At 71.7% G+C, this 227669-nt stretch carries 214 protein-coding genes, 6 tRNA genes, 1 other RNA gene and 3 riboswitches (2 of these 224 cut by a window edge); of the genes, 92 read left to right on the forward strand and 129 right to left on the reverse strand.

Annotation, left to right across the window (positions count from 1 at the left end; genetic code table 11):
• On the reverse strand, positions 1–57 hold the 5' end (the start) of the coding sequence (locus O9K63_RS06600; protein ID WP_277241672.1) for an ion channel. It extends 648 nt beyond the left edge of the window; 57 of the gene's 705 nt are visible here — the first part of the coding sequence; the start codon lies at positions 55–57; the stop codon falls past the left edge of the window.
• Positions 58–149: 92 nt separating this feature from the next.
• Positions 150–2942, reverse strand: coding sequence for a DNA translocase FtsK (locus O9K63_RS06605; RefSeq protein ID WP_277241675.1), 2793 nt, complete (start codon positions 2940–2942; stop codon positions 150–152).
• A 70-nt stretch (positions 2943–3012) separates the two neighbouring features.
• Here O9K63_RS06605 and O9K63_RS06610 point away from each other — a divergent pair, with 70 nt between their 5' ends.
• The gene (locus O9K63_RS06610) at positions 3013–3660 is read left to right on the forward strand and encodes a prepilin peptidase (protein ID WP_277241677.1); all 648 of its coding nucleotides are present in this window, start codon (positions 3013–3015) and stop codon (positions 3658–3660) included.
• Between the two features lie 73 nt (positions 3661–3733).
• A riboswitch (SAM riboswitch) is annotated at positions 3734–3849 on the forward strand.
• 41 nt (positions 3850–3890) lie between these two features.
• The gene (locus O9K63_RS06615) at positions 3891–5108 is read left to right on the forward strand and encodes an aminotransferase class V-fold PLP-dependent enzyme (protein WP_277241679.1); all 1218 of its coding nucleotides are present in this window, start codon (positions 3891–3893) and stop codon (positions 5106–5108) included.
• A 24-nt stretch (positions 5109–5132) separates the two neighbouring features.
• Here the strand turns inward: O9K63_RS06615 and O9K63_RS06620 are convergent, their stop codons facing one another.
• Positions 5133–6818 carry a ribonuclease J gene (locus O9K63_RS06620; protein ID WP_277241681.1) on the reverse strand — a complete coding sequence of 562 codons (1686 nt, stop codon included), beginning with the start codon at positions 6816–6818 and terminating at the stop codon, positions 5133–5135.
• Entirely contained in the window at positions 6815–7711 is an 897-nt protein-coding gene (gene dapA / locus O9K63_RS06625; RefSeq protein WP_277241683.1) for a 4-hydroxy-tetrahydrodipicolinate synthase, read from the reverse strand. Before dapA ends, O9K63_RS06620 begins: the two co-directional genes overlap by 4 nt.
• A gap of 42 nt (positions 7712–7753) precedes the next feature.
• Between dapA and O9K63_RS06630 the strand changes: the two genes are divergently transcribed.
• The 4 genes from O9K63_RS06630 to O9K63_RS06645 are packed head-to-tail and all read left to right on the forward strand — an operon-like array spanning position 7754 to position 11027.
• Positions 7754–8563 carry a thymidylate synthase gene (locus tag O9K63_RS06630; RefSeq protein ID WP_277241685.1) on the forward strand — a complete coding sequence of 270 codons (810 nt, stop codon included), beginning with the start codon at positions 7754–7756 and terminating at the stop codon, positions 8561–8563.
• Positions 8560–9564 (forward strand): dihydrofolate reductase, encoded by a 1005-nt coding sequence (locus O9K63_RS06635; protein ID WP_277241687.1) that lies wholly within the window; start codon positions 8560–8562, stop codon positions 9562–9564. The genes O9K63_RS06630 and O9K63_RS06635 overlap by 4 nt, the downstream gene beginning before the upstream one ends.
• 15 nt (positions 9565–9579) lie before the next feature.
• The gene (locus tag O9K63_RS06640; RefSeq protein WP_277241690.1) at positions 9580–10209 is read left to right on the forward strand and encodes a SatD family protein; all 630 of its coding nucleotides are present in this window, start codon (positions 9580–9582) and stop codon (positions 10207–10209) included.
• On the forward strand, positions 10206–11027 hold the full coding sequence (locus O9K63_RS06645) for a hypothetical protein (RefSeq protein WP_277241692.1): 822 nt from the start codon (positions 10206–10208) through the stop codon (positions 11025–11027). Before O9K63_RS06640 ends, O9K63_RS06645 begins: the two co-directional genes overlap by 4 nt.
• Positions 11028–11038: 11 nt before the next feature.
• Here the strand turns inward: O9K63_RS06645 and O9K63_RS06650 are convergent, their stop codons facing one another.
• Positions 11039–12016, reverse strand: coding sequence for an SMP-30/gluconolactonase/LRE family protein (locus O9K63_RS06650; protein ID WP_277241693.1), 978 nt, complete (start codon positions 12014–12016; stop codon positions 11039–11041).
• A 77-nt stretch (positions 12017–12093) separates the two neighbouring features.
• On the opposite strand from O9K63_RS06650, the gene O9K63_RS06655 reads away from it, so the two are divergent.
• Genes O9K63_RS06655 through O9K63_RS06670 form a run of 4 tightly spaced genes read left to right on the forward strand, consistent with a single transcriptional unit; the run spans position 12094 to position 14400 of the window.
• Positions 12094–12816, forward strand: a complete 723-nt coding sequence (locus tag O9K63_RS06655) for an enoyl-CoA hydratase-related protein (RefSeq protein WP_277241695.1) — start codon at positions 12094–12096, stop codon at positions 12814–12816.
• Positions 12816–13364 carry a GNAT family N-acetyltransferase gene (locus tag O9K63_RS06660; RefSeq protein ID WP_277241697.1) on the forward strand — a complete coding sequence of 183 codons (549 nt, stop codon included), beginning with the start codon at positions 12816–12818 and terminating at the stop codon, positions 13362–13364. The genes O9K63_RS06655 and O9K63_RS06660 overlap by 1 nt, the downstream gene beginning before the upstream one ends.
• The gene (locus O9K63_RS06665; RefSeq protein WP_277241699.1) at positions 13361–14083 is read left to right on the forward strand and encodes an AzlC family ABC transporter permease; all 723 of its coding nucleotides are present in this window, start codon (positions 13361–13363) and stop codon (positions 14081–14083) included. The genes O9K63_RS06660 and O9K63_RS06665 overlap by 4 nt, the downstream gene beginning before the upstream one ends.
• Positions 14080–14400 carry an AzlD domain-containing protein gene (locus tag O9K63_RS06670; protein ID WP_277241701.1) on the forward strand — a complete coding sequence of 107 codons (321 nt, stop codon included), beginning with the start codon at positions 14080–14082 and terminating at the stop codon, positions 14398–14400. Before O9K63_RS06665 ends, O9K63_RS06670 begins: the two co-directional genes overlap by 4 nt.
• Positions 14401–14406: 6 nt before the next feature.
• Here O9K63_RS06670 and O9K63_RS06675 read toward each other — a convergent pair whose 3' ends face one another.
• Together O9K63_RS06675 and dapB are read right to left on the reverse strand one after the other, a co-directional pair.
• Positions 14407–15021, reverse strand: coding sequence for a DUF411 domain-containing protein (locus O9K63_RS06675; protein WP_277241703.1), 615 nt, complete (start codon positions 15019–15021; stop codon positions 14407–14409).
• Between the two features lie 43 nt (positions 15022–15064).
• Positions 15065–15805 carry a 4-hydroxy-tetrahydrodipicolinate reductase gene (dapB, locus tag O9K63_RS06680; RefSeq protein WP_277241704.1) on the reverse strand — a complete coding sequence of 247 codons (741 nt, stop codon included), beginning with the start codon at positions 15803–15805 and terminating at the stop codon, positions 15065–15067.
• Positions 15806–15939: 134 nt separating this feature from the next.
• Between dapB and O9K63_RS06685 the strand changes: the two genes are divergently transcribed.
• Positions 15940–16128 carry a hypothetical protein gene (locus tag O9K63_RS06685; protein ID WP_277241706.1) on the forward strand — a complete coding sequence of 63 codons (189 nt, stop codon included), beginning with the start codon at positions 15940–15942 and terminating at the stop codon, positions 16126–16128.
• 74 nt (positions 16129–16202) lie between these two features.
• Here the strand turns inward: O9K63_RS06685 and O9K63_RS06690 are convergent, their stop codons facing one another.
• On the reverse strand, positions 16203–18050 hold the full coding sequence (locus tag O9K63_RS06690; protein ID WP_277241708.1) for an AMP-binding protein: 1848 nt from the start codon (positions 18048–18050) through the stop codon (positions 16203–16205).
• The gene (locus O9K63_RS06695; RefSeq protein WP_277241710.1) at positions 18043–18813 is read right to left on the reverse strand and encodes an IclR family transcriptional regulator; all 771 of its coding nucleotides are present in this window, start codon (positions 18811–18813) and stop codon (positions 18043–18045) included. The genes O9K63_RS06690 and O9K63_RS06695 overlap by 8 nt, the downstream gene beginning before the upstream one ends.
• A gap of 149 nt (positions 18814–18962) precedes the next feature.
• On the opposite strand from O9K63_RS06695, the gene O9K63_RS06700 reads away from it, so the two are divergent.
• Genes O9K63_RS06700 through O9K63_RS06730 form a run of 7 tightly spaced genes read left to right on the forward strand, consistent with a single transcriptional unit; the run spans position 18963 to position 27104 of the window.
• Complete coding sequence (locus tag O9K63_RS06700; protein ID WP_277241712.1) at positions 18963–19844, forward strand: ABC transporter ATP-binding protein; 882 nt, start codon at positions 18963–18965, stop codon at positions 19842–19844.
• Complete coding sequence (locus tag O9K63_RS06705) at positions 19837–21822, forward strand: AMP-binding protein (RefSeq protein ID WP_277241714.1); 1986 nt, start codon at positions 19837–19839, stop codon at positions 21820–21822. Before O9K63_RS06700 ends, O9K63_RS06705 begins: the two co-directional genes overlap by 8 nt.
• On the forward strand, positions 21819–22691 hold the full coding sequence (locus O9K63_RS06710; protein ID WP_277241716.1) for a branched-chain amino acid ABC transporter permease: 873 nt from the start codon (positions 21819–21821) through the stop codon (positions 22689–22691). The genes O9K63_RS06705 and O9K63_RS06710 overlap by 4 nt, the downstream gene beginning before the upstream one ends.
• 7 nt (positions 22692–22698) lie before the next feature.
• Complete coding sequence (locus tag O9K63_RS06715; protein WP_277241718.1) at positions 22699–23763, forward strand: branched-chain amino acid ABC transporter permease; 1065 nt, start codon at positions 22699–22701, stop codon at positions 23761–23763.
• 47 nt (positions 23764–23810) lie between these two features.
• The gene (locus tag O9K63_RS06720) at positions 23811–25013 is read left to right on the forward strand and encodes an ABC transporter substrate-binding protein (RefSeq protein ID WP_277241720.1); all 1203 of its coding nucleotides are present in this window, start codon (positions 23811–23813) and stop codon (positions 25011–25013) included.
• Entirely contained in the window at positions 25010–25852 is an 843-nt protein-coding gene (locus O9K63_RS06725) for an ABC transporter ATP-binding protein (protein ID WP_277241722.1), read from the forward strand. The genes O9K63_RS06720 and O9K63_RS06725 overlap by 4 nt, the downstream gene beginning before the upstream one ends.
• 37 nt (positions 25853–25889) lie before the next feature.
• Entirely contained in the window at positions 25890–27104 is a 1215-nt protein-coding gene (locus O9K63_RS06730; protein ID WP_277241725.1) for a phenylacetate--CoA ligase family protein, read from the forward strand.
• Positions 27105–27188: 84 nt separating this feature from the next.
• Here O9K63_RS06730 and O9K63_RS06735 read toward each other — a convergent pair whose 3' ends face one another.
• The 4 genes from O9K63_RS06735 to O9K63_RS06750 form a co-directional block, all read right to left on the reverse strand.
• Positions 27189–29567: a polyribonucleotide nucleotidyltransferase gene (locus O9K63_RS06735; protein ID WP_277241727.1), complete on the reverse strand. Its 2379-nt coding sequence runs from the start codon at positions 29565–29567 to the stop codon at positions 27189–27191.
• Positions 29568–29730: 163 nt separating this feature from the next.
• On the reverse strand, positions 29731–30000 hold the full coding sequence (gene rpsO / locus O9K63_RS06740; protein WP_277241729.1) for a 30S ribosomal protein S15: 270 nt from the start codon (positions 29998–30000) through the stop codon (positions 29731–29733).
• 193 nt (positions 30001–30193) lie between these two features.
• Positions 30194–31612: an FAD-binding oxidoreductase gene (locus tag O9K63_RS06745; protein WP_277241731.1), complete on the reverse strand. Its 1419-nt coding sequence runs from the start codon at positions 31610–31612 to the stop codon at positions 30194–30196.
• Between the two features lie 118 nt (positions 31613–31730).
• Complete coding sequence (locus O9K63_RS06750; protein WP_277241732.1) at positions 31731–34808, reverse strand: ATP-binding protein; 3078 nt, start codon at positions 34806–34808, stop codon at positions 31731–31733.
• Between the two features lie 144 nt (positions 34809–34952).
• On the opposite strand from O9K63_RS06750, the gene O9K63_RS06755 reads away from it, so the two are divergent.
• On the forward strand, positions 34953–36362 hold the full coding sequence (locus O9K63_RS06755) for a sugar porter family MFS transporter (protein ID WP_277241734.1): 1410 nt from the start codon (positions 34953–34955) through the stop codon (positions 36360–36362).
• A 66-nt stretch (positions 36363–36428) separates the two neighbouring features.
• Here the strand turns inward: O9K63_RS06755 and O9K63_RS06760 are convergent, their stop codons facing one another.
• The 14 genes from O9K63_RS06760 to O9K63_RS06825 all read right to left on the reverse strand — a co-directional run bounded on the left by O9K63_RS06760 (position 36429) and on the right by O9K63_RS06825 (position 51216).
• Positions 36429–36704 (reverse strand): hypothetical protein, encoded by a 276-nt coding sequence (locus tag O9K63_RS06760; protein ID WP_277241736.1) that lies wholly within the window; start codon positions 36702–36704, stop codon positions 36429–36431.
• Between the two features lie 30 nt (positions 36705–36734).
• Entirely contained in the window at positions 36735–37649 is a 915-nt protein-coding gene (locus tag O9K63_RS06765; RefSeq protein WP_277241738.1) for an ATP-grasp domain-containing protein, read from the reverse strand.
• Positions 37646–38488, reverse strand: coding sequence for a hypothetical protein (locus O9K63_RS06770; RefSeq protein ID WP_277241740.1), 843 nt, complete (start codon positions 38486–38488; stop codon positions 37646–37648). Before O9K63_RS06770 ends, O9K63_RS06765 begins: the two co-directional genes overlap by 4 nt.
• A gap of 8 nt (positions 38489–38496) precedes the next feature.
• Entirely contained in the window at positions 38497–40446 is a 1950-nt protein-coding gene (locus tag O9K63_RS06775) for a M6 family metalloprotease domain-containing protein (protein ID WP_277241742.1), read from the reverse strand.
• Positions 40447–40674: 228 nt separating this feature from the next.
• The gene (lpdA, locus tag O9K63_RS06780; RefSeq protein WP_277241744.1) at positions 40675–42069 is read right to left on the reverse strand and encodes a dihydrolipoyl dehydrogenase; all 1395 of its coding nucleotides are present in this window, start codon (positions 42067–42069) and stop codon (positions 40675–40677) included.
• A 67-nt stretch (positions 42070–42136) separates the two neighbouring features.
• Complete coding sequence (locus O9K63_RS06785) at positions 42137–44134, reverse strand: penicillin-binding transpeptidase domain-containing protein (protein ID WP_277241745.1); 1998 nt, start codon at positions 44132–44134, stop codon at positions 42137–42139.
• A complete protein-coding gene (gene mreD / locus O9K63_RS06790; RefSeq protein WP_277241747.1) occupies positions 44131–44619 on the reverse strand; it encodes a rod shape-determining protein MreD in 489 nt (162 codons plus the stop codon). The genes O9K63_RS06785 and mreD overlap by 4 nt, the downstream gene beginning before the upstream one ends.
• Positions 44616–45380, reverse strand: coding sequence for a rod shape-determining protein MreC (gene mreC / locus O9K63_RS06795; RefSeq protein WP_277241749.1), 765 nt, complete (start codon positions 45378–45380; stop codon positions 44616–44618). Before mreC ends, mreD begins: the two co-directional genes overlap by 4 nt.
• Positions 45380–46387 carry a rod shape-determining protein gene (locus O9K63_RS06800; protein ID WP_277241751.1) on the reverse strand — a complete coding sequence of 336 codons (1008 nt, stop codon included), beginning with the start codon at positions 46385–46387 and terminating at the stop codon, positions 45380–45382. Before O9K63_RS06800 ends, mreC begins: the two co-directional genes overlap by 1 nt.
• A gap of 40 nt (positions 46388–46427) precedes the next feature.
• Positions 46428–46850: a nucleoside-diphosphate kinase gene (gene ndk / locus O9K63_RS06805; RefSeq protein WP_277242279.1), complete on the reverse strand. Its 423-nt coding sequence runs from the start codon at positions 46848–46850 to the stop codon at positions 46428–46430.
• 26 nt (positions 46851–46876) lie between these two features.
• Entirely contained in the window at positions 46877–47707 is an 831-nt protein-coding gene (locus tag O9K63_RS06810) for an undecaprenyl-diphosphate phosphatase (protein WP_277241753.1), read from the reverse strand.
• Positions 47707–48117 carry a DUF4233 domain-containing protein gene (locus O9K63_RS06815; protein WP_277241755.1) on the reverse strand — a complete coding sequence of 137 codons (411 nt, stop codon included), beginning with the start codon at positions 48115–48117 and terminating at the stop codon, positions 47707–47709. The genes O9K63_RS06810 and O9K63_RS06815 overlap by 1 nt, the downstream gene beginning before the upstream one ends.
• Before the next feature lie 41 nt (positions 48118–48158).
• On the reverse strand, positions 48159–49604 hold the full coding sequence (locus O9K63_RS06820) for a bifunctional folylpolyglutamate synthase/dihydrofolate synthase (RefSeq protein ID WP_277241757.1): 1446 nt from the start codon (positions 49602–49604) through the stop codon (positions 48159–48161).
• Between the two features lie 19 nt (positions 49605–49623).
• The gene (locus tag O9K63_RS06825) at positions 49624–51216 is read right to left on the reverse strand and encodes a bifunctional NAD(P)/FAD-dependent oxidoreductase/class I SAM-dependent methyltransferase (protein ID WP_277241759.1); all 1593 of its coding nucleotides are present in this window, start codon (positions 51214–51216) and stop codon (positions 49624–49626) included.
• A gap of 77 nt (positions 51217–51293) precedes the next feature.
• On the opposite strand from O9K63_RS06825, the gene O9K63_RS06830 reads away from it, so the two are divergent.
• The 3 genes from O9K63_RS06830 to O9K63_RS06840 all read left to right on the forward strand — a co-directional run bounded on the left by O9K63_RS06830 (position 51294) and on the right by O9K63_RS06840 (position 52850).
• The gene (locus O9K63_RS06830; RefSeq protein ID WP_277241761.1) at positions 51294–51842 is read left to right on the forward strand and encodes a helix-turn-helix domain-containing protein; all 549 of its coding nucleotides are present in this window, start codon (positions 51294–51296) and stop codon (positions 51840–51842) included.
• A gap of 160 nt (positions 51843–52002) precedes the next feature.
• Positions 52003–52335: an ArsR/SmtB family transcription factor gene (locus O9K63_RS06835; protein ID WP_277241763.1), complete on the forward strand. Its 333-nt coding sequence runs from the start codon at positions 52003–52005 to the stop codon at positions 52333–52335.
• Positions 52332–52850: an SRPBCC domain-containing protein gene (locus O9K63_RS06840; protein WP_277241765.1), complete on the forward strand. Its 519-nt coding sequence runs from the start codon at positions 52332–52334 to the stop codon at positions 52848–52850. Before O9K63_RS06835 ends, O9K63_RS06840 begins: the two co-directional genes overlap by 4 nt.
• 57 nt (positions 52851–52907) lie before the next feature.
• Here O9K63_RS06840 and O9K63_RS06845 read toward each other — a convergent pair whose 3' ends face one another.
• Positions 52908–53300, reverse strand: a complete 393-nt coding sequence (locus O9K63_RS06845; RefSeq protein ID WP_277241767.1) for a hypothetical protein — start codon at positions 53298–53300, stop codon at positions 52908–52910.
• 105 nt (positions 53301–53405) lie between these two features.
• Here O9K63_RS06845 and O9K63_RS06850 point away from each other — a divergent pair, with 105 nt between their 5' ends.
• Positions 53406–55484 carry a hypothetical protein gene (locus O9K63_RS06850; RefSeq protein ID WP_277241769.1) on the forward strand — a complete coding sequence of 693 codons (2079 nt, stop codon included), beginning with the start codon at positions 53406–53408 and terminating at the stop codon, positions 55482–55484.
• On the opposite strand, the gene O9K63_RS06855 is transcribed toward O9K63_RS06850, so the two are convergent.
• From O9K63_RS06855 to ileS, 3 genes are read right to left on the reverse strand one after another with little or no spacing between them, the layout of a single operon-like run.
• Positions 55468–56172, reverse strand: a complete 705-nt coding sequence (locus tag O9K63_RS06855; protein WP_277241771.1) for an LrgB family protein — start codon at positions 56170–56172, stop codon at positions 55468–55470. The genes O9K63_RS06850 and O9K63_RS06855 overlap by 17 nt on opposite strands.
• Positions 56169–56534 carry a CidA/LrgA family protein gene (locus tag O9K63_RS06860; RefSeq protein ID WP_277241773.1) on the reverse strand — a complete coding sequence of 122 codons (366 nt, stop codon included), beginning with the start codon at positions 56532–56534 and terminating at the stop codon, positions 56169–56171. The genes O9K63_RS06855 and O9K63_RS06860 overlap by 4 nt, the downstream gene beginning before the upstream one ends.
• A gap of 31 nt (positions 56535–56565) precedes the next feature.
• Entirely contained in the window at positions 56566–59889 is a 3324-nt protein-coding gene (ileS, locus tag O9K63_RS06865) for an isoleucine--tRNA ligase (RefSeq protein ID WP_277241774.1), read from the reverse strand.
• 322 nt (positions 59890–60211) lie between these two features.
• Positions 60212–60323: riboswitch (cobalamin riboswitch) on the forward strand.
• An 86-nt stretch (positions 60324–60409) separates the two neighbouring features.
• On the opposite strand from ileS, the gene O9K63_RS06870 reads away from it, so the two are divergent.
• The 6 genes from O9K63_RS06870 to O9K63_RS06895 are packed head-to-tail and all read left to right on the forward strand — an operon-like array spanning position 60410 to position 66822.
• Positions 60410–61759, forward strand: a complete 1350-nt coding sequence (locus O9K63_RS06870) for a prenyltransferase/squalene oxidase repeat-containing protein (protein WP_277241776.1) — start codon at positions 60410–60412, stop codon at positions 61757–61759.
• Positions 61759–62697, forward strand: coding sequence for a hypothetical protein (locus tag O9K63_RS06875; RefSeq protein ID WP_277241778.1), 939 nt, complete (start codon positions 61759–61761; stop codon positions 62695–62697). The genes O9K63_RS06870 and O9K63_RS06875 overlap by 1 nt, the downstream gene beginning before the upstream one ends.
• 9 nt (positions 62698–62706) lie before the next feature.
• Positions 62707–63855, forward strand: coding sequence for an energy-coupling factor transporter transmembrane component T (locus tag O9K63_RS06880; RefSeq protein ID WP_277241780.1), 1149 nt, complete (start codon positions 62707–62709; stop codon positions 63853–63855).
• Positions 63852–65486 (forward strand): ABC transporter ATP-binding protein, encoded by a 1635-nt coding sequence (locus O9K63_RS06885; RefSeq protein WP_277241782.1) that lies wholly within the window; start codon positions 63852–63854, stop codon positions 65484–65486. The genes O9K63_RS06880 and O9K63_RS06885 overlap by 4 nt, the downstream gene beginning before the upstream one ends.
• Positions 65483–66259 carry an ECF transporter S component gene (locus O9K63_RS06890; protein WP_277241784.1) on the forward strand — a complete coding sequence of 259 codons (777 nt, stop codon included), beginning with the start codon at positions 65483–65485 and terminating at the stop codon, positions 66257–66259. Before O9K63_RS06885 ends, O9K63_RS06890 begins: the two co-directional genes overlap by 4 nt.
• A 23-nt stretch (positions 66260–66282) precedes the next feature.
• Positions 66283–66822 carry an NUDIX hydrolase family protein gene (locus O9K63_RS06895; RefSeq protein WP_277241785.1) on the forward strand — a complete coding sequence of 180 codons (540 nt, stop codon included), beginning with the start codon at positions 66283–66285 and terminating at the stop codon, positions 66820–66822.
• Between the two features lie 9 nt (positions 66823–66831).
• On the opposite strand, the gene O9K63_RS06900 is transcribed toward O9K63_RS06895, so the two are convergent.
• On the reverse strand, positions 66832–67593 hold the full coding sequence (locus O9K63_RS06900) for a lysophospholipid acyltransferase family protein (protein ID WP_277241787.1): 762 nt from the start codon (positions 67591–67593) through the stop codon (positions 66832–66834).
• 79 nt (positions 67594–67672) lie between these two features.
• On the opposite strand from O9K63_RS06900, the gene valS reads away from it, so the two are divergent.
• On the forward strand, positions 67673–70294 hold the full coding sequence (gene valS / locus O9K63_RS06905; RefSeq protein ID WP_277241789.1) for a valine--tRNA ligase: 2622 nt from the start codon (positions 67673–67675) through the stop codon (positions 70292–70294).
• On the opposite strand, the gene O9K63_RS06910 is transcribed toward valS, so the two are convergent.
• The 11 genes from O9K63_RS06910 to O9K63_RS06960 all read right to left on the reverse strand — a co-directional run bounded on the left by O9K63_RS06910 (position 70275) and on the right by O9K63_RS06960 (position 81920).
• Entirely contained in the window at positions 70275–71024 is a 750-nt protein-coding gene (locus tag O9K63_RS06910) for a hypothetical protein (RefSeq protein ID WP_277241792.1), read from the reverse strand. The two genes, valS and O9K63_RS06910, sit on opposite strands and share 20 nt — an antisense overlap.
• Before the next feature lie 21 nt (positions 71025–71045).
• Positions 71046–72323 carry an ATP-dependent Clp protease ATP-binding subunit ClpX gene (gene clpX / locus O9K63_RS06915; RefSeq protein ID WP_277241794.1) on the reverse strand — a complete coding sequence of 426 codons (1278 nt, stop codon included), beginning with the start codon at positions 72321–72323 and terminating at the stop codon, positions 71046–71048.
• A gap of 200 nt (positions 72324–72523) precedes the next feature.
• On the reverse strand, positions 72524–73198 hold the full coding sequence (locus O9K63_RS06920; protein ID WP_277241796.1) for an ATP-dependent Clp protease proteolytic subunit: 675 nt from the start codon (positions 73196–73198) through the stop codon (positions 72524–72526).
• Positions 73199–73230: 32 nt separating this feature from the next.
• Positions 73231–73812 (reverse strand): ATP-dependent Clp protease proteolytic subunit, encoded by a 582-nt coding sequence (locus O9K63_RS06925; protein ID WP_277242280.1) that lies wholly within the window; start codon positions 73810–73812, stop codon positions 73231–73233.
• Between the two features lie 217 nt (positions 73813–74029).
• Complete coding sequence (locus O9K63_RS06930; protein ID WP_277241798.1) at positions 74030–74155, reverse strand: hypothetical protein; 126 nt, start codon at positions 74153–74155, stop codon at positions 74030–74032.
• Positions 74152–76422: a maltose alpha-D-glucosyltransferase gene (gene treS, locus O9K63_RS06935; RefSeq protein ID WP_277241800.1), complete on the reverse strand. Its 2271-nt coding sequence runs from the start codon at positions 76420–76422 to the stop codon at positions 74152–74154. Before treS ends, O9K63_RS06930 begins: the two co-directional genes overlap by 4 nt.
• A gap of 9 nt (positions 76423–76431) precedes the next feature.
• Complete coding sequence (locus tag O9K63_RS06940; protein ID WP_277241802.1) at positions 76432–77148, reverse strand: PaaI family thioesterase; 717 nt, start codon at positions 77146–77148, stop codon at positions 76432–76434.
• Positions 77149–77212: 64 nt separating this feature from the next.
• The gene (locus tag O9K63_RS06945; RefSeq protein ID WP_277241805.1) at positions 77213–78388 is read right to left on the reverse strand and encodes an MFS transporter; all 1176 of its coding nucleotides are present in this window, start codon (positions 78386–78388) and stop codon (positions 77213–77215) included.
• A 35-nt stretch (positions 78389–78423) separates the two neighbouring features.
• Complete coding sequence (gene tig / locus O9K63_RS06950) at positions 78424–79812, reverse strand: trigger factor (RefSeq protein ID WP_277241807.1); 1389 nt, start codon at positions 79810–79812, stop codon at positions 78424–78426.
• Positions 79813–79968: 156 nt separating this feature from the next.
• Positions 79969–81792 (reverse strand): cation:proton antiporter, encoded by a 1824-nt coding sequence (locus O9K63_RS06955; protein WP_277241809.1) that lies wholly within the window; start codon positions 81790–81792, stop codon positions 79969–79971.
• 51 nt (positions 81793–81843) lie between these two features.
• Positions 81844–81920, reverse strand: a tRNA-Pro gene (locus tag O9K63_RS06960).
• A 90-nt stretch (positions 81921–82010) separates the two neighbouring features.
• On the opposite strand from O9K63_RS06960, the gene O9K63_RS06965 reads away from it, so the two are divergent.
• Positions 82011–82081, forward strand: a tRNA-Gly gene (locus tag O9K63_RS06965).
• Between the two features lie 174 nt (positions 82082–82255).
• Positions 82256–82822 (forward strand): AMIN-like domain-containing (lipo)protein, encoded by a 567-nt coding sequence (locus O9K63_RS06970; protein ID WP_277241811.1) that lies wholly within the window; start codon positions 82256–82258, stop codon positions 82820–82822.
• Between the two features lie 84 nt (positions 82823–82906).
• Here O9K63_RS06970 and trmB read toward each other — a convergent pair whose 3' ends face one another.
• The 4 genes from trmB to O9K63_RS06990 all read right to left on the reverse strand — a co-directional run bounded on the left by trmB (position 82907) and on the right by O9K63_RS06990 (position 86002).
• Positions 82907–83644 (reverse strand): tRNA (guanosine(46)-N7)-methyltransferase TrmB, encoded by a 738-nt coding sequence (gene trmB / locus O9K63_RS06975; protein WP_277241813.1) that lies wholly within the window; start codon positions 83642–83644, stop codon positions 82907–82909.
• 22 nt (positions 83645–83666) lie between these two features.
• Entirely contained in the window at positions 83667–84752 is a 1086-nt protein-coding gene (locus O9K63_RS06980) for a PP2C family protein-serine/threonine phosphatase (RefSeq protein WP_277241815.1), read from the reverse strand.
• Between the two features lie 139 nt (positions 84753–84891).
• Positions 84892–85359 (reverse strand): ribose-5-phosphate isomerase, encoded by a 468-nt coding sequence (locus tag O9K63_RS06985; RefSeq protein WP_277241817.1) that lies wholly within the window; start codon positions 85357–85359, stop codon positions 84892–84894.
• A 37-nt stretch (positions 85360–85396) separates the two neighbouring features.
• Positions 85397–86002, reverse strand: coding sequence for a DsbA family protein (locus tag O9K63_RS06990; protein ID WP_277241819.1), 606 nt, complete (start codon positions 86000–86002; stop codon positions 85397–85399).
• A 92-nt stretch (positions 86003–86094) separates the two neighbouring features.
• On the opposite strand from O9K63_RS06990, the gene pepN reads away from it, so the two are divergent.
• From pepN to O9K63_RS07020, 6 genes are read left to right on the forward strand one after another with little or no spacing between them, the layout of a single operon-like run.
• Positions 86095–88644 carry an aminopeptidase N gene (pepN, locus tag O9K63_RS06995; protein WP_277241820.1) on the forward strand — a complete coding sequence of 850 codons (2550 nt, stop codon included), beginning with the start codon at positions 86095–86097 and terminating at the stop codon, positions 88642–88644.
• Positions 88641–89585, forward strand: a complete 945-nt coding sequence (locus tag O9K63_RS07000) for a mechanosensitive ion channel family protein (protein WP_277241822.1) — start codon at positions 88641–88643, stop codon at positions 89583–89585. The genes pepN and O9K63_RS07000 overlap by 4 nt, the downstream gene beginning before the upstream one ends.
• Positions 89586–89598: 13 nt before the next feature.
• A complete protein-coding gene (locus tag O9K63_RS07005) occupies positions 89599–90003 on the forward strand; it encodes a globin (RefSeq protein ID WP_277241824.1) in 405 nt (134 codons plus the stop codon).
• Entirely contained in the window at positions 90000–91703 is a 1704-nt protein-coding gene (locus O9K63_RS07010; protein WP_277241826.1) for a glycoside hydrolase family 13 protein, read from the forward strand. The genes O9K63_RS07005 and O9K63_RS07010 overlap by 4 nt, the downstream gene beginning before the upstream one ends.
• A 17-nt stretch (positions 91704–91720) precedes the next feature.
• Positions 91721–92287, forward strand: coding sequence for a dienelactone hydrolase family protein (locus O9K63_RS07015; protein ID WP_277241828.1), 567 nt, complete (start codon positions 91721–91723; stop codon positions 92285–92287).
• Positions 92284–93087 (forward strand): glycerophosphodiester phosphodiesterase, encoded by an 804-nt coding sequence (locus tag O9K63_RS07020; protein WP_277241830.1) that lies wholly within the window; start codon positions 92284–92286, stop codon positions 93085–93087. The genes O9K63_RS07015 and O9K63_RS07020 overlap by 4 nt, the downstream gene beginning before the upstream one ends.
• Positions 93088–93089: 2 nt before the next feature.
• On the opposite strand, the gene O9K63_RS07025 is transcribed toward O9K63_RS07020, so the two are convergent.
• From O9K63_RS07025 to O9K63_RS07035, 3 genes are read right to left on the reverse strand one after another with little or no spacing between them, the layout of a single operon-like run.
• Positions 93090–93881 carry an inositol monophosphatase family protein gene (locus O9K63_RS07025; RefSeq protein WP_277241832.1) on the reverse strand — a complete coding sequence of 264 codons (792 nt, stop codon included), beginning with the start codon at positions 93879–93881 and terminating at the stop codon, positions 93090–93092.
• A 20-nt stretch (positions 93882–93901) separates the two neighbouring features.
• Complete coding sequence (locus O9K63_RS07030; RefSeq protein WP_277241834.1) at positions 93902–94528, reverse strand: hypothetical protein; 627 nt, start codon at positions 94526–94528, stop codon at positions 93902–93904.
• Entirely contained in the window at positions 94525–94992 is a 468-nt protein-coding gene (locus O9K63_RS07035) for an acyl-CoA thioesterase (RefSeq protein WP_277241836.1), read from the reverse strand. The genes O9K63_RS07030 and O9K63_RS07035 overlap by 4 nt, the downstream gene beginning before the upstream one ends.
• Before the next feature lie 86 nt (positions 94993–95078).
• Between O9K63_RS07035 and O9K63_RS07040 the strand changes: the two genes are divergently transcribed.
• The 13 genes from O9K63_RS07040 to O9K63_RS07100 all read left to right on the forward strand — a co-directional run bounded on the left by O9K63_RS07040 (position 95079) and on the right by O9K63_RS07100 (position 110169).
• Positions 95079–97199 carry a RecQ family ATP-dependent DNA helicase gene (locus O9K63_RS07040; protein WP_277241838.1) on the forward strand — a complete coding sequence of 707 codons (2121 nt, stop codon included), beginning with the start codon at positions 95079–95081 and terminating at the stop codon, positions 97197–97199.
• 107 nt (positions 97200–97306) lie between these two features.
• Positions 97307–98257 carry an acyl-CoA thioesterase gene (locus O9K63_RS07045; RefSeq protein WP_277241840.1) on the forward strand — a complete coding sequence of 317 codons (951 nt, stop codon included), beginning with the start codon at positions 97307–97309 and terminating at the stop codon, positions 98255–98257.
• A 204-nt stretch (positions 98258–98461) separates the two neighbouring features.
• Positions 98462–99229, forward strand: a complete 768-nt coding sequence (locus O9K63_RS07050) for a helix-turn-helix transcriptional regulator (RefSeq protein WP_277241842.1) — start codon at positions 98462–98464, stop codon at positions 99227–99229.
• Positions 99226–102954, forward strand: a complete 3729-nt coding sequence (locus tag O9K63_RS07055) for a nitrate reductase subunit alpha (protein WP_277241844.1) — start codon at positions 99226–99228, stop codon at positions 102952–102954. The genes O9K63_RS07050 and O9K63_RS07055 overlap by 4 nt, the downstream gene beginning before the upstream one ends.
• A 25-nt stretch (positions 102955–102979) precedes the next feature.
• Complete coding sequence (gene narH, locus O9K63_RS07060; RefSeq protein WP_277241846.1) at positions 102980–104659, forward strand: nitrate reductase subunit beta; 1680 nt, start codon at positions 102980–102982, stop codon at positions 104657–104659.
• Positions 104656–105405, forward strand: a complete 750-nt coding sequence (gene narJ / locus O9K63_RS07065; protein ID WP_277241848.1) for a nitrate reductase molybdenum cofactor assembly chaperone — start codon at positions 104656–104658, stop codon at positions 105403–105405. The genes narH and narJ overlap by 4 nt, the downstream gene beginning before the upstream one ends.
• Positions 105402–106154 carry a respiratory nitrate reductase subunit gamma gene (narI, locus tag O9K63_RS07070; protein ID WP_277241850.1) on the forward strand — a complete coding sequence of 251 codons (753 nt, stop codon included), beginning with the start codon at positions 105402–105404 and terminating at the stop codon, positions 106152–106154. Before narJ ends, narI begins: the two co-directional genes overlap by 4 nt.
• A 14-nt stretch (positions 106155–106168) precedes the next feature.
• Positions 106169–107338 carry a ThiF family adenylyltransferase gene (locus O9K63_RS07075; RefSeq protein WP_277241852.1) on the forward strand — a complete coding sequence of 390 codons (1170 nt, stop codon included), beginning with the start codon at positions 106169–106171 and terminating at the stop codon, positions 107336–107338.
• A complete protein-coding gene (locus O9K63_RS07080) occupies positions 107335–108561 on the forward strand; it encodes a molybdopterin molybdotransferase MoeA (protein ID WP_277241854.1) in 1227 nt (408 codons plus the stop codon). The genes O9K63_RS07075 and O9K63_RS07080 overlap by 4 nt, the downstream gene beginning before the upstream one ends.
• The gene (gene moaC, locus O9K63_RS07085) at positions 108562–109041 is read left to right on the forward strand and encodes a cyclic pyranopterin monophosphate synthase MoaC (protein WP_277241856.1); all 480 of its coding nucleotides are present in this window, start codon (positions 108562–108564) and stop codon (positions 109039–109041) included.
• Positions 109038–109652 carry a molybdenum cofactor guanylyltransferase gene (mobA, locus tag O9K63_RS07090; protein WP_277241858.1) on the forward strand — a complete coding sequence of 205 codons (615 nt, stop codon included), beginning with the start codon at positions 109038–109040 and terminating at the stop codon, positions 109650–109652. Before moaC ends, mobA begins: the two co-directional genes overlap by 4 nt.
• Positions 109649–109930, forward strand: coding sequence for a DUF6457 domain-containing protein (locus tag O9K63_RS07095; RefSeq protein WP_277241860.1), 282 nt, complete (start codon positions 109649–109651; stop codon positions 109928–109930). The genes mobA and O9K63_RS07095 overlap by 4 nt, the downstream gene beginning before the upstream one ends.
• The gene (locus O9K63_RS07100; protein ID WP_277241862.1) at positions 109930–110169 is read left to right on the forward strand and encodes a MoaD/ThiS family protein; all 240 of its coding nucleotides are present in this window, start codon (positions 109930–109932) and stop codon (positions 110167–110169) included. The genes O9K63_RS07095 and O9K63_RS07100 overlap by 1 nt, the downstream gene beginning before the upstream one ends.
• Before the next feature lie 23 nt (positions 110170–110192).
• Here the strand turns inward: O9K63_RS07100 and moaA are convergent, their stop codons facing one another.
• The 4 genes from moaA to O9K63_RS07120 all read right to left on the reverse strand — a co-directional run bounded on the left by moaA (position 110193) and on the right by O9K63_RS07120 (position 113426).
• On the reverse strand, positions 110193–111191 hold the full coding sequence (gene moaA, locus O9K63_RS07105) for a GTP 3',8-cyclase MoaA (protein WP_277241864.1): 999 nt from the start codon (positions 111189–111191) through the stop codon (positions 110193–110195).
• A complete protein-coding gene (locus tag O9K63_RS07110; RefSeq protein ID WP_277241866.1) occupies positions 111191–111625 on the reverse strand; it encodes a molybdenum cofactor biosynthesis protein MoaE in 435 nt (144 codons plus the stop codon). Before O9K63_RS07110 ends, moaA begins: the two co-directional genes overlap by 1 nt.
• Positions 111625–112116, reverse strand: coding sequence for a MogA/MoaB family molybdenum cofactor biosynthesis protein (locus tag O9K63_RS07115; RefSeq protein WP_277241868.1), 492 nt, complete (start codon positions 112114–112116; stop codon positions 111625–111627). Before O9K63_RS07115 ends, O9K63_RS07110 begins: the two co-directional genes overlap by 1 nt.
• Positions 112117–112271: 155 nt before the next feature.
• Complete coding sequence (locus O9K63_RS07120; protein WP_277241870.1) at positions 112272–113426, reverse strand: acyl-CoA dehydrogenase family protein; 1155 nt, start codon at positions 113424–113426, stop codon at positions 112272–112274.
• A gap of 116 nt (positions 113427–113542) precedes the next feature.
• On the opposite strand from O9K63_RS07120, the gene O9K63_RS07125 reads away from it, so the two are divergent.
• On the forward strand, positions 113543–114145 hold the full coding sequence (locus O9K63_RS07125; RefSeq protein ID WP_277241871.1) for a TetR/AcrR family transcriptional regulator: 603 nt from the start codon (positions 113543–113545) through the stop codon (positions 114143–114145).
• 34 nt (positions 114146–114179) lie between these two features.
• On the opposite strand, the gene O9K63_RS07130 is transcribed toward O9K63_RS07125, so the two are convergent.
• The 6 genes from O9K63_RS07130 to O9K63_RS07155 all read right to left on the reverse strand — a co-directional run bounded on the left by O9K63_RS07130 (position 114180) and on the right by O9K63_RS07155 (position 120754).
• Complete coding sequence (locus tag O9K63_RS07130; RefSeq protein ID WP_277241873.1) at positions 114180–114785, reverse strand: pentapeptide repeat-containing protein; 606 nt, start codon at positions 114783–114785, stop codon at positions 114180–114182.
• A 17-nt stretch (positions 114786–114802) separates the two neighbouring features.
• Entirely contained in the window at positions 114803–116485 is a 1683-nt protein-coding gene (gene ettA / locus O9K63_RS07135) for an energy-dependent translational throttle protein EttA (RefSeq protein ID WP_277241875.1), read from the reverse strand.
• Between the two features lie 50 nt (positions 116486–116535).
• A complete protein-coding gene (locus O9K63_RS07140) occupies positions 116536–117093 on the reverse strand; it encodes a single-stranded DNA-binding protein (RefSeq protein ID WP_277241877.1) in 558 nt (185 codons plus the stop codon).
• Positions 117094–117225: 132 nt separating this feature from the next.
• The gene (locus O9K63_RS07145; protein ID WP_277241878.1) at positions 117226–118884 is read right to left on the reverse strand and encodes a GTPase family protein; all 1659 of its coding nucleotides are present in this window, start codon (positions 118882–118884) and stop codon (positions 117226–117228) included.
• On the reverse strand, positions 118881–120599 hold the full coding sequence (locus O9K63_RS07150) for an ABC transporter (RefSeq protein ID WP_277241881.1): 1719 nt from the start codon (positions 120597–120599) through the stop codon (positions 118881–118883). The genes O9K63_RS07145 and O9K63_RS07150 overlap by 4 nt, the downstream gene beginning before the upstream one ends.
• Before the next feature lie 78 nt (positions 120600–120677).
• Positions 120678–120754: transfer RNA gene (locus O9K63_RS07155), tRNA-Arg, on the reverse strand.
• A 75-nt stretch (positions 120755–120829) separates the two neighbouring features.
• Between O9K63_RS07155 and O9K63_RS07160 the strand changes: the two genes are divergently transcribed.
• Positions 120830–121507, forward strand: a complete 678-nt coding sequence (locus O9K63_RS07160) for a 4'-phosphopantetheinyl transferase family protein (protein ID WP_277241882.1) — start codon at positions 120830–120832, stop codon at positions 121505–121507.
• Here O9K63_RS07160 and O9K63_RS07165 read toward each other — a convergent pair whose 3' ends face one another.
• A complete protein-coding gene (locus O9K63_RS07165) occupies positions 121508–122731 on the reverse strand; it encodes a PrsW family intramembrane metalloprotease (protein WP_277241884.1) in 1224 nt (407 codons plus the stop codon).
• Positions 122732–122875: 144 nt separating this feature from the next.
• Here O9K63_RS07165 and orn point away from each other — a divergent pair, with 144 nt between their 5' ends.
• Positions 122876–123439, forward strand: a complete 564-nt coding sequence (orn, locus tag O9K63_RS07170) for an oligoribonuclease (RefSeq protein WP_277242281.1) — start codon at positions 122876–122878, stop codon at positions 123437–123439.
• Positions 123440–123489: 50 nt separating this feature from the next.
• Here orn and O9K63_RS07175 read toward each other — a convergent pair.
• Positions 123490–123565: transfer RNA gene (locus O9K63_RS07175), tRNA-His, on the reverse strand.
• A 131-nt stretch (positions 123566–123696) separates the two neighbouring features.
• Here O9K63_RS07175 and O9K63_RS07180 point away from each other — a divergent pair.
• Positions 123697–124464 (forward strand): copper resistance CopC family protein, encoded by a 768-nt coding sequence (locus O9K63_RS07180; protein WP_277241886.1) that lies wholly within the window; start codon positions 123697–123699, stop codon positions 124462–124464.
• Positions 124465–124515: 51 nt separating this feature from the next.
• Here the strand turns inward: O9K63_RS07180 and O9K63_RS07185 are convergent.
• The 3 genes from O9K63_RS07185 to bcp form a co-directional block, all read right to left on the reverse strand.
• Positions 124516–124591 (reverse strand) — tRNA-Lys (locus O9K63_RS07185).
• A gap of 124 nt (positions 124592–124715) precedes the next feature.
• Positions 124716–125018, reverse strand: a complete 303-nt coding sequence (locus O9K63_RS07190; protein ID WP_277241888.1) for a DUF3618 domain-containing protein — start codon at positions 125016–125018, stop codon at positions 124716–124718.
• 14 nt (positions 125019–125032) lie between these two features.
• A complete protein-coding gene (gene bcp / locus O9K63_RS07195; protein ID WP_277241890.1) occupies positions 125033–125503 on the reverse strand; it encodes a thioredoxin-dependent thiol peroxidase in 471 nt (156 codons plus the stop codon).
• Between the two features lie 155 nt (positions 125504–125658).
• Between bcp and O9K63_RS07200 the strand changes: the two genes are divergently transcribed.
• From O9K63_RS07200 to O9K63_RS07215, 4 genes are read left to right on the forward strand one after another with little or no spacing between them, the layout of a single operon-like run.
• The gene (locus O9K63_RS07200) at positions 125659–126348 is read left to right on the forward strand and encodes an energy-coupling factor ABC transporter permease (protein WP_277241892.1); all 690 of its coding nucleotides are present in this window, start codon (positions 125659–125661) and stop codon (positions 126346–126348) included.
• Positions 126345–126665: a PDGLE domain-containing protein gene (locus O9K63_RS07205; RefSeq protein ID WP_277241894.1), complete on the forward strand. Its 321-nt coding sequence runs from the start codon at positions 126345–126347 to the stop codon at positions 126663–126665. The genes O9K63_RS07200 and O9K63_RS07205 overlap by 4 nt, the downstream gene beginning before the upstream one ends.
• Entirely contained in the window at positions 126666–127439 is a 774-nt protein-coding gene (gene cbiQ / locus O9K63_RS07210) for a cobalt ECF transporter T component CbiQ (RefSeq protein WP_277241896.1), read from the forward strand.
• On the forward strand, positions 127436–128200 hold the full coding sequence (locus O9K63_RS07215; protein ID WP_277241898.1) for an energy-coupling factor ABC transporter ATP-binding protein: 765 nt from the start codon (positions 127436–127438) through the stop codon (positions 128198–128200). The genes cbiQ and O9K63_RS07215 overlap by 4 nt, the downstream gene beginning before the upstream one ends.
• Positions 128201–128230: 30 nt before the next feature.
• Here the strand turns inward: O9K63_RS07215 and O9K63_RS07220 are convergent, their stop codons facing one another.
• Together O9K63_RS07220 and O9K63_RS07225 are read right to left on the reverse strand one after the other, a co-directional pair.
• Positions 128231–129865 (reverse strand): HNH endonuclease signature motif containing protein, encoded by a 1635-nt coding sequence (locus O9K63_RS07220; RefSeq protein ID WP_277241900.1) that lies wholly within the window; start codon positions 129863–129865, stop codon positions 128231–128233.
• A gap of 88 nt (positions 129866–129953) precedes the next feature.
• Complete coding sequence (locus tag O9K63_RS07225) at positions 129954–130412, reverse strand: OsmC family protein (protein ID WP_277241902.1); 459 nt, start codon at positions 130410–130412, stop codon at positions 129954–129956.
• A 22-nt stretch (positions 130413–130434) separates the two neighbouring features.
• On the opposite strand from O9K63_RS07225, the gene O9K63_RS07230 reads away from it, so the two are divergent.
• Positions 130435–130517 (forward strand) — tRNA-Leu (locus tag O9K63_RS07230).
• Positions 130518–130584: 67 nt separating this feature from the next.
• Here O9K63_RS07230 and rdgB read toward each other — a convergent pair.
• Together rdgB and rph are read right to left on the reverse strand one after the other, a co-directional pair.
• Positions 130585–131232: an RdgB/HAM1 family non-canonical purine NTP pyrophosphatase gene (gene rdgB / locus O9K63_RS07235; protein WP_277241904.1), complete on the reverse strand. Its 648-nt coding sequence runs from the start codon at positions 131230–131232 to the stop codon at positions 130585–130587.
• Entirely contained in the window at positions 131229–131987 is a 759-nt protein-coding gene (gene rph, locus O9K63_RS07240) for a ribonuclease PH (protein ID WP_277241906.1), read from the reverse strand. Before rph ends, rdgB begins: the two co-directional genes overlap by 4 nt.
• 41 nt (positions 131988–132028) lie before the next feature.
• On the opposite strand from rph, the gene O9K63_RS07245 reads away from it, so the two are divergent.
• Positions 132029–132889 carry an alpha/beta fold hydrolase gene (locus O9K63_RS07245; RefSeq protein ID WP_277241908.1) on the forward strand — a complete coding sequence of 287 codons (861 nt, stop codon included), beginning with the start codon at positions 132029–132031 and terminating at the stop codon, positions 132887–132889.
• On the opposite strand, the gene O9K63_RS07250 is transcribed toward O9K63_RS07245, so the two are convergent.
• Complete coding sequence (locus O9K63_RS07250) at positions 132867–133895, reverse strand: S66 family peptidase (protein WP_277241910.1); 1029 nt, start codon at positions 133893–133895, stop codon at positions 132867–132869. The two genes, O9K63_RS07245 and O9K63_RS07250, sit on opposite strands and share 23 nt — an antisense overlap.
• Before the next feature lie 152 nt (positions 133896–134047).
• Here O9K63_RS07250 and O9K63_RS07255 point away from each other — a divergent pair, with 152 nt between their 5' ends.
• Genes O9K63_RS07255 through O9K63_RS07270 form a run of 4 tightly spaced genes read left to right on the forward strand, consistent with a single transcriptional unit; the run spans position 134048 to position 137887 of the window.
• Positions 134048–135028 carry an ABC transporter substrate-binding protein gene (locus tag O9K63_RS07255; protein ID WP_277241911.1) on the forward strand — a complete coding sequence of 327 codons (981 nt, stop codon included), beginning with the start codon at positions 134048–134050 and terminating at the stop codon, positions 135026–135028.
• Between the two features lie 2 nt (positions 135029–135030).
• Complete coding sequence (locus O9K63_RS07260) at positions 135031–136071, forward strand: FecCD family ABC transporter permease (RefSeq protein ID WP_277241913.1); 1041 nt, start codon at positions 135031–135033, stop codon at positions 136069–136071.
• Positions 136068–137078 (forward strand): FecCD family ABC transporter permease, encoded by a 1011-nt coding sequence (locus O9K63_RS07265; protein ID WP_277241915.1) that lies wholly within the window; start codon positions 136068–136070, stop codon positions 137076–137078. Before O9K63_RS07260 ends, O9K63_RS07265 begins: the two co-directional genes overlap by 4 nt.
• The gene (locus O9K63_RS07270; protein ID WP_277241917.1) at positions 137078–137887 is read left to right on the forward strand and encodes an ABC transporter ATP-binding protein; all 810 of its coding nucleotides are present in this window, start codon (positions 137078–137080) and stop codon (positions 137885–137887) included. Before O9K63_RS07265 ends, O9K63_RS07270 begins: the two co-directional genes overlap by 1 nt.
• Positions 137888–137907: 20 nt before the next feature.
• Here the strand turns inward: O9K63_RS07270 and O9K63_RS07275 are convergent, their stop codons facing one another.
• The 4 genes from O9K63_RS07275 to clpS are packed head-to-tail and all read right to left on the reverse strand — an operon-like array spanning position 137908 to position 140457.
• Positions 137908–138675, reverse strand: a complete 768-nt coding sequence (locus tag O9K63_RS07275; protein WP_277241918.1) for an MBL fold metallo-hydrolase — start codon at positions 138673–138675, stop codon at positions 137908–137910.
• Positions 138672–139499 carry a glutamate racemase gene (murI, locus tag O9K63_RS07280; RefSeq protein WP_431190369.1) on the reverse strand — a complete coding sequence of 276 codons (828 nt, stop codon included), beginning with the start codon at positions 139497–139499 and terminating at the stop codon, positions 138672–138674. The genes O9K63_RS07275 and murI overlap by 4 nt, the downstream gene beginning before the upstream one ends.
• On the reverse strand, positions 139496–140167 hold the full coding sequence (locus O9K63_RS07285) for a DUF2017 domain-containing protein (protein WP_277241922.1): 672 nt from the start codon (positions 140165–140167) through the stop codon (positions 139496–139498). Before O9K63_RS07285 ends, murI begins: the two co-directional genes overlap by 4 nt.
• Positions 140167–140457: an ATP-dependent Clp protease adapter ClpS gene (gene clpS, locus O9K63_RS07290; protein WP_277241924.1), complete on the reverse strand. Its 291-nt coding sequence runs from the start codon at positions 140455–140457 to the stop codon at positions 140167–140169. Before clpS ends, O9K63_RS07285 begins: the two co-directional genes overlap by 1 nt.
• Positions 140458–140472: 15 nt before the next feature.
• Here clpS and O9K63_RS07295 point away from each other — a divergent pair, with 15 nt between their 5' ends.
• From O9K63_RS07295 to O9K63_RS07345, 11 genes are all read left to right on the forward strand, one after another.
• Entirely contained in the window at positions 140473–141795 is a 1323-nt protein-coding gene (locus O9K63_RS07295) for a nicotinate phosphoribosyltransferase (RefSeq protein ID WP_431190370.1), read from the forward strand.
• 98 nt (positions 141796–141893) lie between these two features.
• A complete protein-coding gene (locus O9K63_RS07300; protein ID WP_277241926.1) occupies positions 141894–143258 on the forward strand; it encodes an MFS transporter in 1365 nt (454 codons plus the stop codon).
• The gene (locus O9K63_RS07305; protein ID WP_431190371.1) at positions 143258–145411 is read left to right on the forward strand and encodes a molybdopterin oxidoreductase family protein; all 2154 of its coding nucleotides are present in this window, start codon (positions 143258–143260) and stop codon (positions 145409–145411) included. The genes O9K63_RS07300 and O9K63_RS07305 overlap by 1 nt, the downstream gene beginning before the upstream one ends.
• Positions 145408–146931: an FAD-dependent oxidoreductase gene (locus O9K63_RS07310; RefSeq protein WP_277241930.1), complete on the forward strand. Its 1524-nt coding sequence runs from the start codon at positions 145408–145410 to the stop codon at positions 146929–146931. Before O9K63_RS07305 ends, O9K63_RS07310 begins: the two co-directional genes overlap by 4 nt.
• A gap of 10 nt (positions 146932–146941) precedes the next feature.
• On the forward strand, positions 146942–149533 hold the full coding sequence (gene nirB, locus O9K63_RS07315) for a nitrite reductase large subunit NirB (protein WP_277241932.1): 2592 nt from the start codon (positions 146942–146944) through the stop codon (positions 149531–149533).
• The gene (gene nirD / locus O9K63_RS07320) at positions 149530–149919 is read left to right on the forward strand and encodes a nitrite reductase small subunit NirD (RefSeq protein ID WP_277241934.1); all 390 of its coding nucleotides are present in this window, start codon (positions 149530–149532) and stop codon (positions 149917–149919) included. The genes nirB and nirD overlap by 4 nt, the downstream gene beginning before the upstream one ends.
• Position 149920: 1 nt before the next feature.
• Positions 149921–151030, forward strand: a complete 1110-nt coding sequence (locus tag O9K63_RS07325) for a uroporphyrinogen-III synthase (RefSeq protein ID WP_277241936.1) — start codon at positions 149921–149923, stop codon at positions 151028–151030.
• A 109-nt stretch (positions 151031–151139) separates the two neighbouring features.
• Positions 151140–152237 (forward strand): serine hydrolase domain-containing protein, encoded by a 1098-nt coding sequence (locus O9K63_RS07330; RefSeq protein WP_277241938.1) that lies wholly within the window; start codon positions 151140–151142, stop codon positions 152235–152237.
• 19 nt (positions 152238–152256) lie between these two features.
• Positions 152257–152862: an isochorismatase family protein gene (locus O9K63_RS07335; protein ID WP_277241941.1), complete on the forward strand. Its 606-nt coding sequence runs from the start codon at positions 152257–152259 to the stop codon at positions 152860–152862.
• Complete coding sequence (locus O9K63_RS07340) at positions 152859–153692, forward strand: uroporphyrinogen-III synthase (protein WP_277241943.1); 834 nt, start codon at positions 152859–152861, stop codon at positions 153690–153692. The genes O9K63_RS07335 and O9K63_RS07340 overlap by 4 nt, the downstream gene beginning before the upstream one ends.
• A 10-nt stretch (positions 153693–153702) precedes the next feature.
• Complete coding sequence (locus O9K63_RS07345; protein WP_277241944.1) at positions 153703–154569, forward strand: hypothetical protein; 867 nt, start codon at positions 153703–153705, stop codon at positions 154567–154569.
• A 3-nt stretch (positions 154570–154572) separates the two neighbouring features.
• Here the strand turns inward: O9K63_RS07345 and O9K63_RS07350 are convergent, their stop codons facing one another.
• The 3 genes from O9K63_RS07350 to hppD form a co-directional block, all read right to left on the reverse strand.
• A complete protein-coding gene (locus O9K63_RS07350) occupies positions 154573–155412 on the reverse strand; it encodes an RDD family protein (protein ID WP_277241947.1) in 840 nt (279 codons plus the stop codon).
• Between the two features lie 4 nt (positions 155413–155416).
• Positions 155417–155944: a DedA family protein gene (locus O9K63_RS07355; RefSeq protein WP_277241949.1), complete on the reverse strand. Its 528-nt coding sequence runs from the start codon at positions 155942–155944 to the stop codon at positions 155417–155419.
• Positions 155945–156089: 145 nt separating this feature from the next.
• Positions 156090–157310, reverse strand: coding sequence for a 4-hydroxyphenylpyruvate dioxygenase (gene hppD, locus O9K63_RS07360; RefSeq protein WP_277241951.1), 1221 nt, complete (start codon positions 157308–157310; stop codon positions 156090–156092).
• Positions 157311–157417: 107 nt separating this feature from the next.
• Here hppD and O9K63_RS07365 point away from each other — a divergent pair, with 107 nt between their 5' ends.
• On the forward strand, positions 157418–157924 hold the full coding sequence (locus O9K63_RS07365; RefSeq protein WP_277241953.1) for an Lrp/AsnC family transcriptional regulator: 507 nt from the start codon (positions 157418–157420) through the stop codon (positions 157922–157924).
• 35 nt (positions 157925–157959) lie between these two features.
• Here O9K63_RS07365 and O9K63_RS07370 read toward each other — a convergent pair whose 3' ends face one another.
• The 7 genes from O9K63_RS07370 to O9K63_RS07400 all read right to left on the reverse strand — a co-directional run bounded on the left by O9K63_RS07370 (position 157960) and on the right by O9K63_RS07400 (position 164239).
• Entirely contained in the window at positions 157960–158367 is a 408-nt protein-coding gene (locus O9K63_RS07370; RefSeq protein WP_277241955.1) for a hypothetical protein, read from the reverse strand.
• 55 nt (positions 158368–158422) lie between these two features.
• Positions 158423–160183, reverse strand: coding sequence for a DEAD/DEAH box helicase (locus tag O9K63_RS07375; protein WP_277241957.1), 1761 nt, complete (start codon positions 160181–160183; stop codon positions 158423–158425).
• A gap of 59 nt (positions 160184–160242) precedes the next feature.
• Positions 160243–161040: a thioesterase family protein gene (locus O9K63_RS07380; protein ID WP_277241959.1), complete on the reverse strand. Its 798-nt coding sequence runs from the start codon at positions 161038–161040 to the stop codon at positions 160243–160245.
• Positions 161041–161047: 7 nt separating this feature from the next.
• Positions 161048–161350 carry a DUF3039 domain-containing protein gene (locus tag O9K63_RS07385; RefSeq protein WP_277241961.1) on the reverse strand — a complete coding sequence of 101 codons (303 nt, stop codon included), beginning with the start codon at positions 161348–161350 and terminating at the stop codon, positions 161048–161050.
• A 23-nt stretch (positions 161351–161373) separates the two neighbouring features.
• Positions 161374–161931, reverse strand: a complete 558-nt coding sequence (locus O9K63_RS07390) for a YqgE/AlgH family protein (RefSeq protein WP_277241963.1) — start codon at positions 161929–161931, stop codon at positions 161374–161376.
• A 9-nt stretch (positions 161932–161940) separates the two neighbouring features.
• A complete protein-coding gene (locus O9K63_RS07395) occupies positions 161941–163779 on the reverse strand; it encodes a DEAD/DEAH box helicase (protein ID WP_277241965.1) in 1839 nt (612 codons plus the stop codon).
• Positions 163780–163867: 88 nt separating this feature from the next.
• Positions 163868–164239: a VanZ family protein gene (locus tag O9K63_RS07400; protein ID WP_277241967.1), complete on the reverse strand. Its 372-nt coding sequence runs from the start codon at positions 164237–164239 to the stop codon at positions 163868–163870.
• A gap of 62 nt (positions 164240–164301) precedes the next feature.
• Between O9K63_RS07400 and trxA the strand changes: the two genes are divergently transcribed.
• On the forward strand, positions 164302–164676 hold the full coding sequence (trxA, locus tag O9K63_RS07405; protein ID WP_277241969.1) for a thioredoxin: 375 nt from the start codon (positions 164302–164304) through the stop codon (positions 164674–164676).
• Between the two features lie 72 nt (positions 164677–164748).
• Positions 164749–164922, forward strand: a complete 174-nt coding sequence (locus O9K63_RS07410; RefSeq protein ID WP_277241971.1) for a CsbD family protein — start codon at positions 164749–164751, stop codon at positions 164920–164922.
• A 73-nt stretch (positions 164923–164995) separates the two neighbouring features.
• On the opposite strand, the gene ssrA is transcribed toward O9K63_RS07410, so the two are convergent.
• The 15 genes from ssrA to O9K63_RS07485 form a co-directional block, all read right to left on the reverse strand.
• Positions 164996–165361, reverse strand: a transfer-messenger RNA (tmRNA) gene (gene ssrA, locus O9K63_RS07415).
• 118 nt (positions 165362–165479) lie between these two features.
• On the reverse strand, positions 165480–165965 hold the full coding sequence (smpB, locus tag O9K63_RS07420) for an SsrA-binding protein SmpB (protein WP_277241973.1): 486 nt from the start codon (positions 165963–165965) through the stop codon (positions 165480–165482).
• Positions 165966–166056: 91 nt separating this feature from the next.
• On the reverse strand, positions 166057–167448 hold the full coding sequence (locus O9K63_RS07425) for a peptidoglycan DD-metalloendopeptidase family protein (RefSeq protein ID WP_277241975.1): 1392 nt from the start codon (positions 167446–167448) through the stop codon (positions 166057–166059).
• Between the two features lie 112 nt (positions 167449–167560).
• Positions 167561–168466: a permease-like cell division protein FtsX gene (gene ftsX, locus O9K63_RS07430; RefSeq protein ID WP_277241977.1), complete on the reverse strand. Its 906-nt coding sequence runs from the start codon at positions 168464–168466 to the stop codon at positions 167561–167563.
• A complete protein-coding gene (ftsE, locus tag O9K63_RS07435) occupies positions 168463–169293 on the reverse strand; it encodes a cell division ATP-binding protein FtsE (protein WP_277241979.1) in 831 nt (276 codons plus the stop codon). The genes ftsX and ftsE overlap by 4 nt, the downstream gene beginning before the upstream one ends.
• A gap of 164 nt (positions 169294–169457) precedes the next feature.
• The gene (gene prfB, locus O9K63_RS07440) at positions 169458–170579 is read right to left on the reverse strand and encodes a peptide chain release factor 2 (protein WP_277241981.1); all 1122 of its coding nucleotides are present in this window, start codon (positions 170577–170579) and stop codon (positions 169458–169460) included.
• Between the two features lie 32 nt (positions 170580–170611).
• On the reverse strand, positions 170612–171850 hold the full coding sequence (locus tag O9K63_RS07445) for an AI-2E family transporter (protein ID WP_277241983.1): 1239 nt from the start codon (positions 171848–171850) through the stop codon (positions 170612–170614).
• Positions 171851–171926: 76 nt separating this feature from the next.
• A complete protein-coding gene (locus O9K63_RS07450) occupies positions 171927–173270 on the reverse strand; it encodes a lamin tail domain-containing protein (RefSeq protein ID WP_277241985.1) in 1344 nt (447 codons plus the stop codon).
• A gap of 130 nt (positions 173271–173400) precedes the next feature.
• On the reverse strand, positions 173401–173910 hold the full coding sequence (locus O9K63_RS07455; protein WP_277241987.1) for a pilus assembly protein TadG-related protein: 510 nt from the start codon (positions 173908–173910) through the stop codon (positions 173401–173403).
• Positions 173907–174350 carry a pilus assembly protein gene (locus O9K63_RS07460; RefSeq protein WP_277241989.1) on the reverse strand — a complete coding sequence of 148 codons (444 nt, stop codon included), beginning with the start codon at positions 174348–174350 and terminating at the stop codon, positions 173907–173909. Before O9K63_RS07460 ends, O9K63_RS07455 begins: the two co-directional genes overlap by 4 nt.
• Positions 174347–174700 (reverse strand): TadE family protein, encoded by a 354-nt coding sequence (locus tag O9K63_RS07465; RefSeq protein ID WP_346771042.1) that lies wholly within the window; start codon positions 174698–174700, stop codon positions 174347–174349. Before O9K63_RS07465 ends, O9K63_RS07460 begins: the two co-directional genes overlap by 4 nt.
• A 38-nt stretch (positions 174701–174738) precedes the next feature.
• Entirely contained in the window at positions 174739–174951 is a 213-nt protein-coding gene (locus O9K63_RS07470; RefSeq protein WP_277241990.1) for a hypothetical protein, read from the reverse strand.
• 36 nt (positions 174952–174987) lie between these two features.
• On the reverse strand, positions 174988–175941 hold the full coding sequence (locus tag O9K63_RS07475) for a type II secretion system F family protein (RefSeq protein ID WP_277241992.1): 954 nt from the start codon (positions 175939–175941) through the stop codon (positions 174988–174990).
• On the reverse strand, positions 175938–176807 hold the full coding sequence (locus O9K63_RS07480) for a type II secretion system F family protein (RefSeq protein WP_277241994.1): 870 nt from the start codon (positions 176805–176807) through the stop codon (positions 175938–175940). Before O9K63_RS07480 ends, O9K63_RS07475 begins: the two co-directional genes overlap by 4 nt.
• A complete protein-coding gene (locus O9K63_RS07485) occupies positions 176804–178033 on the reverse strand; it encodes a CpaF family protein (protein ID WP_277241996.1) in 1230 nt (409 codons plus the stop codon). The genes O9K63_RS07480 and O9K63_RS07485 overlap by 4 nt, the downstream gene beginning before the upstream one ends.
• Before the next feature lie 180 nt (positions 178034–178213).
• On the opposite strand from O9K63_RS07485, the gene O9K63_RS07490 reads away from it, so the two are divergent.
• Positions 178214–182383 (forward strand): FtsK/SpoIIIE domain-containing protein, encoded by a 4170-nt coding sequence (locus O9K63_RS07490; protein ID WP_277241998.1) that lies wholly within the window; start codon positions 178214–178216, stop codon positions 182381–182383.
• A 210-nt stretch (positions 182384–182593) separates the two neighbouring features.
• Here the strand turns inward: O9K63_RS07490 and O9K63_RS07495 are convergent, their stop codons facing one another.
• Positions 182594–184300: an amidase gene (locus O9K63_RS07495; RefSeq protein WP_277242000.1), complete on the reverse strand. Its 1707-nt coding sequence runs from the start codon at positions 184298–184300 to the stop codon at positions 182594–182596.
• On the reverse strand, positions 184300–184698 hold the full coding sequence (locus O9K63_RS07500) for a hypothetical protein (RefSeq protein ID WP_277242002.1): 399 nt from the start codon (positions 184696–184698) through the stop codon (positions 184300–184302). Before O9K63_RS07500 ends, O9K63_RS07495 begins: the two co-directional genes overlap by 1 nt.
• A 196-nt stretch (positions 184699–184894) precedes the next feature.
• Here O9K63_RS07500 and O9K63_RS07505 point away from each other — a divergent pair, with 196 nt between their 5' ends.
• The gene (locus O9K63_RS07505) at positions 184895–185143 is read left to right on the forward strand and encodes a WhiB family transcriptional regulator (protein ID WP_277242004.1); all 249 of its coding nucleotides are present in this window, start codon (positions 184895–184897) and stop codon (positions 185141–185143) included.
• Between the two features lie 67 nt (positions 185144–185210).
• Here the strand turns inward: O9K63_RS07505 and O9K63_RS07510 are convergent, their stop codons facing one another.
• Complete coding sequence (locus tag O9K63_RS07510) at positions 185211–186674, reverse strand: sensor histidine kinase (protein WP_277242006.1); 1464 nt, start codon at positions 186672–186674, stop codon at positions 185211–185213.
• 29 nt (positions 186675–186703) lie between these two features.
• Positions 186704–191524 (reverse strand): NAD-glutamate dehydrogenase, encoded by a 4821-nt coding sequence (locus O9K63_RS07515; protein ID WP_277242007.1) that lies wholly within the window; start codon positions 191522–191524, stop codon positions 186704–186706.
• 179 nt (positions 191525–191703) lie between these two features.
• Here O9K63_RS07515 and O9K63_RS07520 point away from each other — a divergent pair, with 179 nt between their 5' ends.
• The 3 genes from O9K63_RS07520 to O9K63_RS07530 are packed head-to-tail and all read left to right on the forward strand — an operon-like array spanning position 191704 to position 193029.
• On the forward strand, positions 191704–191988 hold the full coding sequence (locus O9K63_RS07520) for a hypothetical protein (RefSeq protein ID WP_277242009.1): 285 nt from the start codon (positions 191704–191706) through the stop codon (positions 191986–191988).
• The gene (locus tag O9K63_RS07525; RefSeq protein WP_277242010.1) at positions 191985–192506 is read left to right on the forward strand and encodes a WXG100 family type VII secretion target; all 522 of its coding nucleotides are present in this window, start codon (positions 191985–191987) and stop codon (positions 192504–192506) included. Before O9K63_RS07520 ends, O9K63_RS07525 begins: the two co-directional genes overlap by 4 nt.
• A gap of 34 nt (positions 192507–192540) precedes the next feature.
• A complete protein-coding gene (locus tag O9K63_RS07530; protein ID WP_277242012.1) occupies positions 192541–193029 on the forward strand; it encodes a DUF2505 domain-containing protein in 489 nt (162 codons plus the stop codon).
• Here the strand turns inward: O9K63_RS07530 and O9K63_RS07535 are convergent.
• The 4 genes from O9K63_RS07535 to O9K63_RS07550 are packed head-to-tail and all read right to left on the reverse strand — an operon-like array spanning position 193010 to position 196880.
• Positions 193010–193405 (reverse strand): DUF6912 family protein, encoded by a 396-nt coding sequence (locus O9K63_RS07535; RefSeq protein WP_277242014.1) that lies wholly within the window; start codon positions 193403–193405, stop codon positions 193010–193012. The genes O9K63_RS07530 and O9K63_RS07535 overlap by 20 nt on opposite strands.
• Complete coding sequence (locus O9K63_RS07540; protein ID WP_277242017.1) at positions 193405–194835, reverse strand: WS/DGAT/MGAT family O-acyltransferase; 1431 nt, start codon at positions 194833–194835, stop codon at positions 193405–193407. Before O9K63_RS07540 ends, O9K63_RS07535 begins: the two co-directional genes overlap by 1 nt.
• A 27-nt stretch (positions 194836–194862) precedes the next feature.
• Positions 194863–196215: an AAA family ATPase gene (locus tag O9K63_RS07545; protein WP_277242019.1), complete on the reverse strand. Its 1353-nt coding sequence runs from the start codon at positions 196213–196215 to the stop codon at positions 194863–194865.
• Complete coding sequence (locus O9K63_RS07550; protein ID WP_277242021.1) at positions 196212–196880, reverse strand: hypothetical protein; 669 nt, start codon at positions 196878–196880, stop codon at positions 196212–196214. Before O9K63_RS07550 ends, O9K63_RS07545 begins: the two co-directional genes overlap by 4 nt.
• Before the next feature lie 127 nt (positions 196881–197007).
• Here O9K63_RS07550 and O9K63_RS07555 point away from each other — a divergent pair, with 127 nt between their 5' ends.
• The gene (locus O9K63_RS07555; RefSeq protein ID WP_277242022.1) at positions 197008–197223 is read left to right on the forward strand and encodes a helix-turn-helix domain-containing protein; all 216 of its coding nucleotides are present in this window, start codon (positions 197008–197010) and stop codon (positions 197221–197223) included.
• A 9-nt stretch (positions 197224–197232) separates the two neighbouring features.
• Here the strand turns inward: O9K63_RS07555 and O9K63_RS07560 are convergent, their stop codons facing one another.
• The gene (locus O9K63_RS07560; protein ID WP_277242024.1) at positions 197233–197772 is read right to left on the reverse strand and encodes a hypothetical protein; all 540 of its coding nucleotides are present in this window, start codon (positions 197770–197772) and stop codon (positions 197233–197235) included.
• 128 nt (positions 197773–197900) lie between these two features.
• Here O9K63_RS07560 and O9K63_RS07565 point away from each other — a divergent pair, with 128 nt between their 5' ends.
• Both O9K63_RS07565 and O9K63_RS07570 read left to right on the forward strand, forming a co-directional pair.
• Positions 197901–198737: a LysM peptidoglycan-binding domain-containing protein gene (locus O9K63_RS07565; RefSeq protein ID WP_277242026.1), complete on the forward strand. Its 837-nt coding sequence runs from the start codon at positions 197901–197903 to the stop codon at positions 198735–198737.
• Between the two features lie 33 nt (positions 198738–198770).
• Complete coding sequence (locus O9K63_RS07570) at positions 198771–199316, forward strand: Rv3235 family protein (protein ID WP_277242028.1); 546 nt, start codon at positions 198771–198773, stop codon at positions 199314–199316.
• An 8-nt stretch (positions 199317–199324) separates the two neighbouring features.
• Here O9K63_RS07570 and secA read toward each other — a convergent pair whose 3' ends face one another.
• The 7 genes from secA to mtrA form a co-directional block, all read right to left on the reverse strand.
• A complete protein-coding gene (secA, locus tag O9K63_RS07575; RefSeq protein ID WP_277242030.1) occupies positions 199325–202108 on the reverse strand; it encodes a preprotein translocase subunit SecA in 2784 nt (927 codons plus the stop codon).
• A gap of 222 nt (positions 202109–202330) precedes the next feature.
• Complete coding sequence (locus O9K63_RS07580; RefSeq protein ID WP_277242032.1) at positions 202331–203539, reverse strand: winged helix-turn-helix domain-containing protein; 1209 nt, start codon at positions 203537–203539, stop codon at positions 202331–202333.
• A 159-nt stretch (positions 203540–203698) separates the two neighbouring features.
• Positions 203699–204382 (reverse strand): ribosome hibernation-promoting factor, HPF/YfiA family, encoded by a 684-nt coding sequence (gene hpf, locus O9K63_RS07585; RefSeq protein WP_277242034.1) that lies wholly within the window; start codon positions 204380–204382, stop codon positions 203699–203701.
• A gap of 179 nt (positions 204383–204561) precedes the next feature.
• Entirely contained in the window at positions 204562–205296 is a 735-nt protein-coding gene (locus O9K63_RS07590; protein ID WP_277242036.1) for a ComF family protein, read from the reverse strand.
• 92 nt (positions 205297–205388) lie between these two features.
• Complete coding sequence (locus O9K63_RS07595) at positions 205389–207158, reverse strand: GerMN domain-containing protein (protein ID WP_277242038.1); 1770 nt, start codon at positions 207156–207158, stop codon at positions 205389–205391.
• Positions 207155–208879 carry an MtrAB system histidine kinase MtrB gene (mtrB, locus tag O9K63_RS07600; protein ID WP_277242040.1) on the reverse strand — a complete coding sequence of 575 codons (1725 nt, stop codon included), beginning with the start codon at positions 208877–208879 and terminating at the stop codon, positions 207155–207157. The genes O9K63_RS07595 and mtrB overlap by 4 nt, the downstream gene beginning before the upstream one ends.
• A 2-nt stretch (positions 208880–208881) precedes the next feature.
• Positions 208882–209559, reverse strand: coding sequence for an MtrAB system response regulator MtrA (gene mtrA / locus O9K63_RS07605; protein WP_277242042.1), 678 nt, complete (start codon positions 209557–209559; stop codon positions 208882–208884).
• A gap of 89 nt (positions 209560–209648) precedes the next feature.
• A riboswitch (guanidine-III (ykkC-III) riboswitch) is annotated at positions 209649–209715 on the forward strand.
• Between the two features lie 10 nt (positions 209716–209725).
• Here mtrA and O9K63_RS07610 point away from each other — a divergent pair.
• Both O9K63_RS07610 and O9K63_RS07615 read left to right on the forward strand, forming a co-directional pair.
• The gene (locus O9K63_RS07610) at positions 209726–210040 is read left to right on the forward strand and encodes a DMT family transporter (protein WP_277242044.1); all 315 of its coding nucleotides are present in this window, start codon (positions 209726–209728) and stop codon (positions 210038–210040) included.
• A complete protein-coding gene (locus O9K63_RS07615) occupies positions 210040–210369 on the forward strand; it encodes a DMT family transporter (RefSeq protein WP_277242046.1) in 330 nt (109 codons plus the stop codon). The genes O9K63_RS07610 and O9K63_RS07615 overlap by 1 nt, the downstream gene beginning before the upstream one ends.
• A 54-nt stretch (positions 210370–210423) precedes the next feature.
• Here O9K63_RS07615 and ahcY read toward each other — a convergent pair whose 3' ends face one another.
• The 7 genes from ahcY to O9K63_RS07650 form a co-directional block, all read right to left on the reverse strand.
• Positions 210424–211875 carry an adenosylhomocysteinase gene (gene ahcY, locus O9K63_RS07620; protein WP_277242048.1) on the reverse strand — a complete coding sequence of 484 codons (1452 nt, stop codon included), beginning with the start codon at positions 211873–211875 and terminating at the stop codon, positions 210424–210426.
• 163 nt (positions 211876–212038) lie between these two features.
• Positions 212039–213022: a DUF808 domain-containing protein gene (locus tag O9K63_RS07625; protein WP_277242050.1), complete on the reverse strand. Its 984-nt coding sequence runs from the start codon at positions 213020–213022 to the stop codon at positions 212039–212041.
• A 112-nt stretch (positions 213023–213134) separates the two neighbouring features.
• Entirely contained in the window at positions 213135–214562 is a 1428-nt protein-coding gene (locus O9K63_RS07630) for a mycothione reductase (protein ID WP_277242052.1), read from the reverse strand.
• Positions 214559–215737 (reverse strand): SIS domain-containing protein, encoded by a 1179-nt coding sequence (locus O9K63_RS07635; protein WP_277242054.1) that lies wholly within the window; start codon positions 215735–215737, stop codon positions 214559–214561. The genes O9K63_RS07630 and O9K63_RS07635 overlap by 4 nt, the downstream gene beginning before the upstream one ends.
• An 8-nt stretch (positions 215738–215745) precedes the next feature.
• The gene (locus O9K63_RS07640; protein ID WP_277242056.1) at positions 215746–215937 is read right to left on the reverse strand and encodes a Trm112 family protein; all 192 of its coding nucleotides are present in this window, start codon (positions 215935–215937) and stop codon (positions 215746–215748) included.
• Positions 215934–217361, reverse strand: coding sequence for a phosphomannomutase/phosphoglucomutase (locus O9K63_RS07645; protein ID WP_277242058.1), 1428 nt, complete (start codon positions 217359–217361; stop codon positions 215934–215936). The genes O9K63_RS07640 and O9K63_RS07645 overlap by 4 nt, the downstream gene beginning before the upstream one ends.
• Before the next feature lie 74 nt (positions 217362–217435).
• The gene (locus tag O9K63_RS07650; RefSeq protein ID WP_277242060.1) at positions 217436–217819 is read right to left on the reverse strand and encodes a DUF3499 domain-containing protein; all 384 of its coding nucleotides are present in this window, start codon (positions 217817–217819) and stop codon (positions 217436–217438) included.
• Positions 217820–217890: 71 nt separating this feature from the next.
• On the opposite strand from O9K63_RS07650, the gene O9K63_RS07655 reads away from it, so the two are divergent.
• Positions 217891–218289, forward strand: a complete 399-nt coding sequence (locus O9K63_RS07655; RefSeq protein ID WP_277242062.1) for a metallopeptidase family protein — start codon at positions 217891–217893, stop codon at positions 218287–218289.
• Positions 218290–218354: 65 nt separating this feature from the next.
• Here O9K63_RS07655 and O9K63_RS07660 read toward each other — a convergent pair whose 3' ends face one another.
• The 5 genes from O9K63_RS07660 to O9K63_RS07680 all read right to left on the reverse strand — a co-directional run bounded on the left by O9K63_RS07660 (position 218355) and on the right by O9K63_RS07680 (position 224724).
• Positions 218355–218684, reverse strand: coding sequence for a winged helix-turn-helix domain-containing protein (locus O9K63_RS07660; RefSeq protein WP_277242064.1), 330 nt, complete (start codon positions 218682–218684; stop codon positions 218355–218357).
• A gap of 25 nt (positions 218685–218709) precedes the next feature.
• Positions 218710–219753, reverse strand: a complete 1044-nt coding sequence (locus O9K63_RS07665) for a TerC family protein (protein ID WP_277242066.1) — start codon at positions 219751–219753, stop codon at positions 218710–218712.
• A 161-nt stretch (positions 219754–219914) separates the two neighbouring features.
• Positions 219915–221366 carry a DUF5719 family protein gene (locus O9K63_RS07670; protein ID WP_277242068.1) on the reverse strand — a complete coding sequence of 484 codons (1452 nt, stop codon included), beginning with the start codon at positions 221364–221366 and terminating at the stop codon, positions 219915–219917.
• The gene (locus O9K63_RS07675; RefSeq protein ID WP_277242070.1) at positions 221363–224434 is read right to left on the reverse strand and encodes a glycosyltransferase; all 3072 of its coding nucleotides are present in this window, start codon (positions 224432–224434) and stop codon (positions 221363–221365) included. The genes O9K63_RS07670 and O9K63_RS07675 overlap by 4 nt, the downstream gene beginning before the upstream one ends.
• A gap of 14 nt (positions 224435–224448) precedes the next feature.
• Complete coding sequence (locus O9K63_RS07680) at positions 224449–224724, reverse strand: WhiB family transcriptional regulator (RefSeq protein WP_277242072.1); 276 nt, start codon at positions 224722–224724, stop codon at positions 224449–224451.
• 177 nt (positions 224725–224901) lie between these two features.
• Here O9K63_RS07680 and O9K63_RS07685 point away from each other — a divergent pair, with 177 nt between their 5' ends.
• Entirely contained in the window at positions 224902–225843 is a 942-nt protein-coding gene (locus O9K63_RS07685) for a 2-phospho-L-lactate transferase CofD family protein (protein WP_277242074.1), read from the forward strand.
• Between the two features lie 9 nt (positions 225844–225852).
• On the opposite strand, the gene O9K63_RS07690 is transcribed toward O9K63_RS07685, so the two are convergent.
• Positions 225853–226758, reverse strand: a complete 906-nt coding sequence (locus tag O9K63_RS07690) for a DNA-3-methyladenine glycosylase family protein (RefSeq protein WP_277242076.1) — start codon at positions 226756–226758, stop codon at positions 225853–225855.
• 29 nt (positions 226759–226787) lie between these two features.
• Between O9K63_RS07690 and O9K63_RS07695 the strand changes: the two genes are divergently transcribed.
• Positions 226788–227603, forward strand: a complete 816-nt coding sequence (locus O9K63_RS07695) for an aminoglycoside phosphotransferase (protein ID WP_277242078.1) — start codon at positions 226788–226790, stop codon at positions 227601–227603.
• 5 nt (positions 227604–227608) lie between these two features.
• On the opposite strand, the gene O9K63_RS07700 is transcribed toward O9K63_RS07695, so the two are convergent.
• Positions 227609–227669, reverse strand: the end of a protein-coding gene (locus tag O9K63_RS07700; RefSeq protein ID WP_277242080.1) for a lysylphosphatidylglycerol synthase domain-containing protein. 950 nt of this gene lie beyond the right edge of the window; 61 of the gene's 1011 nt are visible here — the last part of the coding sequence; the start codon falls outside the window, past its right edge — the gene reads right to left on this strand; it ends in the stop codon at positions 227609–227611.

The following is a 227669-nucleotide window of genomic DNA, read 5'->3' on the forward strand; positions in this document are numbered from 1 at the left end:
CGCCCAGTAGTTGATCCCCGTCGGACGACTGTCGAGCTCGTACCAGGCCTTCGTCATGCGCCCAACTGTAGGTCGCCCGCAGGGCTCCGGACTCCCGGACGCGCTCACCGCCCCCTCCTGCTCGGGGCCGGGTCATCGACCCCGTGTGGTCACCGATGGTGGTCGGTGAGTGACCAGGCGTCCTCGTCGTCGTCCTCGGTCCACTCCTGCGCGGGCGGGTCCGTCCCGATCGGGTCGTCCGCGTAGCGGTCGCTGCGGGCGGGCACGGCCGCGGTGTCGACCATCTCGCCCTGCTCGACCTCGTCGGCGGAGTCCTGGTCGAAGGCCTCCTCGCCCGCCCCGCCCTCGGGCTCCGGCGGGTCCTCGCCCTTCATCAGGGCCAACGTGGTCGACAGCTCCTCCGGGGTGATGAGCACGTCGCGGGCCTTCGACCCCTCGGAGGGGCCGACGACGCCGCGGGACTCGAGGAGGTCCATCAGGCGACCGGCCTTGGCGAAGCCGACCCGCAGCTTGCGCTGGAGCATCGACGTCGAGCCGAACTGGGTGTTGACGACCAGCTCGGTCGCCTGCAGCAGGACGTCGAGGTCGTCGCCGATGTCCTCGTCGATCTGCTTCTTCGGTGCCTCCGGGGGGGCCACGTCCTCGCGGTAGGTCGGCTTGAGCTGACCGGTGACGTGCTGGACGACGTCGTCGATCTCGGACTCGGTCACCCACGCGCCCTGGACGCGCATCGGCTTCGACTTGCCCATCGGCAGGAAGAGCGCGTCACCCTGGCCGAGGAGCTTCTCCGCGCCCGGTTGGTCGAGCACGACCCGGGAGTCGGACAGCGACGAGGTCGCGAAGGCCATCCGAGAGGGGACGTTGGCCTTGATCAGGCCGGTCACGACGTCGACGGAGGGACGCTGCGTCGCCAGCACGAGGTGGATGCCCGCCGCCCGCGCCAGCTGGGTGATGCGCACGATCGAGTCCTCGACGTCGCGCGGGGCGACCATCATCAGGTCCGCGAGCTCGTCGACGATGACCAGGAGGTAGGGGTAGGGCTGCAGGACGCGCTCGCTGCCGGGGATCGCCTCGACCTTGCCGGCCTTGACCGCCTTGTTGAAGTCGTCGACGTGCTTGTAGCCGTAGGTGGCGAGGTCGTCGTAGCGCATGTCCATCTCGCGCACGACCCACTGGAGGGCCTCGGCGGCCTTCTTGGCGTTCGTGATGATCGGGGTGATCAGGTGCGGGATGCCCTCGTAGGCGGTCAGCTCCACGCGCTTCGGGTCGACGAGCACCATCCGCACCTCGTCGGGGGTGGCCCGCATGAGCACCGAGGTGATCATCGAGTTGATGAAGGAGGACTTACCGGAGCCGGTCGCACCGGCGACGAGGATGTGCGGCATCTTCGCGAGGTTGGCGATGACGTAGCCACCCTCGACGTCCTTGCCGACGCCCATGACCATCGGGTGCTCGTTGTTGCGCGCGACGTCGGAGCGCAGCACGTCCCCGAGGCAGACCATCTCCTTGTCGGCGTTCGGGATCTCGATCCCGATCGCCGACTTGCCGGGGATCGGGCTGAGGATGCGCACATCGGCGGAGGCGACCGCGTACGCGATGTTCTTCGACAGGGCGGTGACGCGCTCGACCTTGACACCGGGGCCGAGCTCGACGACGTACCGGGTGACGGTCGGTCCGCGGTGGAAGCCGGTGACCTGCGCGTCGATGTTGAACTCGTCGAGCGTGCTCGTCAGGGCCTCGACGACCTGGTCGTTGGCCGCCGAGCGCTCCTTGTGCGGCGGGCCGGGCTTGAGGAAGGTGCTCTCCGGGAGCGTGTAGGTGACGTCACCGGCCAGGGCGAGCTGCTCCACCCGCTGGGGCAGCGGGGTGGTGGGCGGTGCCTCGAGCACGGTCTTGTTCTCGACCTTGGCGGGCGCCACGACGGGGTTCGCGGTCGGGCGCTTCTCCCCCGGGCGGGGCCCATCGGCCGGCGGCGGCTCGACCGGGTCCGTCGGCGCGGGGGCGGCGGAGGCCGCAGCCCCCTTCTTCTTGCGGCCCTTGCCGTCGACGGGCTGCACCACGGCGGCCTGGTCGTAGGCGGTGTCCCCGTCACGCTGGCCGGAGAGTGCGTCGTCCTCCGCCGAGCGACGGCGGCGGCGCGCCCGGTTGACCGCGGTCCCGGGCGCGTCGGTCGCGGCCCGCTGATCGCCCACGTGCGCCGGCACCTCCCCGGTGAAGGCGGCACGGATGTAGGCCAGCCGCTGCGGGACCTCGTGCAGCGGGGTCCCCGTGAGCAGCAGGAGGCTGAACAGGCCGAGCAGGGCCAGCAGGATGATCGCGGGCCACTCGGTCACCGCCGTCACGAGCGGGTCGGAGGCGAGAAAACCGACGATGCCGCCCGCGTCGCGCATGGGGTCCGCGCCCTCCGGGGGCTGCGGGATGTCCTTGGCGATGTGGGTCAGTCCGGAGGCGGCGAAGAGGGCCATGACGGTGCCGAAGCCGAGGCGGGCATCCGCCGCCTCGTTGCTCGGGGTGCGCAGCAGGCGCACGCCGAGGACCAGCAGGACGATGGGCAACGCGTAGGCGACCCGGCCGAAGGTGCCCGCGGCGACCGCGTGCACGATGTCGCCGAAGCCGCCGGTCAGGCCCCACCACTCGCGGACGGCGACGACGAGGGCGAGCGCGAGGAAGAGGAAGCCGAGCCCGTCACGACGGTGCTCCGGCTCGATCTGGCTGGCCCCGTGGCCCATCCGGCGCACGCTCGATCCGGTGGCGCTCGCGACGCCCATCCAGGTGCGCTGGACGGCGGCGAGCGGCAGCGGGAGCCCACCCCCGGAGGCGCCCTTCTTCCGCGCCGCCGGGGTCTTGCCCTTGGCGGCCGGCTTCCGCCCCGAGGGCCGCGTGCTTCCGCGGGGTCGCGAGGCGGCGCTCTTGCGAGCGGTGGTCGACGGGCGAGTGGCCATGATCGCAGGGTAGGGGAAAGACACGTCCGGCACACGCGTCACACGCGCACCAGGGCGGTAGCCTCCCCCGGTGGACTCCCGCCTGGTGCTCGTCGCCGTCGTGACGGGCGCACTCGGGATCGGCGCCCTGCTCCGACTGCGCACCGGGCGCTACCGCCGTCCCGACGAGACCGGCCCCCTTCCCCGCCATCTGTGGGTGGCGCCGGTCGCCCCCTTCGCCGGGGTGCTCGTGGCGGGGGCTCTCGCCGACCACCCGTGGCCGGTCCTCCTGCCCTACCTCGTCCTCGTGCCCGCCGGGCTCGCCCTCGCTGCGATCGACGCGGACGTGCACCGCCTGCCCAATGCGATCACGCTGCCGTTGGTGCCGGTCGAGCTCGCCCTGCTCGCCGTGGCGAGCGCCGCGACCGGCGACTGGACCTCCCTTCGCCGGGCGGGTCTGGCGGCACTCGTCGTCGGTGGTGGCTTCCTGCTGCTGGCCCTCGTGCTCCACGGACGCTCGATCGGGATGGGCGACGCCAAGCTCGTCGTCTCGCTCGCAGCAGCCCTCGGCTGGCTCTCCTGGGGTCACGTCCTCCTCGGGCTGTGGCTCGGCTTCGTCCTCGGTGGGGTGGTCGCGCTGGGGCTGTTGCTCGCCCGCAGGGCAGGACGGGGCACTCACCTGGCCTTCGGCCCGTACCTCGTGGCCGGCACGCTGCTCGCCCTCCTCCTCCTCGGCTGACGTCCCACGATCCGAGACGGGTGGCACCCGACCGCACACGCCGGGGAGTGCGTCCGCTACCGTCTCGACCCAAGGTCACGAGTACCAGCGACAAGCCCCGGCTAGCTGGTCGGCAACCCTCCTTCCGCGGTGGGGTGCTCCGGGTGACGACCTGGCCGGCGGCGCGGTGTCGCCCGGCAAGCGCGGACTCACGGTCGACGCCTGGGTCCATGACCCGATGGAGTCCTTCCATGACCGTCTCTGACCTGCGTCCCACCACCACGGCCCTGCCCTCGCTCGTGTCGGCCGGACTGACCTACCGCGACTGCGACGGCACCACCGTCGAGTACGCCCACCTCGACCACGGTGCGACCACCCCCGCCCTCGTCGCCGTCACGGAGGCGGTCACGGCCGCCTCCGTCACCTACTCCTCCGTCCACCGCGGCGCGGGCTTCGCCTCCCGGGTGACCAGCTCCCGCTACGAGGCGGCCCGAGAGGCGGTCGCCGCCTTCGTCGGGGCACGCGAGGACGACCAGGTCGTCTTCACCCGCAACACGACCGACTCCTTCAACCTCCTCGCCCGGGCACTGCCGGCGGGCACGACGGTCTTCGTCTTCGCCTCCGAGCACCACGCCGCGCTGCTGCCCTGGGCCGACGCGGTGCGCCTGCCCATCCCGCACAGCCACGCCGAAGCCGTCACGCTGCTCGACGAGGCGCTGCGCACCCACCCGGGCGAGCACCGGCTCGTCGTCGCGACCGGCGCCTCCAACGTCACGGGCGAGCACTGGCCGATCGAGCGGCTCGCCGACCTGGCGCACGCGCACGGGGCCCGCTTCGCGCTCGACGCCGCCCAGGTCGTCCCGCACCGCCGGGTCGACATCGCGGCCCTGGGCATCGACTGGGTCGCCTTCTCCGGACACAAGGTCTACGCGCCCTTCGGCGCCGGAGCACTCGTGGGCCGTCGGGACTGGCTCGACGCCGCCGACCCCTACCTCGCCGGGGGCGGGGCCACCACCCGCGTCGGTGACGGGGCCGTCGAGTGGACCACCGGTCCGGCCCGGCACGAGGCAGGCAGCCCCAACGTCCTCGGTGCGGTCGCGCTCGCCACCGCCTGCGAGGTCATCGGCGAGCACGAGGAGGCGATCATCGCCCACGAGCACGCCCTGCGCACCCGGCTGCTCAGCGGCCTCGCCACCATCGACGGCGTGCACGTGCACACCCTCTTCGGCAGTCGCACCGGCGCGCCCGTCGCGACGATCACGGTCGACGGGCACGACAGCAGCGAGGTCGCCCGCGTCCTGGGCGACGAGCACGGGATCGGCGTGCGCGACGGGAGGTTCTGCGCGCACCCGCTCGTCGACCACCTGCTCGCCGACCGGCCGCAATCCACGGCCGTGCGGATCAGTGCCGGGCTCGGGACGACCAGCGAGCACGTGGACCGGCTGCTCGCCGCCCTTCGCTCGCTCTGATCCGACGGTGGGGGTCGACCCCGCTCAGGCCTCGACGACCACCGGGATGATCATCGGGCGGCGACGGATCTTGCCGCCGACCCAGCCGCCGACCGCGCGACGGACGACCTGCTGCAGCTGGTGCGGGTCGGTCGTGCCCTTGCGGGTGGCCTCGTCGAGGGCGGCGATGATCTTCGGCCGCACCTGGGTGAAGATCTCCTCGTCCTCGGCGAAGCCACGGGCGGTGATCTCCGGGCCCGCGACGACCTTGCCGGTCGAGGCGTCGACGACGACCATGACCGAGATGAAGCCCTCGTCGCGCAGGATGCGGCGGTCCTTGAGCAGCTCCTCCGTCGCGGCACCGACGCTCGAGCCGTCGACGTAGATGTAGCCGCAGGGCACCGCCCCGACGATGCGCGCCCGGCCGTCGACGAGGTCGACGACGACCCCGTCCTCGGCCAGGACGACGTGGTCCGCGTCCACCCCCGTGGCGATGGCCAGCTCGGCGTTGGCCACGAGGTGGCGCCACTCGCCGTGGACCGGCATCACGTTGCGCGGCTTGACGATGTTGTAGCAGTAGAGCAGCTCACCGGCGCTGGCGTGCCCGGAGACGTGCACCTTGGCATTGCCCTTGTGCACGACGTCGGCGCCCAGGCGCATCAGGCCGTTGATGATCCGGTAGACGGCGTTCTCGTTGCCGGGGATCAGGCTCGAGGCGAGCAGGACGGTGTCGCCGTCGCCCACGTCGATGCGGTGGTCCCGGTTGGCCATGCGCGACAGGGCCGCCATCGGCTCGCCCTGGCTGCCGGTGCACACGAGGACGACCTCGTCGTCGGGCAGCTGGTCGAGCTTCTTGACGTCGACGAGCACGTTGTCGGGCACGTGGAGGTAACCCAGGTCGGCCGCGATGCCCATGTTGCGCACCATCGAGCGACCGACCATCGCCACCTTGCGCCCGGAGCGCTCGGCCGCGTCGAGCACCTGCTGGACGCGGTGCACGTGGCTGGAGAAGCACGCGACGATGACGCGTCGCCGCGCCTTGCGGAAGACGTCGTCGATCGACCCGGCGATGTCACGCTCGGGCGTGGTGAAGCCCGGGACCTCGGCATTGGTGGAGTCGGTGAGGAAGAGGTCGACCCCCTCCTCCCCCGCCCGGGCGAAGGCGCGCAGGTCGGTCAGGCGCCGGTCGAGCGGCAGCTGGTCCATCTTGAAGTCACCCGTGTGCAGCAGGGTGCCGCCGGGGGTGCGCACGAAGACGGCCAGCGCGTCGGGGATGGAGTGGTTGACGGCGATGAACTCGCAGTCGAAGACGCCGAGCTTCTCGCGGTTGCCCTCCCTGACCCCGAGCGTGTACGGCTTGATCCGGTGCTCCTTCAGCTTCGCCTCGATGAGCGCGAGGGTGAGCGTGGAGCCGACGAGCGGGATGTCCGGCTTGAGCTTGAGCAGGTACGGGACGGCGCCGATGTGGTCCTCGTGACCGTGCGTGAGGACGATGGCCTGGATGTCGTCGAGACGGTCGGCGATCGCTTCGAAGTCCGGCAGGATCAGGTCGACGCCGGGCTGGTGGTCCTCGGGGAAGAGGACACCGCAGTCGACGACCAGCAGCTGCCCGTCGTGCTCGATGACGGTCATGTTGCGACCGACCTCACCGAGGCCGCCGAGGGCGGTGACGCGCAGTGCGCCCTTCGCCAGCGACGCCGGCAGCGGGAGGTCGGGGTGGGGGTGACTCATGCAGTGGCTCCGATTCCGGATGCGTCGAGCCCGGCGCGCAGGATCCCGAGGTGCTCCTCGGGGCCCTCCACGTAGGGCAGGCGGACAGTTGCGTTGTCGATGACCCCGAGCTCGACGAGGGCGGCCTTGGCCATGATGGCGCCCTGCGAGGTGCCCATGAGCGCGTTGACCACGGGGATGAGGCGGTGGTGGACGGCGCGGGCCGTCGTCAGGTCGCCCGCGTCGACGGCGTCGACCATCTCGCGGTAGTGGCGCCCGGCCACGTGGCCGACGACGGAGACGACGCCGTGGGCGCCCTGGGCGAGGAGGGCGAGGTTCATCTCGTCGGCACCGGAGTACCAGAGCAGGTCGGTCGCGGCCATGACCTGGGAGGCGGCCCACAGGTCCCCCTTCGCGTCCTTGACCGCAAGGATGCGCGGGTGCTGGGCCAACGCGATCAGCGTCTCCGGGGCGAAGGGGGTGGCCGTGCGCCCCGGGATGTCGTACAGCATGATCGGCAGCACCGCGGCGTCGGCGATCGCGCGGGTGTGGGCGAGCAGACCGGGTTGGGTCGGCTTGTTGTAGTAGGGCGAGACGACGAGCAGGCCGTCGGCGCCGGCCTCGGTCGCCTCGGCGGCCATCTGGATGGCGTGGGCGGTGTTGTTGGACCCGACGCCGGCGGTGACCCTGAGCCGGTCACCCGCGGCGGCCTTGACCTCGCGGACCGTCGTGATGCTCTCGCCGGCGGTCAGCGTCGGGGACTCCCCCGTCGTGCCGTTGACCACGACGCCGTCGTGCCCGGTCTCGACAAGATGCTCGACGAGGGCGGCGATGCCCTTCGTGTCCAGGGCACCATCAGGAGTCATGGGGGTGACCATCGCGGTGATCACCCGGCCGAACGGGGAAGTCGTCATGCGCTCAGGGTAACCGTCGGTGCTGCCGTCTATCGTGGCGCCATGCGCCAGTACCTCGACCTGCTTGCCCACGTCCGCGACCACGGTGTCGCGAAGGATGACAGGACCGGCACGGGCACTCGGAGCGTCTTCGGGTACCAGATGCGTTTCGACCTCGCCGAGGGTTTTCCGGTGCTCACGACCAAGAAGCTGCACCTGCGCTCCATCATCGGCGAGCTGCTGTGGTTCCTGCGCGGCGAGACCAATGTGCGGTGGCTGCAGGAGCGCGGCATCTCCATCTGGGACGAGTGGGCGGACGAGGACGGCGACCTCGGACCGGTCTACGGGCACCAGTGGCGCTCCTGGCCGACCCCGGACGGCGGCAGCATCGACCAGATCGCGCAGCTGGTCGAGGGCCTGCGCACCAACCCGGACAGCCGGCGGCACATCGTCTCTGCGTGGAACGTCGCGGAGGTCGGCGAGATGGCACTGCCGCCGTGCCACACGATGTTCCAGTTCTACGTCACGCCGGCCGTCGACGGCGCCCGACCGCGGCTGTCCTGCCAGCTCTACCAGCGCAGCGCCGACATCTTCCTCGGCGTGCCCTTCAACATCGCCTCCTACGCACTGCTGACGATGATGGTCGCCGCGCAGGTGGACATGGAGCCGGGCGAGTTCGTGCACACCCTCGGCGACGCGCACCTCTACCTCAACCACCTCGAGCAGGCCGACCTGCAGCTGACCCGCGAGCCCGGGCCGCTGCCGACCATGGAGATCGCCGAGCGCGACTCGATCGACGCCTACGAGATCGAGGACTTCACGCTCGTCGGCTACCACGCCGCCCCGACGATCAAGGCACCGATCGCCGTATGAGCCTGCCCCGCCCCCTTCCCCCGTCGCTGCGCGGTCGCATCGCCCTGACCGCTGCCGCCTACGCCGTGATCACCCGTGCGGGCGAGCGCGGCCGGGAGGTCCTGCTGCAGCTGCGCCGCGGCACCGGCTACATGGACGGGTGGTGGGCCTGCGGCGCCGCCGGTCACCTCGAGGACGCCGAGTCCCCGAGTGAGGCGCTGGCGCAGGAGGCGCAGGAGGAGCTGGGCATCACGATCGAGGCCGCCGAGCCGTTGACGACGGTCCAGCGCTCCAACCCCCTGGGGCCGCTCGAGCAGCGCGCCGATTTCTTCTTCCACGTCACGCGGTGGTCGGGCGAGCCGACCCTGCTCGAGCCGGACAAGGCCGCCGAGCTGCGCTGGTTCCCGCTGGACGCCCTGCCCGAGCAGGTCGTGCCGCACGAGCGCCTGGTCCTGGAGGCGCTGCGGGAGGGGCACGTCCCTCCCTTCGTCGAGCGGGGCCACGACCAGCGGCTGACCCTCGTCGCGGCCCGCGGCTCCAACGGCGCCATCGGGGTCCACGGGGGCATGCCGTGGCACCTGCCGGAGGACCTGGCCCACTTCAAGGCCGTGACGATGGGCGGGGTGATGATCATGGGCCGGCGCACCTGGGACTCCATCGGTCGTGCGCTGCCGGGGCGCACGACGATCGTGGTCACCTCCGACCGCGAGTGGTCCGCTCCGGGCGCACTCGTCGTCCACGACCTGCACGAGGCGATCTCGGTGGCCGGCCCCGGGGAGGTCTTCGTCGCCGGTGGCGGCGAGATCTACCGGCAGACGATCGCCCTGGCCTCCCGCCTGGAGCTGACCGAGGTGGACGCCGCACCCGAGGCCGAGGTCTTCTTCCCCCCGGTCGACCCGGGCACGTGGCGCGAGGTCGCCCGCACTCCGCGGGAGGGTTTCGCCTTCGTCACCTACGAGCGGCAACCGCAGACGTTCACCGAATCAGATATAAACCAATATGGTTCATATCTGACCAAATGAAGCTATGGTGTTCACATGACAGTGGTCGTCACGCTCATCGGTGACGTCGTCTCCTCGCGCAGCGCGCCGGACCGGCAGGAGCTGCACGCCCTCCTGCAGGAGACGCTCACCGCGGTCACCGCCGCGACGGACCCGATCCACCCCCTGCGCATCACCGTCGGTGACGAGTTCCAGGGCGCCTGGGAGCGACGCGGCCAGGCGCTGCACGCCGCCTTCCTCCTGCGCCTGAGCCTCCTCCCCCGGGTCGAGACCCGCTACGGCCTCGGCCGGGGGGAGGTGACCACGCTCGAGCAGGACGGCACGGTGCAGGACGGGCCCGGGTGGTGGAGTGCCCGCGAGGCGATCACCGCGGCGAAGGGGGCGGAGGCCGACGTCCGCTCCGACGGCCTCGTCGTGCGCACCCGCTGGCAGGAGGACGGCCCCACCGGCCCGGCGCTCGACGCGGCGGTCCGCCACCGCGACCTCCTCGTCGCCGGCCTCGACGACCGCTCGCTGCGACTGCTGCGCGGCCTGCTCCAGCACCGGACCCAGCGCGCCCTGGCCGAGGAGGAGGGGATCAGCCCCACCGCGGTCTCCCGGCGGGTCCACCGCGACGGGCTCGAGCAGCTGGTCGCCATCGACGCCGACCTGTCGGTGCTGCCATGAGCGTCTTCGCCCTCCTGCTCGTCGCCGTCGGCGTCGCCGACCTCGCCCGCAGCATCGTCGAGCAGCGCGGGGCCCACGACGACGCCGCCACCCGCTGGCGCGTCCACCGCATCGGCACCGAGGTGGGCATCGTCTCGCTCTGGCTGGGCGCCGCCCTAGCCGGCCTGCTGACCACCACGTCCGGGTGGCTCCTCGTGGCACTGGCGACCGTCTCGCTCGCCGCGTGGCTGCTCGTCTCCGGGTGGGCCCTGACGCGCGACCGCGGTCATGTGCTCGCCCTGGCCACGCTGGCCGGCGGGCTCGTGGCCCAGCTCGCCCTCGCCGGATGGGCACCGCAGGCCGGCGGTGCGTTGGCACGGTGGATCGCCTGGGCGGACCTGCCGTGGACCCCCGAGCCGGGGCGTGCGCTGCTCATCGCCGGGCTCGCGCTGGTGCAGCTGAGCACCGGCAACCTCATCGTGCGACTCGTCCTGATCAGCACCGGGGCCATGGTCCCCGCGCCGGCGACCGACCGGACGCCGGCCGCCGATCCCGCGCCGGAGGCGGACCAGCCGTCCGACACCCTCAAGGGCGGTCGGCTCCTCGGTCCGCTGGAGCGGCTCTTCATCCTCGGCCTCGGCCTCGCCGGCCAGGTGACCGCGGCCGGGATCGTCATCGCCGCCAAGGGCCTGATCCGCTGGCCGGAGCTGCGCTCGCACGCCCGGCCGAGCTCCGCGGGTGGACGGCACTCGGACATCGACACCGTCACGGAGTACTTCCTCGTCGGCAGCTTCGTCAGCTGGCTCGTGGCCCTCGGCGCACTCGTCCTCGCCGTCTGACGGTCAGCACCTCAGCCCGGCACGTCCACGTACGCCAGCGCCGGCTCGACCAGGCTGCCGAGCCACACCCGCCCGTCGTGCTCCCGCACACCGGTGGCCATGTGCCAGTCGGCAGCATCCGCGGACAGGTCGTGCACGAGCGAGCCGTCGGCGTCGTGGGCGGTGACCCGCACGGTGCGCTTCGGCGCCGGCTTGAGGGCGTCGGGCAGCCGCAGGGCGAGGTCGCGCACCCGCTGCGGGGCCCGCTGGAGCATCCCCAGGACGGGGTCGGGCGGCGAGGCGACGGCCGACCAGACCAGCCCGTCCGAGCCGCACGAGATGTTGTCCGGGTAGCCGGGCAGGTCGGCGACGAAGAGCTGCTCCGCGGACGGCTCGACGGCACTCCCCTCGCTGCCGACGACGTGGCCGGCCACGGGCAGACCACCGCTGAGCCCGACCCGGCGGATGCGACCGAGCGCGCACTCCGCGACGAGGACGGCGCTCTCGTCCGGCAGCAGGGCGACGCCGTTGGCGAAGGCCAGCCCGTCCAGGACCGTCGTGACGCTCCCGTCGACCGCACGCCGCAGGAGCCGCCCGCTGCGGGTGTGCTCGATGAGGTCGGACTTCCACACCTCGACACCCCAGTGCCGGGAGGAGTCGCTGAACCAGATCGTCCCGTCGGCGGCCACCGCCGCGTTGTTGGTGAAGACCATCGCGGCCCCGTCGACCTCGGTGACCAGCTCCTCGATCATCCCGGTCCCGTCCACGTCGACGGCGAGGAGACCACGCCGCGCGTCGCACACGAGCAGCCGACCGTCCGGCAGCCACTCCAGCCCGAGGGGCCGCCCACCCGTATGCACCACCCGCTCGCTGCGACGCCCGTCCGGGGTGACGGCGATGACGGCGCCGTCCGCGGTCCCGGTCCACACCCGTCCGTCGCGCCCCACGAGCACGTCCTCGGCCCCGGGGCCGGGGACCGGCACGACCGTCAGCGGCAGCATCGTCTCCATCGCCCCACCGTAGGGCTCCGGTGGGGACGAAGGGAGGGTTGCGTCGCCCCCTTCGCCCGCTCCGTATGCTGGCGGGCGTGCCGATCCTCAGCGAGACCACCGATGCCGTCACGACCCTGACCATCGAGCGGACCCACCGACGCAATGCCCTCGACCTGCCGACGCTCGAGGAGCTGGACGCCGCCGTCACCACCGCCGTCGAGGACGGCGCCCGGGCGCTCGTCCTCACCGGCGCCGCCGGTCACTTCTGCGCCGGGGCCGACCTCACCGAGCTCGAGGACGTCTCCTTCACCGAGCGTCTCGCCGAGGTCCTCGTGCACCTCGCCGGCGTCCCGATCACGACGGTCGCCGCGATCTCCGGCTCGTGCATGGGGCTGGGGATGCAGCTCGCCCTCGCCTGCGACCTGCGGGTCGTCGAGGACGGCGCCCGGTTCGCCGTCCCCGTGGCCAAGCTCGGCCTCATGGTCGACAAGTGGACACTCGAGCGCGCCGCCCGCTTCTGGGGCGAGGGAGCCGCTCGGCACATGGTGCTCACCGCCGGGGTGCTGGACCACGAGGACGCTTGGCGCCTCGGCTTCGCCCAGCGCCGGGGTGGCCTCGACGTCGCGCTCGACCTGGCCCGGGACGCCGTCCCGCTCGCGCCGCTCTCGCAGCTGGGGTCGAAGCTCGGGATGGACTCCCCCACCGGTCCCGACCCGACCTACGACGAGGCCTTCGCACGGGCGTGGGCCAGCAGCGACCTCACCGAGGGCCAACGGGCCTTCACCGAGCGCCGCTCCCCCGTCTTCGAGGGTCGCTGATGCCCACCGCCGACGCGAGCGTGCGCGCCGCCGGCCCCAACGACGCCCCGGCCGTCGGGCAGGTCCAGGCCCTCGTCTGGCAGGAGGCCTACGACGGGGTCGTCCCGCCGCAGGTGCACGCCGCCTTCGACCCCCAGTCCTTCACCGCGGCCTGGCGCGACTCGCTACGCACCCCGCCCGAAGGGGTGCACCGCCTCCTCGTCGCCTGCGCCGGCGAGCAGGTGGTCGGCTTCGTCGCCATCGGGCCCAGCCAGGACCCCGACACCGGCCAGACGACCGGCGAGGTCACCGCCCTGGGCGTGCACCCGATGCACCGCCGGCAGGGACACGGCTCGCGGCTGCTCAATGCCGCCGTTGACCTCCTGCGCGACGCCGGCGCCGAGCACGTCGCCGCCTGGTGCCTCGTGCAGCACGAGGACGTGCGGGCCTTCCTCACCGGCTCGGGCCTGTCGCCCGACGGTGCCTACCGGGACCGCGTGATCTCCCCCGACGGCGAGACCGCAAGGGAGGTCCGTCTGGTCGCGCTGCTGGCCCAGGACGCGCAGTGACGCCGGACCCGCTCGCACCCGAGCACGCCGCTGCACGACGCCAGGGCCTGTCGGTCGGGCTGGCCACCGGGATCTACGGGGTCAGCTTCGGCGCACTCGGCGTCGCAGCGGGTCTCGACGTCTGGCAGACCGTGGCGCTGTCCCTGCTGCTCTTCACCGGGGGGTCGCAGTTCGCCTTCATCGGCATCATCGGAGCGGGCGGCAACCCGATCACCGCTGTCGCCACCTCCACCCTGCTCGGCATCCGCAACGGCCTCTACGGCCTGCAGCTGGCCCGGGTCCTGCGGCTGACCGGGTGGCGCAGGGCGGCCGCCGCCCACCTGACCATCGACGAGTCCACCGCCGTCGCACTGGCGCAGACCGAGCCACCGGTCCAACGCACCGGCTTCTGGGCGGGCGGCCTCGGTGTCTTCACCTTCTGGAACGTCTCGACGCTCGTCGGGGCAGTCGTCGGCAATGCCATCGGCGACCCACGCGTCTGGGGGCTCGACGCCGCCGCGGCCGCCGCCTTCGTGGGCCTCATCTGGCCGCGGCTGCGGGACCGCACCGGGCGCGTCACCGCTGCGCTGGCCGCAGCCATCGCCCTCATCGCCTTCGCGCCGACACCCGCCGGGGTGCCCGTGCTCCTCGCGGCCGTCGCGGCGGTCGTCGTCGGGCTCGTCGACGCGGCACCGAGTCGGGCACGTGACATCGAGCAGCCGGAGGGGGACCTCCTGTGAGCACCACCGTCCTGTGGGTCAGCGTCCTGGCCGCCTGTGCCCTGGGGTTCGTGACGAAGTACCTCGGTCACCTCGTGCCCGAGTCCCTCGTCGACGGACGCCGTCGCTCGCGGATCATCGGACTGCTGCCCGTCGCCCTGCTCGCCGGCCTCGTCGTGACGCAGACCGTGGGCGGGGACGAGCGCATCGTCCTCGATGCACGACTTGCCGCCGTCGTGCTCGCGGTCGTGCTGCTGTGGCTGCGCGCCAACTTCGTCGTCGTGGTCGTCGCGGCGGCCGCGCTGGCCGCCGGCCTGCGGGCGCTCGGCTGGGGCTGACCGCCCCTAGGCCCCCAGCTGCTGCTGGGAGGCCTCCGTCACCGTCGCGAAGACGCGGGACCCGCCCTCGGTGAGCAGCAGCACGTCGTAGGCGTCGAGCTGGTCCCCCTGCTCCATGCCGGGCGTGCCCACCGGCATGGCGGGCACACTCAGACCGCGTGCGCCCTGCGGACGGTCGGCGAGGTACTCGAGGACGAACCGTGCCGCGACGTGACCGACGAAGACGTCCCCATCGGGGTTCACCGCCAGGTGGCAGGACTGGAGGTCCCGGGAGATGTCGTGACGGGACCACACGTCCTCGAGGGAGTCCTGGTGCTCGACCGTGATCGAGAAGCCGTGGTCCTCCGCGTGCTCGACCCAGCCGTCGCAGCATCCGCACGTGGGGTCCTTGTGGACGGTGAAGGCCAGCCGCGCGGGGTCGACCTCACCGCCGGCTCCCTCGGGAGGGGCGCTCGCGCCCTCGGGGCGGTCGCCCCCTCCACCGGGGCGGTCGTCCCCTCCACACGCGGCAAGCAGGGACATCGACCCCAGGCCGGTCAGGAGCAGCAGGCCGCGACGGCTGACCCACCGGGCCGCGGGGCGATCGGGCCGAATGGTGACAGCACGTGCGGTGGAGACCATGCCGAGATCGTATCCGGTACCCCTCGGGGGCATGTGGCCGACCTCAGAGACCGAGCACGTGCTCCAACCCCACCGTGACACCCGGGTGCTTGCCGATCTCGCGCACACCGGCGAGGACGCCGGGCATGAAGGAGACCCGATCGAAGGAGTCGTGGCGCAGGGTGAGCATCTCGCCCTCGTTGCCCAGGAGGACCTCCTGGTGGGCCACGAGCCCGCGCAACCGGACCGCGTGCACCGGGACCCCCTCGACCTGCGTGCCCCGGGCGCCACCCGGGTCATCAGTCGTCGCGTCGGGGACCGGCCCCAGCCCGGCCTCCTCGCGTGCGGCGCCGATGAGCTCGGCGGTGCGCGTCGCGGTGCCGCTGGGGGCATCGACCTTGCGCGGGTGGTGCAGCTCGATCACCTCGACCGACTCGTAGAAGCGGGCGGCCTGCTTGGCGAACTGCATCATCAGCACGGCACCGATGGCGAAGTTCGGGGCAATGAGCACGCCGACGCCGTCCGCCGCCTCGACGTCGCCGCGCAGCTCCTCGGCCTTGGCGTCGGTCCAGCCCGAGGTGCCGACGACGACGTGGACGCCATGCGCGACGCAGTGGCGCACATTGCCCTCGCTGGCGGACAGCACCGTGAAGTCGATGGCGACCTCGGCACCGCCGAGGTCGCCGAGGTCGTCCCCGTCGTCATAGCGGCCGACGAGCTCGAGGTCCTCGGCCGCCTCCACCGCGTCGCATGCCGTGGAACCCATGCGCCCTGCCGCGCCGATCACTGCCACCTTCGTCGTCATGGCCCCAGCCTACGAGTGGGCCCGGATCGCGGCCGCCCCCGACGCGCGACATGCTGCAGACGATTGCCGTTCACTTTCTGTTCACTTGGTGCTACGGTCCAAAGTGAACAAACGATGAACACGAGGTGTCCGAGATGACCGTTACCGCACTGACGAAGAAGACCGGGGCTCGTCCGGCAGCACGCCTGACCTGCACCTGGGTCCCCGTCCGAGGGCAGGACGGCCGCACCCACATGGAGATGCGCTGGGTCGAGCAGACCGCCGCGCGACCCGTCGAGCAGACCGCCGCGCGGCCCCACCACTCCACCCGACCGGCCGCCTAGCCGACTGCCCACGCCGATTCGAGGAGGCCCCGGACCGCACCAGCGGTCGGGGCCTCCTCGCGTCCCGGGGGGTGTCACTGGCCGGCAGCAGCCACCATCTGCTCCCAGGTGACGCGACGCGGGGCGCCTGCCCGATCGGGTGTGGCGAGCAGGGCCACGGCACGTGCGAGCTCCAGCTCCCCCAGCCCCCCGCCGAAGTGGTCGAGGACGAGGACGGCCCGTGGGCGGGCGAGCCCACCCATGACCTCGCGGACGGTGTCCATCAGCTCGACGGCGACCCCGTCCAGGTCCGGGTCCGGCCCGACCTCGGCGCTGAGGCTGACGGCGGCGACGAGCGAGCGCCCGAGGTCAGGGTCCTTGCGCGAGGCCACCGCGGCGACCTCGACGAAGGGATGGTCCGCCAGCACCTCACGGACCTCGGGGAGGGAGACCAGCTGCCCGGAGATGGAGACCACGTCGTCGGTGCGCCCCAGGAAGTCCATGCGCCCGTCCGCCCGGCGCACGGCGAGGTCGCCCGTGGCATAGCTCCCCGGGTGACGGGTCCAGTGCGCCTCCGCGATCGCCGCCTGCGGCCCCTCGATCCCGACCATCGTGCCCGCCCACGGCAGTCTCAGGACCACCTCACCGGCCGCCCCCTCGGCGACCGGCGTCCCCTCGGCGTCGACGATGTCGACGCCGCAGTCGGGCACGGCGTCCACGTCGTCCCCGCCGCCTCCGGCCACCTGGACGATACCGCCGAGCTCGAGCTGGCCCCAGGCGTCGACGACGTCGACCTCGCGCGAGGCGAAGGCCTGCCCCAACCAGGACCGCAGCTCGTCGTCGACCGGCTCGCCGGCCGTGGTGACCCGACGCAGCGAGGGCAGCCCGGAGACCTCCGGGAGCTCACGGGCCCAGCCCCGCACCGTCCGCACGACGGACGGGGTCGTGACCATGCTCTCGACCCCGTAGCGCGCGACGATGTCCCACGCCCGGGTCTGCGAGGGCTGGTCGAGCGTCCCCTCGTACATGACGACCGTGTCGCCGTGCGCCAAGGGGCCGTAGATGCCGTGGAACTGGGTGACCGTCCACGCGATGTCACCGGCGCACCAGAAGACACCACCGGTGCGCAGGCGACGATGGACGGCCACGGCCCCGGCCAGCATCGTCGCGGTGCCGTGCAGGATGGAGACCGTCCGGCCACCGCGGTGCGCCAGGGGGATGGCCGCGATGGGATGGTCGGACGGCAGGGACGCAGCGGCGGAGGGGTCGCCCACCGGCGAGGTCGCGACACCGGGTCGTGCCGGGGCCACGAGGTCGTGGTACCAGCGGTCCCCCTCGAACCAGGCGACGTCCATCCCGGTGCGACGCACGACGATGGTGTGCTGGACCGAGCCGCCGGCGAGGAGTGCGTCGTCGGCGCGCGACTTCAGCGGCAGGACGGTCCCGTGCCGCCAGGCGCCGTCCTGGGTGAAGAGGACCTTCAGGTCGAGCAGCTCCAGTCGGTCACCGAGCGGCTCCACCGGAAGTGGGGTCGGCAGGACCGTGTGGACCGCGCCGATGCGGGCGCAGGCGAGCATGATGACGACCGTCTCGGGGAGCCACCCCAGGTGGAGGCCGACCCGGTCACCGCGACCGACCCCCATCCCCCGGAGGGCGGCGGTGAGGGCGAGGACCTGCTCGTGCAGCTGGGCGTAGGTCAGCGTGCGCCGGTCACCCGGCTCCCCCTCCCAGTGGACGGCCGGCCGGTCGGGCCGGTCGACGAGGTGGCGGTCGACGCAGTTGACCGAGAGGTTGAGCTCGCCACCGACGAACCAGCGTCCCGACCGCTCTCCGGGCAGCCACAGGTCGGCGAAGGGGGCGTCGAAGGAGATCAGGTCGGCGACCTCCTCCCACGAGGACGGTGGGGCGACCTGCCAGATGCCTGCGGGGTGCGGCTCAGGCATGGCCGAGCGTCCTTCCTGCCGCACGCGCGGCTCGACCGAGCTGACCCGCCACGGCCCTGACGCGGGGCTCGTCGCCGGGATCGTCGATGTTCGCCGCCAGGACGGCGACCGTGGCACCCTGCCCGTCGACCACCGGCACCGCCACCTCCGGGGGCAGCGTCGGATCCTGCGGTGTCAGGGCGAGGTGGTCGGCCACGGCCCAGCAGGCCCGGGCCTCGTCGGTGGCCGCCTCCCGGTCGTGCGTCTCCGCCCGGTCCACGGAGCGTTGCCACACCTCGTCGTCGGCCGCGCGTGCAGCGAGCAGCCGCCCACCCGCGCACGACAGCGCCGGCACCACCCGGTGGGCGTCCCGGTAGGGGCCCCGCTCGGTGCCGTCGACGCGGTCGACGTAGATGACCTCACCGTGGACGAGGATCTCCACGTGGATCGTGCGCTCGAGCTGGTCACGCAGCTGCGACAGGTAGGGGCTGAGCGCCCCGAGGAGGGGCAGCCGGGAGAGGTAGTGGCTCGACAACCGGGCCAGCTCCGGACCCAACCCGTAGCGGGAGGAGCGCGGGTCCTGGACGACGAGGTCGGCGAGGACGAGTGATCGCAGCAAGCGGTGCACCGTCGGGACCGACATGCCCGACCGCTCGGCGAGGTCGGTCAGCTGCTGGTAGGCGGGCCCCTCGCCGAGGAGCTCGAGCAGCCGCACGGCGTTGCGCACCGTCCCGAGGCCACCCCGGCCGGCCGTCCCGGCCTCGGACGCGTGGGATGCGGTCACGGGACCCCCTTCCGACTCGTTGGATGAACATCATCGAGTCAACCACGTCCGGAGATACATTTCTGAACGAGACCCTTGATTTTCACATAATGAAAACCTAGTGTCACTTTCACGCAGTTTCATCGTCGAAACATGAAATGGGAGGGTCAGTGCTGACCAGGGCCTACCAGCACTCGTTACGCGGGAGCCACCTGCCCGCCGGCGAGACGCTCCTCGACGTCGAGGACGTCACACTCCGCTTCGGCGGTGTCACCGCCCTGCGCGGTGTCTCGTTCTCCGTGACCGAGGGGCACATCCACTCGATCATCGGCCCCAACGGCGCCGGGAAGTCCTCCCTGCTGAACTGCATCAGCGGCCTCTACCGTCCGCAGGAGGGCCAGATCCGTCTGCAGACAGCGGCCGCTCCCGCCGCCGACGGCACCGCGGGGAAGACCACCACCCACCAGATGACCAAGCTCGCACCACATCGCATCGCGCGGCTGGGGGTGGCCCGTTCCTTCCAGAACATCGAGCTCTTCCACGCGATGAGTGTGCTGGAGAACCTCATGCTCGGCCGGCACATCCACATGGACCACAGCGTGCTGAAGTCCATGCTCTGGTTCGGGCCCGCGCGCCGTCAGGAGATCCGCCACCGCCAGCTCGTCGAGGAGGTCATCGACCTGCTCAACCTGCAGGCGGTGCGCAACCACCCGGTCGGCTCCCTCGCCTACGGCATCCAGAAGCGCGTCGAGCTCGGACGCGCCCTGTGCCTGCAGCCCTCCCTGCTCCTGCTCGACGAGCCCATGGCCGGGATGAACGCGGAGGAGAAGGAGGACATGGCCCGCTTCGTCCTCGACGTCCACGAGCTGGCCGACGTCTCCGTCGTCCTCATCGAGCACGACATGAACGTCGTCATGGACATCTCCCACCGGATCAGCGTCCTCGACTTCGGGGCCCTGATCGCCGACGGGACCCCCGCAGAGGTCATGGCGAACCCTGCGGTCATCGAGGCCTACCTCGGGGCCGAGGACGAGGAGGACTCGCATGTCTGACCTGCCCGAGGACACCTTCCCCCGGTTGCTCGTCGGACTCGCGGCGACCCGTGGCGACGCCGTCGCCATGCAGGAGAAGCAGTACGGCATCTGGCAGCCACTCACGTGGAGCGAGTACGAGCGACGGGTCCACGACACCGCGCACGGACTCGCCGCCCTGGGCGTCTCCCGCGGCGAGATCATCGCCGTGCTCGGGGACAACCGGCCCGAGTGGCTCGTCGCCGAGCTCGCCGCCCAGAGCATGGGCGTCGCGGTGGTCGGGATCTACCCGACCTCGATCGGTGAGGAGCTGCGGCACATCCTGAGCACCTCCCGCGCGCGGGTCGTGGTCGCCGAGGACCAGGAGCAGGTCGACAAGCTGCTGCGCCTGCTCGAGGAGGAGGCACCGGACGGCGCCGAGCCGCTGGGCATCGAGCAGATCGTCTACTACGACCCGCACGGCCTCGAGCAGTACACGGACGAGATCCTGATGGAGTTCACCGGGCTCGAGGAGCTCGGCCGCGAGCGGGCCGCGCAGCACCCCGACTGGTTCACCGAGCAGGTCGCCGCCGGTTCCGCCGAGGACATCGCGGTCATCTGCACCACGTCCGGGACGACCTCGCGACCCAAGCTGGCCGAGCTCTCCCACCGCAACCTGCTCGCCATGGCCGAGCACCTCACGAGCATCGACCCGATCGACTCGAAGGACCGTTACGTCTCCTTCCTCCCCTTCGCCTGGATCGGCGAGCAGATGCTCGCCGTCGCCTGCGGCCTCTCCCGCGGCCTGACGATCTCCTTCCCCGAGGACTCCTCGACCCAGCGCAGCGACCTGCGCGAGATCGGCCCGGACGTGATGTTCTCGCCGCCGCGGATCTGGGAGTCGATGCTCTCCGAGGTGCAGGTCCGCATCGACGAGGCCGGGTGGCTCAAGCGGCGCGTCTTCGGCTGGGGTTACGGCGTCGGCGACAAGGTCGCAGAGATGCGGGTCAGCGGCAGGAAGCCCGGCGCCCTGCTGCGGGCCACCCACGTGCTGGCCGACGCCGTGTCCACCCGTCCGGTGCGCGATCAGCTCGGGCTGACTCGGATCGCCCGCTGCTACACCGGCGGCGCGCCCCTCGGCCCGGACGTCTTCCGCTTCTTCCACGCCATCGGCGTCAACCTCAAGCAGATCTACGGCCAGACCGAGATCTGTGGCATCGCCGTCGTGCACCGGGACGACGACGTGCCCTTCAACACCGTGGGCACCCCCATCCCCGGGACCGACATGCGCATCAGCGACGACGGCGAGGTCCTGCTCCGCTCGGACTCGGTCTTCCGCGGCTACCACCGGCAGCCGGAGGAGACCGCGAAGATCGTCGACGCCGAGGGGTGGCTGCACACCGGGGACGCGGGCTACCTCGACGACAACGACCACCTCGTGATCATCGACCGGGCCAAGGACGTGCTCACCGCGTCCGACGGAACCCGCTACTCCAGCGCCTTCATCGAGAACAAGCTGAAGTTCTCCCCCTACGTCGAGGAGGCGGTCGTCTTCCCGCCCGGGGACGGCGCCGACGGCATGACGGCGATGGTCATCATCGACCCCGCCACGGTCGGGTCCTGGGCGGAGAACGAGCGGCTCAGCTACACGACCTACACCGACCTCGCCGGCAAGCCGGAGGTCCAGGAGCTCATCGCCGAGGAGGCGAGCCGGGCCAACGAGGACCTGCAGGAGGGCATCCGGGTGCGTCGATTCGTCCTGCTGCACAAGCAGCTCGACCCCGATGACGACGAGATCACCCGTACCCGCAAGGTCCGTCGCAACGTCATCGCCGACCGGTACGGCGACATCATCGCGGCCCTCTCGCGTGGTGACGACACGGTCGAGGTGCGCAGCCGCATCACCTACCAGGACGGCTCGAGCACCGAGCGGGTCCTGCAGCTGGACATCTTCGACCTGACCACCTACTCGGTCCCCGAAGGCAGGGGCCGCCGACCCGTCTGGAGTGGGCGACGTTGAGCACCTTCATCAACCAGCTGGCCTACGGGCTGGCCGACGGGTCGATCCTGGCGCTGGCCGCCCTCGGATTCGTCCTGATCTACAAGGCGACGGGCGTCATCAACTTCGCCCAGGGCGAGTTCCTGCTCGTGGGTGCCTACATGTTCTACACGGCCTTCGTCGTCATGGACCTCCCCCTCGTGGTGGCCGTGCTCTTCGGTGTGGTCGTGGCGACCCTCATCGGTGTGCTCGTCGAGCGCCTGATCCTGCGGCCGATGGTCGGGGAGAACCCGATCAGCATCATCATGGTGACCATCGGACTGTCCTCGCTGCTCAAGGCACTGGTCCAGGCCTTCTACGGCACCTCGCCCAGGAGCCAGCCGAACCTCCTCCCACGCGGGTCGGTGGACATCCTCGGTGCCTCGGTACCGATCAATCGACTGGCCGCGATCGTCATCGCCGCGATCGTCCTCACCGCGTTCACGGTGTTCTTCCGCAAGTCGCGTCACGGCATCGCCATGCGCGCGGTCGCCGATGACCAGCAGGCCGCCATGACGATGGGAATCTCGGTGCGACGGATCTTCGCCCTGGCCTGGGCGCTCGCCGCGGTGAGCGCGCTCATCGCCGGCGTCCTCGTCGGTGACATCTCCGCCGTGGACAACAACATCGCCGCCTTCGGCCTCCTCGTCTTCCCGGTCGTCATCCTCGGCGGTCTCGACTCCGTCCCCGGGACGATCATCGGTGGCCTCACCATCGGCCTGCTCAAGCAGTTCACCGCCGGCTACCTCGACCCCGGCCTGGCCACCGTCATCCCGTACATCGTTCTCGTCCTCATCCTGCTCGTACGTCCGTACGGCATCTTCGGCGAGACCCGCATCGAGAGGGTGTGACCTGACGATGGCCGCCACGGCAACCGGAATCCACCACCGCAGCTACACCTCCGAGCTACGGCTGCGGGCCACGCGGGCCGAGTACGTCCGGCTCGGTCTGATGACCGTCCTGCTGCTCGTCCTGCCCTTCGTCCTCGACAACTTCTGGCTCTCCCAGGCCAACCTCATCCTCATCGCCGTCATCGGCGCCGTGGGGCTGAACATCCTCGTGGGGTACACGGGCCAGATCTCCCTCGGGCAAGGAGGATTCCTGGCGGTCGGTGCGTACAGCTCCGCGATCCTCTCCGACCGGATCGGGTTGCCCACGCCACTGGCGATCCTCGTCGCGGTGCTGCTCACCGCCGCGGTCGGCACCTTCTTCGGTCTGCCCGGCCTGCGGCTGAAGGGCCTCTACCTCGCCATCGCCACGCTCGCCAGCCAGATGATCATCGAGTTCGTCATCCGTCGGTGGGACTGGCTGACCCTGGACCAGGGTTACCTCAACGTCGAGCGGCTGAGTTTCTTCGGGTTCGAGATCGGGGGGCGGGAGGTCTTCGAGCAGCAGTGGTACTGGGTCCTCCTCGTCCTCGCCGGCCTGGCGGTGCTCACCGCACGCAACCTCTTCCGTACCGGCCTCGGCCGTTCGTTCATGGCCGTGCGTGACCAGGACATCGCGGCCGAGGCGATCGGGGTGAACATCCCGCGGGCCAAGCTGACGGCCTTCGCCGTCTCCTCCGCATTCGTCGGGCTGGCCGGTGCCCTGACCGCCCACTACAGCGAGGTCGTCTCCTGGGAGAAGTTCACCCTCGACGTCTCGATCCTCTACCTGGCGATGATCATCGTCGGCGGGCTCGGCAGCATCGCCGGCGCCGTCTACGGGGCGATCTTCATGACGCTGCTGCCCGAGCTGATCCGACAGCTCTCGCTCGGTGTCGACGACACCCTCCCCTTCCTCGCCGACCAGCTGCCGGCCGTGCGCAACGCCGTCTTCGGCCTCGTGATCATCCTCTTCCTCATCCTCGAGCCACGCGGCCTGGACCGGATCTGGCAACGGATCAAGGACTACTTCCGCTTCTGGCCATTCCGCTACTGACCACCACCCCCGTTCCACCGCTGGGACACCCACAGAAGGAGACAACGATGTCTGCACGAAGCCGTTCACTCGCGGTGGCCATGGCCGCTGCATCCGCCCTCGCCCTCTCCGCCTGCGGAGGCGGCGGCGGAGGTGGTGGCGCCGACTCCGACGAGCCCATCCCGATCGGCATCATCGCCGACCTGACCGGCGCCACCGGCGACGTCGGCAAGCCCTACAACGATGGGCAGCTCGCCTACATCGACTGGCGCAACAGCGATGGCGGCATCGAGGGACGCCAGATCGAGGCCAAGTCCAACGACTACGCCTACGAGGTGCCCCAGGCCGAGCAGCTGTACAAGCAGTACGTCAACGAGGGCGTCGTCGCGATCCAGGGGTGGGGCACAGGTGACACCGAGGCCCTCTCCCAGAGTGTGGCCAGGGACGAGCTGCCCTTCATCTCCGGGTCCTTCGCCGAGCCGCTGACCGACCCGGAGGAGGCGCCGTACAACTTCGTCATCGCGCCCACCTACTCCGACCAGATGCGCATCGCGCTCAACTGGATCTCCGAGGACAGCGGCGGCAAGAGCGAGGTCGCCGTCTTCCACAACGACAGCCCCTTCGGCGAGGCACCGGTCGATGACGGCAAGACGTGGATCGCGGACGAGGACCTGGGGCTGGGCTACGAGGCCTACCCGATGCCGAGTGGTTCGCAGAACTACGTCGGTCTGCTCTCCCAGGCGAAGAAGCAGGGAGCGAAGTACATCGTCATCCAGAACGTCGCCTCCCCCGCGGCGCTCGTCGCCAAGGACATCGCGGCCCAGAACCTCGACATGAAGATCGTCTGCCTCAACTGGTGCGCCAACGAGCTGTTCATCGACTCCGCCGGGGCCAAGGCGGCCGAGGGGCACCTGCTCGTCCAGCCCTTCGCCCCGATCGCGGCGGACAAGGAGGGCCACCAGCCCCTCAAGGAGTACGCCGAGGCGAACGGCATGGACCCCGCTGACATCGGGACCTCCTGGGTGCAGGGCTGGTATGCCATGCACGTCATGGCCGAGGGCATCGAGGCGGCACTGAAGAACGGCGACGACCTCACCGGCCCCGCGATCCGCGAGGCCCTGGAGACCATGGGCCCGATCGAGACCGGTGGCGTCGTGGGCAACGGGACCGTCGAGTTCAGCGGTGACAGCCACCGCGGCTCGAGCGCCACGGGCATCTACGAGGCCAAGGACGGGAAGATGGTCGAGATGGAAGCCGGCGCCTCGCTGTGAGCCGGTCCACCGACACCGGATCCGCGGGGGCGACGGCAGTCGCCCCCGCCGGGGGCCTCCTCGCCCTGAACAACGTGGAGGTCATCTACGACGACGTCATCCTCGTGCTGCGTGGGCTCTCCCTGGCCGTCCCGGAGGGCGAGATCGTCGCCCTCCTCGGCTCCAACGGAGCGGGCAAGTCGACGACCCTGAAGGCCGTCTCGGGCCTGCTGCCCAGTGAGCGAGGCGAGGTCACCGACGGGTCGGTGACCTTCGCGGGCACGGACATCACCACGATGGACGCACCCGACCGGGTGCGAGAGGGGATGAGCCTGTGCATGGAGGGGCGACACGTCTTCCAGCACCTCACCATCGCGGAGAACCTCACCGCCGGTGCCTACACGCAGAAGAACACCTCCGACGACCTCGACCTGGTCTACGAGTTCTTCCCCAAGCTGGCCGACATGCGCAGCCGGGTCGCGGGATACCTCTCCGGTGGCGAGCAGCAGATGCTCGCGATCGGGCGAGCCCTGATGGCGCGTCCGAAGCTGCTCATGCTCGACGAGCCGTCCCTGGGCCTCGCGCCCCTGCTCGTGCAGGAGATCTTCGGCTACATCAAGCGGCTGAACCAGGAGCAGGGCCTGACCGTGCTCGTCGTGGAGCAGAACGCCCGCCGCGCTCTCGAGGTGGCCGACCGCGGCTACATCATGGAGCAGGGACGCATCGTGCTCGAGGGCTCGGCCGCCGAGCTGCAGGAGAACCCGGACGTCAAGGAGTTCTACCTGGGGCTCGGCGACGAGGGCGGACGCAAGAGCTACCGCGACGTCAAGCACTACCGGCGTCGCAAGCGCTGGCTCTGAGCCCATCCCGTCCCGCCACCACTCACGAGGAGCTGGTATGTCAATCAAGGCTGCCCTGCACGCTCATCTCGCGGACCACGACCTCGACGCTCGTGTCGCGACCCTGATCGCGCAGGCCGCCCGCGTCCCCGGCCTGGCCGACAGGCTCACCCGGGCCGGGGTCGACCCGCACGAGGTCCGCGGTGTCGCCGACCTCGCGGCCCTCCCGGTCCTGCCCAAGGACGCGGTGATCGCCCAGCAGGCGGAGGCGCCCCCCTTCGGCGGTCTGCTGGCTCCCGACGCCCGGGTGGCGCGGGTCTTCCAGTCCCCCGGTCCGCTGTACGAGCCCCAGCTCGTCGGTGAGGACTACTGGCGCTGGGGGCAGGTCTTCACCGACCTGGGTGTCGGTCCCGGCGACACCGTCCTCAACTGCTTCGGCTACCACCTCTCCCCCGCCGGGGCGATGATGGAGGCCGGCGCCCGCGCGACCGGGGCGACCGTGCTGCCCGGTGGCATCGGCAACCAGGACCTGCAGGCGCGTGCGATCGCCGACCTCGGCGTCAGCGCCTACTGCGGTCTGCCCAGCTACCTCAAGGTGCTCGTCGAGCGCTTCGACGAGCTGGCCCTGCCGCGGGAGCGGTGGCGGCTGGAGAAGGCCATGGTCACGGCCGAACCCCTCCCCGACTCACTGCGCGAGCTGCTCACCGAACGGGTGCCCACGGTGCGCATGGCGTACGGCACCGGGGAGACGGGTCTGCTGGCGTACGAGACGGGTGACGGGCACGGGCTGGCCCTCGCGGACGGGGTCCTCGTCCAGGTGTGCGACCCCTCCGGCGCGCCGCTCGAGGACGAGACCGAGGGCGAGGTGGTCGTCACCGTCCTGCGGCCGGAGTACCCGCTCGTGCGCTTCGGCACGGGGGACCGCTCCGGGTGGATGACGGCCCCCGACGGGTCCCTGCGTCTGCGTGGGGTCCTGGGCCGGACCGGCGCCGCGGTGAAGGTCAAGGGCATGTTCCTCCACCCCAGCCAGGCCGTCGCCGTCATGACCGGCATCGACGGGGTGGAGGGCTACCGCTTCGTCATCGGCCGCGAGGACCACGTGGACACCCTGCGCTGCGAGGTCGTGCCCGCCACGGGCGGTGACCCCACCTCCCTGACCGAGCAGGTCGCACAGCGGGTGCGCGACGGGCTGCGCTTCCGCGCCGAGGTCGTCGCCGTCACCCACCTCACCGCCGGCGAGGGCCCCCTGCTGGACCTGCGCGACTGGGACTGAGCCGCAGGCACCACTCCCACCCCATGACGAAGGGGGCGGACCCTCCCCTCGGGAAGGTCCGCCCCCGTCGTGCGGGTGCTGGCGTCAGTCGACCCGGACGGCCTCCGGGGCGTCGGCGGTCTCGCCACCGTCACCGTTGTCGCGGCGACGACGGCGGCGACCGCCGCCCTCGCGACCACCCTCGCGGCGACCGCCACGGCCACCCTCGTCGTCACCCGTCGAGCCGGAGGAGAGCTCCTCCTCCTGCTCGGCGGTGAGGACGGCGGCGAGGCTGAGCTTGCCGCGCGGGTCGATCTCCTTCAGCTCGACCTGGACCTTCTGGCCCACACCGAGGATGTCCTCGACCGCGTCGATCCGCTTGCCGCCGACGAGCTTGCGCACCTCGGAGATGTGCAGCAGGCCGTCCTTGCCGGGCAGCAGGGAGACGAACGCGCCGAAGGTCGTCGTCTTCACGACGGTCCCGAGGAAACGCTCGCCGACCTCCGGCATCTGCGGGTTGGCGATCGCATTGATCGCGTTGCGCGCGGCGTCGGCGGACGGGCCGTCGACCGCACCGATGAAGACGGTGCCGTCGTCCTCGATGCTGATGTCGGCGCCGGTGTCGTCCTGGATCTGGTTGATCATCTTGCCCTTCGGGCCGATGACCTCACCGATCTTGTCGACCGGAACGTTGACCGTGATGATCCGCGGCGCGGTCGCCGCCATCTCGTCGGGCGCGTCGATGGCCTCGTTCATGACGTCGAGGATGTGCGTGCGGGCGTCACGGGCCTGGGTCAGCGCGCCACCGAGCACCGAGGCGGGGATGCCGTCGAGCTTGGTGTCGAGCTGGATGGCCGTGATGAACTCACGCGTGCCGGCGACCTTGAAGTCCATGTCGCCGAAGGCGTCCTCGGCACCGAGGATGTCGGTCAGGGCCGCGTAGCGAGTTTCGGGGCCGTCCCCTGTGTCGACAACGTCGGAGACCAGACCCATGGCGATGCCGGCCACGGCGGCGCGCAGCGGCACACCGGCGTTGAGCAGCGACATCGTCGAGGCACAGACCGAGCCCATGGAGGTCGAGCCGTTGGACCCGAGGGCCTCGGAGACCTGACGGATCGCGTACGGGAACTCCTCGCGCGTCGGCAGCACCGGCAGGAGCGCACGCTCGGCGAGCGCTCCGTGGCCGATCTCGCGGCGCTTCGGGCTGCCCACCCGACCGGTCTCCCCGGTCGAGTACGGCGGGAAGTTGTAGTTGTGCATGTAGCGCTTCTTGTTGACCGGGCTCAGGGAGTCGATCGTCTGCTCGAGCTTGAGCATGTTGAGCGTGGTGACACCCATGATCTGGGTCTCGCCGCGCTCGAAGAGCGCCGAGCCGTGCACGCGCGGCAGGACCTCGACCTCCGCGCCGAGGGCGCGGATGTCGGCCAGACCACGACCATCGATACGGACCTTGTCGCGCAGGATGCGCTGGCGCACCTGTGCCTTCTGCACCGAGCGGTACGCGGCGGACAGCTCCTTCTCCCGACCGGCGAACCGCCCGGGGGCGTCCTCGGTGCCGCCGAGGGAGGCCTTCATGGCGTCCTTGATCTCGTCGAGGCGGTCCTCACGCTCGGCCTTGCCCGCGATCTGCAGGGCGGACGCGAGGTCGGCGGAGGTGGCCTCCTCGACCGCGGCGTAGGCGTCGTCCTCGTAGTCGAGGAAGATCGGGAAGTCCTCGACGGGCTTGGCGGCGCGCGTGGCCATGTCGGCCTGGGCGTCGCACAGGACCTTGATGAACTTCTTGGAGGCCTCGAGGCCCTCGGCGACGACCTCTTCGGTCGGGGCCTGCTTGCCCTGGTTCTTCACGAGGTCCCAAGTGGCGGTCGTGGACTCGGCCTCGACCATCATGACCGCGACGTCGCCGCCCTCGACCACACGACCGGCGACGACCATGTCGAAGGTCGAGCGCTCGCTGTCGCTGAAGTTCGGGAAGGCGACCCACTGGCCGTCGATGAGCGAGACGCGGACCGCACCGATCGGGCCCGAGAAGGGCAGACCGGAGATCTGGGTCGAGGCGGACGCGGCGTTGATCGCGAGGACGTCGTACTGGTGGTCCGGGTGGACCGACAGGACGGAGATGACGACCTGGACCTCGTTGCGCAGACCCTTGGTGAAGGTCGGGCGCAGCGGGCGGTCGATGAGGCGGCAGGTGAGGATGGCGTCCGTGCTGGGACGACCCTCACGGCGGAAGAAGCTCCCGGGGATGCGGCCGGCGGCGTACATCCGCTCCTCGACGTCCACCGTCAGGGGGAAGAAGTCGAGGTGCTCCTTCGGGTTCTTGCTCGCGGTCGTGGTCGACAGGAGCATCGTCTCGCCGTCCAGGTAGGCGCTGACGGCGCCACCGGCCTGCTGGGCGAGGCGCCCGGTCTCGAACCGGACGGTGCGGGTGCCGAAGGCGCCATTGTCGATGGTCGCCTCGGAGGCAGTGATCTCAGGACCCTCCATCGGGTCCTCCTTTTCTCTCTACGTACCGGGCGCATCGTCGTTGTGCCCCGGTCATGTCTTCTGCTGAGCTCTTCAGTTGTGTGTCTTCAGTTGTCCCGGGAGACATACCCCCGGATACGCGAAGAAGCGGCTCCCATGGGCGGGAACCGCTCGACGCGTTGTCCTATCGGCGCAGGCCGAGGCGCTTGATCAGCGCACGGTAACGCTCGATGTCCGTGCTCTCCAGGTAACGCAGGAGGCGGCGGCGCTTACCCACGAGCAGCAGCAGACCGCGGCGGCTGTGGTGGTCGTGCTTGTGGTCCCTCGAGTGCTCGGTGAGGTCGGTGATGCGCTGCGTGAGCATCGCGACCTGCACCTCCGGGGAGCCGGTGTCGCCCTCGGTGGTGGCGAAGTCGGCCATGATCTGCTTCTTGACGTCAGCGGTCAGCGGCATGCTGCGACACTGCTCCTTCTCTGGGTCGTTGCGCGGCGCGCCCGGGCTGGTTCACCGGGGCTCTGTGGATCCGCGGCCGATCTAACGGCAACCCCTGAAGATTACCAGCGCGCCGTGGGGCCGCCCTAATCGAGGCTGACCCCATCACGGACGGGTCCACGTCTCGGCCCGTCCGTGATGGGTCAACGGCAGGTCATTCCGCAGGGGTGATGTTCTGGTTGATCCGAAAGACGTTGTCCGGGTCGTAGTGCGCCTTGACCCTGCTCAGCCGGTCGTAGTTGTCGCCGTACGCGGCGCGGACGCGCTCATTGCCCTCGTCACGCATCAGGAAATTCACATACGCACCGCCGACCGAGTGCGGGTGCAGTTCCTCCCAGTAGGTGCGAGCCCATGACGAGAGGGTCTCTGCTCGAGCGGGGTCAGGATCGACACCCACGATGACTCCGTTCCAGCCGCCATCACGGTGGGCGAAGGCGGTGGCCTCCTGCGGAACGCGAGCGGCAGCTCCGTCGATCGGGTAGAGGTGCATCGTGGAGTGCCCTGAGGGGGTTCGTTCGAAGTTGCGGCAGTGCACCTCGATCGCCTCGTCGGAGATCTCGTGGAAGACGTCCGCCTTCCAGTACCACTGCAGCCCGGGCGGGTAGAGCCCGTCGAAGGCACCCTGGAGGGCCGTGTAGGGCATCGGCCCCAGTCCGTTGAGCACCGGGGAGCCGAAGGAGCGAATCGGCTCGAGGACCTCGTCGGCCCCCTCGTGTCGTCCCGTGTACGACCACATGATGCCGCAGCACTTGCGCCCCCACAGCTCCTCGGGGAACGGCGGTGCGGGGGGAACGGTCAGCAGGCCGAACCACCCGTAGAGGTTCTCCGGCAGCGCCGGTTGCAGTTCCCGGTACCAGCGCATCACCTCACGCGTGTCCGCGAAGTCGTAGAGAACCGGCCCACCGATGATCGTGCCGTTCTCACCGATCGGGTGCAGGTCGAACGTGAACGAGGTCACCACCCCGAAGTTGCCTCCCCCTCCGCGCAGTGCCCAGAACAGGTCGGGGTGGGAGGACTCGCTGGTCCTGACCATGGACCCGTCGGCGAGCACGACGTCGGCTGCGCGCAGGTTGTCCACCGTCAGACCGAACTGCCGGGTCAGGTACCCGGTGCCACCCCCCAGGCTCAGGCCACCCACGCCGGTCGTGGAGAGGATCCCCGAGGGTGTTGCCATGCCGAAGCCGATGGTGGCGTGGTCGACATCCGCCCAGGTGCAGCCACCATCGACCCTGGCCGTGCGTTCTTCGGGATCAACGGTGACGCTGTGCATCTCCGACAGATCGATGACCAGAGCGTCGTCGGCCACCCCGAGACCGCCGGCATTGTGGCCACCACCGCGGATCGCGATGGGGAGACCGTGTGCGCGGCCGAAGCGCACGCACGCGCGAACGTCGGTGACGTCCCGGCAGTAGGCGATCACGGCAGGTCGACGGTCGATCATGGCGTTGTACACGGCGCGACCGCGGTCGAAGTCCGGGTCACCGGGCTGCACCACGTGACCGTGCAGCTCTGCGGAGAGTTCAGGCAAGGGCACGGCGTGCGCCGTACTCACGGGCTGGGTCTCGGTGGTCATGGTGAGGTCCTCTCCAAGGGTCCCCGCACGGGGAACTGGTCGTACCGGCGACCCTAGGCAGCCAAGCGTTCGTGGATCGTTCGCCCGCTGAGCGGCCGCCGATCGTGGAGCGAACGCCTCAGGACGAGGAGGCGCGGGCAGCCAGACTCCTCCGGCACCGCTCGACCAGAGCGAGGCTTCCCTGTCGTCGGGCCAGCGCACGGGCGGCCTCGAGGCGGGCGACCGCTTGGTCGGGAGAGTCGTGGGCAGCTCGTTGTCGCATCAGTTCGGGCACCCACCACATGTCCTGCCGAGCTCGTCCGTCGACGACGGCGGCGTCCAGTGTCGAGCATGCGGCCTCCACCTGACCTCCCCGTGTCAGCAGATCGGCGACGAGGCCGTGCCAGTACGGCATCCGGATCAGTTCCTGCCGAGCCCGGAGCCGGTCGATACCCCGACGTGCGGTCGACAGGCCCTCGGCGTCGCCACGTTGCCATCCGCCCAGGATCTCTCCCCATTCCCGGTAGTAGACGAATCCGTAGCGCTCACACAGCTCAGCGAGGCGCGCGACGGCACCCCGCGACTCATCTGCGGCTCCGCACATCTGGAACGTGATGGCGCCGTAGGCCAGGGAGATCGTCAGACTGTAGGGATGGCTCAGGCCCTCCGCGCGCGTGATGGCGTCACGACCGGCCGCCAGCGCCCCGGCCGGCTTCCCGCTCAACCACAGGGCGTGGGCGGACCAGGCCAGCGCATGGACCTCCGGAAGGGAGCCGACGATGAGTGACGGAGCACCTCGGGAGCCCTCCCAGGCAAGGTCGAAATGCTGCAGTGACTCCTCGATGCGGCCCAGGGCCTGGGCCGACCCGGCGTAGGCAAAGTGGACCTGCCCGGCCATCTCGCTGCCCGTGGTGACCCTGTCGAGGACGCGCGTGATGATCCGATGACTGTCGGCGACCTCGCCCCGGACGAACGTCGATGCCCACAAGGCGATCGCGCTGTCCATGGCCTCGTCCGCGCGCCCGAGGCTCTCGGCCAGATCCAGGCACCGTTCGGCTGCTTCCCTCAGCTGCGGTGAGGAGTAGCCGTGCGCCGCGTTGATGGACGGGATCGCGTCCCGCAGGATCCCGAGCTCCAGGGCGTCCCGGTTGCGACCGCCGGGAAGGGAGCTGACGAGCGACCTGGCCTTGCGGTAGAACCGGATCGACTCCGAGTGCGCGAACGTCGCCACGGCCATCTCCGCAGCACGGCGGTAGTAGTGCAGGGCACGCTCGGGGACATCACCCTGCTCGTACTGCTCGGCCATCTGGGCGGCGACGTCGTCGAGGTGGTTGGCGTGGACCAGCTCCAACGCCTGGGCCAGTCGCCGATGCATCAACCACTGCTGCGGCCGACCAACCTGGGTGTACGCGCTGTCGCGCATCAGGTCGTGGGAGAAGTCGTAGCCCCCCGGCAGCTCGCGCACGATCCGGTGTCGCCACAGCTCGTCGACCGCACGGACAACGGCATCAGGGGCGAGATCGCTGGCTGCGGTGAGCACTTCGAGGGAGAAGTCCCGTCCCACCGCCGCGGCCAGCGCAGCGACTTCGCGCGACTGGGGACCGACCTGTGCCAGGCGGTTGCGCAGCACCGTGTCGAGGTCGGCCGCCGGCCCGCCGTTGGCGAAGGTGTCGGTGCGCGAGGCCTCGACCACGTAGAGCGGGAAGCCGCCGGTGACGGCGTGCAGGAGCGACTCATCCAGGTCAAGGGCGCGGTGACCACACAACTGCCTGGCGAGACTGGTGGTGTCCTCGGGATCGAGAGGAACGAGGGCGACGGTCGTGAGCCGGGATGCATGGTTCAGGTGTGCGATCCATTCACGCACCCCCGGCTGCGCACCGTCGTCGTCCTGGCGGAGCGTGGCGGCGACCATCAGTGCCGAATCGGTGGACGACTCCAGACAGTACCCAAGGACCGCGAGCGTCTCCTGATCGCACCACTGCAGATTGTCCAGGACGAGCAGCAGGGGACGGTCGACACCGGTCAGTGCCCGTGACACCCCCTCGAAGAACCGAAGCCGTTGCCACGCATCGACCATGGCGCGCGACACCGGTGTCGTGGCTGCCGGGGAGGTCGACGGGGGAACGAGGCGCTCGACCTCGGCCTGCCAGACCGGTTCCAGGCTCGCGGTGGCAGCCCGCAGCTCGGCCGTTCGGAGCCACTCCGCCACCGGCGCCAGACCGAGTCGGCCCGATGTCGCGAAGCACTCGGTGACGGCCACCGCGCCCCCCTGCGTGCGCACCTCGGACACGAGTTCGGCCACCAGCCGGGTCTTGCCCACTCCGGGGTCGCCGGCGACGATGACGACCCGGGCACTGCCCGATGCCGCGGCGCTCCACTCCTCGCGCAACCGTGCCAGGTCGCTCTCCCGCCCCGTCAGTTGCGCGAGCGCGACTCCACGCCTGCCCGTGGGTGGCCTCCTTGCCTGCTCGGGCCTCCCTCGACCCGAGGCGAGCAGGCGATGGAAGACCGTCTGGGTGGCTCGATCGGGATCGATGCCCAACTCGTTCTCCAGCACCGACGCACAATGGTGGTACGTGCTGATCGCACCGGACCGGTCCCCGATATCGGCCAGCAGCTCCATCAGGGAGCGATAGCCGACCTCCTCCAACGGTTGCAGCTGGATCCGCCTCCGGGCAGCGGCTTCCGCGGTCTGCAGGTCTCCGGTGCGCAGGCCCGCTTGGCACACCAGGTCACTCAGGGCGGTGCACTCACGTGCCAGCCGGTCACGCTCGGTGATGACCCAGTCGTCGCAGCACCCCGGCAGCAGGTCACCGCCGTACACGTCGAGGGCGGCAGCCCCGTGCCGAAGGGCGCCCTCGTCGCGACCCTCTCCCACCGCGCGGTGTGCCGCGATGCGTTCGGAGGCGAACACGTGCACATCCACTCGACAGCCCGGGCCCTCCTGCCAGCACAACGTCGCGGGCTCGACGACCAGCCCGACGCCGTCCCCGAGCGTCCTGCGCAGCTGGTGCAGCTCGCGCCGGAGGTTGGTCAATGCCTGTGCATCGGTGGACCCGGGCCAGAACAGCCCTGCGATCCGCTGCCGTGGCTGAGGGGCGTCAGCGTGCAGTGCCAGCAACCCGAGGAGGGCGAGGGTGCGCTGCGACCGGGTCCGAACATCTCCGGTCGCGCCGTCCGTTATCACCTGCTCACCGAGCAGGCGCGCATGCAGCATGAGCGTCGCCCCTGGCGTTCAGGCTACACCCGCGCACGCTCCAGCACCCCCGTCGCCGACTGCGTGCACTCCCGTCCGTCGTTACCCGTGCGGTCGTCCGCTTCCGTCGTTACCGTGAGGCCACCGGCTCACCGAAGGAGCATCATGACGACCACGGACACACCCAACCCCACATCCTCTGGATTCGACACGGTCAGAGTCATCCACCTGGCCGCCGTCGCCGCCATCGGCGGCTTCCTCTTCGGCTTCGACACCGCCGTGATCAACGGCACCGTCACGGCCATGCAGAGCCAGTTCGGGATGAGCGGCACCCTCACCGGCTTCGTCGTCTCCTCCGCCCTCCTGGGGTGCATGGTCGGCGCCTACGTGGCCGGCCGCATCGCCGACCGGATCGGACGGGTGCGCGTGATGCTCCTCGCGGCGGCGATGTTCACGCTGTCGGCGATCGGCTCCGGCCTGGCCTTCGGCCCCGTGGACATGATCGTCTGGCGCGTCGTCGGCGGCCTCGGCGTGGGCGCGGCATCGGTGATCGCCCCCGCCTACATCGCCGAGGTCTCCCCCGCCCAGATCCGCGGCCGGATGGGCTCGCTGCAGCAGCTGGCGATCGTGCTGGGGATCTTCGTCGCGCTGCTGTCGGACTTCGCCATCGCCGGCGCCGCCGGTGGCTCCGAGGAGGTCCTGGGCCTGGGCCTGGAGGCCTGGCGGTGGATGTTCCTCGCCGAGGTGGTCGCCGCCCTGACGTACGGGGTGCTGGCGGCCACGATCCCGGAGTCGCCGCGCTACCTCGTGCGGATCGGCCAGGAGGGACGGGCCCGCACCGTGCTCGGGACCATCCTGCGCTCCGGCGTCGACAGCCGCATCCGGGAGATCAAGCGCACCATCAAGCAGGAGTCGCGCACGACCTTCGCCGACCTGAAGAAGCCCGGCGGCGGTCTGCTGCCGATCGTGTGGATCGGCATCGCGCTGTCGGTCTTCCAGCAGTTCGTCGGGATCAACGTCATCTTCTACTACTCGTCGATGCTGTGGCAGTCGGTGGGCTTCACCGAGGAGGACGCGCTCCTGCAGACGGTGATCACCTCGGTGACCAACATCGTCGTCACGCTGATCGCCATCGCCCTGGTGGACAAGATCGGTCGGCGGCTGCTGCTGCTGATCGGCTCTGCCGGCATGACGGTGTGCCTGGGCGTGATGGCCATCGTCTTCTCGCAGGCGAGGATCGTCGATGGCGCGCCCGACCTCACCGACTCGGCCGGTCTGACGGCCCTGATCGCGGCGAACGGGTTCGTCGTCTTCTTCGGGGCGACGTGGGGCCCGGTGGTGTGGGTGCTCCTCGGCGAGATGTTCAACAACACCATCCGCGGGCTCGCGCTCGGCATCGCCGCGGCCGCGCAGTGGCTGGCCAACTTCGCCATCTCCACCAGCTTCCCGAACATGGCCGAGATCGGGTTGTGGTTCGCCTACGGCTTCTACACCCTGTGCGCGTTCCTCTCCCTGCTCTTCGTGCTCAAGTTCGTACCGGAGACGAAGGGGGTCGAGCTGGAGGACATGGCCTGACCCCCGGTGCGGGCCGCCGGCGTGTCCCCGGTCGGCGACGGTGGACCGTCAGGCCCCGCTGGACCGTCAGCCCAGGGAACGGATCGTGATGCGCTTCGGCCCGGTCACCTCGACCTCGACCGTCCAGACGCGCTCCCCCGACAGCCTCGGGACGAGGTCGGGCGGTACGAGCGCGGTGTACTCGCTCCCCACGGCGTCGGTCATGAGGTCCGCGGCGGCCCCCACCGGTGACGTCCGCTCGACGAGGACGACGGCGGTGGACCATCCGTCAGCCGGTCCGGGCCGGGGCTCCCCCCTCGGCGTGCACCGCACGAGGGAACGGTTCTCGATCGCCTGCACCATGCTGTCTCTCCTCGCTCCCCACGCAGCTCCTCACGCCACGTCACGTCCAGCCAACCACGTGGCCAGCGAGTGCGCGATGGGCATCCCGGTCGGTTCCTCGAATGAGCTGTAGGCGGGCGAGGGGTTCACCTCGAAGCACCACCACTGGTCGTCCTCGTCCCTGAGCAGGTCGACCCCGGCCAGCGGCAGGTCGAGGGCCTCCGCGAGAGCGACGCATCGCTCGGCCACCTCGTCGGGAAGGGCCACCGGGGTCATCGTGGCACCGGCACCCCCTTCGGCATAGCGGTAGTCGATGGTGTCGGAGTCGACGGCGCAGGCGTGCACCCGGTCGCCGACGACGTGGACCCGCACATTGGTCCCGACGACCAGCCGCTGGAACTGGGTGGGCAGGTCCCGGACCCGGTCGAGGTCGTCGAGCCGCGGACCGGTCAGCTCGTGGACGACTGATCGCACACCGCTGACCGACTTGTAGACGACCCGGCCGTGCCGCCGCAGGAAGTGCCGCACCGCCTCCGGGTCACTCGTGACGACGGTCTCGGGGACATCGAATCCGTGGGAGCGGATCAGGGCCGCCTGGTAGGGCTTGGAGGTGTTGCTCATCATCGCCGTGGGCCGATTCGCCACGCGAAGGGGGGCGACGTCGGCCCAGGCGGTCAGGGCCGTGAGGGCCGCTGCCTGCCGACGGTCGCGCAGGGGGTCCGGCGGGAGTCCCACCACCTCGGGGCCGCTGAGCCGGAGGTAGAGCCCGCTGGCCCGCGACAGGTCCACCCTGGCCCCGTACCGTCCCGCGTGCGCCCCGACCACCCCGCCGCGCACCGCGACCTCCAGCTGCCAGGCGTGGGCCTCCTCCTCCGCGAGCAGCAGCACCTCGATCCCCTCGCCGGCGGCACGATCGAGCAGCAGGCTCACGGGCGGCTCGGCCGGGCTGCCGACGACGATGATCACGCGGCCCGCCGCCCTTCGTGCTCCGCGGCGCGCTGCTCGAGGTGGCGGGCCAGCATCAGCAGGTGCGTGGGGAGGGTCGACGAGGGCACCGGGTCGACCCCCAGGACCTGCGGACGGTCGCGGACCGGGCCGGGCGCCGCCAACCGGACGGCGGCCACCTCCAGGTCCAGGGACCGCACGAGCGCACGAAGGGGGTCGTGCAGGTCCGCAGGACCGTCGACCTCGCTGCCGCAGACGAGGGCGTCCCAGCGACCCGGCGCGATGTCCGACAGGCCGACCGCGGGCTCGGCCAGGGGCGGACCGCCGGCACCGGGTGGGAAGCCGTCGAGGTGGCGCGGAGTGCCCCCGTCGGGCCAGCTGCGCCGCCCCCCACCGGGCCACCGTCCGGGGGGCACCCGAGCGGCATCCGTGGCGAGCAGCAGGTCGGGAGTGGCCAGGCCGACGGCCGCGCAGGCGACGGCGACCCGCAGGGGGTCCGGCACGGTGCCGCACAGCGCGCTCGGGGTCGGTCGGTTGACCACGACCTCGCGCCGGCTCCACAGCCACGACATCGCCACGGCGTGCATCTCCGCCGCTGCGTAGTCGTCATCGCTCGGCCGGGCGAAGGGTCGGGCACCGAGGGTCGCCGCGCGACACCAGATGACGTCGTACCCCGGGGGATCGGGCACGGACTCGACCGCGCACGGGCCCGACTCGGGGTTGAGGGTCATGGGGTGACGCGCGAGCTCCCGGTCGTCGACCACGGTGACCCGCCCGACCCCGCGGTGACGCAGCAGCCCTGCCAGGGCCGGCACCACCACGTCACCGGGTGGGGCGATGAGCAGGATCGACGGGGACATCGGTGGCCTCAGGTGGGTGGCAGGGTGTCGAAGCGTGCCTTCGCCTCCGGCGACCCCTCCTCGACCGCCGCCCGGAGCGCGGCGGGGTCGGGTCCCCCGCTGGTGCGCCCCAGGTCCGGCCGCTCGGACTCGCCGATGAACGGCTCCGCACCGGCCGCCCCCTCCTGGTCCGCAGCCGCACCACCCCACGAGGCGAGGAGGGCGTGGACGGTCGCCTCGAGAGCGTCCAACCGCTCGGTCGTGCGGTCCTGCGGCGACCCGCCCTGGCCGGACGGCGTCGCCCACCCGGATGCTCCGGGGGAGAAGGGTCCCTCGGCGTACTTCTCACCGAACTTCGTGTCGGGGAACTTCTCCTCGCGGATCCCCTTCCCGTCGCGCAGGTCCTTCAGCGGGTCGTTGTCCCGCAGGTCCTTGAACGGCTTGGGGTCCTCGCGCACGTCCTTGAACCGCTTGTCACCGTCACGCAGGTCCTTGACCTGCTTGAGGTCGATGTCCGGCCGACGCTTCCACCTGTCGTCGCGGGCGTCCTTGAGGTCCTTGAACTTGGGCGGCATGAAGCAGCGCACCTTCACCTGCACGGTCATCGCGGCGGCCGCGGCGGGGATGCCCGTGATCTCCACGCAGGTGGACGCCCCGGCGAAGGACTTGCTGCTCGGGGTGGTCGTCTCCGTGAAGGAGGTGTTGTTCGACGAGCCCGGGTAGGGGTCACCGTCATCGCCGCGGTTGGCATTGAGCTCCAGGTGCCGGTTGCCGTCCGCCTGGAGCAGCCCGACCTTGTAGTGCGCCTCGTTGCTGTTCCCGGCGACGGCCTCGTCGATGTGCCAGATGAGCAGGCCACCGCCGGGCAGCGACTGGTCGTAGCCGGTGCGCTGTCGGTTCTCCACGAGGAAGTACTCGTTCCCCCCTCCTCCGTCCTTCCACAACCGGTAGGCACTGCGGCCGGTCTTGATGTCGTTGATGGTGACGGTGGCATTGGTCGACTGCACCACCACATTCGCCCAGCCCTGGTTGACCTTGCACCAGGCAGAGGGGTGCGTGGGCCGGTCACCCCCGCCTCCCCAGGAACCACCTCCCATGAGGCACCAGTTGCCGACCCCCTCGGAGGTGCCGTCGGTGTCGTAGAGATCGGGCCAGCCGAAGACGAGGTGTCCGAGCTCGTGCGCGCTCACCCCGATCTTCGCGTCCTCCGGGATGGTGAGGTAGGCGTAGACCTTGGTGCTGTCCACGGTGCGGTGGGCGGGCAGGACCCACTTGTGCGACCAGATGTCCCCGGCCGCGCCGGTCTCCTCGGCGCCCCGGCCGGCATGCACCACGATGAAGGCGTCGACAAACCCGTTGCCGTCGTTGTCGTACGGGTCGAAGTCCACATCGGCGTCGGCCGCGGACAGGGCGTCGTCGGCCAGGGTCCGGGCATTCGGTGCGGTGGACTGAGTGCCGTTGTCGGTTCCGGCGTAGGCGGCCAGCGTCCGCGGCATCCGGTACGGGCCGACGACCTCCCCGGTGATGGTCACGAGTCCTCCGGACACATCGGAGAAGTACTCCGTCACGCTCCCGTCCGCGAGCGTGCCGTGCGAGAAGAAGAGCGTGTCGAAGCGGTCGTGGACGTCCGTGCCCATCTCCCGGTCGGAGAAGTCCGCCAGGACGACGACGACCCGCACGTCCCCGCGCAGCGGCGCACGGTCCAGGGCGGCACGTTGTGCCACCGCCGCCGTGGTGCCGGTCGGAAAGTACGTGCCCGGGAAGATGAGTCCGTCGTCGAACCCGACGTGGTCGGGCGCCTTGCGGGTCAGCTGGCCGGCCAGACCCCCGCTGACCTGCTCGCGTGCCTGGTCCCGCAACCTGGTGAACTGCTCCTTGAGCGTGTCGTTGAGCTCCGGCGCCGGCGCGACCACGCACAGGTCGTCCACGCGGTGTGCGCGGACGGTGTGGTGGCGTGCGGCATCGCTGTAACCGTTCATGATGACTCCCCCTGAAAGATCCCCCTCCCCCGGCCCTGCCCGGGGGAACAGCACAGCTGCGCCTTCCATTACACTCCTGCCGCCACGCGACGACAAGGGGCCGTGCGCCCCTGTCGCCCAGCGGTCGTCCGGCCCGTGACGGGCACGGCGCGCGGTAGCCGAGAGCCCCCTCCCCCGGGTACGACGAGGCCCCCGCCGGATCGGTCCGGCGGGGGCCTCGTCGTGGGATCAGAGGTGGGTCATGTGACCCGCGATCCCCTCGACGGCCTCCTTGAGCGCCTCGGAGAGGGTCGGGTGGGCGAAGACGTTGCGGGCGACCTCGTCGGCCGTCAGGTCCCACTGCTGGGCCAGGGTCAGCGCCGGCAGCAGCTCGGTGACGTCGGGCCCGATCATGTGCGCGCCGAGGATCTCGTTGTACTCGGCGTCGGCGACGACCTTGACGAAACCGGTCGGGTCACCGAGGCCAACTGCCTTGCCGTTGGCGCTGAAGGGGAAGGTCGCGGTCTTGACGTCGAAGCCCTTCTCCTTCGCCTGCTCCTCGCTGTAGCCGAAGGAGGCGATCTGCGGGTGGCAGTAGGTCGCACGCGGGATGAAGTCGTACTCCACCGGCATCGTCTCCGCGCCGGACATGTGCTCGGCTGCGACGACTCCCTGGGCCTCCGCGGTGTGCGCGAGCATCAGCTTGGCGGTGCAGTCGCCGATGGCGTAGACGTTCTCGACGTTGGTGCGGCAGTACTCGTCGATGGCGATGGCGCCGCGGTCGGTCAGCTCGACCCCGGCCGCGTCCAGACCGAAGCCCTCGACACGCGGCGAGAAGCCGATGGCCGAGAGCAGTTTGTCCGCCTCCAGGACCTGCTCCTCGCCCCCCTTCGCGGTGACGGTGACCTTGACGCCCGAGCCGGTGTCCTCGACGGACTCGACCTTGGTCGAGAGCATGACCTTCACGCCGAGCTTCTTGTAGTGCTTGAGCAGCTCCTTGGAGATGGCCGGGTCCTCGGTGGGGACCATCCGGTCGAGGAACTCGACGATCGTCACGTCCACGCCGAAGTTCTTCATGACGTAGGCGAACTCGACGCCGATCGCTCCGGAGCCGGCGATGATCATCGAGCCCGGCAGGTTCTCGTCGAGGATCTGCTCCTCGTAGGTGACGACGTTGTCGCTGACCTCGACGCCGGGGAGCATCTTGGTCGTGGCCCCGCTGGCGATGATCAGCTTGTCGAAGGTCAAGGACTTCGTCTCGCCGTCGTTGAGGTCGACGTCCATCGACGTGGCCGAGGTGAGGGTGCCCCACCCGTCGATCTCGGTGATCTTGTTCTTCTTCATCAGGAAGTGGACGCCCTTGACGATGCCCTCGCTCACCTGGCGGGAGCGCTTGTGCGTCGGGCCGTAGGACATCGTGGCGTCGCCCTCGATGCCGAACTTCTTCTTGTCGTGCGTCAACGTGTGCGCCAGCTCGGCGTTCTTGATCAGCGCCTTGCTGGGGATGCACCCGACGTTGAGGCAGACACCACCCCAGTACTGCTTCTCCACGACGGCGACGCTCTTGCCGAGCTGCGCTGCGCGGATCGCCGCGACGTATCCACCGGGTCCTGCACCGAGCACTACGAGGTCGAAGTCAGCCATGCCGGACAGCCTAACCACCAGAACGTGGCGTACACCACGCAGGTCGCACCCGGCCCACCAGCGCCGGTCAGCGCGCGCCCCGGGCGAGCTCCTCGTGGATGTCCCGGGCGATCGGCGCCGACGTCGCTCCCCCGGTCCCGCCCTGCGAGACGACGACCCCGACGACGTACCGGGGGTCCTCGACCGGCGCGTACGAGACGAACCAGGCGGTGTCCTGCTTCCCGTGCACCTCGGCGGTCCCGGTCTTGCCCGCGACGGGCCACTCCCGCAGCGGGAAGCCGGCGAAGGCGGAGTGGGCGGTGCCGTCGGGGTCGGTCACGACGTCCTGCAGTGCCCGGCGCAGCAGGTCCCCCGACTCCCCCGGCAGGTCGATGCTGCTCGTGTCACCACCCGCAAGGGCCGTGCGCTCCCCGTCGGCGGTGACGGTCGCCCGCCCCAGGTGCGGGGTCGGGACGCGCCCTTCGTCGGCGATGGTGCCGAAGACGGTCGACATCTGCAGCAGGGTGGCGGTGACGTCGCCCTGGCCGATGGACAGGTTGGCCTCGTCACCGGGACGGAAGAGGTGTCCGCTCTCGCAGTTCTCCCGGGCCAGCGCCTCGAGGTAGCGCGCGTCGGTGCGGTCGGCCATGTCCGGGTACCCCGTCTCCGCACGCCGGCAGGACTCCTCCTTCGTGCTCTCCCACCACTCCTGCTTCCACTCCCGGTCGGGGATGCGGCCCGCCGACTCGGCAGGGAGGTCGATGCCGGTGGGCGACCCGAGACCGAGCGTCCGGGCGGTGCGGATGAGCGGGTCCCCACCGTCGTCCTGCGCGTCCAGGCCTCCCTGGGCGCGCCACACGTCCTCGGCCACCCGGTAGAAGACGGTGTCGCAGGAGACGGTGATCGCCCGGCGCCACGAGATCCAGCCATAGGAGCGCGACTCGTAGTTGCTGAAGGTCCGGTCGCCGATCCGGTGGGAGGAGGAGCAGTTGACCGGCTCGTCGAGGTCGACCCCGGAGGCGACCGCTCCCGGCAGGGAGACGACCTTGAAGGTGGACGCCGGCGGCTGCGCCACGGTGCTGACGCGGTCGATGAGCGGGCTGTCCGCCCCCTTCGTCAGGCGGTCGTACTCCTCCTGGGTCACCCCCCGGGACCAGACCGAGGGGTCGTAGGTGGGCAGGCTGGCCGAGGCGACGACCCCGCCGTCCCGCAGGTCGAGGACGACCGCCGCGGCGGTGTCGGCCGCGTGACCCCGGTCGCGGGCGGCCTGCACCCCCTCGGCGAGCGCCTCCTCCGTGACCCGCTGCACCCGCCGGTCGAGGGTCGTCACGAGATCCTTGCCGGGGGTGGGCTCGGTGCGGTCGGCCTCCTCGATGGCGACACCGCGAGCGTCGACGCGCACCGTGCGGTGCCCGGGCCGGCCGCGCAGCAGCTCGTCGTACTGCAGCTCCAGGCCGGCGGCCCCGACGAGGCCCTCACCGGTGAGCGCCCCGTCCGACTCCGCCACGGCGTCCGCCGTCGGCCGCGTCAGGTAACCGATGGTCTGCGCGGCGCCGCCCCCGTCGGCCCCGAGGTAGGAGCGCACCGGCTGGGTCGTCACGCTCACGCCCGGGTAGTGCTCCGGACGCTCGCCGAGCGCGGCGGCCTGAGCGGGGTCGACGTCGACCGCCAGGGGCACCGGCACCAAGGGCGAGCCCGGCCAGCACAACGGTGGGTCGGCTGCCCCCGGGGCGCCGCAGAGGGTGGTCCTCCCCCACAGGCGGGCGAAGGGGAGGTCCAGCGTCCGTGCGACGCGGCGGACGGTCGCGCGTCCGCCGTCCGATGCATCGGCGAGCGCGGCCCGGTCGATGGTGACATCGGTGCGCACCGCGTTGTCCACGATCGGCCGCCCGTGGCGGTCGAGGATGCGACCACGCAGCGCGGGCAGGGGTACGACCGCCGTCACGGGGCCGTTGACGCCGGCGGCCTCCTCGTGGTCGGTCAGCTGCAGCTGCCCGAGCCGCCCGAGCAGGACCCCCGCGAGCAGGAGCAGGACGGCGAGGGAGGCGAGCATGCGCACCTGCAGGCGCGGGGCGGTGCGGCTCATGCCCACCGCCGGGTGACGAGTGTCGCCTCCACCCGCCCGACGAGCCCGACGAGCACGAGCCCGACGGTCGCGGTGGCGAGGACCTCCCACGCGAGAGCCCCCCAGGCGATCGGGCGGGCACTGGCCAGGTCGATGAGCACCGGGAGGGTGCGGGCGACGACCACGGCGGCAGCGGTGACCGGGACGGGCCACCACCACGGGTGGCCGGCGCGGCGGCGGGCCGTCCCGGCGAGCCAGCCCGCGGCCGCGTACCCGAGCGCGGAGACCCCGAGCGGGTCCGCGACGGGCGGGGCGAGGTCGAGCAGCCACCCGCCGAGGAGGCCGATCAGGGCCCCGGCCCACGGCCCGGACACGAGCGCGACGCCGACGACGACCACGAGGACGAGGTCCGGAGGGGTGACGACCCCGCGCGCCCCCAGGGCGAGCACGGCGACGAGCGCCGCCGCGAGGAGCAGCAGTCGCAGGGGCCAACGCAGTCCGGTCACGACGGGGGCTCCGCCCGGGCGGTGACGACGGCGACGACGTCGAGCGAGGTCAGGTCGACGGCCGGGTCGACGCGGGCGGTGTCGGTGAGGGCGCCGGGGGGACGCTCGACGTCCGTGACGGTGCCGACGGTGACCCCCGGTGGGTAGGGGCGACCACCCGGGCTGCCCAGGGTGACGACCTCGTCGCCGACCCCGACCTCGTCGCGCCCGAGCTGGGTGACGACGAGCTCGTCCGCGTCGTGGGAGGTGGTGGGGTCGGACCCGGTCAGGGTGCCGATGACCCCCTTCGCCCCGGTGCGTACACCGACGCCGGCGCGGGGGGAGCCGACGACCTCGACGTCGGCGCTCCACCTGCCGACCCTGGTGACACGACCGACGAGGCCCCCCGGGGCGATGACGGCGTTGTCGGTCCGGATCCCGTCCCGTCGCCCGACGTCGACGGTGACGCGCTCGGGGCCGGACGCACCCGCGCGCCCGAGGGCCACGACCCGGGCCGTCGTCGTCGTGAGTCCCGCGACCGGTAGGTCATCGGCCTGCGAGGCGACCCGCCGCTGCTCCTCCAGCCGGCGCACCTGCTCCTCGAGGCGCAGGTTCTCCCGTGCCAGGGCGTCCACGCGGTCCTCTCCCGGCGCCACGAGGCGCTCGACCGGTCCGAGGACGGCAGCGCCCGCACCCCGCAGGGGGCCCAGGGGCGCACCGGCGACGTCCGCGAGGAGGAGGACGAGGGTCAGGCCCAGCAGGGAGAGCAGGAGACGACGCATCAGAAGCGGTGCCCGTCGATGAGGACGGGCTGGAGGGCGGCGAAGTCGTCGATGCACCGTCCGGCACCGCGGACGACCGCGCGCAACGGCGCGTGGGCGACGGTGACCGGGACCCCGAGCTCGTGGCGCATCCGCTCGTCGAGCCCACGCAGGAGCGCACCCCCGCCGGTGAGGGTGATCCCGCGCTCGAGGACGTCCCCCGCCAGCTCCGGCGGGCAGCGGTCGAGCACCTCGCGCACGAGGGCGATGACCGTCCCGACGGGCTGCGCAATGGCCCGACGGATCTCGGCGGAGCCCACGTCGACCGTCTTGGGCAGCCCGGTGACGAGGTCGCGTCCACGCACCCGGGTGCTCACCTCGGTCGCGAGCGGGAAGGCCGACCCGACCTTGACCTTGATGTCCTCCGCGCTGCGCTCGCCCAGCAGCAGCGAGAGGTTGCGGCGCACGTGGTCGGCGATCGCCTCGTCCACCGCGTCACCGGCCGTGCGGGTGCTGCGGGAGGCGACGATGCCCCCGAGCGCGATCACGGCCACGTCGGTCGACCCGCCGCCGATGTCGACGACCATCGAGGCCTGCGTGTCGGTCACCGGCAGCCCGCCGCCGATCGCGGCCACCATCGGCTCCTCGACGAGGTAGACCCGTCGGGCCCCGACGCGCAGGGCCGTCTCCTCGACGGCCCGCCGCTCGACGCCCGTGATGTCGCTGGGGATGCACACGACGACCCGGGGACGCACGATGCCGGACATGCCGACGCGCTCGGTGAACCAGCGCAGCATCTGCTCGGCGGCGTCCGGCTCGCTGATCACCCCACCCCGCAGGGGACGAACGGCACGCACCGCACCGGGGGTACGGCCGAGCATCTCCTTCGCCCGGCTCCCGGCAGCCACGAGCTCCCCGGTCTCGACGCTCAGGGCGACCACGCTGGGCTCGTCGAGGACCACGCCCCGCTCCCGCGAGTGGATCAGGGTGTTGGCAGTCCCCAGGTCGATCGCGAGATCACGCGACATGCCCTGGAAGGCACGGCGCAGGCGCGTCCCCCCGGCCACCTCAGAGGCCGGGGAACCAGATGCCGATCTCGCGCTCGGCGGACTCCGGGGAGTCCGAGCCGTGCACGATGTTCTCGTCGACCGTGCCGGACCACTTGCGGCCGAGGTCGCCGCGGATCGTGCCCGGGGCCGCCTCGGTCGGCTTGGTCGCGCCGGCGAGGGACCGGAAGCCCTTGATGCACTCCTCGCCCTCGACGACGACGGCCGCGGCGGGGCCGGAGGACATGAACTCCAGCAGCGGCTCGTAGAAGGGCTTGCCCTCGTGCTCCGCGTAGTGGGCGGCGAGCTGCTCGCGCGTCGGGGTGACCACCGCGAGTGCGGCGAGGGTGTACCCCTTCGCCTCGATCCGGCGGATCACCTCGCCGGTGAGGCCACGGCGGAAACCGTCGGGCTTGACGAGGATGAGGGAGCGTTCGGTCTGCATGGTCTCGGTCACGGGGCCCAGCGTAGTCACGCCGCGATGGTGCCCGTGCCCAGCAGGGCGAACAGGCCCAGGGCGAGGACGATGCGGTAGACCATGAAGGGGGTGAAGGTGTGCGTGGTGATGTACCGCATGAACCACGCGATGACGGCGTAGCCGACGGCGAAGGCCACGGCCGTCGCCGCCCAGATCGGACCCCAGTTGGCACCCGAGCCCTCGGCCTCCCCGCGCAGGACCTCCACGACCTGGAGTCCGCCGGAGGCGAGCACGGCGGGGATGGCGAGCAGGAAGGAGTAGCGGGCCGCGGCCTCGCGGGTGTAGCCCATGAAGAGACCACCGGCGATCGTCCCGCCGCTGCGCGAGACACCGGGGACGAGGGCCAGCGCCTGCCACAGCCCGTAGAAGATGCCGTGCTTCCACGTCAGCTCGGTCAGCCGGCGCTCCTGCCGGCCGACCCGCTCGGCCACCATGATGACCAGCGCGAAGACGAGCAGCATCGTCGCGGTGATCCACAGGCTCCGCAGGTCGGTCTCGATCTGGTCCTTGAAGAGCAGGCCGAGCACACCGATGGGGATGCTGCCGGCGATGACGAGCCACCCCATGCGCACGTCGGGGTCGCTCTGGGGGACCTTGCCCACGAGCGCGAGGCACCACTGGCGGATGATCGTGACGATGTCCCGCCAGAAGTAGATGAGCACCGCGGTCTCGGTCCCGAGCTGGGTGATCGCCGTGAAGGCCGCGCCGGGGTCGTCCTGGCCGATCAGCTGCCCGACGATCGAGATGTGGGCGCTGGAGGAGATCGGGAGGAACTCGGTCAGCCCCTGCACCAGGCCCAGGATCAGGGCGGTCAGGTAGTCCATCAGCGCTCCTGCTGCTGCTCGAGGGCCCGGGCGATCTGCTCACGGTCGACCCGGCGCCCCACGCGCTGGCAGTAGCCGTACAGCACCGCGAAGAGGATGCCGACGAGGAACATCATGGTCACCCAGAGACCCGAGAGGATCGACAGGACCTGCACGACCCACCCCAGGGCCGGGCCGAAGGGACGTTTCATCAGACCGGCCGCGACGACCGCGAGGACCGCGAGCGCGCTCATGAGGGCGAAGGGAGTCAGTCCCGCGACGACCGGCTCCTGGTCGGGGTTCAGCCCACGCCCGGTCAGCGCCCCGAAAAAGATGACGAGGGCCTGCCCACCGAGGACGACGGCGAGCATGCGCCACATGAACTTGCCCTGCGGGCGCGCCCGATCCGGCGGGGTCCTGTCGGAAGTCACGGACGACAGGGTATGTCGCGCACCGCCGTACGCCACATCCGTCAGTCGTCCCCGTCCGGCAGCTCGAGCGGCTGGACCTCCGGCTGCTTGACCGGTGCCTCGACCTCGGTCACCCCCAGGAGCAGGCGCACCTCGCCGACCGTGACGATGGAGCCGGTGGCGACGACGCCCCCGGACACGCCCCCTTCGTCGGCCAGCTGCGCGGCGTGGTCCAGCGCGTCCGGCAGCTCGTCGATGACGGTGACGCGGTGGTCACCGAAGACCTCCCCGGCGATCTCGCCGAGACGGGACGGGCGCATCGCCCGCGGGGAGGTGCTGCGCGTGATGACGACCTCGTCCAGTGCCGGCTCGAGCGACTCGAGGATCCCGACGACGTCCTTGTCGGTGAAGATCGAGATCACCCCGACGAGCCGACCGAAGGTGAAGGAGTCCTTGAGCGCCTCGGCGAGGACGGCGGCCCCGTGCGGGTTGTGGGCGGCGTCGACGATGACCGTTGGACTGCGGCGCACGATCTCCAGGCGACCGGGCGAGGTGGCCGCGGCGAGGCCCGCGGCGAGCACCTCCTCGGCCAACGGCTGCTCCCCCCCGCCGAGGAAGGCCTCCACGGCCGCCACGGCGAGCGCGGCGTTGTCCGCCTGGTGCGCCCCGTGGAGGTTGAGCACCAGGTCGGGGTGATCACCGGCGAGGCCGCGGAGGGAGACCATCTGCCCGCCGACGGCGACATCGCGCTCGAGCACGCCGAAGTCGGTGCCCGCGACGGCGAGCCGGGCACCGACCTCCTCCGCGCGGTCGGCGAGGATGGCGGCGACGTCCGGGTCCTGGGGCGCGGAGACGACGATGGCGTCGGGGTGGATGATCCCGGCCTTCTCGTGGGCGATGTCCTGGATCGAGTCGCCGAGGAAGTGCTGGTGGTCGACACCGATCGGGGTGATGACGGCGACATCGGCCTCGACGACGTTCGTCGCGTCCCAGGACCCGCCCATCCCGACCTCGACGATCGCGACGTCGACCGGGGCGTCCGCGAAGGCGGTGTAGGCGAGCGCGACGAGGACCTCGAAGTAGGTCATCCGCGGCCCGTCCTCGGAGACCGAGCGGGTGTCGACCGCGTCGACGAAGGGGGCGATGTCCGCCCACGCGTCGAGGAAGGCCTCGCGGGTGATCAGCTCACCACCGATGGTGATGCGCTCGCGGATGTCCTGCAGGTGCGGCGAGGTGAAGCGGCCGGTCTTGAGGCCGGACTCGCGCAGGATCGACTCGATGATCCGCGCGGTCGAGGTCTTGCCGTTCGTGCCGGTGATGTGGATGACCGGCAGTGCGCGCTGCGGTTCCCCGAGCAGGTCCATGACCGCCCGGATGCGGTCGAGGCTGGGCTGGAGGTCGTGCTCGGGCGCGCGGGCGAGGATCCCGTCCTCGACCTCGCGCATCCGCTTGCGCAGCTCGAGCTCGTCGGCGGCCTGTCGCTGCTGGGCGTCGGGGGCTGGGCTCATGGGTCCGATTGTCCCATCGTCAGGCAGTGCGTCGGGCATGCAGGACCACGTCGTGCACGTGCTGCGTGGAGAGGGCGCCGGCCGGACGCGTCCGACGCTCCCCGGCCTCGATGACCCACCCCGAACGTCCCCTGATCGCGGCGAGGAACTCGCCGGTGTCGACGAAGGCCTTGTGGTCGAAGGGGCGCGTCTGCTCGACATCACCGCCGGCCAGGTCCATGTCGTGCGTGTCGTGGTTGATGATCACCAGCCGACCGCCGCGCGCCACGGCGTCGAGCACGTTGGCCACGCCGCGCCCGTCCGGCGTCCGCGGGAGGGACGCGTACGCCGCGGTGACGAGGTCGTACTGCTTCCCGCCAAAGGGATCGGCCGCATTCGCGTCGGCCCGGAGGCGCTCCACCTGCACGCCCCGCTCCCCTGCCGCCGCACCGACTCGCTCCAACGCGAGCTCGGAGATGTCGCTGGCCGTCACCCGCCACCCCTGCTGGGCCAACCAGAGGGCGTCGCCCCCTTCGCCCGCTCCCACGTCGAGAGCGGACCCCGGCGCCAGCCCCTCGACCTCGGCGACGAGGGAGCCGTTGGGGTTGCCGCTCCACTGCAGGTCACCGCAGTAGCGACCGTCCCAGTCCGCGGCGTGCGCGTTCGGCCGCGCCGCTGCCTCCAGGTCCTCCTGCGCGAGGTCAAAGCCGATCATGCTGCCCACCCGCGTGCCGGCCGCGGCGGTCGGCAGGACCTGCAGCATCGGCTCGGCGAGCGTGCCGACGGCGTAGACCCCGGGGGCAGCGGTGGTGCCGGTCATCGGGTCGGCCTCGACGTACGTGGCGATTCCGGTCGGGTGCTCGCCGGCCGTCAGACCCACCCCGGCGAAGGGGGCGACCCGGGCATGCAGTCGGGTCCCGATGAGCATCGCGTCGGCCTCGATGACACTGCCGTCCGCGAGGCGGATTCCGCTGAGCGCGCCGGCGTCGTCACTGACCACCCGCTCGGCCCGCGCCACGACGACCTTCACCCCCGCATCGCGCAACAGCTGCAGCTGCGGGTCATCCGCGGTAACACCCTCGTGAACGAGGACGGTGAGGTCACCGGTGAGCTGACGCAGCAGCGGCAGCGGGTGCAGACCCATCGGCGAGGTCACGAGCGCGACGAGGCGCGTGTCCCGGACCTCGTAGCCGTGACAGAAGGGGCAGTGGATGACCGCACCACCCCAGTGCTCGGCCAGGCCGGGCAGGTCGGGGAGCTCGTCGCTCAGGCCGGTCGCGGCGACGACCCGGCGGGCGTGGACCACGTGTCCACCACTGAGTGCGACACGGAAGCCGCCGTCCTCGCGGGTCACGTCGACGGCGCGACCGGTGAGCACCTCGGCGCCGTAGGAGCGCACCTCCTCACGCGCGATCCGCAGGAAGTCCGCGGGCGAGCGACCCTCGTGGCCGAGGTAGCTGTGCATCTGGTCTGCGGGCGCGTTCCGGGGCTCGCCGGAGTCGATGACGATCACCGACCGACACTGGCGGGAGAGCTGCAAGGTCGTGGCGAGGCCCGCGGCGGAACCGCCGACGACGGCCACGTCGACGTGTCGCTCGACGACGGACGGGGTGCTGTGGTCGTGGGTGCTCATGACGTTCACCGTAGGCCGCTCTAGCGTATACTGCATACCCTCTTGCACTATTAGCAAGATCGAATCGAGAGGGCCCCATGAGCGAGATCGAGCAGACCGTCCGCACCCGACTGCGCGGGCTGCGCACAGCGCAGTCCCTCTCCCTTGACAACCTCGCCGCTCGCTCCCACCTCAGCCCCTCGACGATCAGCCGCATCGAGACGGGCAAGCGGGCGATCAGCCTCGACGTGCTCCTCCCCCTGGCCCGCGCGTTGCGCACGGACGTGGAGATGCTGCTCGCCGAAGACATCGACGAGGACGTGGTCATCCGCCCGGCACCGACGCACGAGGACGGCCGCACGACGTGGATGCTCACCAAGGCCACGGGCGCGACGGCGGCGATGAAGGTCCGGCTCGAGCCGGCGACGACCAGGCCGCAGCAGCGCGTCCACCCGGGCCACGACTGGTTCTTCGTCCTCGAGGGACGGATCCAGCTCTTCCTCGGGGAGCGCACCGTCATCGTGGAGACGGGCGAGGCGGCCGAGTTCGAGACGATGACGCCGCACTCCTTCGCCGCAGTCGGCGGGCCGGCCGAGGTCATCATGATCTTCGACCAGGGCGGGCACCGAGTGCACCGCGACGACTAGGGATGTGGTCCCCCGAGACGAGCGCCCTCTTCACGCCCGGGCGGGCCCCCTTGCCCTGCGAGGGCAGCTCGAGCAGTCCATCGACGTGGTGCAGCGTCATGTCCATACGGCCGACCGCAGACCGTTGACATGTGACCTTTTAGTCACATTTTGTGACGTCGTGACCGATGACGACCTCGTGTTCAAGGCGCTGGCGGATCCCACCCGCCGGCTGCTGCTGGACGCGCTCTTCGAGCAGGACGGGCGCACCCAGGGCGAGCTGGAGGAGGTCGTGCGCGAGCACACGGAGATGACGAGGTTCGGGGTGGCCAAGCACCTCCGGCTGCTCGAGGAAGCGAACCTCGTCGTCTCCCGCAAGCAGGGGCGGAGCAAGCGCCACTTCCTCAATGCCGTCCCCATCCGGGCGATCCACGACCGCTGGATCGACAAGTACACGGCGGCGCGGGCCTCCGCGCTGCTGGATCTCAAGAGAGCACTGGAGGACGAGTCATGAGCGAGACGCAGCAGGCGGTGCAGGTCCACCGCATCTTCATCAACGCCAGCCCCGAGAAGGTCTGGGCGGCGATCACCACCCCGGAGTTCAGCCGGCTCTACGGGTACACCGGCGATGTCTCCTACGAGCTGGAGCCGGGTGGGCACTACGAGCACCGGGCGAGCGAGGAGATGCGGTCCATGGGCATGCCCGAGGTCGTCGTCACCGGTGAGGTCCTCGAGGCCGACCCGCCCCGGCGCCTCGTGCAGACCTGGGCCCCGGTGTGGATCCCGGACGAGGAGCCGGGCACCGTCACCTGGGACATCGAGGCCACCGCCGACGGGGCGACCCGCCTCACGCTGACCCACGACCTCACGGGCCGGCCGCAGACGGCCGAGCAGGTCGCCGGCAACCCCGACCCGATGGGCGCCGGTGGCGGCGGCTGGCCGTGGGTCCTCTCCGGCATCAAGTCGGTCCTCGAGACGGGGGCGCCCATGGAGTCGGGCGTGTGGGAGCGCCAGGCCTCCGCCTCCTGACCGCAGCGCGAAGGGGGCCGGTCATGAACTGTGGTCCATCACCGGCCCCCGTCGGGCTCAGGCGAGCCCCAGAACCCCCTTCATGTGATCAATCACCTCGGCGTGCAGCTCGGCCGGGCTGAAGAGGATGACCTCGGCGTCGCTGACCACCCGCACGCTGTGCCCACCGGGCCAGTGGAAGGCGTCGCCGGCGGAGCACCGCTCGGACCCGCCCTTGGCGTAGCTGACCTCGACCTCGCCGGCGAGGACGTAGCCCCAGTGCGGCGCGTAGCACATGTCGTTGTGGAGGCCCTTGAGGAGCGGCGCGATGTCGGTCCCTGCGGCGAGCGAGAAGTACTCCGCTGCCATGGTGCCCGAGGCCGCACCGAAGTCCTGCTGGTGGCGTGCCACCGCACCGGGTGCGTCGATGCGGACGGGGATCTTGTCCTTGAGGATGTGCATGATCGTCATCTCCTTGCGCCTCGCCCTGGCAAGGCCGTGTGTGTTGGCACCTGATGGGCGTGACACGGCGCTGTCACACTGTGACAAGGCGGTGCATGGCTCCTGGGAGGGGACATGGCGGAAGAGTGGTCCGACGTCAGCGCGGCCCTCGCCCACGGCGAGTGGACCCGGGCCCTGACGCTGCTGGACGCGGCGACGGGACCGGAGGGTCAGGTCGCTGTGGAGCTGCGGGCGCAGGCGGCCTACGGCGCGGGTGACCTCGAGGGGTGTGTCGGCGCCTGGGAGCGCCTGTACGCCATGCGGCTCGACTGCGGCGACCCCGTCGGTGCGGCCGCTGCCGCTGCCAGTGCCGCCCTCTTCCTGCTCATCGACACCGGCCTGATGGCTCCGGTCCGCGGATGGGTGGCCCGCGCGGGCCGTGCCCTCGAGGACGTCCACGAGCCGACCGGGGCCAGCGCGATGATGGCCGCGGTGCTCACCTACGAGCGCTTCCTGTCCGGGGACGTCGACGCCGCCGCCCGCCACGCCCGGGTGGCCGTCGCCGTGGGGTCCGAGCTCGGCCTCTCGCTGCCGGTCGCCTTCGGGCGCCTGGCCCAGGCACGCCTGACCATCCTCGGCGGCGAGGTCGAGCAGGGCCTGGCGCTCCTGGACGAGGTGGGGTCGACACTGATGTCCGGGGAGCTCGAGGACCTCGCCTCCGGGATGTTGATGTGCGAGGTGATCTGCGCCGCCCAGGGTGTCGGCGACCACGAGCGGGCCCGTGACTGGACCGTGGTCATGGACGAGTGGCGTGGCGAGCGCGGCTTCGGCACGATCCACGGCCGCTGCCGGTTGCACAAGGCAGAGCTGCTGCGTCAGTCGGGCCCGGGGAGCGCGGCCGAGGCCGAGGCCCTGGCGGCGTGCGCCGAGCTGCGTCCGTGGATGCGCCGTGAGTTCGGCTGGCCGCTGACCGAGCTCGGGACCATCCGGCTGCGCCGCGGTGACGTCAGCGGGGCGATGGAGGCGTTCGACGCCGCCGAGCACCACGGGTGGGCACCGCAGCCGGGTGCGGCCCTCCTGACGCTCGCCTGCGGGGACCCGGACGCGGCGGCACGGGAGATCGCCGCGGCCCTCGCCGAGCCGGCCCACGTCCCCTCCAAGGAGCAACCCCCCTTCGGCGAGCTGCGGCTGGCCCCCCTGCTGGAGGCGCAGGTGGAGATCGCCGCGGTGCGCGGGGACACCGAGACGGCGGTCGCCGCATCCCGACACCTCACCGGGACGGCCCGACGGTTCCCGAGCCCCGGCCGCGAGGCAGCCGTCGCGCTCACCGACGCCCGGGTCGAGCTCGTCACGGGACACCCGGACCGGGCACGGGACCGGGCGACGCACGCGGCCGAGCTCTTCGACCGGGTCGAGGAGGCCTTCCAGTCCAGCTGTGCGAGAGGCGTCCTGGGACAGGCGCTCGCGCAGCTCGGCGACGAGGACGGCGCGGCACGGTCCTGGGCCACGGCGTCCTCGGGCTTCGCCCGATTCGGCCCCTCGTACTGGGCACGGTCGCTGACGCGACCGGTCGCCCTCCGCAGCGCCCCGCTCACCGTGCCCACCCGGCCGGCCCTGGGCGGCACCTTCACCGCAACCGGTGGACGGCGGACCGTCGGTTTCCTCGGCCGTGAGGTCGTCGTCCGCGACCTCACCGGGCACCGCGCCCTCGCCCGACTGCTCGAGGCGCCGGGGACGCACATCCCGGCGATCGACCTCGTCGAGGCGGGCCCCACCCAGGCCCTCTGCGTCGACCACGGGGAGCTGACGACGCGCCGCGGACCGGATGCGGGCCTGCCCGTCCTCGACGAGCGCGCGCGTGCCGCCTACCGGCGACGCCTGGGCGAGATCGAGGCCGACATCGCCGACGCGGACGTGCGCGGTGATGCCGTCCGCTCCGAGCAGGCACACGCCGACCGTGAGTACCTGGTCACGGAGCTGGCCCGGGCGAGCGGCCTGGGTGGCCGTGAGCGCACCACCGGAGGGTCGACCGAGCGGGCCAGGACCAGTGTCACGCGGGCGATCCGGTACGCCATCAGGACCTTGGCAGAGCACCACCCCGAGGCCGCGGCGCACCTGCGCGCCCGGATCCGTACCGGCACCTACTGCTGGTACGAGCCCGACCCGGCGGCACCGGTGGACTGGGTGACGAGGGAGCTCAGAGCAGGGCGATGACCAGGGGGACGAGGAGGCTGGTCAGCAGGGCCGTCAGCCCCATCGACAGCCCGGCGAAGGCGCCCTCCGTGGGGTGGTCGTGCAGGGCCCGGGACGTACCGACCCCGTGCGAGACCGCGCCCAGCGCCAGTCCCCGGGTGCGGTGGTCCCGGATGCGCAGCCGGTCGAGCAGGCCGGGGCCCAGGACGGCACCGAGCAGCCCGGCGAGCATCGTGAAGACCGCGACGAGCGCCGGCACGCCGCCGATCTGCTCGGCGATGCCGATCGCCACCGGTGTCGTCGCCGACTTGGGGGCCACGGTGAGCTCGAGCGCCCGGTCCCCACCCAGCGCCCGGACCATCAGCACCGCGGAGCCGATGGACACGACGGTCCCGACCGGCAGTGCGACCAGGAGCGGCACGAGCATCTCCTTGAGGTGGTGCGCCTGGCGGTGGAGCGGGACCGCCAGCGCCACGGTGGCCGGCCCGAGCAGCACGTGGATGAGCAGCCCGCCCTCCATGTACGTCCCGTAGTCGATGTCGACGGCGGCGACCAGGGCCATGACGAGACCGGCGGCGATGAAGACCGGCTGGGCCAGGGGGTGACCGCGCGTGCGGTCCCGCAACCACACCCCGACCCGGTAGGCGAGCAACGTGACGAAGATCCACGTCAGCGGCGACGTCCGCAGGTACTCCAGGGTGGCGCTCACGAGGCGTCCCCGGGAGCGACGCCGCGCCGGCGCACCAGCAGTGTCACCAGGCCGGCCACGGTCACCAGCCCGGCGGCCCAGGAGAGGACCAGTCCGCCGGTGACCGGCACCCACTGCTCCCGGACGGCCGCCGCGTGCACCATGATCCCGACCGTCACCGGGACGAAGAGCAGCTGCAGGTGGCGCAGCAGGCCGTCGGCCACGCGCAGGGTCCCCGACCCCGGGCCCGGGCGGCGCACCGACAGCACGCCGAAGAGCAGCACCATGCCCAGCACCGGACCGGGGACGGGCAGGCCGAGCCAGCGGACCACCACCTCGCCCACCAGCTGGCAGCCGAGCAACCACAGCGCGCCGTTGATCATCCGGCCATCGTCACACGTCGTCCCCGTCGCCTCAGAGCCTGCTCACCTTGATCCGCACCCGCTCGCTGCCGGACAGGTCGGCCTCGGCGACACCGTCGCCCAGGGGCAGCGCCTCGAGGGTCGGCGCGGAGCCGAACTGGCTCGCGAGCGTCTCCTCGACGACGAGGTTCTGGTGGGTGGCGACCGCCTCCCAGACCGGCTGGCTGCCGGTGATGGTCAGGCTGATCCGGTCCGAGACCTCCAGCCCGGCGTCGCGGCGGGCCTGCTGGACCGCGCGGATGACGTCGCGGGCCAGGCCCTCGGCGGCCAGCTCCTCGGTGACCTCGGTGTCGAGGACGATGAAACCACCCACGGAGCCGGGGAGCATCGCGGTGGCGCGCTGGCTCCCTTCGTCATCGGCCGCGACGGTCTCGAGCGTGTACTCGCCCTCGACCAGCTCGATCCCGCCGGAGGTGACGGTGCCGTCCTCGGCCACGGACCAGTCCCCCGACTTCGAGCCCTTGATGGCCATCTGGACCTGCTTGCCCAGGCGCGGACCGGCGGCGCGCGCGTTGACGGCCAGCTTCCGGCTCACGCCGAACTGCTCGGCGGCCGGGTCGGCGATGTCGAGCAGGCTCACCTGACGGACGTTGACCTCGTCGGCGATGATCGCGCCGAAGTCGGCGAGCGCCGCGGCGTCCGGGACGACGACGGTGAGGTCGCGCAGGGGCAGGCGGTTGCGCAGCTTGTTGGCCTTGCGCAGCGCGCTGGCCGAGGAGCAGACCGCGCGGGCGGTGTCCATCGCCACGACGAGGTCGTGGTCGGCCGGCAGCAGGTCGGCGTCCGGCCAGTCGGCCAGGTGGACCGAGCGCTCCCCCGTCAGGCCGCGCCAGATCTCCTCGGCCGTCAGCGGGAGAAGGGGGGCGGCCACCCGGGTGAGGACCTCGAGGGCGGTGTAGAGGGTGTCGCAGGCGCGCTGCGCGTCGGCGAGGGCGCTCTCACCTGCCTCCCCGGTGGCCCAGAACCGCTCGCGGCTGCGCCGGATGTACCAGTTGGTCAGCACGTCGGTGAAGGACCGGGTCGTGTCGCAGGCACCGGCGATGTCGTACTCGTCCAGGCGCGTGGTCGTCTCCTCGACGAACTCGCGCAGCTTGGCCAGCAGGTAGCGGTCCAGCGGGTCGGTGGAGTCGGTCGACCACGTCGCCTCGTAGCCGGTTCCCTCGGAACCGCCCAGGGCATTGGCGTAGAGGGAGAAGAACGAGTAGCTGTTCCACAGCGGGATGAGGACCTGACGCACGCCCTCGCGGATCCCCTGCTCGGTGACGACGAGGTTGCCGCCGCGCAGGATCGGGCTCGACATGAGGAACCAGCGCATCGCGTCGGCACCGTCACGGTCGAAGACCTCGGAGACGTCCGGGTAGTTGCGCAGCGACTTCGACATCTTCTGCCCGTCGTTGCCCAGGACGATCCCGTGGCTGATGCACGAGGAGAAGGCCGGCCGGTCGAAGAGCGCGGTCGCCAGGACGTGCAGCGTGTAGAACCAGCCGCGCGTCTGGCCGATGTACTCCACGATGAAGTCACCCGGGAAGTGGTGCTCGAACCACTCGGCGTTCTCGAACGGGTAGTGCACCTGCGCGTAGCTCATCGACCCGGAGTCGAACCACACGTCGAGCACGTCCTCGACGCGGCGCATCGTGCTCCGGCCACTCGGGTCGTCCGGGTTGGGACGGGTCAGGTCGTCCACGAAGGGCCGGTGCAGGTCCGGCCGACCGTCCGCGTCGACCGGCAGGCGGCCGAAGTCTCGCTCGATCTCCTCGAAGGAGCCGTAGACGTCGATCCGCGGGAAGGCGGGGTCGTCGGACTTCCACACCGGGACGGGGCTGCCCCAGAAGCGGTTGCGGGTGATCGACCAGTCGCGGGCGTTCTCCAGCCACCTGCCGAACTGGCCGTGCTTGACGTGCTCGGGCGTCCAGGTGATCTGCTCGTTGTTGGCGAGCATCCTGTCCTTGATCGCCGTGACCTCGACGAACCAGGACTCGACGCCCTTGTAGATCAGCGGCTGGCGGCAGCGCCAGCAGTGCGGGTAGGCGTGCTCGTAGGACTCGCGGCGCAGCAGGATGGTCCCGGGGGTGACCGAGTCGGTCTGCTGCCCGCGGGTGGTCGCCTTGAGCGCGTCGATGATCGGGCCGTTGGCGTCGAAGACGAGCAGGCCGGCGTAGTCGGTGACGGGCGCGGTGAAGGTCCCGTCCTTGGCCACCGGCATGACCGCCTCGATGCCCTCGCGGTCGGTGACCTCCTTGTCGACCTCACCGAAGGCACCGGCGGTGTGGACCAGGCCGGAGCCGTCGGTGGTCGTCACGGCGTCGTCGGCGGCGACGACGCGGAAGGCGTTCTCGTGGCCGGCGTAGTACGACATCGGCGGGGTGTAGGTGCGCCCGACGAGCTGGGCACCGGTGTAGCGGCCGAGGACCGTCGGCTCGTCACCGAGCTCGCGGGCGTAGGCGCCCAGCCGGGCCTCGGCGAGCAGGTAGCGCGCGGACTCCTCCTCGAGGCCCGGCACCGGGGCCTCGACGACGACGTAGTCGATCTCGGAGCCGACCATGACGGCCAGGTGGCTCGGCAGGGTCCACGGGGTCGTCGTCCACACCAGGAGGTGGGCACCGTCGAGCACGGGGTCCTCGCCGGTGGTGTCCATCCGCAGGCCGACGGTGACCGACGGGTCCTGGCGCTGCTGGTAGACCTCGTCGTCCATGCGCAGCTCGTGGTTGGACAGCGGGGTCTCGTCCTGCCAGCAGTACGGCAGCACGCGGAAGCCCTCGTAGACCAGGCCCTTGTCGTACATAGACTTGAAGGCCCAGATCACCGACTCCATGAAGCCGGGGTTGAGCGTGCGGTAGTCGTTGTCGAAGTCGACCCAGCGCGCCTGCCGGGTGACGTAGTCGCGCCACTCCCCCGTGTACTTCAGCACCGACTCGCGGCAGGCCTCGTTGAACTTCTCGATCCCGAGCTCGCGGATCTCGTCCGTGGTCTTCAGGCCGAGCTGGCGCATCGCCTCGAGCTCGGCCGGCAGGCCGTGGGTGTCCCACCCGAAGCGGCGCTCGACGCGCTTGCCGCGCATCGTCTGGTAGCGCGGGATGACGTCCTTGACGTAGCCGGTGAGCAGGTGGCCGTAGTGAGGCAGGCCGTTGGCGAAGGGGGGTCCGTCGTAGAAGACGAACTCGTTCGCCCCGTCCGTGCCGGGGTCGCGCTGGTCGATCGAGGCCTGGAAGGTGCCGTCGGCCTCCCAGTAGCGCAGCACGTGCTGCTCGATGTCCGGGAAGGAGGGGGAAGAGGCGACGGTGGTCGCGTCGGTGGTGGAGACCTTGGGGTAGGTCATCGCGGCGGCTCCGGGTGGTCGGCGTGGTCAACTCCTGCCACGAGGACGATGCCGTTGCCTCAGCACGCGCACCGCGGTACCACCCCGCTTGCCCACCCCCTTCGCGCGAAGGGAGGAGACCGCTCTTGGTCGATCGGTCGTGACGTGACCACCCGTCCGGGTCTAGTGAAGTGCCGGCAGCACTCGTTCTTCCGGAAGGCTCGCCGCTGATGACGGCTCGAGCGCCTGTGGGCACCCAGTGTAGGACAGCGTGGACGGTGGTCGAGTCCGCCCAGCGGGCGCAGCCTCGAGACCGCACCGGGTAGCATGGCCACAGCACTGCCGAGAGGCAGTCGCGACCCGTTGGGGGAAGCCGGTGCGAATCCGGCGCTGTCCCGCAACCGTGAAGCCGCTCGTCGGCCAGCCGGAACACCCACGGATCGCGAGGCTCCGCCACACCCGTCGAGGACAACGGGTCGAGCCCCAGACGCGCAGAGCGCCCGGGTCGCGACCAGTCGGTCCCAGCTCGAAAGGTCGCACCATGCGTTCCGTCTCCACCCTCGCCCTCACCGCGTCCCTCGGTGCCGTGGGCCTGGCCCTGGCTCCTGCTGCGTCCGCCGCCACCCCGGACGACTCCGTGCGCTACCTCGCCGACCGGCTCGCCGACGGCGACGACCGCCTGCTCGTCGAGGCCGGCGGGCAGAGCTACGCCGACCACGGCCTGACCATCGACGCCGTCCTCGGCATGAGCGCTGCGGGGACCGGTGGTGACGCGGCCGCAGCAGCCACCGACTGGGTCGTCGCCAACTCGGGCGCCTACATCGGCTCCGGCGAGGAGGCGTACTCGGCGGCGACCGCCAAGCTGCTGACCTTCGCCGGCGCCCGGGGCCTCGACCCCCGGGACGTCGCCGGGGTCGACCTCGTCGCGCGGCTGCAGTCGCTCGAGCAGGGCAACGGCCAGTTCGCCGACCAGTCGGAGTACGGCGACTACTCCAACACCCTGGGCCAGTCCTTCGCCCTCATCGGACTCGAGCGCGCCGGCGTCAACCCCTCCACCGCCTCCGTGGACTTCCTGCTCGCGCAGCAGTGCGACGACGGTGGCTTCCGGCTGAACTTCGACGAGCCCGACACGAGCCAGGACGACGCGTGCGTCTCCGACCCCGATGCCACGTCGACCGCCGTGCAGGCACTCGACGTCGTCGGCGGGCACGACGCGACCGTCCAGGACGCCGCCGACTACCTCGTCAGCCGCCAGGGCGCCGACGGTGGCGTCGCGGGCGGCCGGACCACCGAGGGCGTCAACGCCAACAGCGCCGGTCTGGCCGCCGTCGCCTTCCGTCTCGCCGGGCGGGAGGACGCCCGCGGCCGGGCGCTGCAGTACCTCGAGTCCGTGACCTTCGGGTGCGAGACCCCCGCCCTGGCCGGTGGGATCGCCTACAACCGGGCCGACTTCGACGCCGCCACCGCCCAGGGAGCCGATGCCCAGCCGGACGGCACCATCACCCGCACCACCGCCCAGGCGATCCTGGGCCAGACCGACGAGTCCTATGCCACGGTCAGCGCCTCGGGTCAGTCGGCGGCCACGCCGACGCTCGAGTGCGCGACCGCCGAGCCAAGCGACGACGGCACGACCGGGCCGACCGGGCCGACCGACGAGGCAACGGGCGACCCCGCCGACGGCACGACCGAGCCGACCGACGACGCGACGGCCGGACCAACCACCCCGACCGACGGCGGCACCACCGCTCCCGAGCCGGAGCGCCCGGAGGTCGTGCAGACCGACGGTGCCACCACCGGCACGCCCGACCTCCTGCTCGCACTCGGTGCGGGCGGTCTGACCGCGGCCCTGGTCGTCGTCGCCCGACGTCGCACCGCCCCGCAGCAGCGCTGATGCTGCGCGCCATCGCCCGCCTCGGCACGGCCGTCCTCCTCGCGGCGGCCGGCCCGGCCGTGGCCGCACCCGCCCAGGCCGCCGGATGCACCGGGGTGGGCGTGGTCGTCGACTTCGGCGGCTCGAGCCAGGTGCGCTGCGTCCCGGGTGACCCGTCCTCCGCCGGCGCCGCGATCGAGCAGGCCGGCTTCAGCGTCACCCGGGTGCAGTCCCAGCCGGGGGCGATCTGCCGGATCGACGGCCACCCGGCGGAGATCGGCTGCCGGATGATGCCCCCCACAGACAACTACTGGTCCTTCCACCACGCGCAGGCCGGTGGCTCGTGGACCTACTCCAACCGGGGGTTCTACGACTACGACCCCGCCCCGGGCAGCGTCGTGGGGGCGAGCCTGGGATCCGGCGGGGCACCGAGCACCCCACCGCCGGCCGCTCCCGCGCCGTCCCCGACCAGCACCCCGACGCAGCGGTCCACGCCCACGCCGACCTCCAGCGCCCCCGCCGCGCCCAGCGGCACGGGCAGCGGGTCCACCGGCAGCGACCCGGGCGGCTCGCCCGGGTCGTCCACCCCCTCCGACGCGACGGTGCCGTCCTCGACCAGCACCGACACCGCCGCCCCGACCGGGTCCGGCTCCGCCACCTCGTCCTCCCCCACGGCGGCATCCGGCAAGGCCACGAGGACGAAGGAGGCGAAGCGGGCGAAGGAGACGAAGCGGGAGAAGAAGTCCAGCGCCAAGAAATGGAAGAGCTCGTCGACCACCTCGCGCACCTCGGAGGCCGGTCCGTCCGACAGCGCGTCGGACGAGGCGGTCGTCGCCGCGGACGAGACCACGGCCTCCGGGGACGACAGCAGTGCCCTCGTCCCCGCCCTCGTCGGAGGTGGTCTGCTCACCGCCCTCGCCGGCGGCGCCGTCGTCATGGCCCGACGGCGAGAGGACTGACCTCCCTTCGTGCTCTCCTCGACGCCGCGAGCGATCCACCCGGGGGCCTGGTGGCTGTGGGCCATCGGGCTCGCCGTGGCGGTCTCGCAGACGAACAACCCGCTCGTGCTGCTCATCGCGGCCAGCGCGGTGACCTTCGTCGTCGTCTCCCGCCGCAGCGACTCGCCGTGGGCGCGCGCCTTCGGGCTCTACGCGATCCTCGGCGGATTCATCATCGGGCTGCGGATCGTGCTGCACGTGCTCGTCGGCCTGAAGTGGGGGGAGATCACCGTCCTGCCGCTGCCGCTCATCGAGCTGCCCGGCTGGGCCGCCGGGATCAACCTGCTCGGTGACGTGCGGCTCGAGGGGCTCCTCGCGGCGACCTTCGAGGGCATGCGCCTGGCGACGATGATCCTGTGCATCGGTGCGGCGAACGCCCTGGCCGACCCCAAGCGGCTGCTCGCCGCCCTGCCCGGCGCGCTGCAGGAGATCGGCACCGCGATCGTCGTGGCGATCAGCGTCGCGCCGCAGCTGGCCGAGTCCGTGCGCCGTGTCCACCGGGCCCGGTTGCTGCGCGGGGACGGTGCGCGGGGGGTCACGGCCTTCCGCCGGGTGGCCATGCCGGTCCTGGAGGACACCCTCGAGCGGTCCATGGCCCTCGCGGCCTCGATGGACTCGCGCGGGTACGGACGGCGCAACGAGACCTCCCCCGCACGCCACCGGCTCACCGGGGCGCTCGCCCTCGGCGGTCTGCTCGCCATGACCATCGGCAGCTACGGCCTGCTCGACGCGACGAGTCCCGGGTGGCTCGGTCTGCCCCTCCTACTGGTCGGGGCGGTCCTGGGCGCCCTCGGTCTGGCCAGTGGGTCCACCGCGGTGACGCGCACCGTCTACCGACCGGCCCCGTGGCGCAGCGCGGAGACCACCACCGCCGTGTGCGGTCTCCTCGCCGCGGTCGCGGCCTTCGCCAGCACGGCCCTCGAGCCGGCCGCGCTGAGCATGTCACTCACCCCGATCGCTCCGCCGCCGCTACCGTGGATCCTCACCCTCGGCCTGCTCGTCGCGACGCTGCCCGGTCTCCTCACACCGCCGCCACCGCTGGGCCGCCGGCGTGACCGCACCCGACGCGCCGGCGCCGGCCCGGTCCCCCACCCCGAGACCGAAGGGAGCCGGACATGAGCTGGGCACCCGAGCCCGCCATCGTCTTCGAGGACGTGACGCTCACCTACGACGGCAGCGGGACCCCGGCGCTCTCCCACGTCGACCTGACCGTCGACGAGGGCGAGCTCGTCCTCGTCGTCGGGCGCACCGGCTCGGGCAAGTCGACGCTCCTCGGCGCGATCAACGGGCTCGTCCCCCACTTCACCGGCGGCCACCTGCAGGGGCGCGTGCTCGTCGCCGGCCGGGACACCCGCACCCACCTGCCCCGCGACCTCGCCGACGTCGTCGGTGTCGTCGGGCAGGACCCGCTCGCCGGCTTCGTCACCGAGACGGTCGAGGCCGAGCTCGCGTACGGGATGGAGCAGCTCGGTCTGCCCCCGGCGACCATGCGGCGCCGCGTCGAGGAGGCCCTGGACGTCATGGACGTCGCCGACCTGCGCGACGCCCCGCTGCGCGACCTCTCCGGCGGGCAGCAGCAGCGCGTGGCCATCGGCGCCGTGCTCACGCAGCACCCCAGGGTCATCGTCCTCGACGAGCCGACCTCCGCGCTGGACCCGACCGCCGCCGAGGACGTCCTCGCCGCGATCTCCCGGCTCGTGCACGACCTGTCGACGACCGTGGTCGTCGCCGAGCACCGCATCGAGCGGGTCATCCACCATGCCGACTCGGTCATCCACGTCGCCGACGGCCGTGTCGAGCACGGTCCGCCCGCGCACATGATGACCACCTCCTCCGTCGCCCCGCCCGTCGTCGAGCTCGGCCGGTGGGCCGGGTGGTCCCCGCTGCCGCTGTCGGTGCGCGATGCGCGCCGGGCGGCCCGCCCCCTTCGCGGGCAGCTGACGCAGGCACCGGCCCCCGCCACTCCCCCGGTGCGGCCCGGCGGGCTCGAGGCGAAGGGGGTGACCGTGCGCCACGGCCGGCTGGTCGCCGTCGACGACGTCGACCTGACGCTGCACCCCGGCACGGTCACGGCCGTGATGGGCCGCAACGGCGCCGGCAAGTCCTCGCTGCTGTGGGCACTGCAGGGGTCGGGCACGCGGACCGCGGGGAGCGTCGTGGTCGACGGCGTCGACCCGGGCGAGCTGAAGCCGGCTGCCCGACGATCCGTGGTGGGCCTCGTACCGCAGACCCCGGGTGACCTGCTCTACCTCGAGACGGTGGGCGCGGAGTGCGCCCGTGCCGATGCGGATGCCGGCCGCGACCCGGGCAGCTGCGCGGTGCTGCTGGAGGAGATCGCCCCCGGCATCCCGTCCGGGATGCACCCGCGTGACCTGTCCGAGGGCCAACGCCTCTCGCTCGTCCTCGCCGTCCAGCTGACCGCCGACCCGCCGGTGCTCCTGCTCGACGAGCCCACCCGGGGTCTGGACTACTCCGCCAAGCGCGCCCTGGGCCGCGCACTGCGCGCCCTGGTCGCCCGCGGGCGCACCGTCGTGCTGTCCACACACGACGTCGAGTTCGTCGCCGAGGCGGCCGACCGGGTCGTCATCATGGCCGACGGGGAGGTCATCGCCGACGGCCCGACGGCCGAGGTGGTCGTCTCCTCGCCCGCCTTCGCGCCGCAGGTGGCCAAGGTGCTCGCGCCCGTGCCCCTGCTCACCGTGGCCGGCGTGCGCGAGTCGGTCGCCGCCGCGCAGGAGGCGTCCCCGTGAGGCACACCGCGCTCGCGCTGCGTCCCCGGGCCGTCGCCGCGATCGCCCTGACGAGCATCGCCGGCGCGTTCGCCTTCCTCTGGCCGCTGCTCATCTCCCCCGACACCGGCCTGTCCCACTCCGGGGACGCCCCGCTCGTCTTCGCCGCGATCCTCGTCGGCGTGCTCGCGGTCGTCCTCGCCGAGGTCAGCGACGGTGGCCTGGACACCAAGGCCGTGGCCATGCTCGGGGTGCTGTCCGCGGTCGGCGCCGCGCTGCGTCCGCTCGGGGCGGGCTCGGCCGGGCTGGAGACGGTCTTCTTCCTGCTCATCCTCGCCGGGCGCGTCTTCGGTCCCGGCTTCGGCTTCGTCCTCGGCGCGACGACACTCGCCTCGAGCGCCCTCATCACCGCCGGCGTCGGCCCGTGGCTGCCCTTCCAGATGCTCGCCGCCGCCTGGGTCGGTCTCGGCGCCGGTCTGCTGCCACGGGCGAAGGGGGCGGCGGAGATCGTCCTGCTCTGCGGCTACGGCGCGGTGACCGGCCTGCTCTACGGTGCCGCCCTGAACTTCTCCTTCTGGCCGTTCACGGTGCAGGGCGAGGAGTCGCTGTCCTTCGTCGCAGGTGCGCCGGTCACCGAGAACCTCACCCGTTTCCTGGCCTTCTCCCTCGCGACCTCCCTCGGCTGGGACATCGGCCGGGCCCTGACCAACGTCGCGCTCATCGCGCTGACCGGGCGCCCGGTCCTCGGCGCGCTGCGGCGGGCCGCCCGTCGGGCCTCGTTCGCCGCGGCCTGAGACCCGTCTGCGAGGATGGCGCCATGCCGACGGACCTGGACCGACACGAAGCGTGGCTCAGCCGCGAGGACCTGGACAACATCCGCGGGCGGGTCCCCATCCTCTACGTCGCGGCGGTCCCCGTGCGGGTGGCCGACAACGGCTCGGTGACGAGGGTCGGGCTGCTCCTGCGCGCCTCCGACACCGGCACGATGGACCGTGAGCTCATCGCGGGTCGGGTCAACTACCACGAGCGGGTGCGCGACGCCCTCGTGCGGCACCTGGAGAAGGACCTCGGCCCGATGGCGCTGCCCTCCGTCCCCGCCTCCCCCGTGCCCTTCACGGTCGCCGAGTTCTTCCCGACGCCGGGCATCACGCCCTTCCACGACCCGCGCCAGCACGCGGTCGCGCTGAGCTACATCGTGCCTGTGCGCGGTGACTGCGCCCCGCAGCACGACGCCCTCGACCTGGCGTGGCTCACCCCCGCAGAGGCGAGCGAGACCGGGCTGCAGGCGGAGATGGCCGGGGGCCACGGTGCCCTGCTCCAGCAGGCGATGTCGCACCTGGGGCACGGCAGCTTCTGAGGACCGGTCCTACTTGCTGAACTGGTCCTTCCTGCGGGTCATGTCCTTGCGGTCCTTGGAGTACGCCTCCTCGTACGTCGGCGCCGTGCCGCCGAGGCGGGCCGGGTGGAAGCGCAGCTCCTCCCCCTTCGGCTGCGGGTAGGCCGCGAGGGTCTCGTCGAGCATCTGCTTCATCACCCGGCGAAGGTGGGCGGTCACCTCGGCGACGTCGTCGTCCGGCCCGACGTGGATGGGCTCGCCGACGGTGATGTGGATCGGGGCGTTCGTGCGGCCCAGACGCTTGGGCACGTCCTTGGTCCAGATGCGCTGGGCGCCCCAGACGATCGTCGGCAGGATCGGCACGCCGGCGTCCTTGGCCATCCGCACGGAGCCGGACTTCAGCTCCTTGATCTCGAAGGAGCGCGACATCGTCGCCTCCGGGTACACGCCGACGATCTGGCCCTGGCGCAACCGGTTCGTCGCCTCGGCGAGGGCGCCCGCGCCCGCGTGGCGGTCGACGGGGATGTGCTTGAGCCCGCGCATGATCGGACCGGCGACCCTGTGCTGCCAGATCGACTTCTTGGCCATGAAGCGCACCCAGCGGCGGCTCTTGCGGGCGCTCAGCCCCGCGAAGACGAAGTCGAGGTATCCGGTGTGGTTGATCGCCATGACGGCACCACCGCGGCGCGGGACGTTGGCTTCCCCCTTCATCGTGAAGCGGTATCCGTTGATGAGGAAGATGACCCGGGCGATGATGATGATCAGCCGGTACAGGGGCTCGGGTGGACGCATGTCGACAGACTACGACGTCGCCGGGTCGGCGGTGGGCCCGATTGGCAGGGCAGTGAGCGGGGATGGGAAGATTCGGCCCATGAGCGAGCACTCCCTGTCCCCCGACGCTGCCCGCATCCCGGAGCGTCCCTCCCTCGACGGGCTCGAGGAGAAGTGGGCAGTGGTATGGCGCGAGCAGGAGACCTACGCCTTCGACCGTGCGGGTGGGCGCGAGCAGGTCTTCTCCATCGACACCCCGCCGCCGACCGCGAGCGGCAGCCTGCACATGGGGCACGTCTTCAGCTACACCCACACCGACTGCATGGCCCGCTACAAGCGCATGCAGGGGTTCAACGTCTTCTACCCGATCGGCTGGGACGACAACGGCCTGCCGACGGAGAAGCGGGTGCAGAACTACTACGGCGTTCGCGGCGACTCCTCGCTGCCCTACGACCCGGACTTCACTCCCCCCTTCGCCGGGACGACGAAGACGATCAAGGCCGCCGACCAGGTCCCCGTCAGCCGGCAGAACTTCATCGAGCTGTGCGACGAGCTGACGGTCAAGGACGAGGAGGCCTTCGAGTCCCTCTTCCGCCGCCTCGGCTTCAGCCTCGACTGGGCCATCCAGTACCGCACGATCGACGAGCACTCGCGCGCGACGGCGCAGACGGCCTTCCTGCGCAATCTCGCCCGCGGTGAGGCCTACACCGCCGAGGCCCCGGGCCTGTGGGACGTCACCTTCCAGACCGCCGTCGCCCAGGCCGAGCTCGAGGCGCGCGACTACCCGGGCGCCTACCACCGCGTCGCCTTCCACGGCGCCGAGGGCCCGGTCCACGTCGAGACCACCCGCCCGGAGCTGCTCCCCGCGTGCGTCGCCCTCATCGCGCACCCGGACGACGAGCGCTACCAGGGTCTCTTCGGTGCCACTGTGACCTCGCCGATCTTCGGCGTCGAGGTCCCGGTCCTCGCCCACCGCGGCGCCGAGATGGACAAGGGCGCCGGCATCGCCATGTGCTGCACCTTCGGTGACCTCACCGACGTCATCTGGTGGCGTGAGCTGCAGCTGCCGACCCGCTCGGTCGTCAACCGGGCCGGCCGCATCGCCGCCGACGTCCCCGAGTGGATCTCCGGGGAGACGGGCGCCGAGGTCTACACGCAGATGTCCGGCAAGACCGTCCACTCGGCTCGCGAGGTCGTCGTCGAGGCGCTGCGCGCCTGCGGTGACCTCGACGGCGAGCCGCAGAAGACGCAGCGCAAGGCCAACTTCTACGAGCGCGGCGAGAAGCCGCTGGAGATCGTCACCTCCCGCCAGTGGTACATCCGCAACGGTGGCCGGGACGCCCAGCTGAACGAGACGCTGCAGGACCGCGGCGACGAGATCGCCTTCCACCCCGAGTTCATGAAGTCGCGCTACAAGAACTGGGTCGCCGGTCTCAACGGCGACTGGCTCATCTCCCGCCAGCGCTTCTTCGGCGTGCCGATCCCCGTCTGGTACGCCCTCGACGCCGAGGGCGAGCCGCGGTACGAGTCGCCGCTCGTGCCCGAGGAGTCGCGGCTCCCGATCGACCCGACCGCGAGCGTGCCCGAGGGGTACACCGAGGACCAGCGCGACCAGCCGGGTGGCTTCACCGGTGACCCCGACGTCATGGACACCTGGGCCACCTCCTCCCTGTCCCCCCAGATCGCCGGTGACTGGTTGGGGCGCGAGTCCGGCCGCTCTGATCTGTTCGAGCGGGTCTTCCCGATGGACGTGCGCCCGCAGGGGCACGACATCATCCGCACGTGGCTCTTCGCCACGGTCGTGCGCGCGCACTTCGAGCACGGCAGCGTGCCGTGGAAGAACGCCGCGATCTCCGGCTGGATCCTCGACCCCGACCGCAAGAAGATGAGCAAGTCCAAGGGCAATGTCGTCACCCCCGAGGACGTCGTCGTCGAGCACAGTGCCGACGCGGTGCGCTACTGGGCCGCCTCCAGCCGCCTGGGCACCGACGCCGCCTACGACACCGGTCAGATGAAGATCGGTCGCCGACTGGCGATCAAGCTGCTCAACGCGAGCAAGTTCGCTCTGGGCTTCGGCACGGTCGAGGGCGACCTCGCCGCCGCCGTGACCAACCCGCTCGACCAGTCGATGCTCGCCGGGCTCGCCCGGGTCATCACCGACGCGACGGCGGGCTTCGAGGCCTGGGACTACACCCGCAGCCTCTCGGTGACCGAGACCTTCTTCTGGACCTTCTGCGACGACTACATCGAGCTGGTCAAGGACCGCGCCCACGGCGGCGAGGGACAGGACCCCGCCGGGACGGCCTCCGCCCGCGCCGCCCTGCGGCTCGCGCTCGATGCCCTGTTGCGCCTGCTCGCACCCGTGCTGCCCTATGCCACCGAGGAGGTCTGGTCCTGGTGGCACGAGGGCTCGGTCCACCGCGCCACGTGGCCGACCGCCGACGAGCTGCCGTCCGGCGGTGACGCGGCCGTCCTCGGTGCGGTCGGCGAGGCCCTCACCCAGATCCGCAAGGCCAAGTCCGACGCCAAGGTCGGCATGCGCAGCGAGATCACCGCGGCCACCCTCGTCGCCCCCGCGGCGACGGCGCAGCTCGTGCGCGTCGGTGAGTCCGACCTGCGCAGCGCCGGCCGGCTCTCCGGCTCCTTCGAGCACGCCGAGGGCGAGGAGATCGGGCTGCGCGACGTCGAGCTGATCCCCTTCGTCAAGCCGAAGAAGAACTGACCCCTTCCCGGCCCGGCTCCCGGCGCAACGCCTCCGGGGTCGGGTCGGGGGCCAGCTGCGGCACCCGCCACGGGGCGATCGCCGGTGAGCCGTTGCCCGCCCGCCGGTGGCCGGTGGGCTGGACGAGGATCCACGGCACCGACCACCCACCCAGGTCGAGACGTCGGGTGGCGAACTCGTCCTCGGTCAGCGGCAGCACCTGCCCCGAGCTCGGCTCGTACACGGTGAGCTCACCGGGGCGCGCGCCCGGGATGACGAGCGTGATGTGGCGCGGCAGCAGTGAGTTGCCCACGTAGAGGGCCGCCGGCTCTCCGTCGACGACGAGATCGGTCAGGCGGCGGTACCGGGCGCGCAGCGCCTCCTGCATGTGGCCGCGGACCGGGACCAGCCGGTAGCGCGTCCCGACGCGGGCACAGCCGTTCTCCAGCTCCTGCTTCAGACCCCACGGTGGTGTCCCGAAGGCCCGTGGCCACGCCATGGCCGGTCTGCCGCCCGGGGTGGCCCACCCGTTCGTCCGAGCCTGGACGGTGCGCTCCCAAGACGCGAAGCGCTCCGGGAAGGTGGTGCCCTCGGCGCCGGGGATGGGGTGTCCCTCGCCGTGGACGACCCAGCGGGCGAAGGGGCCGTCGACGAGCATCCTCGCCACGGTCGCGCACGCCGACCCGCAGGTCGTCGGGCTCTGCTGCCGCGGGCCCGAGGACCCGGTCGCCAGCCGGAAGGGCGCGCTCACCCGGTCATCCTGTCAGGTGGGTCAGGCGGAGCGCTTGTGCTTGCGCTTGCCCGTCTCCTCGTGGCGCACGATCGTCGGCAGGACGTTGTCGCGCACGACTTCCTCGGTGACGACGATCTGCTTGATGCCCTCGTCGCTCGGCGCGTCGAACATCACCGGCATGAGCACCTCCTCGAGGATGGCCCGCAGGCCGCGGGCGCCCGTCCCGCGGGCGATCGCGGACTCGGCGATCGCCTCGAGGGCGTCGTCGGTGAACTCCAGCTCCACCCCGTCGATGTCGAACATCTTGCGGTACTGCTTGACCAGCGCGTTCTTCGGCTCGGACAGGATCTGCACCAGCGCCTCCCGGTCGAGCGGGCTGACGGTGGTGATGATCGGCAGGCGGCCGATGAACTCCGGGATGAGGCCGAACTTCATCAGGTCCTCGGGCATGACCTCGGTGATCGCCTCGGCCAGGTCGGTGGACTTGTGCAGCTCGGAGCCGAAGCCCAGCCCCTTCTTGCCGATGCGCGACTCGATGATCTTCTCCAGGCCGGCGAAGGCACCGCCGACGACGAAGAGGACGTTCGTCGTGTCGATCTGGATGAACTCCTGGTGCGGGTGCTTGCGGCCACCCTGCGGCGGGACGGAGGCGGTCGTGCCCTCGAGGATCTTCAGCAGTGCCTGCTGCACGCCCTCGCCCGAGACGTCCCGGGTGATCGAGGGGTTCTCGGACTTGCGGGCGACCTTGTCGACCTCGTCGATGTAGATGATCCCCTGCTCGGCCTTCTTCACGTCGTAGTCGGCGGCCTGGATGAGCTTCAGCAGGATGTTCTCCACGTCCTCGCCGACGTATCCCGCCTCGGTCAGCGCGGTGGCGTCGGCGATGGCGAAGGGGACGTTGAGCATCCGCGCGAGGGTCTGGGCGAGGTAGGTCTTTCCGCAGCCGGTCGGACCGATGAGCAGGATGTTGGACTTGGCGATGTCGACGTGGTCCTCGTCGCGCTTGGCAGCGGCACCGTCGTCGGCCTGGATGCGCTTGTAGTGGTTGTAGACCGCGACCGCCAGCGCCTTCTTCGCCTTGTCCTGACCGACGATGTAGGTCTCGAGGAAGTCGAAGATCTCGCGCGGCTTGGGCAGCTCGTCCAGACCGAGGTCACCGGAGTCGGTCAACTCCTCCTCGATGATCTCGTTGCACAGGTCGATGCACTCGTCGCAGATGTACACGCCCGGACCGGCGATGAGCTTCTTGACCTGCTTCTGCGACTTGCCGCAGAAGGAACACTTGAGCAGGTCGCCGCTCTCTCCGACTCGTGCCACGTCCGGTCCTTCCTGCCTGGTGGGTCGGCCCGTCCGGCCGCCTGTGGGTCGACGGTACCCAAACGGGGGTGTCTCGCCTCCATTCGACACCCCCGGACGGGGGCGCGTCGCCCTTGTCCGCTATCAGCGGAACACCGGGTGTCGTACCCGGGCAGCACGAAGGGCCCCGGCGAACCGGGGCCCTTCGTCGTCGTGGTCGCTCAGTCCTCGAGGGAGGCCTTGCGCGGGCTGAGCACCTCGTCGATGAGGCCGTACTCCTTGGCCTCCTGCGCGGTGAGGTGCTTGTCGCGCTCGATGTCCTCGCGCACCTGCTCGACGCTCTTGTTCGAGTGCTGGGCCCAGGTCTCCTCGAGCCAGGTGCGCATGCCCAGCACCTCGTTGGCCTGGATCTCGATGTCGCTGGCCTGGCCGCCGGCGCCGCCGGCGAGCGCGGGCTGGTGGATGAGCACCCGGGCGTTGGGCAGGGCGAAGCGCTTGCCCGGCGCACCAGCGGACAGCAGGACCGCGGCCGCGGAGGCCGCCTGGCCGATGACGAAGGTCTGGATGTCCGGCCGGATGTACTGCATCGTGTCGTAGATCGCCGTCATGGCAGTGAACGAGCCACCCGGGCTGTTGATGTACATGAGGATGTCGCGCTCGGGCTCCATCGACTCGAGCACGAGCAGCTGGGCGATGATGTCATCCGCGGACGCGTCGTCGATCTGCACGCCGACGAAGATGATCCGGTCCTCGAAGAGCTTGGTGTACGGGTCGGTCCGCTTCATGCCGTAGGAGGTGCGCTCCTCGAACTGCGGCAGGACGTAGCGGTTGGACGGACCGGGACGCATCGGGGCGCCGCCCGGCTGGTCGGTACGCAGCTGGGTATCGAAGTTCATGGGTGTCTCCTGGGGGCTCGCGGGGAAGGGACTCACTCGGTGACGGGGTTGTCGTCCCCGCGGCCCGTCTGGTCGGAGCGCTCGAAGACGTGGTCGACGAAGCCGTACTCCATGGCCTCCTGGGCACCGAACCACCGGTCGCGGTCGGAGTCCTTGCTGATCTGCTCGACGGTCTGGCCGGTGTGCTCGGCGATCAGCTCGGCCATCTGGGTCTTGACGAAGAGCATCTGCTCGGCCTGGATCTTGATGTCGGAGGCCGTGCCACCGATGCCACCCGAGGGCTGGTGCATCATCACGCGGGCGTGCGGGGTCGCGTACCGCTTGCCCTTCGTCCCGGCCGACAGGAGGAACTGGCCCATGGACGCGGCCAGACCCATCGCGACGGTCGCGACGTCGTTGGGGATCCACTTCATCGTGTCGTAGATCGCCATGCCCGCGGAGATCGACCCGCCGGGGCTGTTGATGTAGAGCCAGATGTCCTTCTCGGGGTCCTCCGCCGCCAGGAGCAGCATCTGGGCACAGATCGCGTTCGCGTTGTCATCGCGCACGTCCGACCCGAGGAAGATGATGCGCTCCTTCAGGAGGCGCTGGTAGATGTGGTCGTCGAGGCCCATCCCGCCCTGCGGGCCGGCCGCGACGATCTCGCTGCTGTTGCTCACGCTCACTCGCTTCTCCGCCGTGACGGCGGTGATTGTCGATCGACTGGCTGTGCATCGCCTTCTTGTCATTGAGCCTAACGCCAGCCGGGCCGGACTGTTTCCCGTGCCCGGCACGTGTTCGCCGTGAGCGCAACGCACGGGCGAAGGGGGGCCACCCCCTTCGCCCGTGCCGTCACCGCAGGAGGAGGTTGAGCACGACGGTGAGCACCACGGAGGCGATCACCGAGAACAGGATCATGCCCAGGCAGCCCATGGCGCCGCCGAGCGGGCGGATCCGCATGCGGGGCCGCTCGCTCACGACGCCTCCTGCCTCGGCGGGCTGACGAGGAGCGCGAGACCGGCGAAGCCGTCGAGCTCGACGTGGAAGCCGTGCAGCTGGTCGACCTCGCCGAAGACGGAGCCGTCGCCCATGTCCATCAGCCGGGACCCGGGCTGGAGGCGCTCGCTGATGACCGTCCCGGAGATCGGGTCGGCGGAGAAGTTGAGCACGGTCACCTGCAGCTGCCCCGGGACCTGCTCGTACTCGTGCACCATGACGAGCATCGCCGCGTGGGCGACGTCGGGGACGTCGACCTGGCGCGTCGTGGCGACGGCGAAGTAGCCGCGCAGGTGGAGGATCTCGCGCAGCCGCGTGACGAAGGAGTCGGGATCCTCCAGCTGGCGGTCGACCGGGCCGTAGAGGGTGCGCGCCCGGGGCATCCCGGACGTCGACCACTGCTCGTCGGGCGCGACGTCGAGCAGGTCGTAGGCCGGCCGGTGGATCCACCGCGTGTCACCCTCGCGCAGGAGGTCCTCGATCTCCTCCGCCGGGATCGGCAGCGCCCCGACGAGGTCCCACCCCGACAGCGCGAAGACGCCGGGCTGGAGGGCGTTGTACATCGCGAGCAGCAGGTGCGCCCGGCGCACCTGCTCGACCTGCTCGCCGGTGAGTGCGTCGAGGTCGCTGAACCCCAGGGCCCCGGTGATGACGGACGCGGTGGTCGAGGCGATCCCGTTGGTCGTGAAGACGAGGTTGTAGGGGGCGGCGTCCCCGGTCAGCGCCCCGGTGAGCTCCGCGCGGACCGTCTCGGCGAGCTCCTCCCCCGTCACCTCCCCCTCGCGGAAGGTGAACACGTCCTCGCGGTGACGGCTGGCGAAGTGGACGAGCTCGTAGGTCAGCTCGTCGTGGTTCTGCAGAGCGTGCACCAGGCCCGCCGCGTCGACGCCCAGGCGCTGCGCCTCGCGCAGGGTCAGCCGCAGGAACTCGGTGTCCCCCGTGGCGAGCGCGTGGTGGTAGGCGGGCCGGGTGATGAAGTCGTAGGACAGGTCGGCACCACCGGCGGCGGTGTCCCGGATGTCCTCGATCGAGAGGTTGAGCTCCTGGAAGGTGAACCCGCCGACCTTGCGCACCATCGAGCCGATGAGCTGGTTGGCGGCCTCGGAGAGCGGGTGCCCCTCGGACCAGGCCGGCCCGACCTCGAGGGTGCGCTCCACCCCGAGGAAGCCGTTGGCATCCAGGCGCAAGCCACCGGAGCCGAGGTCACCGATGCTGTGGAGGGCGTCCCCGATGACCAGGCGCATCCCGGCGAAGGTGGGGTCGAGCCAGTTGATCGAGGGCTGCCCCTCCTTGAAGTAGTGGAGGTAGACCCAGCGTCGGGTCACGCCGTCCGGGCCGGTGACCGGGGCCGTGGCCGACCAGTTGGTGTCCTTGACCCCGGGCACGTGGAAGATCACGCGCTGCAGCTCACCGATGATGTGCCCGGCCTCGGTCAGGGCCATCTCGTCGATCTCGTCGAGGTTGGCCGAGTCCCTGCCCTCGGGGACGTCGGGCAGCAGGTGCCACTCCTCGGGAGGGATGGAGATCATGTGGTAGATCCCCGGGTAGTCACCGACGCCGAGCTCGGCGAGACGGAAGTCGGCGCCCTTGCCCGTGTGGCCGGGGACGATGTCGTCGATGACGGTGCCCTCGTGCTCGGCGGCGACCCGGCACATCTCCCGGAAGTCCTCCTCGGTGCCGAAGAGCTCGTCGATGTGTGTCCCGATGCGGTCGAAGTGCCCGTCGACGCTCGGGGTCGGGTTCCACCCCGACAGCCCTCCGGCCCGCTTCACCGGTCCGGTGTGGACACCGTGGATGCCGATGTGCTCGAACGCGGCCCACAGGTCCGGGTCGGCGAGCGTGCCGAGGAAGGACTCCCCCCGACGGGTGATCATCGAGATCGGGTAGGCGGTGAACCACACCGATGCCGTCTGCACAGCCGCCCGCGGGTCGGGCTGGGCGAAGGGGTTCTGCCACATGGAGCCCAGACCACTGAACTGGTTGGCGATCTCCTTGGCGTCCTGGAGCATCGACTGCCCGCAGAGCCAGTCGACGTAGACGGGGTTGGACCCCTCGGGCTCCCCCGAGCGGACCTGGGCCCGCGACGGCGCTCCCTGCTGGCGCAACCGGGCGCGCGGGCGCAGGCCCTTGGGCCGTGCGGGGAAGAAGACCTGGGCGAAGTTGGGCTCCCCGGGGTCCTCCACCTCGAGCGCCTCGGGCGCCTCGGGTGCCTCGGGTGCCTCGGGCGGATCCGCGTCGAACTTGCTCATGGCACCACGCTACGGGGTCGGCGTGCGCGGCGACGCCCCATCGTCCGGAGGGAACTCGCCCGCGTCGCCGGTCGGCGTGCCGATGTGCTCGCGTGCCCACCGCGGGACAACGAAGAGCGCGTCGGCCTCCGCCGTGACCCGATCCTGCGGGTCACGGATCTCACCCCGGGCGCGCACCTTCCACCCGTCGACCTCCTCGACCCAGCCACGGGCCACGTGCTCGACGCCGAGCGACGTCGGCCGGCGGTAGGTGGTGTTGAGGTACGCGGTCAGTCCCGGCCGACCGATCCTGGCCGGCGCCGACCCGACGACCTGGTCGAGGACGGCCGCGACGATCCCGCCGTGGACGCACCCGGGAGGTCCCTCGTAGCCGGCACCCAGGGTGAAGGTGCAGCGCATGTTGCCCTCGGCGTCACCGGTGACGTGCAGCGGCGGGGCGATCGGGTTGCGCATGCCGACCATCGGGTTGCCGTGGTCGCGCAGGCGTCCGTCGCTCGCGGTCTCGATCCCGAGCGGACCGGCCTGCGCGTGCGTGAGCAGCCGCTGCGTGACCTCGCGGACCTCCGCCGCGATGCTCGTCAGCGTCTCGTCGTCGACCCGCGTGCGCACGCACGCGTCGACCAGCTCCCGCATGCTCGAGGCGAGGTCGGACTGGGCGCGCTCGGTGGTCGCGAGCGCCTCCGGGTCCTCGACGGTGGCGGGCGAGGCGAAGGCGCCGTCGGTCATGGGGGTCCTCCTGGTGGTGGGTGCTGAACGAGTGTGCAACGTCGCGATCCCGGACGCAACGACGTCAGCGCGCGTCCACCTGCCGCTCGCGCACGGCGGTCACGGCCACGAGGGCGGGCAGGGCCAGCAGGCCGACGAGCAGCAGGGAACGCAGCACACCCACGTGGTCCCCCATCAGGCCGAGGAGGGGCGGTCCGACGATGAAGGCCACGTAGCCGATCGTGGAGACGACGGACAGCCGGGCGGCCGCACGCACCGGGTCGTCCGCCGCCGCGCTCATGCCGACCGGGAAGCCGAGGCTGGCGCCGACGCCCCAGAGCACGACGCCGACGAAAGCGAGCGGGGTCGACCCGAGGACGACGAGCAGGGATCCGAGCGCGGCGAGCACGAAGGTGCCGCGCAGCACCGGGACGCGGCCGAAGCGGTCGAGCAGGCCCACCCCGAGCAGGCGTCCGCAGGTCATCGCGCCGAGGAAGGTGGCAAAGGCCAGGACGCCGACCCACCCCGGCTGGTCGTGCCCCTCGGTCACGGCGATGGCGATCCAGTCGTTGGCGGTGCCCTCCGTGAGGGCCGCGACGAGGACGACGAGGCCGATGACGAGGGTGCGCGGCTCGAGCCAGGCGCTCCCCCGTGCGGTGGGCGTCGTCGGCACCCCGACCGGCTCCTGCGTGCGGGCGAGGTAGGCGCGCGGTGTGGGGAGACCGACCGCGAGGACGAGGACCGCGGCGCCGGCGAGGTGCGCGAGGACGGGCACGTGCAGGGCCACCAGCCCCACCGCCACGAGGGCGCCGAGGACCGTGCCACCGGAGAAGCAGGCATGGAAGTGCGGCATGACCGTCCGGCCGAGACGCTGCTCGACGGCTGCGCCCTCGTGGTTCATCGCCACGTCCCACAGCGAGACCCCGACCGCGAAGACGAGGAGGCCGAGCGCCGTCGCGACGGCACTCCCGACGAGGTCGAGCCCGACGCCGAGGGCCACGAGCCCGACGGCCGCCACGAGGACGCCGACGGTCGTCGTCCGGGCGGCGCCCAGCGCGGTGATGACGCGACCGGCCATCGGCAGGGCGAGCACGGAGCCGAGCGCCCCCGCGAGCAGCGTGCGGCCGAGCTCCCCCGGGGTGAGGGCGAGGTCGGTGCGGATGTCGGGGATGCGGGAGGCCCACGAGGCGAAGCCGAAGCCGTTGACCGCGAAGGTCATGAAGACCGCGGTGCGGGCACGAGGAAGGGGGTCACCACCCATCGGCGGTGACCCCCTTCGTCGTGAGGTGGAGGAGGTCAGGCCTTCTCGTCCTCGGTGGTCTCGGCCGACTCGGCCTCCACGACCTCGGCCTCGGCCTCGGCGACCTCGGCCTGCGGGGCGTCGCCCTCGGCACCCTCGGCGGCCTCGTCCTCGTCGCCACCGGGGGTGATCTCGTCGAGGTCGACCTCGTTGCCGTCGGCGTCGACGATCGTGGCCTTGTCGAGCGCGGCGGCCAGGGCCTTGCGGCGGGCCACCTCACCGACCATGCCCTCGACCTGGCCCTGCTGGTCGAGCAGCTGGGCGAACTGGTTGGGCTCCATGCCGTACTGCTGGGCCTGCATCATCAGGTACTCGATGAGCTCGGGCTGGCCGACCTCGACCTCCTCGGCCTTGCCGATGGCGTCGAGGAGGAACTGGGTCTTCAGCGCCTTGCGGGTCTGCTCGTCGACCTCGGCGCGGTGCTCCTCGTCCTCGAGACGACCCTCCTGCTCGAGGTGGTTGTGCACCTCGGTCTCGACGATGCTCTCCGGGATGGCGATCTCCGTCGACTCGAGCAGGTGCTCGAGGACCTTGTCGCGGGCCTGGATACCCTGCTCGAACTTCTTCGCCTGCTCGGCCTGCTTGGCGACGTCCTCGCGCAGCTCGGCGGCGGTGTCGAACTCGCTGGCCATCTGGGCGAACTCGTCGTCGACCTCGGGCAGCTCACGGACCTTGACCGAGTGGACGGTCACGGTGCAGTCGGCGACGGTCCCGGCCTGGTCGCCACCGGCGAGCGGGGCGGAGAAGTCCTTCGTCTCCCCCTTCGCCATGCCGAGCAGCGCCTCGTCCATGCCCTCGAGCATGTTGCCGGAGCCGACCTCGTAGGAGACGCCCTCGACGGAGTCGATCTCCTCGCCCGCGGCCTCTGCCTTGAGGTCGATGGAGACGAAGTCGCCGTTCTCGACGGCGCGGTCGACACCGACGAGGGTGCCGAAGCGCTCGCGCAGCTCGGTCAGCTTCTCCTCGACGTCCGCGTCGGTGACCTCGAGGTTGTCGACGGAGATCGTCAGCCCGTCGTAGTCCGGGAGGGTGACCTCCGGGCGCACGTCGACCTCGACGGTGAACTTGAGGTTCTCCTCGTCGGTCATCGGCACCTCGGTGATGTCCACCTCGGGCTGGCCGATCGGGTCGATCTCGGTCTCGTCGACGGCCTTGCCGAAGAACTCCGGGAGGGCCTCGTTGACGGCCTCCTGGATGACCGCGCCCTTGCCGACGCGCTGCTCGATGATCCGCGCGGGCACCTTGCCCTTGCGGAATCCGGGGACCTGGATCTGGTCACCGATCGACTTCAGGGCCGCGTCGACGTGCGGCTGGAGCTCCTCGCTCGGGACCTCGACGGTCAACTTGACCCGGGTCGGGCTGAGGTTCTCGACGGCACTCTTCACTGCAGGCACTCCACACGATCTGGACGATGACGGGGGTTGGGGCGGTGGCTCTCGGGTCGGGTGTCGACCGTCGGGCGCACACGCACCGTCCCGGCTGGCCGGGACACGAGAAACCACTGTATCGGCTGGAATCGCACAGGCCGAATGCGCGGGTGCTCAGTCCTCCCGCGGCACGAGCGAGATGAGGGTGAGCTCCCCCTCGAGCGAGGACTTCTCGGTGACGACAGCGACCTCGCGACCACGCACCGCGAAGAGGGCGATGGCCCTGCCGCCGTACATCCTCCGGAAGTCCTCGTAGGTGTACTTCGCCGTCAGCGAGGTGCGCCGCACGTCCATCTCCTTCGCCCGCTCGGTGAGCTCCTTGTACTCCAGGGCGGGGGCGAAGGGGGTGCGCGCGGTCAGGTGCGAGGCCGTCTCCGTGCGGTCGGCACCGACGTGCTCGGCGGGCGCAACGGCCAGCTGGAACACGTGCGCCCGTCCCAGGAAGTGCGAGAACTCGCGGGCCGCGATGGTGTTGCGCTCGTCCTGGTCGGTGGCGGCGACGAAGGTCTTCAGGCCCGCGAGGTCCATGTCGCGCACGACGTAGTCACTGAGCAGGTTGGCCATCTCGACCCGCATCCCGGCCATCCGGGCCCGTTGCAGCGCCGCGCGGTAGACGGTGACGATGACGACGTCCACCCCGACGTCGTCGAGCGCCTTGGCCACGCGCACGATCCACTCGTCGCCCCCGGCGAGGATGACCCCCTGGGGCGAGGTCGTTGCCAGCCCGAGCCGCTCGGCGAGCCGGCCCACGCCGAGCCCGTAGATGGCGACCGTGGCGACGATGACGAGGAAGACCAGCGGCACCATCCGGGCGGCCTCCGTCCCGAGGTGCTCGAGGCGGGCCGCGTGCTCGGGGTCGGACGCACGCTCGGCCGCATGGGCGAGCTCGAGGGCGAAGATGCTCACCACGGCGGCGGCGACGATGCCCCGCGGCGCCATGAAGGCGAGCAGGCGCCGCTCCTCCTTCGTGGCGCCGGTTCCCACGAGCCCGAGGAAGACGCTCAGAGGACGGACGACGAGTACGAGGGCCAGGACGAAGACCGCCGCAACGGGCGCGATCTCCACCACGGCCTCGGGCGAGACGCGGCCGGCGAGCACGATGAAGAGGATGCCGACGAGGAGCACCTGCAGGTGCTCCTTGAACTGGGTGACGTGCTCGAGGTGGAGGTTGGGACGGTTGGCCAGGAAGACGCCCATGATCGTCACCGTGAGCAGCCCGCTCTCCGACTCGATGGAGTTGGAGAGGGCGAACGCACCGACCGCGGCAGCGAGGAAGACCGCACCGTGGAGGAAGTCGGGCACGAGGTGGCGCTTGATGGCCTGCTCGAGCAGGACGCCGAGGACCAGGGCGATCAGAACCGCCGTGACGATGGTCGTCCCGAGCGAGGTCAGGACCGCGCTGACGGGGTCGGCCGAGGTCCTGGCCAGGACGGCCTGGAAGACGAGAACGGCGAGGATCGCCCCGATGGGGTCGACGACGATGCCCTCCCACCGCAGCAGCGCGGCGATGCGCCGGGTCGGGCGCAGCTGGCGCAGGATCGGGCCGATGACCGTCGGTCCGGTGACCACGAGGACGGCGCCGACGAGCAGCGCCAGCTCCAGCGGGAAGCCCAGCAGCCACCCGGTCAGCGTGATCAGCGCCCAGGCGATGGCCACGGTGACGGTGCACAGCCGCACCGTGCTGCGTCCCAGGTCGCTGATGTCGCTCAGGCGCAGCGACAGGCTGCCCTCGAAGAGGATGATCCCCACGGCCAGGGTCACGCCGCTGAAGAGGACGTCCCGCCCGAGGACCGCGTCGGCAGTGACCACCTGACCGAGACCGAAGCCGACGATGAGCAGCACGAGGATGGAGGGGATGCGTACGGCCCATGCGAGGACCTGGCAGGCCACGCCCAGTGCGGTCACGAGCGCGAGGTAGCTCGCCGGGTCGCTGATCACGAGCGCAAGACTGCCACCCCGACGGTGGCGAGGGCCAAGCCCGTGCCTGCGTGGTCGGGGTAGCCGGATTCGAACCGACGGCCTTCCGCTCCCAAAGCGGACGCGCTACCAAGCTGCGCCATACCCCGTTGACCCGATTGCGCTCGGGCTGCGTGCGGGGACTAGGCTAACCCCTGCTGCTCCGACCGTTGCGCCACAGGCCGACTCGGGGGCTGCGCGCGGGTGTAGCTCAATGGTAGAGCCCCAGTCTTCCAAACTGGCTACGCGGGTTCGATTCCCGTCACCCGCTCCCCGGCACGAGGCCCGCGGGACCCCCCGGGGTCCTGCGGGCCTCGTCGTGGATAACGGTTCGGCACCCACCGGCCGCGGCCGGCAACCCGCCTCCCCCTTCGCACGTCTGGATCCATGACGCAACCGGGCGTCGCGCGCCGGGCTCACGCCCTCGGCGAAAGGGGAAGTCGTCATGAACACTCGTCGCAATCTCAGTCGGTTCGCCGTCGGTGCAGTCGCGGCCGCCGCGACCGTGGCCGCGGTACCGGCAGCAGCGCCGGCCGCCACCGCGTCCTACTGCAACCTGACGTGGGGCTCGCTGGCCAAGGCGGCACCCACGTACACGAGCGGCACGCTGGCGAACGTGCGCTCCGGCCGGCACGCCTGCTTCGACCGCCTCGTCCTGGACGTCGACGACGTGCCCGGTCGGCTCGGCCACGACGTGCGCTATGTCAGCACGGTCCGCATGGACGGCAGTGGCACCGCCGTCCCGTTGCGCGGCGGCGCCGACCTGCGCATCATCCTGAAGGCACCGGCGTACGACAACCACGGGAGGCCGACCTACCGGCCGGCCAGCCGCACCAACCTGGTGGACGTGTCCGGCTACCGCACCTTCCGCCAGGTGGCGTGGGCGGGCAGCTTCGAGGGGCAGACGACCATCGGGCTGGGGGTGCGGGCGCGGTTGCCGTTCCGCGCCTTCGTGCTCGACGGTCCCGGTGACGGGGCCCGTCTGGTCATCGACGTCGCGCACCTCTGGTGAGACGGCCTGTCGGGGTGGTGTGCACCCGTGTGGGGACACCCCGCACCGGTGAGCACCACCCCGACGGGGTGGACGCGAGGCCGCTCACTCCCCCTTCGCCGTGATCCGGAACTCGTGGATCGCCCGGCCGGCGGCCCTGCCCTTGTCCTCGAAGCCGGCGCTCGGCCGCCAGCCGGGGCGCTCCCCCTCGACCACGGCGACGCCGCCGTGCTCCTCGAGCTGACCGCGTACGTGGTCGGCGTAGGCGGCGTGGTCGGTGGCGACGAGCAGGTGACCACCGGGACGCAGCCGGTGCAGGATCATCTCGAGGGTGTCCTGCTGGACGAATCGCCGCTTGGCGTGGCGCGCCTTGGGCCACGGGTCCGGGAAGAACAGGTGCACCGCCGTGAGCTGGTCGGCCCCGACGCACTGCACGAGGTACTCGATCGCATCACCCCGGTGCACGCGGACGTTGGCCAGGCCCTCCTCCTCTGCGCGGGCCATCAACCGGGCGACACCGGGCACGTGCACCTCGGCGGCGATGACCCCGTGGTCGGGGTGCTCGCGGGCATAGGCGAGGGCCGACTCGCCGTAGCCCGACCCGATCTCGAGGACGATCGGCACGTCCCGGCCGAAGGCCTCGACGGGGTCGAGGGGTGTCGTCGGGACGGCGTAGCGCGGCAGGAGCGTGTCCATGCGCTCCTGGGTCTGCGGGGACATCCGCCAGCGGGGGGTGAAGGTGCGCACGGTCGCGCGGTAGCGCCCCTCCTCGGTCAGGGGGGTGTCCGTCAGGGGCGCCTTGTACTGGTCGGGCTCGTGCGGGTCGGGCTCGGAGGTGGTCACGGCCGCACAGGCTACCCCGAGCTCAGTCGCGCCAGATGATCACAGCGGCGCGGTCGTCCTCGGCCCCCGCCCGGCCACCGGCGACGAGGGTCTTGGCGAGCCCGGGGAAGCCGCTGGTCAGGCGGGCCTGGGCGGCACCGAGCATCCAGTCGATGCCGTCGTCGAGGTCACGCCCGCGCGACTCGATGATGCCGTCGGTGTAGACGAGGAGTGCGTCGCCGCGGTTGAGGACGGTGTGTGCCTGCGGGTACTCGGCATCCGGGACGAGACCGAGGGCCGGACCGCGGTTGCCGTCGAGCGGGACCCACCGTCCGGAGCCGGCGTCGTAGTGCATGGCCGGGGGGTGGCCGGCCGAAGCGACCGTCGCCTCGCCCGTCTCCAGGTCGAGGCAGAGGTGCACGGCGGTGGCGAAGCCCTCGTCCCAGCCGTCCCGCTCGAGGAACTCGTTCGCCATCGGCAGCACGCGGTGCGGGGTGGCCGATCCGATGACGCCGCCGAGGGCGCCGGCGAGGACGAGCGCGCGGGTGCCGGCGGCCTGCCCCTTGCCGCTGACGTCGGCGAGGACCATCTCCAGCCGACGACCGCACCGGCTCGACGAGGTGATGTTGAAGTCACCGGCGAAGGCATTGCCGTGCGCGGTGGCGAAGGACCGCTCCGCGTGCCACCCGCACGGCAGCCGCGGGATGTCGCCCATCGCGTGCAGGCGCGAGCGCAGGTCACCGAGCATCCGGTCACCCTCGAAGGTCGCCGCCCCGTGGTGCGAGCGCGACGTGGCGACCGCGTACATCAGGGCCAGGGAGATCATCAGGGGGAGGGTGCCGACCATCCCCTCGCCGGTGAAGACGATGGCCCCGGCGACACAGACCAGGACGACGCCGAAGACCGTCCGCACCTGCTGCAGCGAGCAGAGCGTGGTCGCCAGGAGGCACACGGGGACCAGCGTCACGAGCGGGACCGTTGCCGCCCAGACCTGGTGGGCCACGGCGATCAGGAGGACCGTCCCCAGGACCGTCAGCAGGAGCGGTGTCCCCTCGATCCGCGGCAGCGACCGCGGCAGCCATCGTCGCTCTGCCCACACGGGCGCACGACTCGGCAGGATCGCAGACACGCTCGCACTCCCCGGTCGTCCACGGTGCCGCCGAACGGCGGGACCTGATCGCACCATAAGCGTCCGAGGGCCCCGTGTGAAGGGCCGTGACCGATCAGCAACGAACCGAGCACCCGTGGGGGGCTGGCGAATCGGTGCCTCAGGGCAGTGGCGGGAGGGTCCCGTCCGACTCGTACGCGCTCACCATGTCGATGCGTCGCTGGTGGCGATCCTCGCCCGTGAACTCCGTGGCGAGGAAGACCTGCACCATCTCCTTGGCCTCGGCGAGCGACTGCATCCGGCCACCCATGGACAGCACCTGCGCGTCGTTGTGCTCGCGGGCCAGACGGGCCAGCTCGGCGTTGTAGCACAGGGCCGCTCGGATGCCGGCGACCTTGTTGGCGGCCATCTGCTCACCGTTGCCGGAACCGCCGAGCACGATCCCGCGGCTGCCTGGGTCGCTCGCGACGGCCTCGGCGGCCCGCAGCACGTAGACCGGGTAGTCGTCGACGGCGTCGTACTCGAGTGGCCCGTGGTCGGTGACCTCGTGGCCCTCCGCCGCAAGGAAGGTCAGCAGCTCCTGGTGGAGCTCGAAGGCCGCGTGGTCGCCGCCGATGTGAACGCGCAAGGTCTCTCTCCGGTGTGTGGGAAGGGGTGGGGCCGGGTCAGTCGAAGATCGGGTCGCGGGTGCGGGTGCGCTTCAGCTCGAAGAAGCCGTCGGTCCCGGCGACGAGCACGCAGCCGTCGAAGAGACGACCGGCGGCCTCCCCCTTCGGGGCCGGGCTGACGACGGGGCCGAAGAAGGCGACCTCGCCGACGGAGATGACCGGGGTGCCCACGTCGTCGCCGACGAGGTCGATGGCCCGCTGGTGGCTCTCGCGCAGGAACTCGTCGTGCTCCTCGCCGTCGGCGGCCTCGATCAGCTCCGCGGGCAGGCCGACCTCGGCGAGCGCCTCGGAGACCACGTTGTGGAAGTCCTGCTGCTCCTGCAGGTGGATGCGGGTACCGATGGCGTCGTAGAGGGGCTTGGTGACCTCGTCACCGTGGGCCCGACGGGCCGCGGCGATGACCCGTACGGGCGTCCAGCCACGGGCCATCAGGTCGAGGTAGCCCTCGTCCAGGTCCCGACCCTCGTTGAGCACGGACAGGCTCATCTGGGACCAGGTCACCTCGACGTCCCGGACCTGCTCGACCTCCATCAACCACCGCGAGGTCAGCCAGGCCCACGGGCACAGGGGGTCGAACCACATCTCCACGGGCTGTCTCGGCATGGCCCCATGGTCGCAGACGCTCGGGGCAGATCGGTCGTCGGGCCCGGTGCGTGAAAGCATGGGAAAAAAGTGCCCGATGCGAAGGAGACCCTGTGCCCGGGAAGAACCTCACCCGCGAGGAGGCCGCTGATCGTGCGGCCCTCGTGGCGGTGGACGACCACGCGATCACGCTCGACCTGACGACCTCGGAGACGACGTTCGCGACGACCAGCACCATCCGCTTCACGGCGAAGGGAGGGAGCAGCACCTTCGTCGACTTCATCGGCGAGTCCGTGGACGAGGTCGTGCTCAACGGCACCGCGCTGGACCCGGCGGACATCGTCGCCGAGCACCGGGTGCGTCTCGACGACCTGGCCGACGACAACACGGTGACCATCCGCGCGACCGGCCGGTACATGAACACCGGCGAGGGACTGCACCGCTTCGTCGACCCCGTGGACGGCGAGGTCTACCTCTACACGCAGTTCGAGGTCCCGGACAGCCGCCGCATGTACCCGGTCTTCGAGCAGCCCGACCTCAAGGCGAGCTTCGCCCTCACCGTGACGGCCCCCGCGCACTGGCAGGTCATCGGCAACTCCCCCACCCCGGAGCCGATGCCCGTCCCCGGTCGGGAGGGCGTGGCCACGTGGGCCTTCGCCCCGACCGAGCGGATGAGCAGCTACATCACCGCGCTCGTCGCCGGCCCCTACGACGTCGTGCGCGACTCGCTGGTCTCCGGAGGCAAGGAGGTGCCTTTGGGCATCTTCTGCCGTCGGTCGCTGACGCAGTACCTCGACGCGGACAACCTCTTCGCGCTGACCAAGGCCGGTTTCGCCTTCTACGAGCAGGAGTTCCGGCGGGGTTACCCGTTCACGAAGTACGACCAGGTCTTCACGCCGGAGTACAACATGGGGGCGATGGAGAACGCCGGCTGCGTGACCTTCCACGAGATGTACGTCTTCCGCTCCAAGGTCCCCGACGCGCTCGTCGAGCGGCGCGCCCTCACGGTCCTGCACGAGCTGGCCCACATGTGGTTCGGCAACCTCGTGACGATGAAGTGGTGGAACGACCTGTGGCTCAACGAGTCCTTCGCCGAGTGGGCCTCGACCACCTGCCAGGCCGAGGCCACCGAGTGGACCGACGCGTGGACGACCTTCTGCACCCACGAGAAGGCCTGGGCCTACCGCCAGGACCAGCTGTCCTCGACGCACCCCATCGTCGCGCCGATCCGTGACCTCGAGGACGTCGAGGTCAACTTCGACGGCATCACCTACGCCAAGGGCGCCTCGGTCCTCAAGCAGCTCGTCGCCTACGTGGGCCGTGAGGCCTTCCGCGACGGCATCCGGGCCTACTTCGACAAGCACGCGTGGGGCAACACCACCCTGGACGACCTGCTGGTCGAGCTGGAGGCCACGTCCGGCCGGGACCTGCGGTCCTGGTCGCAGCTGTGGCTGGAGACGGCCGGGGTCAACACCCTGCGCACGCTCGTCGAGGTGGACGAGCGGGGGCACTACGTCGACGCCGTCATCGAGCAGACCCACGCCGAGGGCTTCCCGACGCTGCGGCCGCACCGCCTCGCGGTCGGCCTGTACGACCTCGTCGACGGTGCCCTCGTGCGGCGCGAGCGCCTCGAGGTCGACGTCGACGGCGAGCGCACCCCCCTGCCGGATCTCGTCGGGCAGCTCCAGCCGGACCTGCTGCTGCTCAACGACGACGACCTGACGTACGCGAAGCTGCGTCTCGACGAGCGCTCCCTCGCGACGCTGCTCGCTCACCCCACGGCCTTCGGCGAGTCGCTGCCGATGTCGCTGGCGCTCGCGTCGGCCTGGGACATGACCCGTGACGCCGAGATGGCCGCCCGGGAGTACGTCGACCTGGTCATGCCGGTCCTCGACGGGCTGGACGACTCGACGCTGCTGCGCACGCTGCTGGCCCAGGTGTCGACGTGCGTGGCCACCTACAGCGCCCCCGAGCACCGGGAGGCACTGCGCGAGGCGGTCGTCACCTCCCTTCGCTCGCTGGCGGAGACGGCTGCGCCCGGCAGCGATGCCCAGCTGCAGCTGGTCACCGCGCACGCCAACATGCTCTCCCCGGGGGCCGACACCGACCTCGTCTCGGGCCTGCTCGACGGCAGCACGACCCTCGAGGGCCTGGCCGTCGACACCGACATGCGGTGGACCCTCCTCACCGGTCTCGCCGCCGCCGGCGAGGCCGACGCCGACGCCATCGCGCAGGAGGCGAAGGGGGACAACACGGCGACCGGTCGTGAGCGCGCCGCCCGTGCTGCCGGGAGCATCCCGACCGCCGAGGCCAAGGAGGCCGCGTGGCAGGCCGGCGTGGTCGCGACCGACACCCCGAACTCCGTCGTCGACGCCCACGGCCTCGGCTTCGGCCGGGTCGTCGATCCGGCGCTGCTGACCCCCTTCGTCGATCGGTACCACGACGTCCTCGAGGAGGTGTGGTCGACGCGGACGCACGCCATCGCCGAGGGCATCGTCCTCGGGTTCTACCCGATGGCCCTGGCCGGCCCGCAGCTGCTCGCGACCACGCAGGCCTGGTTGGACGAGCACCCGCAGGCGCCCGACGGCCTGCGGCGCCTCGTCGCGGAGAGTCGCGATGCCGTCGTCCGCGCCGTGCGGGCCCAGGAGCGTGACGGCCGGTGACGTTGACCGACCTCCCGTTCGTCGACCTGCCGGAGAACGACCCCGTGCGGGAGCTCACGTGGGGTGGCGCCCTCGAGTGGATGCTCGGCGCCCCGCTGCGGATCGTCCTCACCCTCGTCGTGGCCTACGTGGCCCGGCGCCTGGTGCACCGGGCGATCACCTCGGCGATCAACGCCTCGATCGCCCGCAGCGAGGCCGCCCAGGCCAAGCGGGACCACAAGCGCGCCCGAGGGATGTCGGCGACCACCGTGCGCGAGCGTTCCCGGCAACGGGCCCTGACGACGGGCTCGCTCCTGCGCAGCATCGCCACCATCGTCATCGCCACGATCACGGCACTCACGGTGCTGGCGCTCATGGCGATCCCGCTCGCGCCGCTGCTCGCCTCCGCGGGTGTCGGTGGCGTCGCCCTCGGTTTCGGCGCCCAGGCGCTGGTCAAGGACTACCTGTCGGGCATCTTCATGATCCTCGAGGACCAGTACGGCGTCGGTGACTACATCGACACCGGCGAGGCCGTCGGCACCGTCGAGGAGGTCTCCCTCCGGGTGACGCGGCTGCGCGACCTCGACGGCGTCGTCTGGTACGTGCGCAACGGTGAGATCCTGCGCATCGGCAACCGCAGCCAGGGGTGGTCGACGGTCATGGTCGACCTGCCCTTCTCCTACAAGGAGGACGTCGACCACGTCATCGGGATCATCCGCGAGGAGGTCTCGAAGATGACCGACGACACCCACTGGGGCGAGGTGCTGCGCGAGGCCCCGAGCGTGCTCGGGGTGGAGACCATCACCGCCGGCACGATCACGGTGCGGGTCTTCGCCACCTGCGCACCCAACGAGAACTGGTCGATCCAGCGCGAGATCCGGCGTCGGGTCAAGGACGCCTTCGACCGTGAGGGCATCGCCGGCCCCCCGCTCCCGCCCATCGGCGGCAACCACACGATCTGAGAGGCTGAAGACCGTGGACGCACAACCTTCAGGGACCTTCTACGAGCAGGTCGGCGGGCACGAGACCTTCGTGCGCCTCGTGCACGCCTTCTACGAGGGGGTCGCGCAGGACGAGACGCTGCGGGCCCTCTACCCCGAGGAGGACCTCGGCCCGGCCGAGGTCCGCCTGCGGATGTTCCTCGAGCAGTACTTCGGCGGACCGACGACGTACAGCCAGCAGCGCGGTCACCCGCGACTGCGGATGCGGCACGTCGGCTACGCGGTGACCCCGGACCAGCGCGACCGGTGGATGCGGCACATGCTCGCCGCCATGGACACCCTCGACCTGCCCGAGGCGCACGACGCGGCCATGCGTGACTACTTCCGCCGGGCCGCGGACATGCTCATCAATGCCGACGACGAAGGACAGCGACTGTGACCACCCGGGTCCCGACCCCCCTTCCCACCCGCGACCTCCATCCCGCATCGGAGGCGGACGCGCCCTGGTGGCGCGACGCCGTGATCTACCAGATCTACCCGCGCTCGTGGGCCGACGCCGCGGGCGACGGGGTCGGCGACCTGGCGGGGATCACCTCTCGCCTGACGTACCTGCGCGACCTCGGGGTCGACGCGGTGTGGCTCTCCCCCTTCTACCGCTCCCCCCAGAACGACGCGGGCTACGACGTGTCCGACCACCGGGACGTCGACCCGGCCTTCGGCACCCTCGCCGACGCGGACGCCCTCATCGCCAGGGCCCACGAGCTCGACCTGCGGGTCATCGTCGACCTCGTGCCCAACCACACCTCCTGGGAGCACGAGTGGTTCCGGGAGGCGCTGGCCGCTGAGCCCGGCGGCCCCGAGCGGGACCGCTACATGTTCCGCGACGGGCGCGGCGAGGACGGTGAGCTGCCGCCGACGGACTGGCTGTCCAACTTCGGCGGGGGCGCGTGGACCCGCATCACCGAGCCGGACGGAAGCCCGGGCCAGTGGTACCTCCACCTCTTCGACCCGAGCCAGCCGGACCTGAACTGGCAGAACCCGGAGGTGCGTGCCCACTTCGAGGGGATCCTGCGCTTCTGGCTCGACCGTGGCGTGGACGGCTTCCGTGTCGACGTCGCGCACGGCCTGGTGAAGAAGGAGGGGCTGCCCGACTACGACAGGCACCCCGGAGGGCTCCTCGAGGTCACCCACGAGGCCCCGTACTGGGACCAGGACGGGGTCCACGAGATCTACCGGGGGTGGCGCGAGCTGCTCGACTCCTACGGCACGCCGGAGCGGATCATGTGCGCCGAGGCCTGGGTGGCCCCCGCGGACCGGCTGGCCCGGTACGTGCGGCCGGACGAGTACCACCAGGCCTTCAACTTCGACTTCCTGGAGACCCCGTGGCTGGCCGAGCCGCTGCGCGCGGTCATCGCGCAGTCCCTCGCCGAGAACGACGCCGTCGGGGCGCCCGCCACGTGGGTGCTGAGCAACCACGACGTGCTGCGCCACGCGAGCCGCTTCGGCCTGCCGCAGGGCGCCGCGCGTCCCAACGGCATCGGCGCCGGCGACCCGCAACCCGACGCCGAGCTGGGTCTGCGCCGGGCCCGCGCGGCGACCACGCTCATGCTCGCGTTGCCCGGCAGCGCCTACGTCTACCAGGGCGAGGAGCTCGGTCTGCCGGAGCACACGAGCCTGCCGGACGCCGTGCGCCAGGACCCGACCTGGCTGCGCACCGGTGGCCTCGAGCGCGGTCGCGACGGGTGCCGCGTGCCGATGCCGTGGACGAAGGGGGCCCGGGCCCTGGGCTTCAACACCACCGGAGCCGCATGGTTGCCGCAGCCGCAGAGCTACGCGGACCTGGCCGTCGACGTCCAGACCGGGGTCGAGGGGTCGACGCTGGAGCTGTACCGCTCCCTGCTCGCCCTGCGCCGGCTGCGCGGGCTGGGACGGGGAGCCCTCGCCGAGGTGGAGTCCCTGGGCGAGGACGTGCTCGGCTATGTCGTCACCGCGCCCGACGGGGAGCGCACGCTCGTCCTCGTAAACCTCTCGGACACCCCCGTCGAGCTGCCCGAGGACGCCACGGTGCTCGTGGCCTCCGACGATCTCGACGGCCGGAAGGTGCCCACGGACACGGCGGTCTGGGCCACACTCGGCTGAACGACGAAGGAGTCCCCATGGCACCGATCCTCCTGCTCCACTCGGCCCTCGGTCTGCGACAGGGAGTCGAGGACTTCGCCGAGCGGTTGCGCGGGCACGGCCACGAGGTGACCGTCCCCGACTTCTACGAGGGCCACGTCTTCGACGTCGAGGCCGAGGGGATCGCCCACCGGGACGCGCACCCGGAGTACTTCGAGCACGTGCGCGCCGTCGCCGACGGGCTCCCCGAGGAGACGGTCCTCGCCGGCTTCTCGCTCGGGTCCTTCTTCGCCCAGCGGTTGGCCGCCAAGCGCCCCGGCTCACGGGCGGCGATCCTCATGCACTCGGTCACCGCACCGCGCCCCCCGTGGTCGGGGGTGCCGGTCCAGGTGCACCGGTACGCGACCGACCCGTGGATCTCCCCACCCGACGTCGAGGCGCTCGGCGAGGCGGTGCGGGCCAGCAGCGCGCCCTTCGAGGACCACGTCACCGCCGGGCGGGGGCACCTCTTCACCGACCCGGGCGTCCCCGACTTCGACGAGGCCGCGCGGGACGCGACGATCGAGCGCATCGTCGGCTTCCTCGACCGCGGCGACGCGCCGTGAGCCCCGGTCGTCGGGCCGAGGACTTCCCCTACTTCTCCGACCCGACCCCGATCGGCCTGGCGCACCGCGGCGGGTCGACCTACGAGCCCAATGTCGGGCGGGAGAACACCGTCGCCGCCTTCGACGAGGCCGTCGCGATGGGCTACCGGTACCTGGAGACCGACGTCCACGCGACCACCGACGGTCGCCTCGTCGCCTTCCACGACGACGTGCTGGACCGGGTCACCGACGGTCGCGGCGCCATCGCGGACCTGCCGTGGAGCGAGGTGTCCGCCGCCCGCATCAACGGCACCGACGCCGTGCCACTCATGGACGAGCTGTTCGAGACCTTCCCGCAGGTGAGGTTCAACATCGACATCAAGGCACGGGGAGCGATCGCCCCGCTGGCCGAGGCGATCCGTCGCCACGACGCGATCGACCGGGTGTGCATCGGCTCCTTCAGCGACTCCCGGCTGCGCGCGGCCCGCAAGGCGCTCGGTCCCCGCCTCGCCACCTCCGCGGGCCCGACCGACGTCGCCACGATGCGACTGCTGCCCTCCGTCGTCCCCCGCCTGCTGCGCTCCCCCGCGCAGGCCCTGCAGATCCCCGTGACCCACCGCATCGGCCCGGTCACCCCCACCGTCGTCACTCGTCGGCTCGTCGAGACCGCCCACCGGCTCGGCAAGCACGTCCACGTGTGGACCATCGACGAGGCCCCCGAGATGCACCGCCTGTTCGACCTCGGGGTGGACGGCATCGTCTCCGACCGGATCGACACCCTCCGGGACGTGCTCGCGGAGCGGGGCAACCCCCTTCGCTGAGGTCAGGCGGAGCACAGGGCGGCGATGACCTCGGCCACGGCCGTCGGTCGTCCGGCGACGCTCCAGACGCGGCCGCGCACCCCGACCTGCTCGGCGTGGCCCCCGGCCGCCCGCACCAGCGCGGCACCGGGCAGCCAGTCCCACTCGGGCACCGAGTGCTGGGCCCACACGCCGACCCGACCGCCGGCGACGGCCGCCAGGTCGCACGAGCCGGAGCCGAACATCCGCACCGTCGCGGCTCCCGAGATCGCCGCGAGCCAGGGGTCGCGCAGGTCTGCGTCGGGCAGGAAGGCCGGGTGCAGGTACGTGGCCATCGCGACCTGCGCGAGGGGCAGGTCCTGCAGGGGAGCGACCTCGATGCCGTCGAGCGTCGTCGGCCGATCGCGCCCACCGAGCCAGGACTCGTGGACGGCGGGCTGGTGGACGGCGCCGAGCACCGTGCCCTCGGCGTCCCGCAGGGCCAGGGCGCTGCACCATGTGCTCAGGCCGGCGAGGAAGTTGTAGGTGCCGTCGACCGGGTCGATCACCCAGGTGCGCCCGGAGAGCGACTGCGCCTCCGCGCCCTCCTCACCGACGATCCCGTCATCGGGGCGCAGCCGCGCGAGGGTGCCGGCGACGAGCGCCTCGGCGGCGTGGTCGGCCGCGGTGACGATGTCGGAGACGGAGGTCTTCTGCTCCCCGGCGAGCCCCTCCGCACGCATCCGGGCGGCGAGCCCGGCGGCACGGCGGGTCAGCTCGAGGGCCAGGGTCGCGTCATCGACTCCGGCGGGGATGTCGGCGGTCAGGGTGTCCACGCGGCCACCCTAGGACGGGCTCACCGGGCGATGACGAAGCCCCGGTCGGTGGCCACGCGCGTCCACGGGCCGGTCGTGTGGACGCTCGCCACGGACTGCTCGTCCGGTCGCAGGAAGCCCAGCACGTGCAGGCCGAATGCCGTGCCCGCCGGCACCGGCGGGGTCGCGTCGACGGGCCGACCCCACACCCGCGCCCGCAGGTCCGCCACGGCGGCGCTCCCGGAGCCGTCCGGGGCGCCCTGCGCGACCTCCTCGATGCCGGCGAGGGCCACCTCGCGCAGCAGCGTGTCAGGGAGCGTGCCGACGGGCTCCCAGCCGGAGCGGGGTGGGCTCAGCGCGCCCCACGACGGCTGCGTCGTCATCGGGGGGTCCGGGATCTCGGGCCCGCTGCGCGCCAGGCGGTCGGTCACCGCGCCGAGCGGGACGGTGACGTCGCGGCGCACCGGCTCGGCGAGGGCGAAGGTCCGCAGGCCGAGCACGAGGCCGGCGCTGCCCAGGCCCCGTCCCGGCAGGACGCAGGTCCACGCGGCGAGGACGTCACCGACGGCCTGCAGCCGCACGTCGCCGGAGTCGTCGACCCGCCGGGCCCTCGCCAGGTAGGTGGCGAGGTCCTGCGCACTCGCGTCGTCGGCCAGGCGCAGACTCATCGACGACGCCTCATCGCTGCCGGCTCGCCGAGGTAGGCGGTCAGGGCGGCGCGCTCGTCCGCGTCGAGCTTCCGCGGTCGCTGTGCCGTCATGTCGAAGGCGACGAGGGTGCTCTCGGCCCGGGCGTAGACCGTCGTGCTGCCGGGGTCGGGGTCACCGATGTCGTAGGCCATCTCCCAGCTGGCACCGCCGATGCGGGTGATCCACATGGAGACACTGACGGGCTCGGGCCGGTAGGCCAGCTGGCCGAGGAACTCGATCTCCTGCCGCGCGAGCAGCACGCCCGACCGCATCATCCGCTCGCTGCCGCTGGCGTGGAACCAGTCGCCGAAGGCACGGATGCGGGCCTCCTCGAGGAGGCGGTGGTACTGGACGTTGTTGACGTGCCCGAAGGCGTCCATGTCCCCCCAGCGCAGACCGATGTCGGCCCTGAAGCGCGGGGAGGACGGGGGGTGCTCGCTCATGTCCACATCCTCGCACCGCGGCTGCGCTCGTCCCCACCGCCTCCGGCGGGACCGGCGCCGTCAGCGGCCTCGCCTACGGTGGCTGCATGACCTCCTCCCCCGCGGCCACCACGCTCCTCGACGACGCGACCGACGTCCTGCGACGGCTCGTGGGCCGTGACGACGTCACCTTCCGTGACGGGCAGTTCGAGGCGATCGAGGCGCTCGTCGGCGGTGGCTCCCGGGTGCTCGTCGTGCAGCGCACCGGGTGGGGCAAGTCCGCGGTCTACTTCGTCGCCTCCACGCTGCAGCGGGCGAAGGGGGCCGGTCCGGCCCTCATCGTCTCGCCCCTGCTGGCGCTGATGCGTGACCAGATCGCGGCCGCCGAGCGGGCGGGGGTGCGTGCCGTCTCGATGAACTCGGCGAACGCGCAGCAGTGGGACGAGGTCCGTTCCCGGCTGGCGGCCGACGAGGTCGACGTCCTCCTCGTCAGCCCCGAGCGGCTGAACAACCCCCGATTCCGGGCCGAGCAGCTGCCGGACCTCACCCGCCGCTGCGGCCTGCTCGTCGTCGACGAGGCACACTGCGTCAGCGACTGGGGGCACGACTTCCGCCCCGACTACCGCCGGATCAAGGACCTGCTCGCCGAGCTTCCGGAGGGCACCCCGGTGCTCGCGACGACGGCGACCGCCAACGAGCGGGTCGTGCGGGACGTGGCCGAGCAGCTGGCCGCCGGGGCCACGAGCGAGGTGCTGACCATCCGCGGCCAGCTGGCCCGGGACAGCCTGCGGCTGGCGGTCCTGCCCCGCGCCGGGATGGACCGCCACCTGGCGTGGCTGGCCACCCACCTGGGCCGGCTCGAGGGCAGCGGCATCATCTACACCCTGACCGTCAGTGCCGCCGAGGACGTCGCGGCGGCACTCACGGCTGCCGGGCACACCGTGGCCGCCTACACCGGTCGCTCCGACGCCGAGGAGCGGGCGCGGATGGAGGATGCGCTGCGCCACAACCGGGTCAAGGCCCTCGTCGCGACCAGCGCCTTGGGGATGGGCTTCGACAAGCCGGACCTCGGCTTCGTCGTGCACCTGGGTGCCCCCTCGTCACCGGTCGCCTACTACCAGCAGGTCGGGCGCGCCGGTCGCGCCACCGAGCGCGCCGACGTCGTGCTCCTGCCCGGGCACGACGACGTCGCGATCTGGAAGCACTTCGCCTCCTCGTCCATGCCGCGGGAGGACCAGGCGGCGGCGGTGCTCACCGCGCTGGCCGAGGCCGGGAAGCCGTTGTCGACGGCGGCCCTCGAGACCATCGTCGACATCCGCCGCACCCGTCTGGAGCTGCTGCTGAAGGTCCTCGACGTCGACGGCGCCGTCCAGCGGGTCAGCGGCGGCTGGACCAGCACGGGGCAACCGTGGGTCTACGACGCGCAGCGGTACGAGCGGGTCGCGGCCGCCCGCGAGGCCGAGCAGCAGCACATGCTCGACTACATCGCCACCGACGGCTGCCGGATGGCCTTCCTCCAGCGCACTCTCGACGACCCGAGCGCGACGGACTGCGGCCGGTGCGACCGCTGCGCGGGGCCGTGGATCGACGCCGACGTCGCCGACGACGCCCTCGGGTCGGCCCGTTCGACCCTCGACCGGGCGGGAGTCGACCTCGACCCGCGGGCGCAGTGGCCCACGGGCATGGACCGGCTCGGGGTGCCGGTCAAGGGCAAGATCCCCCCCGACGAGGGGATGTCCCCCGGCCGCGCCCTGGCCCGTGTCACCGACCTGGGCTGGGGTCCCCGGGTGCGCGAGCTGCTCGCGACCGACCCGCCCGTCCCGGAGTCGACCGTGCGTGCGGTCGTCCGGGTGCTCGCCGAGTGGGGTTGGCGCACCCGCCCTGCCGGCATCGTGACCATCCCCTCCCGCAGCCGTCCGACGCTCGTCACCTCCCTCGCGACGCAGCTCGGGCAGATCGGGCGCCTGCCCGTCCTCGGCTCCCTCGACCTCGTCGACGGCGGTCCGGTCGGGGAGCCCGGCGGCAACTCCGCCTACCGGCTCGCGGCCGTGTGGGAGCGGTTGGAGGTCGGGCCGGAGCTGGCCGCCGCGCTTCCCGGTCTTGCGGGCCCGGTCCTGCTCGTCGACGACGTCGTGCACTCCCGCTGGACGTTGACCGTCGCCGCCCGGGCCCTGCGACGTGCCGGCGCGGACGAGGTCCTGCCCTTCGCCCTGGCGATCGACGGCTGACGCCCGGTCCCGGGGTCGACGGGACGGGCCCAGTCGTTGCCGTCGACGGAGTGGGAGCCGAGGCATCGCATAACCTTCGATCCTGACCCGATGAATGGAGACGGCTCGTGACCGACGACCTCACCCCCGCCGAGCGCCAGGCGCGCTCCCTGGCCGCCCTGTTGTCCATCCTCGAGCTGCGCAGGCTCGGGACGGGGCGGATCACGGTCACGGGCGTCGACGACGTCTCCGTCGGCGTGGGCACCCCCCACATCGACGTCTACGAGGGCGACAGCCTCAAGCAACCCCACAACCGCGTCTACGGCGGACAGGTGCTCGCCCAGTCCCTCACGGCGGCCAACCTGACCATCCGCGACGAGCACCCGGGACGGCTGCCGCACTCGCTGCACGCCTACTTCCTCCGCCCGGGCGACGACACCCTGCCGATCCGCTTCTCGGTCGAGCGGATGCGGGACGGACGCTCCTTCTCCGCCCGGCGGGTGCACGCACTCCAGCACGACCGGACGATCCTCTCGCTCACCGTCTCCTACCAGGACCCGGCCGGCGGCCTGGACCACCACGACGAGATGCCCGACGTGCCCGCGCCCGAGGACCTGGCACCGGTGGCGGAGAAGTTCGCGACCATCGACCACCCGCGCGCCCTCCACCTCGTGGGGCGGCCCGTCGACCACCGCTACGTCGAGGGTGACATCACGCTGCAGGTCGACGGCGCCCACGCGGCCCGGCAGGACGTCTGGTTCCGTCTCCTGGGCGAGGTCGGGGCCGACCCGTACCGCCAGGCCTCGGTGCTGGCCTACATGTCCGACTACACCCTGCTGGAGTCGGTCCTGCGCCGTCACGGCCGGTCGTGGATGGATCCGAGCCTGCGGGTGGCCAGCCTCGACCACTCGATGTGGTTCCACCGGATCGTCGACCCCTCGCAGTGGCTCCTCTACTCGCAGGACTCGCCCTCCGCCCAGGGTGGCCGTGGGCTGGGCGTCGGGAAGGTCTTCACCCGCGACGGGCTGCTCACGACGACCATCGCCCAGGAAGGCATGGTCCGGGTCAAGGACGACTGATCGCGCTATTCCTTTTTATTAGCGCCGTCGAGCCCTGCCGGCTCACCGCCCCGCGCGGGACCACGGATCGCCACCAGGCTCCACACGTCTCGAGATCCCCATGAGATCAAGGGAATACGCCACACAGCCGTTGCGTATATCACCGCCACGCGGTGAGTCGACCCGCGGTGGGTTAATTACTCTTTATCTGGCAGAGTGATGCCCGTGACCGTCTCCGAGGAGTCCACGCGAGGGAGCACCGGCTCCGGTGACACCGGCGCCGGCCTGCTGCGCTCGGCCGTGCGTCGGGAGATCGTCGCCACCTTGGCCAACCTCCCCGGTCCGCAGCGGACCGAGGGACTCAGCGCGCGCGAGCTGGGCGACCTCGTCGGGCTGCATGTCACGACCGTGCGCTTCCACCTGGCCCAGCTCGTCGAGGGCGGGCTGCTCACGAGCCGCTCGGTCCGCACCGCGGGCGCCGGTCGACCGACCAAGAAGTACCTCGTCGCCCCCGGTTCACTCGACCGGCCGCTGGAGGCCTACCGCCTGCTGGCGACCCTGCTGACCGAGACCTTCGGCGCCACCGACGCCGACGGGCGGCCCCTGGACCCCGAGCAGGTCGGCATCTCCTGGGCACGGGAGCACGTCCCCCACCCCGAGGACCCGGCCCCGGCCCGCACCGCCGGCGAGTGGCTGAGCACCGTCGGGCGGCTCGTCGACACCCTGCGGGTGTGGGGGTACACCCCCAGCGTCCGGACCGAGGACACCGGCCGGACCGCCCGGATCGACCTCCTGGGGTGCCCCTTCATCGACCTCGCCAAGGCGCACCCCGAGGTCGCCTGCGGGATCCACCGCGGGCTGATCCGCGGCACCCTCGAGGTCCTCGGCGAGCGCGACACCGACATCACGCTCGAACCCTTCGCCGTCCCGACCCACTGCTTGGCCCACGTCACCACCCGGGCGGACTTCGCCCCCAGAGGAGGCAACTCATGACCACCACCCCACGCCCTTCCTCGGAGCTCCCCCGCTCCGCCGGTCTGGACGGCTCGCTCTCGTCCGCCCTCGTCGGCACCCGTCGCTTCTTCACCAAGGCGGGCATCTCCGAGGACCAGCGGTCGATGTTCGTCGAGGGTGGCCGCGAGGGTGATGTCTTCTACCGCGACCGGTGGAGCCACGACAAGGTCGTGCGCAGCACCCACGGCGTCAACTGCACGGGATCCTGCTCGTGGAAGGTCTACGTCAAGGACGGGATCATCACCTGGGAGGCGCAGCAGACCGACTACCCGACCACCGGTGCCGACCGGCCGGAGTACGAGCCGCGGGGCTGCCCCCGCGGCGCCGCGTTCTCCTGGTACACGTACTCCCCCACCCGGGTGCGCTACCCGTACGTGCGTGGAGTGCTGCTCGACATGTACCGCAAGGCCAAGGCCACCTACGGCGACCCGGTCGTCGCCTGGGGCTCGATCGTCCAGGACGAGGAGCAGGCCCGCACCTACAAGGCCGCCCGCGGCAAGGGCGGCCTCGTGCGTGCGACGTGGGCGGAGGCCGTCGAGATGGTCGCGGCCGCGAAGGTCTACACGATCAAGCGCTGGGGCCCGGACCGCATCGCCGGCTTCTCCCCCATCCCCGCGATGTCGCAGGTCAGCTACGCCTCCGGCGCCCGCTTCCACGAGCTCATCGGAGCCCCGATGCTCTCCTTCTACGACTGGTACGCGGACCTGCCCAATGCCTCGCCGCAGATGTTCGGGGACCAGACCGACGTGCCCGAGTCCGGCGACTGGTGGGACGCGGCGTACCTGATCATGTGGGGCTCCAACGTCCCGCTGACCCGTACACCCGATGCCCACTGGATGACCGAGGCCCGCTACCGCGGGCAGAAGGTCATCGCCGTCTCACCGGACTACGCCGAGAACGTGAAGTTCGCCGACGAGTGGGTCGCCGCGGCGCCCGGCACCGACGGCGCGCTGGCGATGGCCCTGGCCCACGTCGTGCTGAAGGAGTACTTCGTCGACCGGCAGGTCGACTTCTTCACCGAGTACAACCAGACCTTCACCGACCTGCCGTACCTCATCAGTCTCGAGGAGAAGGGTGACGGCGCCTACGCCCCCGGCAAGTTCCTCGTGGCCGGCGACCTCGACCACCCCGAGGCCACGAGCGAGAACGCGATGTGGAAGCCGGCCGTCCTGGACGAGGCGACCGACGAGGTCGCGATCCCCCGTGGCTCGATCGGTCACCGCTTCGGCGAGGAGGGCGTCGGCCAGTGGAACCTCGACCTGGGAGACATCCGCCCCCGGCTGAGCCTCTACGGGTCCGAGGAGAGCGTCGAGGTCGAGCTGCCGCGCTTCGACAACCTCGACGGGACAGCGGTCCGGGAGCGCCGGGGCGTGCCGGTGCGGCGCATCGGCGGCCACCTGGTCACGACGGTCCTCGACCTCATGCTCGCGCACTACGGCGTCGGCCGGGACGGCCTGCCCGGGACCTGGCCGAGCGACTACACCGACCCGAGCGTGCCCGCGACCCCCGCGTGGGGCGCCGAGCTCAGCGGGGTCCCCTCCGAGCAGATCGTGCGCCTGGCCCGGGAGTGGGCACAGAGCGCCATCGACACCAATGGGCGCGGCATGATCATCATGGGCGCCGGTGTCAACCACTGGTACCACGCCGACCAGGCGTACCGGACCATGCTCGTCCTCTCGACGATCACCGGTTGCCAGGGCCGCAACGGCGGCGGCTGGGCGCACTACGTCGGCCAGGAGAAGGTCCGCCCGCTCATGGGGTTCCAGCAGATGGCCTTCGCGCTGGACTGGGTCCGCCCGCCGCGGCACATGAACCAGACGGCGTACTGGTACGTCAACACCAGCCAGTACCGCTACGACACCTTCTCCGCCGAGGAGATCAACGGCAGCACGGGTGCCTTCGACGGCCGTACGACGATGGATCTGCTCGCGCAGTCGGCACGACTGGGATGGGCCCCGTCGTACCCGCAGTTCGACCGCAGCAGCCTCGCCGTCGCCGACGAGGCGGCCGCGGCCGGCGTCCCCGTCGGCGACTACGTCGCCTCCTCCCTCAAGGAGGGGAGCCTGCAGTTCGCGATCGAGGACCCCGAGAACCCGGACAACTTCCCGCGGGTGCTCTCGCTGTGGCGGTCCAACCTCTTCGGCTCCTCCGCCAAGGGCAACGAGTACTTCCTCAAGCACCTGCTCGGGACGAGCAACGCGGTCAAGGCGAGGCAGGCCTCCGAGGACCTGCGTCCGCAGGAGATCGCCTGGCCGGAGGAGCTGCCCGAGGGGAAGCTCGACATGCTCATGACGATCGACTTCCGCATGACCAGCTCGACGCTGCTGTCTGACGTCGTCCTGCCCGCGGCCACGTGGTACGAGAAGCACGACCTCAACACCACGGACATGCACCCCTACGTCAACTCCTTCAACCCCGCGATCGCACCCCCGTGGCAGTCCAAGACCGACTGGGAGGCCTGGAAGGAGATCGCCAAGCGCTTCTCGGAGATGGCCGTCGACCACCTCGGGACCCGCACGGATGTCGTGGCGAAGCCGTTGTGGCACGACACCCCGGAGGCCATGTCAGCCGTCCACGGGCGCGTCCTCGACTGGAAGCACGGCGACTGCGAACCCGTCCCGGGCAAGACGATGCCGACCATCGCCGCCGTCGAGCGCGACTACACCGCCGTCCACGCCAAGATGACCGCCATCGGGCCACTGCTCGAGAACGTGGGCATGGTGACCAAGGGGGTGAAGTACGACCCCACCAGGGAGATCGACGAGCTGCGCCACCTCAACGGCACGGTCCGCGGCGGCCCCACCGCCGGGCGACCGAAGCTGGACACCGACATCAACGTCGCCGAGGCGATCCTGCGGCTGTCCGGCACGACGAACGGACGGCTCGCGACCGAGGGGTTCAAGGACCTCGAGAAGCGCACCGGCCAGCAGATGCACGACCTGTCCGCCGAGCACGAGGGCGCCCACATCACCTTCGCCGACACGCAGGCGGCCCCGGCCCCGGTGATCACCTCGCCGGAGTGGTCCGGCAGCGAGTCGGGGGGCCGGCGCTACGCCCCCTTCACGCAGAACATCGAGCGACTCAAGCCCTTCCACACCCTCACGGGGCGCCAGCAGTTCTACGTCGACCACGACTGGATGCTCGCGATGGGCGAGGGCCTGCCGACCTACCGTCCGCCGCTGAACATGACCCGCCTCTTCGGCGAACGCCCCATCGGCGACACCCACCAGGCCGAGGGTGAGGCGGTCTCGGTCGCGGTGCGCTACCTGACGCCGCACAACAAGTGGTCCATCCACAGCGAGTACCAGGACAACCTCTTCATGCTCAGCCTCAGCCGCGGCGGTCAGGCGGTGTGGATGTCCGACCAGGACGCGGCCAAGATCGGGATCAAGGACAACGACTGGATCGAGGCGGTCAACCGCAACGGCGTCGTCGCCGCACGCGCCATCGTCAGCCACCGGATGCCCGAGGGCACGGTCTTCATGCACCACGCCCAGGACCGGCTCATCGACGTCCCCCTGACCGAGACCGACCAGAAGCGAGGCGGCATCCACAACAGCCTGACGCGCATCCTCGTCAAGCCGAGCCACATCATCGGCGGGTACGCGCAGCTGTCCTACTTCTTCAACTACATCGGTCCGACGGGCAACAACCGCGACGAGGTCACGATGATCCGCAAGCGAACCGCTCCGGTCGAGTACTGAGTCCGGGCGAAGGAAGGAAACACACATGCGCGTCATGGCCCAGATGTCGATGGTGATGAACCTCGACAAGTGCATCGGTTGCCACACCTGCTCGGTCACCTGCAAGCAGGCATGGACCAACCGGGCAGGCATGGAGTACGTCTGGTTCAACAACGTCGAGACCCGACCGGGTCTCGGCTACCCACGCGGGTACGAGGACCAGGACGAGTGGAAGGGAGGGTGGGTCCGCTCCCCCAACGGCCGGCTCAAGCTGCGCGCCGGTGGTCGGATCAACAAGCTGCTGAACATCTTCTCCAACCCGAAGATGCCCAACATCAGCGACTACTACGAGCCGTGGACCTACGACTACGAGACGGTCCTCAACGCACCGGCCCAGAAGAACTTCCCGGTCGCCCGGGCGTACTCGTTGATCTCGGGCAAGCCGATGAACATCGAGTGGTCGGCCAACTGGGACGACGACCTCGCCGGCAGCTCCGAGCACGCCGCCAAGGACCCGATGCTCAAGGGCATCGAGGAGAAGGTGAAGTTCGAGTTCGACCAGACCTTCATGTTCTACCTGCCGCGGATCTGCGAGCACTGCCTCAACCCCAGCTGCGCGGCCTCCTGCCCCTCCGGCGCGATCTACAAGCGCGAGGAGGACGGCATCGTCCTGGTCGACCAGCACAAGTGCCGCGGCTGGCGCATGTGCGTCACCGGCTGCCCGTACAAGAAGGTCTACTTCAACCACAAGACGGGCAAGGCGGAGAAGTGCACCTTCTGCTACCCCCGCATCGAGGTGGGCATCCCGACCGTCTGCGCCGAGACCTGCGTCGGTCGGCTGCGCTACATCGGCCTGATGCTCTACGACGCCGACGCGGTGCTCGACGCGGCCTCGGTGGAGGACGACCACGACCTCTACGAGGCGCAGCGCTCGGTCTTCCTCGACCCGTACGACCCCGAGGTGCAGCGGGAGGCCGAGAAGGCCGGCATCCCCGGTGACTGGATCGAGGCCGCGAAGAAGTCCCCGGTGCGCCGGCTGATCATGGACTACAAGGTCGCCCTGCCGCTGCACCCGGAGTACCGCACGATGCCGATGGTCTGGTACATCCCGCCGCTGTCCCCGGTCGTCGACGTCATCAAGGACACCGGGTACGACGGGGAGGACCACGACAACCTCTTCGCCGCCATCGACACCCTGCGCATCCCGGTCGAGTACCTGGCCAACCTCTTCACCGCGGGTGACGTCGAGCCGGTCGACCGGGTGCTGCGCAAGCTCGGCGCGATGCGCTCGTACATGCGCGACATCAACCTCGGCCGCGACCCCCAGGCGCACATCGCCGAGTCGGTCGGGATGGAGGAGGAGGACATGTACGACATGTACCGCCTGCTCGCGCTGGCCAAGTACGACGAGCGGTACGTCATCCCCACCGCCCACGGCGAGCAGGCCCACTCCCTCGAGGAGCTGGCCACCGACTGCGCCGTCTCCGGCTACGACACGCAGCCCGACGAGGGCTCGGGCCCCTTCGGCGAGGGCTCCGGCACCGGCTCGCTGACCCCGGTCGCGGTGGACAACTTCCACATGCTCCAGAACAGGCAGACCTCCGACGAGCTCGTCGGGGGCGGCGAGAAGGCGGGTCGGGTCAACCTGCTCAACTGGGACGGCAAGGGCACGCCCGAGGGGCTCTTCCCGGAGTCGGACCGCGAGAAGGCGGGTGACTCGCGATGATGCCGTGGCGACGGCACCGGCGCAGCACCCCGAGCCTCGGGGCGCAGGCACAGGCCGATGCCTGGCAGCTGATCTCGTTGCTGCTGGACTACCCCGACGAGCGGCTGACCTCCCTTCGTCCCGTCCTGCGCGAGAGCGCGGCCGGGCTGCCGAAGGCGGTCGGCGCTCCCCTGCTGACCTTTCTGGACCGGCTCGACACCGTCCCGCTGGACCGGGTGCAGAGCGAGTACGTCGACACCTTCGACGTCACCCGCAAGTGCTCGCTGCACCTGACCTACTTCCTGTACGGCGACACCCGCAAGCGCGGAGCGGCCCTCGTGCAGTTCAAGCAGGCCTACCGCGCCGCCGGGGTCGAGATGGCCGACGAAGGGAGCGAGCTGCCGGACCACCTGTCCGTGCTCCTGGAGTTCGGGGCGACGACGGATCCGGCCAGCGCGTGGAAGCTGCTCAACGACCACCGGGTCGGGATCGAGCTGCTCCACCGTGCCCTCACCGACCGTGAGTCCCCGTGGCGTCCCGTCGTCGTCGCGCTGCGGGCCACGCTGCCGACCCTCCAGGGGGACGACGAGCAGGCCCTCGCCAGGCTCATCGCCGAGGGCCCGCCCCAGGAGGAGGTCGGTATCGACCAGTCCCCCTACGCGATGGACCCAGCCCTCGACGAGGCGGTCGCTGCGCGACCCCCGACGCCCCAGCCCTCCGCCCGGGCCGACCTCGGCCCGACCATCCCCGTAGGAGCCCCCCGTTGACTGAATTCCTCTGGGTCATCGTTCCGTACCTGTGCCTGGCGACCTTCGTCATCGGGCACGTCTGGCGCTGGCGCTACGACCAGTTCGGCTGGACCACCCGCTCGTCGCAGCTCTACGAGAGCAAGCTCCTGCGCATCGGTAGCCCCCTCTTCCACTTCGGCATGCTCGGTGTGGTCGCCGGGCACATCATCGGCCTCGTCATCCCGAAGCTGTGGACCGACGCCATGGGCATCAGCGACGAGACCTACCACGTGGTCGCCCTCGCGGGCGGCATCCCCGCCGGGCTCGCCGCCCTCGCCGGTCTGGTCATCCTCGTCTACCGCCGGCGCATGACCGGCCCCGTCTTCTCCGCGACGACGGTCAACGACAAGGTGATGTACGTCTTCCTCGGTGCGGTGATCGTCTTCGGGATGTGGAACACCGTCGCCGGGTCACTGCTGGAGTTCGGCGGTCACTACAACTACCGCGAGGGCGTCTCCCCGTGGTGGCGCAGCATCTTCATCTTCCAGCCGGAGCCGCAGCTCATGGCGGAGGCGCCGTGGGGCTTCAAGGCGCATGCCATGAGCGCGATGATCCTCTTCGCGATGTGGCCCTTCACCCGTCTGGTGCACGTCTTCAGCGCACCGGTCGGGTACCTCACCCGGCCGTACATCGTCTACCGCAGCCGTGACCACGTCCGCGGTGACGAGGCCGGGCTCAGCGGGCCACAGCGCGGCTGGAACCACCCGGAGCTGCACAAGCACAAGTGAACTACGGTCGGTACATGACCCTCTCCGCCCTCGTCGCCCCGGGGCCCACACTGACCGCCGCGCAGGTCAGCCGGTACTCGCGACACCTGCTCATGCCGACCATCGGCGAGCTCGGGCAACGCCGCCTCCTGGCGTCCCGGGTCGCCGTGGTCGGCGCCGGAGGGCTGGGCTCGCCCTCGATGCTCTACCTCGCCGGCGCGGGCGTCGGACGCATCACCGTCATCGACGACGACCTCGTCGACGAGACGAACCTCCAGCGCCAGGTCATCCACGCCGCAGCGGACGTCGGCCGGCCGAAGGTCGACAGCGCGCTCGAGCGGGTCCGCGCCCTCAACCCCGACATCGAGGTCGTCGGTGTCCGTGACCACCTCGACCCCTCGAATGCCGCCGAGATCCTCGACGAGCACGACCTGGTGCTCGACGGCAGCGACAACTTCGCCACCCGGTACGCGGTGGCCGACGCCTGTGACGAGCTCGGGATCCCCCTGGTCTGGGCGGCGGTCTACCGGACCGAGGCCCACCTGACCGTCTTCTGGCCCGGGGCCCCCGAGGGCGTCCCGGGCCCGGGGCTGCGCGATCTCTTCCCACAGCCTCCCGCCCCGGGCACGGTCCCCGCCTGCGGTGACGCCGGCGTCGTCGGTCCCCTCGTCGGCCAGGTCGGTTCGATGATGGCGACCGAGGCCATCAAGCTCATCACGGGCGTCGGCCGCTCGCTGCTCGGCCGCGTCCTCTTCATCGACGTCCTCGCCATGACCCAGCGGGAGATCCCGCTGGCCGCGCGCCCGACGGGGACCCACCCACGGCGGCGGCCGCTCCGCCGTGCCACCCCGCAGGCCCCAACCGACGAAGGGGTGACCACCCCCCTCGTGTCCCCCGCGGACCTGGCGGGCCGACTGGACGGGGCGGACGCCCCCTTCGTCCTCGACGTCCGGGACGCCCACGAGCTGGCCGAGGGCGTCGTCGCGGGCGCCGCGCACATCCCGGTCTCGACGCTGACCTCCGACCCCTCCTCGAGCGCCGACGTGCCCACCGACCGCGACGTCGTGCTCGTGTGCCGCGCCGGGCCCCGCGCCCACCTTGCGGCCACCGCCCTGCGCGCCCGGGGGTACGACCGGCTCTTCGTCCTCGAGGGCGGGATGCTCGCCTGGCCGACCCCCGTCCCCCACCGGCAGGAGACCCCATGACGCCCCGCGCCCTGCTCACGGTCGAGGAGTACCTCGAGGAGCTGCTGACCGACCTGCTCGAGGGGGCCGGCCCGATCACCGAGACGGAGGACCTGCCTCTGGGCCAGGCCCTCGGGCGGGTGCTCGCCGAGCCAGTTCGCGCGGTCAGTGACGTGCCGGCCTTCGCCAACTCGGCAATGGACGGCTATGCCGTGCGGCAGGCCGACGTGGCCACCGTGCCGGCGTCCCTGCAGGTCGTCGGTGACGTCGCCGCCGGCTCCGCCGACGACCCCGCGCTCGAGGCCGGTCACTGCGTGCGCATCATGACCGGGGCTCCCGTGCCGGCTGCTGCCGACACCATCGTCCCCGTCGAGCTCACCGACGGCGGGACGGACGTCGTCACCATCACCGAGGCACCGGAGGCGGGGCGGCACGTGCGCGGGGCCGGTGAGGACGTCAGCGCCGGCGACGTCATCGCCGACGCCGGGACGACGGTCACCGGTCGCGTGCTGGGCAGCATCGCCGCTGCGGGGACCGGGACGGTCACCGTGCGCCGCCGACCCGTCGTCGCCGTCGCGGCCACCGGCGACGAGCTGGTCTCCCCCGGTGGGAGCCTCGGGCGCGGGCAGATCTTCGAGTCCAACGGCACCCACCTCGCTGCCACCCTCATCGAGCTCGGCGCCACCGTGAGCCATGCGGTCGTGCTCGCCGACGACGCCGCCGACTTCGCGGCAGGCCTCGACACGATCGCCTCCGGCGCCGACCTCGTCCTGCTCACCGGCGGGGTGAGCGTCGGTGCCTTCGACGTCTCCAGGATCGTCCTCGAGCGCTCCGGCCAAGGCGTCTTCCGGCACGTGCGCATGCAGCCGGGCAAGCCCCAGGGGTGGGCCCGCTGGAACGGCGTGCCCGTGCTCGCCTTTCCCGGCAACCCGGTGAGCACCGCCATCTCCTTCGAGGTCTTCGGTCGCCCCCTCATCGACCACCTGCTGGGTCGCGAGCAGCCGGACGGGCCGACCACCGCGGTCGCCGCCACGGGATGGCGCTCCCCCGCGGGACGCCGCCAGTTCGTGCCCGTGGCACTGACGAGCGACGAGGGCGGACGTCTGCTCGCGGCGCCCACGCACCGCCGCGGGTCGGCCTCGCACATGGTCACCTCCCTGGCCGGCGCACACGCCGTGGCGATCGTCCCCGAGGACACCGACGAGGTCGTCGCCGGCGACCTCGTGCAGATCAGGAGCCTGTAGATGGACCACCCGCTGACCCACCTCGACCACCGGGGCAATGCCCGCATGGTCGACGTCACCGAGAAGGTGCCCACGGTCCGCGCCGCCACGGCTGCCGGGCACGTGGCCACCTCCCCCGAGACCGTCGCCCTGCTCCGTGACGGCGCCGTGCCGAAGGGGGACGTGCTCGCGGTCGCGCGCATCGCCGGCATCCAGGCCGCGAAGAAGACCCCCGAGCTGCTCCCGCTCGCGCACGTCATCGGGGTGCACGGCGCCGTCGTCGACCTCGAGATCACCGACGATGGGGTCGACATCACCGCCACGGTGCGCACCGCCGACCGGACCGGGGTGGAGATGGAGGCGCTCACCAGCGTCACCGTCGCCGCCCTCTCCGTCATCGACATGGTCAAGGGCCGCGATCGCAGCGCCCACATCACCGACGTCCGCCTCCTCGAGAAGACCGGCGGCCGCAGCGGCACATGGCGGCGGGAGGACGCATGATCCCCTTCGATGCGATCGTGCTCGCCGGCGGCGCCGCACGACGGCTCGGGGGCGTGAGCAAGCCCGATGTCGAGCTGGGTGGTCGCCGCCTCATCGACGGGGTCCTCGTCGCCGTCGCGGACGCCCGCGAGATCGTCGTGGTCGGGGACGTCGAGGTCCCCGAGGGGGTGCACCGCACGGTGGAGGACCCCCCAAGGGGTGGCCCGGTCGCCGGTGTCGCCGCGGGCCTGGACGCCCTCGCCACGACGGGACCGACCGCCGAGTGGACCGTGCTGCTCGCCTGCGACCTCGCCGACCCGCTGCCTGCGCTCGGCCGGCTCGTCGCCGCGTGGGCCCACGCCCTGCGCACGGACGCCGTCGACACCGACGAGCATGACGGCTGGTGCCTCGCCGACGCCTCGGGGCGCCCGCAGTGGCTTTTCGGAATCCACCGCACGGCCTCCCTGCGGCGGGCGCTGGAGCGCTTCGACAGCCCGCGCGACCGGTCGATGCACAGCCTGCTCGCCGAGTCGACGCTCGTGACCGTCCCCGCCGGGGACGACGACGTGGCCGACATCGACACCTGGACCGACCACGCCCGCTGGGTGGAGACCCTGGAGGGACGACGATGACCGACCTGAGTTCCGCGGAGGCCCGCTGGGCCGACTGGATCGAGGACGCCTGCGCGGCGGTGGGCATCGAGCCCGAGTCCGTCGACGTCCGGGGGGTGCACGTCCTCACCCGGCAGATCGCGCACGGCTTCGAGCGGCCGATGGCTCCGGTGGGTGCCTACATCCTCGGGGTGGCCGTCGGGCACCTCGAGGCCCAGGGCCGTCCGGTGGACATCGAGTCGATGCGTCGGGCCATCGCCGCGACGATCAAGGACCAACCAGACAAGGACGGTGCGTGATGGCACGGGTTCGTTACTTCGCCGGGGCGGCCGAGGCCGCCGGGACCGATGAGGAGCAGGTCGACGGTTCGACCATCGGCGAGGTGTTCGCCGCGGTGCGTCGCACCCACGGCGAGCGTCTCGCCGAGGTGCTGCCGCGCTGCTCGGTCCTGCACGAGGGGCGCTACGTCGACGACGACTCCGCCCCCGTGCAGCCGGACGACACGATCGACGTGCTGCCCCCCTTCGCCGGAGGCTGAGACACAGCGCCGGGGGGTGGGGCTCAGCCCCCGATCGCGCTCATCGGCCGCGGCGGCTGGAGGAACCCGGGCTCGTTGATCCCGTGCCCGGGCTTCTTGCCCGCCAGGCAGGAGTGGATCAGGTCCACGATCTCCTCCGGGTCGCCGCTCTCCCGCAGTGGAGTGCGCAGGTCCGTCTCGCCCTGGGCGAAGAGGCACGAGCGCAGCTGACCATCCGCGGTCAGCCGCAGCCGGTCGCAGGCCCCGCAGAAGGGCATCGTCACCGACGCGATGACCCCGACCTTGGCCGGTCCGCCGTCGACGTGGAAGAGCTCGGCGGGGGCGGCACCGCGGCCGGCCACCTCCGTGAGGGTGAACTCGGTGCGCAGCTTCTCGAGGATCTCGGCGCCGGTGACCATGTCGGACCGCTGCCACTCGTGCCCGCCGTCCAGCGGCATCTGCTCGATGAAGCGCAACTCGAAGCCGCGCTCCACCGCCCAACGCAGCAGCTCCACCGCCTCGTCGTCGTTGGCTCCTCGCATCAGGACCGTGTTGATCTTCACCGGGTGGAAACCCGCCCGGTCCGCGGCATCGATGCCGGCCATCGTGTCCTCGAAGCGGTCGCGGCGGCTCAGCGCTTTGAACCGCTCCGGCTGCAGGGTGTCCAGGCTGATGTTGACCCGCGACAGGCCGGCCTGCCGCAGCGGTTCGGCGAGCGTGGGCAGGCGCAGCGCGTTCGTCGTCATGGAGACCTCCACGGGGCCGGCGGCGCTCTCCATCGCGGAGATACCGGCGACGATGTCGACGACGTCAGGGCGCAGCAGGGGCTCACCGCCGGTCAGGCGCACCTCCTCGACACCGGCGTCGACGGCGATACCGACGATTCGCAGGAGCTCCTCGGTGGTGAGCATCTCCTGCTTCGGCAGCAGGGGGACGCCCTCCGCCGGCATGCAGTACGTGCAGCGCAGGTTGCACTTGTCGGTGAGCGACACACGCAGGTCCCGGTGCAGGCGACCGTGGGTGTCCATCAGTGGGCGGGGCATCAGCAACTCATTCCTGACCATACGTGGGAACCGTCGACCTCGAACTGCTGCTTCCATACCGGCAGCTCGTGCTTGATCGCCTCGACGACGGCGCGGCAGAGCGTGAAGGCCAGGTCCCGGTGGGCACTGCCGACGACGACGACGAGCGCGAGGTCGCCGACGTCGAGGTCGCCGATCCGGTGGGTGGCGGACACGTCCGTCTGGTCATCGGGGTCGTGCTGCGCGGCGGTCCGGGCGACGACCTCCTCGATGAACCGTTGCGCGTCCGGGTGGCAGGTGTAGCGCAGGGCGACGACCTGCCCCGCGGCCTCGGGGTCGTGGTCACGGACCTGCCCGACGAAGCTCGCGACGGCCCCGTGGGCGGGCTGGTCGACGCTCGCGAGCATGGCGGCCAGGTCGATCGCCTCGGTGGAGATCCAGGCGGTACGGGTCATCAGTGGTCGCCTCCGGACAACTGGTCGAGGATGTGGCCCGCGAGGGGCAGGAGGACGTCCAGTCCCTCACTGACCCCCTTCGGGCTGCCGGGCAGGTTGACGACCAGGGCTCCGGGGCGGTCGGGCCCCGCATCGACGACACCCACGAGGCCACGGGAGAGTGCGGCGAAGGGGGTCTTGCGCGCCCCCTCGGCCCGCAGCAGCTCGGCGACGCCGGGGAGCTCGCGGTCGAGGACCGGCGCGGTGCCCTCCGGGGTGCGGTCGCGGGGACCCACGCCGGTACCGCCCGAGGTGATCACGAGGCGCGCCCCGGTGGCCAGCGCGGCGCGCAGGACCTGCTCGACCTCGTCGGCCCCGTCGGGCACGAGGCTGGAGCTCGTGTCGTAACCAGCGGCCTGCAGGCGCTCGACGGCAGGCGGTCCCGACAGGTCCTCCCGCACGCCGGCGGCGGCGCGGTCGGAGACGGAGATGACATGTGCCGGAACGGCCACCGGGCCTCCCTCCATTTCGACGTTCCCTCCAGTGTCTCAGGTCTCATCAACCCCCCTACCCGGGGTTCGCCCAATCATCGCTGCCACACCGAGGAAAGACGAGTGCTGCCGGCCGCGCCCTCTCGGGCCCAGCCGACAGCACGTCGTGGAATGGCTCAGAGACCCAGGTCGCGGCCGATGAGCTCCTTCATGATCTCGTTCGTCCCGGCCCAGATCTTGTGGACGCGCGCGTCCTTCCAGGCGCGGGCGACGCGGTACTCGTTCATGAAGCCGTAGCCGCCGTGCAGCTGGACGCACTCGTCGAGGACGTCGCACTGGATCTCGCCGGCCCACCACTTCGCCTTGGCCGCGTCGACGGCGGTGAGCCTGCCCTCGACGTGGGCCATGACGCAGTCGTCGATGTAGGCCTCGGAGACCTCGACCTTGGTGACGAGCTCGGCGATCTTGAACTTGTTGTGCTGGAAGGTGCCGATCGGCTGTCCGAAGGCCTTGCGCTCCTTGGTGTACTCGATCGTCTCCTCGAGGATCTGGCGCGCGTTGGCGATGTTGCCGACGGCATTGCCCAGACGCTCCTGGGGCAGCTTCTGCATCATCGAGATGAAGCCCATCCCCTCGGGCCCGAGGAGACGGTCGCCGGACACGCGGACGTTGTCGAAGAACAGCTCCGAGGTGTCCGACTCGGGCTGGCCGACCTTGTCCAGGGGCTTGCCCTTGGTGAAGCCCTCGTCCTCCTTCTCCAGGACGAACAACGAGATGCCCTTGGCGCCCTTGGTCGGGTCGGTCCGGACCGCCACGACCGCGAGGTCGCACTGGTAGCCGTTGGTGATGAAGGTCTTGGAGCCGTTGATGATCCAGTCCCCGGAACCGTCGTCGGCCCTGACCGCGGTGCTCTTCAGGGCGGCGAGGTCGGACCCGCCGGAGGGCTCCGTCATGCCGATCGAGAGGATCTTCTCCCCGGTCACGACGCCCGGCAGCCAACGCTGCTTCTGCTCCTCGGTGCCCAGCGCGACGATGTACGGGGCGGTGATGTCGGAGTGGATGCCGAAGCAGGAGGAGGTCGCGGCGTTGAACTTCGCCAGCTCCTCCCCGAGGACCGCGTTGAAGCGGTAGTCATCGATGCCGGCGCCGCCGAACTCCTCCGGGATGGTCAGCCCGAAGAACCCCTGCTTGCCGGCCTCGAGCCAGACCTCACGCGGGATCGTGTGCTCGGCGATCATCGACTCGGCGCGGGGCACGAGCGTGCGCTCGACGAACTCCCGGACGGAGGAACGGAAGGACTCGTGGTCCTCCTCGTAGATGTTGCGGGGCATTGCCACACCTCTCTGGCACGTGATGTGCCGACATGCTGCCTCGAGGCCGTGCGGGCTCGAGAAAACGTTGACTAAGCGCTTGCTTAGTCTCGTCGGATGAGGGCATGCTGTCAACCGTGACGGCACCGACACCCAACCTGCCCGCGCACGACAACCCCACGGTCGTACGCCTCTTCGAGGCGGCCGCCGACGCCTTCGCGGACAAGGGCTTCCACGCGACGACGACCCGCGACATCGCCTCGCGCGCCGGGCTCTCCCCCGCCGGTGTCTACGTCCACTTCGCGAGCAAGGAGGACCTGCTCTTCCAGCTCAGCCGCGTCGGCCACGAGGAGGCGCGTGACGCGCTCGCCGCGGCTGCCGCCGAGGCCGACTCCCCCACCGCCGCCCTCGAGGAGGTCATCTCGGCCTTCGCCCGCTGGCACGCCCAGCAGTACCAGGTCGCCCGCATCGTGCAGTACGAGTTCCGCCACCTCGCCCCCGAGCACCAGCGCGAGGTCCTCACCCTGCGCCGGGAGATCGACGGGGTGGTCGAGCGGATCATCACCGACGGGGTCGCTTCCGGTGAGTTCTCCGTCGAGGACACGCGGGTGACCGCACTGGCGGCGATGTCGCTCGTCGTCGACGTCGCGCGCTGGTACCACCCGGGCGTCCGGCGCACCCCCGAGGACATCGGCGCCGAGTACGGCCGACTCGCGCTGCGGCTCGTGGGGGCGGCATAGCCTGCAGGTCTGATGCAGACCTGCTGGCGAGGTCCTAGTCGACGACGACGGCGAAGGGAGCGAGCAGCCCGAGCGCGCCGACACGGTCGACCGCGAGACCCCGGACATTCGTCGCCCGCGGATCGATGACGTAGTCGCGGGCACCGCGCAGGTCGGCACCCGTGAGGTCCGCGCGCACGAACCGCGCGCCGGCCAGGGAGCAGTCGTCCATCACGACGTCCGCGAGGATCGCACCGTCGAAGTCCGCGTCGGAGAGCACGCACCGCTCGAACCGTGCGCCGGTGAGGTCGAGCTCGCTGAAGCTGCCCATCGACAGCTGGCAGTCGGTCCAGGTGGTGGGCTCCGGCAGGATCATGGGTGCGCGCATCGTCGACCAGGAGGTGGCCAGGGCCTTGCACCCGGTGAAGGTGCACCCGTCGAGGACGGCATCGGGCAGGCGCACGCGCGACAGGTCGACCCGCTCGACCGTGCACCGCTCGAGACGGACCCCGGCCAGCTGCGCACCGGCCCAGCTCGCGTCCCGGAGGGGGCAGCCGACGAGCTCGACCCCGGCGAGTCGCTCGCCCTCGTCGAGGTCACCGGTGAGCACCTCGTCGACGATGCTCGTGCGGCCGCCGACCTGGTCGAGCAGGGAGGACACGGGTCCGCCGGAGCGGCTCAGTCGCGGGTGAGGCGGCGGTAGGTGACGCGGTGCGGACGCGCGGCGTCCTCACCGAGACGCTCGATCTTGTTCGCCTCGTAGCCCTCGAAGTTGCCCTCGAACCAGTACCACTTGGCCGGGTCCGCCTCGGTGCCCTCGTAGGCGAGGATGTGCGTCGCGACGCGGTCGAGGAACCACCGGTCGTGCGAGATGACCACGGCGCAGCCCGGGAACTCCAGCAGGGCGTTCTCCAGCGAACCGAGGGTCTCGACGTCCAGGTCGTTCGTCGGCTCGTCGAGCAGCAGCACGTTGCCGCCCTGCTTGAGGGTCAGCGCGAGGTTGAGGCGGTTGCGCTCACCACCGGAGAGCACACCGGCCTTCTTCTGCTGGTCCGGCCCCTTGAAGCCGAACTGGCTGACATAGGCGCGCGAGGGGATCTCGACGTTGCCGACCTGGATGAAGTCGAGCCCTTCGGAGACGACCTCCCAGACGTTCTTCTCGGGGTCGATCCCGCCGCGGCTCTGGTCGACGTAGGACAGCTTGACCGTGTCCCCGATGTCGACGGTGCCCGCGTCCGGCTCCTCGATGCCGACGATGGTCTTGAAGAGCGTGGTCTTGCCGACGCCGTTGGGACCGATGATGCCGACGATGCCGTTGCGCGGCAGGCTGAAGGAGAGGTCCTCGATGAGCACCCGCTCGTCGAAGCCCTTCTTCAGGCCCTCGACCTCGATGACCTTGCTGCCCAGGCGCGGGCCCGGCGGGATCTGGATCTCCTCGAAGTCGAGCTTCTTGGTGCGCTCGGCCTCGGCCGCCATCTCCTCGTAGCGCGCCAGTCGGGACTTGGACTTCGTCTGGCGGGCCTTGGCGTTGGAACGGACCCACTCGAGCTCGGACTTCAGCCGCTTGGCGAGCTTCGCGTCCTTCTTGCCCTGGACCTGCAGGCGTTCCTGCTTCTTCTCCAGGTAGGTGGAGTAGTTGCCCTCGTAGGGGTAGAGCCGGCCGCGGTCGACCTCGGCGATCCACTGCGCGACGTTGTCCATGAAGTACCGGTCGTGCGTGACGGCGACGACGGCACCGGGGTAGCCGGCGAGGTGCTGCTCGAGCCACAGCACCGACTCGGCGTCCAGGTGGTTGGTGGGCTCGTCGAGGAGCAGCAGGTCGGGCTTCTGCAGCAGGAGCTTGCACAGCGCGACGCGACGGCGCTCACCACCGGAGAGGTGGGTGACCGACTCCTCCGGCGGCGGGCAGCGCAGCGCGTCCATGGCCTGCTCGAGCTGGGAGTCGAGGTCCCACGCGTCGGCGTGGTCGATCTCCTCCTGGAGCTTGCCCATCTCCTCCATGAGCGCGTCGAAGTCCGCGTCCGGGTCGGCCATCTCCTCGGAGATCTCGTTGTAGCGGTCGAGCTTGGCCTTGATCTCGCCGGCGCCCTCCTCGACGTTGCCGAGGACGGTCTTCTCCTCGTTCAGCGGCGGCTCCTGCAGCAGGATGCCCACGCTCGCGCCCGGCTTGAGGCTCGCCTCGCCGTTGCTCGGCTGGTCGAGCCCGGCCATGATCTTCAGGATGGTCGACTTGCCGGCCCCGTTGGGCCCGACCATCCCGATCTTGGCTCCGGGGAAGAAGGACATCGAGACGTCATCGAGGATGACCTTCTCGTTGTGCGCCTTGCGCGCGCGAACCATGGTGTAGATGTAGTCGGCCATGGGGGCAGGCTATCCACTCCCGCCCCCATGCCCGAATCGTCCACCAGGGCTCATGCGGACACCGGCTCGACCTCCTCGGGCTCGTGCGCGGCGACCGGCTCCTCGGGGGCCGGCGGTCCCCCCTTCGCCCCGGTCGCCGCGGGGGGCGCCCCCCAGGACTGCCCGTCCTGCCCCACTTCCTGCTCGAGCCGCTCCTTCAGCCGGTCGTACCCGCCCTCGCCGGCGGCCTGCGCGGCGGAGTCGCCGGCCCGTCCGGACTTCAGGTACTCCGTCGTCCCGAAGGTCAGGTCGTGGCCGACGCTGTAGGCGTCGATGTCGGCCGAGGACCCCCACGACTCGTCGGCCCGCTGGAAGTCGTTGATCGTCAGGCGGCCACGGACGACGACCGGATCGCCCTTGTGCAACGACGTGTGCGAGTTCATCCCCAGCGAGCGGTAGGTCGCGACGTTGTAGTAGCTCGTCGGGCCGTCGACGAAGACGCCCTCCCGGTTGCGCCGGCGCGCGTTGGTGGCCAGCCGGAAGATGGTGAACTGCACCCCCGCTCGGGTGGTGCGGTGCTCGGGGTCGGCGACGAGGCGCCCGGCGACGGTCAGCTCGGTCTCGTTCATCAGGTGGTCCTCTCTCCCGCCCACCTCGGCTGGTGGGCTCGTGGGAACCACCCTCGCCAGTCCCCGGTCGAGGGACCACGGATCGCCACGGGATGTGGACCGCGCCCGAGGGACGGTCGACCTTGTGGACGGTCAGCGCAGGACGTGGCGCAGGTCCGCGCGGGTGTCGGCGTGCTCGGAGAGGACCTGGTGCACCGGCTCGACGACGCGCTCGTCCGCGACCCGACCGATGGATGCGCGCAGTCGACCCCGGACCACCGCCGCACGCCGGCGGGACCCGATGCGGGCCAGCCACCGGGCCAGGGCCGCGAGCAGGAGACCGGCCAGCAGCCCTCCGACGAGCAGCAGGAAGGGCGTGGCGAAGGGTCCCACGTCGAAGGTCGGGATCTCGGGCAGCTGCAGCCAGGCAGCGGCCCCGATGACGAAGAGCCAGACCAGTCCGACCACCGCGGCAAGGGCGAAGACGACCTGCAGCGTCCCGAAGACCGGCCACCACAGCGGCTTGCCCGCCCGCAACGACGTCGCGAGCACGGCCTGGTCGAGGTCGTCCGCGAGGTCGTGGTCGGCCGGTCGTGCGGCGTCGGCGACGGCATCCGCCCAGCGGGTCGGCAGGCCCTCCCCCGCGGTGGTCCCGATGCGTCGGGCGGCGAGGTCGACGGCGGCACGCGCGGCCGGTGCGGGCGGTGGGATCGAGGAGCGGCCGAGCACGGCCCTCATGTCCTGCTCGGTGATGTCGGGGGCGGCCGTGTCGTTCTTGTCGAGCCGCAGGCGCTTCAACGGTGCCGGCCGGAAGGCGCGGACCCACCGGGTGAACGGCCACCCGGTCCGCGCCCACGACTCCAGGCGGTAGTCCCGCGCGACGGCGTCGACGACGATGGGGACGCCCGCGCTGCGGCACAGGGCGTCGACGAGCTCCTCGCGGGCGCGGTCGGAGACCCCCGCGTCGGTGTCCGCGACGGAGTCGCCCAGACCCTCGGCAGCGGTGCGCAGGTCCGCGGCCAGCCGGTGTCGCACGGCGTCCGCGTGCTCCACGGCGCGCTCGAGGTGGGTTCGCAGCTCGTCGATCCCGGCTCCGGTGACGGTCGAGGTGGCGATGACCTCATGACGATCTAGGCCGTCGCGCTCGAGCAGCCGGGTCAGGTCGGCGGTGACCTGCTCCTGCCCGCCCCGAGGCAGACGATCGACCTGGTTGAGGACGACGAGCGTGACCGCGCCGTACTCGTGCAGGACCCGCACGTACTCGTCGTGGAGGACCGAGTCGGCGTACTTCTGCGGGTCGGTGACCCAGACGAAGACGTCGACGAGCTCGAGCACCCGGCGCGCCTCCTCGCGGTTGGCCTCCTCCCGCGAGTCGAAGTCGGGCAGGTCGACGAGCACGAGACCGTCCAGGTCCGCGTCGCCGGACGTGGGGACCTGGTGTCGGGCGCCCACGGACAGCCAGTCGAGCAGCTCGCCGGCCGGCTCGTCACCCCACACCGCGGCCGTCGGCGTGGAGGTCGTGGGTCGGCGCAGGCCGACCGTGGCGACGTCCGCACCTGCCAGCGCGTTGAAGAGCGAGGACTTGCCGGACCCGGTCGCCCCGGCCAGTGCCACGACGGTGCGCCCGCCGACGAGGGCGCTGCGCTCCGAGACCTTGCCGAGGACCTCGCGTGCCCGTGCGGCGGGGCCGGGCTCGAGACGCGCCCCACCGCTCGCGAGGGCCCGTGCCAGCGCCTCGGCGCGGGAGGTGATCTCCTCCGCGGCGAGCGCGGCGGAGCCGTCCTTGCGGCGAAGGGAGGGCAGCGGGCTCACCGCAGACCCTCCTCGACGGCGGCGACGGCCTTCTGCAGGCGCCGGATCCGGGCCTCGCTGACGGTCAGCTCGCCGGTCACCGCCGTGTAGCGCTCCCGCTCGGCGGTGAAGAGGGCGTCCACGCGCTCCAGCAGGAGCTGCCGCGCCTTCTTGGCCATCTCGCGCACGGCCTGGTCGCCGAAGACCGCCTCCAGCACCTTCTGCGCCAGGGCGGTGGTCCCACCGGCGATGGCGACCTCGGGGGCGACGAGCACCCCACCGGTGTGGGCGAAGGAGACGAGCATGAGGAACAGGCCGATGCCATTGACCCCGTAGGCGGCCACGCGCGCATTGGTGCGACGGTTGGCGCCCTCGGCCCGGACGATGTCGAGCACGTCGCCCTGCCAGTCACGCACGAGCCGCTCGACCTCCTCCTCGATCCCTCGCGAGGACCGGGCGAGCTCGGGGTGCTCGTCGAGGACGACCGGTCCCGCCTCGGTGCCCCGCCAGGTGCGGGCGATCGTCGCCGCGGCCGTGTCGGCCTCGGCCAGCAGGAGCGCCGAGACGCCCGTCTGCAGGGCCTCGTCCAGCTCGGCGGTCGGCTCGGGGCCGCGCACCGAGGCGGTGATGCGGTCGCGGACCCGGGCGACCCCCTTCTCGACCTTGCGGAAGAACTCACCCGTCCCGACGAACTCCTGCCACCGGGCCAGGACCTCGCCCCGCAGGAGCTGTCCGTCCTTCATCCCCTCGGTGACGCCCTCCTCGGCACGGTCGTAGGCGTCATAGACGACCTTGACCAGACCGGCGACCTCGTCGCGCTGGGCACGCGTGGCACCGACGAGCGACTCGAGGCGGCCGTCGAGCGAGCGCAGGGCGCCCTCGAGCGTCTGGCGGACGATGATGCTGCGGGCCTTCTGGTCCCCGGCGAGCGCCGTGAGCCAGCCACGGATGCGGGCGATGTCCTCCTCGGGGACGAAGCCCCGGTCGTCCAGGTCGGCCTCGGGCACGGTGAAGACGGGCGCGGTGCCCATCCCCTGCCCACGCAGCATCTCGACGAGGTGGGAGCGCACCTCGGCCGCGCCCGGCCGGTCGACCCGGTCGAGGACGATCGCCACGGCGGTCCCCCTGTCGGAGGCCTGACGCAGCAGCCGCCACGGGATGGCGTCGGCGTAGCGCGCCGCCGTCGTGACGAAGAGCCACAGGTCGGCGGCGGCCAGGAGCTGGACGGCCAGCTCACGGTTGGCGGAGACGACCGAGTCGATGTCCGGGGCATCGAGGATCGCCATCCCCGGGGGGAGGTCGCCGGAGGGTTCCAGGCGCACCGTCCCCGGTTGGGGCTCGGCGTCGCCCCCGGTGACCCGGGCGAGCGAAGGGAGGACCCGCCCGTCGCGGAACCACGGCGCGTCGTCGGGGTGGTGGATGAGGACCGGACTGGTCGTCGTCGGCCGGAGCACGCCGGAGCGCGAGACCTCATGGCGGAGGATGGAGTTGATCAGCGTCGACTTGCCCGCACCGGTCGACCCCCCGACCACGGCCAGCAGGGGCGCATCCATCGAGGACAGCCGGGGGATGACGTGGTCGTCGAGCTGGTCGAGGAGCGCGGCACGCTCCCGGGCTGCCTCGCGGGTGGACTCGAGGTCCAGGGGGAGATCGTTGCGCTCGATCTCGTCGCGGAGGGCGGAGACCCGAGCGAGCATGTCGTCGAGGCCGACCTGCCCTGCGCTCTTCCCAACCATGGCCACACCCTATCCAGCGAGACGGCCATCACGAGCCACCCAGCGTGGGTCGTGGCCGGGCGTCGAGGGTCCGCACCGTGGTGCCCCCGGCGAGACTCGAACTCGCGACCTCGGGATTAGAAAGCCCTTGCTCTGTCCAGCTGAGCTACGGAGGCATTCCCCGGCCGCGGGTCTCCACGACGAGGGTGGTTCCAGTGTAGTGAGCCGCGCGACCTGTCATGATCGGAGCCATGTCCGCGAGAGTCACCGTGCGTGAGGCGGAGGTCGACGACGGCCTCCCCGACCTCGGGCTGCTCGACGAGGGCGAGCGCGCCCGGGCCGAGCGCAAGCGTGACCCGGCCCCCTTCGTCACCGGGCACGCCCTCGTGCGCCGCACGCTGGGCGAGCTCCTCGACAGGGACCCGGCCGGCCTGACGTTCGAGCGCCGGTGCACCACCTGCCGCAGCGAGCTGCACGGCAAGCCCAGCCTCGTCGACGCGCCGGGGTGGCACTTCTCGCTCTCCTACACCTCTGCGCTGGCCGTCGTGGTCGTCGCGGAGGGGATCGACGTCGGCGTCGACACCGAGGACCTCACGGACGCCGACTTCGAGGGCTTCGCGGACGTCACCCTGGCGCGCGAGGAGCTCGCGGCCTTCGAGGGGCTGCAGGGGCGCGACCTCCTCGTCGCCCGGGCCCGGGTCTGGGCCCGCAAGGAGGCCATCCTCAAGGCGACCGGCCACGGCCTGGTCGTCGACCCGTCGGAGATCCTCGTGACCGGGCCACTCGAGGCACCGGGCCTCGTCGCCTGGCGTGCCGAGGAGCCCGCACCGCCGGCCGTCTCCCTCGTCGACCTCGACCTCACGACCGCCAACCACCGGGCGGCCGTCGCCGGCCTCACCGACCAGCCGCTCGAGGTCGTCGGCGGCTGACTACCCGAGGCCGGCGAACTCGCGTCGCCGGGCGGTCATCGAGTCGAGCAGCACCCGCTCCCGCAGCAGCGTCTGCGCGTCCACCGGGTGCCGGTGCATGCGTCGGCGCAGCAGGGCCAGCTCCGAGGCGCAGTCCTGGAAGCTGCGCATGGACGCCGTGCCGACGTTCCCGCGGTGGTGCTTCACCCACGAGCGGGCCTGCCGACGGGCCTTCATCGACGAGAGCATCCCCACCTCCTCGCTCGTGAGCCACCCGGTCGCGGCGTACGGCGTGAGGAACTCCCCGATGATCCGGCCCTCACGGCGTCGCGTCCACACGACGAAGGTCAGGAAGGCGACGAAGGCGACGAACCCGCCCGCGAGGCCCAGGAGGAGACCGGCGCCGTCGCCGGAGGAGGCGGAGAGGTTCCACAGTCCGTGCAGCAGCACGGCGGCACACCAGCCGATGACCGGCGCGACGACCTTGGTGGACCGGGAGTGCGAGACGGCGGCCAGGCCGACACCGATGCCGATCATCGTCGTGAACATCGGGTGCAGGAACGGGCTGATGATCCCGCGCATGACGAAGGTCGTGGCGAACCCACCGAGGCCGTGCTCGATCGCCGCCCCGGCGAAGTACTGGATGTTCTCGGTGAAGGCGAAGCCCGCGGCGACGACCCCGGCATAGACGATGCCATCCGTCAGGCCGTTGAACTCGTGGCGCATGAACCACCACATGACGAGCAGGAAGAGGCCCTTGAAGGTCTCCTCCGTGAAGGGCGCGACGAGCACGGCGGTGAGCATGCTGGCCGACCGCTCGTCGGTGACGCCCATGAGGACGGCTCCGCCGAGGGAGTTGACGACGATCGCCAATGCCGTCGACCCGAGCGCTCCGTAGAGGAAGGCGGTCACGAGGTAACGCCACGGCTCGGCCTCGAATCGGTCGAGCCACAGGAAGAGCGGGAGCACGAGGGTCAGCGGCAGCAGTGCGGCGAGGAGGCCCACGAGCGTCCACACGACGCCGAAGCTGTAGCCGTAGAGGAGGGCGAAGAGCGAGGCGAGCACCAGGGATGCCGCGACGATGAGTCCGCCGAGGAGCCATCTGCGCAGCCTCGGTCGCGGAGTGGGGTTCATCTGCGCCTGGGCCGTGACGTACTGGGGGGTGTACTGCTGGTACTGCAGCCACGCCTGCTGCTCGGCGGGCGGCGGGGCGGCGTGCCCGGGCTGGGGCGGCGATGAACTCATGCCCCCACGCTAATCGAGCGCGGGAGCCGGTATGAGCAGAAGTTCTCGGTCGTCGTGGCCGCCCACGCGGGGGTCGATAGGGTGATCGCCGTGACTGCACCGACCCACAACCCGTCCGACCGCATCGTCTGGATCGACTGCGAGATGACCGGCCTCTCCCTCGAGCACGATGCGCTCATCGAGGTCGCCGCGCTGGTCACCGACTACGAGCTGGAGCAGGTGGGCGAGGGCATCGATGTCGTCATCCGTCCGCCCGAGGCCGCGCTGACCCAGATGAACGACTTCGTGCGCACCATGCACACCACCTCCGGGCTGCTCGACGTCCTCGCCGAGGGCATGTCGCTGACCGACGCCGAGGAAGCGGTGCTGGCGCACATCAAGGAGCTCGTGCCCGAGGCCGGCAAGGCCCCGCTCGGGGGGAACAGCGTCGCGACCGACCGCGCCTTCCTCCAGCGGGACATGGCCGACCTGGAGGGGCACCTCCACTACCGGATGATCGACGTCTCCTCCATCAAGGAGCTCGCCCGTCGCTGGTACCCGCGCTCCTACTTCGCCTCCCCGACGAAGAGCGGCGGCCACCGGGCGCTCGCCGACATCACCGAGTCGATCGCCGAGCTGCGCTACTACCGCGAGGCGGTCTTCCTGCCCCCGCCGGGCCTCGACACCGCGGCGCTGAAGACCATCGCGGCCAAGCACCAGGTCGACTGACGCCCCGACACGAGAAGGCCCCCGGACGATTCGTCCGGGGGCCTTCTGCCTGGGGTGAGTAACGGGACTTGAACCCGCGACCCTCGCGACCACAACGCGATGCTCTACCAGCTGAGCTATACCCACCACGGCGCCCTGTCTTGGGCAGCGCGGACCATCGTACCTGCTCCGGAGCAGTGCTCGTGACCACCCTGCCTGCGACGCCCTCGAGCACCCGCCTCCGACGGGTTCCCCCGTCGATCAGGCACCATGGCCACGTGACGACTTCTGCGAACCCGCTGCCTCCCTTCGCCCGCATCCTGGGTGCGATCCTCACCGCGGTGACCCTCATGGCCGCCACGGTCATCACCGCCTCACCGGCGGACGCACACGCCCGCCTGGAGGGGTCCAGCCCCCAGGACGGTGCCACGCTCTCGGCCGTGCCCCCGGAGATCATGCTGCGCTTCAACGAGCCCATCGAGGAGGGCCTGAACCAGGTCAGCGTGAAGTCCGGCTCCACCGATGTGGCCAAGGGCGACCCCCAGGTCGACGGGTCGAACGTCTACCAGCCGATCGAGTACACGATGGACCCCGGCGAGTACACGGTCACGTACAAGGTGGTCAGTGCCGACGGGCACCCCGTGAGTGGCACCTTCACCTTCACCTACGCCCCCGCGGACAACGACGGACAGGTCGACGAGGACCCGGACGCCACCCCCTACTCCCCGTCGGAGACCTCCTCGCCCGCCGAGCCGGAGGAGACCTCGTCGCCGGCCGGCGACTCGAGCGAGTCGCCCTCGGAGGAGACCTCCACCCCCGCCGACGAGTCGAGCCCGGAGGAGGAGTCGAGCCCGAGCGAGACCGCCACGGCCACCGACGAGTCCCCGACCCCCGAGGAGGACGCGGGCGAGGAGACCGCCCAGGAGAGCACCTCCCCGTGGTGGTGGGCCCTCGCCGTGGGTGCGCTCGTCGTGGTCATCGGCGGGCTCGTGATGCTCGTGCGCGGCCGCCGGGACTCCGAGGACGAGGAGGCCCCGCGCGGCTGACCCGCGTGACGCACGAAGGCCCCGGACGCGATGTCCGGGGCCTTCGTCGTGTGGTGCGCCAACAGGGACTTGAACCCCGAACCCGCTGATTAAGAGTCAGCTGCTCTGCCAATTGAGCTATTGGCGCGCGAGGAGAGACATTAGCAGGGTCGTGGCCGAGTGCGAAATCGGCTGCCAGCAGCCGGCTTTTGGCACGACGAGGGGGGTCGGTCCAGCCGGACCGACCCCCCATCGCCAGTTGCCGCGACGGCTCACCAGGAGCGCTTGACGCGCTGGCGCTCCCACTTCTTGTGCTTGCGGCTGGTGGAGATCATCTTCAGCACGATGACCGCGCCCACGGCCGCCGCGGCCATGGCGACACGGTCCATCCGCAGCTCGCCGGACTCGGTCCTGACGGCGCCGTCCAAGGAGGACTTCAGCGACTCCTTCTGACGGGCGATGACGTTCTTCGGTGCAGCCCGCACGCTCAGCTCATCGATGGTCTGGGCCAGTCGGTCGCGGGTCGTGACGATGTCGTTCTCGAGCTTGGTGATACTCGGGTTCTCGTTGCTCACGTGGTGTTCCGTCCTTACTCGATGCCGAGGTCCCGGCGGATACGGGCAACGTGGCCCGTCGCCTTGACGTTGTAACGGGCGTGGGTGACCACACCATCTTCTCCGACGACGACCGTCGAGCGGATGACCCCCTCGACGACCTTGCCGTACAGCTTCTTCTCACCATAGGCGCCCCAGGCCCTCATGACGGACTTGTCGGCGTCGGAGAGCAGTGTGATCGTCAGTCCATCGCGCTCCCGGAACTTCGCAAGCTTCTCGGGCGCGTCCGGCGAGATCCCGATGACCTCGGTGTCGACGGCGCGCAGCGCCTCCAGGGAGTCGCTGAAGTCGCAGGCCTGGGCCGTGCAGCCCGGCGTCATCGCCGCCGGGTAGAAGTAGACGATGACCCGCTTGCCGCGGAAGTCGCCCAGGGACACGGGCGTACCGGTGTCATCAGGGAGGGTGAAGTCCGGGGCGGGATCGCCCGGGGTGAGTCTCTCGCCCACGAATGCCTCGCAATCTGCCTGTGCGTCGGTGCCGGAGGACGTGGACAAACCTATCCCAGCGCGGGCCTCGCGGGCAGCCGGAGACCGATGGACGCAAGATGCAAACCGTGTGCAATAGTGGAGCGTCCTGCCCCGACTGACGAGGAGATGCTGCGATGCACGTCCCCGACGGATTCCTCGACGGGCCCACCTCGGTGGGCACCGCCGCCATCGCGGCGGCGGGCATCGGGGTGGCCCTGTGGCGCAGTCGCTCCTCGCTCGACGACCGGACCGCCCCGATGGCGGGGATGGCGGCCGTCTTCGTCTTCGCCGCACAGATGCTCAACTTCCCCGTGGGCGCCGGCACCTCCGGGCACCTGCTCGGCGGGGCACTCGCCGCGGTCCTCGTCGGGCCGTGGACGGCGACCCTGTGCATCACCGTCGTGCTCGTCGTGCAGGCGCTGCTCTTCGCCGACGGCGGCATCACCGCACTCGGCACCAATGTCACCCTCATGGCCGTGGTCGGGGTGTGGGTGGGCTGGGCGCTCTTCCGTGCCGTCGTCCTGGTCCTGCCACGGCGCACCGCCTCGGTGCCGATCGCCGCCGCCGTCGCCGCCTTCGTCTCCGTGCCGGTGACGGCCCTGGCCTTCGTCGGGATGTATGCCGTCGGTGGCCAGGCACCGATCCCCCTCGACACGCTGACCACGGCCATGCTGTCGTGGCACGCCCTCATCGGGATCGGCGAGGCGGTCATCACCTTCCTCGTCGTCGGATCCATCACGACCGCACGCCCGGACCTCGTGCGTGGAGCCGCCGGTCGACGACCAGCCGACCTGGTGCGGCGTGAAGCGGAGGTCCCGGCATGAAGCACCGGATCAGCACCCGGGCCGTCGTCCTCGGCGGCGTGGTCGTCGCCCTGCTCCTCGCCGCGGTCGTGTCCTTCTACGCGTCGGGGTCGCCCGACGGGCTGGAGCGCGTCGCCGAGAACCTCGGCTTCGCCGGGACCGCCGGCGAGCACGCGGCCGGTGACTCACCCCTGGCCGACTACGGCATCAGCGGCATCGGGGACGCTCGCCTCTCCGGCGGGCTGGCCGGTGTCATCGGCCTCTCCGTCGTCGGGATCGTCATGTACGGCCTCACGCGTCTGCTGCGTCGCGGCGACTCCGACGCGACGGAGGACTGAGTGGGCGGCCCCCACGGCCGCTCCCTGCACGTCGCCGGAACCTCCGTCGTGCACCGGCTGCCCGCCCACGTGAAGGTCGTCGCGCTCCTCGTCTTCGTCGGCGCGGTCGTGGCGACCCCGCGCGAGGCCTTCTGGGCCTACGGGCTGCACGCGGTCGGGCTGCTGACCGCGATCGTGATCTCGACCGTCCCGTTCCGAGTACTGCTGCCCCGGCTGGTGATCGAGCTCCCGTTCGTCGTCTTCGCGCTGCTCATGCCCTTCGTCGCGATGGGGCCGCAGACGCAGGTCGGTCCGCTGTCGTTGTCCGTCGCCGGACTGTGGGGGGCGTGGGCACTGCTGGCGAAGGGGACGCTGGGCGCCCTGGCATCGCTGCTCCTGGCGGCCACGACCTCCGCGACCGACCTCGTCGGTGGCCTGGCCCGGCTGCGGCTGCCACGACGTCTGGTGGAGATACTCGCCTTCATGATCCGCTACCTCGACGTCGTCACGGGGGAGCTGCGACGCATGCGCATCGCCCGGGAGTCCCGCGGCTTCGCCGGCAGGTCGCTGGCCGCCTGGCCGGTGGTGGCCGGCTCCGCCGGCGCCCTGTTCATCCGCTCCTTCGAGCGCGGCGAGCGGGTGCACCTGGCGATGCTCTCTCGCCGCTACACCGGCGAGCTCCACCTCGGTGCCGGACCGTCCGCACCCGAGGTGGCGTGGGTGCGCGCGCTCGCACTCCCCACGGTCGCTGCGCTCGTCGCGGCGGTCGCCATCAGCATGGGGGTGTGGGCATGAGCACACCGGTCGTCGAGCTGCGCGGGCTCCGGCACGCCTACCCGGACGGGCACGAGGCGCTGCGTGGCGTCGACCTGCACGTGCATCCACGCGAGCGGGTCGCCCTGCTCGGCCCGAACGGCGCGGGCAAGACCACGCTCGTGCTCCACCTGAACGGCGTGCTGCGCCCCGACTCCGGGAGCGTGACGATCTCGGGCCTGCCGGTCGCCGACGACTCCCTTCTCGAGGTGCGCCGGCGGGTGGGGATCGTCTTCCAGGACCCGGACGACCAGCTCTTCATGCCGACGGTGCGCCAGGACGTCGCCTTCGGGCCCCGTAACCTCGGCCTGCGCGGCGCTGAGCTCGACGCCCGGGTGGACTCGGCGCTGGCAGCGGTCGAGGTGTCGGACCTGGCCGACCGGCCACCGCACCACCTGTCCTTCGGCCAGCGGCGCAGGGTGGCGATCGCGACGGTGCTGGCGATGGAGCCGGAGATCCTCGTCCTCGACGAGCCGAGCAGCAACCTCGACCCGGCGGCGCGCCGGGAGGTCGCCGACATCCTGCGGGGGCTGGACGTCACGGTCCTCATGGTCACGCACGACCTGCCTTACGCCCTGGAGCTGTGCGAGCGCTCCGTGCTGCTCTCGGACGGCCGGGTGGTCGGTGACGGCCCGACGGCCGACATCCTCGGTGATCGTGAGCTCATGGCCGCCAACCGGCTCGAGCTGCCCTACGGCTTCGACCCCGCGTCGGTGCCGGCGGCGACGCCCAGGGCGGACTGAGACCGACCCATAGTCACGCCCGGCCCGCAGTCAGGCCGCGTGGATGAGCTCCGCGAGGACGGCTTCGAGGGGTGAGCGGCTGTCCGGCACTGGATGATCGTCCGTGCGCCATCGGTCCGGATCAGGGGGAGCCGATCCCGGCACGGCCCGGGGTCGTGGAGGGCGCCCGGCTCCGAAGAGGGGTGGTGCCGGGCAGTCGTGGATGCGGCCGGTGGGTGTGGTCAGGCGGATCTCGTGTGGGCCCTCGCCGGGATCGAGACCGGTGGTGGTGACCTCGACGGTCCAGCCGGGCTCCTCCTTGACCAGGTTGTGGCACTGGCACAGGCCGGCACCGTTGGCGGCGCTCGTCGCTCCGCCGTGGGCGACGGGGGTGACGTGGTCGATCTGACGGGCGGGCGCGTCGCACCACGGCACGCGACACGTGGGGTCGCGCAGCTCGAGCAGGCGCCTCAGTCCGCCGTGGAAGAAGCGCCTACGGGAGTCCATCGCGACCACGTCACGCCCGTCGGGACCGGTCCAGAGCCGGCGTAGCCAGAACCCCACGCGCTGTGCCCGCTCCGCCGTCCTGTCCCCTACGCCGTCGGTCTCCCCGTCGACGTCCTCCTCGAGGAGGCGCAGCAGGTGCTCGCGGGCCATCGAGGTCGGCACGGGCCCCCAGCCGGGCATCTCCACCCTCCCCGGCCGCTTGGCGTCCTCCCGGGAGCCACCGCCGCCCTCTCGGGAGTCGGCGGCGCCCTCCTCGCTGTCGCAACCGGAAGCGGTCGCGTCCGCCCGGCCGGGGAAGAGGGCGTCCTCATCCATCACCAGCCCCACCTCGACCGGTTGCGCTACCCCTTCGGCTCGTCCGGACAGCCGCTCCAGGGCGGTGTCGGCCAGCCACGCGCCTCGACCCCGGTCATCGCAGGTGCGGGCGGCATCGACCCGCGGGTCACCAGTGGCCACGAACCGGGCCTTCTCCGCGGCCAGCAGTGAGGCATGCGCACCGACCACGTCGGTCATCCGCCCCAGCACGCTCAGGTAGGCCATCCCGTCCGGAGCCGGTCGCACGCCCACGCGTCGGGAGGCTGCCGCCCGGGCCCGGCGCTCGACCACCGCGTCCGGATCCAGGTCGATGCACGCCCGTCGGGCTGCATCCCCTAGGGCCTTGTCCCCCAGCCGGGACAGCTCGTCCGCCAGGCGGGCATCGGCCTCCCGGCGGTCGTGCGAGTCGAGGCAGGCGGTCTCGCGGGCGATGATCGTCGCGCGCCACTCACTGACCTCACCCCGCGACAACGCATCCATCACCCGGGGCAGGTCCGAGACCAGTGCCTTGGCGAGACCCACGTGGCGGTCCGCCTGCGAGGGTGAGCACCGTCGCGCCAGCGCGACCTCCGCCCGCGCCGCGCTGCGACGACAGGTCACCTCGCGTGCACTCAGCTCACCCCGCCCGGCAGCGCTCGTGGCGTCCTCGTCACGCTGCTGCACGAACTGGACGGTGGCCCTGGCCTGCACCGCCGCGGCCGAGGCCTTGACCGCCTCCGCCGCATCGATGACCTCCAGCAACTCCCCCGCCGTCAGCCTCTCCACATCTGCAGCAGCACTGTCAGACAGGCCCGCCACAATCGAGGCGAGCGCGCTCGGCAGGCCCTCCCTCGGCCCATCCACCTGCTGCGTCGACTGCTCCATCACGAGATCCTTTCCTGACTCTATTCGAACACATGTTCGATACGACCGTCAAGAGAGCGGGCAGACGAAATTCCATGGCGCGGACGAGTCAGTCACCCACTCCGACGAGCACCGGCTCGATGACGATCTCGCTCCGCAGGCTGGCGGCGATGAAGCACTCCCGGTGCGCGACCTCGACCAGACGCTCGATCTTGGCGCGCGGAGGGCTGCCGGTGAAGGTGATGTGCGGACGCAGCACGATGCGGGTCACCCACATCGGCCGGTTCTCCTCGGGCATGTGGCCCACGGCCTCATCGCGGTAGTCGACGACGTCGAGCCGCGCCCGCGACGCGACGGCGAGGAAGGACAGCAGCTGACAGCTGCTGGCAGCAGCCACGAGGAGCTGCTCGGGGTTGGGCCGATCCGGGTCCCCGAGGAAGGCACCCGCGCTGCTCGCACGGACCGTCTCGCCAGCCACCCCCAGCTCGTGCTCACGGGGGTAGACGTCGTAGCCCGCGCCGGTCGAACCGGCCCAGCGCAGGGAGGTCGTGAAGGAGTGGTCGCTCACCCCGCTTAGACTGCCTGATCGAGCCGAAGTGGTGGAACAGGCAGACACGCGGCACTTAGGATGCCGTGCCCATTGGGTGTGCGGGTTCAAGTCCCGCCTTCGGCACCCTTCGAGACGGTTGCTGCGCAACCTCCTCAGGGAGCGGAGATGAGACGGTTGCTGCGCAACCTCCTCAGGGAGCGGAGAGATGCTCGCGCAGCAGCGGGACCATCCCCCGGAAGGCACGACCCCGGTGGCTGATCGCGTTCTTCTCGGCATCCGAGTACTGCGCGAGCGAGCGCGTGTCCCCGTCCGGGACGAAGATCGGGTCGTACCCGAAGCCCTTCTCCCCCACAGGTTCCCGAGCGATGGAACCCGGGACGCTCCCTTCGCTCACGACCGTCGCCCCACCGGGGACGGCGAGCGCGGCCGCGCACCGGAAGGCTGCCTGCCGGTGCTCGTCCGGCACGTCCGCGAGCTGGTCGAGCAGCAGCTGGAGGTTGCGGCGGTCCTTCTCGGCGCGCGACAGGTCCTCGCCGCCGTGCAGCCCGGACCACCGGGCGGAGAAGATCCCGGGTGCGCCCCCGAGGACGTCCACCGCGAGTCCCGAGTCGTCAGCGAGCGAAGGGAGCGACGTCGCCCGGGCGACGTGCTCGGCCTTCAGCCGGGCGTTGCCGGCGAAGGTCACCTCGGTCTCCGGGATCTCGCCGACCTCCGGGAAGGCCGCCATCGAGACGATCTCGAGGTCCGGCCCCGCAGCGCTCGAGGAAGCGGCCAGGATCTCCCGCAGCTCCTTGACCTTGTGCTCGTTGTGCGTCGCGAGGACGACCCGACGGGTCACGGCCGGCGCTCCCGCGGGGTCTCGGCGAGCGCGGCCTGCTGCCTCCCGGTGAGGTCCGCGCAGCCCGCGGTCGCCAGGTCGAGCAGCTCACCCAGGAGCTCCCGGTCGAAGGGGGCGCCCTCGGCCGTCCCCTGGACCTCGACGAAGTCACCGGTCCCGGTCATCACGACGTTCATGTCGGTCTCCGCGGTCGAGTCCTCCGGGTAGTCCAGGTCGCAGACGGCCTGCCCGCCGATGACGCCGACGGACACCGCCGCGATGGAGCCGGTGAGGGGCTTGGCGGACGCTGCGATGAGCCCACGGCTCCGGGCGTCCTCGATCGCGTCGGCGAGGGCCACATAGGCGCCCGTGATCGCCGCGGTGCGGGTACCACCGTCGGCCTGGAGCACGTCGCAGTCGAGGATGATCGTGTTCTCCCCCAGCGCCTTCGTGTCGATGACGGCGCGCAGGCTCCGCCCGATCAGGCGGGAGATCTCGTGCGTGCGGCCGCCGACCTTCCCCTTGCGGGACTCGCGGCCGCTGCGGGTGTTGGTGCTGCGCGGCAGCATCTCGTACTCCGCGGTGACCCATCCGGTGCCCTGGCCCTTGAGCCAGCGCGGGACACCGGCCTCGAAGGACGCCGCGACGAGGACGCGGGTCTTGCCGAACTCGACGAGGACGGAGCCCTCCGCGTGGTCGAGCCAGTTGCGGGTGAGGCGCACCTCGCGCAGCTGCTCGGGGGTGCGTCCGTCATGGCGGGGGGTGGTGTCAGTCATGCGCTCAGGCTAACGACCGGCCGGGTCCGTACCCTCGGGGCATGGACGCACGCGCGCGGATCGACCTGACCGGCGGGGGCAGCACCCTGCTCCACGTGGCCGAGGCGAAGGACTCCGGTGGGCCGCTCGTGCTCGTGCTGCCGGCCATGGGGATCCCGGCCGGATACTACGGCCCCTTCGTCGACGACCTCGCCCGAGCCGGTGTCGGCGCCGCCGTCGCCGACTACCCCGGTCAGGGCCAGGCGAGACCGGGCATCGGGCGTCACCACGACCACGGGTACACCGAGGTCGCCCACGACTGGCTGCATCGGGTCGTGGAGGCGGTGCGGAGGGAGCACGACGGTCCCCTCGTGGTCCTCGGCCACTCCCTCGGCGGGCACATCCTGCTGACCCACCTGGCGGGGGACGAGCCGCTCGCGGACGCGGCCGTCCTCATCGGCGCGGGCACGCCCTTCTGGCGCACGCACCAGGGGGTGAAGACGCTCGTGCAGACGCAGTTCATGGGGCTGGTGAGCAGTGCGCGGGGGTTCTGGCCCGGCGACCGGCTCGGGTTCGGCGGGCGTCAGCCCCGCACCCTGGTCCGGGAGTGGGCCGCCTTCGCGCGCACCGGGCGGCTCGCCCCCGGGCGCCGCCCGATCGAGGCGGCACTGCGTGGTGTGAGCCTGCCGGTGCTGGTCGTCGACCTCGACGGCGACGACCTCGCACCGCCGGCGGCGGTCGACGCGCTCGTGGCCAAGCTCCCGTCCGCGCAGATGGAGCGCTTCACCTTCGCCAAGGGGCCGGACGACCCGGGGAAGCCGGTCAACCACTTCTCCTTCGCCCGCTCCCCCGAGCTCATCGGCGAGCGGATCGCCGAGTGGGTGCTGAAGAACGCCGAGGTCAGCGCGTCAGGTCCTGGGTGATCCGCTGGACGTCACCGGCCACCTCGACCCGGGTTCCCGCACCGAGGACCAGCGGCATCATCGGCTGCTGGTGACCGAAGTCGACGTCGAGGACCACGGGCACGTCGAGGTCGCCGAGCGCGTCACGCACGGCCCCGTGCTGCGTCAGGGTCGGCCCGTCCGGCGCCGGCGTCCGGCCGATGAGGACGCCGGCGCACCGGTCGAACCATCCGGCCAGCCGCATCCCGTGCAGCGCACGGGCGATCTCGAAGGCATTGCCCTCCGCCGCCTCGAGCAGCACGATCGGTGGGTCGGCCTGCGCCCGGGCCCACCCCGGCACGTCGGCGAAGGGGGTCCCCGCCAGAGGTGAGAGCACCTCGATGCACCCACCGACCAGCGGCCCGGCGAAGGTGGCCGAGGTGCCGGCCAGGAGCGACCACCCCGTCGGCTCGGTGAGGGTCATCTCGTCGACCTCGGGGTCGGCGGCGTAGTCGTCCCAGCCACCTGCGCGGCGGTGCGTCGCGGCGGTCTGGGTGAGCTCACCCCCTTCGCTCGTGGCCACGTCCAGCCAGTGCAGCAGGCCGGGCGCGGGTGCGTAGGGCGTGTCCATGAGGTTGAGCCCGTGCAGGGTCGACCAGCCGGAACGCAGGGTGAGCGGCAGCATCGTCGTGGTCGTGTCGGAGAAGCCCACGTACCAGCACGGGTCGCACTCGGCGAGCAGGTCGAAGTCCAGGTACGGCAGCAGGTCGATCCCGGTCTCACCACCCCACGGCGGCACCACCGCGGCGACGTCCGGGTCGACGAGCAGGGCCATGAGCTCGTCGGCGCGGGCCGCCTTCGACGCGCTCACGTGGTGGTCGTCGCGGTCCCGCAGGCAGACGCCCTCGATGACCTCGAAGCCGCGCCGTCGCAGGTGGGCGACCGCCACGTCCAGCCGCGGCCAGAGAGGTGGGGCCACTCCCGAGCTCGGCGCGGTGACCGCGATCGTGTCACCGGGGCGAAGGGGGGCGGGCAGGCGGGTGTCCACGACGCCAGTCCATCAGGTGCACACGACCGCGTCGAGTGCATCCGGACGATGACTGGCTCCGCGGTCTCATCACGTGACACAACTTTGCTTAGCCTCACCTAAGTAATACTCTCCCTCCTGCCCCTGACGAACCCACTCCCTGGAGCCTTTCGATGACGAGCCGACCCCGCACCCTGGCGACCACTGCCGCGCTGGCCCTCTTCCTCACCGCATGTGGCACGGCGGACCCCGGGTCCACCGGCTCCGGTGCTTCCGAGGAGAGCGCGACGGTCGAGCACGCCATGGGCTCGACCGAGGTGCCCTGCACTCCGCAGAAGGTCGTCACCCTCGGCCAGGGACAGACCGACTCCGTCCTGGCGCTCGGCGTCACCCCCGTCGGCGTGGTCGAGCCGTGGACCGACGACTGGTACGAGTACCTCCCCCGCGAGGTCGAGGAGGCCGAGGTCGTCGGCACCGAGCTCGAGCCCGACCTCGAGAAGATCGCCTCCCTCCAGCCCGACCTCATCGTCGGATCGAAGCTGCGCCACGAGGCCGTCTACGACAAGCTGTCCAAGATCGCCCCGACCGTCTTCTCGGAGACCATCGGCGTTACGTGGAAGGAGAACGTCTCGCTCTGGGCCGAGGCGCTCTGCGCCCCCGAGGAGGGCAAGCAGATCGTTGCCGACTACGAGGAGCGAGCCGACCGGCTCGGCCGGGACCTCGCCGAGGCCGGCAAGGCCGACACGGAGGTGTCGATCATCCGCTTCATGCCGGACCAGGTGCGCATCTACCTCACCGGCTTCCCGGGATCGGTCATCCGCGACGCCGGACTGGAGCGCCCGAAGGCCCAGCGGGTCGAGGACTGGGAGACGTCCGAGCAGCTCGTCGAGATCTCCGAGGAGCGCATCCCCGACATGGACGGCGACGTCATCTTCCAGATGGTCTCCTCCGAGCACTACGCCCAGCAGGGCACCACCAGCGTCGACGAGCAGATGGAGCGGTGGACCTCGACGGACCTGTGGCAGAACCTCTCCGCCGTGAAGCAGGACGACGTCGTGGTCGTCGACGAGAGCCACTGGAACCTCGGCGGTGGCATCGGCGCCGCCAACGCCATGCTCGAGGACCTCGAGGGCAACCTGCTCACCGACAAGTGAGCGTGACCGTGCGTCCGGCCGGGGTGCGTGGGGCCACACGTGCGCCCCGGCCGGGCGCCGCCAGGGTCGTCCTCGTCCCGGCGGCACTCCTGCTCCTCCTGGTGGTCACTGTGCTGGCGAGCTTCGCCATCGGATCGGTGCGCCTGCCGCCCGGGGAGGTCATCGACGCACTCCGCGGGGCACGCACCACCGAGACCCACCTGATCGTGCGGGACCTGCGCCTGCCGCGGGCCGTCGCCGGGGTCGTGGCCGGGCTCTGCCTCGCCGTCGCCGGTGTCCTCCTGCAGGGCGCGACCCGCAACCCCCTCGCCTCCCCCACCCTGCTCGGCATCACCTCCGGCGCCGGCTTCGCCGTCGTCGTCTCCGTGGCCGTGCTCGACATGCCCACCCGGTACACCGTCTGGGCAGCCTTCCTGGGCGGCGGGATCGCCGCCGGCACCGCCCTCGCCCTCGCGGGCACGGGCCGGGACGCGATGTCGCCCGTGCGACTGGCCCTCTCCGGGGCCATCGTCTCGCTCCTGCTGTCGGCCTGGACCCAGGCGCTGCTCGCCCTCAATCAGGCCGATGCCGACCAGGTGCGCCACTGGCTCGCCGGCTCGCTGGCCGGCCGGGACGCGGCTGCGGTCCCACCCCTGCTGCCGATCATCGGTGTCGGACTGCTCGCCACCGCCCTGCTCGCACGCTCGCTCGACGCGCTCTCCCTCGGGGACGAGGCGGCCGTCGGCCTGGGGCAGCATCCCGGGCGGGTCCGTCTGCTGGCCGGCCTCACGGCGGTGTGCCTGTCCGCCGTGGCCGTGGCCCTGGCCGGTCCCATCGCCTTCCTCGGCCTGATCGTCCCGCACGTGGCCAGGGCCCTCGTCGGGTCCGCCCACCGGGACGTCCTGATCACCTCCGCCCTCCTCGGGCCGGTCGTGCTCCTGGCCGCGGACATCGTCGGCCGGGTGGTCGCCCGGCCCTCCGAGATCCAGGCGGGCGTGCTCACCGCGCTCATCGGCGCGCCGGTCCTGATCCGTGTCGCCAGTCGGGCGAAGGGGGCGCTGTGACCACTCCCTCGACCGTGCTGGTGGGTCGGATCCGACCGCGCTCGATCATCCTCCCCTCGTCCCTCGCGCTGGGCGTGCTGTGCCTGATGGCGATCGCCCTCACCCTCGGTTCCAGCGACCTGTCGCTCGGCTCCGCCGTGTCGGCCGCCGTGGGTCTCGCCGAGCCCGGGGAGGTCTTCATCGTCCGTGAGCTGCGCCTGCCCCGGGTCCTCGTCGCCGTCGGCGTCGGGGCCACGCTCGGCGCGTCCGGCACGCTGATGCAGGGGCTCATGCGCAATCCACTGGCATCGCCCGACATCGTCGGCGTGACCGGCGGTGCGAGCCTGGCCACGGTGCTGGCGATCAGCGGCGCGGCCGGCCCCACGCTGCTGCCCGTCGCAGCCGCCGCGGGCGCCTTGGTCGCCACGGCCGTCCTCCAGGTGCTGGGTCACCGCAACAGCTCCGGCGCCCGACTCGTCCTCATCGGCATCGGGCTGCACGCGATCGCCAGTGCGGGGGTGACGCTGACGATCGCACGCATCCCCGCCGACCGGCTCGGCGCGGCCGAGGTGTGGCTCGCGGGCAGCCTGCACGCCAGGACGTGGACGCACGTGGGCACCATCCTCGTCGGGGCCGCCATCACCCTGCCGCTCGCGTTCGGGCTCCTGCGCCACCTGAGGACGCTCGAGCTCGGTGACGAGCTCGCCGTCGGGGCGGGCGTGCGGGTCACCCGCACCCGCCACCTGCTGCTGATGTCCTCCGCGCTCCTGGCCGGTGTCGCCGTCGCGGTCTCGGGACCGATCGCCTTCGTGGCCCTCGGAGCCCCGCACATCGCCCGACGGCTCGTCGGCCCGACCTCGCCGGCGACACTGACGACCGCCGCCCTGATCGGCGCCCTGCTCGTCCTTGCCGCCGACCTCATCGGCAAGAACCTCCTCGCCCCCACCTCGCTGCCCGCCGGCGTGGTGACAGCAGCACTGGGAGCCCCCTACCTTCTCTGGCTCCTCCACCGGATGGGACGCACGTGATGACGACCACGATGACCACCTCGCACCTCCAGCAGCGTCCGCTCCTGCACGCGCAGGACCTGCACGTCGGCTACGGCGACCGAGCCGTCCTGCGCGGCCTCGACCTGCACCTGCCCGACGGTGCGGTCACCGCCATCGTCGGTCCGAACGGCTGCGGCAAGTCCACCCTGCTGCGGTCGGTCGGTCGGGTGCTGCGACCGAGCAGCGGCGCCGTCCTCCTCGACGGCGAGCCCGTCCACGAGCTGCCCACCCGCCGGGTCGCCCGCAGCCTCGGGCTCCTCCCGCAGGCGAATGTCGTACCCGAGCAGCTGACCGTCCGCGACCTCGTCGCCCGGGGCCGCTTCCCCCACCGCGGCGCGTTCGGTCGGTGGACGGCGCAGGACGAGGACGCGGTCACCGCTGCGATGACCGCCACCGGCACGACCGCCCTCGCGGACCGGGTCGTCGACGAGCTCTCCGGCGGGCAGCGTCAGCGCGTCTGGGTCGCACTGGTCCTCGCACAGCAGACACCCGTCCTCCTGCTCGACGAGCCGACGACCTACCTGGACCTGGCGCACCGCCTCGAGATCCTCAACCTGCTCCGCGAGCTCAACGCCGAGCGCGGCATCACCGTCGTCATGGTCCTCCACGACCTCAACGAGGCCTGCCGCTACGCCGACCACCTCATCGCCATGCGCGATGGCGAGGTCGTGTCCGAGGGCGCCCCCGTCGAGATCGTCACACCCGACCTCGTCCGGCAGGTCTTCGGGGTGGAGTGCCTCACCGTCCCCGACCCGGTGGCCGGGACACCGATGATCGTACCCACCTGAGGCACGGGCTGCGCTGGACCTCAGATGTCGTAGGTGGCGCCGGGCCGCGCCAGCTCCACCTCACCCGGCCAGATCTCCGCCGCCTGCTCGCGGCAGACCTGCGGGTCGTTCCAGGCCGGGATGTGGGTGAGCATCAGGCGCCCGACTCCCCCGGCGTCGACGACGGCCTGCGCGGCGCGTCGTCCGGTGAGGTGGATGCCCCGCGCCTCGTCGCGGCCCTCGACGAAGGCCGAGTCGACGAGCGCCAGGTCGGCACCGGCGAAGAGGGGCACCAGGGGGTCGCAGGTGTCCGTGTCGCCGCTGTAGGCGAGGACCGTCCCGTCCGCCTCGACGCGGAAGCCGTAGGCCTCGACCGGGTGCTCGACGAGGAAGGGGCGCACCACGAAGGGCCCGATGTGCGTGGGGACGCTCGTGGAGAGGCGACGGAAGTCGAGGACCCCGTCCATCCCCCCTTCGTCCATGCCCTCGTAGGCCGCCACGAGGCGCTCGGCCGTCCCGGCGGGGCCGTACACCGGGAGGGGCTGCGACTGCTGACCCTTGGGGTCGAAGGTGCGCGTGACGTAGAGACCGGTGACGTCGATGCAGTGGTCGGGGTGCAGGTGCGAGAGGACGACCGCATCGAGGTCCGCGAGCGCCGTGTGCCGCTGCAGCGCACCGAGCGCGCCGTTGCCCAGGTCGAGGACGAGCCGCCACGTGCGGCCCTCGTGCTCGGCCGTGACCAGGTAGCACGACGCCGGCGAGTCGGGGCCGGCGAAGGAACCGGAGCAGCCGACGACGGTGAGCCTCATGCCTCGTCCCCAATGTTGCCGATGACGGTCGCCACCTCGGGTCCGAGGAAGCGGCGGGCGAGCGACCTGAACTCGTCCGGGTCCCCCGTCGTGGTGAACCCGTAGCCGGGTCCGGGCAAGGTGTCCGGTCGCAGCAGGCCGCGGTCCGCAAGGACACGGTAGACGTCTTTGGCCGTCTCCTCGGCAGATGAGACGAGCGTGACACCCTCACCCATGACGTAGGACAGGACGCCGGTCAGCAGCGGGTAGTGGGTGCACCCCAGAACGAGGGTGTCCACGTCGACCTCGCGCAGGGGGTCGAGGTACTCGTGGGCCACCTCCAGGACCTCGCGGCCGGACGTGGTCCCGGCCTCGACGAGCTCGACGAAGCGCGGGCACGGCTGGGAGAACAGCTGCGCCCGCGGCGCCGCGGCGAAGGCGTCCAGGTAGGCGCGGGAGCGGTGCGTGCCCTCGGTGGAGATCACCCCGATGCGGTGGTTGCGGGTCGCGAGCGCCGCCCGTCGCACGGCGGGGCGGATCACCTCGACGACCGGCACGGAGTAGCGCTCGCGCGCGTCGTGCAGCACCGCGGCGGACGCGGTGTTGCAGGCGATGACGAGCACCTTGACGCCGTGGTCGACGAGCCGGTCGAGGCACTCGAGGGCGAACTCGCGCGTCTGCGCGATCGGCCTGGGCCCGTAGGGGGCTCGGGCGGTGTCACCGAGGTAGGCGACCGACTCGTTCGGCAGCTGGTCGATGACCGCGCGGGCGACCGTCAGACCGCCGAAGCCGGAGTCGAAGATCCCGATCGGCTGGGCGGACTCGTCCGTGGGGTCCACCGTCACTCGTCGTCCCCCGGGTCGACGTCGCTGGTGAGCGCCAGGGTGAGCGACTCCTGCAGCCAGGTGAGGAAGTCGTACACGCTCAGGGCGAAGACCGCGGGGTCGTCCGGCTCGAGGTCCTGCGCGACCTCCTCGAGCCGCTCGGCGTCCTCGTCCGTGCGCAGCCCGAGCCGCTCGCCCATCACCAGGCGCACGTCGGTCAGCGCGATCATCACCGCAGGGGCCTGCGCCCGGGTGAGCACCCACTCGTCGTCCTCGACCGCGTCGAGCGTGCGCACCGTCGTCAGCAGGTTGGTGTGCTTGCGGCTGCGCAGCCCCTGCTCGGTGAAGCGACGGAACTCCGCCGCCTCGTCCTCGTCCTCGAGGTGGCCGGTGGGGAAGAGTCGGTCCAGGGCGGGGTCACGGTCCTCCAGCGAGCCGAAGGACCGGTCGGGGCCCCCGACGCCCCCCGCACCCTCCATCCAGTCCGGCGCAGTGTCGGTCGTCAGTTCTTCCAGTCCTCCCAACCCGGCGACGATCGCGTCGAAGGGGTCGGAGGAGTCCCCCTTCGCCTGCGTCGTGGGCGCGACGAGGGAGGCGACCTGCTGGCACAGACCGACCACGACCGCTCGCTCCCGCTCGTCGAGGACGGCGACGAGCCGGTCCCCGTCGGGTCGGAACGCGGTGGCCATCAGGCGTCCTTCTGGAAGGTCGCCCACAGGCCGTAGCCCTGCAGCGCCTCGGTATCGGCTTCCATCTGCTCCTTGGGGCCGTGCGCGACGACGGCGCGGCCCTTGAGGTGCACGTCCATCATCAGCTTCTCGGCCTTGGTCCTCGAGTACCCGAAATGGGTCTGGAAGACCCAGGTCACGTAGCTCATGAGGTTGACCGGATCGTTCCAGACCAACGTGATCCACGGGACGTCGACGGATTCGACGGCGTCCGGTTCGACGGTCTGCTGCTCGGCTGGGGCGGTGGACACGCCCTCCACCCTAGAGTGGCTGGCGTGACGAACCGACCCAGCACCGCGCTGCTCACCGATCACTACGAGCTGACCATGCTGCAGGCCGCGCTGCACAGCGGTGCAGCGTCCCGCCAGTGCGTCTTCGAGACCTTCGCCCGACGTCTGCCCCCGGGCCGGCGCTACGGCGTCGTGGCGGGCACGGGACGCGTCCTCGATGCGATCGAGAACTTCCGCTTCGGCGACGCCGAGCTGAGTGACCTCCGCGAGCGCGACGTGGTCGACGGCACCACCCTGGACTTCCTCGCGGACTACCGCTTCAACGGTGACGTGTGGGGGTACCCGGAGGGCGAGACCTACTTCCCCTACTCCCCCGTCCTCGTCGTCGAGTCCGATTTCGCCCACGGCGTCATCCTCGAGACGGTCATCCTCTCGATCCTCAACCACGACACGGCCGTCGCCTCCGCCGGCTCCCGCATGACCGGTGCGGCGGGCACCCGCCCGGTCATCGAGATGGGCAGCCGCCGCACCCACGACGAGGCCGCGGTCTCGGCGGCGCGGGCCGCGTACATCGCCGGGTTCGCCTCCACGTCCAACCTCGAGGCGGGACGTCGGTACGGAGTCCCCACCGGAGGGACCGCCGCGCACGCCTTCACGCTGCTCCACGAGAGCGAGCGGGAGGCCTTCGAGGCGCAGGTGGCCTCCCTCGGCACCGGCACCACCCTCCTCGTGGACACCTACGACGTGGCCGAAGGGGTGAGCACGGCCATCGAGGTGGCCGGCACCTCCCTGGGTGGGGTGCGTCTCGACTCGGGTGATCTCGTGGTCCAGGCCAGCGAGGTCCGTGAGCAGCTCGACTCCCTCGGCGCGACCGAGACGCGGATCGTCGTCACGTCCGACCTCGACGAGTACGCCATCGCCGCACTGGCGGCGGCGCCGGTCGACGCCTACGGCGTCGGGACCCGGGTGGTCACCGGCTCGGGGCACCCGACCGCGTCGATGGTCTACAAGCTGGTGGCCCGGGAGGACGACGAGGGCCGGATGGTCGGTGTCGCGAAGCAGAGCAAGGACAAGATGTCGATCGGCGGACGCAAGTACGCCCTGCGCCGCCGCAGCGAGATCGGCGTGGTCGAGGCGGAGGTCCTGGGCATCGGCGAGCAGCCGGACAACGACGGGGACGACCGCGACCTGCTGGTCCCGCTCGTCGCCGGAGGTGAGGTCGTCGGTCGGGAGCACTGCACCCTCGAGGCGGCCCGCGCCCGGCACGAGGCGTCGATGGCCGAGCTGCCGCGGTCGGCGCACCAGCTGAGCGAGGGCCAGCCGGCGGTCGACACCGTCTTCCTCACCGAGACGCCGTAGCGACCTCTCAGGAGCGACCCGGGCGCTGTGCGACCGGGGTAACCCACCCTTTACAGGCCCGGCCACGGGACGAAACATGGTCTTGCGAGTCTCCCCGCATGACCTCGACTCTCGACCCCGCCTCCCCCGGCCGCACCACAGCCAGAACCGCCACCGGCCCCGTCCGACGCGCCGGCCGGTGGATCGACCACTGGGACCCTGAGGACCCGGACTTCTGGGCGGGTGGCGGCCGGACGACGGCTCGCCGCAACCTCCGCCACTCGGTCGGGGCGGAGTTCCTCGGGTTCTGCGTCTGGGCGGTGTGGAGCGTCGTCGTCCCGCAGCTGCCGGCGGCAGGATTCGACCTCACGCTCGACGAGCAGTTCTGGCTCATCGCCGTCCCGAGCCTCGTCGGCGCGCTCCTGCGGGTGCCCTACACCTTCGCGGTGCCGCTCTTCGGCGGCCGGAACTGGACGGTGTTCTCCGCCCTGCTCCTCCTCCTGCCGACCCTCGCGCTGGCCTGGGTCGTCGGGCGGCCCGAGACCCCGTTCGTCGGCCTGCTCGCGATCGCCGCACTCGCCGGCTTCGGCGGTGGGAACTTCGCCTCCTCGATGACGAACATCTCCTTCTTCTTCCCCGAGGCCGAGAAGGGAAAGGCGTTGGGGCTCAACGCCGCCGGTGGGAACCTCGGCACCGGGATCGTCCAGCTCGTCATCCCCTCGATCATCGCGATCGGTGCCGGCATCCACCTCGAGCGCGCCGGGCTCGTCTTCGTCCCGCTCGCACTGCTCGCGGCACTGGGCGCCTGGCGGGGCATGGACAACCTCAGCACCGCCACCTCCGACCACCGCAGCTGGACGAAGGCCGCCACCCACCCGCACACGTGGGTCATCTCCACGCTGTACATCGGTACCTTCGGGTCCTTCATCGGGTACTCGGCCGCCTTCCCGACCCTGCTGCGGACCCAGTTCCCGGAGGTCACCACGACGATCGCCTTTCTCGGAGCACTCCTCGGGGCCGTCAGTCGGCCGGTCGGCGGCGCCATCGCCGACCGGCTCGGCGGGGCCCGGGTGACGATCGCCGCCTTCGCGGTCATGGGGCTGGCCGCGGGCTCGGCGATCCTCGCCCTCCACCTCCACTCGTTCGCCCTCTTCCTCGCCTCCTTCCTCGTGCTCTTCACCGGATCCGGCATCGGCAACGGCGCGACGTACCGGATGATCCCGGCCGTCTTCCGGGCCGGGGCCCACGACGGGGACGAGCTGGCCGTGGCCCGGCGAGGTGCAGCCGGATGCATCGGGATCGCCGGCGCGGTGGGCGCCCTCGGTGGCTTCCTCGTCCCCCGCGGCTTCGCGATGTCCGCCACCGCCCACGACTCGCTCGTCCCGGCCATCGGCGTCTTCATCGCCGCCTACGTGGTCATGGCGACGCTCACCTGGGCGATCTACCTGCGGCGCGGCGCGCGCCTGGCCGGTGCGGGCATCTGATGACGGAGAGTCACTGCCCCTACTGCGCGCTGCAGTGCGCGATGTCCCTGACCCCCTCCGCCGGCGAGAGCGTCCCACCCCTCGACGTGGCGGGCAGGGACTTCCCGACCAACAGAGGAGGGCTGTGCCGCAAGGGGTGGACGTCGGCCGAGCTGCTGCGGGCACCGGACCGGCTCACCGCGCCGCTCCTCCGTGGCGATGACGGCGAGCTCCACGAGGTCGCCTGGGACGAGGCCCTGGACCTCCTCGCCGACCGGTTGCGTGGCATCGCCGAGAGGCACGGCCCCGACGCCGTGGCCGTCTTCGGAGGTGGCGGCCTGACCAACGAGAAGGCCTACCAGCTCGGGAAGTTCGCCCGGATCGCCCTGCGCACGAAGAACATCGACTACAACGGTCGCTTCTGCATGGCCTCCGCGGCGGCGGCCGCGAACCGCTCCCTCGGCATGGACCGCGGTCTCCCCTTCCCCGTCACGGACCTCGACGGTTCCGGCGCGGTGCTGCTGCTCGGGAGCAACGTCGCCGAGACGATGCCGCCCTTCCTCGGGCACCTCGCGGGTGCGCGTGCCGCCGGCGGTCTCCTCGTCGTCGATCCCCGGCGCTCGGCCACGGCCGACCTTGCCGGGGAGGCGCAGGGGCTGCACCTGCAGCCGGTCCCCGGCACCGATCTCGTGGTGCTGCAGGCGATGCTGCACGTCGTCTTCGCCGAGTCGCTCGCCGACGACGCCTATCTCGCGGCACGTACGACCGGGCTCGACGAGGTCATCCGGTCCGTCGCGGCCTGGTGGCCCGAGCGGGCCGAGCAGGTGTGCGGCGTCCCCGCCGACGACCTACGGGCAGCGACTCGCATCCTCGCGGCCGCCAGCCCCTCCCGGGGCGGCTCCGGCGCGCACGTGCTCACCGGGCGCGGCGTCGAGCAGTCCACCCAGGGCACCGCGACGGTCACGGCGGCGATCAACCTCTCGCTGGCGCTCGGGCTCGTCGGGCGCGAGGGGAGCGGCTACGGCGCGCTCACCGGGCAGGGCAACGGCCAGGGCGGACGCGAGCACGGGCAGAAGGCCGACCAGCTCCCCGGGTACCGGCTGATCGAGGACCCGGAGGCACGCGCGCACGTGGCCGCCGTGTGGGGCGTCGACGCCGACGACCTGCCCGGCGCCGGGCTGCCGGCCGTGGCGCTCCTGCGCTCGCTCGGGACGGCCACCGGCCCCCGGGCACTGCTCGTCCACGGCGCCAACCCGGTCGTCAGCGCGCCCCGGGCCGACGAGGTCGCCGCCCGCCTGCGCTCGCTCGACCTCCTGGTCGTCAGCGACATCGTCCCGTCGGAGACGGCCGCCCTCGCCGACGTCGTCCTGCCCGTCACGCAGTGGGCCGAGGAGGAGGGAACGATGACCACCCTCGAGGGTCGGGTCATCCGGCGACGCACGGCGATCGACCCACCCTCCGGCGTCGTCTCCGAGCTGTGGGTGTGGGCCGAGCTCGCCGCGCGCCTCGACGCGCCGGGGACCTGGTCGACGGATCCGGCCGAGGTCTTCGACGAGCTCGCTCGAGCCAGCGCGGGAGGCCGCGCGGACTACTCCGGCCTGAGCCACGAGCGCCTCGACCGAGAGCCTGACCTGCACTGGCCCTGCCCCGCCACGGACGAAGGCCGGGCCCGGCACCCCGGCACCCCGCGCGTCTTCCTCGAGCGCTTCCCCACCCCGGACGGGCGCGCGCGGCTCGTCGCCGTCGACCACGTCGGACCTTCCGAGCACCTGGGTACCGATGCGCCGCTCTTCCTCATCACCGGGCGCGTCCTCGAGCACTACCAGTCCGGCTCCCAGACCCGGCGGGTCGCGGCCCTGCACGCCGCGCAGCCCACCCCCTTCGTCGAGGTGCACCCGCTGCTCGCCCACCGCCTGGGGGTGGAGGAGGGCGATCCGCTCGACCTGCGCACCGCGCGGGCCACGGTCACCGCACCCGCCCGGATCACCGATCGCGTCCGTGCCGACACGGTCTTCATGCCCTTCCACTTCGGTGGGGTGGGCGGCGTCAACAGGGCGACCAATGACGCGGTCGACCCGATCTCGTCGATGCCGGAGTTCAAGGTCTGCGCGGTCGACGTGAGGCCCGCCTCGCCCACCCTCTGGTCCCCCGTCGCGCAGGAGGTCAACTCATGAGCCACATCATCGTCGTCGGGTACGGGATGGTCGGGTCCCGCTTCGTCGAGGACCTCACCGCCGCCGACCGGGACGGAGACCACCTCGTCACCGTGCTCGGTGACGAGGCCTGCGAGCCCTACAACCGGGTGCTTCTCAGCGACGTCGTCGCCGGCTCCCGGGGGCTGTCGACCATCGGCCTGCCCGCTGCCGACCACCCACGGGTCACGGTGCGGCGCGGGACACCCGTGCGCTCGATCGACCGGGGGCGGCGCGACGTCGTCCTCGCCGACGACTCGCGCATCCCCTATGACCATCTCGTCCTCGCCACCGGCGCCACGGCCCGTGTCCCCGCCCTCCCGGGGATCGACGAGGGCGACCTCCCCGGCGGGGTGCACGTGCTGCGTTCCATCGACGACGCCCGGGAGATCGTCGCCGCGACGCTCAACGCCCGCCGTGCGATCGTGCTCGGTGGCGGCGTGCTCGGGCTCGAGGCCGCCACCGGGCTGGCCGGACGCGACCTCGCGGTCACCGTCGTCCACCCCGGCCCGGCGCTCATGGAGCGACAGCTCGACGAGGACGCCAGCCGCGTCGTCGAGTCCACACTGCGCCGCACCGGGGTCGACCAGCGCGTCGGTGTCGGCGCGCAGGAGGTCGTCGTCGAGGACGGTCGGCTCAGCCGGGTCCGCCTGACCAACGGCGAGGTCCTCGCCGCCGACCTCCTCGTCATCTCCACGGGAACGATCGCCAACACCTCGCTGGCCGCGGACGCGGGCATCGCCGTCGAGCGTGGTGTGCTCGTCGACGCCGACCTCACCACGAGCGACGTGCACGTCCACGCCATCGGCGACTGCGCCCAACCCCCGGGCGGGTCGAGCGGCCTGGTCGCCCAGGGCTGGGAGCACGCCCGCCGGCTGGCCGACCTGCTCACCGGGACCGACCCGGTGTCGGTGGCCACCGGCGCCGGCGACGTGGTCAAGCCCAAGACCCGCGGAGTCGACATCGTCACCATGGGCATCGGCGGCAGCACGCGCACCACGGACCCGGCGCTGCGCGTCATGCGGCTCACCGACCCGTCCGCCGGTCGGCACCTCGAGATCGTCGTGCGCGACGGTCTGCTCGTCGGGGCCACCGCCATCGGGGCGGGCCGGATCGGGACCGACCTCGTCACCAGCTACACGCGCCGGACCCCCCTCCCTGCGGATCCGGCCCACCTGCTGCTGCCGGCCATCGCACCATCCGCCGCGAGCACCCGGCAGGACTCCCCCATGCTCGTGCCCGACCGCGCGACGATCTGTCGCTGCAACGGCGTGACGAAGGCGGACATCCGCGCCGAGTTCCGCTCCGGCGCAACGAGTCTCGAGGACGTCGCTGAGCGGACCAAGGCCACCACCGGCTGCGGGGGATGTACCGACGCCGTTTGCGGCATCCTCGACTGGCTCACGCAGGACAGCCGCTCACAGGTGGAGCCGACCCCACGAGAGGAGCGGTTCACGCCGGAGAAACACGACGCTGACCGACCCGAAACGAGGGCTTCCTAACGTGAGCGTCATGCCAGAGGACACCGCACCGACCGCCTCCCCCCAGCACCTGGTCATCGTCGGCGGAGGAATGGTGGCCCGCCGCCTCGTCGACGCCCTCCGGGAGCGCGACGGCCAGGGCCGGTGGGCGATCACGCTCATCGGCGAGGAGCCGCGCGCTCCGTATGACCGCGTCGCGCTGACCTCGTACTTCGCCGGGCGCGACCCCGAGGACCTCGCCCTGGGCGGACAGGATCTCTGGGACGACCCCCTCGTCACGCTCCTGCGGGGCGTGCGTGTCGAGAGCATCGACCGCACGATGCGCAGGGTCACCACGAGCACCGGGGCGAGCCTCGACTACGACGCCCTCGTCCTCGCCACCGGTTCGTTCGCCGCCGTCCCCCCGGTTCCGGGGAACGACCTCCGGGGAGCCTTCGTCTACCGCACCATCGACGACGTCGCCGACCTGCGCGCCTACGTCGAGTCCCGTCGGGAGGAGCTCGATCGCCCCGTCAGCGGCGCAGTCGTCGGGGGCGGCCTCCTCGGTCTCGAGGCGGCCGGAGCCCTGCGCGCCCTGGACGTCGACACGACCGTCGTCGAGTTCGCGCCGCGCCTGATGCCGCTCCAGGTCGACGAGGGCGGGGGCGAGGGACTCGCGCGCCTGATCGAGGGTCTGGGCGTCACGGTCCGCACCTCCACGGCCACGTCGACGGTCATGGGCGAGCGCGGCGCCGTTTGCGGCATGAGCTTCTCCGAGGGCCCCGACCTCGACGTCGACGTCGTAATCTTCGCCGTCGGTGTCCGACCACGCGACGAGCTCGCCCGGCAGGCGGGTCTCGAGATCGGCGAACGTGGCGGCGTCGTGGTCGACGACGCCTGCGCCACGGAGGACCCCGCCATCTGGGCCATCGGTGAGGTCGCCAACATCGGTGGCCGCTGCCTGGGTCTCGTCGCGCCCGGCTACACGATGGCCGAGATCGTCGCCGACCGGCTCCTCGGCGGCGGCGGCACCTTCCCGGGCGCGGACCTGTCGACCAAGCTCAAGCTCCTCGGGGTCGACGTCGCGAGCTTCGGTGATGCCTTCGCACAGGAGCCGGGCGGCCTCGAGGTCGTCGTCTCCGACCCCGTGGCGGGCGTGTACAAGAAGCTCGTCATGAGCGACGACGCGCGCACCCTGCGCGGGGGCATCCTCGTCGGCGACGCCAGCGCCTACGCCGCCCTTCGTCCCATGGTGGGGCGCGAGCTCGGGGGCGACCCGGCGGCGTACCTGCTGCCCGAAGGGAGCGCGCCGGCACCGACGGGCGACCTGCCGGAGGAGACCACCGTGTGCTCGTGCAACAACGTCACGGCGGGTCGGATCCGCGGCTCGGTCAGCGAGGAGGGCTGCACCGACCTGGCCGGGGTCAAGGCGTGCACCCGGGCCGGCACGAGCTGTGGCTCCTGCCTTCCTCTGGTGAAGAAGATCGTCGCCGCGGAGCTGACGAAGTCCGGTGTCGAGGTGAGCACCGCCCTCTGCGAGCACTTCGGGCTCTCTCGCGCCGAGCTCTTCGACGTCGTCCGCGTCCAGGGGCTGACGACCTTCAGCGAGATCATCGAGCGACACGGCACCGGCCGCGGCTGCGACATCTGCAAGCCGGTCATCGGCTCGATCCTCGCCTCGCTCGGCACCGGCCACATCCTCGAGGGGGAGCGCGCCGCCCTGCAGGACACCAACGACTTCGTCATGGCCAACCTCCAGAAGGACGGCTCCTACTCCGTCGTCCCGCGCATCCCCGGGGGCGAGGTCACCCCCGAGGGCCTCATCGCGATCGGCCAGGTCGCCAAGGACTTCGGCCTCTACACGAAGATCACCGGTGGACAGCGCGTCGACCTCTTCGGCGCCCGGATCGACCAGCTCCCGAGCATCTGGGCACGCCTGGTCGACGCGGGCTTCGAGTCCGGGCACGCCTACGGCAAGTCGCTGCGGACGGTGAAGTCCTGCGTGGGGTCGACCTGGTGCCGCTTCGGCGTGCAGGACTCGGTGGGCCTGGCCATCGACCTCGAGCTGCGTTACCGCGGGCTGCGCTCCCCCCACAAGATCAAGCTCGGCGTCTCCGGCTGTGCCCGCGAGTGCGCCGAGGCCAGGAGCAAGGACGTCGGGGTCATCGCCACCGACAACGGGTGGAACGTCTACGTCGGCGGCAACGGCGGATTCACCCCCCGCCATGCCCGGCTGCTCGCCGAGGACCTCGACACCGAGACGCTCGTGCGCACGGTCGACCGCTTCCTCATGTACTACGTGCGCACGGCCGACCGGCTCCAGCGCACCGCCCCGTGGATCGAGGACCACGAAGGCGGCCTCGACGTCATCCGCGCGGTCGTCCTCGAGGACAGCCTCGGCATCGCCGACGACCTCGACGCGGCCATGGCGACGCACGTGGGCACCTACCGGGACGAGTGGGCCGAGACGCTCGCCGATCCGGACAAGCTCGCCCGATTCGCCTCCTTCGTCAACGCCCCCGACGTCGTCGACGACTCGCTCGCCTACGTCGGCGAACGCGGGCAGGCCCGTCCCGCAACGCCCGAGGAACGTTCCTCGGGCTCCGTGATCATCGCCGGCACGACCCTGGAGGTCCGCTCATGACCGCTGCACCCCCGACGACGAACGTGCGTCTGTGCGCACTGACCGACCTCGTCCCCGAGCGCGGTTCGGTCGCCCTCGTCGACGGTACGCAGGTCGCGCTCGTGCGCACCCACGACGACGACGTCCACGCCATCTCCAACCTCGACCCGTACAGCGGCGCGCAGGTCATCGCCCGTGGCCTCGTGGGCACACGGGGCGGACGGCCGACGATCATCTCGCCGATGTTCAAGCAGGTCTTCGACCTGCGTACCGGGGAGTGCCTGGACCCGGTCGGGCGCGAGCCGGTGTCCCTGCGCACGTGGCCCGCCGCGGTCGTCGACGGCCAGGTCGTCCTCGAGGCCACGGGCGATGACGGTGTGGCTCCTTCTCCCGTCGGCGGTCCCTGACGTGAGCCTGCCGAAGCTGCTCTCCGGGTGCGTCGTCCTCGTCACCGCCGACCGACGCGCCGGGGACCTGCGTGCCGCGCTCGAACGTCGTGGCGCGAGGGTCGTGCACACTCCCGCCCTGACGATCGTCCCCCACACGGCGGACGAGGAGCTCGTGCGCGCGACATCCGCACTCCTGGACGCACCGCCGGACACCCTCGTCGTGACGACGGCGATCGGCTTCCGCGGGTGGATCGAGGCCGCCGATGCGGCCGGTCGTGGAGACGAGCTGCACGACGTGCTCGCACGTGCCCGCATCATCGCACGCGGCCCCAAGGCGCGCGGGGCGATCCTCGCCGCCGGGCTCGAGACGGACTGGGTGGCGGAGTCGGAGACCTCGGCCGGGATCCGCGACGTCCTCCTCGCCGAGGGCGTTGCGGGACAACGCATCGCCGTGCAGCACCACGGTGCGGGCGCCGACGAGCTCGACCTCGATCTGGCGGCCGCCGGCGCCGAGGTCACCTCCCTCGTCGTCTACCGGTGGGGCCCGCCGGTGGATCCGGACGCGGTCGCCTGCGGCGTCGACCAGGCGGCGGCCGGGGACATCGACGTCGTGGTCTTCACGTCGGCACCGGCGGCGAGCGCGTGGATCGAGGTCGCCGACGCCGCCGGCGTGCTGCCCTCGATCGTCGACCGAGCGGCGTCCGGGCGACTGCTCGTGGCGGCGGTCGGGTCGGTGACTGCACGTCCCCTCCGTGGTGCGGGGATCGTGCCACTGCTGCCGGAGCGCAGCCGGCTCGGTTCGCTCGTGCGCGCGATCGTCTCCCACTACGAGAGGAGCACGGCCACCGCCCTCGACACCGTCGCCGGACGTCTCCAGCTGCGCAGCACCGCGGCGGTGCTCGACGGCACCGTGCTCGCCGTCTCCCCGAGCGGACTGGCGGTGCTCCACCTGCTCGCGGAGGCAAAGGGCGATGTCGTCAGCCGTGCCGAGGTGCTCCAGGTGCTCCCGGGGGACTCCGCGAAGGGGCACGCCGTGGAGGTCGCCGTGGGTCGGCTCCGGGAGGCGATCGGTGACCGCCGCGTCGTAGAGACCGTCGTCAAGCGCGGCTACCGGATCGGTCTGGCGTAGCCGCCCGGACCCGTCGAACCCTCACGTCCGGCCACGAGCCGTCCGCGCCCCCGGCCCGCGGGACCGCGATGTCTGTACCCCACGTGGACCGTGTGCAACGGTGAATGACATGAGCGCACTGACTGTCCTCGCCGAGACCTGCGACCGACTCGTCGACGACGGCTCGCTCGTCGGCTGGGTCGCCGGGGTGGCCGACCGCGACGGGGTGCAGATCAGCGCCGGGGGCAGACGCAGCATCGACGGCCCACCGATGGACCCGCAGACGCTCTTCATGATCGCCTCGTGCAGCAAGCCCGTCGGGGGTGTCCTCGCGCTGCGGCTCGTGGAGCAGGGGGTCCTCTCGCTCGACGACCCGGTCTCACGGTGGCTCCCCGAGCTCGCCCGACCCCGGGTCCTCACCCGCCCGGACGCCGACCTCGCCGACACCGTGCCCGCCGAGCGGGCGATCACCGTGGAGCACCTCCTGACGATGACCCCCGGCTTCGGGTGGGTCACCGAGGGGCCGCTCTCCGTCGCGATGAACGACGCCGGCGTGGCTCCCGGCCCGTTCCCCCCGCCGATGACCCCCGAGGAGTACCTGGGTCGACTGGCCTCCCTTCCGCTGGCGAACCAGCCCGGGTCCACGTGGAGGTACCACACGAGCAGCGACGTCCTCGGCGTGCTGCTCGCCCGGGCCACGGGGAGGTCGGTGGGCGACCTGCTCGAGGAGCACGTGTGCCGTCCCTTGGGTCTCGGCGACACCGGGTTCAGCGGGGACGCCGGCCGGATGGCGAGCGTCCACGGGGCCGATCTGTCCGGCGCCCTCGTGCCCTTCCCCGTCCCCGAGGGGACCTTCACGACCCCGCCCCTGTTCGAGTCGCTGGCCACCGGGCTCGTCGCCACGGTCGGCGACCAGCTGGCGGTCCTCGCCTCGCTCGCGGGGACGGGGCCGGCACTGCTGGCGCCGGAGTCGATCGCGGCCATGCGCCGCCCCCACCTCGTCGACGGGCAGCGGGCCGCATCCTCCGACCTGCTCGACCCCGACAACAACTGGGGGCTGCACGTGGAGACCAGGCCCGATGGGCGGTTCGGCTGGGCCGGTGGGCTGGGCACCATCGGTTACGCCGACCCCGCGACCGGTCGCGCGGCCTTCCTCGCCACCCAGGTCACCGTCGACGCGCCCGGGACGGTCGCCGCCTTCGAGGGGTTCTGGCCGTTGCTCGACTGAGGGTGGCATGGTGGCGGGTATGGGACGTGCACTGCTGCTGGTCGACCTCCAGAACGACTTCTGCGAAGGGGGGTCCATGGGCGTCGAGGGCGGCGCGGCCGTCGCTGCCCGGGCCGCGGAACGGGTGCTCGGCGACCGGCCCAACCACGAGTTCACCGACCACGAGTACGAGGCCATCGCGCTCACGGCGGACTGGCACCACGACCCGGGCTCGCACTGGGCGACCGAGGGCGCCCCCGACTTCGTGACCAGCTGGCCGGTCCACTGCGCCGCGGACACCGCCGGCGCGGACTTCCACGCCTCCTTCCAGCCCGTCCTCGACCGCGTCGACGAGGTCTTCCGCAAGGGTGCGCACGAGGCCGCCTACAGCGGGTTCGAGGGGTTCGCCGTCCGGGACGGCCGGACCGGTCTGGCCGACTGGTTGCGGCAGCGGGGCATCACCGACCTGGACGTCGGTGGCATCGCCACCGACCACTGTGTCCGCGCCACCGTCCTCGACGCGCTGCAGGAGGGCTTCGCCGTGCGCCTCCTCGTCGACACCATCGCCGGTGTCGCACCGGAGACGACCGAGGCGGCGCTCACCGAGATGGTCGACGCCGGTGCCGTGGAGTGGAGGGCCGGGTGAGCGCACCGCTCCGGCCGGTGATGAGCGGTCGGACGGTCCTCGTCACCGCCCACCGCCGCAGCGGCGACCTCGCGGACTCCTTCGCACGTCGCGGCGCGAGCGTCCGGCACGCCGCCGCGATGTCGATCGTCGAGCACGCCGACGACGCGCAGCTCCTCACGGACACCCGGGCACTGCTCGACGACCCCCCGGACGTCCTCGTCGCCACGACCGGGGTAGGTTTCCGCGGGTGGGTGCAGGCCGCGGCGGGCGCCGGCCTCGACGACGCACTGCTCGCCGTGCTCGCCGACGCGCGCATCATCGCCCGCGGCGCCAAGACGAAGGGCGCGCTCCTCGCCCACGGGCTCACGCCCGCCTGGGTCGCGGCGTCGGAGACGGCCGAGGAGGTCATCGACCACCTTCTCGCCGGGGACCTCACCGGCACGCACGTCGCCGTCCAGCACCACGGCGACGGCTCGACGGGCGTCGACGAGGCGCTCGCCGGCGCGGGGGCGCGGGTCTCCCCCTTCGTCATCTACCGGTGGGGGCCGGCACCCGACCCGCAGGCCGTGGCGGACTCCGTCGTGGCGACCGCCGACGGCGAGATCGACGTCGTCGTCTTCACCTCCGCGCCCGCGGTCACCGCGTGGTTCGCGGCCGCCGACACCGCCGGCGTCACCGATCGGATCGTCACCCGCAGCGCTGCCGGCGATCTGCTCTTCGCCGCGGTCGGGCCGGTCACGGCGGCCCCGCTCGAGGCGAAGGGGGTCACCCCCCTCGTCCCCGGGCGCAGCCGGATGGGCGCCCTCGTGCGCGCCGTCCTCGACCACTACGGCGCCGAGGGTCGGTAGCCTTCCGCCCATGTCGACTGCCGAGACGCGCCAGCCCGCCCATCGGAGCCTGTTCATCTCCCTGGTCAACGACGCATCACTCTTCCCACCGGCACGGCTGCCGATGGACGAGGCCCTGCGGGCCCACGCCGCACACCGCTCGGCCCGCTACGCCGACGTCGTCGGCCCCCTCCTCGTCGGGGTACCCGCCGTCGAGGACCTGACCACGGCCCTGGCCTCCGGGGCTCCCGTCCCACCGGCGATCGGGCTCGTCGCCCGGCCCGGGACCGCCGTCAGGGACATCGATGCCGCCCTGGCGACGCTGCGGACCCTCGGGACCGCGCGGCTGGTCTCCCTCGACACGGCGTGGTCCCCAGACTGGCGCAACCTCGACTTCGGCGAGTTGGTGGTCAACCTCGAGGTCGGCCGCGAGGGCCGGGCCCGGGCCCTCGACGACATCGCCTCCGCGAGCGACTTCGTCGACGTGCGGGCGAAGTTCCGCACCGGTGCCACGCCGGCGTGGGCGTGGCCGACGGCCGCGGAGCTCGCGGACGTCCTCGTCGGTGCAGAGGCACGATTCCTGCCCCTGACCCTCACGGGAGGGCTGCACCACGTCGTCCGGGGTGAGTACTCCGTCGACGGCACGCCCGAGGAGCAGCACGGCCTGCTCAACGTGCTCGTCGCCGTCCATGCCAGCGCCGGCGGCGCCGACGAGGGCACCGTGCGCGACCTGCTGGACATCCGGGACGCCGAGGCGCTGGCCGACATCGTCGCCGGCTGGTCGAGCCCCGACATCGCGGCCGTGCGCACGGCCCTCACCGGGTACGGGTGCTGCGACGTCACCGACCCCATCCGCGAGCTGGAGGAGCTGGGCCTCCTCACCAACACTCGGGAGTGATGCTCAGGAGCGCTCGCGGGACTGCGCGCCGACGACGACCTGGGTGCGGGCGACCTTGTCGTGCAGCGCCTGTCGTCGGGGGTCCAGGAGTGGCCACAGGAGGTCCAGACCGCGGAAGACGATCTCGACCAGGCACGTCAGGACCCACAGCACCCGCAGGATCATCGGCAGGAGCATCCGCAGGAAGGCCGTGCGGAAGTCGAGTGGCCCCGGCCGGTCCACGCGGCGGACCGAGATCCCAGCCATCATCTTGCCGGGCGTGGCTCCCCTGGCGACGAGGAATCCGATGCCGTAGGCCGCCTGGACGACGACCATGATGCCGACGGCGACGAAGAGGTACGTGTAGTCCAGGTACTGGAGGTAGCCGGAGGCCTCCTCGAGGGTGATCGGGTCGGGCGTCCCGCTCATCGCCCCCTCCATCGCCCGCCGCCAGTAGTCAGCCATGAAGAGCCACCAGGCCCAGCCCGAGGTCAGCAGGACGACGACGCCCATGATCACCGTGTCGATGAGGTAGGCGACGACCCGGGACCCGTAGCTCGCCAGCTGCTGACCGTCGGCGGTCGTCGACCCCGCGGTCGGGGAGCCCGAGCCCGCAGGCGGTGTGCCCCACCCGGGTTGCGGCTGCGGGTGATGCGGCGCCGGTGCACCACTGGGTCGCCCGAAGACGTCCCGGTCGGGGCCGCGCTGGCCTCCGTGGTGGGGGGCGGAGCCGGTCGGGGTCTGCCCGGCCGAGCGGGTCTGGCGGGGGACGCGGTGATCGCTCCAGACGACCCCGTCGAAGTATCGGAGCTGGGTGTCGTCCTCCGGGTCGTCGTACCAGCCGGCGCGCTCGGGGATGCTCATGTCCTCACGATCTCATGTCGTCGCTCGAGGCCGGCACGGCCTCCCGGGTCCTCGTCGGGAGTGCCGCCACCGTCTCGGGGTCACCGTGGCCTCGCCGCCAGACGACCAGCGCGACGGTGATGACGAGGAGGACCGCGACGGCAGCCACCGTGCCCGGCCAGCGGGCAGCGGCCGCCAGCCAGGCCCGTGCCGCCGCGAGGCCCACCGTGGCGTACAGGGTCGCCCAGAGGAGGGACCCCAGGGTCACCGCCGGCAGGTACCGACGCAGGGGCATGCGTGCGGCACCGGCGGCGCCGATCACGGCGGTCTGGATGCCCACGGTGAGGAAGCAGGCGACGACGGCGATCGGCCCCCACCGGTTGACGAGATCACGGGCCCGTGCCCAGCGGGGTGAGGGGCCCCCTTCGCCGGACCCCAGGTAGCGCCGTGACCCTGCGGCCGCACCCCTGGCGAGCCAGTACGTCGCATTGGCTCGCAGCATCACGACCACGAAGAGGAACCCGAAGGTCGGGAGGAAGGCCGACCAGGTCACGCCGGCCCACCGTCCGTGGCATGCTCCGGAGCCGCCGTCCCGGTGAGCGGCGCCGGGGGCAGGGGCGCGTCCATCGGTGCCTCCTAGAGGTGAGGGTTACCTAACCCTACCGGTGGCCGCACCTGCGGGAGACGCTCCCCTCGCGTCACAGGTTGCCGCGCTTGTCCTGCTCCCGCTCGATCGACTCGAAGAGCGCCTTGAAGTTGCCCTTGCCGAAGCCGAGCGAGCCGTGCCGCTCGATGATCTCGAAGAAGACGGTCGGGCGGTCACCGAGCGGCTTGGTGAAGATCTGCAGCAGGTAGCCGTCCTCGTCACGGTCGACGAGGATCCCGCGGGCCTTCAGCTCCTCGATCGGCACCCGGACCTCACCGATGCGCTCGCGCAGCTCCGGGTCGTCGTAGTACGCGTCCGGGGTGTTGAGGAACTCCACGCCCTCGCGCCGCAGCTCGTCGACGGTGCGCAGGATGTCGTTCGTGGCCAGCGCGAGGTGCTGCGCGCCCGGACCCTTGTAGAAGTCGAGGTACTCGTCGATCTGGCTGCGCTTCTTGGCGATCGCCGGCTCGTTGAGGGGGAACTTCACCCGGTGGTTGCCGCTCGCGACGACCTTGGACATCAGCGCGGAGTACTCGGTGGCGATGTCGTCACCGACGAACTCGGCCATGTTGGTGAAGCCCATGACGCGCTTGTAGAACTCCACCCACTCGTCCATCTTGCCCAGCTCGACGTTGCCGACGATGTGGTCGAGCGCCTGGAAGAGGCGCTTCGGGGCGCCCTCGCGCTTGACGAAGGTCGACGTCCTCTCCACGTAGCCCGGCAGGTACGGACCGTCGTAGGTCTTCCCGTCGACCTCGCGCTGGATCAGGGTGTGCCGCGTCTCGCCGTAGGTGGCGATGGCGCCCATGCGGACGGTTCCGTGGTCGTCGCTGACCACGTGGGGCTCGTCGAGGACGGTCGCGCCGGCCGAGCGGGCCTGCTCGATGCACTTGTCCACGTCGGGGACCTCGAGGGAGATGTCGACGACACCGTCACCGTGCTCGGCGTGGTGGGTGATGAGCGGGCTGTCGGGGCGCACAGCGCCCTTGAGCACGAAGCGGATCGAGCCGGAGCGCAGCACGTAGGACTTGTGGTCCATCTGGCCGTTCTCCGGGCCGGAGTAGGCGATCAGCTCCATGCCCCAGACGTTCTGGTAGTACATGGCCGCCTGGGTCGCGTTGCCGACGACGAAGGTGATCGCATCCCACCCGGTCACCGGGAAGGGATCGGAGGCCTCGTCGTACTCGACGAGCCCGACGAGCTGCTTCAGCTGGGCGAGGTCGAGCTCGGCCTCGCGCTCCTGCTTGGTGAGTTCAACGGCGGTGTTCGACATGGTGTCAGCATGTCCACCGTCACACTCGTACGCAATCCATCGACCGTCGAGTGCACACGGTGCGCAATCTGTTGCCACGACATTCGTCCTGTGATGACAATCTGTCCATGACCTCCCGCAGAGCCCACGAGGCCGTGATCGACGACCTGGACGCCCGGCTGATCGCCCTCCTCAGCGAGCAGCCGGCGATCGGCGTCCTCGGCGCCTCCCGCGAGCTGGGCGTCGCGCGGGGCACCGTGCAGGCCCGCCTCGACCGGCTCCGGGCGAAGGGGGTGATCCGCACCCTCGCGCCCACCGTGGACCCGGCTGCGCTCGGCTACCCGGTGACGGCGCTGTGCACCCTGGAGATCCGGCAGCGGCTGGGCCACCAGGCCGTCGTGGACCACCTCAGCTCGATCCCCGAGGTCCTCGAGATCCACTCCACGACGGGGGCCGGTGACCTGATCATCCGCATCGTCGCCACCGACAACGCCGACCTGGGGCGGGTCATCGACGAGATCATCGACGACACGCACGTCGTCCGGGCCAGCACATCGGTGTGCCTGGTGACGCACCTGGAGATGCGCACGGGCCCCCTGGTGGAGGCCGCAGCCCGCCGCCCCGCCGACGGCTGAGCGCGGTATCCGCTCGAGGGGCGGTGCCGCGAGACCTAGAACCGGTCGCCGAGCATCCCCCAGGCGAGGAACAGCGTGCCGAGCACCATGCCGTAGTGCGCGACCCGGGACAGCCACGGGCCGCTCGTCCACCCATCGCCGCGGAAGCGCTCCACGTGGCGGCCGCGGCCGCGGCGCCAGCGCGCGAGGAAGCTCAGCCCGATGAGCGAGGCGAGGGCCAGGGCGATGATCGCCAACCACGCGGACGTGCCCGAGGAGACGACGTCCAGCAGGCGCAGGGCCACGAGCAGCAGTCCGGTGCCTCCGGCGGCGGAGTGCAGGTTGAGGATCCACGGTGCGATGTCGGTCATCCCCCGCCGACCGCGGTACTTCCGCAGCCGCACCTGGGTGAGGACGAGTGCCACCACCCCCAGTGCCACGAGGAACCACGCGATCGCTGTCATTCCCCCATGATGCCCAAGGAACCTCCCCCGGTGTGGGAGGGCGGCGCGACCGGGGTCAGCGACGACCGACGAACCAGCGGCGGATCCGATCGATCCGCTCGGTGACCTGCTCGCTGCTCGCCTGGGCGAGCTCGGGGCCACCGCAGGCGCGTCGCAGGTCCATGTGGACGTTGGCGTGCGGCGAGCCGGTCTTCTGCGCGTACGCCGAGACGAGCTTGTTCAGCTCCTTGCGCTGCGAGGCCAGGGCACGGTGGGCGGCGACGGGGGCGTCGTCCTTCGCCCTCGTGGCGCCGGTGCGCCTGGACTGCTTGGTCTGGCGCTCACTGAGCAGGGCGTGCACCTGGTCCGGCTCGAGCAGTCCGGGCAGGCCGAGGTAGTCCTGCTCGTCCTCGGAACCGACCTCGGCGTGCAGACCGAACTGCTGCGCGTCGTAGAGCACGTGGTCGAAGTGGGCGTCGGACTCCAGCGCCTCGAAGGCGCCCTGCAGCTCGTCGCTCGCGGACTCGCTGCGGTTGGCCGCCGCGAGCATCCCCTCCTCCTCCGACCACATGGGTGCCTCGTCATCGGACGACTCGGGCCGGTCGAGGGCATGGTCGCGCTGCTCCTCGAGGGCCCCTGCGTGGGCGAGGATGATCGGCACGCTCGGCAGGAAGACGCAGGCGGTCTCACCGCGGCTGCGGGCGCGCACGAATCGGCCCACGGCCTGGGCGAAGAACAGCGGCGTCGAGGTGGAGGTGGCATAGACGCCGACGCACAGACGGGGCACGTCGACCCCTTCGCTGACCATGCGCACGGCGACGAGCCAGCGGGAGGTGTCGGACGCGAAGTCCTCGATCCGCTGCGAGGCGCCCGAGTCGTCGGACAGGACGACCGTCGGCTTCTCCCCGGTGATCCCGTGGAGGATGCGCGCATAGGCGCGGGCCTGGGTCTGGTTCGACGCGATGACCATCGCCCCCGCGTCGGGCACGCCCCGGCGCACCTCCGTCAGGCGTTTGTCGGCGGCCGCGAGGACCGAGGGGATCCACTCCCCCTTCGGGTCCAGCGCGGTCCGCCAGGCCTGGGCGATGACGTCCTTGGTCATCGGCTCGCCGAGTCGTGCGGCGACCTCGTCACCGGCGCGGGTGCGCCACCGCATCGCCCCGCCGTAGGCCATGAAGAGCACCGGACGCACGACGCCGTCGCGCAGGGCCTCGGCGTAGCCGTAGGTGTAGTCGCTGCTGGAGCGCAGGATGCCGTCGTCGCCGTACTCGTAGCCGACGAAGGGGATCGGGTTGGTGTCGGACCGGAAGGGGGTCCCGGTCAGGGAGAGGCGGCGCACCGCCGGCTCGAAGGCCTGGCGGATCCCGTCGCCCCAGGACTTGTTGTCGCCGCCGTGGTGGATCTCGTCGAGGATGACCAGTGTGCGCTGCTCGCGGGTGCGCTGCTCGTGGACCGAGGGCCGGGAGGCCACCTGCGCGTAGGTGACGGCCACGCCGTCGTAGTCGCTGGAGGTGACCGCGGTCGTGTTGGAGAACCGGGGGTCCAGGTGGATCCCCACCCGACCCGCGGCGTCGGCCCACTGCGTCTTCAGGTGCTCCGTCGGCGCGACGACGGTGATGTTGGTGACCTCCCCCGCCGACAGCAGCTCGGCGGCCACCCGCAGGGCGAAGGTCGTCTTGCCGGCCCCCGGCGTGGCGACCGCCAGGTAGTCGGCGCGACCGGAGTCGAGATACTCCCGCAGGGCCTGCGCCTGCCAAGCCCGCAGCTTGCCGGCGGTACCCCACGCCGCCCGCCTCGGGAAGGCGGGTGACAGGTTGGAAGCGGCAGACTGACTCATCGCAGGGTCACTGTAGATCGGCCCGGTGACCGGACGCGAAACGCCTCACGGAGATCGGCTCAGGAGCGCACGTCCTGGGCGAGCATCGTCTGCAACCCGGTGCCGAGGTCACCGTGGACGTCGGCGAGCGCGGTGTGCACCGTGCCGCCGTGGCCGGGGCTGGCGAGCGCCTGGGAGCTCATCCGGATCCACTCGCCCTCGGGATCACGGTCGAGCACCACGTGCAGGTTGCAGTTGACGTAGGTGTGCCTGCGGGGGTCGACGGTCATGGTGATGCCGCCCCCGGAGTCGGCGAGGACGAGCGCCCGCTGCCACGGTGACGGCTCCTCCCCCGCAACGAGAGGCACCCGCTGGCGCCCCCAGGCCACCGCGGTGCCACCGGTGCCGGGACCGCCCTCGAGCGCGCGCCACTCGACGCAGCCGAGGTAACCGTCCTCGTGGGCTCCCGGCATCAGCAGCCCCAGGACGTGGCCCTCCTGGTCCGGCACCGGGTCGATCTCGTCGGGTCGGTGACCGCGCAGGCGGGGGAAGTCGTCCGGTGTCCGCACGATCCGCCAGCCGCGGGCCAGGACGACGGGCGTCCCCGAGGCACTCAGGGTCGCGTCGAGCAGCTCCATGGAGCGGCCCTGCCGGACGGTGCGCACCTCGACGTCCAGGGGTGCCACCGGGATCGGGCCGAGGATGTCCAGGCGCAGGTCGGCCAGCCGCATCAGCTCGCGTGGCTCGTGCGCCTCCATCGTGCGCGCGACGAGCGCGGACGGCGGGCCGGCGTGCTGCGCGTGCGGGCTCCACGGACCTGCCGTCGTCGGGAGGGACTCGTACCGGCCCTCGTCGAGCCGGCGGTAGAAGGACTCCACGAAGGGCTCAGTCCTCGCCGTCCTGCGGGTCGCGGAGGCCGTCGTAGATCTCCTTGCAGATGGGGCACACCGGAAACTTCTCCGGGTCGCGGCCGGGCACCCACATCTTCCCGCAGAGGGCCTTGACCGGCTCGCCGGACATGGCGCTCTCGAGGATCTTCTCCTTGCGCACGTAGTGGCTGAAGCGCTCGTGGTCACCCGGCTCGGCGACCTGGGGCTCCGCCTCGGTGCGCTCGAGGACTGCGGTGGAGGGGCCGGCGGGCCCCGGGGACGGCGTGCCGGGCTGGTGGGGGTCGACGGGCGTGCTCATGCCCCCATCCTATGCGGGCACGCTCAGTTCAGCGCAGGGTCGACCGGGTAGGTCGAGACCCATCCGACCGGCCCGGGCTGGCGCCGGAGCACCCGTCGCCACAGGGTGGCCGGGTCCGCGTCGAAGACGTCCCCGACCTCGGCGTCGACGACGTACCAGCCGCCCCGTGCCTGCTCATCGGCGAGCTGGTCGGCGCTCCACCCGGAATAGCCGGCGAAGATGCGCAGGGCACTCACCTGCGGCCAGACGATCTCCTGGGGGGTGTCGAGGTCGACCAGCGCCACCGCGCCGAAGAGGCGCTTGAGGCCCGGCGGGGGCTCCACGTCGCCGGGCAGGCCGGCCAGCCCGATCGCGGAGTCCAGCTGGACCGGCCCCCCTTGGAAGACGCGACGCGGCTCGCTGGCACCCTCCTGCCAGCCCGGCAGGACGTCGTCGACGGGAGCGTCGAGGGGCTTGTTGAGCACCACGCCCTCGGCGGTCTCCTCGTCGTGCTGGAGCATGAAGACGACGCTGCGGGAGAAGAGGTCGTCCCCCAGCTCGGGCGTGGCGACCAGCAGCTTGCCGGCCAGCGAGGTCTCCATGGGGAAACCTTAGGCCCCTTGCGCGCCCCGACGGCCCTGACCGCCACCACGGCGCTGGTGTCGGTCACCGTCGCGACGACGGTCGTCCCCCCGGTGGCTCCGGGCGCCGCGCGGCCCCCGGGTGCCGGAGTGGCGACGTGCCGGTCGCGGGTCGACGAGCTTGCGGAAGTCCGCCTCGGGGATCGGCTCACCACTCGGCTCGGTGGCGCCGATGTCGGCGAGGACCTGGTCCTCGGGTCCGACCTTCGTCGGCCGGGCCTCGAGGCCGGCGGCCGAGGCCATCCGGGTGACCTCACGCCGCTGGTGGGGCAGGACGAGGGTGACGACACTCCCCTTCTCCCCCGCCCGGGCGGTGCGTCCGGCGCGGTGGAGGTAGTCCTTGTGGTCGCCCGGCGGGTCGACCTGCATCACGAGCGAGACGTTGTCGACGTGGATCCCCCGGGCAGCCACGTCGGTGGCCACGAGCACCGGGATCGCACCGGTGCGGAAGGCACCGATGACCTTGTTGCGCACGTTCTGGGCGAGGCCACCGTGCAGGGCGGCCGCGGGGACGCCCTCCTCACGCAGCTGGCCGGCGATGCGCTCGCAGCCGAGCTTCGTCCGGGCGAAGATCACGGTGCGACCGGGACGGGAGGCGACCCGAGCGGTGATCGTCTTCTTGTGCTGCGGGTCGATGAGGAGCAGGTGGTGCTCCATCGTGTCGACGCTCGCGGCGACGTCGTTGGTGTTGTGCGTGACCGGGTCGACCATGTACGCGTCGACGAGGTCGCCCACACCACGGTCGAGCGTCGCCGAGAAGAGCAGCCGCTGGCCGCCGGGGGCGCACTCGTCGAGGATGCGGGTGACCGACGGCAGGAAGCCCATGTCGGCCATGTGGTCCGCCTCGTCGAGGACGGCCACCTCGATCTGGTCGAGCGTCAGCGCGCCGCGGTCCAGCAGGTCCACGAGGCGTCCCGGGGTCGCCACGAGCACGTCGACGCCACGGTCGAGTGCCGCGGTCTGGCCGGTGTAGGACAGTCCGCCCGCGACGAGCTTGTGCCGCAGGCCCATGACGTGCACGAGCGGCTCGAGCGAGTCGCTGACCTGCATGGCCAGCTCCCGGGTCGGGACGAGGACCAGGGCGCGGGGCCTGCGGCTGCGCGCGCGGCCACCCGCGAGGCGGGCGAGCAGGGGCAGGCCGAAGGCCAGCGTCTTGCCGGAGCCGGTCTGCCCGCGGCCGAGCACGTCCTTGCCGGCCAGGGCGTCCGGGATGGCCGCCTCCTGGATGGCGAAGGGGGTGGTGATCCCGTCGCGCGCCATACGCTCGACGAGCACGGACGGCAGCCCGAGCGCGGCGAAGCCGTTGTCCTCGGCCACGTCCACGGGGCCGGTGAGGGAGGTGCGGGAGGACTTGGTCCAGGTGTCGGCCTCCATGCGCAGCGCCTCCGGGTCCTCGACGGGCTCCACGGGACGGCGGGCCTGCTCACGCTCGAAGCGCTGCGTGGGGCGGCGACGGTCGTCGTCGCGACGGGGACGGCGGTCGTACCCACCACGGCTGTCCTCGCGACGCCGGTCACCGGCGCGCTCGTCCTCACGACGGGGACGGCGGTCGTAGCCGCCACGGCTGTCCTCGCGTCGTCGGTCGGGGCCCCGCTGACCGCGGTCCTCCGCGCCGTCGCTGCGCACGCGTGGGGGCCGGCCACCGGGGGCGCCGTCGCGCTCGCGCCACCGGTCCTTGGTCCGGGGTGCGTCACCAGCCGGTCCCTGGCCGCGGTGCGGACGCTTGGGTGCGCGCTGCGAGGCCGCCTTCTTCTTGGCGGCGGCGTTCTTCTGGGCGGTCGTCCAGCGTTGCTTCTTCTTGGGCGGCACGGGGCAGCTCACAGTTCTGTCGAAATGGATGGGTGAACCCGCAACTCTTCGCGGGCGACATCCACAGTCGAAAGCGGCGTGCGAGCTCCTAGGGACGGCGACGACGTGGTCGCCGAAACCACAATGATACCCCGATTGACGCCCCCGCCACGCCACCCAGGTCAGCGACGAGGTCCCAGGGATCACCGGACCTGCCCGGCAGGTACACCTGCTGGACGGCTTCGCTCACCGGAGCGTGGAGGAGGCAGGCCACGGCGACGAGCACCCACCACCACCGTCGTGCGAGACCCGCGACGAGGACGGGGGCGGCGAAGACGAGGGCGTGGACGAGCTTGTCCGCGTGCGGGATCGGCGCCGGCGGCCCGGGTGCGGACGGCACGTAGAGCACGACGATCTGCAGCGCCAGGAGCAGACCCACACCAGCGGGCACCAGCAGCCGTGCGGACCGGTGTTCGTTCACCGGAACAGCACAACACACGGTCCTTTGACGACGCCGCGGGCGTGCGGCCTACCATGGAACCCATGACCAAGATCACCGATCTCGATCTCGACCTCTTCCGCTCCACCGTCTCGGGCGAGGGCACCGTGATCGTGGACTTCTGGGCCACCTGGTGTGGCCCGTGCCGTCAGTTCGCGCCCGTCTTCGAGTCCGCGGCCGAGGAGCGCTCGGACATCACCTTCGCGAAGGTCGACATCGACGACAACCCCGAGCTGGCTTCGTTGGCGAATGTCTCCTCGGTGCCCACCCTGATGGCCTTCCGCGACGGGATCCTGCTCCACCAGAGCGCCGGCGCCCTGCCCAAGGCGCAGTTCGAGCAGCTGCTCGATGCCGTGCAGGACGTGGACATGGACGAGGTCAAGGCCCAGGTGGCCGAGCGCGAGCACGCCACGGAGTGAGGCGAAGGGGGTAGCCATCCCCCCGTCGATGTGGTTGCGTGGAAGGACCATTCACCACAGGAGGTCACTCGCATGGGCATGGACGACAAGATGGAGAACGCCAAGGACGAGAACGTCGGCAAGGCGAAGGCCGCAGCCGGCGAGGCCACGGGCGATGAGAAGATGCGCGCCGAGGGCAAGAACCAGGAGACCAAGGGCAACCTGAAGTCCGCCGGCGAGAAGGCCAAGGACGCCTTCAAGAAGTAGACCCACCAGAGACAGCAGAAGGGCGGGACCGTGACGGTCCCGCCCTTCGTCGTGCTGCGTGACGTGACCAGGATGGTGGAGGTGGCGGGAATCGAACCCGCGTCCACTGGTAGACGAACAGGGCTTCTCCGGGTGCAGTGCGCTATGGATTTTCTCGGCCCCGGGGCTCGCGCGCACACGTTCCCCGACGGGCCCAGTCGCGTTGAAGTCCCACAGTGTCCCGCGACGAAACACTGCAGCAAGATCTCTAGCTGACGCTGGGATCTAGGCCGAGATCGAGCCTAGGCCAACGGACTTCGGGCTCGCTCAGGCAGCGAGGGCGAAGTCGGTGCGCTTGGAATCGGCACCTATTGGTTTGCACGGGGCGTTAACGAGATAACCGTGCATCCTCGACCCGCTTCCCCTGAAGGACTGACCAGTGTCGAAACCGATCACCCCCATGGGATGGACACGTCACGCTGTTGAGTTGTGCGATTCAGTATTGCCGACAACGTCGGCGACGGCCAAACTCATTCCCGCACCGGCCACCGATGCGCGACGAAGGAGCCCCGACGGGCTCAGTGGCGACCCTTGAACTGCTCGGACATCGCCCGGTCGGCCTCTCTCCGGTCCTGCTGCTCTCGCAGCGCGTGCCGCTTGTCGTAATCGCGCTTGCCCGTGGCCAGCGCGATCTCGACCTTGACGCGTCCGTTCTTGAAGTACAGGGACAGCGGCACGATGGTGCGCCGGCTGCCCTGGACCTTCAGGGCCAGCTTGTCCAGCTCGGACCGGTGCAGCAGCAGCTTGCGGCGCCGGCGGGGCGCGTGGTTCGTCCACGTCCCCTGGACGTACTCGGGGATGTGCACCCCCTCGAGCCACAGCTCGTCGCCGTAGAAGATCGCGAACCCGTCGATGAGGCTGGCCCGACCCATGCGCAGCGCCTTGACCTCGGTGCCCCTGAGCGCGAGACCGGCCTCGTAGGTGTCCTCGATGAGGTAGTCGTGGCGGGCCTTGCGGTTGCGGGCGACGACGAGCTCACCCGGCTCCTTCTTCTTCTTGGCCACGGGACTCCCCCTTCGCTGCTCGACCTGTCCGGGGTCACGGTACCCGCTGGGCCGCGCGACGACGCCATCGGTTGTGCCGTGGGGCGAGCTGCTAGAGCCAGCGGCGCGGGTCGGTCGGGGTGCCGTTCTCCCGGGTCTCGAAGTGCAGGTGGCAGCCGGTCGAGGTGCCCGTCGTGCCCACGTACGCGATGACCTGGCCCCGCTCGACGTGGCCGCCGGTGACGGTGAACCTCTGCAGGTGGTTGTAGGTCGTGGCCAGGGAGACCCCGCGCTTGACGCCGTGGTCGATGACCAGCTGGTTGCCGTACCCGCCGGCGACGCCCGCGCTGATGACGGTCCCGGAGGTCGCGGCGTAGACCGGGGTCCCGCAGTTCGCGGCGTAGTCACGACCGGAGTGCAGGCGGGAGGTCTGGTGGATCGGGTGGAAGCGCAGCCCGAACTCGGAGCTGACGTACCCGCCGCTCGGCGCCCTGAGCACACCGGTGTCGGCCGGGGGCTTCGGCGGCTTCGGGGGCGGCGGTGGAGGCGCCGGCGCCGGCGCCGGGGAGCTGGAGCTCTTCCTCGAGGCGCGCTCGCGTTCGCGCTCGCGGGCCTGCTGCTCGCGACGCTCCTGCTCCCGGCGGGCACGCTCACGCGCCTTGGCCTCGCGACGCTCCTGGGCCGCGCGGGCCTTGCGGATCTCCGCCTCGCGGATGCGTGCCTGGCGGGCGCGCTCCTCGAGGATCTTGGTCAGCTTGTCCGACTCGGCCTGCAGGCTCTCGACGCGTTCGGCGTCCTTCGCCTTCTCCCGCTCGAGGGCGGCCGCCTGACTCGACTGGTCCTTCTCGAGGGACTCCAGGTCGGCCTGGGCGGCGTCCGCTGCGGAGCTGGCCTCCGTCGCCGAGGCGAGCGCGCTCTCCTTGGTCTCCTTGGCCTGCTTCGTCTGCTCCCGCAGCGCCTGGAGCCGGTCACCCGTGGAGACGAGGTTGGCCCGGGATGTGCTCAGGTCCTGCAGGGCAGCGCCCTGCGTCTCACCGACCGACTCGGCCATGATCATCTTGTCGATGAAGTCGCTCGGGTCCTCGCTGCCGACGGCCACCGACATCGTGCCGATGCCGTCGCGCTGGTAGACCTTCCCGGCGAAGCTCCCGACCGCGCTGCGGGCCCGGGAGATCTTGGTGCTCGTGGTGCGCAGCTCGTTCTCGGCCTTGCGCTCGTTCGCCTGGGCCACCTCGTGGGCGGCCACTGCGTCGTCGTAGGCACTTCGGGCCTCCGCCTCGGCCGCTGCGGCCTCTTCGGCCTTCGACTTGGCCGCGGGCAGCTTGCCCCGGGTCCTCTCCAGTGCCTTGTGCGCCTCGACCAGGTCGCCCGAGGTCTCGTGCAGGTCGCCCTCGGCCTCGGACAGCCGCTCCTCGACCCGCTCCTTCTGCTGCTTCGGCTCCGGCTCGGCGGAGGCATGGGTGACAGCGCCCGTGAAGAGGCACGCCGACAGCGTCACGCTCACGAGTACTCGAGCGCGTCGAGCTGCGGGGGGACGGTGGTCAGGTCGCATCGGGGGCCACATTAGTCACATCCATCTCAGGAGCACAGTCTTTGCCATGGATCGGCGCGGCGGATCAGACGCGCAGATAGCGCCAGAGGGTGACCGTCGAGGTCCCGATGGCCAGGAGGACGACCCCGACGACGAGGAACGGAGCGATGACCCAGACGTCGTCGGCGGAGATGAAGGCCGTGCCCGCGGTCTCCCGCAGCAGGTACCGGTCGAAGAGTGCCCACGCGGACACCCACAGCAGTCCGATGGACATCACCACCCCGACGAGACCGGAGAGGACCGTCTCGAGGATGAAGGGGGTGCGGATCGTCCCGTTGGACGCTCCGACGAGCTTCATGATCGCGATCTCGCGACGACGGGTGAAGGCGGCCTGCCGGATGGTCGTGGCCATGAGCAGCACCGCGGAGACCAGGGTCAGACCGGCCAGCCCCACCATCACTGCGGTGATGATGTTGATCGCCCGGAACAGCGGGGCGAAGACCTCACGCAGGTTCGGCACGCTGGCCACGCCCGGGGCGCCCTTGAAGGCCGACGCCACCGTCGCGTACTCCTCCGGCTCGCTCAGCTGGACCCGATAGCTCGCCGGGATGTCCCCGACGCGGATGTGGCTGGCGAGCGGGGAGTTCTTGTAGTCCTCCTTGAACCGCTCGTACGCCTCCTCCTCGTCCTCGTAGTACACGTCCTTGACCAGGGGCTTCATCTCCTCCAGCTGGGAGGCGATGGACTCCTTCTGGTCCTCCGTCACCGCGCCGGAGGAGCAGTTCGGCTGGGCGGAGGTCCCGGTGCACAGGTAGATGGAGACCTGGACGCGGTCGTACCAGTAGCCCTTCATCTGGTCGACCTGCTTCTGGGCGAGCAGACCGATGCCGAGGAGGTACATCGAGATCATCGTCACGAGGATCACCGAGACGGCGATCGACTTGTTGCGCCGCAGGCCCTCCCAGGCGTCGGCGAGTACCGAGGGCTTCATCGCAGCAGGTCCTCCGCGTCGTCGTCCCAGTCGTCGAGGGCGTGCACCTCGCCCAGGGGCGGGTCCTCGGGCGGCGCCGGCCGGTCGGGACCCTCCTCCGCCCGCTCCGCCTCGCGCTCCTCGCGGTCCCGGGTGTCGACGACCTTGGGCACGTAGCTGCCACCCGTCTCGTCCCGGACGATGTGACCGTCCTCGAGCTCGACGACCCGCTGGCGCATCTGGTCGACGATGACGTTGTCGTGGGTTGCCATGACGATCGTGGTCCCCGAGTCGTGGATGCGGCGCAGGAGCTTGACGATCTCCATGCTGGTCGCCGGGTCGAGGTTGCCGGTCGGCTCGTCGGCGAGCAGCACCGGCGGCTTGTTGACGAAGGCGCGGGCGATGGCGACGCGCTGCTGCTCACCACCGGAGAGCTCGTGCGGCATCCGGTCACCCATGTCGGCCAGGCCGACCATCTCGAGGGTCTCGGGCACGAGGGCACGGATGGCACGCTGCGGTCGACCGATCACCTGCAGCGCGTACGCGACGTTCTGCCTGACCGTCTTGTTCGGCAGGAGGCGGAAGTCCTGGAAGACCGTGCCCACCTGCCGGCGCAGCTGCGGCACCTTGCGCTGGGGCATCTTGCGCAGGTCGTGCCCACCCACGAGCAGACGCCCGCTGGTGACGACCTCCTCGCGGATCGCCAGCCGCACGAGTGTCGACTTGCCGGAGCCGGACGCACCGACGAGGAAGACGAACTCGCCGCGCTCGATGTTGAGGTCGATCCCCTCCAGCGCCGGGTGGCTCTGGCTGGGATACCTCTTGGTGACGTTCTCGAATCGGATCATCGACTGCTCGTGGCCTTTGGGAGGGGACGAAGGGGGCAAACGGCCGCCTGCAGGATAAGCCGCGCCCCCGGTCGGCTCGTGGCACCCGCGTGCTCTCGGCGCGTTACGACGAGAGCGGCACCCCGGTCGCGACGGGAGCGGGGTGCCGTGGCGCCGAGATCCGGTCAGTCGTCGGACTTCGCCTGCTCGATGCGCCAGCGGATGCCGGCCTCGATGAACTGGTCGATCTCGCCGTCGAAGACGGCCGAGGGGTTACCGGTCTCGTGCTCGGTGCGCAGGTCCTTGACCATCTGGTACGGGTTGAGCACGTACGAGCGCATCTGGTCGCCCCAGCTGGCCTTGACGTCGCCGGCGAGCTCCTTGCGCTCGGCCGCCTCCTCGGCCCGCTTGGCCAGCAGCAGCCGGGACTGCATGACGCGCAGCGCGGCCGCGCGGTTCTGGATCTGCGACTTCTCGTTCTGCATCGACACGACGATCCCGGTGGGGATGTGCGTCATCCGCACGGCCGAGTCCGTGGTGTTGACCGACTGCCCACCGGGACCGGAGGAGCGGAAGACATCGATCTTCAGGTCGTTGTCGGGGATCTCGATGGAGTCGGTGCCCTCGATGAGCGGGATGACCTCGACCGCCGCGAAGGAGGTCTGACGACGGCCCTGGTTGTCGAAGGGTGAGATCCGCACCAGGCGGTGGGTCCCCCCTTCGACGGAGAGGTTGCCGTAGGCATAGGGGATGTTGACCTCGAAGGTGGCCGACTTCAGGCCCGCCTCCTCCGCGTACGAGGTGTCCATGACCTTGGTCGGGTAGCCGTGGCGCTCGGCCCACCGCAGGTACATGCGCATGAGCATCTCGGCGAAGTCCGCGGCGTCGACGCCTCCGGCGCCGGCGCGGATCGTCACGACGGCCGCGCGCTCGTCGTACTCCCCCGACAGCAGGGTGCGCACCTCGAGCTGGCTGACCGCCTTGGCGACCTTGGCCAGCTCGGCCTCGGCCTCGACGAGGACCTCGGAGCCCTCCTCGCCACCTTCCTCCAGACCCATCTCGACGAGCGCCTCGAGGTCGTCGATGCGGGCGTCCATGGTCACGATGCGCTCCCGCTCGTGGTTGGCCCGGGAGAGCTCGGACGTGACGCCCTGCGCCGTGTCCGGGTCGTCCCACAGGTCGGGCGCCGCCGCCTGCTGCTCGAGGTCGGCGATCCGGGCCTCGAGGGCCTCGAGGTCGGTCACCTCGCGCACCGACGACATGGTGGTGCGCAGGTTCTGGATCTCGGATGTGAAGTCGACTGCCACGATCAACCACCCTACGGCAGGTCGACCTGCGCTCAGCCGCCCCGGGGGCTGCTGGAGATGAAGGGGTTGATCCAGCGGGTCTTCGGGTCCCGGTCGATGAGCAGCGTCTTGACCAGGAGGGTGAAGGGGATGGCCAGCAGCGCACCGAGCGCGCCGAAGACGTAGGCCCAGAACACCAGCGACAGGAAGGCCGTGGTCGCGTTGATGCCGACGGCGTCGCCGGTGAACTTCGGCTGCAGGATGCCCTGGATGACGAAGTTGACGACGCTGTAGATGACGATGACCCAGAGCATCGTCGACACCCCGCCCGAGAGCAGCCCGATGAAGGCCGGCGGGATGAGGCCGAGGACGAAGCCGACGTTGGGGATGTAGTTCGTGACGAAGGACAGCAGGGCGAAGGTCATCGCCAGGGGGACACCGAGCCACACGAGGGCCGCGTAGTCGATGACCGCGACGATCAGGCCGAAGATCGTCGAGACGATCCAGTAGCGGCGCACGCGGTAGCCGAAGTCCACGAGCGCGTCGGCGACATCGGGCTTCTGCCGGTGGATGGCCTCGAGGCGGATGCCGAACCCTCCGGAGTCCATGACGAGGAAGATCATCACCGTGAGCAGGAAGAGCATCGTCGTCGTCAGGCCGGTGACGGTGTTGGCCAGGGATGTGGCGATGCCGGTGAGGTTGCGCATGTCGAAGTTGGTGATCGCCCGGTCGATCTCGTCGGCCTCGACCCCCCGCTCCGCCAGCAGCAGGCGCAGGTCGGTGATGACGGCGGTGAAGGTGCTCGTGTAGTCGGGTTTGGCCAGCTCGGTGGCGAAGCGGCTGGCCGCCACGCCGATCGAGGCACCGAGTGCGGCGATGATCCCGTAGAGGATGGCGATGAGCAGCAGCCCGGAGACCGCGGTGGGCAGGACCCGTCGCAGGGCCTTGTAGACCGGGTACACGGCGATGATCAGGGTGACCGCGAGGAACGTCGGGGCGACGATCCCGGCGACCTCCTTCAGGCCGAAGATGGCGACGATCCCCGCCGCCCCACCGACCAGGAGGGTCAGCGTCGGCGGCAGGGAGATGACGGTGGTCGGTCGCGTGTCCGGGTGCTCGTGGTAGCGGTCCGGGTCGTCCAGCTCGCTGAGCGGGATCGTCTCGGCCCTCGCCGTCGTCGGGGCGGAGACGCTCCCCTCTGTGGTGTGCACGACCTCCGGCTGCGGCTCTTCCCTGACCTCGGGCTCCGGGTCCACCTCGGCACAGGGCGTGCGCTCGGACGGCTCGTCCACGTGTGCCTCCTCCAGGTCCCGACTCACGGTCTCTCTGCGGAGTCATCGTGTCAGGTCGGAGTGACGGATGTGGGCCTCAGCAGGACGCGGTCGTCCCACCACCGGCGTAGGCACATCTGTCGATCCGGGTCCCGTCGCCGGCCAGGAGGGTCGCGACGTCGCCGCTGTTGTTCCAGACCGCGGTGTTCCACCGCGCGTACAGGTGGCCGCCGCCGTTCGTCCCGGACCCGGAATGCACCGACACCGATCGCCCCGCACCGAGGGAGTAGCTCGGCATCGTGAACGCGCGACCGACCTCGTCGCGCAGGACGATGTCGGCGAGGTTGACCGTCGCTGCGGTGACGTTCTTGATCACGACACGCTCGGTGTTCGGCGCGTACCGCTCATCGCCGTCGGGGTCGTAGACGATCGAGACGAACCGGAGACCACCGGATACCGACGTGTCGCCGCCACCGGTGGTGCCACCGTCACTGGTGCCGCCGGTGACGATGCGGGCCTTGCTGACCCGCACGATCCGGTGGCTGCACGACGTCGCGTACGAGTTCAGGGTGCTCTTCTCGGCGCGGTCGACCACCAGCCCCCAACGCACCTTGACCGCGACCCAGTCGGTGACGTACCTGCACCGCTGGTTCGGTGGCATCCACTCGCCCGGGTCCCGGTCGCTCTTCGACTGGTTGAGGTTGTCGGTCATCGCGTTGAGCGTCCGGCGGTCACGCAGGTCGTTGGCGAAACGCTCGCGGGTCCCGGCGTTCCACTTCTTGGCGCCGGAGTCCCAGGCCTCGGCCAGCGCCACGTGGTGGTCGACGTCGACGTCGGAGGCCCGGTACCAGGTGCGTCCGTCGTATCTCGAGCGCCACGTGCCGTCCAGGACGGTGCAGCCACCAGTGACCGCCCGCTCTGACTCCTGACGCAGCACCTCCGAGCGGGTGTCCTGGCAGTCGCCGTTGGTGTCTACCCAGTGCCGGAACTTCGAGCGTGCGTACCCGTACCGGGTCTCTGTGGCGACCGGGAGGCGCCGGGTGCGCACGATGAGGGACTCTGCGTGCGGCCGGACCCGGACGTTGACCCCGGCACGGTCGGACCGACCGTGCCGATCGATGACCTTGTACACGACGCGGTAGTCGCCCCGGACCTTGTCGCGCGGCCGGAAGCGGATCTTCGTGACGTCGACGACCTCGGCGCGCAGCTTGGCGGGCGCCTTGACGATGCGCACCCGTGCCCGACCCGCGTGGACCAGGGTGTCGTTGGCCAGCGGTCGCTCCACCGCCTTCGTCCCCGCCTGGACGGTCAGCGCGTCGTCGCGTGCGACGGGTGCCTTGCCGTGTGCCTGCGCCGGAGCCGGCGCCAGGACGAGTGCCATCAGGACCGCCAGCCCCAGGATGAGCGCGTGCGCCATCTGGGCGCGTGCACGTGCATGCATGAGTTCCCCACCTTGCTCGGGCCGGTCCAGCCCGGCGCTCCCCGACCGCTGCAACCCCAGTGGCCCCAAGGCAGGACTATAGCCCACCCGGGCGGCCTCTCCGGCCCCTTTCTGGCCCGCGGCGGAGCGATCAGGGTGCTGTGGCCAGGTCGGCTCGCGCGCGGGACTCGACGGTCACGGAAACCGAGCTACCCAGCGATTGCAGCAGGCCACCGACGAGGGGCAGGTCGGCTTCGGCCGTGAGGCGGACGAGGGCTGTGTGCCCGTCCGGCGTCCCGGTGCCACCCGCCACGGACCAGCTCTCGAGACCGTGGGGGCGCTCCCGCCCGGCGAGGTGCTCGACCGCCACGCCGCGCACGCCCTCGTCGGTCAACGGCAGGGACCGGCCCAGCCCGCTCTCGTAGATCTGTTCGGCTCCCTCATCGGTCGCCGCGAGCGCGGCGGCGTCGGCCGCATCGAGCAGCCGCATCCGCGAGACATGCACCGAGGTGACCGCCAGTCCGCCGATGATCACCGTCATGGCGATGACCGTCAGCCCGAGGACGAGGACGGTCAGCTGGCCGTCCTCGTCACGGAGCCGGGTCCGCACGAGCGGGACGAGCCTTGTCAGGCGTCGTGCGAGATCGCGAAGGGGGGTCATCGCGCCTCGTACTCCGGGACCGGCGCCACCTGCGTGGCGGAGACGGGGATCTCCAACGGCACCACGTCCGCGAGGAACGCCGGCGCCAGCGGCAGCGGCACGGCCACCGCGGCCCGTGTGGTCACCGACGCACCCGGGGAGAGGCACGGGCTGGCCGTGCACGACAGGCCCAGCTGTCCCTGACCGCCGAATCCCTGGTCCGCGAAGGCGATGTCGGCGGCCGTGTGGGAACGGGCCCGGGCGGACTCGTCGTCCTCGGCCGTGACGAAGGCCCGAGCGGACTCCCGAGCAGCCTGGGTCACGGCGTAGGAACCGGCCTGCAGCCGGGCGAGGCAGAGGACCAGGTACACCAGCGGGACCATGAGCAGGATCGCCAACCAGGAGAACTCGATGACAGCGCTCCCCCCGTCGTCGGCCAACCGTGTGCGCCAGGTACTCACTGCTGCTCCTCGAAGGCCCGGCCACGCACCTCGAGACCGCCGCCGGGACCGAGGGGGCCCACGACGGGCAGCGGGGCACTGACGTCGACGACGACGACCCGCACGTCCGCCCCGATGGTCTGCACGCTGGCGGAGACCCCGCCTGCGAACCGGCTCGACAACGATCGGGAGATCAGCTCCCGGGCACGGCCTGCACCCTGCTCGGGCGTCGCACCCTCCCGCGCCCCGTAGCGAGCCCCTTCGGCGGCGCAGCTGATCAGGGTGTTGCGGACGTGCAGTGCCAGTCCGAGCTGGAGGACAGCGAGGAAGACGAACATCAGCAGGGCCGAGGTCATGACGAAGTCGACCACCGCTGCCCCCCTCTCCCCATGGACTTCGCGGGCAGCACTCACGGGCCGTTGGCGACGTCGTCGAGAGCCTGCTCGAACATCGACGTCAGGCGCTCCCCGGCGACGGCCCACAGACCGGTGACGAGAGCCGCGGTCATGAGGGTGATCAGCACCCAGCCCGGCACGTCGCCGGTCTCGTCGTCGAGGCGCGCGACCGCCCGACGCGCGACGTCGCGCAGCCGGATGTGGGCCTTGATGAGCTGGTCGGACATGTGGTTCTCCTTCGTGGCGTGGTCTTGCTTGTCGGTTCACATCTGGAACTGGAAGAACGAGAGGCCCGGGAAGAGCGCGAAGACGACGGTCACGGGAAGCACACCGAAGACGACGGGGATCATCATCGTGATCTCCTTCTTCCCGCCGACCTCCATGATTTGGCGGCGTCCTTCCTCACGCACGTCCTGGGCCTGCGCCCGCAGGACGTCGGCAAGGGGCGTGCCCCGCTCCACGGCCACGACGATGCCGTCGACGAAGCGGGACAGCGAGATGAGGCCGGTGCGGTCGGCGAGGCCCTGCAGCGCCTTCTGGAGACTGGCACCGGCCCGGGCATCCGCGAGGCAGCGGCCGAGCTCGTCGGACAGCTCGCCCTCGGAGAGGCGGACGACCCGCTCGAGGGCTCCCGTCGTGCCCTCCCCCGCGCCCACGGCGAGAGCGAGCAGCTCGGCGACGGTGGGGAACTCGGCGAGCATCCGTTCCTCACGCCGGTTCGCCTCCCGGCTGAGCAGTGTGTCGCGGATCACTACGCCGCAGCCGAAGCCCAGCGCGACGAGCAGAAGGAGCAGTACGGGCGAGCGCCCCTTGCCGGTGACGGCGAGGACGCCGAGCGCACCGCCCAGGCCAGCACCGGCGAAGCCGTAGACGACCTGCTCGGCCCGGAAGTGGTCGGTGTCGGGGACGCGTCCTGCCCGTTGCAGTCGACGGCGCACCGAGTGCGTCCCGCCGAGCACGGACTCGACACGGCCGGCGAGGTCGGTGACCAGTGGACGCAGGACGGTCGGGATGACCGCGGCGAGCGGCACCTGCTCGGTCTGGAGGAGGCGGGAGGGGCGGGGCGTGTCGCGCAGGTAGGGCGCCAACCGGTCATCGAGCGTGGGCCGTCGGTGCCGCGGCAGGCCCTGGTGGACGAGCAGCACGCCCAGCACGAGGACGAGCCCGAGGGCGGCCCCACTGCGTCCCGGGCCGAGGGAGTGGATGAGATCGGTCATCGCAGCACCCGGCCTTCCTCGGGAAGGCGCCCGATGCGGACCATGACCTGGTAGGCCACCACCGAGGCAGCAGCACCGAAGGCGAGCACGACCGCTCCGGCACCCGTGTTGTAGGCCTGCACGGACTCCGGGCGGGTCGAGAGGAAGGCGAGGACGATCCACGGGGCGGCGACGGCCAGGCGCGCGGCACTGACCGTCCAGGACTGGCGCGTCTCCAGCTCGCTGCGGGTGCGGGCGTCCTCGCGCAGGAACGCCGAGAGGGTCCGCAGCAGCGACCCGAGGTCCGAGCCGCCGACCTCGCGGGCGATGCGCAGGGACTCCACGAGTCGGTCCCCCACGGGGTCGGCGAGCCGCTCCTTGAGACGGTCGAGGCTGTCGTTGAAACGGCCCGTCGTGCGATAGTCCCCAGCGAACTCCGCGAAGGCCGGACGCAGCTCCTCCGGCCCCCGGACCGCGAGCTGGGCCAGGGCCTCCGGGAGCGCCAACCCGGCACGCACCGCGGACGTGACATTGTCGACGACGTCCGGCCACAGCTCCCGCAGCTGCGAGCGGCGTGACCGGGCCCGCATCCGCACCACCGCCACCGGTGCCCATCCGGCCATGGCCGCGAAGCACAGGGCGATGCTCGGGACACGAATCATCGCCGTGCCCATGGCGAGGACCAGCACGAAGGCGATGACACAGGCGACGAGCAGCCCCACCGGCCCCACGCCCCAGTACCCGGCCTGGGCCAGCTCGTCGCGCAGACGACGCAGCACCCGGTTCTCCGTGGGGGTGCGCACCACCTTCTCATCGCGTGGCCACATGGACCACCAGACGAGGAAGAGTCCCGTGCCGAGCAGGGCACCCACGACCACGCCCGTCACGGACGGCCGGACCCGAGGAGAGCGGTCAGGTCGTACCCGGCGCGCTCGAAGCGCTCGCGGTGCGGCGGGTACCCACCGGCGCGCACCAGGGCTCCGTCACGCGTGGTGAAGATGTCGGTCGTCTCCACGATGTCGTTCTCGATCCGGCCCGGCAGGGCCACGATCTCGCGGACACGCCGCGTGCCATCACCCTCGAGCGCGGCGTGGACGACGAGGTCGATCGACCCCGCCACGGTCGGGACGACGAACCGGGACCCGACGTTCTCACCGGCCAGCAGCGGCAGGGTGCACATCTTCGTCACCGCCTCCCTGGCCGAGTTGGCGTGGACCGTGCACATCCCGGGGAGCCCGGAGTTGAGAGCGATGAGCAGGTCGAGGCTCTCGGCCTGACGCACCTCGCCGACGATGATGCGGGAGGGACGCATCCGCAGGGCCTCCTTGACCAGACGCCGCAAGGGGATCTCGCCGGCACCCTCGAGGCTGGGCTGCCGACACTGCATGGCGACGACGTCCCTCCGGGGGATCTTCAGCTCGAACACCTCCTCGCAGGTGATCACCCGCTCGCGCGGCGGCAGCGCCGCGGACAGGCAGTTGAGCAGGGTGGTCTTGCCCGCCTGCGTCCCGCCGGCGACCAGGATGTTCAGCCCGGCCGTCACCGCGGCCTGGAGGAAGGTCGATGCCTCGCGCGTCAACGTGCCCAGTCGCACCAGGTCGTCGAGGTGGTCGGCCTTGACGACGAACTTGCGGATGTTGATCGCCCAGTGCTCCCGGGTGATGTCCGGGATGACGACGTGCAGTCGGCTACCGTCCGGCAGGGTCGCGTCGACGAAGGGCGAGGACAGGTCGATGCGGCGTCCCGACGACTTCAGCATCTTCTCGACGAGGTCGCGCACCTCGTCAGCGGTGAGCACCGTGGTCGTCAGCTCGGCGACGCCGTTGCGCGCGACGAAGACCTGACTCGGCGAGTTGATCCAGATCTCCTCCACGAGCGGGTCGTCGAAGTACTGCTGCAACGGTCCGAAACCGGCCACCGTGTCGAGGACGGCCTTGACCGCGGCCTCCCGGTTGCCCAGCACCGGGAGGCCGCCCTGGATGCTGCGGTCGTCGTAGTCGCTGACGGCCGCCCGCACGAGGTCGGCGACCTCGCCCGACTCGCGCACCGGGTCCAGACCGGTGCGACGGATCAGCTCCCGCACCTCGGTCTCGACCGTCTCGACCGCGTCCATTTCTCGCCCCCGTGGGTGGTTGGTTGTCCTGCGAAGCTGTCCCCTTCGCTCCGAGACGGTAGCGATTTCCCGGAAATTCGCATCTCGAGAATCCACAGGCCAGCTCGTGGACGCGCCGTTCGCCACTCCCCTGTGGACGACGGCGCACCCGCGCGGACGTCGTGTGCCTACCGTTCCCCCATGCTCCTGCGGATGACCGTCATCGATGCCCGACGTGGCACCGAGCGACCCGTGGAGGTCCGCGCCGAGCCCCACGACACGGCCCTCCACCTGCTCGAGGCGCTCGGGTCGCACGCGGATACTGCCGTGCACGTCGACGGCAGGAAGGTGCCGGCCGACGCACCGATCGGGCTTCCCCCGCTGCTCGACGGGAGCGTCCTCGTCCTCGGCCACGAGGGCGACCACGGCGGCGCGAGGCCAATGACGCCCTCCCCCCTTCGTCTCACGTCGATCACGGGGCCCGATGCCGGGCGCACGCTCGACCTCGCACCCGGACGGCACGTGATCGGCCGCGGGGAGATGGCCTCCCTCCGGATCGCGGACGACACCCTCTCCCGCGAGCACCTGGTCGTCTCGGTGGACCGGGACGGCCTCCTGGTGCAGGAGCTGGACGCGACCAACGGCACCCTCGTCGACGACGAGGCCGTGCCGACCTCGGGCATCCGGGCGCGGACCGGCAGTCGGATCCGCGCCGGAAGCACCACGTTGGCCATCGAGGCCCACCGGTCACGCCCCTCCCGTCGGCGGCCTGGTGGCGCCGGGACGATCTCGGTGAACCCGACGCCGCGCCTGCCCTCCGCGCACGTCCCCCCGCGGATCACGATCCCGCAGGCGCCGAGCGCCCCGGCACGCCGCCGCATCCCGTGGGTGATGGTCCTCCTGCCGCTCCCCTTCGCCGCCCTCCTCGCCTTCTTCTTCGGCCCCCGGATGCTCCTCTTCGGGTTGCTCACACCGGTCCTGGCCATCGGGTCGACGCTCTCCGACCGCTCGTCCGCACGGCGCGACCACCGAGAGGCCCACGCCGAGTGGACGAGGGAGACCGCTCGGGTCGGCGAGCACCTCACGAGCGCCCTTGCGCTCGAACGTCGCGAGCGCCTCCGCGCGGCCCCGGATGCGACCGCACTGCTCGACGCGGCCCGCGGTGACTCCTCCCGGCTCTGGGAGCGTCGCGCCGGGCACCCGGAGTTCCTCGACCTGCGGCTGGGGCTGGCCCCGCTCCCCGCCCGCGTCGAGGTCGACCGCGGACACGGCGACCGGGCCCACCCCGTGCTCGAGGACGTCCCGCTCGTGGTCGACCTGGATGACGTCGGTGTTCTCGGGATCGCCGGTGGGCGCGACGGCCGCGATCGGCTCGCCCGCCATCTCCTCGCGCAGCTGACCGTGCTGCACTCCCACCACGACGTCGCGGTCTCGGTGGTGGCCACGGAGGAAGGGTGGTGGTCCCCCTTCCGCACCCTGGTTCATCTGCGGGAGCACCACGACGACCCCGGGACGAGCCGGGCCACGACCACGGAGGACAGGGCGCTCGCCCTCTTCGCCGGGCACGCCGACGCGGCCCGTGAGCGGCGCCGGAGACGCTCCGCCGTGACAGCGGACGACGACGAGCCGACCACACTCGTCCTCGTCGTCGACGACGTCGACCGGTGGCGGAGCGACCCCAACCTGCGCACGGTCCTCGCGCAGGGGGGAGCCCACCGGATCCTCGTGGTCGCCCTCGCCGACACCGTCGAGGGACTCCCGCACGAGTGCGGAGCAATTGCCCGTCTGGACGGCGACCGGCTCACCCTGCAGGTCGCCGGCACGCAGGCCGCTCGCGGTGTCGTCGACGCGGTCGGACCCGCCTGGGCGGAGCGCGTGGCCGCAGCGCTGGCCCCCCTGCGGGACTCGACCCCCGATGCCGCCGGCGTGGGGCTCCCGGAGGCGACGCGCCTCGTCGACCTGCTCGGCCTCGATCCTGACGACCCGCCCGCGATCGGGACGGCATGGTCGGGCGCGACAGCCCGCCGTGGCGACCTCGACGTGGTCGTCGGCCAGGGCGCGGACGGCCCGTTCCGCCTCGACCTGCGCCATGACGGGCCCCACGCACTCGTGGCGGGCACCACCGGGTCGGGCAAGTCGGAGTTCCTGGAGAGCTGGGTGGCGTCGCTGGCGGCCCGTCTGTCACCGCAGGAGATCACCTTCGTGCTCGTCGACTACAAGGGTGGCGCTGCCTTCGCCGAGTGTGCCCGCCTGCCGCACACCGTCGGGCTGCTCACCGACCTCGAGCCCGCGCAGGCCGAGCGGGCCCTCACCAGCCTCGATGCCGAGCTGACCCGACGTGAGCGCATCCTGGCAGCATCGGGCGCCACGGACATCGACGACCACCGTGGTGACCCGCTGCCACGCCTGATGATCGTCATCGACGAGTTCCGGATGCTGGCCGAGGAGCAGCCCGAGGCACTCGCCCACCTCATGAGGATCGCGGCCGTCGGTCGCTCCCTCGGTGTGCACCTCGTGCTGGCCACCCAGCGCCCGGGTGGCATCGTCTCCGCGGACATCAAGGCCAACGTCAACCTGCGTATCGCCCTGCGCGTGCGGGACCGTGTCGACAGCGACGACGTCCTCGGGGTCCCGGACGCGGTCGACATCCCGGAGTCCGCCCCCGGACGGGCCCTGGCACGGACCGGGGGGTCGCCCGCCCGTGCCTTCCAGACCGGACGGGTCGCCGGCCACGCCGCGTCGGGCTCCGACGGAGTGGTCGTGCGCACCCCCGGAGAGCCCTGGCCGACCGCGAGCCGGCCGAGGGACCTCGGACCCACGGACCTGCAGCGGCTGACCGCCACGCTGGCCACGGCTGCAGCGGACCTCGGTATCACGCAGCCGCACCGACCGTGGTTGCCGCCGCTGCCCGAGACCATCAGCGCTGACGGGCTCCCGGTCCCAGCAGAGGACACCGGCGCCCCCTTCGCCCTCGTCGACCATCCGGAGCGTCAGCAGCAGGAGCCGCTCCTGTGGTCCCCGTCCGGGGGCCACTGGATGGTGGTCGGAGGTCCGGGGACCGGACGCACGACGACCATCGCCGCGATCGTCACGGCTGCCGCCGGTCGCTGGACCCCCGACCGGCTGCAGGTGCAGATCATCGGTGACGGCTCCTCCCTCCTCAGCGATCTCGTCCGGCTGCCGCACGTGGGCAGCGTGGTCGACGGGGACGACCGGCCGACGACCCGCCGCTTCCTCAGCCACCTCGAGGACGACCTCGCCGAGCGCCGGGCCCGGCTGCGCGCCAGCGGCCACTCGACCCTCGACGCCTGGTGGCAGGCGCACGCCGCCGACCCGTCGGGGGAGATGCCCCCGCCCCACCTGCTGCTGGCCGTCGACGGATGGGGACGCGCCACGCAGCCCATCGGCGGGACGGACCTCGGGGAGACCGCGGAGCTGCTGGAGACGCTGCTGCGCGACGGCGTGGCAGCCGGCATCCGTTGCGTCGCCGCGGGAGGCCGGGAGCTGCTCTCCGGGCGGATCTCCTCGCTCGTCACCACCCGGCTCGTGCTGCACCTCCCCGACCGGGGGGATGCCTCGCTCGCCGGACTGAAGCCGTCGGAGTCCTCCGGGCCCGGGATCCCGGGGCGAGCGCGGGTACAACCGGGTGGACACCTCCTGCAGATCGCACGACCCGGTCCTGACGCCACCGGTCACTCGGTCTCCGGGCCCGAGCACGCACGCCCGTGGCGCGTCGAACCGCTGCCCGAGGCGGTGGCGGTCGCTCATCTCCCGGCAGGCAGCGTGGAGCGGATCCCGGTCGGCATCGGCGGCTGCGGACGCGAACCGGTGGCCTGGCGCGTCCCCGGCGCTCGCCGGATGCTCGTCTGCGGTCCGCCGGGCAGTGGCCGCACGACAGCCCTCATCACGATCGCCCGGCAGGCGTTGACCGCTGGGCATCCGGTGGTGCTCATCGGCCGGGGCGCGCTGGCCGACCACCCGGCCCTGGTCGAGGCCATGGTCTGCGGTCCTGAGGAGCGGGACCGTCTCATCGCCCTGCGGCGCACGCACCCGGACCTCGCGGTCGTGATCGACGACGCCGACCGTGTCGAGGACGAGCCCGTCGCCGAGGTGGTCAGGGAGATCCTGCGTCGGGTCGACGGTGACCGCGGCCTCGTCGTGGTGTCGACCACCACGCAGACGGCCGCGACCCGGGTCCGTGGCCTCGTGGCAGAGGTCGCGCGCTCTCGCGCCGGCGTGCTCCTGCAGCCGACGAGCCGCAGCGACGGGGACGCTCTCGGCCTGCGCGTGCCGCCACTCCCCCGGATCCCCGGCCGCGGGTACCTCATCACCCAGGGACGCGCCGAGGAGGTCCAGGTCGCGCGCACGTAGTGCCGGATCGGGCGCACGGTCAGCAGAGGGGAGGGACAAGGGCGAGGTCGGCTCGACTCAGGCCCCGCAGCCCGAGCCGAAGGGACAAGGGCGAGGTCGGCCCGGCTCAGGCCGAAGTTCGCACCGTGTGACTGGATGGAGGCCGAGACCGAGCCGTGCGAACTTCACGCCAAGGGCAGACCTCGTACTTGGCCCGCGGACACACGATGCTCACGGGAGCGGAGGCGTGCGCGGCGGCGTGATGCGCCGCTCCCCCGTCGCCTCGAAGGCGGCCGCCATCGTCAGCAATGCGTTGTCGTCCCAGCCGCGCCCGGCGAAGGTCAGCCCGACCGGCATGCCGATGTCGGCCATCGTGCCCATGGGGACCGTGACCGTCGGGATGCCCAGGTGCCGCGGGACGAGGTTGCCGTTGGCCACCCAGACCCCGTTGCGCCAGGCCAGGTCCGCCGAGGCCTCGTCCACGTCCGCGTCGGCGGGCCCGACGTCGGCGACCGCGGGGAAGATCACCGCGTCCAGACCGAGGGCGTCCATCCACTCCTCGAGGTCCACGCGGCGGGTCTCCTCGAGGCCGCGCAGGCCCCCTTCGAGCAGCGGGAGCGAGGTGACGTCCTCGACGACCCCCACCTCACGGGCACGGGTGACGTAGTCCGCGAGGTCGACGTCGGGCTCGCCGTAGCGGTCGGGGAGGGCCCCCTCCGGCTGGGGGAAGATCGCCGGCCCGTCGACATCGACGAGCCGGTGCAGGTGCGGGTCGCCGTTGGCGCGCAGGAAAGTCTCCCACCCCCACATCGCCTGCTCCCAGATCTCCTCCTCGAGGTAGCCCTGCGGCAGCAGCCCGCGGGTGGCGACCGTCGGGGCACCGGCGCGGTCACCCTCGTAGTTCGACACCACGGGGAAGTCGGTCTCCACGACCTGCGCACCGACCGCCTCGAGGTCGGCGCGGGCCGCCTCGAAGAGCGCCAGGACGCTGGGCCGGGGCACGATCCGCTCCCCCGTCGGCCCGCCGAAGCCGGTGCCGGTCCCGGCGTCCTCGTCGGTGCCGAGGTACATCCGCGGCACCCCCAGACGCAGTCCGCGAAGGGGGGCACCGTCGCCGGTGCGCAGGGCCGGGTAGGAGTCCGGTCGCACGCTCGAGGACGCGGGCACCTCGATCCACGGCTGGGTACGCCACAGGTCTCCCGTGGTGTCCGGGTCGTCGACGACGACCACGTCGAGCACCTCGAGCAGGTCGGCCATCGTGCGGGTCTGCGGGACGACGACATCCATCGACGGAACGAGTGGCCAGTTGCCGCGCACCGAGATGACCCCGCGCGAGGGCGTGTACGCGCACAGGGCGTTGTTGCTCGCCGGCGCCCGTCCGGAGGACCACGTCTCCTCGCCGAGGCCGAAGGCCGCGAAGCTGGCCGCGGTCGCGGTCCCGGACCCGTTGGAGGACCCGGAGGCGAAGGCGGCGGTGAGGTACTCGGCGTTGTACGGGCTCTCGGCCCGGCCGTAGAGGCCCCGCTGCATCCCGCCGTTGGCCATGGGCGGCATGTTCGTCAGGCCGATGAGCACCGCCCCACCCGCGCGCAGCCGCGCGATGGTGAAGGCATCATGCTGGGCCACGAGGTCGGCGAAGGCCGGGGAGCCGCTCGCGCAGGTCAGCCCCCTGGCGAGGTAGGAGTCCTTGGCGGTGTAGGGGATCCCGTCGAGGGGCCCGAGCGGCTGGCCGTCGGCACGGCGGCGGTCGGCGGCGCGGGCCTCCTCGAGCGCCTGCGGGTTGGGCACGACGACCGCGTTGAGCCGGATGCCGTCGGTGTCGTAGGCGGCGATGCGCGCGAGGTAGGCCGTGACCAGCTCCTCGCTCGTCGTCTCGCCCGAGGCCAGTGCCGCGCGCAGGGAGGCGATGTCGGCCTCGACGACGTCGAAACCACCCATCACAGGGCCCGGTCGTCGAAGTCGTGCGCCGGCGACAGCAGGGCGGCGGCGATGCCGACGACCGCGAGGAGGGCCAGTCCCAGGCCGAACCACAGCCCCGTCGACGTGCCGAGCGTCCACGACGCCGGCAGGAGCAGCAGGTTCCACACGATCGTCGGGGTCCGCGGCCACACGCGGCCCCGCAGCCAGGACATCCCGACGGCGAGGAGCAGGAGGGCGAAGATCAACGAGACCACGAGGGACATGGACGCCGTGTTGGCGTCGAAGGCCTGGTCCGCGAGCAGCTCGAGGGCGTACATCCCTGCGGTCACGAAGAGCAGTGCCGACTCGACGAGGCAGACGGTGCCTGCGACGCGAGGGGGCACGAGGGGATCGACGGGAAGGTTCTGGAGGGTCACGCCAGCAGGGTAGGTGACGCGGCACACGTCAAGTGACACGCGAGTAAGTCTCGACACACGGGGTGGTCGTCGCGGTATCTTGGAGTTTCGTGTGTCCGAGGCAATGAAATTTTTCCGGCGACCCGGATCGTTACCCCACTGGCACCACCCATCAGGCCACTGACGACCTCCCCCGACATCAAGGAGCACATCCCCCATGGATTGGCGCGACCGCGCAGCCTGTCTGGACGAGGATCCAGAACTCTTCTTCCCCATCGGCAACACCGGCCCCGCGATCGCGCAGATCGAGGAGGCCAAGAAGGTGTGCCGTCGCTGCGAGGTCATCGACACCTGTCTCCAGTGGGCGCTCGAGTCCGGTCAGGACGCCGGTGTCTGGGGCGGACTCTCCGAGGACGAGCGCCGCGCGCTCAAGCGCCGCAAGGCCCGCGCCCGCCGCGCCGGCTGAGCCCCCACGCACGCTGACCACCGTCTCCGAGCACCTGCTCGGGGGCGGTTTCGTCGTGTGGGGGCCGTCAGCGGTCGACGCCCTGCAGGCGGGCGCTGAACCGCACCCGGGTCCCCCGCGGCTCGGCGTCGTCCCAGCGGATCTGGCCACCGAGGTCCTGCACCATCGACGTGACGATCCGCGTCCCCAGACCGGCCCGGCTCGGTCGGAAGCCCCTCGGCAGTCCCGCCCCGTCGTCGACGACGGTGACCCGCAGGATGTCGCTCTCCCCCTCGTCGGAGCGGTGGGCGTCCACCTCGACGGTGCCACCGTCCGGGATCCCGTGCTCGACCGCGTTCTGGATCAGCTCCGAGAGGATCAGGCCGATGGCCGTCGCGTCCTCTGCCTGCATCATCCCGAAGGACCCGGTGAACCTCGAGTCGATCGCGCCCGTCGTCCGCGCCACCTCGACGACCGCCCGCAGGCCCCGCACCGCGATGTTGTCGAAGTCGACCGTCTCCGCGAACCCGGTGCTCAGCGCCTCGTAGATCATCGCGATGACGCCGACGCGCCGCTCGGCCTCCGTCAACGCGATCCGGGCGGACTCCTCCGGCATGCGTCGCGACTGCATGCGCAGCAGCGCCGCGACCGTCTGGAGGTTGTTCTTCACCCGGTGGTGGATCTCGCGGATGGTCTGGTCCTTGGTCATCAGCTCCTCGCCGTGCCGGCGCAGCTCGGAGATGTTGCGGACCAGGACGATCGCCCCGTGGCGCTGCCTCCCTCTCATGAGCGGGATCGCCCGCATCGCGAGCGCGGCTCCGTCCGTGCTGACATCCGCACGCCACGCCGCGCGTCCCATCGCCACCATGGCCAGGCTCTCGTCGACCTGGCCGACCTGCGCGGCGAGGGCGCTGACCACGCGGACGAGGACCTCCGACTCGAGCGGGCCCTGGTGGCCCAGCTGGCGGATGGCGCTGACCGCATTGGGCGAGGCGTACTCGACGACCCCCGCGGCGTCGAGGCGGATCACGCCGTCACCCACGCGCGGCGCGCCCTGCCGCACGCCGCTCGGCGAGTACCCCGGCGTGGGCCAGCTGCCCTCGGGCACCATCGCGAAGAGGTCGTCGCCCATCGCCCCGTAGCACTCCTGCAGGCGGGTGTCCGGCCGGCCGCTGTCGAGCAGGTCGTGGATGCTCAGCACACCGATCGTGCGGCCGTTGCGGCGCACGGGACGAGCCCGCTCGTGGATGAGGTCCTGCCCACGGGTGCGGACGTGCTCGCTCATCCCCTCCCGCGCGGCGTCGGAGACGAGGTCACCGAAGACGGCGCTGGCACCGAGGCCGACGGCCTCCTCGACGAAGACCATCGGTCCGGTCATCGGTCGCGTGTGGGCAGCCGCGACCCAGCCGTCCTCCTGGGCGAGCCACAGGACGAGGTCGCTGAAGGCCAGGTCGGCGAGCACCTGCCAGTCCTCGATGAGCAGGTGCAGCCGCTCGGCGTCGCCCGCCTCGAGGCCGGGGGTGATCCGCAGGAAGTCCGCCAGTGTCCGCACGCCGTGATCCTAACGACGTGCGACACCGGTCAGCGGGTCACCGACCGCAGCGTGCGCAGGGCCACCGACAAGGCGGCCACACCCGGGTCGCTCAGCTGCCGGATCCCGGCGAGCTGGGTGTCGACGCGCTCGACTGCCTCGTCGTGGTCACGGGACCATGCGGCGTACCGCTCGTGGGCGTCGACGCCGTCCCGCTCGAGGACCGAGCGGGTCAGCGTCTGCAGGGTGGCGTACAGGTCGTCGCGCAACGCGGCCCGGGCCAGCGAGTCCCACCGCTGCTCACGCGGCAGGTGCGTGACCAGCGTGAGCAGCTCGTCGATGCCGAAGGACTCGGACAGCAGGAAGTAGACCTCCGCCACCTCACGCGGCGTGCGTTCCCTGTCGTGCGCCATGTCGACGATGTCCAGGAGGGCGAAGCTGTCCATGAGCGCGGCCGCGTCCCGGGCCAGGTCGTCCGGCACCCCGTCCCTGATGAGCTCCTCGGTCTTGCGCTGCAGCCGATCGGCCTGGGACCCGTCGAGGAAGTCCGGCACCATCGGTGCCAGGCGCCCGACCTCCGCGAACCGCTCGATCTCGACCGCCGGCTGCAACCGTCCCGGCCGTGAGGCGAGGAACCAGCGCACCGACCGGTCCATGAGCCGGCGGAACTCCAGGTACAGGCGGGTCTGCACCTGCGTGGGCACGACGTTGTCCAGGGCCTCCACGCGGGCGACGAAGTCGTCGAGGCCGAAGACCTCCCGGCTGACGAGGAAGGCACGAGCGATCTGGACGGGCGTCGCACTCGTCTCCTCGCCGGCCCGCTGGACGAAGGTGATCCCGCCACGGTTGACGAGGTCGTTCGCCACGGCGGTGGTCACGATCTCCCGGCGAAGGGGGTGCCCCGCCACGTCCTCGGCGAACCGCTCGTCACGCAGCGGGCCGGGGAAGTACGTGCGCAGCTGCCGCTCGGTCGCCGGATCGTCGGGGAGGTCCGACTCGAGCAGGTCCTCCTTGAGGGCCATCTTCGAGTAGGCCAGCAGCACCGCCAGCTCCGGCGAGGTCAGGCCGCGGCCCTCGTCGAGCAGGTCCTTCACCTGGGGGGCGGTCGGCAGGAACTCCAGCTCGCGGTCCAGGTCGCCGCGCTCGGTGAGCGACTCCATGAGGCGCTCGTGCACGGCGAGCATCGTGCCGTCCTGGGCCCGGGCATTCCCCAGGAGGACGTTCTGCTCGTAGTTGTCGCGCAGCACCTGCTGGGCGACCTCGTCGGTCATCGACGCGAGCAGCTCGTCGCGGTCGTCCTTCGCGAGCGCGCCGCGGCGGATGGCCTCGCCCAGGAGGATCTTGATGTTGACCTCCCGGTCGGAGGTGTCCACGCCGGCGGAGTTGTCCACGGCGTCGGTGTTGAGGCGCACCCCCGCCAGCGCCGCCTCGACGCGGCCACGCTGGGTGGCTCCGAGGTTGCCCCCTTCGCCGACGACCCGGGCCCGGACCATGGACCCGGTGATGCGGATGGCGTCGTTGGCCCGGTCGCCGACGGCCGCGTCCGACTCCCCGTCCGCCTTGATGTAGGTGCCGATCCCGCCGTTCCACAACAGGTCCACCGGCGCCTGCAGCACCGCGTGGATCAGTTCGTTCGGCGTGAGGTCCGTGGGGCCGTCGAGGCCCAGTGCACGGGCGGCCTGCTCGCTCACGGGGACGGACTTGGCGTGGCGGGACCACACGCCGCCACCCTCGCTGATCAGCGACCGGTCGTAGTCGTCCCAGGTACTGCGTGGCAGGGCGAAGAGGCGCTCACACTCGGCGAATGACACCGCCGCATCGGGCTCGGGGTCGATGAAGACGTGCATGTGGTTGAAGGCCGCCACGAGGCGGATGTGCTGCGACAGCAGCATCCCGTTGCCGAAGACGTCACCGGCCATGTCGCCGATGCCGACGACGGTGAAGTCCTCGGTCTGGGTGTCGTGGCCGAGCTCGCGGAAGTGTCGCTTGACCGACTCCCACGCTCCCTTGGCGGTGATCCCCATCCCCTTGTGGTCGTACCCGACCGATCCTCCGGAGGCGAAGGCGTCGTCGAGCCAGAAGCCGTACTCGCGGGCGATCGAGTTGGCCAGGTCGGAGAAGGACGCCGTCCCCTTGTCGGCCGCGACCACGAGGTAGGAGTCGTCGCCGTCGTGGCGGACCACCCGCTCCGGCGGCACGATCTCGCCCTGGACGCGGTTGTCGGTGACGTCGAGCAGCCCGGAGATGAATCGACGGTAGGCAGAGCGGCCGGCCTCCATCCACGCGTCACGGTCCAGGGCCGGGTCGGGCAGCTGCTTGGCGAAGAACCCGCCCTTGCTCCCCGTCGGCACGATGACGGCGTTCTTGACCATCTGCGCCTTGACGAGACCGAGCACCTCGGTCCGGAAGTCGTCACGCCGGTCACTCCAGCGCAGACCACCACGGGCCACCGCCCCGAACCTCAGGTGCACACCCTCGACCTGCGGGCTGTGCACCCAGATCTCGAAGGCCGGGTGCGGCTTCGGCATGTCCGGGACCTCGGCCGGCTCGAGCTTGAAGGACATCCGCGGCAGGGGTGCGCCGTCCTCGTCGGTGACGAAGTAGTTCGTGCGCAGCGTCGCGCGGACGAACCCGACGAAGGAACGGATGATGCGGTCCTGCTCGAGCGACGAGACGTCCTCCAGGGCCGCGTCGATGCGCTCGATGCCCTCGGCCTCGGCGGCCTCCCGCGCCTCCCCCGCGACCGCGTCGAAGCGGTCGGGGTCGAACCGGGTCTCGAAGAGCTCGACGATCTCCCGGGCGACCCCGTGGTGCTCGACGATCGCGGCCTCGAGGGTGCGCTGCCCCCAGGAGCTGCCGATCTGCCGCAGGTAGCGGCCGATGGCCCGCAGCAGAGCGACCTGGCGCCAGGTCAGGCCGGCGCGGATCACCAGGGCGTTGAACCCGTCGGACTCCGTACGTCCCGACTGCACTGCTGCCACCGCCGACTCGACGAGCTCGCGGAGCGCGTCGTGGTCGTGCGCCTCCCACACGGCCGGGTCGTCGACGCGCAGGCTGAAGTCGTAGATGCCCGCGGCGACGCCGTCCTCCCGGGTGAGCGTGTAGGGCTCCTCCTCGATGACCTGGACACCCAGGTCGCGGAAGATCGGCATGAGGTCGTCGAGGATCAGCTCCTCGATGCTGAAGATCTTGAACCGGCGGATCGCGGGGTCGTCCCCGCCACCGTGGCCGGGACGGGGGTTGTACAGGGCGCAGGCGAAGGGGGTCCCCTGCCCCAGGCGCGCGAGGTTCTTCAGGTCCGCCAGCGCCTGGATGGCGTTGAAGTCCTCCTCGTAGTCGGCGGGGAAACCACCACTCCACGGGGCGATCAGCTGCTCGGCGTGCTCGTGCCCGACGAGCTCCTCGGCCTTGCGCACGAGACGCTCCTCCCACGTGAGGACCGCGGCCGTGATGGCCTCGTCGACGTCGTCGCGGGCCCTCCCCTCGGGCAGCCGGACGCCGTTGCTCCCCCGCAGGATGTAGTAGAGGCGGGCCATCGGCTCCTCGGAGACGTGCGCGGTGAAGGAGACCTCGTCCGAGCCGGTGGCCTCGCGCAGCTGCTCCTCGACCCGGTGCCGTACCGCGGTGGTGTACCGGTCACGGGGCAGGTAGATCATCGCCGTGACGAACTGCCCACCGGAGTCCAGCCGCAGGAAGGTCGCCGTGCGCATGCGGTGGACCATCTGCTGGATGCGGGTCACCACGCGCAGGAGGTGCTCGACGGGAGCCTGGAAGAGCTCGTCGCGGGGGAAGGTCTCGAACAGCCGTCGGGCGAAGCCTCCGGAGTGGCTGTTGTGGGACCACCCGGAGCGGTCGAGGACCGCCTGCACCTTGTCGGCGATGAGCGGGATCGTGAGCACGGAGCTGGTGTAGGCCGTCGACGCGAAGAGGCCGGCGAGGCGCCGCTCCACCAGCCGTCCCTCGTCGTCATGGACGCGCACGGCGATGAGGTCGGGGTGGGTCACCCGGTGCACCGGCAGGACCGCCCGCGACTTGCCGATGGACAGGGCGGTCCCGGCCGCCACCTGCTCGTCGGGACCACCGAGCGGGGTGATCGACTCGGCGGTGGAGTCGTCGCGGAGCATGCCCAGCCCGCTGCCCGCGATCGGGGTGACCGTGACGGACCCGTCGGCGGCGACCTCGACCTCGTGGTCACGGGTGCCGATGAAGGTGAAGTGGTGGTCGACGAGCCACCGGAGGAACTCTGCGGCGGCCCGCTGCGAGTCGCTCGACCCCGGCCCCCGGCCTGCCTCGAGATCGGCAGCCAGCCGCAGGGTCGCGTCCTGCATCGGCTGCCAGTCCTCCACGGCCATCGCGACGGCATCGAGGACCTCGCTGACCCGTTCCTCGACGAGCGCGTGGTCGCACCGGTCGGCCAGCTCGATGCGGATCCACGACTCCTCGACCTCGTCGGTCCCCGTACGTCCCTGCCCCGCGTCCACGTCGACGACCTCGACCAGCATCCCCTGTCCGTCACGACGCACGACGAGCTGCGGGTGCAGGAGCAGGGAGACCCCGATGCCCTCCCGGGACAGCTCGCCGAGGACGGAGTCGACGAGGAAGGGCCGGTCTGCGGTGACGATGTGCAGGATGCCGTCGGCGGCGCGCACGATCGTCTCCTCGGGGCGGCACTGCCGGGCCACGTCCCTGTGGGCACGGGCCATGGCGACGAGCGCCTCGGCGCCCCTGCCCTGCAGCTCGGTGGTGTCGCCGTGTCTGAGGTACCGCTCGACGAAAGCCGGGTCGACGCCGGCGGCGGCGGCGGCCTCGGCGAGTGCAGCGGGGTCTCCGAGCACGACCTCGGGAGCGGAAGTGGCAGGCAGCTGGGCCATGGATGGGCGTCCTCGTTCTGCGTCGCGCGGGTGGTGTGGACGGCGATGTCCTTGCACCGAGGGTAGTACCAGCATGAGGTCCGTCACACGATGGCCCGTCGTCGGCCTCGGGCCGCCGACACGGACCTGTGGACACGGTGCGGCGGAGCCGCCCCCCGCGTCGCTACGCTGGCCGGACCATGCCCCCTTCGCACCCGCGCCCCGAGGACGTCGCCGCCCTCGTCGACGCGCTCACGACGACCGGTGACCACTGCGCCGACGACGGCGACGAGCTCCTCGACCACATGGTCACCGTCGGGGACCACGCCACCCAGGCGGCCCTGGAGACGATGATCGACACCGCGGTCGACACGCTGCGCGAGCTCTCCGCCACCTGCCGCGAGCTGTCGCTGTCCCTGTCCGCCGACGCGGCACCGACCCGCCCCACGAGCCGGGACGCCACCCACGCCCGGGAGTCGCGATGACCACCCCGCTGCTCGGCGACCCCGCCTCGATGAGCGCTCTCGGCGCCTCCCTGAGGCGTGCCGCGGCCCACCTGGGCGGTGACGGCGAGGACCTCTCGCGCGCCCTGGCCGAGGCCTCCCCGGGGTGGCGCGGTCCGCGCTCGGTCCAGCTGCGCCGACGCACCTCGACCGCAGCCGAGCAGACCACTGCCGTCGCGAGCGCCCTCGACGAGGTCGGACGGTCCCTCCAGACGGCGGCCACCGACCTGTCGACGGCGATCGCCCGCCTGCGTGAGCTCGAGGACGCCGCGGCCGCACTGGGACTCGAGGTGCGCGAGGGGGCGGTGACCAAGGGGTGGGGCATCACCGGCGTCGCGGACGCCGCGACCCTGCGCGACGAGGACGAGCGCCGCGAGCGCCTCCAGGAGCGGGTCCACCAGACCGTGACCACGCTCGGTCGGCACCGTGCCCGCCTGGCCACGGACCTCGCCCGGGCCCGGGAGCTGCTGGCACGGGCCTGCGACGAGCTGCGCGGGTGACGCCGGAGCCGGCCGACGGCGCTAGCGTGTCGCCATGAAGATCTCGCGCACCACCAGCCTGGACGCCGGCGTCGAGGACGTCTTCGCCGTCATCGCCACGCACGCGCACCAGCAGGCGAAAGTCGCGACCGAGCACGGCAGCTCGAGCGCGACGATCACCGATCTGGGCGGTGACCGTCTCGGAGTGCGCACCGAGCGGGAGCTGCCCACACGCAGGATGCCCACGGTCGTCTCGTCCCTCGTCGGTGACACCCTGAAGGTGACCGAGGAGCAGACGTGGCACCCCCTTCGTGCGGACGGCACGCGCACCGCCGACCTCGAGCTCCACGTCACCGGAGCACCGATCCGCATGCGCGGGACCGTGACCCTCTCCCCCGCGGGCGGCGGCAGTCGGCTCGTCGTCGACGCCGACCTCACCTGCTCGGTGCCCCTGATCGGCAGGAAGGTCGAGGCTGCGGCGAAGCCGACGATCGAGGAGTCCTTCGACGACGAGGTGCGGCTGCTCAGGGAGCGACTGCGCTGACCAACCCGTCCAGCTCGGTGACGTCGTACCAGAGAAGGTCGTCGTACCCGGTCCCGACGTCACCGCTGCCCTCCTCGACGTGGAACGAGACCACCTCACTCAGGGGCAGCGGGTCGGCCCCGTCGAGGAGTGCCCCGTCGCCGGCGTCCTCGCGCGTGCTCGTGTCCGCGGCCGCGACGACTCGCCGCCCCCGGCCCAGGGCCCGGGCAGCGTCCAGGGCCTGGCACATGGCCTCGAACTCCAGATCCTCCTCGTCGGCCCGGGGGTCGTCGGCGCGCAGGGCACCGGTCACCCCGTGGGCCTGCCGTGCCGGCAGGCGGCCGGCGGCACGGACCTCGGCGAGCTCATCCACGAGCAGGGGCAGGTAGACGCGCATCAGGAGGACCTGTGCGATCCGGGCGTCGAGCGCAGCTCGGCGAGCGCGTCCTCGATGCACTGGGCCAGGAGGCCGAGGTCGGCCAGCGCCTCCCGGTCACCGTTGAGGCCGAAGTAGACCTTTCCGTCGTAGGACGTCAGGCCGATGGCCAGACCCTGCTCCCGACCGAGGGGCATCACCGGGTAGGTCTCGCACAACCGGGACCCCTCGACGTAGAGCGCCTGCTGGGGACCGGGGACGTTGGTGATGACGAGGTTGAAGAGGCGACGCGACATGGCGCTGCCGAGCCGGGCGCCGAGACTGTGGAGGGTCGGCGGGGCGAAGCCGCCGATCGAGACGAGCGACCCCGCGTCGACGCCCTCCGCGGAGGCCGACTCGATCTGCTGACGCATCGCGAAGGAGATCTGGTGCAGCCGCATCGAGGGGGCGTTCTCCCCGATCGGCAGGTCGATGAAGCACGCGGTCATGGCCGCGTCGGTGAGGTGGTCACCGGAACCGTCCACGATGCTCACCGGCACCATGGCGCGCACCTTGGAGGTGCCGGTCACCGGCAGGCCGCGCGTCTGCATCCACGAGCGCAGGGCACCGGTGACGGTGGCGAGGATGACGTCGTTGATGGTCACGTCGTCGACGTACCGGCCCCGGGTCAGGCGGCTGCGCACCGCGCGGTAGTCGTCGAGATCGGTCTCGACCATGACGTAGCGGCGCGCGGCGCCGACGGGGGCGTTGAGCGGGGAGCTCGGCGCCGGACGGGTACCCACCCGGGCCAGCGTGGAGACGACCCGCCCGGTGGTCTCGACGGCCCGGCGGCCGGTCTCGGTGACATCGCCGAGGCCGGACCGCACGCCCTGGAGGATTCGCGCGGGGTTGATCACCGAGCCGAGCACCGCGTCGGTGACCAGTCGCAGGTCGGAGGGCTCCGGGTGCGGCTCCCCGGCGCGCTCGTCGACCGGCACGGCGTCGGGGTCGACGATCAGGTGGGCGAGGTCGACCGCGTTGATGCCGTCGACCATCGCCTGGTGGGCCTTGGTGATGATGGCGAACGTGCCGTCGGCCATCCCCTCCACGAAGTACGCCTCCCACAGCGGTCGGTCCCGGTCGAGCGGGCGCGCCATGATCCGGGCCACGAAGTCCTCGAGCTCGAGGCGTGAGCCCGGCGCGGGCAACGCCGACCGGCGGACGTGGTAGGTCAGGTCGAAGTGGACGTCGTCGACCCACACGGGGTTGTCCAGCCGTGCGGGCACCTCGCGGATGCGCTGGCGGTACCGGGCGTGCCCCGCGATCCGGTCCCCGACCACGACGATGAAGCGGTCGTAGTCGAAGCCCTCGGTGGGCGGTTGGAAGACCATGACGGACCCGACGTGCATCGGGAGGGTCGGCTCCTCCACGTAGAGGAAGGCCGCGTCGAGGGCACCGAGTCTGTTCACCACGCCGTCATCGTGGCACGGACGAGGCGATCAGGCACCCCCGTGGGACTGTGACGTCCCCTGCGCGACGCGTGCGCCCCGGGGTCGGCGGAACCAGCGTCGCGCGGGACGGCGAACCGGGGTGAGCCCGGTGAAGACGGCGGCGAGCCGGCCGATCGCCAGACGCAGCTCGCTCTCCGGCGCACACTCGACGAGCGTCCGTCCGGACAGCAGCGCAGCGTCCGCCGCAGCGGGGTCGTCGGGGAGGAAGGTCACCTCCTCCAGCCCGGCGAAACGCTCCAGTGACTCCGCGACACGTCGCCGTGGGTCCGGACCGACCGAGGAGGCGCGGACGCGGTTGACCACGGGCCGCGGCCGTGGCGAGGGCACCTGTCCCACGGCCTGGGCGGCCCGGACCATCCGCTGCAGCCCGACCGGGTCGGCCGCCCCGACGAGGAGCAGCTCGTCCGACTCCGCCAGGGCGGTCAGGGTCGTCGCATTGCGTCGTGGGGCGAGGGTGTCGTAGCTGAGCTCCTCGTCGTCCTCGATGTTGAACCCGCAGTCGAGGACGACGACGGCTGCCAGTGATCTCGCCAGGTCGATGATCTGCTCGACGGCGGCCGGGCGCACCTCGGGCCACCGGCTGGCGGTCGGGATCCCCGTGAGCACGCGGAACCGCGGAGCGACCTCCACGGCCAGCCGGGCCAGCGACGGCAGGTCGAGGGTCCCCAGCTCCGAGGCCCGGGCTGCGGCGGCCAGCCCGGGCGCCTCGTCGAGCACGCTGAGCAGCTGCGCGACCGATGCGCCGTAGGTGTCCAGGTCGACGAGCAGGGTGGGCGTGCCGCTGGCGGCCACCTCGCTGGCGAGGTTGACGGCCAGCGTGCTCCGGCCGGGCGCCCCCGTGGGCCCCCACACGGCCACGACGGTCCCCGGGCCCTCGTCCTGCGGGACCGTCCCCGACTCGTCCCCGACGTCCTCCACCAGCGAAGGGGGTTGCTCGTCGGAGGGCGCTTCCTCCGGGTCGAGCGTGAGTCCGGCGATCTCCGTCGCGGTGGTCCCGGTGGAGGTCAGCGCCTCGACCAGGGCCTCCCGTGGGCTGCCAAGGTGGATGTGTCTCGGGATCCCCAGCTGTCGCAGCCGGCGCTCCTCGTCCTCGCCACCGTCCCGGCTCGCGGCCACGACCCGCACGCCGTGCTCACCGAGGTGCCGCAGGGCGTCCCGGTCGAGGCCGCGCAGCTCGGCGGAGACGAGTGCGACGTCGCCGTGGCCCGCGGATGCGGCAGCGAGCAGGTCGGCCAGGTCGGCGCAGCGTCGTCCCACGCCGATACCCGGGAGCCGGTCGACGATCTCGACCATGCGGCCCTCCCACTCGGGAGCGAGCGCGGTCAGGACGGTTGCGCTCACGCGTCGTCCCTCCGTTCGCTGCTGGACTCCAGGACCAGCTTGACCGGCGTGTCCTTCTGGTCGTAGGAGAGGAGGTCGGCGACCTGGTCCTCCGGCACGACGATCACCGCGGACGACCCGGAGCCGGAGCCCATGACACCGCGTGATGCCTCCGGCAGGGATGACACGGTCGCCCTCTCGACGAGCGGCGTGTAGGTGATCGGCTCGTCCGAGGAGTCGTCCTCGCTCGCCCTCTCCGGGACGTAGACCGTCACCCGGGAGCCGACCGCGAGGTTGCTCAGGTAGATCGCGTCGACCCGCACCGGGACCTCGCGGACCCGCTTGTCGGTCGGATCGATGACGGCCGCCTTCGGGACGAGCTCACCGGGCTCCAGCAACCTGTCCATGATCGCGCCGTTGGGGAGACGGTCATCGACCCTGAGGTAGTCCGGTGTCGCCTCTCCCAGCTGGACGTCCACGCGCACGAAGTCCTCCTCGCTCACCGCGTGGCCGGGAGTGAGCGTGTGCTTGGCGGCCCACATGCCGACCCGCTCGTCCACGGCGCTGAAGGCGAGGGACCCGATGACGACGGCCAGCAGGACGAGGAGGACACCGACGACCAGCCGGGCGTCCTTCCACGAGGGTTTGACCAGGCGACGGGCGGTTCGGGTGGGCAGGGCGCTCACGGGAGTCCTTCGGGTCGGGGGCGAGCCATGCAGCATCATGCATCGCCGACGGCTCGCGTGCCGGATGACCGTCCACAGGCCCACCACGACGTGTCCGTCCGCACCAGCGCGATGGCAGACTGAGCGCATGGCCCGCAAGTTCATTCCGCTGACCGAGGTCTCCGAGGTGCTCGGCGTCTCCGCCGCCCAGGCCTACGCCTTGGTGCGCAGCGGCGAGCTCCCGGCGATCAAGGTCGGGGGGCGCGGCCAGTGGCGGGTCGAGGTCGACGAGCTCGACGCCTACATCGAGCGGATGTACGCCCAGACCCGCGAGTTCGTGAGCAAGGACGGCGATCGCGGCTGAGTCGACCCCTCAGGTCGAGGCGATCATCGCGACCGCGCCGAAGGGGATGACGCGCGTGCCGCGCACGTTCTCCGGCCGCCGCGGTGAGTCGCTCGGGTGCTCGGCGAGGTCGAAGGCATCGGCCCCCACCGAGTCGATCGTGCCGTGCACGCTCCCCCCGTCCACGTCGCGCACGACGACGGCCCGACGGTCACGACTGACGCCCCGCACGGCCGAGCCCAGGCCGAACCGCCGGGCGCGGGTGTCGTCCCGCGGCCGCCCGAGCCCGGAGATGCCGAGCACCGAGGCCACCGGCACGAGCAGCTGACGTCCGCCCTCCTCGACGAGGAGGACCCAGCCGTCACCCGAGTCCTCGACCTGTCCCCGCACGACGGTGCCACCGCGCAGTCGCAGGGTCAGCGGCACGCCTCCGGCGCCGGCCACGCGCTCGCCGAGGGTGACCCGGGCGCGCTCGAGGCGAGTGCGCTCGGCGACCTCGGCATCCAGCTCGAGCCGGGACTGGGCAGCCGCCCGGGCCTCGAGGTCCTCGAAGAGTCGGTCCCAGCGCACGGCCCCAATGTATCGGCCGAGCCCGCCTGTTGCGCGCCACCAGAAGTCATGGTTTGCTGTCAAACAACATCAAACAGCATCAAATGACATTCAACGTCGTCAAAGACAAGGGATCAGGTGTCGGGGGGATGGCCATGACACGTTCACGGACAGCACTGGGGCTGGCCTGCCTGCCAGGCGGACTGGTCGTCACGGCAGCGTTGGGCCAGAGCGCCGTGCGCCTGCTGGAGAGCACCTCCTCACGCGCCGGTGACCCCGCCGCCGCCGTCACGGGTCTGGCCGCCACCGGCGCGGCCCTCATCGCGGGCTGGCTCTCGCTGTGCCTGGCCCTGACACTGGCGGCCGGGCTGCCGGGAGCGGTCGGCGATGCCGCCCGTGGGCTGCGCGACCGGGTCACCCCCGCGCTCGTCCAGCGGTGGGCGGCCGTCGCCCTGGGTGCCTCGGTCGGCGCGACCATCGCACCGGGGACGGCCGTGGCGGCCGTGCGCACGAGCGAGGAGCCGGCTTCGTCCGCGCTCCCCGACCCCGCATTCGCACCGACCCCCGACCCCGCATTCGCACCGACCCCCGATCCCGTGCTCGCGGCGACCCCGGACCCGGGCAGGCAACGCACCACCGCCACGCCCGCACCGGGCTGGTTGGCGACGACGGGCGGTCCGACGACGCCGGTGACGCGCTCCGTCGCCGACCCCGGGTGGGTCCCCAGCCGGCCCCCGCGCCGTCACCGCACCGATCCGCAGCTGCTCACCGGTCGACAGCGCGCCGGTGCCGAGCAGCACACCGTCGTGGTCCGGCGTGGCGACTCCCTGTGGTCGGTGGCCGCCGCCCACCTGGGGCCGGCCGCGACCGACGTGGAGATCGCCCGGGAGTGGCCCCGGTGGCACGAGGCCAACCATGCGCTCATCGGCGACGACCCGCACGTGCTGCTCCCCGGGACGCAGCTCACTCCCCCACCCGCCACCTGACCACCGACCCGACACCGGAGAAGAAGGAACGCCATGACCGCCCTGCAGCCGCTGCACGTCCTGCCGTCACCACGCCACGCGCCGGCGGGGATCCCCCTTCCGACGCACGCACAGGGCCGGGCGGAGCGGGCGATGGCGGTCACGGCACCGGAGCCGTACGTGCAGGACTCACTCGCCGTGGACTTCGCCGCCGCCAGCGACGAGCAGCTCTTCGGTCCGCAGCCGACCCGGGCGTGCGATCTCCCCGACCCCCGGGAGTGGGCCGCACACATCGCCCAGGCCCTGGTCGAGGTGATGCACGGCATCCGGCCGCCGAGCCAGGTGATGCGGTGGTCGACACCGGAGGTCTACGCCGTCGTGGCCAGGCGCGGCTCCCGTGCTGCACGGCGTGCAGCGCGTCAGCGGGGGCAGCGGACCACCCACCGCACCCGGGTCACGCGCGTGCTCGTCTGCGAGCCCGCCGACGACGTCGTCGAGGCATCGGTCGTCCTCGTCGACGGTGAGCGGGTGCGCGCCCTGGCGCTCCGGCTCGTCGGTCGTGACAGCCGCTGGGTGGTCGAGGCCCTCCAGGTCGGCTGACGGCGCGACTACCTCCTCGCGGCCTTCTTCGCCTTCTTCGCCGCGGCCCTGCGCTGGGCACGGGACGTGCCTGCCGTGGAGGGCCCTGCTTCGTCGCGCTCCTCGACGCTGCCGTCCTCGGACGGTGACGAGTAGTGCAGGGGCTGGCTGCCGCGGGGTCCGTCGTCCAGGCCCTTGGCCGAGATGGTCGGACGCGCCCGGTCGCCCCCACCGCCGAGCAGCTCGTCGACGCTCTTGGGCTGCGTGGTCGACTCGGGGACCGTGGGCACCTCGACCTCGGTGTTGAAGAGGTACCCGACCGACTCCTCCTTGATGGCGTCGTTCATCGCCTCGAAGAGCTGGAAGCCCTCGCGCTGGTACTCCACGAGCGGGTCGCGCTGGGCCATCGACCGCAGGCCGATGCCCTCCTTGAGGTAGTCCATCTCGTAGAGGTGCTCGCGCCACTTCCGGTCGAGGACCGAGAGGACGACACGACGCTCGAGCTCGCGGGTGACCGGCTCGCCCAGGTCCGCCTCGCGACGGTCGTAGGCCTCGTGGATGTCGGTGACGATCTCCTCGCGCAGGTTCGCCGCGCTCAGCTGCGTCAGACCACCGGCGCCCTCGAGCAGGGTCTCCTTGTCCAGCCCCACGGGATAGATCGCCCGCAGGGCGGTGAAGAGGCGGTCGAGGTCCCAGTCCTCGGAGAAGCCGGCGTTGGTCTCGGCGTCGACGTACCCGCCGACGACGTCGGTCATGAAGTGGCGGATCTGCTCCTCGAGGTCCTCACCCTCGAGCACCCGGCGGCGCTCCTCGTAGACGACGGTGCGCTGTCGGTTGAGCACGTCGTCGTACTTGAGGACGTTCTTGCGCATCTCGTAGTTCTGGCCCTCGAGCTGGCTCTGGGCCCCCTCGATCGACTTCGTGAGCATCCGCCCGGCGATCGGGGTCTCGTCGTCGATCTTGGCGGTCGTCATCACCCGGTCGACGAAGCCCGCGTTGAACAGGCGCATGAGGTTGTCCTCGAGCGAGAGGTAGAAGCGCGACTCACCGGGGTCACCCTGACGGCCGGAGCGACCGCGCAGCTGGTTGTCGATGCGCCGCGACTCGTGGCGTTCGGTCCCGAGGACGTACAGACCACCGGCCTCGGTGACCTCCTCGTGCTCGGCCCGCACGGCCTTCTCCGCGGCCGCGAGCGCCTCGTCCCACGCGGCCTCGTACTCCTCCGGGGTCTCCTCCGGGTCCAGACCGCGCTGCCGCAGCTCGGCCACGGCACGAAACTCGGGGTTGCCACCGAGCATGATGTCGGTACCGCGACCGGCCATGTTCGTCGCCACGGTGACGGCGCCCTTGCGGCCCGCGTCGGCGACGATGGCGGCCTCGCGCTCGTGGTGCTTGGCGTTGAGCACCTCGTGCTTGATCCCCCGCTTGCGCAGCATCTGGGAGAGCAGCTCGCTCTTCTCGACGCTCGTCGTCCCGACGAGGACCGGCTGCCCGCTCGCGTGGCGCTCGGCGATGTCGTCGACGACCGCGGCGAACTTCGCCTTCTCGGTGCGGTAGACGAGGTCGGCCTGGTCCTCGCGGATCATCGGCTTGTTGGTCCGGATCGGTACGACCCCGAGGCCGTAGATGGAGTTGAGCTCGCCGGCCTCGGTCTGCGCCGTACCGGTCATGCCCGCGAGGGTGTCGTACATGCGGAAGTAGTTCTGGAGGGTGATCGTCGCGAGGGTCTGGTTCTCGTTCTTGATCTCCACCCCCTCCTTGGCCTCGATGGCCTGGTGCATGCCCTCGTTGTAGCGACGGCCCGCGAGCATGCGGCCGGTGTGCTCGTCGACGATGAGGACCTCGCCGTTCATGACGACGTAGTCCTTGTCGCGGGTGAAGAGCTCCTTGGCCTTGATCGCGTTGTTCAGGTAGCCGATGAGGGGGGTGTTGACACTCTCGTAGAGGTTGTCGATGCCGAGCAGGTCCTCGATCTTCTCGATGCCCGGCTCGAGGATGCCGACGGTGCGCTTCTTCTCATCGACCTCGTAGTCGCCCTCGGCCTCGATGCCGCGCATGAGGTCGGCTCCGTGGCCGCGCTCGAGCTTCTTGACCATCTTGGCGAACTCGACGTACCACTTGGTCGGCTGGTCGGCCGGGCCGGAGATGATCAGCGGCGTGCGGGCCTCGTCGATGAGGATCGAGTCGACCTCGTCGACGATGGCGAAGTTGTGGCCGCGCTGGACGAGCTCGTCGGTGTTCCACGCCATGTTGTCGCGCAGGTAGTCGAAGCCGAACTCGTTGTTGGTGCCGTAGGTGATGTCCTTGGCGTACTCCGCCCGACGCTGCGCCGGGGTCATCGACGAGAGGATGACGCCCGTCTCGAGACCGAGGGCACGGTGCACGCGGCCCATCAGCTCGGCCTGGTACTCGGCGAGGTAGTCGTTGACCGTGATGACGTGCACGCCCTTGCCCTCGAGGGCGTTGAGGTAGGACGGCAGGGTCGCGACGAGGGTCTTGCCCTCACCGGTGCGCATCTCGGCGACGTTGCCCATGTGGAGGGCGGCCCCACCCATGATCTGCACGTCGAAGTGCCGCTTGCCGATCGTGCGGCTCGCCGCCTCGCGGACCGCGGCGAAGGCCTCCGGCAGGATGTCGTCGAGGGTCTCCCCGTTCGCGAGCCGCTCCCGGAAGGTGTCGGTCTCGGCCCGCAGCTCGGCGTCCGAGAGCTTCTGGAAGTCCTCCTCGATCGCGTTCACCTGGGCGGCGATGCCCTCGAGCCGCTTGACGGTGCGGCCCTCTCCGGCGCGAAGGATGCGCTCGACGATCTTCACGAACTGATCTCCTGACGTGGTCGATCCGGGCACGGCGGAACGCCACGGCCCGAAGCAGTCTGCCCTACAGGTTAATGGTTGGCGGCCCCGCAACCGAGCGGGCACCCTCGACCGGCATGAACGACGGTCCGCTCCACGGGGTTCCCACCGCGGGCTGCGCCGGGGCCGCGCGGGTGCCCGGCGACGAGCGGTCGCGCCGAGGCGCGGGAACGGGACGACGCCTCAGGCGCCGGCCACGTCGTCCAACCCGAGCCAGTGCGCCATCAGCTCGAGCTCGGCACGCAGCTCGGCGCGGTCGCCGCTGCCGCCGCGACCCTCCTCCCAGGAGACCTGACGCGCCCTGAGCACCCCCGTGGCGCGATCGGCCTTGAGGTCGACGCGGCCGACCAGACGGTCCCCCAAGAGGAAGGGCAGGACGTAGTACCCGTGCACCCGCTTGTGGGCGGGGGTGTAGATCTCCAACCGGTAGCGGAACCCGAAGAGGGCCTCGGCGCGCGGGCGGTGCCACACCAGGCTGTCGAAGGGGGACAGCAGCGCCCTGGCCGAGACGGACCTGGGCCGACGGGCCCGCTCGTGCAGGTACCAGGGTCGGGCCGAGCCCTCGACGCGGACCTCCTCCAGCTCTCCGGCGGCCTGCAACCGGCCGAGGGCAGGGCGCACGTCCTCCCGCGGGAGTCGGAAGTAGTCCGCCAGGTCCGCCTCGGTCGCCAGCCCGTTGGCGCGGGCGGCGATCCGCACGAGCTCGACGTAGGCATCCTCGGGGGGCAGCCGCCGGTGCGGGTCCAGCCACGGGCCGGACTCCCCCTTCGGCACCACCGTGGCCAGAGCGGCGTAGCGCCGCTCGAACTGCGCAGTCCGTCCCGCCGAGGAGATCCGACCGGCCCAGAAGAGCTGCTCCAGGGCGTTCTTGACCAGGGACCAGTTCCAGCCCCAGTCCTCCTTCGGCCCAGAGCGCTCGTGCCCGAGCGCCGCCTCGATCTGTCGAGCGGTGCGCGGCGGGCCGGCCTCGACCTCGGCGAGCACGGCCGCGACCAGGTCCGGGTGGTCCTGGGCGACGCGTTGCATCCCGCCCCAGGACCCGTCGAGCGCCCGCTGCATCCGCGGGTGGTCCATGAGCGGCCACGTGCGCGGCGGCATCAGGCTCGCCTCGTGGGCCCAGTACTCGACCATCCGACGCGGCGCACGGTCGCGCATCCGGTCCAGCAGGGCCGGGTCGTAAGGGCCCAGCCGGGCGAAGAAGGGCAGGTACTGGCTCCGGGTGAGCACGTTGACGCTGTCGATCTGCACGAGCCCGACGGTGTCGAGCACCCGCTGCAGGTCGCGTGTCGTCACCGGCCGCTCGGGCCGGGCCCGGTCGAAGCCCTGCGCCGCGAGAGCGATACGACGGGCCTGGTCGAGGCGAAGGGGGCGTGCACTCACGCGCCCCAGCATGCCCTGACGCGCGGACGCACGCCACGACGCACGATGGGTCCCGGAGGGCGGCGCCACTGAAGCGCGGACGGAGGCGTGGGGGTGGCCCGACTCAGGGGCTGAGCTTGCGAAGCCCCAAGGGCCGCCCTCACCCTCCGTCCGCGCGACCGCGGGGAGGGCTCAGACCCGGGCCCCGGCGTCCTTGTCGAGGGCGACGCCGTCCACGGCTGCTGCGCCCAGGTCCTTGCCGTCGACGCCGTCCTGCACCTCGAGGTGGATCACCCCGTAGGACCAGCCACGGCGGCGGTAGACGACGCTCGGACGGTCGTAGTCCACGTCGTGGAAGAGGAAGAAGTCGTGCCCGACGAGCTCCATGCGGCGCACCGCCTCGGCGAGGTTCATCGGCGCGGACTCGTGCATCTTCTCGCGCACCTCGATCGGGCTGTCGCCGATGGTGCCGAACTGGTCGCTCTCCTCCTGGTCGGGCGTGGGCTGGTCGACCGACAGCGGCTCGGTCAGGTCCGCGGTCGCGGCGGCGACGGAGGTGCGGCGGCGGCCACGGCGGACATTGCGCTTGTCGTGGGCGCGACGCAGGCGCTCGAGGAGCTTGTCCGCGGCGAGGTCCACCGCTGCCTGGCGGTCGTCGTGACAGGCCTCGGCGCGGATCACGGGTCCCTTGGACCGGCACGTGATCTCGACGCGCTCGCTGACCTTCGCCTGGCGTGGGTTGGGCTCGTGACTCACCATGACCTCGATCCGCTGGACTCGCGGGTCGAGCTGGGAGACCTTCGAGAGCTTGCTCTCGACGTAGTCCCGCAGTCGATCGGAGACGTTGACATTGCGTCCGGTGATGGCAATTTCCACGGAGTCCTCCTGGGACATCGATGCTGCATGGGGGTACGCCTGGCGAGGGCGTGTCAGCCGGGGCACCACCTCCGTTCCCGGCTCGGCGGGGTGGCCGTGGCCGTTCGCGCGGCGGAGAACGCAACAGGACCCTGCGTCGTACCGGTCGTCCGGTCGAGAGCGGGGCCCATGACGACACGCTAGTCCGGACGCGACCGGAACGGTAGACCCGGGGGCGGAGATCGTCGCGGAGTCACCATCGCGACGGCGAGATCGACCCCGGCCGCACCCGCCTCGAGCAGCGCCCGACGGCCCTCGGTCAGGGTCGCGCCCGAAGTGAGCACGTCGTCGACGAGCACGATCCGCCGCCCCCGGACCCGGTGGGGGCGGCGCGCGGCCATGGCCCGGTCGAGGTTCGCGAGCCGGGCGGCGCGGTCCAGCCCGGCCTGGTCGGCCGTCCCACGCCGCACGCGCAGGCCCGGCTCGACGGCGGCACCCGGGCCGAGGAGGTGGACGGCCCGGCGGGCCAGCTGGAGCATCGGTTGGTCCCCGCGCCGGCGGATGGCTGCCGGTGAGGACGGGACGGGAACGACGAGCACCCCGCCGCGCGAGCCGCCCTGCAGGGCCGCCCGGCGCACGGCGTCGGCGAGCAGCCGGGCGAGCACGTCGGCGAGGTCCCGCCGGTCCTCGTCCTTGAAGGCGCGGACCAGACGCGCGGCCACACCCTCATAGCGAAGGGTGGCGTGGCACCCCGGCCAGCCGGGAGGGACCGGGCGGGGCGCGACCGGCCCCGGCGTCGGCACGGCGAGATCGCACAGCGCGCGACGACATCCGGCGCACACCGCCGGCCCCGGCCGATCGCACCCGGCGCAGCTACGCGGCAGGACGAGGTCCCCGGCCGCCGCCATGACGCTCCCGAGACGCACGGTGACCACGGGCACCAGCCTGCCGGGCCGGCGCGAGGGCAGCGCCCCCCTTCGTCCGGGTGTGGAAGCGACGCCGGACGGAGCGAGGCTGTGGAGGGGCCTCAGACGCCGGCGGTGACGACGCCGTCGATGGGCTTCAGCTCCTGCCACCGGCCGCCCGCACGCTGGAAGACGCGGCCCTTCCCGGTCCGGACGACGACGTCCTGGTCGTCGCCGGTGGTCGTGATGGCGACGCCGCCCGGGCGCGGGGTCATCGCCTCCACGGGCCCACCGACCTCCACGAGGTAGGGCTGCATCTCGTCCTGGTCGTTGCGTCGACCGATGACCGCCAGGGTGGACTGGCCCACCCACACCGCATCCAGCATCTCGACCAGATCGGCCCCGATGCGGAAGGCCTGGGGGGAGGTCGTGGTCGGCAGCCCGTTCGCCTGGCGGGCGATGCCCGAGACCTCCAGGGTGCTCCCCGTCCCCCGCTCCGCCTCGGAGATCACCGCGATCCTGCTCCCCTCGGGAGAGACGACGGCCGAGCGCACGAAGCGCGTGCCCAGCCACTGGGCCGGGACGTGCTGCGGTGCGGACTCGGCGCGGTCGGCGGGGTCCACGGTGGAGTTGATCGCCCAGAGCCGGTAGCCCTCCTCCCGGCCGAGGCCGGAGCCGCCGACCCAGAGCACGCCGCCGTAGTCGTAGCAGGGGCGGGTCATCGCCGCGGCGAAAGGGTCCAGGTGCACGACCTCGCCGTCGTCGAGCATGCGGTGCAGGACGTCCTGCGTGCCATCGAGCGCGGCCAGCTCCTTGCCGTCGGTCCGCAGCGCGAGATGGCGCCACCCCTCCTCCAACGGGAGGAAGGGGGACTCCTTGCGTCGGAGGTCCGCTGCGCCGACCGAGGCCAGACGGTCGTCCACCGGCACGACCCTGTCCCCGCGACGAGCGAGGACGATCGGGGTGTTCGTCTGGGTCCGGTCGACGAAACCGAGCTGCTCGGGCGAGGTGAGCGGCGCCGTCACACCGAGGTCGAGAGGCGCACCCGAGAGCGTGATCGCCACCTCCGTCACCCCCGGCAGGGACATCAAGGTGGCCACGAGCTGCGCCGCCAGCCGCTTGCGCGCCGTGGCGTCGTCGGTGACCGACTCACTCTCCAGGTCGACGACCGCCACCCCGTTGCGCACCGGCACCGCGTCGACGGCGAGCCGGGCGCCGATGTCGCTGGAGACGGCCTCCCGCAGGTAGCCGGGGATGCTCCCCAGCTGGGCGCGGGTCAACCGGGTCGCCAGCTGGTCCTGGGTCACCCACCGCTGGTCCACGACGAGGGCGTTCCACCCGATGGCCGGGTAGTGCACGGGGTACTCGCGGAAGATGTAGCCGACCTCGGACTGCTCGAGGAGTCGGCCGAACCCCTCCTGCAGCTCGTCGATGCGCCACTCGCCGTCGACGAGGTCGACGTGGAAGTCGAAGGCCGCGCCGTCGAAGGGCGGGGAGACGAGGTAGCGCCCGTCGGCGTTGATGCGCGCGACCACCCGCGCGCTCACGCGGAAGGCCCCGTCCCCCAACGGCTCGATCTGCGGGTCGCCGGTGTAGATCACCGTCTGGCTGTCCGGGATCCACCCCTGGGCGGTCGCCTGGGTGAGGTAGGAGCGGGTGACCTCCAGGCCCTCGCCGCTCGTGGACCCCGCGCGCAGGAACCCACGGATGACCTCGGCGGGAGAAGCGCCGGGCGAGGGCCCGTTGGGCGTGCGGGACAGCGGCTGCGGGCGCGGCCCGTCGATCGGCAACCCGGGCCGGATCGTCGAGTCGGTGTTCAGCCCGCAGCCGGCGAGCGCGCCCGCCACCGCCAGGCCGAGGGCGCTGCGGCGGGTCAGGTCCTTACCGGTCACGGGTGCCCACCCTCCCCCGGCAGACGGCCCTCACGCGGGGTCAGGGGCAGTGGTGACGTCGTGAGCGGGGCACCGGCCTCGCGCGGCACGGTGAGCCGGAAGCGGGACCCCTCCCCCGGCTCCCCCCAGGCCTGCAACCACCCGTGGTGGAGGCGGGCGTCCTCGAGCGCGATGGCCAGCCCGAGACCGGAACCGCCGGTGGTGCGGGTCCGCGCCGGGTCGGCGCGCCAGAAGCGGTTGAACACGAGCGAGGCCTCGCCGGCCTTCAGACCCACGCCGTGGTCCTGGATCATCACGGCCGCGGCGTCGTCGTTGCTGCCGACCCAGATGTCGACCGGACGGCCCTCGCCGTGCTCGATCGCGTTGACGACGAGGTTGCGCAGCACTCGCTCGATCCGCCGCGAGTCCACCTCGGCGACGGCCTTCTGCCCCGGCTCCCGGTGGACGACGACCTCGCTGCCGCGCGCGTCGGCGATCGACTCCGTCGCCCGCACGACCCGGTCGATGATCGCGTAGAGGTCGATCGGGTCCTGCTCGAGCACGGCCGCACCGGCGTCGTAGCGAGAGATCTCGAGCAGGTCGGCGAGCAGCCCCTCGAATCGGTCGAGCTCGTCGTGGAGCAGCTCCGCCGAGCGACCGGTGACCGGGTCCATCTCGTCCCGGGAGGAGTGCAGCAGGTCGGCGGCCATCCGAATCGTCGTCAGCGGCGTGCGCAGCTCGTGGGAGACGTCGGAGACGAAGCGTTGCTGCACCCGGGAGAGGCCCTCGAGCTGGCGGATCTGCGTCTGCAGGTTGTCGGCCATGTCGTTGAAGGACTGGCCGAGCAGGGCGAGGTCGTCGTGCCCGCGTGCCGACACCCGCTCGTTGAGGTGGCCCGAGGACAGCCGCTCGGCGGCCGAGGCCGCGCGGCGCACCGGGGTGACGACCATGCTCGTGACGATGTAGGCGATGCCCGAGACGAGGCCGATGAGGAAGAGCGCCCCGAGGACGAAGGAGCGGGAGATGATGCTCAGGGTGGTCTGCTCCTGGTCCATCGGGTAGATGAAGTACAGGTCGTGGTCACCGGCCGTCGGCACCTCGATCTGCGAGCCGACGACGACCGCGGGGACGGACTCGGTGTCGATCGGTACCCCGGTGATCGGCTCCGTCGACCCGTCGACGTCCGAGCGCTCCAGCTCGATGGTCATGGTCTGCTGCCGGGCCGGGTCGGCGGCCACCGCCTGGCGAAGGGCGGCGGGCACCTGGTCCAGGCCGACACCCTGCGGGTAGGCGACCGTGGAGATCGTCGAGGACTCGTTCTCCGTGCTCGGCGTGAGGATGACGTAGCGGCTGTCGTCGCCGCTGGGCGGTGCGAGGGTCCGCGAGACGAAGTCGGAGGTGGACACGTCCAGCTCACCGGGCTCGACGTCGGTGTTGTTGAAGTAGCTCTGGGCGCGGTCGGCCAGCTGGTGCGACTGGGCCTGGGCGAAGTCGACCCGGTCGTCGACGAGGCCGGCGGCGATGGAGCGGTACATCGTCAGGCTGATGATCGAGACGACGACCAGCCCGAGGAGGAGCGTGCTCGTGACCACCCGGAAACGCAGGGAGCGCCGCCAGAGGCCCACTGCGGCCCGCACCGCCCGCGCGACCGCGTGGTCGCGGGGCGGGGTCGCGGGACCCGACCCCTCGGCGCTCGACGCGTCCGAGGCCTCGGTCGCCTCGGAGGCAGGCGCCGAGGCCATGCTCAGGCCGACCCGGCCTTGTACCCGACGCCACGGACCGTGACGACGATCTGGGGGTTCTCGGGGTCGTGCTCGATCTTGCTGCGCAGCCGCTGGACGTGCACGTTGACCAGACGCGTGTCGCCGGCGTGCCGGTAGCCCCAGACCTGCTCCAGGAGGACCTCGCGGCTGAAGACCTGCCACGGCTTGCGCGCCAGGGCGACGAGCAGGTCGAACTCGAGCGGCGTCAGCGCCAGGGGCGTCCCGTCCCGCGTGACGGAGTGCCCGGCGACGTCGATGCTCAGGTCGCCGATCGTCAGTCGCTCCGGCTCCGGCTCGTCCCCGCGACGCAGGCGGGCCCGCAGCCGGGCGATGAGCTCCTGCGGCTTGAACGGCTTGACGATGTAGTCGTCGGCGCCCGACTCGAGGCCGACGACCACGTCGACGGTGTCGGTCCGGGCGGTCAGCATGACGATCGGGACCCCCGACTCCTGCCGGAGCCGCCGGCAGATCTCGATGCCGTCCATCCCGGGCAGCATGACGTCGAGGAGCACCAGGTCCGGACGGGCCTCGTGGAAGGCGTCGAGTGCCCGGGCTCCGTCGGCGACGTGCGCGACGTCCAGCCCTTCCTTCCGAAGGACGATCCCGAGCATCTCTGCCAGCGCCTGGTCGTCGTCGACGACGAGGACACGTCCCTTCACGGTGATCCCTTTCGCACGTGGTCTACTGCCCGCTCATCATCACACAGGCACCGGCGTGCACCGGGCAACCATCGCCGATAGCCTCGGGGTCGAGGTCCGGCGATCGGACCTGCGGACGAGGGAGCAGTACCCGCACCACGACAAGACTGACTCGCAAGGAGCTGTCATGTCCTGGCTCGTCCTCATCGTCTCGGGGATGCTCGAGGCCGTCTGGGCCACCGCCCTGTCCGCCTCGCGCGGATTCACCCGCCCGGGCCCCACCCTCCTCTTCGCCGTCTCCCTCGCCGCGAGCATGCTCGGTCTGGCGTGGGCCATGACCGACATCGCCACCGGCACCGCCTACGCGGTGTGGGTCGGCATCGGCGCCACCCTCACCGTCGTGTGGTCCATGGTGACCGGCGACGAGCCGGCGACCCGGGCGCGCGTCGCCCTGCTGGTCCTGCTCGTCGCCTGCGTCGCCGGGTTGAAGGCGGTCGCCTGATGCCGTGGATCGTCCTGCTCGTCAGCGCCGCCCTCGAAGCGGTCTGGGCCACCGCCCTGGGCCGCTCCGACGGCTTCACCCACCCCACGGCGACCGCCGTCTTCATCCTCGCCCTCGCGACCAGCATGGTCGGTCTCGGGGTCGCCGTGCGCACGATCCCCATCGGCACCGGGTACGCGGTCTGGACCGGGGTCGGCGCCGCGCTCACGGTGGCATGGGCCATGACCACCGGCGAGGAGACCTTCAGCCCGGCCAAGGCACTGCTCATCGCCGGGATCGTGGCGGCCGTCGTCGGGCTCCGGCTCGTCCCCGCGGACACCGAGGACTGACATGGCGAAGGGGGAGGCGCGCGCCTCCCCCTTCGTCCTGCTCGCTGGTCGTGCTCAGTAGCGGTAGTGGTCCGGCTTGTACGGCCCCGCCACGTCCACACCGAGGTACTCGGCCTGGTCCTTGGTCAGCTCGGTCAGCTCGACGCCGAGCGCGTCGAGGTGCAGGCGCGCGACCTTCTCGTCGAGGTGCTTCGGCAGCGTGGTGACGGTCGGGTTGCCGTCCTCGTCCACGTACGCCTCCGCCTTCTGGAAGAGCTCGATCTGCGCGATCGTCTGGTTCGCGAAGGAGTTGCTCATGACGAAGCTCGGGTGACCGGTCGCGTTGCCGAGGTTCATCAGGCGGCCCTCGGACAGCACGATGATCGAGCTGCCGCTCGGGAAGGTCCACTCGTGGACCTGCGCCTTGATCTCGGTCTTCGTGATGCCCGGGGTCCGGGCCAGCCCGGCGATGTCGATCTCGTTGTCGAAGTGACCGATGTTGGAGACGATCGCCTTGTTCTTCATCGCGGCCATGTGGTCGGCGGTGATGACGTCGAAGCAGCCGGTGGTGGTGACGAAGATGTCGCCGTACTCGGCGGCCTTACCCATGGTCGTGACCTGGTACCCGTCCATCGCGGCCTGCAGGGCGCAGATCGGGTCGACCTCGGTGACGAGGACCCTCGCGCCCTGACCGGCGAGCGCGGCCGAGACGCCCTTGCCGACGTCGCCGTAGCCGGCGACGACCGCGACCTTGCCGCCGATGAGGACGTCGGTGGCGCGGTTGAGTCCGTCGATCACCGAGTGGCGGGTGCCGTACTTGTTGTCGAACTTGGACTTGGTGACCGCGTCGTTGACGTTGATCGCGGGGAAGAGCAGGTCGCGCGTCTCGGCGAGCTGGTACAGCCGCAGGACGCCGGTCGTGGTCTCCTCGGTGACGCCCTTGATGCGGGAGCCGACGGTCTGCCACTTGGTGGGGTCCTCGGCCAGGGTGCGGCGCACGAGGGCCTTGAAGACGCTGAACTCCTCGGAGTCCTCGTCGGTCGTCGGCGGCACCTGGCCGGCCTTCTCCCACTCGGCGCCCTTGTGGACGAGCATCGTGGCGTCGCCACCGTCGTCGAGGATCATGTTGGGGCCCTCGCCGTCGGCCCAGGTGAGGATCTGGTTGGTGCAGTGCCAGTACTCCTCGAGCGTCTCGCCCTTCCACGCGAAGACCGGGACGCCCTGCGGGTCCTCCGCCGAGCCGTCCGGCCCGACGACGACCGCAGCGGCGGCCTCGTCCTGCGTGGAGTAGATGTTGCAGCTGGCCCAGCGCACCTGTGCGCCGAGGGCGGTGAGGGTCTCGATGAGCACGGCGGTCTGCACGGTCATGTGCAGCGAGCCGGCGATCTTCGCCCCCTCGAGCGGACGCTCACCCGCGTACTCATGGCGAATGCTCATCAGGCCGGGCATCTCGTGCTCGGCGAGTCGGATCTGGTGGCGGCCGGCCTCGGCGAGGCCCAGGTCGGCGACCGTGTAGTCGAAGGACACGGTGGATCTCCTTGTGACATTGGGGTGTCGGACCCGGCGCGACCCTTCTGGGCTCTCGCGGGTCATCACCCACGCCGGCTCTCGCCAAGTGTATGCGGCCGGCGACGAGGGGCGCGAAGGGAGGATCCTGCCCGCACCACGCCTGCGCGGTTCCGGCGCGACCTCAGTGGGCGGCCGCCTCCCCCTTCGCGTCGTGGCCGCCGAAGGGCAGCACGTGCATGACCGCGACGACCACCCCACCCACGACGGCGCCGAGGAGCATCGAGCCGACGGTGTTGGTCATCCACCCGAGGACACCGCCGAGGGCACCGGTCGCCTCCTCGACGGCCACCTCGAGATGGTGGACGAAGTCGTACGGCTGCGGCCACAGGCCCGTCTCCTCGAGCCCGACGAGGATGATGTGCCCGCCGACCCAGAGCATCGCGAAGACACCGACAACAGACAGCACGGTGAGCAGCTTGGGCATCCCCTTGACCAGCCCACGGCCGAGGGTCCGGCCGACGCCGTCCCCCTTCCTGCTCATGTGGAGCCCGATGTCGTCGATCTTCACGAGCAGGCCGACCGTGCCGTAGACGAGCACGGTGATGAAGATCGCGACGACGACGAGCACCGCCAGCAGGTACCAGAAGGAGCCGCTCAGGCCCTCGTCGAGGATCGCCTTGAGCGAGATGACCATGATCTCCGCCGAGAGGATGAAGTCGGTCCGCACGGCGCTCTTGACGATCTGGTCCTCGTCGACCTTCGCCTTCTCCCCCTCCTCCGCCGAGACGGGCACCTCGGCGCCTGCGTGCCCGGAGATCTTCTCCCAGATCTTCTCGGCACCCTCGAAGCACAGGTAGGTGCCGCCGAGCATGAGCAGCGGTGAGAGCAGCCAGGGCAGGAAGGCGTTGAGGACCAGGATCGTCGGGACGATGAAGAGCAGCTTGTTGCGCAGCGACCCGATCGTGATCCGCTTGATGATCGGCAGCTCGCGCGAGGGGTCGAGTCCCTCGACGTAGCGCGGCGTGACAGCGGTGTCGTCCACGACGACGCCGGCCGCCTTGGTGCTCGCCCGTCCGGCCGCGGCACTCACGTCGTCGACGGACGCGGCGGCCATGCGCGCGAGGACGGAGATGTCGTCGAGGAGCGCGACGAGGCCGCCACTCATCGGGTGGCTCCGGCAGGTCGGGTCGTGATCGGCGTCAGCACGCGCTCAGGCTACCGACCCGGACCGGCGAAGGCGATGTCCTGGGGCGCGACGAAGGGGGGAGGACGTCGCCTCACGCGCGCGGCGGGGACTCGATGAGGTCCTCGACCGGGTTGAGGTCGAGGCCGAGCAGGGCGTTCTCCACGACCTCGGTCAGTGCCGGGTGGATCCAGTACTGGCCGCGCACCATCTCGGCGACGGGCTGGTCGAAGGCCATCATGTGGATCAACGGCTGGACGAGCGTGGCGGCGTCGGGCCCGACGAGGTGACCGCCCACGAGCCGCCCGGTGCGGCGGTCGGCGATGACCTTGCACAGGCTCGACGTGTCCTCCATGGCCCAGCCGTACGCGGTGTCCCCGTACCTCTGCACCTTCGTCACGACGTCCACCCCTGCCGAGACCGCCTCGGTCTCGGTCAGACCGACGGTGGCGACCTGGGGGTGGGTGAAGACGGCGGCCGGGACGGCCTCGTGGTCGAACGCCCGCAGGTCCTGGGGATGGGCGAGGTTGTGCGCGACGACCCGTGCCTCGTGGTTGGCCACGTGCTTGAGCTGGAAGGGGGAGGACCCGTCCCCGAGCGCCCACACCCCCTCGACGGCGGTGCGGCCGTGGGCATCGACGACCACCCGGCCGTCGTCGTGCACCTCCACCCCGGCGACGTCGAGCCCGAGGTCCGCGGTGGTCGGTCGGCGACCGGTCGCGACGAGGACCACGTCGACCTCGACCCGGCCGCCGTCCGACAGGGTGGCGGTGATCCCCCCTTCGCCCCGCCGCAGGTCGGTGACCGTCGTCGACGTCCGCACGTCCCACTGCTCGCGGGCGCTGGCCGTGAAGGCGGTGGCGATGTCGTCGTCCAGGTGACGCAGCAGCTGCTCGCCCCGGGCCGACACGGTGACCCGGGTGCCGAACGCGGAGAAGACGTGGGCGAGCTCGGCGCCGATGTAGCCGCCTCCGACGACGAGCATCCGCCCGGGCTGCTCGGCCAGGCGCATCACCGTGTCCGAGGTGTGCAGCGTGATGCCCTCACGGCCGGCCAGCGCGGCGAGGTCGTCGGGGATCACCGGGTGCGAGCCGGTGGCGATGACGACCTGCTCGGCCCGGACCTCCTCGGTGCCGCCGCCCCGCAGGTCGACGCGCAGCGTGCGTGGACCGGTGAACCGCGCGTGCCCGCGCAGCAGCTCGGTGAGCTCACCGTCGCGGCGGTAGGCCTCGCCCGCCGCGGCGATCTGGTCGATGCGTCCGGCGAAGACGCGGTCGCGCACGTCGGTGAAGCGCACTCCCGCGAGCGTCGCATCGACCCCGAGCCGGCCCCCTTCGCGGACCAAGGTGGCGATCTCGGCGACGTGGACGAACATCTTCGTCGGGATGCACCCGACGTTCAGGCAGGTGCCGCCGAAGACGTCACCGCCCTCGATGATGGCGAACCGACGACCGGCGAGCTCGTCCGTGACGAGGCTGTTGCCCGATCCGCTTCCGATGACGGCGATGTCTACGTCGATCACTCAGTGGCCCTTCGTGGGAGATGCAGCTCGTCGATGCCCGGCGCGCTCGCCGGGTCGAAGCCGTGACCGATCGCGAGGTAGGTGCTCGCGAAGTCGGTCAGGGCGATGTGCTCGGCGAGGCGCTCGAGGTCGTGCCCGGGGCGCGCCACGTGCTCCAGGACGCGCACCCCGGCCGCCTCGGCGCGGTCGGCGACGGACTGCGCGGTGTTGTGCCGCTCGACCTCGGTCGGGTCGGACTCGGTGGTCGGCACCGGGTCCCGCAGCAGCACCAGGCCGAGCCGGGGGCCGCTCGGGCCGTCGAGGTAGGGGTCGGCGAAGATGTCGCGCCCCCCGTCCGGGGCCGTGCCCGAACCGGCGAGCGGACCGGAGAGGCAGGCCACCACCTGGGAGGCCGCGTCCGGCAGCCGCCCCCACGTCGCGGGCACCCGGCTGGTGCGGGCCAGCATCGCGCTCGTGCGGCGCGCGGCGACGCCGGCGACGGGGCCGTCCCCGAGGACGACGGGGGTGACCTCGGAGAGGTCCGTCGCGAGCGACTTGGCGGGGTTGACGAAGGACTCGGCATCCGGGCGGAAGGCCTCCGCCTGCTCGTCGAGCCGGTCGGCGACCCGCAGGAGCACGCCCGTCGGGACGTCGATGACACCGCACGCCGAGGTCGCGAGCAGGGCCGGGACGACCAGGCTCCACAACGCGGTGCGGGAGTGTCCGGTGCCCGGGTCGATCGGCAGGTGCACGCCTCGGGCGGCCGCCGCGGCCGACGCGAGGGGGCTGTCCGGTGCCCCGATGGTCAGGACGTGCGCTCCGCGGCGTGCGGCCTCGCGGGCCTGCCGGACGGGTCCCTCCGCAGAGCCGGACAGGGAGACGGCGACGACGAGGTCCAGCGCGCCCACCCACCCGGGCAGGGGTCCCGACCCGTCCGCGGTGAGCAGCACCGGTGACCGGTGGGAGACGAGCAGGTCGAGGACGGCCGCGACCCCCTCCGACCCACCGACGGTGGCGACGTGGATCGCTCGCGGGCGCTCCCCGCCGGCGACCCGACCCAGGTCGCCCTCCTGGCTCAGGGTGATGGCCCGGCGCACCTGCGCGCCGGCGCCGGCCAGCGCTCGCAGCATGTCCGAGGGGTCGACGGCACGCCGACGGTCCTCGTCGTCGAGCAGGCTCTCGTCGAAGGGGGACATCATCGACCTCAGGCCGGCTTGCGGGCCTCGTCGACGAGCAGCACGGGGATGCCCCGGTCCACCCGGTAGGCCAGGCCGCAGTCGGGGTCGGTGCACACCAGCTCGGGACCGTCCCCGCCGGTGTCGTCACGCAGCGAGGTGCGGCAGGCGGGGCAGCGCAGGATCTCGCGCAGCCAGGGCTCGATCGTCGAATCGGTCATCGTGTCTCCCGGATCATCATCAGCACATCGTCTCGCACCTGGGTCATGGTGTGCGCGTCGGCCGCCTCGACGTTGAGGCGCAGCAACGGCTCGGTGTTGCTCGCACGCAGGTTGAACCACCACATCGGCTCCTCGCCACGGGTGACGGTCAGGCCGTCGAGCTCGTCGAGGACCACGTCGTCGCGGTCGGCGTGGGCCGCCCGTACGCGCGCGGTCACGACGTCGGCGTCCTCGACGGTGGAGTTGATCTCCCCGGAGGCGACGTAGCGCTCGTAGGGGGCCATGACCTCGCTCAGCGGCGCGTCGGACTCCCCCAGCGCAGCGAGGACGTGCATCGCGGCGAGCATGCCGGTGTCGGCGAACCAGAAGTCACGGAAGTAGTAGTGCGCGGAGTGCTCGCCCCCGAAGACCGCGTCGTGCTCGCTCATGACGGCCTTGACGTAGGAGTGCCCGACCCGGGTGCGCACGGGTCGGGCACCGGACTCCTCGATGATCTCCGGCACCGCGGCGGAGGTGATCGCGTTGTGCACGATCGCGACCTCTCGCGCCTCGCGACCCGTGGCGACCTCGCGCGCCACCTCGCGCCGGGCGATCATCGCGGTGATCGCGCTCGGGCTGACCGGGTCGCCTGCCTCGTCGACGACGAAGCACCGGTCCGCGTCCCCGTCGAAGGCGATGCCCACGTCGGCGCGGTGGCTGCGCACCCGCTCCTGCAGGTCGACGAGGTTGGCGGGGTCGAGTGGGTCGGCCTCGTGGTTGGGGAAGGTCCCGTCGAGCTCGAAGTACATCGGGTCGATCCGCAGCGGCAGCTCCCCCAGGCCGCCCTCGGTCCCGAGCACGGCAGGGACGGTCAGGCCGCCCATGCCGTTGCCCGCGTCGACGGTCACGCGGAGCGGTCGCGACCCCCGCAGGTCGACGAGGCCGCGGAGGAAGGCGGCGTACTCGGCGAGCACGTCGCGTCGCTCCACCCGCCCCGGGGTCACGCCCTCGAAGCCGGTCGTCCGCGTGTCCAGGAGCTCCTGGGCCAGGTCGCGGACGCTCGCCAGGCCGGTTTCCTGCCCGACGGGTCGTGCTCCGGAGCGGCAGAACTTGATGCCGTTGTACTGCGCCGGGTTGTGGCTGGCGGTGAACATCGCTCCCGGCAGGCCGAGGGCGCCGCTGGCGTAGTAGAGCCCGTCGGTGCTCACGAGGCCGATGAGGACGGCGTCGACACCGCGCGCGGTGACACCGGCGGCGAAGGCCTCGACGAGCTCGGGCGAGCTGGGGCGCATGTCGTGCCCGATGACGACCGCGGGGGCCCCGTCGGCGAGCGCGACCACCTCGGCGAAGGCGGCCCCGAGCGCGCGGACGACGTGGACGTCCAGCTGCTCGGGCACGAGCCCGCGAACGTCGTACGCCTTGACGAAGTCGGCGAGGGTGGTCACGTCATCAGCCTAGTTCGCCCACGTGCAGTCGGCCCCGGGGCCGGATGGTGGCGCACCTCGGGCCCTGACGGGGATCAGTCGCGGTCGCGCAGCACCCGCAGGTGGCCGCGACGGCCGGTCTCCGTCACGCTGCCGGGCTCCCGGCGGGCGCTCGTCGGGACGTCCGCGGTGCGCTCGGAGTCGGTGACCGCCGCGGGGCGGGTACGCACCGCCTCGGCGATGGCGACGAGATCGTCGTGGGAGGCGGGTGCCGGCTGGTCGATGGCCAGCCGGACGACGTCCCACCCGCGCGGGGCGGTCAGCCGCGTCGCGTGCTCGTCGCACAGGTCGTAGGCGTGCGGCTCCGCGTAGGTGGCCAACGGGCCCAGGACCACCGTCGAGTCGGAGTAGACGTAGGTGAGGGTCCCGGCAGCCGGTCGCGGGCACGCCGCTCGGGAGCACTGTCGGGAAAGAGTCACCCGTGCACGATAGGCCACGTCCGCGGCGACCCGCGGACCGGCACGCCGCCGGGGCCCTACGATCGTCGGTGATGAGCCGCCACCGGGACCGACGAGGACGCGGGATGCGTGGGCCGCTGGCCCACCCCGAGGTCCCGACGATGACCTCGCGCGCACAGGCCTTCGACGACCTCGTCCTCGACGTCGCCCACCGCTACGAGCCCGTGCTGGGACGGCGCTGGGCGCAGGTGGAGTTCGCGGTCGAGGAGGTCCCGCCCTCCGATCCCGCGTCGTGGGAGGAGGGCGTCCCGCTCGCCCGGTTGTGGCCGGCCAAGGGGCGACTGCCCGCCCGCATCGTCGTCTACCGCCGTCCGATCCTCACGGCGGCACGGGGACGCAGCCACGCGATCATCGTGCACGACGTGCTCGTCGAGCAGATCGCGTTGCTCCTGGGTGTCGACCCGCACGAGATCGACCCGCACCGGCCCTGAGCGTCCGGTTGTCGGGGACGCAGCGCCCTTGCGCACGGCACACGACCCGGGCGACGGCTGGTGAGTCATGGAGCGGCAGTGGTGAAGATGGCGAGCAGTTCCCCGATCTCGTGGTCGGCCGTGAGGTGGTGGCGGAAGTGGCGGCCCGGGTCGAGGGTGTAGTGGGTGCGCCGCCCGATCCGGGTCCGGCGGAGGTAGCCGGCGCTCTCGAGGTCGTTGAGGATGGTCAGTGTCGCTCGGGTGGTGACACCGACCTCGGCGGCGATGTCGCTGACCCGTCGGTCGGGGCCGGTGGCCACAGCGAGGAGGACGTGGCCGTGGTTGGTCAGGAACGTCCACGTCGGCCGCGAGGTCGCCGTCGCCGCCCCGTTGTCCTTGGGTTCCAAAGGGCTCATCTCCTTGGTGGGTGAGGTGGAGCTGCTAGCGGGTCGGGGGGTCGGAGGGGGTGGAAGGGGCGCCGCGAGAGCCCAGCACGGGCTCCAGGGCGGCGTTCTCGGCCTCGGTGGCGACCCGGAACGGCCCGTTGGTCGGAGCAGGGAGGGCCCGGCGGCCTTGACCACGGGTGGCGCGCAGGCTGGCGACCACGGAGACGGTGATGATCGTGGCCACGACGGCCAGGGAGAGGGTGGTGGGGATGTAGAAGATGTCGATCTTGAGCATCATCTTGATCCCGACCCAGATCAGCACCAGGGCCAGGCCGATCTTGAGGTAGATGAAGCGGTGGATGAGATCGGCCAGCAGGAAGTACATCGCGCGCAGGCCCAGGACCGCGAAGGCATTGGCGGTGAAGACCAGGAACACCTCATCGGTGACGGCGAAGATCGCCGGGATGGAGTCCACAGCGAAGACCACGTCGGTGACCTCGACCAGCACCAGGACCGCCAGGAGCGGGGTGGCCAGCAGCATCCCGCCCCGACGGACCAGCAGCTTCTGGCCGTGGTAGGCCTCCGTCATCGGCACCAGGCGGCGAAAGGCTCGCAGCACGGCGGACTTCTCGGGGTCAAGGTGCTCGTTGCGCTGGCGGATCATCCGGTACCCGGTGTAGAGCAGGAATGCGGCGAAGACGTAGAGGACCCAGGCGAAGTTCTGGATCAGCACAGCGCCCGCGGCGATGAAGGCGCCGCGGAAGACCAGGGCGCCCAGCACACCGAGGAACAGCACCCGGTGCTGGTACTCCCGTGGTACGGCGAAGTAGCTGAAGATGATCGCCCAGACGAAGACGTTGTCCACGGCCAGGGACTTCTCGATGAGGTAGCCGGCGAAGTACTGCTGACCGAACTCCGGCCCCCACACGGACCAGACGATGGCGCCGAAGGCGACACCGAAGGCCACCCACACCGCGGACCAGGCGGCGGCTTCCCGCACCCCGATCACATGGGCGTGGCGGTGGGCGAACAGGTCCATGGCCAGCATCACCACGATGAAGGCCAACACCGCGGCCCAGACCCAGAGCGGGACATCCATGACAAGACCCTTCCGATCGACTCGATCGAAGGTCTCTCCCGACCCTTGCGGGGTCCGCTCGCCGGATCCCAAGGGTTGGGCCGTAGTGACGACGAGACGCTGGCGGGATACTCCCCTCCTGGGGAAGAGTGAAGCAGGCTTCACCTGTTAGCGCAAGCCCGTCAGCGTCGGCGCACGACCTCGATGTCGCGCACGGCGACCCGGGAGGGGTGCACGGGCACGGAGGCGGCTCGGGCCTCTCGCGCGTCGTCACCACCGGCGATCAGGGCGGCGGCGTGGACCACCCCCCGCGTGGGCCGCACCCACACCGCATCGGCCTCGCCGACGGAGACGGACGCACTGTGCCCGGCCTCGAGCGAGACCTCCTCCGTCGTCACCGTGCCGTCGCGCACGGCGTGCACCTCCGCCGAGGCCGGCTCCTCGTCGGCGGCGATGCTGACGGTGCGGGCCACGTCCTCGCCCGGATCGGGGGGCAGCGCGATCCCGCCGAGCGAGCGGATGGCAGGGGTCGCGACCGACCAGGCCATGTCACGCGTCCCGTCCGAGGCCTCACGGGTGAGGTGGGCGGCGGCCACGAGCGGCTCGTCGGACTCGACGAGCCAGGCGTGCGCACCGGAGGCCTCGGGCAGGTCGAGGTCGACGGCACTGCCGGCGGGGACGGTCTCGACCGTCGCGCTGCGTGAGCCGTCCTCGCCGAGGCTGCGGACCTGGACGACGGCGTCGCTCCCACCGGGAGCCCCGACGACGAGCCCGCGCCCGTCGCCCTCGCCACCGGCGGGGATCACCTGCCGCCGGCTCGGTGCCGTCGTCGGGACCGAGGTCTCGACCCCGGCGGGGGTCAACCCGTCGAGGTGGTGGTCGACGATCGTCGGGACGACGAGGCCGTTGCTGCTGGTGACGTGCACGACCTGGGAGGTGTCCGTCCCACCGATGGCGTCGAGGAGGACGACCTCTCGGTCCCGCGGAGGGACGACGACCGACTCCTCCGCCTCCCCGCCGAGCGTTGCGACGGTCACGGAGACCGGGTTGGCGCCGGGGTTGGTCAGCACGAGGTGCTCCTGGCGCCCCTCCTGGGCGCCACCGGAGACGAGCCAGGCATCGGCGGTCGGTGCAGTGCAGGGCACCGCGGCCAGCCCGGTGGCGCGGTCGCCACCGGCGACGAAGGACTGCGCCACCGCCATGCCCGGGGCGTGGTCCGCGCGCCCGTGGACCCGGACCGGCTCCCCGAGCCCGTCCTCGACGACGCTGGCGGGCCCACCCCCGGCCGTGGCGTCCTCCGCGGTCCCGGTGGGGTCGTCGGACAGGTCGCCGACGGTGATCTCTCCCGGCTCCCCGCTCGGGGTGACGACGTCCCGGAGCACCTCGTCGGGCGCGGCGTGCGCGGCGGTCGAACCGGTGATGTCGATCTCGGAGCTGTCCGCGAGCGGGTCACCCGGGCAGTACGCGGTGACATCCGTCGCGGCGATCTGCCCGCCCGTGCCCTGCGCCACCGGGCCGGAGGGGACGGCGCCGAGGCGGTCGGCCCCGAGCACGACGCCGGCGGACAGCACGCCGACGGCGACGACACGCGCGAGCGGCTGCAGCCAGGCGCGGTCCGGTCCGGAGCCGCTCATCGGGCCTCCTCCTCGTCCTCGAGGTCGGGACGGCGCTCCGTGGGCAGGGCGAGGTAGAGCGCGAGCACGAGGGCGATGATCTGGACGAGCTTCCACACCGGGTGGCCGGGCCCGACCTCGATCTCCACCTCGTCGGTGCCCTCGGGCAGGTCGTAGGTCGGCACGGCGCTGCGGGTGAGCACCTCGAGCGGCTTCCCGTCGGCCCGTACCTCGGCCTGATCGCTCCAGTCGAGCGACTCGGCGACGGTCAGCCGGTCACCATCGGGGACGGGGACCGGGCCGTCGGTGTCGGCATGTGCGCCGACGCCCTCGACGGGAGCACTGGAACCGTCGCCCGTCACCCGCACCCGCGAGGAGGTGGACCCGTCGGTGACCGGCGACCGCACGGCCCACGTGTAGTTCCCGGCACTCGACCCGAGCCGGGACAGGCCCGGGGAGGCATCGAGCAGTCGGAGCTCGGCGTCGGTCGCGTCGAGGACGACGAGGTGCGCGACGCCCTGCTCGGCGAGGACGTCCGCGGGAGCCCGTTCGCCCTCGCCGAGGCCGAATGCCCGTGCCACCGCACTCGCGACCTGCTCCTCGCCGGGGACCGGTGGCACCGCGTACGGGAGGTCGCGGACGAGGTCACCCGGCTCGCTGCCGAGGAGGCGGTAGGCCAGCTGGTCCTCGCGCCGGTCGACGACGAGGGTGCGGGTGGCGGTCGCCCCCTCTGCTCCGGCGATCGCGACGAGCGGGCGCGGGTCCCGCCAGGTCGTCAACCGGTCACCGTAGGAGTGCTCGGCGACGACCACTCCGCTGCCCACGGCCGCGACGGTGAGGGCGACGGCGGGCACGACCAGCAGGGAGCGACGGCCGGCGCCGCGAAGGGAGTCCGGCAGCACGTCCGCGGCGAGCAGCACGGCGACCAGGGCCGCTCCGACGAGGACGAGCTGGCCCGTGCCGACCCACGGGGTGATCGCCGTGCCGGCCTCGACCGCGCCCGCGGGTCGGTGCCCGAGGACGAGGTGGGGAGCACCCACGGCCCAGCCGAGGCCGAGGACCGCGGTTGCGGCCGCGGCCCAGGAGGCCCGTCGTGGGCCGGGTGCGAGCAGCGCGAGCGCTCCGACGGCCAGCACGCCCGCGGTCCACCACGTCGTCGCCGCACCGCCGGGCAGCTGCCCGAGCCCGAGCTGCCACGGCGGCAGGTCGACGGGAGTGCCGGTCAGGCCCCAGCCGGTGAGCAGGTGGGCGGGCTCGCGACGCAGGGCCAGCAGCCACGGCCCCGCCAGCAGGAGGGGGGTGAGCACGAGGGTGAGGCCGCGCCAGCGGCCGCGCGCTCCGCCGAGCAGGAGGTGGCCGAGGCCGACGAGGACGACCGCCAGGCCGACGAAGGGGGCCACGGTCCCGAGCAGTGCGGCCCACAGGGCGGTCCGCACGACATCGCTGTACGCCGTGCGGCGTCGACCGGCGCGCACCACACCCGCGGCGACACGGGGCAGCAGCACGAGGAGGAGGAGGGCACCGATCCGCCCCTCGCCGACGGCCACCGCGGCCGGCGCGGAGGTCACCCAGGCCAGGGCCACGCCGGCCCGCAGCCACGGACGATGGGTGAAGGTGCGTGCGCTCGTCCAGGCGACGGCGGCGGCCAGGGGCAGTGCGGCGATGACGAAGACGGCCAGGACGATCCCCGCGGGTGAGTCCCCCTCGCCGACGGTCGGGATCCAGCCGGCGACGGTGGTCACCCCGGCGAGGACGGCCGTGGCGGGCGACTGCTCGATGCCGTTGCCCCAGCCCTGACCGTGCCAGGCCATCCACCAGGAGTCCCACAGCTGGCCACCGGTGGCCCGGCCCCCGAGCAGCTCACCACCGACGAGGCCGGCGTCGAAGCGGTGGCGCAGCTCGTCGGTGATGTGGCGCGCGGCCCAGCCCGACATCACCCCCGCCGCGAGGACCACCCACAGCAGCGGGTGGAGCAGGACGCTGCGCCCCTCGGCCTCGAGGGAGCGGGCAGCGACACCCTTGTCCCGGCCCACCGGGCTGCGGGCCTCGTCGGCGAGTCGACGGCGGGCCGCCGCCGGGCTGACGAAGAGCGAGGAGAGGTCGCGACGGGCGACCTCTCGGGGGGCCTTGCCGCGCAGTCTCGAGCGCAGGCTGCGAGGGTCGATCGCGGCAGGGATGCTCGCCAGCTCGGCCGCGCCCATCCCCGGGCGCTTGAGGATGATGAGGGCCAACCCACCGAGGAGGGAGCCGACGAGGATCCACAGCGCGAGGAAGGGAGCGGCCAGGAGGTGGGAACGGGTCAGTGCCACCCGCCGGGCCTGCCGGCGGTGGTCGACGGTCGGACGTCGCTCCGCCGCCGTGGGCGCGACGGCGACGGCGGCCGACGGGGCGAGGACGACCCGGTGCCCTGACCGCTGGGCGCGCCACCCGAGGTCGAGGTCGCCGCCGAAGTCGCCCATGCCTGGGTCGTGGCCGCCGAGCCGCTCGAGCACGGCGCGGTCGATGAGCAGGCCCTCCAGCGGTGCGGAGATCGCGTCGACGGTGCGGTCGTACTGCCCCTGGTCGGTGGTTCCGGCGGCCGGGTCCGGGACGATGCGCCCGGTACGTGTGACCTGCAGGCCGAGCCGCACGATTCGCGAGGGGTCGTCCTCGTCGACGAGCTTGGGCGTGACCATGCCGACGCTCTTCCCGGCTGCGGAGACGAGGCGACGCAGCGCCTCCGGGTGGGGGCGGGAGCGCGAGGTCAGCACCCAGACCAGGTCCCGGCCGACATCGGCCCGCGGAAGGCTGTCGACCATCGACGGAAGGATCCGGCGCAGCCCGCGCCGACCCCCGAGCGTGGTCGTCAGGACATCGATCTCGGCGTCGTCCACCGGTGCTAGGAGGTCACTGGTGTCGCCGATCCCGTCGAGGGCACCGTCGACGAGGAGGATGCGATCGGGCCGGAGGTCCTGCGCGAGGAGGGCGCGCAGGGTCTGCCCCGTCCCCTCCCTCGACCGCGCCACGATGACCGCCGTGACGGTCGCCGGAGGCGCCGTCGTCCGCCGGGAGGGGGTGGCGGAGGACGTGGTGCCGGTCTGCTGCGTCACGGCCTCGCCGACAGTCAGACCGCGCGCTTCTTCAGCTTGCGGCGTTCGCGCTCGGAGAGGCCGCCCCAGATGCCGAAGCGCTCGTCGTGCTCGAGGGCGTACTCGAGGCACTCCTTGCGCACCTCGCACCCCGTGCAGACCTTCTTCGCCTCGCGCGTGGAGCCGCCCTTCTCCGGAAAGAAGGCCTCAGGATCGGTCTGCGCGCACAGCGACCGCTCCTGCCAGGACAACTCAGTCGGCTCGGACTCGTCGATTTCGTCGGCGGTGATCAGGTGAAGCTCGTGCAACATGGTCCCTCCTCGACCTCGGCACTCGACCCGGACTTCATGTCTGTCACACCCAAAAAGTGTTACGACATGTCCGTAATTACATGCGTGTCATACGTGCGTCGTCAAGCCGAAGGGGATAGAGAGCGCTGAGCGGTCGGCCGGTGCGTCGGGAATCCGGGGGCCTGCGACGATGTGCCCATGCGCATCACCGTGATCTCCGGGGGCGAACCCGGTGCCCGATTCACCCGCGGCCTGCTCGACCACCTCGAGCACGACCCCGATCTCGGGGGTGTGGAGGTCACCGTCATCGCCAACACCGGCGACGACATCTCCCTGTGGGGTCTGCGGTTGTGCCCGGACCTCGACCTGCTCGTCGAGACCCTCGGGACGGCGCAGGGCGACGGGTCCTCCCACGTCGTCGGTGACGAGCTGGCGGCCCTCGGCCTGCAGCCGCAGTGGTACCCGGTCTCCGACCGTGAGATGGGTGTCCACGTCGCCCGCACCGCCTGGCTGGGCCGGGGTGACTCCCTGAGCCAGGTCACCGCCCACATCGCACAGGCCCGCGGCGTGCCCGACACCGTGCGCATCCTGCCGATGTCCGATGTCCCCGTCGAGACGCACGTGGTGCTCGACGGGCCCGAGGACCAGCGTGCGGTGCACGTGCAGCAGTGGCGCCGCGAGCTCGAGGGCCCCGCCGTCGCCCGCTTCGTCGTCGCCGGCCTGGACCGCGCGCACCCCGGCGCCGAGGTCCTCGACGCCGTCCGCAGCGCCGACGTCGTCCTCCTGCCCCCGAGCGACCCCGTCCTCGCGCTGGGGATCGTCCTGGGCGTCCCCGGGATGCGCGACGCCCTGCGCGGCACCTCCGCCCCCGTGGTCGGCGTGAGCCCCGTCGTCGACGCCGTCCCGGCCCCGCAGGCGCTCGCGGCCTCCCTGGCGACCGTCGGTGTCGTCACCTCCGGCGGTGTCGCCGGGCTCTTCAAGGACCTGCTCGACGGCTGGGTCGTCGACCCGGCCGACGCAGGTGCAGCGCCTGCCGGCTCCCGCTGGGCCACCGCAGCGCACAGCGCGCCGCTCGCCGACTCCTCCCCGGCGGACGTGGCCGCGACCGCGCTGGCGCACGCTCTCTCCCTTCGCTCCTGAGCGGCCGGCTCACCACCGGGTGGGCAGGTGGGTCGGCAGACTGCGACGCGGTCCGCGTCGTGGCCGGCGCGCGGCCGCCGTGACCACCCGCTGCGCGCGGTAGCGCTGTCCGGCGTACGCCTCGAGGAGCTCGGCCATCCGCTCGTCGTCCCCGATCGTCCCGTCCAGGGCGAGGGTCACGTCCTTGGCCACGTGGTAGTCACCGAAGCTCGGCGAGTCCGCGTCACCCAGTGCCCGCTGGGCGACCTCGGCGGCCGTCCACACGCCGACCCCCGGGAGCGAGCGCATCCGACGCTGCGCCTCCTGCAGCGGAAGGTCGGCGCACTCGTCGAGACGTCCCGCGACCCGCATCGCGGTGACGACCGTGCGCGAACGGGAGCCGTCGACCCCGGCCCGGACCCAGGCCCACGACGGGATCCGGGCCCACTGGGCCGGGCTCGGCGGGGCGACCATCCCCCTCTCCTCCCCCGGCCCGGGCGCCGGGCTGCCGAAGCCGCGGACGAGCTGACGCAGGCTGCTGAAGGCCTCGCGGCCGGTGACCTTCTGCTCGATCACCGAGCACACGAGCATCTGGGACACGAGCGCGTTGGCGGGCACGCGCCAGCCGGACTGGCGGGGCCACTCCCGCGAGACGAGGTCGTGGTGGGGGGTGAAGCCGCTCGGGTCGTCGCGCCCACCGAGCAGGTCGGGGAGCCGGTCGAGCATCCACTCCGCTCCCCCGCCCCAGGCGCGGGCGAGGACCTCGTCCGCGTCCTCGACGAGGTGCAGGGTCACCGGCCCCTCGGGGGTGGTCCAGGCGAACCACCAGCCGTCCCTGCCCCGCTCGCTGGTGGGATCACCCGACCCGCGGACGAAGGGGGCCAGCGTCCGGTCGACGTCGAGCGGCCCGGGCGGCCGGTGTCGCCGGGTCCTCACGGGACCACCGTGGCGATAGGTTGGCGACGATGCGACCGACGGAGCACGTCCTGGACAGCGCAGCGGTCGCCGTGCCCGGCGACACCGAGCCGGTGCCCGGCGGCCAGGCCGACAGCGTCCGCGCGGGGGACCTCGTCCTCTCCCCGGGGCGCGACGCGAGCACCCGCGATGCCCTCAGCCCGCGCATCGCCCGGCTGGCGGTCGACCTGGACACCCGTCGCGAGCGGGATCACCGGGACCTGCGGATCGCGATGCCGGTCCCGGCACGGGACGGCAGCTGGGTCGTCGACGGCTGGGCCGCCACCCGCTTCGAGCCCGGCGCCGTGCCGCTGACCGATCTCGTGGCCACGCGCGCGGTGGGTGCGGTGCTCCACGCCGAGCTGGCCCGGCACGTGCCCGATCCGGTCCTGCCCCACCGGGAGGACCGGTCGGGGTGGGCCGAGCGCGTCGCCTTCGGCGAGGCGCCCGTGCCCGTCGGTCTCGGCAGGGACGGCGCAGAGCTGCTGCAGGTGCTGCTCGCCCATCGCGAGGACACACCGCTCGGGCCCGACCAGCTCGTGCACGCCGACCTCGCGGGCACCGTGCTCCTGGACCCGCGCGGCGCCCCGGTCGTCGTCGACATCATTCCCTCCCGGCGCCCGGTCCTGTGGGCCGAGGCGGTCCTCGTGCTCGACTCGGTGCTGTGGCACGAGGCCGACGCCGCGGTCATGGACGAGTGGGCGACGGGTGCCGCCGGCGCGGCGATGCTCCGGGTGGCGATCTTCCGGCTGGTCGGAGACCGTCCGGCCGACGCCCCGGCCTGCGCCCGCGCGCTGACGCCGCTGCTCGCCGGGCTCGGGGCCTGAGCGGGTCACTGCTGCGTCCCCGGGTCGACCGGCAGGGCTCCCGGCGCCGGCAGGTGCTCGGGCAGG

The sequence above is a fragment of the Janibacter cremeus genome (genome assembly GCF_029395675.1).
GTDB lineage: Bacteria > Actinomycetota > Actinomycetes > Actinomycetales > Dermatophilaceae > Janibacter > Janibacter cremeus_A.

What these genes read in the sequence shown, in the direction of transcription:
- nirB (WP_277241932.1), top strand. Translation starts at nt 146,942, where the DNA reads ATGCCAGAGGACACCGCACCGACCGCCTCCCCCCAGCACCTGGTCATC.
- O9K63_RS07530 (WP_277242012.1), top strand. Translation starts at nt 192,541, where the DNA reads ATGAAGATCTCGCGCACCACCAGCCTGGACGCCGGCGTCGAGGACGTC.
- O9K63_RS06990 (WP_277241819.1), bottom strand. Translation starts at nt 86,002, where the DNA reads ATGCCGAGACAGCCCGTGGAGATGTGGTTCGACCCCCTGTGCCCGTGG.
- O9K63_RS06895 (WP_277241785.1), top strand. Translation starts at nt 66,283, where the DNA reads ATGCCGACGGACCTGGACCGACACGAAGCGTGGCTCAGCCGCGAGGAC.
- O9K63_RS07245 (WP_277241908.1), top strand. Translation starts at nt 132,029, where the DNA reads ATGGACGCACGCGCGCGGATCGACCTGACCGGCGGGGGCAGCACCCTG.
- O9K63_RS06605 (WP_277241675.1), bottom strand. Translation starts at nt 2,942, where the DNA reads ATGGCCACTCGCCCGTCGACCACCGCTCGCAAGAGCGCCGCCTCGCGA.
- O9K63_RS07110 (WP_277241866.1), bottom strand. Translation starts at nt 111,625, where the DNA reads ATGACCCGTACCGCCTGGATCTCCACCGAGGCGATCGACCTGGCCGCC.
- O9K63_RS07160 (WP_277241882.1), top strand. Translation starts at nt 120,830, where the DNA reads ATGTCCGCGAGAGTCACCGTGCGTGAGGCGGAGGTCGACGACGGCCTC.
- O9K63_RS07270 (WP_277241917.1), top strand. Translation starts at nt 137,078, where the DNA reads ATGACGACCACGATGACCACCTCGCACCTCCAGCAGCGTCCGCTCCTG.
- O9K63_RS07075 (WP_277241852.1), top strand. Translation starts at nt 106,169, where the DNA reads ATGACCCTCTCCGCCCTCGTCGCCCCGGGGCCCACACTGACCGCCGCG.
- O9K63_RS07080 (WP_277241854.1), top strand. Translation starts at nt 107,335, where the DNA reads ATGACGCCCCGCGCCCTGCTCACGGTCGAGGAGTACCTCGAGGAGCTG.
- treS (WP_277241800.1), bottom strand. Translation starts at nt 76,422, where the DNA reads ATGAGCAAGTTCGACGCGGATCCGCCCGAGGCACCCGAGGCACCCGAG.
- O9K63_RS07275 (WP_277241918.1), bottom strand. Translation starts at nt 138,675, where the DNA reads ATGAGGCTCACCGTCGTCGGCTGCTCCGGTTCCTTCGCCGGCCCCGAC.
- mobA (WP_277241858.1), top strand. Translation starts at nt 109,038, where the DNA reads ATGATCCCCTTCGATGCGATCGTGCTCGCCGGCGGCGCCGCACGACGG.
- rph (WP_277241906.1), bottom strand. Translation starts at nt 131,987, where the DNA reads ATGACTGACACCACCCCCCGCCATGACGGACGCACCCCCGAGCAGCTG.
- O9K63_RS06840 (WP_277241765.1), top strand. Translation starts at nt 52,332, where the DNA reads ATGAGCGAGACGCAGCAGGCGGTGCAGGTCCACCGCATCTTCATCAAC.
- O9K63_RS06830 (WP_277241761.1), top strand. Translation starts at nt 51,294, where the DNA reads ATGAGCGAGATCGAGCAGACCGTCCGCACCCGACTGCGCGGGCTGCGC.
- O9K63_RS07490 (WP_277241998.1), top strand. Translation starts at nt 178,214, where the DNA reads ATGCTCCTGCGGATGACCGTCATCGATGCCCGACGTGGCACCGAGCGA.
- O9K63_RS07660 (WP_277242064.1), bottom strand. Translation starts at nt 218,684, where the DNA reads ATGAGCCCTTTGGAACCCAAGGACAACGGGGCGGCGACGGCGACCTCG.
- O9K63_RS06745 (WP_277241731.1), bottom strand. Translation starts at nt 31,612, where the DNA reads ATGACCACCGAGACCCAGCCCGTGAGTACGGCGCACGCCGTGCCCTTG.
- O9K63_RS06845 (WP_277241767.1), bottom strand. Translation starts at nt 53,300, where the DNA reads ATGACGATCATGCACATCCTCAAGGACAAGATCCCCGTCCGCATCGAC.
- O9K63_RS06650 (WP_277241693.1), bottom strand. Translation starts at nt 12,016, where the DNA reads ATGGAGACGATGCTGCCGCTGACGGTCGTGCCGGTCCCCGGCCCCGGG.
- rpsO (WP_277241729.1), bottom strand. Translation starts at nt 30,000, where the DNA reads ATGCCGCTGACCGCTGACGTCAAGAAGCAGATCATGGCCGACTTCGCC.
- O9K63_RS07375 (WP_277241957.1), bottom strand. Translation starts at nt 160,183, where the DNA reads ATGAGTCAGTCTGCCGCTTCCAACCTGTCACCCGCCTTCCCGAGGCGG.
- O9K63_RS06705 (WP_277241714.1), top strand. Translation starts at nt 19,837, where the DNA reads ATGTCTGACCTGCCCGAGGACACCTTCCCCCGGTTGCTCGTCGGACTC.
- O9K63_RS06760 (WP_277241736.1), bottom strand. Translation starts at nt 36,704, where the DNA reads ATGGTGCAGGCGATCGAGAACCGTTCCCTCGTGCGGTGCACGCCGAGG.
- O9K63_RS07635 (WP_277242054.1), bottom strand. Translation starts at nt 215,737, where the DNA reads ATGTCCCCCTTCGACGAGAGCCTGCTCGACGACGAGGACCGTCGGCGT.
- O9K63_RS07030 (WP_277241834.1), bottom strand. Translation starts at nt 94,528, where the DNA reads ATGAGTCTGCGCCTGGCCGACGACGCGAGTGCGCAGGACCTCGCCACC.
- orn (WP_277242281.1), top strand. Translation starts at nt 122,876, where the DNA reads ATGACCGGCCTCTCCCTCGAGCACGATGCGCTCATCGAGGTCGCCGCG.
- O9K63_RS07205 (WP_277241894.1), top strand. Translation starts at nt 126,345, where the DNA reads ATGAAGCACCGGATCAGCACCCGGGCCGTCGTCCTCGGCGGCGTGGTC.
- O9K63_RS07285 (WP_277241922.1), bottom strand. Translation starts at nt 140,167, where the DNA reads ATGGCCACCGCGTTCCGACCCGACGGGGACCGGCTCGTCGCCGTCCTC.
- ftsE (WP_277241979.1), bottom strand. Translation starts at nt 169,293, where the DNA reads ATGATCCGATTCGAGAACGTCACCAAGAGGTATCCCAGCCAGAGCCAC.
- O9K63_RS06645 (WP_277241692.1), top strand. Translation starts at nt 10,206, where the DNA reads ATGAGCGTCTTCGCCCTCCTGCTCGTCGCCGTCGGCGTCGCCGACCTC.
- O9K63_RS07625 (WP_277242050.1), bottom strand. Translation starts at nt 213,022, where the DNA reads ATGAGTGGCGGCCTCGTCGCGCTCCTCGACGACATCTCCGTCCTCGCG.
- O9K63_RS06690 (WP_277241708.1), bottom strand. Translation starts at nt 18,050, where the DNA reads ATGCCTGAGCCGCACCCCGCAGGCATCTGGCAGGTCGCCCCACCGTCC.
- O9K63_RS07655 (WP_277242062.1), top strand. Translation starts at nt 217,891, where the DNA reads ATGAGCCGCCACCGGGACCGACGAGGACGCGGGATGCGTGGGCCGCTG.
- O9K63_RS07640 (WP_277242056.1), bottom strand. Translation starts at nt 215,937, where the DNA reads ATGACCGATTCGACGATCGAGCCCTGGCTGCGCGAGATCCTGCGCTGC.
- hppD (WP_277241951.1), bottom strand. Translation starts at nt 157,310, where the DNA reads ATGTCGAACACCGCCGTTGAACTCACCAAGCAGGAGCGCGAGGCCGAG.
- ftsX (WP_277241977.1), bottom strand. Translation starts at nt 168,466, where the DNA reads ATGAAGCCCTCGGTACTCGCCGACGCCTGGGAGGGCCTGCGGCGCAAC.
- O9K63_RS07670 (WP_277242068.1), bottom strand. Translation starts at nt 221,366, where the DNA reads ATGAGCGGCTCCGGACCGGACCGCGCCTGGCTGCAGCCGCTCGCGCGT.
- O9K63_RS06785 (WP_277241745.1), bottom strand. Translation starts at nt 44,134, where the DNA reads ATGAGCCGCACCGCCCCGCGCCTGCAGGTGCGCATGCTCGCCTCCCTC.
- O9K63_RS06885 (WP_277241782.1), top strand. Translation starts at nt 63,852, where the DNA reads ATGAGCTGGGCACCCGAGCCCGCCATCGTCTTCGAGGACGTGACGCTC.
- O9K63_RS07695 (WP_277242078.1), top strand. Translation starts at nt 226,788, where the DNA reads ATGCGACCGACGGAGCACGTCCTGGACAGCGCAGCGGTCGCCGTGCCC.
- O9K63_RS07305 (WP_431190371.1), top strand. Translation starts at nt 143,258, where the DNA reads ATGACGGAGAGTCACTGCCCCTACTGCGCGCTGCAGTGCGCGATGTCC.
- O9K63_RS07255 (WP_277241911.1), top strand. Translation starts at nt 134,048, where the DNA reads ATGACGAGCCGACCCCGCACCCTGGCGACCACTGCCGCGCTGGCCCTC.
- moaC (WP_277241856.1), top strand. Translation starts at nt 108,562, where the DNA reads ATGGACCACCCGCTGACCCACCTCGACCACCGGGGCAATGCCCGCATG.
- O9K63_RS06640 (WP_277241690.1), top strand. Translation starts at nt 9,580, where the DNA reads ATGACAGTGGTCGTCACGCTCATCGGTGACGTCGTCTCCTCGCGCAGC.
- O9K63_RS07615 (WP_277242046.1), top strand. Translation starts at nt 210,040, where the DNA reads ATGCCGTGGATCGTCCTGCTCGTCAGCGCCGCCCTCGAAGCGGTCTGG.
- O9K63_RS07570 (WP_277242028.1), top strand. Translation starts at nt 198,771, where the DNA reads ATGACCGCCCTGCAGCCGCTGCACGTCCTGCCGTCACCACGCCACGCG.
- O9K63_RS07520 (WP_277242009.1), top strand. Translation starts at nt 191,704, where the DNA reads ATGCCCCCTTCGCACCCGCGCCCCGAGGACGTCGCCGCCCTCGTCGAC.
- O9K63_RS06900 (WP_277241787.1), bottom strand. Translation starts at nt 67,593, where the DNA reads ATGCGTCCACCCGAGCCCCTGTACCGGCTGATCATCATCATCGCCCGG.
- O9K63_RS07685 (WP_277242074.1), top strand. Translation starts at nt 224,902, where the DNA reads ATGCGCATCACCGTGATCTCCGGGGGCGAACCCGGTGCCCGATTCACC.
- O9K63_RS07330 (WP_277241938.1), top strand. Translation starts at nt 151,140, where the DNA reads ATGAGCGCACTGACTGTCCTCGCCGAGACCTGCGACCGACTCGTCGAC.
- mtrB (WP_277242040.1), bottom strand. Translation starts at nt 208,879, where the DNA reads ATGGCCTCGGCGCCTGCCTCCGAGGCGACCGAGGCCTCGGACGCGTCG.
- O9K63_RS07390 (WP_277241963.1), bottom strand. Translation starts at nt 161,931, where the DNA reads ATGGAGACCTCGCTGGCCGGCAAGCTGCTGGTCGCCACGCCCGAGCTG.
- O9K63_RS07450 (WP_277241985.1), bottom strand. Translation starts at nt 173,270, where the DNA reads ATGCATGCACGTGCACGCGCCCAGATGGCGCACGCGCTCATCCTGGGG.
- O9K63_RS06630 (WP_277241685.1), top strand. Translation starts at nt 7,754, where the DNA reads ATGCGCCAGTACCTCGACCTGCTTGCCCACGTCCGCGACCACGGTGTC.
- O9K63_RS06675 (WP_277241703.1), bottom strand. Translation starts at nt 15,021, where the DNA reads ATGGTCTCCACCGCACGTGCTGTCACCATTCGGCCCGATCGCCCCGCG.
- narH (WP_277241846.1), top strand. Translation starts at nt 102,980, where the DNA reads ATGCGCGTCATGGCCCAGATGTCGATGGTGATGAACCTCGACAAGTGC.
- O9K63_RS07200 (WP_277241892.1), top strand. Translation starts at nt 125,659, where the DNA reads ATGCACGTCCCCGACGGATTCCTCGACGGGCCCACCTCGGTGGGCACC.
- O9K63_RS07475 (WP_277241992.1), bottom strand. Translation starts at nt 175,941, where the DNA reads ATGACCGATCTCATCCACTCCCTCGGCCCGGGACGCAGTGGGGCCGCC.
- O9K63_RS07680 (WP_277242072.1), bottom strand. Translation starts at nt 224,724, where the DNA reads ATGTTGCACGAGCTTCACCTGATCACCGCCGACGAAATCGACGAGTCC.
- O9K63_RS06920 (WP_277241796.1), bottom strand. Translation starts at nt 73,198, where the DNA reads ATGAACTTCGATACCCAGCTGCGTACCGACCAGCCGGGCGGCGCCCCG.
- O9K63_RS07035 (WP_277241836.1), bottom strand. Translation starts at nt 94,992, where the DNA reads ATGAGCGAGCACCCCCCGTCCTCCCCGCGCTTCAGGGCCGACATCGGT.
- O9K63_RS07505 (WP_277242004.1), top strand. Translation starts at nt 184,895, where the DNA reads ATGGATTGGCGCGACCGCGCAGCCTGTCTGGACGAGGATCCAGAACTC.
- O9K63_RS07365 (WP_277241953.1), top strand. Translation starts at nt 157,418, where the DNA reads ATGACCTCCCGCAGAGCCCACGAGGCCGTGATCGACGACCTGGACGCC.
- O9K63_RS07350 (WP_277241947.1), bottom strand. Translation starts at nt 155,412, where the DNA reads ATGAGCATCCCCGAGCGCGCCGGCTGGTACGACGACCCGGAGGACGAC.
- O9K63_RS07165 (WP_277241884.1), bottom strand. Translation starts at nt 122,731, where the DNA reads ATGAGTTCATCGCCGCCCCAGCCCGGGCACGCCGCCCCGCCGCCCGCC.
- O9K63_RS07140 (WP_277241877.1), bottom strand. Translation starts at nt 117,093, where the DNA reads ATGAACGAGACCGAGCTGACCGTCGCCGGGCGCCTCGTCGCCGACCCC.
- O9K63_RS07515 (WP_277242007.1), bottom strand. Translation starts at nt 191,524, where the DNA reads ATGGCCCAGCTGCCTGCCACTTCCGCTCCCGAGGTCGTGCTCGGAGAC.
- O9K63_RS06825 (WP_277241759.1), bottom strand. Translation starts at nt 51,216, where the DNA reads ATGAGCACCCACGACCACAGCACCCCGTCCGTCGTCGAGCGACACGTC.
- O9K63_RS07455 (WP_277241987.1), bottom strand. Translation starts at nt 173,910, where the DNA reads ATGACCCCCCTTCGCGATCTCGCACGACGCCTGACAAGGCTCGTCCCG.
- O9K63_RS07310 (WP_277241930.1), top strand. Translation starts at nt 145,408, where the DNA reads ATGAGCCACATCATCGTCGTCGGGTACGGGATGGTCGGGTCCCGCTTC.
- moaA (WP_277241864.1), bottom strand. Translation starts at nt 111,191, where the DNA reads ATGCCCCGCCCACTGATGGACACCCACGGTCGCCTGCACCGGGACCTG.
- O9K63_RS06685 (WP_277241706.1), top strand. Translation starts at nt 15,940, where the DNA reads ATGACCGTTACCGCACTGACGAAGAAGACCGGGGCTCGTCCGGCAGCA.
- O9K63_RS06620 (WP_277241681.1), bottom strand. Translation starts at nt 6,818, where the DNA reads ATGAGTCACCCCCACCCCGACCTCCCGCTGCCGGCGTCGCTGGCGAAG.
- O9K63_RS06720 (WP_277241720.1), top strand. Translation starts at nt 23,811, where the DNA reads ATGTCTGCACGAAGCCGTTCACTCGCGGTGGCCATGGCCGCTGCATCC.
- O9K63_RS06635 (WP_277241687.1), top strand. Translation starts at nt 8,560, where the DNA reads ATGAGCCTGCCCCGCCCCCTTCCCCCGTCGCTGCGCGGTCGCATCGCC.
- ndk (WP_277242279.1), bottom strand. Translation starts at nt 46,850, where the DNA reads ATGCAGACCGAACGCTCCCTCATCCTCGTCAAGCCCGACGGTTTCCGC.
- O9K63_RS06945 (WP_277241805.1), bottom strand. Translation starts at nt 78,388, where the DNA reads ATGGGTGGTGACCCCCTTCCTCGTGCCCGCACCGCGGTCTTCATGACC.
- O9K63_RS07485 (WP_277241996.1), bottom strand. Translation starts at nt 178,033, where the DNA reads ATGGACGCGGTCGAGACGGTCGAGACCGAGGTGCGGGAGCTGATCCGT.
- O9K63_RS06730 (WP_277241725.1), top strand. Translation starts at nt 25,890, where the DNA reads ATGTCAATCAAGGCTGCCCTGCACGCTCATCTCGCGGACCACGACCTC.
- O9K63_RS07300 (WP_277241926.1), top strand. Translation starts at nt 141,894, where the DNA reads ATGACCTCGACTCTCGACCCCGCCTCCCCCGGCCGCACCACAGCCAGA.
- O9K63_RS07220 (WP_277241900.1), bottom strand. Translation starts at nt 129,865, where the DNA reads ATGGAGCAGTCGACGCAGCAGGTGGATGGGCCGAGGGAGGGCCTGCCG.
- valS (WP_277241789.1), top strand. Translation starts at nt 67,673, where the DNA reads ATGAGCGAGCACTCCCTGTCCCCCGACGCTGCCCGCATCCCGGAGCGT.
- O9K63_RS07535 (WP_277242014.1), bottom strand. Translation starts at nt 193,405, where the DNA reads ATGCGCGTCTACCTGCCCCTGCTCGTGGATGAGCTCGCCGAGGTCCGT.
- O9K63_RS06715 (WP_277241718.1), top strand. Translation starts at nt 22,699, where the DNA reads ATGGCCGCCACGGCAACCGGAATCCACCACCGCAGCTACACCTCCGAG.
- O9K63_RS06800 (WP_277241751.1), bottom strand. Translation starts at nt 46,387, where the DNA reads ATGTCGCGTGATCTCGCGATCGACCTGGGGACTGCCAACACCCTGATC.
- O9K63_RS07410 (WP_277241971.1), top strand. Translation starts at nt 164,749, where the DNA reads ATGGGCATGGACGACAAGATGGAGAACGCCAAGGACGAGAACGTCGGC.
- mreC (WP_277241749.1), bottom strand. Translation starts at nt 45,380, where the DNA reads ATGCGTCGTCTCCTGCTCTCCCTGCTGGGCCTGACCCTCGTCCTCCTC.
- O9K63_RS07150 (WP_277241881.1), bottom strand. Translation starts at nt 120,599, where the DNA reads ATGGTTGGGAAGAGCGCAGGGCAGGTCGGCCTCGACGACATGCTCGCT.
- O9K63_RS07385 (WP_277241961.1), bottom strand. Translation starts at nt 161,350, where the DNA reads ATGAGCACGCCCGTCGACCCCCACCAGCCCGGCACGCCGTCCCCGGGG.
- O9K63_RS07345 (WP_277241944.1), top strand. Translation starts at nt 153,703, where the DNA reads ATGTCGACTGCCGAGACGCGCCAGCCCGCCCATCGGAGCCTGTTCATC.
- O9K63_RS07055 (WP_277241844.1), top strand. Translation starts at nt 99,226, where the DNA reads ATGACCACCACCCCACGCCCTTCCTCGGAGCTCCCCCGCTCCGCCGGT.
- O9K63_RS06770 (WP_277241740.1), bottom strand. Translation starts at nt 38,488, where the DNA reads ATGTCCCCGTCGATCCTGCTCATCGCCCCACCCGGTGACGTGGTGGTG.
- O9K63_RS06850 (WP_277241769.1), top strand. Translation starts at nt 53,406, where the DNA reads ATGGCGGAAGAGTGGTCCGACGTCAGCGCGGCCCTCGCCCACGGCGAG.
- O9K63_RS06820 (WP_277241757.1), bottom strand. Translation starts at nt 49,604, where the DNA reads ATGAGCCCAGCCCCCGACGCCCAGCAGCGACAGGCCGCCGACGAGCTC.
- O9K63_RS07100 (WP_277241862.1), top strand. Translation starts at nt 109,930, where the DNA reads ATGGCACGGGTTCGTTACTTCGCCGGGGCGGCCGAGGCCGCCGGGACC.
- nirD (WP_277241934.1), top strand. Translation starts at nt 149,530, where the DNA reads ATGACCGCTGCACCCCCGACGACGAACGTGCGTCTGTGCGCACTGACC.
- O9K63_RS06870 (WP_277241776.1), top strand. Translation starts at nt 60,410, where the DNA reads ATGCGTTCCGTCTCCACCCTCGCCCTCACCGCGTCCCTCGGTGCCGTG.
- O9K63_RS06755 (WP_277241734.1), top strand. Translation starts at nt 34,953, where the DNA reads ATGACGACCACGGACACACCCAACCCCACATCCTCTGGATTCGACACG.
- O9K63_RS07215 (WP_277241898.1), top strand. Translation starts at nt 127,436, where the DNA reads ATGAGCACACCGGTCGTCGAGCTGCGCGGGCTCCGGCACGCCTACCCG.
- dapB (WP_277241704.1), bottom strand. Translation starts at nt 15,805, where the DNA reads ATGACGACGAAGGTGGCAGTGATCGGCGCGGCAGGGCGCATGGGTTCC.
- O9K63_RS06615 (WP_277241679.1), top strand. Translation starts at nt 3,891, where the DNA reads ATGACCGTCTCTGACCTGCGTCCCACCACCACGGCCCTGCCCTCGCTC.
- O9K63_RS06925 (WP_277242280.1), bottom strand. Translation starts at nt 73,812, where the DNA reads ATGGGCCTCGACGACCACATCTACCAGCGCCTCCTGAAGGAGCGCATC.
- ileS (WP_277241774.1), bottom strand. Translation starts at nt 59,889, where the DNA reads ATGACCTACCCCAAGGTCTCCACCACCGACGCGACCACCGTCGCCTCT.
- O9K63_RS07525 (WP_277242010.1), top strand. Translation starts at nt 191,985, where the DNA reads ATGACCACCCCGCTGCTCGGCGACCCCGCCTCGATGAGCGCTCTCGGC.
- O9K63_RS06810 (WP_277241753.1), bottom strand. Translation starts at nt 47,707, where the DNA reads ATGGACTACCTGACCGCCCTGATCCTGGGCCTGGTGCAGGGGCTGACC.
- O9K63_RS06775 (WP_277241742.1), bottom strand. Translation starts at nt 40,446, where the DNA reads ATGAACGGTTACAGCGATGCCGCACGCCACCACACCGTCCGCGCACAC.
- O9K63_RS07580 (WP_277242032.1), bottom strand. Translation starts at nt 203,539, where the DNA reads ATGCTGGGGCGCGTGAGTGCACGCCCCCTTCGCCTCGACCAGGCCCGT.
- O9K63_RS06940 (WP_277241802.1), bottom strand. Translation starts at nt 77,148, where the DNA reads ATGACCGACGGCGCCTTCGCCTCGCCCGCCACCGTCGAGGACCCGGAG.
- O9K63_RS07565 (WP_277242026.1), top strand. Translation starts at nt 197,901, where the DNA reads ATGGCCATGACACGTTCACGGACAGCACTGGGGCTGGCCTGCCTGCCA.
- lpdA (WP_277241744.1), bottom strand. Translation starts at nt 42,069, where the DNA reads ATGGCTGACTTCGACCTCGTAGTGCTCGGTGCAGGACCCGGTGGATAC.
- O9K63_RS07495 (WP_277242000.1), bottom strand. Translation starts at nt 184,300, where the DNA reads ATGGGTGGTTTCGACGTCGTCGAGGCCGACATCGCCTCCCTGCGCGCG.
- O9K63_RS07015 (WP_277241828.1), top strand. Translation starts at nt 91,721, where the DNA reads ATGGCACCGATCCTCCTGCTCCACTCGGCCCTCGGTCTGCGACAGGGA.
- O9K63_RS07665 (WP_277242066.1), bottom strand. Translation starts at nt 219,753, where the DNA reads ATGGATGTCCCGCTCTGGGTCTGGGCCGCGGTGTTGGCCTTCATCGTG.
- O9K63_RS07335 (WP_277241941.1), top strand. Translation starts at nt 152,257, where the DNA reads ATGGGACGTGCACTGCTGCTGGTCGACCTCCAGAACGACTTCTGCGAA.
- narJ (WP_277241848.1), top strand. Translation starts at nt 104,656, where the DNA reads ATGATGCCGTGGCGACGGCACCGGCGCAGCACCCCGAGCCTCGGGGCG.
- O9K63_RS06735 (WP_277241727.1), bottom strand. Translation starts at nt 29,567, where the DNA reads ATGGAGGGTCCTGAGATCACTGCCTCCGAGGCGACCATCGACAATGGC.
- O9K63_RS06875 (WP_277241778.1), top strand. Translation starts at nt 61,759, where the DNA reads ATGCTGCGCGCCATCGCCCGCCTCGGCACGGCCGTCCTCCTCGCGGCG.
- dapA (WP_277241683.1), bottom strand. Translation starts at nt 7,711, where the DNA reads ATGACGACTTCCCCGTTCGGCCGGGTGATCACCGCGATGGTCACCCCC.
- O9K63_RS06750 (WP_277241732.1), bottom strand. Translation starts at nt 34,808, where the DNA reads ATGCTGCATGCGCGCCTGCTCGGTGAGCAGGTGATAACGGACGGCGCG.
- ettA (WP_277241875.1), bottom strand. Translation starts at nt 116,485, where the DNA reads ATGGCCGACTACATCTACACCATGGTTCGCGCGCGCAAGGCGCACAAC.
- trxA (WP_277241969.1), top strand. Translation starts at nt 164,302, where the DNA reads ATGACCAAGATCACCGATCTCGATCTCGACCTCTTCCGCTCCACCGTC.
- O9K63_RS07120 (WP_277241870.1), bottom strand. Translation starts at nt 113,426, where the DNA reads ATGCCCCGCAACATCTACGAGGAGGACCACGAGTCCTTCCGTTCCTCC.
- O9K63_RS07555 (WP_277242022.1), top strand. Translation starts at nt 197,008, where the DNA reads ATGGCCCGCAAGTTCATTCCGCTGACCGAGGTCTCCGAGGTGCTCGGC.
- O9K63_RS07095 (WP_277241860.1), top strand. Translation starts at nt 109,649, where the DNA reads ATGACCGACCTGAGTTCCGCGGAGGCCCGCTGGGCCGACTGGATCGAG.
- O9K63_RS06860 (WP_277241773.1), bottom strand. Translation starts at nt 56,534, where the DNA reads ATGATCAACGGCGCGCTGTGGTTGCTCGGCTGCCAGCTGGTGGGCGAG.
- O9K63_RS07470 (WP_277241990.1), bottom strand. Translation starts at nt 174,951, where the DNA reads ATGTCCGACCAGCTCATCAAGGCCCACATCCGGCTGCGCGACGTCGCG.
- O9K63_RS07370 (WP_277241955.1), bottom strand. Translation starts at nt 158,367, where the DNA reads ATGACAGCGATCGCGTGGTTCCTCGTGGCACTGGGGGTGGTGGCACTC.
- O9K63_RS07040 (WP_277241838.1), top strand. Translation starts at nt 95,079, where the DNA reads ATGACCTCCTCCCCCGCGGCCACCACGCTCCTCGACGACGCGACCGAC.
- O9K63_RS07610 (WP_277242044.1), top strand. Translation starts at nt 209,726, where the DNA reads ATGTCCTGGCTCGTCCTCATCGTCTCGGGGATGCTCGAGGCCGTCTGG.
- O9K63_RS06660 (WP_277241697.1), top strand. Translation starts at nt 12,816, where the DNA reads ATGCCCACCGCCGACGCGAGCGTGCGCGCCGCCGGCCCCAACGACGCC.
- O9K63_RS06970 (WP_277241811.1), top strand. Translation starts at nt 82,256, where the DNA reads ATGAACACTCGTCGCAATCTCAGTCGGTTCGCCGTCGGTGCAGTCGCG.